This window comes from Pacificimonas flava, assembly GCF_000342165.1.
Lineage (GTDB): Bacteria > Pseudomonadota > Alphaproteobacteria > Sphingomonadales > Sphingomonadaceae > Pacificimonas > Pacificimonas flava.
This window is the reverse complement of record NZ_AMRV01000006.1, coordinates 1-170,375: the sequence shown is the minus strand read 5'-3', so window position 1 is coordinate 170,375 and position 170,375 is coordinate 1. Positions and strand designations below refer to the sequence as shown.

The 170,375-nt window shown below is 63.2% G+C and carries 150 protein-coding genes, 4 tRNA genes and 2 pseudogenes; 91 read left to right on the top strand and 65 right to left on the bottom strand.

What is annotated here, in order from left to right; all coding sequences use genetic code 11:
• Positions 1-490, top strand: a 490-nt coding sequence (locus tag C725_RS10165; protein ID WP_207790062.1) for a hypothetical protein, incomplete at its 5' end; no start/stop codon positions are given.
• On the opposite strand, the gene C725_RS10160 is transcribed toward C725_RS10165, so the two are convergent.
• From C725_RS10160 to C725_RS10150, 3 genes are read right to left on the bottom strand one after another with little or no spacing between them, the layout of a single operon-like run.
• Positions 491-1,300, bottom strand: a complete 810-nt coding sequence (locus C725_RS10160) for a hydrolase 1, exosortase A system-associated (protein WP_008602603.1) — start codon at positions 1,298-1,300, stop codon at positions 491-493. It lies immediately after the preceding gene.
• A complete protein-coding gene (locus C725_RS15410; RefSeq protein ID WP_008602602.1) occupies positions 1,297-1,965 on the bottom strand; it encodes an alpha/beta hydrolase family protein in 669 nt (222 codons plus the stop codon). Before C725_RS15410 ends, C725_RS10160 begins: the two co-directional genes overlap by 4 nt.
• A 35-nt stretch (positions 1,966-2,000) precedes the next feature.
• Positions 2,001-2,288: an acyl carrier protein gene (locus tag C725_RS10150; protein ID WP_038282795.1), complete on the bottom strand. Its 288-nt coding sequence runs from the start codon at positions 2,286-2,288 to the stop codon at positions 2,001-2,003.
• Between the two features lie 174 nt (positions 2,289-2,462).
• Here C725_RS10150 and C725_RS15405 point away from each other — a divergent pair, with 174 nt between their 5' ends.
• The 13 genes from C725_RS15405 (at position 2,463) to C725_RS10085 (ending at position 18,499) form a co-directional block, all read left to right on the top strand.
• Entirely contained in the window at positions 2,463-3,092 is a 630-nt protein-coding gene (locus C725_RS15405; RefSeq protein ID WP_008602597.1) for a hypothetical protein, read from the top strand.
• Positions 3,092-4,585, top strand: a complete 1,494-nt coding sequence (locus C725_RS10140) for an acyl-CoA ligase (AMP-forming), exosortase A system-associated (RefSeq protein WP_008602595.1) — start codon at positions 3,092-3,094, stop codon at positions 4,583-4,585. Before C725_RS15405 ends, C725_RS10140 begins: the two co-directional genes overlap by 1 nt.
• Entirely contained in the window at positions 4,582-5,853 is a 1,272-nt protein-coding gene (locus tag C725_RS10135; RefSeq protein WP_008602593.1) for a pyridoxal-dependent decarboxylase, exosortase A system-associated, read from the top strand. Before C725_RS10140 ends, C725_RS10135 begins: the two co-directional genes overlap by 4 nt.
• Positions 5,854-5,956: 103 nt before the next feature.
• A complete protein-coding gene (locus C725_RS10130) occupies positions 5,957-6,601 on the top strand; it encodes an XrtA/PEP-CTERM system exopolysaccharide export protein (RefSeq protein ID WP_008602591.1) in 645 nt (214 codons plus the stop codon).
• Between the two features lie 73 nt (positions 6,602-6,674).
• The gene (locus tag C725_RS10125) at positions 6,675-8,186 is read left to right on the top strand and encodes an XrtA system polysaccharide chain length determinant (RefSeq protein ID WP_160165724.1); all 1,512 of its coding nucleotides are present in this window, start codon (positions 6,675-6,677) and stop codon (positions 8,184-8,186) included.
• A gap of 13 nt (positions 8,187-8,199) precedes the next feature.
• Positions 8,200-9,168, top strand: coding sequence for an XrtA-associated tyrosine autokinase (locus C725_RS10120; RefSeq protein ID WP_008602587.1), 969 nt, complete (start codon positions 8,200-8,202; stop codon positions 9,166-9,168).
• Complete coding sequence (locus tag C725_RS10115) at positions 9,152-10,825, top strand: porin family protein (protein WP_008602584.1); 1,674 nt, start codon at positions 9,152-9,154, stop codon at positions 10,823-10,825. Before C725_RS10120 ends, C725_RS10115 begins: the two co-directional genes overlap by 17 nt.
• Positions 10,826-10,844: 19 nt before the next feature.
• Complete coding sequence (locus tag C725_RS10110) at positions 10,845-11,873, top strand: XrtA/PEP-CTERM system-associated ATPase (protein WP_008602582.1); 1,029 nt, start codon at positions 10,845-10,847, stop codon at positions 11,871-11,873.
• A gap of 53 nt (positions 11,874-11,926) precedes the next feature.
• Positions 11,927-12,763 (top strand): XrtA system polysaccharide deacetylase, encoded by an 837-nt coding sequence (locus tag C725_RS10105; protein ID WP_184460254.1) that lies wholly within the window; start codon positions 11,927-11,929, stop codon positions 12,761-12,763.
• On the top strand, positions 12,760-13,797 hold the full coding sequence (locus C725_RS10100) for a FemAB family XrtA/PEP-CTERM system-associated protein (protein ID WP_008602579.1): 1,038 nt from the start codon (positions 12,760-12,762) through the stop codon (positions 13,795-13,797). Before C725_RS10105 ends, C725_RS10100 begins: the two co-directional genes overlap by 4 nt.
• A gap of 10 nt (positions 13,798-13,807) precedes the next feature.
• Positions 13,808-15,034 carry a TIGR03087 family PEP-CTERM/XrtA system glycosyltransferase gene (locus tag C725_RS10095; RefSeq protein ID WP_008602578.1) on the top strand — a complete coding sequence of 409 codons (1,227 nt, stop codon included), beginning with the start codon at positions 13,808-13,810 and terminating at the stop codon, positions 15,032-15,034.
• 4 nt (positions 15,035-15,038) lie between these two features.
• Complete coding sequence (gene xrtA, locus C725_RS10090; RefSeq protein ID WP_008602576.1) at positions 15,039-16,607, top strand: exosortase A; 1,569 nt, start codon at positions 15,039-15,041, stop codon at positions 16,605-16,607.
• Positions 16,607-18,499, top strand: coding sequence for an XrtA/PEP-CTERM system amidotransferase (locus C725_RS10085; RefSeq protein WP_008602574.1), 1,893 nt, complete (start codon positions 16,607-16,609; stop codon positions 18,497-18,499). Before xrtA ends, C725_RS10085 begins: the two co-directional genes overlap by 1 nt.
• A gap of 6 nt (positions 18,500-18,505) precedes the next feature.
• Here the strand turns inward: C725_RS10085 and C725_RS10080 are convergent, their stop codons facing one another.
• From C725_RS10080 to fmt, 3 genes are all read right to left on the bottom strand, one after another.
• Positions 18,506-18,913, bottom strand: a complete 408-nt coding sequence (locus C725_RS10080; protein WP_008602573.1) for a hypothetical protein — start codon at positions 18,911-18,913, stop codon at positions 18,506-18,508.
• Positions 18,914-19,065: 152 nt separating this feature from the next.
• Positions 19,066-19,824 (bottom strand): tRNA pseudouridine(38-40) synthase TruA, encoded by a 759-nt coding sequence (gene truA, locus C725_RS10075; RefSeq protein WP_008602570.1) that lies wholly within the window; start codon positions 19,822-19,824, stop codon positions 19,066-19,068.
• Positions 19,806-20,720, bottom strand: a complete 915-nt coding sequence (gene fmt, locus C725_RS10070) for a methionyl-tRNA formyltransferase (protein ID WP_008602568.1) — start codon at positions 20,718-20,720, stop codon at positions 19,806-19,808. Before fmt ends, truA begins: the two co-directional genes overlap by 19 nt.
• A gap of 59 nt (positions 20,721-20,779) precedes the next feature.
• On the opposite strand from fmt, the gene recR reads away from it, so the two are divergent.
• The gene (gene recR / locus C725_RS10065; protein ID WP_038282788.1) at positions 20,780-21,373 is read left to right on the top strand and encodes a recombination mediator RecR; all 594 of its coding nucleotides are present in this window, start codon (positions 20,780-20,782) and stop codon (positions 21,371-21,373) included.
• Positions 21,374-21,418: 45 nt separating this feature from the next.
• Complete coding sequence (gene def / locus C725_RS10060) at positions 21,419-21,967, top strand: peptide deformylase (protein ID WP_008602564.1); 549 nt, start codon at positions 21,419-21,421, stop codon at positions 21,965-21,967.
• A 21-nt stretch (positions 21,968-21,988) separates the two neighbouring features.
• On the opposite strand, the gene C725_RS10055 is transcribed toward def, so the two are convergent.
• The 5 genes from C725_RS10055 to purF all read right to left on the bottom strand — a co-directional run bounded on the left by C725_RS10055 (position 21,989) and on the right by purF (position 26,975).
• A complete protein-coding gene (locus C725_RS10055) occupies positions 21,989-23,296 on the bottom strand; it encodes an ATP-binding protein (RefSeq protein WP_038282787.1) in 1,308 nt (435 codons plus the stop codon).
• A gap of 8 nt (positions 23,297-23,304) precedes the next feature.
• Positions 23,305-24,030 carry a response regulator gene (locus C725_RS10050; RefSeq protein WP_008602561.1) on the bottom strand — a complete coding sequence of 242 codons (726 nt, stop codon included), beginning with the start codon at positions 24,028-24,030 and terminating at the stop codon, positions 23,305-23,307.
• Positions 24,031-24,124: 94 nt separating this feature from the next.
• Positions 24,125-24,673 (bottom strand): EF-hand domain-containing protein, encoded by a 549-nt coding sequence (locus C725_RS10045; protein ID WP_008602559.1) that lies wholly within the window; start codon positions 24,671-24,673, stop codon positions 24,125-24,127.
• Positions 24,674-24,799: 126 nt separating this feature from the next.
• Complete coding sequence (locus C725_RS10040; RefSeq protein ID WP_008602557.1) at positions 24,800-25,459, bottom strand: SDR family NAD(P)-dependent oxidoreductase; 660 nt, start codon at positions 25,457-25,459, stop codon at positions 24,800-24,802.
• A 28-nt stretch (positions 25,460-25,487) separates the two neighbouring features.
• A complete protein-coding gene (purF, locus tag C725_RS10035) occupies positions 25,488-26,975 on the bottom strand; it encodes an amidophosphoribosyltransferase (RefSeq protein WP_008602555.1) in 1,488 nt (495 codons plus the stop codon).
• Positions 26,976-27,111: 136 nt separating this feature from the next.
• On the opposite strand from purF, the gene C725_RS10030 reads away from it, so the two are divergent.
• The 7 genes from C725_RS10030 (at position 27,112) to C725_RS10000 (ending at position 35,014) form a co-directional block, all read left to right on the top strand.
• Positions 27,112-27,360 (top strand): DUF7218 family protein, encoded by a 249-nt coding sequence (locus tag C725_RS10030; RefSeq protein ID WP_008602553.1) that lies wholly within the window; start codon positions 27,112-27,114, stop codon positions 27,358-27,360.
• Between the two features lie 74 nt (positions 27,361-27,434).
• Positions 27,435-27,803 (top strand): phosphoribosyl-AMP cyclohydrolase, encoded by a 369-nt coding sequence (gene hisI, locus C725_RS10025; protein ID WP_008602551.1) that lies wholly within the window; start codon positions 27,435-27,437, stop codon positions 27,801-27,803.
• Between the two features lie 66 nt (positions 27,804-27,869).
• Positions 27,870-28,310 carry a MerR family transcriptional regulator gene (locus C725_RS10020; protein ID WP_008602549.1) on the top strand — a complete coding sequence of 147 codons (441 nt, stop codon included), beginning with the start codon at positions 27,870-27,872 and terminating at the stop codon, positions 28,308-28,310.
• A 2-nt stretch (positions 28,311-28,312) separates the two neighbouring features.
• Entirely contained in the window at positions 28,313-30,115 is a 1,803-nt protein-coding gene (locus C725_RS10015) for an acyl-CoA dehydrogenase C-terminal domain-containing protein (RefSeq protein WP_008602547.1), read from the top strand.
• A 98-nt stretch (positions 30,116-30,213) separates the two neighbouring features.
• Positions 30,214-31,425, top strand: coding sequence for an acetyl-CoA C-acetyltransferase (locus C725_RS10010; RefSeq protein ID WP_008602544.1), 1,212 nt, complete (start codon positions 30,214-30,216; stop codon positions 31,423-31,425).
• Positions 31,426-31,491: 66 nt separating this feature from the next.
• Positions 31,492-33,678, top strand: a complete 2,187-nt coding sequence (locus C725_RS10005) for a 3-hydroxyacyl-CoA dehydrogenase NAD-binding domain-containing protein (RefSeq protein WP_008602543.1) — start codon at positions 31,492-31,494, stop codon at positions 33,676-33,678.
• A 214-nt stretch (positions 33,679-33,892) separates the two neighbouring features.
• The gene (locus C725_RS10000) at positions 33,893-35,014 is read left to right on the top strand and encodes a D-alanyl-D-alanine carboxypeptidase family protein (RefSeq protein WP_008602542.1); all 1,122 of its coding nucleotides are present in this window, start codon (positions 33,893-33,895) and stop codon (positions 35,012-35,014) included.
• Between the two features lie 69 nt (positions 35,015-35,083).
• Here C725_RS10000 and C725_RS09995 read toward each other — a convergent pair whose 3' ends face one another.
• From C725_RS09995 to C725_RS15395, 6 genes are all read right to left on the bottom strand, one after another.
• Positions 35,084-35,344: a DUF4170 domain-containing protein gene (locus C725_RS09995; RefSeq protein ID WP_008602540.1), complete on the bottom strand. Its 261-nt coding sequence runs from the start codon at positions 35,342-35,344 to the stop codon at positions 35,084-35,086.
• A gap of 157 nt (positions 35,345-35,501) precedes the next feature.
• Positions 35,502-36,125, bottom strand: a complete 624-nt coding sequence (locus tag C725_RS09990) for an MlaC/ttg2D family ABC transporter substrate-binding protein (protein ID WP_008602539.1) — start codon at positions 36,123-36,125, stop codon at positions 35,502-35,504.
• 236 nt (positions 36,126-36,361) lie between these two features.
• Positions 36,362-36,952 (bottom strand): hypothetical protein, encoded by a 591-nt coding sequence (locus tag C725_RS09985; RefSeq protein ID WP_008602536.1) that lies wholly within the window; start codon positions 36,950-36,952, stop codon positions 36,362-36,364.
• Positions 36,949-37,245: a DUF3618 domain-containing protein gene (locus tag C725_RS09980; protein WP_008602534.1), complete on the bottom strand. Its 297-nt coding sequence runs from the start codon at positions 37,243-37,245 to the stop codon at positions 36,949-36,951. Before C725_RS09980 ends, C725_RS09985 begins: the two co-directional genes overlap by 4 nt.
• A complete protein-coding gene (locus C725_RS15400) occupies positions 37,242-37,622 on the bottom strand; it encodes a phage holin family protein (protein WP_008602532.1) in 381 nt (126 codons plus the stop codon). The genes C725_RS09980 and C725_RS15400 overlap by 4 nt, the downstream gene beginning before the upstream one ends.
• Positions 37,623-37,630: 8 nt before the next feature.
• A complete protein-coding gene (locus tag C725_RS15395; RefSeq protein ID WP_149864633.1) occupies positions 37,631-38,284 on the bottom strand; it encodes a hypothetical protein in 654 nt (217 codons plus the stop codon).
• 145 nt (positions 38,285-38,429) lie between these two features.
• On the opposite strand from C725_RS15395, the gene eno reads away from it, so the two are divergent.
• The 7 genes from eno (at position 38,430) to lpdA (ending at position 46,040) form a co-directional block, all read left to right on the top strand.
• Positions 38,430-39,704: a phosphopyruvate hydratase gene (gene eno, locus C725_RS09965; protein ID WP_008602527.1), complete on the top strand. Its 1,275-nt coding sequence runs from the start codon at positions 38,430-38,432 to the stop codon at positions 39,702-39,704.
• A 153-nt stretch (positions 39,705-39,857) separates the two neighbouring features.
• Positions 39,858-40,169 (top strand): FtsB family cell division protein, encoded by a 312-nt coding sequence (locus C725_RS09960; RefSeq protein WP_008602526.1) that lies wholly within the window; start codon positions 39,858-39,860, stop codon positions 40,167-40,169.
• Positions 40,170-40,387: 218 nt separating this feature from the next.
• On the top strand, positions 40,388-41,368 hold the full coding sequence (gene pdhA / locus C725_RS09955; RefSeq protein WP_420804923.1) for a pyruvate dehydrogenase (acetyl-transferring) E1 component subunit alpha: 981 nt from the start codon (positions 40,388-40,390) through the stop codon (positions 41,366-41,368).
• Positions 41,369-42,766, top strand: coding sequence for a pyruvate dehydrogenase complex E1 component subunit beta (locus tag C725_RS09950; RefSeq protein WP_008602522.1), 1,398 nt, complete (start codon positions 41,369-41,371; stop codon positions 42,764-42,766).
• Between the two features lie 4 nt (positions 42,767-42,770).
• Positions 42,771-44,168, top strand: coding sequence for a pyruvate dehydrogenase complex dihydrolipoamide acetyltransferase (locus C725_RS09945; RefSeq protein WP_008602521.1), 1,398 nt, complete (start codon positions 42,771-42,773; stop codon positions 44,166-44,168).
• 59 nt (positions 44,169-44,227) lie between these two features.
• Entirely contained in the window at positions 44,228-44,587 is a 360-nt protein-coding gene (locus C725_RS09940) for an acyl-CoA thioesterase (RefSeq protein WP_051051333.1), read from the top strand.
• Positions 44,588-44,618: 31 nt separating this feature from the next.
• A complete protein-coding gene (lpdA, locus tag C725_RS09935; RefSeq protein ID WP_008602518.1) occupies positions 44,619-46,040 on the top strand; it encodes a dihydrolipoyl dehydrogenase in 1,422 nt (473 codons plus the stop codon).
• A 204-nt stretch (positions 46,041-46,244) separates the two neighbouring features.
• Here the strand turns inward: lpdA and C725_RS16985 are convergent.
• Positions 46,245-46,472 (bottom strand): annotated as a pseudogene (locus C725_RS16985) (GFA family protein); the annotation flags it as partial.
• A gap of 171 nt (positions 46,473-46,643) precedes the next feature.
• On the opposite strand from C725_RS16985, the gene C725_RS15810 reads away from it, so the two are divergent.
• Complete coding sequence (locus tag C725_RS15810) at positions 46,644-47,210, top strand: DUF4142 domain-containing protein (protein ID WP_008602516.1); 567 nt, start codon at positions 46,644-46,646, stop codon at positions 47,208-47,210.
• Positions 47,211-47,251: 41 nt separating this feature from the next.
• On the opposite strand, the gene C725_RS09920 is transcribed toward C725_RS15810, so the two are convergent.
• The gene (locus C725_RS09920; protein WP_008602515.1) at positions 47,252-47,887 is read right to left on the bottom strand and encodes a carbonic anhydrase; all 636 of its coding nucleotides are present in this window, start codon (positions 47,885-47,887) and stop codon (positions 47,252-47,254) included.
• 55 nt (positions 47,888-47,942) lie between these two features.
• Between C725_RS09920 and lipA the strand changes: the two genes are divergently transcribed.
• On the top strand, positions 47,943-48,848 hold the full coding sequence (lipA, locus tag C725_RS09915) for a lipoyl synthase (RefSeq protein WP_008602514.1): 906 nt from the start codon (positions 47,943-47,945) through the stop codon (positions 48,846-48,848).
• Here the strand turns inward: lipA and C725_RS09910 are convergent.
• Positions 48,781-49,227 (bottom strand): PilZ domain-containing protein, encoded by a 447-nt coding sequence (locus C725_RS09910; protein ID WP_276324527.1) that lies wholly within the window; start codon positions 49,225-49,227, stop codon positions 48,781-48,783. The genes lipA and C725_RS09910 overlap by 68 nt on opposite strands.
• Positions 49,228-49,519: 292 nt before the next feature.
• Between C725_RS09910 and clpX the strand changes: the two genes are divergently transcribed.
• The 5 genes from clpX (at position 49,520) to C725_RS09885 (ending at position 55,120) form a co-directional block, all read left to right on the top strand.
• Entirely contained in the window at positions 49,520-50,827 is a 1,308-nt protein-coding gene (clpX, locus tag C725_RS09905; protein WP_008602513.1) for an ATP-dependent Clp protease ATP-binding subunit ClpX, read from the top strand.
• A gap of 216 nt (positions 50,828-51,043) precedes the next feature.
• Positions 51,044-53,443, top strand: coding sequence for an endopeptidase La (gene lon, locus C725_RS09900; protein WP_008602512.1), 2,400 nt, complete (start codon positions 51,044-51,046; stop codon positions 53,441-53,443).
• Between the two features lie 93 nt (positions 53,444-53,536).
• A complete protein-coding gene (locus C725_RS09895; protein WP_008602511.1) occupies positions 53,537-53,809 on the top strand; it encodes an HU family DNA-binding protein in 273 nt (90 codons plus the stop codon).
• A 140-nt stretch (positions 53,810-53,949) separates the two neighbouring features.
• Positions 53,950-54,024, top strand: a tRNA-Val gene (locus C725_RS09890).
• Positions 54,025-54,304: 280 nt separating this feature from the next.
• Complete coding sequence (locus C725_RS09885) at positions 54,305-55,120, top strand: sulfotransferase domain-containing protein (protein ID WP_149864631.1); 816 nt, start codon at positions 54,305-54,307, stop codon at positions 55,118-55,120.
• Here the strand turns inward: C725_RS09885 and C725_RS09880 are convergent.
• Positions 55,117-55,572, bottom strand: coding sequence for a peptidylprolyl isomerase (locus C725_RS09880; RefSeq protein WP_008602509.1), 456 nt, complete (start codon positions 55,570-55,572; stop codon positions 55,117-55,119). The genes C725_RS09885 and C725_RS09880 overlap by 4 nt on opposite strands.
• 162 nt (positions 55,573-55,734) lie before the next feature.
• Between C725_RS09880 and C725_RS09875 the strand changes: the two genes are divergently transcribed.
• Together C725_RS09875 and C725_RS09870 are read left to right on the top strand one after the other, a co-directional pair.
• Positions 55,735-55,810 (top strand) — tRNA-Val (locus C725_RS09875).
• 89 nt (positions 55,811-55,899) lie between these two features.
• Entirely contained in the window at positions 55,900-56,358 is a 459-nt protein-coding gene (locus tag C725_RS09870) for a hemerythrin domain-containing protein (protein ID WP_008602508.1), read from the top strand.
• A 23-nt stretch (positions 56,359-56,381) separates the two neighbouring features.
• Here the strand turns inward: C725_RS09870 and C725_RS09865 are convergent, their stop codons facing one another.
• Positions 56,382-56,858: an Lrp/AsnC family transcriptional regulator gene (locus tag C725_RS09865; protein ID WP_008602507.1), complete on the bottom strand. Its 477-nt coding sequence runs from the start codon at positions 56,856-56,858 to the stop codon at positions 56,382-56,384.
• Positions 56,859-57,376: 518 nt separating this feature from the next.
• On the opposite strand from C725_RS09865, the gene C725_RS09860 reads away from it, so the two are divergent.
• The 6 genes from C725_RS09860 (at position 57,377) to C725_RS09835 (ending at position 63,290) form a co-directional block, all read left to right on the top strand.
• The gene (locus C725_RS09860) at positions 57,377-58,549 is read left to right on the top strand and encodes a sensor histidine kinase (RefSeq protein ID WP_038282776.1); all 1,173 of its coding nucleotides are present in this window, start codon (positions 57,377-57,379) and stop codon (positions 58,547-58,549) included.
• Between the two features lie 62 nt (positions 58,550-58,611).
• Positions 58,612-59,583: a thioredoxin-disulfide reductase gene (trxB, locus tag C725_RS09855; protein ID WP_008602503.1), complete on the top strand. Its 972-nt coding sequence runs from the start codon at positions 58,612-58,614 to the stop codon at positions 59,581-59,583.
• A gap of 59 nt (positions 59,584-59,642) precedes the next feature.
• Complete coding sequence (locus C725_RS09850; protein WP_008602502.1) at positions 59,643-60,605, top strand: LysR family transcriptional regulator; 963 nt, start codon at positions 59,643-59,645, stop codon at positions 60,603-60,605.
• A 289-nt stretch (positions 60,606-60,894) separates the two neighbouring features.
• A complete protein-coding gene (locus C725_RS09845) occupies positions 60,895-61,911 on the top strand; it encodes a polysaccharide deacetylase family protein (RefSeq protein ID WP_008602501.1) in 1,017 nt (338 codons plus the stop codon).
• Between the two features lie 63 nt (positions 61,912-61,974).
• Positions 61,975-62,049 (top strand) — tRNA-Ile (locus C725_RS09840).
• A 32-nt stretch (positions 62,050-62,081) separates the two neighbouring features.
• Complete coding sequence (locus C725_RS09835) at positions 62,082-63,290, top strand: polysaccharide pyruvyl transferase family protein (protein WP_008602500.1); 1,209 nt, start codon at positions 62,082-62,084, stop codon at positions 63,288-63,290.
• A gap of 14 nt (positions 63,291-63,304) precedes the next feature.
• Here the strand turns inward: C725_RS09835 and C725_RS09830 are convergent, their stop codons facing one another.
• The gene (locus tag C725_RS09830) at positions 63,305-64,048 is read right to left on the bottom strand and encodes a Crp/Fnr family transcriptional regulator (protein WP_008602499.1); all 744 of its coding nucleotides are present in this window, start codon (positions 64,046-64,048) and stop codon (positions 63,305-63,307) included.
• 342 nt (positions 64,049-64,390) lie between these two features.
• Here C725_RS09830 and C725_RS09825 point away from each other — a divergent pair, with 342 nt between their 5' ends.
• Entirely contained in the window at positions 64,391-66,394 is a 2,004-nt protein-coding gene (locus C725_RS09825; RefSeq protein WP_149864630.1) for a transglycosylase domain-containing protein, read from the top strand.
• Positions 66,395-66,439: 45 nt separating this feature from the next.
• Here C725_RS09825 and C725_RS09820 read toward each other — a convergent pair whose 3' ends face one another.
• The 4 genes from C725_RS09820 to uvrC all read right to left on the bottom strand — a co-directional run bounded on the left by C725_RS09820 (position 66,440) and on the right by uvrC (position 69,862).
• Positions 66,440-66,892 (bottom strand): molybdenum cofactor biosynthesis protein MoaE, encoded by a 453-nt coding sequence (locus C725_RS09820; RefSeq protein ID WP_008602494.1) that lies wholly within the window; start codon positions 66,890-66,892, stop codon positions 66,440-66,442.
• Between the two features lie 17 nt (positions 66,893-66,909).
• Entirely contained in the window at positions 66,910-67,167 is a 258-nt protein-coding gene (locus tag C725_RS09815; RefSeq protein ID WP_008602492.1) for a MoaD/ThiS family protein, read from the bottom strand.
• A 4-nt stretch (positions 67,168-67,171) separates the two neighbouring features.
• On the bottom strand, positions 67,172-67,729 hold the full coding sequence (gene pgsA / locus C725_RS09810) for a CDP-diacylglycerol--glycerol-3-phosphate 3-phosphatidyltransferase (protein WP_008602490.1): 558 nt from the start codon (positions 67,727-67,729) through the stop codon (positions 67,172-67,174).
• Positions 67,730-67,942: 213 nt separating this feature from the next.
• Positions 67,943-69,862, bottom strand: a complete 1,920-nt coding sequence (gene uvrC / locus C725_RS09805) for an excinuclease ABC subunit UvrC (protein WP_008602489.1) — start codon at positions 69,860-69,862, stop codon at positions 67,943-67,945.
• A 64-nt stretch (positions 69,863-69,926) separates the two neighbouring features.
• On the opposite strand from uvrC, the gene C725_RS09800 reads away from it, so the two are divergent.
• Positions 69,927-70,292, top strand: coding sequence for a dihydroneopterin aldolase (locus C725_RS09800; protein ID WP_008602488.1), 366 nt, complete (start codon positions 69,927-69,929; stop codon positions 70,290-70,292).
• Complete coding sequence (locus C725_RS09795) at positions 70,289-71,035, top strand: SDR family oxidoreductase (RefSeq protein WP_008602486.1); 747 nt, start codon at positions 70,289-70,291, stop codon at positions 71,033-71,035. The genes C725_RS09800 and C725_RS09795 overlap by 4 nt, the downstream gene beginning before the upstream one ends.
• A 19-nt stretch (positions 71,036-71,054) precedes the next feature.
• On the opposite strand, the gene C725_RS09790 is transcribed toward C725_RS09795, so the two are convergent.
• Complete coding sequence (locus C725_RS09790; RefSeq protein WP_051051318.1) at positions 71,055-71,870, bottom strand: hypothetical protein; 816 nt, start codon at positions 71,868-71,870, stop codon at positions 71,055-71,057.
• Positions 71,871-72,162: 292 nt separating this feature from the next.
• Between C725_RS09790 and C725_RS09785 the strand changes: the two genes are divergently transcribed.
• From C725_RS09785 to C725_RS09770, 4 genes are all read left to right on the top strand, one after another.
• A complete protein-coding gene (locus tag C725_RS09785) occupies positions 72,163-72,807 on the top strand; it encodes an energy transducer TonB (RefSeq protein WP_243442733.1) in 645 nt (214 codons plus the stop codon).
• Positions 72,808-72,851: 44 nt separating this feature from the next.
• A complete protein-coding gene (locus C725_RS09780) occupies positions 72,852-73,742 on the top strand; it encodes a MotA/TolQ/ExbB proton channel family protein (protein WP_008602482.1) in 891 nt (296 codons plus the stop codon).
• A gap of 80 nt (positions 73,743-73,822) precedes the next feature.
• Entirely contained in the window at positions 73,823-74,296 is a 474-nt protein-coding gene (locus C725_RS09775; protein WP_008602480.1) for an ExbD/TolR family protein, read from the top strand.
• A gap of 11 nt (positions 74,297-74,307) precedes the next feature.
• Positions 74,308-74,742 carry an ExbD/TolR family protein gene (locus C725_RS09770; protein ID WP_038282772.1) on the top strand — a complete coding sequence of 145 codons (435 nt, stop codon included), beginning with the start codon at positions 74,308-74,310 and terminating at the stop codon, positions 74,740-74,742.
• Positions 74,743-75,540: 798 nt separating this feature from the next.
• Here C725_RS09770 and C725_RS09765 read toward each other — a convergent pair.
• Positions 75,541-76,782, bottom strand: a complete 1,242-nt coding sequence (locus C725_RS09765; RefSeq protein WP_008602476.1) for a polyhydroxyalkanoate depolymerase — start codon at positions 76,780-76,782, stop codon at positions 75,541-75,543.
• Positions 76,783-76,846: 64 nt separating this feature from the next.
• Between C725_RS09765 and C725_RS09760 the strand changes: the two genes are divergently transcribed.
• Positions 76,847-77,641 (top strand): 3-hydroxybutyrate dehydrogenase, encoded by a 795-nt coding sequence (locus C725_RS09760; protein WP_008602475.1) that lies wholly within the window; start codon positions 76,847-76,849, stop codon positions 77,639-77,641.
• A 36-nt stretch (positions 77,642-77,677) separates the two neighbouring features.
• Here C725_RS09760 and C725_RS09755 read toward each other — a convergent pair whose 3' ends face one another.
• Together C725_RS09755 and C725_RS09750 are read right to left on the bottom strand one after the other, a co-directional pair.
• Positions 77,678-78,931, bottom strand: coding sequence for a M24 family metallopeptidase (locus C725_RS09755; protein WP_008602473.1), 1,254 nt, complete (start codon positions 78,929-78,931; stop codon positions 77,678-77,680).
• Positions 78,932-78,956: 25 nt separating this feature from the next.
• The gene (locus C725_RS09750) at positions 78,957-79,184 is read right to left on the bottom strand and encodes a hypothetical protein (RefSeq protein WP_038282771.1); all 228 of its coding nucleotides are present in this window, start codon (positions 79,182-79,184) and stop codon (positions 78,957-78,959) included.
• Positions 79,185-79,290: 106 nt separating this feature from the next.
• Here C725_RS09750 and alaS point away from each other — a divergent pair, with 106 nt between their 5' ends.
• Together alaS and C725_RS09740 are read left to right on the top strand one after the other, a co-directional pair.
• On the top strand, positions 79,291-81,945 hold the full coding sequence (alaS, locus tag C725_RS09745) for an alanine--tRNA ligase (RefSeq protein WP_008602466.1): 2,655 nt from the start codon (positions 79,291-79,293) through the stop codon (positions 81,943-81,945).
• Between the two features lie 7 nt (positions 81,946-81,952).
• On the top strand, positions 81,953-82,327 hold the full coding sequence (locus tag C725_RS09740) for a YkvA family protein (RefSeq protein ID WP_008602463.1): 375 nt from the start codon (positions 81,953-81,955) through the stop codon (positions 82,325-82,327).
• Positions 82,328-82,364: 37 nt separating this feature from the next.
• Here C725_RS09740 and C725_RS09735 read toward each other — a convergent pair whose 3' ends face one another.
• Both C725_RS09735 and C725_RS09730 read right to left on the bottom strand, forming a co-directional pair.
• Positions 82,365-84,149, bottom strand: a complete 1,785-nt coding sequence (locus C725_RS09735) for a cation:proton antiporter domain-containing protein (protein WP_008602461.1) — start codon at positions 84,147-84,149, stop codon at positions 82,365-82,367.
• A gap of 46 nt (positions 84,150-84,195) precedes the next feature.
• On the bottom strand, positions 84,196-85,407 hold the full coding sequence (locus C725_RS09730) for an NADP-dependent isocitrate dehydrogenase (protein ID WP_008602459.1): 1,212 nt from the start codon (positions 85,405-85,407) through the stop codon (positions 84,196-84,198).
• A gap of 141 nt (positions 85,408-85,548) precedes the next feature.
• On the opposite strand from C725_RS09730, the gene C725_RS09725 reads away from it, so the two are divergent.
• The 3 genes from C725_RS09725 to C725_RS09715 all read left to right on the top strand — a co-directional run bounded on the left by C725_RS09725 (position 85,549) and on the right by C725_RS09715 (position 89,407).
• Entirely contained in the window at positions 85,549-86,511 is a 963-nt protein-coding gene (locus C725_RS09725; RefSeq protein ID WP_008602457.1) for a phosphatidylserine decarboxylase, read from the top strand.
• Between the two features lie 103 nt (positions 86,512-86,614).
• Complete coding sequence (locus C725_RS09720) at positions 86,615-87,529, top strand: CDP-alcohol phosphatidyltransferase family protein (RefSeq protein ID WP_008602455.1); 915 nt, start codon at positions 86,615-86,617, stop codon at positions 87,527-87,529.
• Positions 87,530-87,769: 240 nt separating this feature from the next.
• Positions 87,770-89,407, top strand: a complete 1,638-nt coding sequence (locus C725_RS09715; RefSeq protein WP_008602454.1) for a long-chain-fatty-acid--CoA ligase — start codon at positions 87,770-87,772, stop codon at positions 89,405-89,407.
• Between the two features lie 13 nt (positions 89,408-89,420).
• Here the strand turns inward: C725_RS09715 and C725_RS09710 are convergent, their stop codons facing one another.
• The 6 genes from C725_RS09710 to C725_RS09685 form a co-directional block, all read right to left on the bottom strand.
• Positions 89,421-90,542, bottom strand: a complete 1,122-nt coding sequence (locus C725_RS09710; RefSeq protein WP_008602453.1) for a PA0069 family radical SAM protein — start codon at positions 90,540-90,542, stop codon at positions 89,421-89,423.
• A gap of 54 nt (positions 90,543-90,596) precedes the next feature.
• Positions 90,597-90,875: a hypothetical protein gene (locus C725_RS16710; RefSeq protein WP_038282766.1), complete on the bottom strand. Its 279-nt coding sequence runs from the start codon at positions 90,873-90,875 to the stop codon at positions 90,597-90,599.
• Positions 90,872-91,243 (bottom strand): hypothetical protein, encoded by a 372-nt coding sequence (locus C725_RS09700; protein ID WP_038282764.1) that lies wholly within the window; start codon positions 91,241-91,243, stop codon positions 90,872-90,874. Before C725_RS09700 ends, C725_RS16710 begins: the two co-directional genes overlap by 4 nt.
• A 12-nt stretch (positions 91,244-91,255) precedes the next feature.
• The gene (gene moaB / locus C725_RS09695) at positions 91,256-91,783 is read right to left on the bottom strand and encodes a molybdenum cofactor biosynthesis protein B (protein WP_008602450.1); all 528 of its coding nucleotides are present in this window, start codon (positions 91,781-91,783) and stop codon (positions 91,256-91,258) included.
• Positions 91,784-91,833: 50 nt separating this feature from the next.
• Positions 91,834-93,090: an MFS transporter gene (locus tag C725_RS09690; protein WP_008602449.1), complete on the bottom strand. Its 1,257-nt coding sequence runs from the start codon at positions 93,088-93,090 to the stop codon at positions 91,834-91,836.
• Between the two features lie 82 nt (positions 93,091-93,172).
• The gene (locus tag C725_RS09685; protein WP_008602447.1) at positions 93,173-93,964 is read right to left on the bottom strand and encodes a uracil-DNA glycosylase; all 792 of its coding nucleotides are present in this window, start codon (positions 93,962-93,964) and stop codon (positions 93,173-93,175) included.
• A gap of 168 nt (positions 93,965-94,132) precedes the next feature.
• Between C725_RS09685 and C725_RS09680 the strand changes: the two genes are divergently transcribed.
• The 7 genes from C725_RS09680 (at position 94,133) to C725_RS09650 (ending at position 102,000) form a co-directional block, all read left to right on the top strand.
• Positions 94,133-95,767 carry an electron transfer flavoprotein-ubiquinone oxidoreductase gene (locus C725_RS09680; protein ID WP_038282818.1) on the top strand — a complete coding sequence of 545 codons (1,635 nt, stop codon included), beginning with the start codon at positions 94,133-94,135 and terminating at the stop codon, positions 95,765-95,767.
• A 119-nt stretch (positions 95,768-95,886) separates the two neighbouring features.
• Complete coding sequence (locus C725_RS09675; RefSeq protein ID WP_160165722.1) at positions 95,887-97,599, top strand: tetratricopeptide repeat protein; 1,713 nt, start codon at positions 95,887-95,889, stop codon at positions 97,597-97,599.
• Complete coding sequence (locus C725_RS09670) at positions 97,596-98,474, top strand: 4-(cytidine 5'-diphospho)-2-C-methyl-D-erythritol kinase (RefSeq protein WP_008602442.1); 879 nt, start codon at positions 97,596-97,598, stop codon at positions 98,472-98,474. Before C725_RS09675 ends, C725_RS09670 begins: the two co-directional genes overlap by 4 nt.
• A gap of 85 nt (positions 98,475-98,559) precedes the next feature.
• Entirely contained in the window at positions 98,560-99,783 is a 1,224-nt protein-coding gene (locus C725_RS09665; RefSeq protein WP_051051315.1) for an acyl-CoA dehydrogenase, read from the top strand.
• Entirely contained in the window at positions 99,783-100,712 is a 930-nt protein-coding gene (locus tag C725_RS09660) for a DUF5996 family protein (protein ID WP_008602438.1), read from the top strand. The genes C725_RS09665 and C725_RS09660 overlap by 1 nt, the downstream gene beginning before the upstream one ends.
• A gap of 13 nt (positions 100,713-100,725) precedes the next feature.
• Complete coding sequence (locus tag C725_RS09655) at positions 100,726-101,340, top strand: hypothetical protein (protein ID WP_008602436.1); 615 nt, start codon at positions 100,726-100,728, stop codon at positions 101,338-101,340.
• 33 nt (positions 101,341-101,373) lie between these two features.
• Positions 101,374-102,000, top strand: coding sequence for a cation efflux transmembrane domain-containing protein (locus C725_RS09650; RefSeq protein ID WP_008602435.1), 627 nt, complete (start codon positions 101,374-101,376; stop codon positions 101,998-102,000).
• Here the strand turns inward: C725_RS09650 and C725_RS09645 are convergent.
• Positions 101,997-103,160: a carboxynorspermidine decarboxylase gene (locus C725_RS09645; RefSeq protein WP_038282812.1), complete on the bottom strand. Its 1,164-nt coding sequence runs from the start codon at positions 103,158-103,160 to the stop codon at positions 101,997-101,999. The genes C725_RS09650 and C725_RS09645 overlap by 4 nt on opposite strands.
• A gap of 156 nt (positions 103,161-103,316) precedes the next feature.
• Here C725_RS09645 and C725_RS09640 point away from each other — a divergent pair, with 156 nt between their 5' ends.
• A complete protein-coding gene (locus tag C725_RS09640) occupies positions 103,317-104,672 on the top strand; it encodes a M28 family peptidase (protein ID WP_008602431.1) in 1,356 nt (451 codons plus the stop codon).
• A 16-nt stretch (positions 104,673-104,688) separates the two neighbouring features.
• Here C725_RS09640 and C725_RS09635 read toward each other — a convergent pair whose 3' ends face one another.
• From C725_RS09635 to C725_RS09625, 3 genes are all read right to left on the bottom strand, one after another.
• Positions 104,689-105,201 carry a DUF6438 domain-containing protein gene (locus tag C725_RS09635; protein WP_038282759.1) on the bottom strand — a complete coding sequence of 171 codons (513 nt, stop codon included), beginning with the start codon at positions 105,199-105,201 and terminating at the stop codon, positions 104,689-104,691.
• A gap of 265 nt (positions 105,202-105,466) precedes the next feature.
• Positions 105,467-106,675, bottom strand: a complete 1,209-nt coding sequence (locus C725_RS09630) for a saccharopine dehydrogenase family protein (protein WP_008602427.1) — start codon at positions 106,673-106,675, stop codon at positions 105,467-105,469.
• A 170-nt stretch (positions 106,676-106,845) separates the two neighbouring features.
• On the bottom strand, positions 106,846-108,036 hold the full coding sequence (locus C725_RS09625) for a type III PLP-dependent enzyme domain-containing protein (RefSeq protein WP_008602425.1): 1,191 nt from the start codon (positions 108,034-108,036) through the stop codon (positions 106,846-106,848).
• A gap of 187 nt (positions 108,037-108,223) precedes the next feature.
• Between C725_RS09625 and C725_RS09620 the strand changes: the two genes are divergently transcribed.
• On the top strand, positions 108,224-109,207 hold the full coding sequence (locus C725_RS09620) for a threonine ammonia-lyase (protein WP_008602424.1): 984 nt from the start codon (positions 108,224-108,226) through the stop codon (positions 109,205-109,207).
• Between the two features lie 19 nt (positions 109,208-109,226).
• Here C725_RS09620 and C725_RS09615 read toward each other — a convergent pair whose 3' ends face one another.
• Entirely contained in the window at positions 109,227-109,508 is a 282-nt protein-coding gene (locus C725_RS09615; protein WP_008602422.1) for a hypothetical protein, read from the bottom strand.
• A gap of 53 nt (positions 109,509-109,561) precedes the next feature.
• Entirely contained in the window at positions 109,562-111,034 is a 1,473-nt protein-coding gene (glpD, locus tag C725_RS09610) for a glycerol-3-phosphate dehydrogenase (protein ID WP_008602420.1), read from the bottom strand.
• Positions 111,035-111,162: 128 nt separating this feature from the next.
• Here glpD and glpK point away from each other — a divergent pair, with 128 nt between their 5' ends.
• Both glpK and C725_RS09600 read left to right on the top strand, forming a co-directional pair.
• On the top strand, positions 111,163-112,653 hold the full coding sequence (gene glpK / locus C725_RS09605) for a glycerol kinase GlpK (protein WP_243442735.1): 1,491 nt from the start codon (positions 111,163-111,165) through the stop codon (positions 112,651-112,653).
• Between the two features lie 78 nt (positions 112,654-112,731).
• Positions 112,732-112,911, top strand: coding sequence for a hypothetical protein (locus C725_RS09600; protein WP_008602415.1), 180 nt, complete (start codon positions 112,732-112,734; stop codon positions 112,909-112,911).
• A 37-nt stretch (positions 112,912-112,948) separates the two neighbouring features.
• Here C725_RS09600 and C725_RS09595 read toward each other — a convergent pair whose 3' ends face one another.
• Positions 112,949-113,467: a GNAT family N-acetyltransferase gene (locus C725_RS09595; RefSeq protein ID WP_008602414.1), complete on the bottom strand. Its 519-nt coding sequence runs from the start codon at positions 113,465-113,467 to the stop codon at positions 112,949-112,951.
• Positions 113,464-114,639 (bottom strand): vWA domain-containing protein, encoded by a 1,176-nt coding sequence (locus C725_RS09590; protein WP_008602412.1) that lies wholly within the window; start codon positions 114,637-114,639, stop codon positions 113,464-113,466. The genes C725_RS09595 and C725_RS09590 overlap by 4 nt, the downstream gene beginning before the upstream one ends.
• A 150-nt stretch (positions 114,640-114,789) precedes the next feature.
• On the opposite strand from C725_RS09590, the gene C725_RS09585 reads away from it, so the two are divergent.
• Positions 114,790-115,506, top strand: a complete 717-nt coding sequence (locus C725_RS09585) for an SDR family NAD(P)-dependent oxidoreductase (protein WP_008602410.1) — start codon at positions 114,790-114,792, stop codon at positions 115,504-115,506.
• Positions 115,507-115,632: 126 nt separating this feature from the next.
• Complete coding sequence (locus C725_RS09580) at positions 115,633-117,027, top strand: methyl-accepting chemotaxis protein (RefSeq protein ID WP_051051313.1); 1,395 nt, start codon at positions 115,633-115,635, stop codon at positions 117,025-117,027.
• A 40-nt stretch (positions 117,028-117,067) separates the two neighbouring features.
• Here C725_RS09580 and C725_RS09575 read toward each other — a convergent pair whose 3' ends face one another.
• Together C725_RS09575 and C725_RS09570 are read right to left on the bottom strand one after the other, a co-directional pair.
• Positions 117,068-117,910 carry an AAA family ATPase gene (locus C725_RS09575; RefSeq protein ID WP_008602406.1) on the bottom strand — a complete coding sequence of 281 codons (843 nt, stop codon included), beginning with the start codon at positions 117,908-117,910 and terminating at the stop codon, positions 117,068-117,070.
• Positions 117,911-118,022: 112 nt separating this feature from the next.
• Positions 118,023-118,706 carry a DUF6975 family protein gene (locus C725_RS09570; RefSeq protein WP_008602403.1) on the bottom strand — a complete coding sequence of 228 codons (684 nt, stop codon included), beginning with the start codon at positions 118,704-118,706 and terminating at the stop codon, positions 118,023-118,025.
• 159 nt (positions 118,707-118,865) lie between these two features.
• Between C725_RS09570 and C725_RS09565 the strand changes: the two genes are divergently transcribed.
• Entirely contained in the window at positions 118,866-120,581 is a 1,716-nt protein-coding gene (locus C725_RS09565; RefSeq protein ID WP_008602402.1) for a M20/M25/M40 family metallo-hydrolase, read from the top strand.
• A 49-nt stretch (positions 120,582-120,630) separates the two neighbouring features.
• Here C725_RS09565 and rpoD read toward each other — a convergent pair whose 3' ends face one another.
• The 4 genes from rpoD to C725_RS09545 form a co-directional block, all read right to left on the bottom strand.
• Complete coding sequence (gene rpoD, locus C725_RS09560; protein ID WP_008602400.1) at positions 120,631-122,634, bottom strand: RNA polymerase sigma factor RpoD; 2,004 nt, start codon at positions 122,632-122,634, stop codon at positions 120,631-120,633.
• Positions 122,635-122,669: 35 nt separating this feature from the next.
• The gene (gene dnaG / locus C725_RS09555) at positions 122,670-124,541 is read right to left on the bottom strand and encodes a DNA primase (protein ID WP_008602397.1); all 1,872 of its coding nucleotides are present in this window, start codon (positions 124,539-124,541) and stop codon (positions 122,670-122,672) included.
• Between the two features lie 53 nt (positions 124,542-124,594).
• A complete protein-coding gene (locus C725_RS09550; protein WP_008602395.1) occupies positions 124,595-125,242 on the bottom strand; it encodes a hypothetical protein in 648 nt (215 codons plus the stop codon).
• A gap of 72 nt (positions 125,243-125,314) precedes the next feature.
• Positions 125,315-125,773, bottom strand: a complete 459-nt coding sequence (locus C725_RS09545) for a GatB/YqeY domain-containing protein (protein WP_008602393.1) — start codon at positions 125,771-125,773, stop codon at positions 125,315-125,317.
• Positions 125,774-125,954: 181 nt separating this feature from the next.
• Between C725_RS09545 and carA the strand changes: the two genes are divergently transcribed.
• The 4 genes from carA (at position 125,955) to C725_RS09525 (ending at position 131,660) form a co-directional block, all read left to right on the top strand.
• Positions 125,955-127,100: a glutamine-hydrolyzing carbamoyl-phosphate synthase small subunit gene (gene carA, locus C725_RS09540; RefSeq protein ID WP_038282805.1), complete on the top strand. Its 1,146-nt coding sequence runs from the start codon at positions 125,955-125,957 to the stop codon at positions 127,098-127,100.
• 74 nt (positions 127,101-127,174) lie between these two features.
• Complete coding sequence (gene carB / locus C725_RS09535) at positions 127,175-130,432, top strand: carbamoyl-phosphate synthase large subunit (RefSeq protein ID WP_008602388.1); 3,258 nt, start codon at positions 127,175-127,177, stop codon at positions 130,430-130,432.
• Positions 130,433-130,521: 89 nt separating this feature from the next.
• Entirely contained in the window at positions 130,522-131,001 is a 480-nt protein-coding gene (gene greA, locus C725_RS09530) for a transcription elongation factor GreA (protein WP_008602386.1), read from the top strand.
• A gap of 5 nt (positions 131,002-131,006) precedes the next feature.
• Positions 131,007-131,660 carry a rhomboid family intramembrane serine protease gene (locus tag C725_RS09525; protein ID WP_008602384.1) on the top strand — a complete coding sequence of 218 codons (654 nt, stop codon included), beginning with the start codon at positions 131,007-131,009 and terminating at the stop codon, positions 131,658-131,660.
• A gap of 8 nt (positions 131,661-131,668) precedes the next feature.
• Here the strand turns inward: C725_RS09525 and C725_RS09520 are convergent, their stop codons facing one another.
• The 6 genes from C725_RS09520 to C725_RS09495 all read right to left on the bottom strand — a co-directional run bounded on the left by C725_RS09520 (position 131,669) and on the right by C725_RS09495 (position 138,145).
• Positions 131,669-132,538: a dienelactone hydrolase family protein gene (locus tag C725_RS09520; protein ID WP_008602383.1), complete on the bottom strand. Its 870-nt coding sequence runs from the start codon at positions 132,536-132,538 to the stop codon at positions 131,669-131,671.
• Positions 132,539-132,640: 102 nt separating this feature from the next.
• Complete coding sequence (gene cysK, locus C725_RS09515; protein ID WP_008602381.1) at positions 132,641-133,564, bottom strand: cysteine synthase A; 924 nt, start codon at positions 133,562-133,564, stop codon at positions 132,641-132,643.
• Positions 133,561-134,886: an MFS transporter gene (locus tag C725_RS09510; RefSeq protein ID WP_051051309.1), complete on the bottom strand. Its 1,326-nt coding sequence runs from the start codon at positions 134,884-134,886 to the stop codon at positions 133,561-133,563. Before C725_RS09510 ends, cysK begins: the two co-directional genes overlap by 4 nt.
• Before the next feature lie 95 nt (positions 134,887-134,981).
• Entirely contained in the window at positions 134,982-135,845 is an 864-nt protein-coding gene (phhA, locus tag C725_RS09505; RefSeq protein WP_008602377.1) for a phenylalanine 4-monooxygenase, read from the bottom strand.
• Between the two features lie 57 nt (positions 135,846-135,902).
• Positions 135,903-137,825 (bottom strand): M1 family metallopeptidase, encoded by a 1,923-nt coding sequence (locus tag C725_RS09500; RefSeq protein WP_008602375.1) that lies wholly within the window; start codon positions 137,823-137,825, stop codon positions 135,903-135,905.
• A gap of 35 nt (positions 137,826-137,860) precedes the next feature.
• Positions 137,861-138,145: a chorismate mutase gene (locus C725_RS09495; protein ID WP_038282754.1), complete on the bottom strand. Its 285-nt coding sequence runs from the start codon at positions 138,143-138,145 to the stop codon at positions 137,861-137,863.
• Positions 138,146-138,238: 93 nt separating this feature from the next.
• Between C725_RS09495 and C725_RS09490 the strand changes: the two genes are divergently transcribed.
• The 4 genes from C725_RS09490 (at position 138,239) to C725_RS09475 (ending at position 141,353) form a co-directional block, all read left to right on the top strand.
• Entirely contained in the window at positions 138,239-139,255 is a 1,017-nt protein-coding gene (locus C725_RS09490) for a polyprenyl synthetase family protein (protein WP_008602371.1), read from the top strand.
• Between the two features lie 33 nt (positions 139,256-139,288).
• Positions 139,289-139,576 (top strand): ETC complex I subunit, encoded by a 288-nt coding sequence (locus C725_RS09485; protein ID WP_008602370.1) that lies wholly within the window; start codon positions 139,289-139,291, stop codon positions 139,574-139,576.
• A 65-nt stretch (positions 139,577-139,641) separates the two neighbouring features.
• Positions 139,642-141,183: a class I adenylate-forming enzyme family protein gene (locus C725_RS09480; protein WP_008602369.1), complete on the top strand. Its 1,542-nt coding sequence runs from the start codon at positions 139,642-139,644 to the stop codon at positions 141,181-141,183.
• A 93-nt stretch (positions 141,184-141,276) separates the two neighbouring features.
• Positions 141,277-141,353 (top strand) — tRNA-Arg (locus C725_RS09475).
• A gap of 159 nt (positions 141,354-141,512) precedes the next feature.
• Here C725_RS09475 and C725_RS09470 read toward each other — a convergent pair.
• Positions 141,513-142,461: pseudogene (locus C725_RS09470) on the bottom strand (integrase core domain-containing protein).
• Positions 142,462-142,616: 155 nt separating this feature from the next.
• Between C725_RS09470 and C725_RS09460 the strand changes: the two are divergent.
• Positions 142,617-143,261: a GntR family transcriptional regulator gene (locus tag C725_RS09460; RefSeq protein ID WP_008602361.1), complete on the top strand. Its 645-nt coding sequence runs from the start codon at positions 142,617-142,619 to the stop codon at positions 143,259-143,261.
• A 47-nt stretch (positions 143,262-143,308) separates the two neighbouring features.
• Here the strand turns inward: C725_RS09460 and C725_RS09455 are convergent, their stop codons facing one another.
• The 4 genes from C725_RS09455 to C725_RS09440 form a co-directional block, all read right to left on the bottom strand.
• Entirely contained in the window at positions 143,309-144,994 is a 1,686-nt protein-coding gene (locus tag C725_RS09455; RefSeq protein ID WP_008602359.1) for an amidohydrolase family protein, read from the bottom strand.
• 111 nt (positions 144,995-145,105) lie between these two features.
• On the bottom strand, positions 145,106-146,743 hold the full coding sequence (locus tag C725_RS09450) for an amidohydrolase family protein (RefSeq protein WP_008602358.1): 1,638 nt from the start codon (positions 146,741-146,743) through the stop codon (positions 145,106-145,108).
• A 37-nt stretch (positions 146,744-146,780) separates the two neighbouring features.
• Positions 146,781-147,296, bottom strand: coding sequence for a YybH family protein (locus C725_RS09445; protein ID WP_008602354.1), 516 nt, complete (start codon positions 147,294-147,296; stop codon positions 146,781-146,783).
• Between the two features lie 10 nt (positions 147,297-147,306).
• Complete coding sequence (locus tag C725_RS09440) at positions 147,307-149,028, bottom strand: DUF885 domain-containing protein (protein ID WP_051051327.1); 1,722 nt, start codon at positions 149,026-149,028, stop codon at positions 147,307-147,309.
• 410 nt (positions 149,029-149,438) lie between these two features.
• Between C725_RS09440 and C725_RS09435 the strand changes: the two genes are divergently transcribed.
• Both C725_RS09435 and C725_RS09430 read left to right on the top strand, forming a co-directional pair.
• Positions 149,439-150,458 (top strand): Ldh family oxidoreductase, encoded by a 1,020-nt coding sequence (locus C725_RS09435; RefSeq protein ID WP_008602350.1) that lies wholly within the window; start codon positions 149,439-149,441, stop codon positions 150,456-150,458.
• A gap of 130 nt (positions 150,459-150,588) precedes the next feature.
• Entirely contained in the window at positions 150,589-152,043 is a 1,455-nt protein-coding gene (locus tag C725_RS09430; protein WP_008602349.1) for an amino acid permease, read from the top strand.
• Between the two features lie 269 nt (positions 152,044-152,312).
• Here the strand turns inward: C725_RS09430 and C725_RS09425 are convergent, their stop codons facing one another.
• Positions 152,313-153,398, bottom strand: a complete 1,086-nt coding sequence (locus tag C725_RS09425; RefSeq protein WP_008602347.1) for an alpha/beta fold hydrolase — start codon at positions 153,396-153,398, stop codon at positions 152,313-152,315.
• 409 nt (positions 153,399-153,807) lie between these two features.
• On the opposite strand from C725_RS09425, the gene C725_RS09420 reads away from it, so the two are divergent.
• The 8 genes from C725_RS09420 (at position 153,808) to C725_RS09385 (ending at position 169,844) form a co-directional block, all read left to right on the top strand.
• A complete protein-coding gene (locus C725_RS09420; RefSeq protein ID WP_038282753.1) occupies positions 153,808-155,202 on the top strand; it encodes a M24 family metallopeptidase in 1,395 nt (464 codons plus the stop codon).
• Between the two features lie 113 nt (positions 155,203-155,315).
• Entirely contained in the window at positions 155,316-158,213 is a 2,898-nt protein-coding gene (locus C725_RS09415; protein ID WP_008602341.1) for a TonB-dependent receptor plug domain-containing protein, read from the top strand.
• 85 nt (positions 158,214-158,298) lie between these two features.
• A complete protein-coding gene (locus C725_RS09410) occupies positions 158,299-159,954 on the top strand; it encodes an amidohydrolase family protein (protein ID WP_149864629.1) in 1,656 nt (551 codons plus the stop codon).
• Between the two features lie 191 nt (positions 159,955-160,145).
• Positions 160,146-162,377, top strand: a complete 2,232-nt coding sequence (gene katG, locus C725_RS09405) for a catalase/peroxidase HPI (RefSeq protein ID WP_008602337.1) — start codon at positions 160,146-160,148, stop codon at positions 162,375-162,377.
• Positions 162,378-162,633: 256 nt separating this feature from the next.
• The gene (locus C725_RS09400) at positions 162,634-163,146 is read left to right on the top strand and encodes an RNA polymerase sigma factor (protein ID WP_038282747.1); all 513 of its coding nucleotides are present in this window, start codon (positions 162,634-162,636) and stop codon (positions 163,144-163,146) included.
• 36 nt (positions 163,147-163,182) lie between these two features.
• Positions 163,183-164,112: a FecR family protein gene (locus C725_RS09395; RefSeq protein ID WP_008602332.1), complete on the top strand. Its 930-nt coding sequence runs from the start codon at positions 163,183-163,185 to the stop codon at positions 164,110-164,112.
• 1 nt (position 164,113) lies between these two features.
• Complete coding sequence (locus C725_RS09390) at positions 164,114-166,462, top strand: TonB-dependent receptor (protein ID WP_008602330.1); 2,349 nt, start codon at positions 164,114-164,116, stop codon at positions 166,460-166,462.
• A 127-nt stretch (positions 166,463-166,589) separates the two neighbouring features.
• Positions 166,590-169,844: an autotransporter outer membrane beta-barrel domain-containing protein gene (locus C725_RS09385; RefSeq protein ID WP_008602328.1), complete on the top strand. Its 3,255-nt coding sequence runs from the start codon at positions 166,590-166,592 to the stop codon at positions 169,842-169,844.
• Positions 169,845-170,375: the final 531 nt, after the last annotated feature.

Sequence of the window (170,375 nt, the reverse complement as noted above, 5' to 3'; positions counted from 1 at the left end):
CGATTGGGGCGGAACGTCCCCCTTCATGATGCACAAGTACGGGCTGCAGGTGGCATACCGGCTGGCCGATCGCGGCTACCCCGAACTGATGGAGCAGTTCGCGCGCGGCTGGATGTTCCGGTTCGGGGAGGTCGGCGCAACCGCCGGCTATTATCCGAAGACGGCCGGCGGATTCGAAGTGGAATTCCCACCTGCCAATGTGTGGACGTCAACGAAGAACGCCATGGATTGGTGGCAGGCGAATACCGGCAGCGATTTCTGGCCGCGCCGGGAGACGTGGGACGGTGCGGAAGGCGCGATCGTCACACTGACGGCCGAAGGGTTCGAAATGCTGCAGGACCTCGTCGATCGCGGCAAGCTCGACCCGGTTCCGGGGCTGGACGATGCGGCGGCGAAGAACCTCGCCACCGTCAAGCGGGCGAAGAATATCGGCCAGGGGCAGAACGACGCCCGCTTCGCCGTCGTGCCCTGGACGGACGTACAGCGCTAATCAGCTGAGGGCCGGCCGCGCGGGTGTGTCCCGCCCGGCCGGCCGATTGATCGTCTCTATGATCCAGGCGAACAGCCGTTCCCGTTCACCGGGGCCGGAAAAGGCATGATCCGCCGCATGCGTGTCGACTGGCAGCATGCGGCCCGGGCCCCTGCGAAACGCCTGCGCGGTCCGGTCGCGGTCCGACAACAGAATGTGCGGCGGCGCCGGAAGTCCTGCCATGCGCTGCTGGATTTCCGCTGCCAGAGCATTGCGTTCATTCGTCGGCGGCGAGGCCTGCCGCGTCGAAAGGAGACTGCGAAGCGCGGGCAGCGGGTTGACCCGTCCGGTCAGGATGCGCTTCCAGCTTTCCGGTTGGAGCAGACGGCGGCGATAATGAGCGCGGGTTTCCTCCGGCGCCATCGCCGCGCCCTCATCCTGATCGATCGCCCAGGGATTGAGGAGGATCAGCCTGTCCACCGCACTCCGCGTAAGCAGCAGGGCGGTCGCCCCATCGCACAGACCGATTCCGACGACCGTGCGAAGATGCGGCTGTGCATTGCGAAAGGCCGCGGCCGCTGCCGCGATGTCGGGCGCTGCGCTGCGAAACCCCGCGTCGTCGCCGCCACTGTCGCCGAGGCCGCTTCGGTCGAATCGGTATGAGGGGATGCCGGCGTCTGCCAGGGCCAGGGAGAGGGCGAGGAACAGACGGTGCGGACCCGCGCGCGTTTGCGCGCCCCCGGGGAGAACGAGAGCGCCGGTGTCGCCCCCCGCTTCGTGCAGCCATCCCGTCAGCGCCTCGCCGGCACTGTAGGTGACAAGCGGTGTCATACCGCTAGATCTTCGGCGATGGACGCGGCGACGGCATTCGCGGTCTCCAGCGCGCGAACGGGATCGGCCTGCCGCCAGAACAGCGGCCCCGCCACCTCTCCGGCTCCGCTGCCGATGGACAGCGACGATGTCGCGGCCGGTGCCGAGGCGTCGGCAAGAGCCCGCGCGGCGATCGGCGTGACGTCATAGCCGGCGAGACGAACCGTCCGGCCGTTCGCCCATGCGCGTTCGGCGTCATGACGGGAAAAGCTGCCGCCGGTTCGTTCACGCTCACCGAGGGCATGCGTTCGCAGGAGGTCCGCAAGCAGGCGTTCACCCCTGGAGACGGGCGCGATCGCGATATGGTCGGTGCCGGTGGGAAGAAGCAGATTTCCGCCGCGCATGGTCACGAACCGAGCGGGGTGCGTCTGCGCATCTGCGAACGCCAGCAGCGCGGCGGCTGCCTCTGCCATGTCGAAGGGGGCCGCCGAGGGAAAGTCGCCCGTGCCGGGCAGGTCGGGCAGGGCGGTGCCGACGTTTTGGTCGGCAAGCGCCGAACCCACATCGGCAAGGAAGCGCCGGCAGCGGTTCTGCTCCTCGAACAGCGGCTGCACCAAAATGACAAGCGTGCCGCTGGCTGGTCCGCGGCGCAGAACGGGCAGCGTCCACGTCCCGACCTGCTCCATAGCCAGGCGAAAGGGCGGAGGCTCGAAAGGAGCTTTCAGCCGGGAACCTTCGCACGGACAAAATCGGTGAGGGCGCCGAACGTGGCGAACATGTCCCCGTCGACCTCATCGTCGTCGATAAGGATATCGAGCCTGTCCTCAAGCTCGGTCAGGATGCCGGCGACCGCCATGCTGTCGAGTTCCGGCATCGCGCCGAACAGTTCCGTATCCCGCTCAATCGCCTTGGTACGCTCTGGCGGCAGCGACAGAACGTCGGCAAGCACGCTGCGGACACGGTCTTCAACCTCTTGCGAAACCGGGGGTGAGAGCGGGGACGTGGACATGACCGATCAATCGCAACTTTCACTATTCTTTCGCGCACGGAGGTCCGCGTTCTTGCCGTTCATTCATCGAACGAGGGCACCGTAAGTTTCACAGCTTCGCGACATTCGCAGCTTTGACAAGGCGCGGCTTATACTGTGAGGGGCGCCGGGTGCAACGATTTGGGGTGATCGCGTTTGCCACAGGCTCGTCTCGGGATTGGCGGAACCGCTTCCTATGCGGCCGGCCGGCTGGCGGCGATATTGCCCGGCGTGCGGTATCATCGTTATCGCCTGATCGCAGTGCCGCTTTCCGGCATGCCGTCCATGCCGCGCGGCTACACCGTGGTGACCGCGGAAAACTTCCAGCTCGATGGCCGAATCGACGCAAATGCGGCGATCATGGCCTATCGGCGGGCGCAAGAAGCCGATGCTCTTGCCGCGGTTCACAAGGACGAGATTGTCGGGGTCACATGGTTGACTGCTCGCCCGTTCGCTGAAGACGAGGTGCGGGCGCTTTGGGTGCCGCCGGACGGCATGGCCTGGGACACGGGCATGTGGGTTCGGCCTGACCGGCGTTTGTCGCGGGCCTTTTCAGCGCTATGGGCTGGAACGGCGGATTGGCTGCGGCAAAGGGGGCTCCACGGTAGCGCCAGCCGGATTGCGGATTACAATCTCGGCTCTCTGGCTCCGCATTCGCGGATGGATGCTCGCAGCCTGGGCACGGTGACGTTCGCGGGCGTGGGCGGACTTCAAGTGGCGACAAGGGGCTGCCCGCGCTTCACATGGGCGGGTGTGACGAGAATCGAAACAGGAGCGCGGTCCTGATGCGTGTGGATGAACTTCATCTGGGGAGCCGGGGGGGCGACACCGCGCTGATCGCCGGCGAGCGGCATATGGATTATGCCGATCTGGAAAGGCAGGTCGCCGCGCTTGCCGCTGCGCTTGCGGACCGCTTGCAGCCGGGCGACCGGGCTGCGGTCTGGGCGCCGAAACGGATCGAGACCGTCGTTTCCCTGCTGGCGATCATGCGGGCGGGCGGCATTGCCATACCCATCAATCCCGTCCTGAAGGCACCGCAGGCGGAGCATATTCTGCGCGATTCGGGCGCGGTGCTGCTGATGGGCGATGCGTCCAGGCTGAACACGCTTTCGGTGCCGATCCCCTCCGTCGTGTTCGGCGAGGATTGGGATGCGATGGCGGCCCAGCATCCGAGCGGGTCCGCACAGCGCGTCCGCCGCCGCGCCGACCTCGCCATGATTCTCTATACATCCGGCAGTACGGGCCGCCCCAAGGGGGTGATGCTCAGCCATGAGAATCTCTGTCTCGGTGCCGAAAGCGTCGCGGCCTATCTGGGTACGCAGGCCGAAGACCGCATTCTGGTGCCGCTGCCCTTGTCGTTCGATTACGGGCTGAATCAGGTGCTGACCGCGTTTCGTCAGGGCGCGCGTGCGGTCCTCATCGACTATCTTTTGCCGCGAGACGTGGAAAAGGCCGTGGCGTCGCATCGGATCACGCAGTTGCCCGGCGTTCCTCCATTGTGGATGCAGCTCGATGCGCTGAGTTGGGACAATGGAGCGGGCGACAGCCTGCGAACCCTGACGAATACCGGCGGGCACATGCCGGAGCGTCTGACCCGCGCATTTGTGGCGCGCTTTCCCCAGGCTCGGCTGTTCCTGATGTACGGTCTGACGGAGGCGTTCCGCTCCGCCTATCTGCCGCCCGATCTCGCCCTTTCGAAACCGCACTCGATCGGCAGCGCCATTCCCAATGCCGAACTGTTCGTGCTGCGCGCCGACGGCACCGAGGCCGCGCCCGACGAGGTGGGAGAGTTGGTGCATTGCGGTCCGCTGGTCGCGCAAGGCTATTGGAACGATCCGGAAAGGACGGCCGCTCGCTTTCGGCCGGCGCCGGCAATGTCCCGTTATGGGGGCATGGCGGTCTGGTCGGGCGACAGGATGCGGCGGGGCGCGGATTCCTACCTCTACTTCGAGGCGCGGGGCGACGACATGATCAAGGCCAGCGGCAATCGGGTCAGTCCGAACGAAATCGAGGAGGCGGCGCAGGCGACAGGGCTGGTTTCGGAGGCAGCGGCGTTCGGTGTTGCCGATGAACGCACCGGGCAGGCGATCCACCTGTTCGCGGCCGCCCCAGGCGGCACGGGGGGCGATACCGACTCCCTGCGCCGGGCCATGATGAAGGGCGCGCCCAGCTACATGATTCCCGCCACTGTCGAATGGCGGGAATCGCTGCCGCGAACGCCGAACGGCAAGATCGACCGCGTCGCGTTGAAACAGGAACTGGAGGTAGCGGTCGCATGATCCGGACCGGAAATGTGGAGGAGATGGCGGGGCAGGGCGGCATTGCCGACCCCCGGCTCGGCGGTCATTTCCGCGTGAACGCGGGCGGTGCGCTTCTTGTCGGCGGCCGAACGGCGGATGAATTGGTGTCGCAGGCTGGGGGAACGCCGCTCTTCGTCTACGACCGCGCCGTTATCGATGCGAAGATCGCCGCGCTGCGGGCCGCGATGCCCGGCAGCGTCGAGTTGCATTATGCCGTGAAGGCGAACCCCTATGCGCCGCTGCTCGCGCATGTCGCCCGGCAGGTCGACGGGCTTGACGTGGCATCTGGTGGCGAACTGGGCGAAGCGCTTGCCAGCGGCATGGATGCCCCCCGCATCAGCTTCGCCGGCCCCGGCAAGCGCGACGAGGAACTGGAGGCCGCGATCCGCGCCGGCGTCACGCTGAACATAGAAAGCGAGGGGGAACTGGAACGCACGGCATCGATTGCGCGGCAGATCGGGCGGACGCTCGCTGCCGCCGTGCGCGTCAATCCGCCGTTCGATCTGAAGGGGTCGGGCATGCGCATGGGTGGCGGCGCGAAGCCGTTCGGCGTCGATGCGGACCGGGTTCCCTCAATGCTGCGGCGCATCGGCGAACTGGGCGCCGACTTCCAAGGGTTCCACGTCTTCGCGGGCTCCCAGAATCTGAACGTGGACGCGATCGTCGAGGCGCAGACGCAAACTCTGGCGCTGGTGGCTGATCTCGCCCGCGCTGCGCCCGCGCCGCCGCCGGTCGTCAATATGGGCGGCGGTTTCGGTCTACCCTATTTTCCTGGCGAACGTCCGCTCGATATCGAACGTATCGGCAACACGCTTGGCGAAAGCCTTTCGGCGCGGCCGGATATCCTGCGGGATACGCGTTTCGTGCTGGAGCTGGGCCGCTACATCGTCGGCGATGGCGGCGTCTACCTGACGCGCGTCGTCGACCGGAAGGTCTCCGGGGGCGAAACATTTCTGATCACCGACGGGGGACTGCATCACCAGCTCGCCGCGAGCGGCAATTTCGGCACAGTGATTCGCCGCAATTATCCGCTTGTTCACGCAGCGCAGGCGGCTGCACCCGCGACGGAGCGGGTGAATGTGGTCGGCTGTCTGTGCACACCGCTCGACCGACTCGGGGAGAAGCTGATGCTGCCCCGGGCCGATGTTGGCGATCTTGTCGCTGTATTCATGGCGGGCGCCTATGGACGGACCGCCAGCCCGGAGCGGTTTTTGGGGCATCCGGCGCCGCGCGAAATACTTATTTAAATCGCGCAGGCTAGTAACGGCGGCGCAACGCGTTTTCATTTCCGCTGCTTTCCACTAGAGAGGCGCGCAGGAATGGTTCGGACGATCCGGGAGGAAAAAGATTATGTCGCTTAGACTTCGCGCTGTTGTGCTGACGGCCGCCGCAGCAACCGCGCTTGCCGCCTGCGCTGGTGGTACCTCCGGACTTCCCGAACTGCCGCCCGCAAAGGTGGTGAGCGACGAGGGGGCGCAGCCGGCGCAGGAATATGTGATCGGGCCGCTCGACCAGCTCGAAATCTTCGTCTGGCGCAATCCCGAACTGACGACATCCGTGACCGTGCGCCCCGATGGCCGCATCACGACCCCGTTGATCGATGATCTCGACGTTACCGGCAAGACGCCGTCCGAGCTGTCGAAGGAGATCGAAAGCAGGCTCGCCAATTATATTGCGGACCCGATCGTACAGGTGATCGTGTCCGGCTTTCAGGGCCCGCTGTCGAAGCAGGTGCGTGTGGTCGGACAGGCGACACGTCCGACGTCGCTGCCGTTCCGCGGCAACCTGACGCTGCTCGACATCATGGTGCAGGTGGGCGGCCTGACCGAATTCGCCGCCGGCAACCGCGCCCGGCTGATCCGTGTCGATCCGAATACGGGTGAGCAGACGGAATATGCACTGCGTATCGAGGACCTTCTGAAAGATGGCGACGTCTCGGCCAATGTGGGTATCCAGCCCGGCGACGTGATCATCATCCCGGAAAGCTTCCTCTGATCGTTCGCGCGATCGTCAGCACCCCATCAGCAATGAAGCCGCTCATCGCATGAAGACCTTGCAAGAAGAGATCATGACCACGCTCTATGGGGTGTGGCGCAAGCGCTGGTGGGCGGTGATCGCCGCATGGCTCGTCTGCCTGATCGGCTGGGCCTTCGTCGCCACGATTCCGAACAGTTACACGTCGAGCGCCCGTATCCTGGTCGACACCGGCTCGGTGCTGCAGAGTGAGATGGGGATTTCCGATACGGGGCGCAGCCTCAACGTCGTGCGCCAGACGCTGACGAGCCGCCTCAACCTCGAGAAGGTGCTTCGGCGCGCCGAACTGGATGTCGGTCTCGATTCCGATGCGGAGGTGGACCAGGCGATCCAGACGCTGTCGGACAATATTTCCCTGAACAGCCAGTCGGGCAATCTGTTCACGATCAGCTATACCGCCTCCGACCCTGAGCGGAGCGATACCGAAAACGCCAACCTGGCGCGGATCGTCGTCGACAATCTGCTGCAGATTTTCATGGAAGAGAACGTCACCTCCGACCGCGACGACATCAACGAGGCGATCCGCTTTTTCGAGGATCAGCTTGCGCAGCGCGAGCGGGAACTCGAGGCGGCCGAACAGCGCCGGGCCGAGTTCGAGGAACGATATCTCGGCCAGTTGTCCGGCAGCGGAAATCTTTCAGAGCGCCTGCGCGCGGCTCGTGACGAGCTTGCCGGCGTGGAGCTGGAACTGGCGCAGGCCCAGCGTAGCCTTGGCGCGCTGCAGTCGCAGATCGGGTCGACGCCCTCCACCATGGGCGGGGGCGGCGGCAAATATGCGGTGAACTCTCCCGCACGGGCGCGCGCGGAGGCCATGCAGCAGCAGATCAGCGATCTCTATGCGCAGGGGAAGCTCGACGATCATCCTGACGTCGTTCTCGCCAAGCGTCAGCTGGAGCGGCTTGAAGAGCAGGCGCGCCAGGAGGAGGCGGAAATGCAAGCGGAGGGCACGGGCGCGCCGGCACCGAGCTCGAATCCCGTCTATGTAAACCTGCGCTCCATGGTCTTCGACCGGCAATCGACCGTCGCGGCCCTCGCTGCGCGGCGGGATCGCCTGCGCAGCAACATCGCCGAGATCGAAGGCAATCTGGAGCAATCGCCGGGTATCTCCGCGGAGCAGGCGAAACTGAACCGCGATTACGGCGTGCTGAAGAGCCAATATGAGAATCTTCTGAAAAGCCGCGAGGAAATCCGCCTGCAAAGCGATGTGCAGACGCAGACGCAGCAAGTCCGTTTCAGCGTCGTCGATCCGCCGTCGCAGCCGCGCGAGCCGACGGCACCAAATCGACCCTTGTTCCTATCGGTTGTTTTCGTCGCTGGCGCCGGCATCGGCCTCGCCATCGCCTTTCTGACAAGCCAGCTGAACGGCGGGTTCATCACGGCAAACCAGCTTGAGGCGGAATATGAGACGCCCGTTCTGGGGTCGATCAGCGAGATCGTCGGCGATGACGAACGCTCCGCCAACCGTCTGCGCCTTGCCGGTATGCTGGTGCTGAGCTTTGGCCTGGTGGCGATTTGGGGCGCTCTCCTGTTATATGAACTCATCTAGGGACGCGGGTGACATGAGCGACAAAGACGAAAAGCCCAGCCGCATCTCGCTCCTGGAGCGGGCTGCCGCGCAGCTGTCGCGGGCGGAGGCGCAGCCGACCCCGGCCCTGCGCCGTGTGCCGAAGGAAACGCCGGTTGCCGCGCCGCAACCGGGCCCGCAGGCGGCGACTGATGCGACGGCTGATGGCGAGACGGACCGGATCGGCGCCGCGCCCTCGGCGCCGGTGCCCGTCGAGCCGAAGTCGAAGCGCAGCCGGCAGGGCATGATTGATCTGGCGGCGCTGCGGGATCTCGGCTATGTCGTGCCGGACAGCCCCGCGACCGCGACGGCGGAAGAATTCCGCATCGTCAAGCGCCAGCTTCTCATCAACGCGATGGCGGAGGGGCCGAACCGTATCGAGAACGGCAACCTCATCCTTGTCTGCTCGAGCCAGCCGAATGAGGGAAAGACGTTCTGCGCCACCAACCTTGCGCTTTCCATCGCGTCGGAGCGCGATCTGACGGTGCTCCTGGTCGATGCGGACTTTGCGAAGCCGGAAATTCTTTCGACGCTTGGACTTGAGGGCGGCAAGGGCCTGATCGACGTCGTGGCGGATCCGGAACTCGATCTCAGCGACTGTCTGATCCGTACGAATATCGAGAATCTGTCAGTGCTTCCCGCGGGCCGCCAGCATAATCTGACGACGGAATTGCTGGCGTCGGAGCGGATGGGGCGGATGATCGACGAGATTGCGGCGCGGTACCCGGACCGGATCATCATTTTCGATTCGCCGCCATGCCTTGCCTCGTCCTCGGCATCGGTTCTTGCGCTGCATGTCGGCCAGGTTCTGTTCGTCGTGGAGGCCGAGAACACGAAGGATGCGGTCGTGCGTGACGGTCTGCAGATGATGTCGGTTTGCGACAATGTCTCGATGCTTCTCAACAAGACGCGCTATGCGGGCGTCGGCCGGCGATTTGGGACCTATTATGGCTACGGCACTTAAAAAGGGGCGCGCGGCCCTTCTTCTGACGGCCGCTGGCTGTACGGCAAGCGCGGCGTTCGCGCAGGTCGAAACGCAGGGGGGCGTGCAGGTCAATCAGACCATCGCCCACTCCAATTTCCGCGGGGGTGAGACCGCCGGCTGGCTGGAGACGACGCTTTATGGTCAGGCGCGCTTCGACCTCCGGCGGCTGAAGGGGCAAGCCTCGGCCAATGTCAGCCGGCGTTTCGAGGAGTTCGGCGACCTTCCGCGCAACTATTCGGTGTCCGGCGTTGCCGACATCACCAGCGAACTGGTCGATGATACATTTTTCCTGCGTGCGGGCGCGAATGCCCAGGATGTGACCCGCGATACCCGGTTCGGGCTGGGCGGTCTGTCGGATTCCGTCAGCGCGAACTCCGTCCAGCTTTTCTCGCTCTACGCGGAACCCTCGATCCAGCAGCGGATCGGCAGCGAGGTGACCGCGAACGCCTCCTACCGCATTGGCGCACTGTTCAGCGACGACACTTACCGCGGCGGCGAGCTTCCCATCGGCGGGGGCGGGGGCGGCGGCCTCGGTGGCGGCGGCCTCAACCGTCTGGGCGCGCTGGGCGATTCCATCACCCAATCCGCGAATGGACGCCTGCAGTTCGGGAACGAGGCGCGCCGCCTGCGCACCGGTCTCATCGCCCGCTGGGTGCGTGAGGATATCGACCGGCTGGACCAGGAATACTCGTCCTATAATCTCGGTGCGACGGCCACCTACAGGGTCAGCCGCAAGCTGAGCCTGAACGCCGAGGGCGGTTATGAGGACATCGAGAATACCCAGTCCTCCATCCTGTTCGATCCCGATACGGGCCGTCCGGTTCTTGGAGACGACAACGATTTCATCGTCGATCCCGATCAGCCGCGCATTACCGCGTTCGAACGCGATGGCCCCTATGGCATTGTCGGATTTCGCTATACGCCGAGCCGGCGCACGGAACTCTCCGCGTTCGGCGGTTACCGGTTCGGCGGTACCAATTTCGGTGGTACGCTTAGCTATCGGCCCTCGCCCCGGGTCACGGTCAGCGGCAACGTCAATCGCGGGCTTACGAGCACCGCCCGTCAGCTGACGCAAGCACAGTTCGGCGGCATCGGCGTCACCCCGATCGATCCGGTGGATGGGGTCGATTATTCCGATCTTTGTCCGCTTGGCTTCGATCCGGTTCTTGGTCTTTGCTTCGGCGGCTTGGGAGGGCAGCCGATCACGTCCGCCACCTTCCGAAACACGAGCGCGCGGCTGAGTACGAGTTACAAGCAGGAGCGTTGGTCGGCGACCGGCTTCGTTTCCTATACGGATCGCGACTATCTGAATTCTCTGCAGTTGCAGGATGAGAACGCCGCGTCCTTGGAGGGGCGCAACGTCTCCACCGAATCCTATTCCGCAGGCATTCAGGGCGGATACGACCTGAACAGTGGCGAGGCGCTGACCGGCGGCCTTACCTATATCCACACCAGCCAGTTCCTTGGCGGCGGCAGCAACGATCAGGTCGTCGGTACGCTCGGCTATCGCAGAAACATAAATTCCGCCTTCTATGCCACCGCGAATGCGACCGCGGCGTTCCGCTTCGGCAGCACGGCGCTGTCCGGCTCAGACAATAGCTATCTGGGCTCGGTCGGCATCGGCTATCGCTTCTAAGGCCGGAGGACGGAGCCCCATGTACACGGATTTCTACAAGCTCACCGGCAAACCGTTCCAGCTGACGCCGGACCCGGATTTTTACGTCGATACGAAGACCCACCGCAAGGCGATGGCCTATCTGACCTATGGCCTGGCCCAGGCGGAGGGGTTCATCGTCGTGACCGGCGATATCGGCGCGGGCAAGACGACATTGGTGGCGCGCCTGCTACAGCAGAACGAGGATCGCCGTACACTGATCGGCAACGTTGTGACGTCGCAGGTCGATGGCAGCGATCTTCTGCGCCTCGCCGCCAGCGCCTTCGGTCTGCCGGCGGAGCGAGAGGACAAATCCTCCCTATTGGCACGGCTCGAGTCCATGCTGCGGACCAAGCACCGCGAGGGCGTGCGCGTCGTTCTTATCGTTGACGAGGCACAGAACCTGCCCTTCGACGCGCTGGAAGAACTGCGCATGCTGTCGAATTTTCAGGAGGGCGGGCAGCCGCTGATGCAGACGATCCTGCTCGGCCAGCCGGAATTTCGCGCCCGTCTCGCCGCGGCGCCCAACCTCGAGCAGCTTCGCCAGCGCACCATCGCCTCTCACCATCTGGAGCCCATGCGCGCGGACGAGGTGCAGAATTACGTCGAAAGCCGCCTCAATCGCTGTGGCTGGAAGAACGACCCGGCCTTCACGGACGATGCTTATCGCGAGATCTACGAGTGGAGCGGCGGTGTGCCCCGGCGGGTGAACAACTTGTCCGGCCGTATCCTGCTGTTCGGATCGCTGGAGGGTACGCACGAGATTACTGGCGACCTGGTCCGGGACGTCGTCTCCGACCTGGAAGAGGACGACGCGGTTCCGGAGCGGCACCGGGCGCTTGCCAATCAGGTCATGAACAATTCGCAGATGGGTACTGAGAGCGATGCGCTGGCAGAGCGTATCGAATCGGTGTCGCTGCGCACGGACAAGCATCAAAAGGTGCTGCAGCAGCTACTACATCTCGTCACCGACCTGTCGCAGCAGGTCGATGAGATGGCGGAACGGCTGGGGCAGGACGCGGAAGCGTGAGCGGGGCGGTCATCGCCAACACGCCGCGCAGGAACGGCCGCATCGTCAATGCGATGTCCGTCGACGTGGAGGAACATTTCCAGGTTGGCGCGTTCGAGCGGGTCATCGATCGGGCGGATTGGCCGGCAATGACGAGCCGGGTCGAGGCGAACACACGCCGCTGTTTGGACCTGTTCGAGGCGCACGGCGTGGCCGCGACCTTCTTCACGCTAGGCTGGGTCGCGGAACGCGCGCCGGCGCTGATGCGGGAGATCGTGGACCGTGGACATGAACTTGCCAGCCACGGTTATGCGCATGACCGGGTCCATACGTTCACACCCGAAGCGTTTCGGGCCGATCTGCGCCGCGCGAAGGGGCTGATCGAGGATGCTTCCGGCACGATCGTTCGCGGCTATCGTGCGCCGAGCTTCTCCATCGGACGGGAAAATGCCTGGGCGCTCGACGTGCTTGCGGAGGAGGGGTACGCCTATTCCTCGTCGGTCGCGCCGGTGCAGTCCGATCATTATGGTTGGCCGGACGCACCGCGCTTCCTGCATCGTCCCGTTGCCGGGTCCGAGCTGATCGAAATTCCGGTCAGCACGGTCGAATATGGCGGGCGGCGCATGGCCTGCGGCGGCGGCGGATATTTCCGGCTGTTTCCCTATCGCCTGTCGGCCTGGGCCATCGAGCGGTTGAACCATGTCGAGCGCCAGCCGGCGGTTTTCTATTTCCACCCGTGGGAGGTCGATCCCAACCAGCCTCGCATTCCAAACGCACCTCTGAAATCCCGCGTGCGGCACTATACGAATCTGGACATCATGGAGGCGAAGATCGCCAAGGTGCTGAAGCGTTTCGCCTGGGACCGCATGGACCGCATCTTCCTGCAAGAAGATTTGCAGGCGGCCGCGTGAGTGCTGGCGATGTCCGGATCGCGAACGATCCCGACGCCTACGACCGCTACGCGAGCGCGCATGCCGAGGCCTCGCCCTTTCACCGGCGGGCGTGGGGCGATGCCGTATCGGCGGCGTGCGGCCACCGGCAGCATCATCTCGTCGCGCTGCGCGGCGAGGTTCCGGTCGGCATTCTGCCCCTGACGGAAATTCGTTCGCTGGTCTTCGGAAAATCCCTCGTCTCGAACGGTTTCGCCGTCGAGGGTGGGCCGCTGGCCGAGGACGATGCGGCGCTAGGCGCGCTGGACGCCGCCGCCTGGGGAATTGCGGAGCGAGCCGGCGTAACCGCACTGGAATATCGCAGCGAAGATCCGCGCCATGAGGACTGGGCGAAGAAAAGGGAAACTTACGCCGGCTTCCGCCGCCCGCTGACGGCGAGCAGCGACGAGAATCTGAAGGCCATTCCCCGCAAGCAGCGGGCAGAGGTGCGTAAGGCGCTGAAGTCCGGAATGACCGTGGAAACCGGGCGCGATGCGCGCGCGCTGGCTCTGCACTACTACGTCTACAGTCGCAGCGTTCACAACCTGGGTACACCTGTCTTCCCGCGTGCCTTGTTTCGGGAGATGATCGCCCGGTTCGGCGGCGATGCAGACATATTGACCGTCTTTTCGGAGGGGGAGCCGGTTGCGTCCGTCCTCTCCCTTTACCATCGGGGAACGGTTTATCCCTATTGGGGTGGCGGAACATTCGCGGCACGGACGCTGAAGGCCAACGAATATATGTACTGGATGTTGATGGAGCACGCGGTATCGCGCGGCTGCACCGCCTTCGACTTCGGCCGCTCGAAGCTCGGCACCGGTGCCTATGCCTACAAGAAGAACTGGGGATTCGAGCCGCAGCCGCTGACCTACGAGTATCGACTCGCGCCTGGGGCGGACATGCCGGACCTCAATCCCATGAGTTCGAAATTTCGCCTGATGACGCAGGTTTGGCAGCGGCTTCCCCTGACGCTTGCCAATCGCATCGGACCTCTCGTCGCGCGCAATCTCGGCTGACGGCAGCGTCATGGACAAGCCGCATCTGCTGTTTCTGGCACACCGGATTCCCTATCCGCCTAATAAGGGCGACAAGATACGGTCCTTCAATATTCTCAGTCATTTGCGGCGCCACTTTCATGTGCATCTTGGCGCCTTCATCGATGACCCGGACGACTGGCAATATGAGGACACGCTGCGAGCCGTATGCGGCGAGGTTTGCCTGATCGAGCGTTCCGGCGCGGGCAAACTGCTTAGCGCGGCGCATGGCCTTCTCGATGACACTCCGCTCAGCGTCGCGCTCTGGTCCGATCCGCGCATGCGCAGCTTCGTGCAGCGCGTGATCGATCGGTACAATGTCCGCCACAGCTATGTCTTTTCGGGCCAGATGGCGGGATACATGATGCGACATCTGAGCTCACGCCGCATGTTCATCATGGATTTCGTGGACATGGATTCCGACAAGTTCACGCAATATGTGCGAACGAGTTCCTGGCCCATGAGACGTATCTACCAGCGGGAAGCCGTACGCCTTCGCCAGTTCGAGAAGCAGATCGCCCGAACCGCCGATGCCTGCCTGTTCGTCAGCGAGGACGAGGCTGCGCTGTTCCGCCGCCACGCCGGCTCCTATGGCCATACGGTCTATGCCCTTGAAAACGGCGTCGATCTGGAATTCTTCACCCCCCTGGAGGACGAAACGCCGGTCGGAGAGCGCCCGCCGCTGGGCCTCGTCTTCACAGGCGCCATGGATTACCGCCCGAATATCGAGGCCGCCGAATGGATGGTTGAGGACATCCTGCCGCGCGTGCGCGATGCCGTACCCGGCACCCATTTCACCATCGTGGGCTCCAACCCTTCGCGGCGTATCGAGGCGCTGGGCGGGCGGCCCGGAGTGACCGTTACGGGCCGGGTTCCGGACGTTCGTCCCTTCATTGCAGCGGCGGACGTCTCCGTTGCCCCCATCCGAACCGCGCGGGGTGTGCAGAACAAGGTTCTGGAGGCAATGGCCATGGGAAAGCCGGTGGTCGCCACCGATCAGGCTTATGCGGGTATCAGCGCAGAGGCGGGCAGGGACCTGATCGTGACCAGTGGAGCGGATGCCTTTGCCGCGGCCGTCGTCGATTTGGCAAAGGACGACGATGCCCGCAGGCGGATCGGTGAGGCCGCCCGCAAGCGCGTGGAAGAGTATTATAGCTGGGACCGCAAGATGGCCGTGCTAGATACGCTGATCGAACGGCATGACAGAGGGGCGGGGTGATCGCATGAATGTCCAGTCCGCGGTGAAACCGGAAGATGTCGATGCGCGCGCCGCAGCATCGGAAATGCAGCGCCTGAGTCCGGAGTGGCGTCTTTCACTGGCGGCATGGGGCGCTCTCGTTGCAGCGATTTTCCTGCTGCTGTGGCGGGATGTCGTCGACCTGGTCATGCTGTGGTGGGGCAATGCGACCTATCAGCACTGTCTGCTCGTTCCGCCGATCATCGCCTATCTGGTTTACTTACGGCGTCGAGAAGTCACGGCGCTGGTCCCGCGGCCCTTTTTGCCAGCGGCGCTCGTTCTTTTCGTCGGCGGCATCGGTTGGCTGCTGGGCGAGATCGCCGGAGTGGCTCTGGTTCGTCACACCGCCCTGATCGGGCTTCTGATGTTCAGCGTTCCGCTGGTTTTCGGTCTCACGGTCGCGCGTGGACTGCTGTTTCCGCTCTTCTACGCAATCTTCATGATCCCCTTCGGCGATCAGCTGATCCCCTGGCTGCAGATCGTAACGGCGAAGATGAGCATCGAACTGCTCGATCTGTTTCAGGTGCCGGCCTATATAGACGGTGTCTTCATCGAAATTCCGAACGGCAGCTTTCACGTGGCGGAGGCCTGCTCAGGTGCTCGTTTCCTGATCGCCATGATCGCGTTTTCGACTTTGGTCGCGCATCTTTGTTTCAAGAGCACGCTGCGCCGGATCACCTGCGTCGTCAGCGCAGTCGTGCTGGCCATCGTCGCGAATGGCATCCGCGCCTGGGGCACCATCTACATCGCATGGCATACCGATCCGTCATTCGCGCAGGGCGTGGACCATGTCGTCTACGGGTGGTTCTTTTTCGCGCTGATCATGATCATCGTCCTTGGGGTCGGCTGGTTCTTCTTCGACCGCCCCGCCGATGATCCGGCGTTCGACCCGGCACGGCTGCAGCCCTCACCGCCGCGGCTCGTCACACGCAAGGGCTTCGTCGCCGCCGCCGCTGCCGGCATCGCAGCCGTTATCGTAGCCCCCGCCTATACGTCCCTCGTCGTCGATCATGAGCCTGACGTGCGGATTGCGGCTGTTCTGGCGCCCGAGGTCGCGGGATGGACCAAGGTAGATGCCGCCGGATCGGGCTGGCAGCCGCACTACGACAATGCCACTGCCAGCGCGGCACAAACCTATGTCGATACGGCGGGACGGCGCGTGGATTTGTTCGTCGCGGTCTATGAGTTGCAGACCGAGGAGGCGGAAATGATCACCTATGGCAATGGCCTGATCGAGCCGGAGGGGGACTGGAGCTGGAGCCGCGACCTGGCGAATCCCGAGGGGGGACGTGCCATTCAGATCCAGCGCAGGCCCTGGACGCGCGACATATGGCAATATCTGCTGGTCGGCGATGTGGTGACCGGCAGCGATTATGAGGCGAAGCTGCAAACGCTGATGGCCCGGCTGACGAGCGGTCCGACGCTGGCGGGCGTCCTCGTGCTCAGCACCGAACGCACGGGCGGCGAGCAAGCCGGGAAGGCCGCGCTGCGTGATTTTCGTGCGGCGATGGGCGATCCCCAGACGGTGATCCGTAACGCCGCGATTGCCGAATAATGTGCGGACTGACCGGTATATTCGACCGGCGCGGCCGCCGGGAGGTTCCGCCGCAGGTTCTCGATGCGATGACGGACGCGCTTGCGCATCGCGGGCCGGATGGGCGCGGAACCATGAACGAGCCCGGCATCGCCCTTGGCCATCGCCGGCTGTCGATCATCGACGTCACGCGCGCAGGGCAGCCCATGGCGAGCGCGTGCGGCCGGTACGAGATCGTCTTCAACGGCGAAATCTATAATTTCCGCGAGGTCAGGGCAGAACTGGAGGCCGCAGGGCACAGCTTCCGGCTCGACAGCGATACGGAAGTCCTGATCGAGGGATACCGCGCCTGGGGACCTGCCATGCTGGCCCGCATGACGGGCATGTTCGCGGTGGCCATCTGGGACCGGGAGGAGCGCAGCCTGTTTCTGGCGCGCGACCGGTTCGGCGTGAAGCCGCTCTACATTGCCGACTTGCCGGACGGCCGTGTTCTGTTCGGATCGGAACTGAAGGCGCTGCTGCCCTGGCCGGACCTGCCGCGCCGGATCGATCCCCGTGCGGTCGAGGACTATTTCGCCTATGGCTACGTCCCCGACGACAAGTGCATTCTGGCCGGCATTCGGCAATTGCCGCCGGCGCATTATGTGCTGCTGTCGGAGGGGGCCGAGGTAAAGCCGGTACGCTACTGGAACCTGACCTATGGCCGGGGCAATGACCGGTCGCCCGGCGCGCTGGCGAAGGAGCTGGACGAGCGGTTGGAAGCTGCCGTCGGCTCTCGCCTGGTCGCCGATGTGGAGGTGGCCGCCTTTCTGTCCGGCGGCGTCGATTCCTCGGCGGTTGTTGCGATGATGGCGCGGCGGGCCGGGTCCGACTTCAAAACGCTTTCCATCGGATTCGACAGCCGCGGTTATGATGAGACCGAATATGCACGGGCGGTGGCCGCACGCTATGGTACGGACCATCACGAGCGGCGGGTCACAGCAGACGATTACGAACTGATCGGAACGCTCGGCCGCGCCTTCGACGAACCCTTCGCGGATGCCTCGGCCATCCCGACTTACCGTGTATGCGAACTGGCGCGCGAACATGTGAAGGTGGCACTCTCCGGCGACGGCGCCGACGAGGCGATGGCCGGCTATCGCCGCTATCGGCTGTTCATGAATGAGGAGCGCGCGCGCGCATTGCTGCCTTCGGCAGCGCGCCGCGCCCTCTTCGGCATGCTGGGTGCGGCCTGGCCGAAAATGGACTGGGCGCCGCGATATCTGCGTGCAAAGTCCACCTTTCAGGCGCTCGGCATGGACAGCGCGGAAGCCTACTACCATGCCGTGTCGGTCACGGGCGATGATGTGCGGGCACGATTGTTCTCGCCCGACATGAAGCGCAGCTTGGCCGGCTACCGCGCGGCCGATCTCTACACGGACACGTTCCGTGCCGCGCCGGCCGAATCGACGCTTGGCGCAGCGCAATATACCGATATCCGCTGGTATCTGCCGGGCGATATCATGACGAAGGTCGATCGCATGTCGATGGCCAATAGCCTCGAAGCGCGCGAGCCCCTGCTGGACCATGACCTCGTCGCATGGATGGCGCAATTGCCGCCGGGCATGCGCCTGAAAGACGGCTCGGGGAAATGGCTGTTGAAGGAGGCGGTACGCCCGTTGCTCCCGCAAAATATCCTCGATCGGCCCAAAATGGGTTTTGTCGTCCCTATCGAAAAATGGTTTCGGGGTGCCCTCTCCGGACGGGCGGCCGGGCTTTCCAAGGGCTCCCGCGTTGCTGCAACCGGTTGGTTCGACATGGATCGTTTTCAGCGCATGGCTGCCGATCATAAGCGCGGTGCATCCGATCACAGCAGATTGCTGTGGCAGATGGTCATGCTTGAAGAATCACTCGTTCATTTAAGCGCCGGCTGAAGCGCGCTATTCCGTCTGTTCCGCAGCGGAAGCCCTGTCACCATTCCCCAGCGTTTCGTCAGCGGCGCCTTCGCCCCCCGGCCCAGTCGGCTCGTCGCTGTCGATCTCGGCCGCGCCTCCTGCGTCCTGTGCCGCGCGGTGTGCACGGGCGATCGCCGCCAGCGCAGCAGGTGAAAGATCATTGTCCTCCGGATCGATTCCCATCTCGATGAGTGCGCGGTCGTCGGTGCGGGGGACATATTCGCCGCTGCTGCGTTCGGCTTCCTGGGCGGAGCCGGAAACCACGTTGCTGCTGCGCAGCGAATCATATGCGAACAAAAACCCCGCGCCGAGCAGCAATATACCGACGGCAAGGGCAATGAGCAGCCCGTTGGGAGGCGGCGTCGAACGCGAACCGGGGCGCTGCATGACCATCGATATTACCTACAATCTTAACCAGGCAAGTGCCGGAATTTATTACAATCGGCGGCTCAATGTTCACGCTTGCAAGTCTTGAGCCACGATCAAATCTTTTTGCGTTTTCTGAATCCTAGCGTTTCGTCAAATTCGTTCCTAGCGCCGAAGTGTCAAGAATTCCGATATTCAGCCGGATAGCTTGCGCTTACGAAGTAGAGGCCGTCGGGCGGGGCATTAAAGCCCAAGGCCTGGCGATCTTTCGCGTCAAGGGCTGCTTTCATATCGCTGGGTTGCCAGCGGCCGTCACCAACCATGGCGAGGCAGCCGGTAATCGAACGAATTTGATGGTGCAGGAAGGAAGGGGCCTCGGCGCGGACGATCACCCGATCGTCGTTACGTGAAACGGAGAGGCTGCTCATCGTTTTTACCGGGCTTTCCGCCTGGCAATGCACGCTGCGGAACGTGGTGAAGTCGTGTCTCCCGACGAGATGCGCGGCCGCTTCGGCCATGGCCGCCTCATCGAGGGGCTTTGCGATGCGCCATTCGCGCCCCTCTGTCAGCGTCAGGCGCGCGCGCCGGTTGCGGATTACATAGCGATAGGATCGGCCGCAGCAGGAAAAGCGCGCGTGAAAGCGCTCGTCAACAATGCGGCAGTCGACAATGGCGATGGGATGCGGCCGCAGACGTGCATTCAGCGCTTCCGACAGACGAAACGGTGTCATGGCTTTTTCAATGTCGACATGCGCTACCTGACCAAGAGCATGGACGCCGGCATCCGTCCGTCCGCTGCCGTAGACTGTGGGAACATGCCCTGTGATCTGTCCGAGCGTGTCCTCGATGGCGGCCTGCACCGAGGGACCGTGCGCCTGCCGCTGCCAGCCCATGAACGGGCGGCCGTCATATTCGATGGTCAGTCTGTAGCGGGGCATGGTGCGATCCGGTCCGGCAAGGCGAACCCGTTCAGGAAATCCCTCATCCCCATCGGTCGTTTTCCGGGGCGCTGCACCAGACGAAGGCGCAGAACGCCCTCTCCGCAGGCAATGGCTTTCCCATCGTCCAGGACGGTTCCGGGGTCGCCGTTGCCATCGGCGGCCTCGGCTTCCAGCACCTTGATACGGTCTCCGGCGGCAGAAAAGAAGGCGCCTGGTGCGGGATTGAACGCTCTGACGGCGCGTTCGAGTTGCGTGGCGGGACGGGTGAAATCCAGCGCGGCTTCCGCCTTTTCGATCTTTCGGGCGTATGTCACGCCCTCCTCGGGCTGAATCTCCGCCGTCGGCATGGCGCCGGACAGCGCCTGCACGGCCAGTTCGGCGCCGACCTGCGCCAGTTCACCGGTCAGCATTCCGGCGGTCTTGTCCGCCATCTCGACCTGGCGCGTCAGCAGCATCGGCCCGGTATCGAGCCCGGCTTCCATCTGCATCAGTGTCACGCCCGTCACCGTGTCGCCGGCCAGAATAGCGCGCTGGATCGGCGCGGCGCCCCGCCAGCGCGGCAGCAGTGAGGCATGGATGTTGATACATCCGCGGCGCGGTGCGCTGAGGATCGCTGGTGGCAGAATCAAGCCGTAAGCAGCCACGACCGCGATGTCCGCATTCAGCTCCTCGAACGCCGCCTGCGTTTCCGCTGTCCTCAAGGATTCCGGATGCCGCACCGGAATGCCGAGTGTCTCGGCAGCCTCGTGGACGGCGCTTTTTTGCAGCGATTTCCCGCGCTTCGCGGCACGCGGCGGCTGCGTATAGGCGGCGACGATCTCGTGACCGGCGGCCGCGAGGGCACGGAGGGCGGGGACGGCAAAGGGCGGCGTGCCCATATAGATGATGCGCATGGCTGCGGCGTAGGTCGCGGCGTCTTTTCCCGCAAGGCCGCAGCGCCTACATCGGACCGATGTCTTCCCCCGAAATCGAAGCGCTGGTGCAGTCCCTCTCTCGCCTGCCAGGCCTGGGGCCGCGATCCGCACGGCGGGCCGTCCTGCACTTGCTGAAGCGCCGGGAATCCACTCTGCAGCCACTGATGAAGGCGCTCGAGGCGGTTGATACGCGCATGACGGAATGCGGGACCTGCGGAAATATCGATACCAGCGACCCCTGCCAAATCTGCACCGACCCCCGGCGCGACGATGCGCTGCTGGCGGTCGTGGAGGATGTCGCGGACCTTTGGGCGATGGACCGCGCCCGGCTATTTTCGGGGCGCTATCACGTGCTTGGCGGACGGCTCAGCGCGCTCGACGGCATCGGGCCGGACGATCTTACCATTGCCCAGCTCGTGGCGCGCGTACGCGCCGGCGGCGTGACGGAGGTTGTTCTGGCGATGAACGCGACGATGGAGGGCCAGACGACGCTGCACTATATCGCCGAGCAGTTGCAGGATGCCGGCGTCTCCATCTCGACGCTCGCGCACGGCGTTCCGGTCGGCGGAGAGCTCGATTATCTGGACGAGGGCACCATCGCCCAGGCCCTTCGCGCGCGCCGCATCCTGTGACCCGCCCCGTTGCGACGCGGGCGGCCGACGACTACATAGGCTCCCATGGCCATTCTACCGATTATCGAGACGCCGGACCCGCGGCTTAAGCAGGTATCAGAACCCGTTGCGGCGTTGACGGACGAACATCGCCGTCTGATGGATGACATGCTGGAGACGATGTACGATGCGCCCGGCATCGGCCTCGCCGCCATTCAGGTGGGACAGCCCGTGCGGATCCTCGTCATCGACTTGCAGGAAATGCCCGAGGGCGTGGAGGACGACGGCACCAACGAGGATTTGCGGGTTCGCAGGCCGCTCTATTTCGTGAATCCGGAGTTCCTGGAAGTGTCCGAGGAGGTCACCACTTATAATGAGGGGTGCCTGTCGGTGCCGGACCAATATGCGGAGGTCGACCGGCCGAGTTGGGTTCGTGCCCGATGGCTGGATTATGACGGCAACCCGCATGAGGAGAAGATCGACGGGTTTCTCGCGACGGTCCTGCAGCATGAGATGGATCATCTGGAGGGCATCCTGTTCATCGATCATCTGTCGAAGCTGAAGCGGGATATGGTCCTGAAGAAGCTGAACAAGATGCGCCGCGCGGCCGCCTGACGACCTTTGGCCGGGGGCGAATCAAGCCTTCGGCAGTATGATAGCGGCGCTCAGGCCGCCCTCGCTCCTGTTCGAAAGATCGAGGCGCCCACCATGGGCGGATGCTACCTGCCGCGCGATGGCAAGGCCAAGGCCGCTGCCGCCCGTTTGCCGGTTGCGCGAGCTCTCCAGACGGACGAAGGGGTCCGCCGCGCGCTCCAGATCCGCTTTGCCGATGCCCGGCCCGTCGTCCTGCACGGCGATACGTATTTCATCCCTTTCCTGCGTGACGAGAATGCGTGCACTGCCGCCGTAGAGAACAGCATTGTCGATCAGGTTGCGAAGCGCGCGTCGAAGCGAGGCGGTGTTGGCGCGCACGAAGATATCGTCCGCCACCGTGCCTTCGACACTGACGTCGCGACCGGTGCGGCGCTGCTCGGCGGCGAGATCGTCGACGAGCTGGCTGAGGGCGAGGGGCGATATGTCGGGGTCGGCGCGGCCCGCGCGGGCGAGCAGCAGAATATCCTCCAGGTCCCCGTGCATATCCTCGATGGACGCGATCATGGCCTGCCTTTCGTCATCATCCTCCACGGCTTCAGCGCGGATACGCAGCGATGCCAGCGGCGTGCGCAAATCGTGACCGATTGCGCCCAGCATCTGGTCCTTTTCCGCCATCATGGCCGCGATTCTCGCGCGCATGGCGTTGAACTCCTCGGTCAGGGCGCGGATGTCCGCAGCGCCCTCCGGTGTCAGCGGCGCGCTATCCGAACGTCCACGAAATGTGCGCGCGGCGCCGGACAGGCGTTTGAGCGTTCGCCCGGAACGCCGCGCAAACAGCATCAGGGGCAGCAGTGTGACGGCGAAGATGATGAGTGTTTGAAGAACGAGGCGCGCAGCGAGCGGTCCCGCCGGTAGCGGTGCGCGTGCGCGGGTCACGACCCACTCTTCCGAATCGAAGCTCGCGGCCGCTATCAGGACATGCTCTTCGCGCCCGTGCCGTTCCCATCTTCGTACGAAAGCGCGTACGCCGCGCGCCGGCGCGCCCGCGGCCTGCAAACGCTCTGCAATGCTCGCTTCGATCCGGGGCAGGCGCCGTTCGCCCGGCCGCGTTTCAGGCGGCTGGGGGCGGGGCTGGCGCAAGCGCTCCCGCCGGTGGCGTTCGCCGGCAAATCCGGCGCGGCCGCTTTCCATCAGGAGCCGCACCGCGGCGGGCTCCACCGAGCGACTTTCCGCGAGCGCCCGCGTTTCGCGTAGCAGAAGCGCGAAGTTGACCGCTTGCGCGGCAAATAGCGCTGCGGCCACGATGAGGACCAGCTGCGCTGTCAGGCTGAGGTCGCGGAACCGCTTCATTCCCGGCGTCACAATCGCTTCACGGCGGGGGTGAAGACATAACCGGCGCCGTGGACGGTCTTCACGATCTGGGGATTGGCGGGATCGCGTTCGATCTTTCGGCGCAGGCGGCTGACGCTGTTGTCTATGGCGCGGTCGAAGGGGGCGGCCTCGCGGCCCTGAGTCAGGTCCAGGAGCTGATCCCGATTGAGGACATGGCCCGGCCGCCGCAGCAGTTCACGCAGCAGACGGAACTCCCCGGTCGACAGGGCGATGTCTTCGCCGGCCGCATTCAGCAGGCGGCGCTCATCGACCTTCAATACAAAATCGGCAAAGGCGTAGGCTTCGCCGTCCTCGGCCAAGGCCGGCGGCATGTTCCCGGCGCGGCGGAGGATCGCCTTGATGCGTGCGAGAAGCTCTCTCGGATTGAACGGCTTCGTCAGATAATCGTCGGCACCAATCTCCAGTCCCACGATCTTGTCGGTGTCATCGGACATGGCCGTCAGCATGATGATGGGCAGATCGCCGCTTGCACGGATGAACCGCGCCAGGCTCAACCCGTCCTCACCGGGCATCATGATATCGAGAAGCGCCAGATCGATGGCGTGGTCGGGCAGCAACGCGCGCGCCTCGGCGGCGTTTGCGGCAAGCGACACACGATAGCCATGCTTCTTCAGGAACGCTGCCAGCGGTTCCCGAATGGAACGCTCATCCTCGACAAGGAGCAAGTGGACGCCTTGCGACGGGGCCTGCATCGACTGTCCTCTCCTTACGATCCCCCGAAACGAGGAGGAATGGGAAAGGCCGGTTTTGACAAACCTTCCCCATTCTGGGCAAGACGGCGGGGGATCAGTCCGCCTTGCGTTTCTGCCAGCGGGCCTTCATGGCCGCGCGCGCTGCTTCGTGCTCGGCCTTGGTCACGGTGCCGTCGCCATTCGTATCCATCCGCTGGAATCTCTCGACGGCCGGGGCTTCGATCTCCGCCAGCGTGATGCTGCCGTCGCTGTTCGCGTCGAGCTTGCCGCGCAGTCCGCGCTCGCCGCGATGCGGGCGATCACCGCGCTCCGGGCGTTCGGGCCTTTCGATGCCGCGCTCGGCCATCTTCGCCTTGCGGGCCTCCCAGCGTTCCTTGCGCGCCTCATGCAGGGCTGCCCGTTCCGCCTCGTCCACCTTGCCATCGGCGTTGGCATCCATTTTCTGAAAGCGGTTGGCGATGCCGGCGCGCAATTCGGCCAGCGTCAGATTGCCGTCCTCGTTCACATCGCCGGGAAGACCGCGCATTGCATGTCTGCCATGGCCATGCGTCTCCGCGGATGGCTGGGTGGGCTGCTGGGCCAGCGTCGGCGCTGTCATCAACAGGCCAGCGGCAGTGGAAACGATCAGGGCTCGGGTCTTCATAGGGTCCTCCGTATATCGGCGGTCAAGGAACCGCTCATAACCGCCTTTATGCTCCCCTTCTGTCGCAGGGGTTTGTCGGCACGGAGGATTTTTGTCGCAGTTTGTCGCGGGGGAAGGGCGGCCTGATCAGTCCAGAAGCGCAGCGATTTCAGCGGCCGCTTCGTCCGCGGTCTTCAGCGTGCCGGGATCTTCGCCGGGGAACGCCTCTGCTCGCATGCGCGTGGCCGTACCGCCCGGATTGTAGATGTGCGTTCGTATCAGCTTCGCTTCCGCGCCGTAGGTTTCCACAAGGTTCTCCAGCGCGGCCTTCGAAGAGGCGTAAGGACCCCAATAGGCCCGCGGGGCGCGCGCAACGCTGGATGTCACGGCGACAAGATGCGGCGCGTCCGCTGCGCGCAGAAGCGGGTCGAAGGCCTTGATCAGACGGAAATTCGCCGCGACGTTGATGGTGTAAAGCTGCGCGAACTGCTTGTCATCGACGTGCGCGAGCGGACCGAGATCGCCCAGCATGCCGGCGTTCAGCAACAGCAGGTCAAGTCGACCCCAACGCTGATGAACCGCCGGGGCAAGCCGCTGGATCGCCTCTCCATCGGCAAGGTCGAAGGGGGCGAGGGTTGCCGTGCCGCCGGCCGCATGAATTTCATCCTCAACCTCTTCGAGGCCGCCCTCCGTTCTGGCCGTCAGCAGCACATGATAACCGCGCGATGCCAGGCGTTTCGCCGTCGCAGCGCCGATGCCGCGCGAAGCGCCGGTAATAAGGGCGAGGGGTTTGTCCGTGTCGCTCATGACTATGCCTGCGTGTGGGTCCTGGGGTTTAGGCGGCCGCGCCGGTCAGGAGCGTGAACTGATCGGGACCAGCCTCCTCTTCCTGATCCGTCAGGCTGGTGGGATAGGCGCCGGTAAAGCAGGCGTCGCAATATTGCGGCCGGCTCGTATCGCGGCCGTCTTCGCCCAGCGCCCGGTAGAGTCCGTCAACGGAAATGAAGGCCAGGCTGTCCACCTTGATGAAGTCGCGCATCCGCTCGACGTCCATCTGCGCCGCAAGCAGCTTCGACCGCTCGGGCGTATCGACGCCGTAGAAGCACGGGTGCCGCGTCGGCGGGCTGGCGATGCGCATGTGCACTTCCTTCGCGCCGGCATCGCGCATCATCTGCACGATCTTCAGGCTGGTGGTGCCGCGGACGATGGAATCGTCGACCAGCACGATACGCTTCCCGCTGACGATATGCCGGTTTGCATTGTGCTTCAGCTTTACGGACAGGTCGCGAATGCCCTGCCCCGGTTGAATGAACGTGCGGCCCACATAGTGGGAGCGGATGATGCCCTGCTCGAACGGAATTCCCGATTCCTGCGAATAGCCGAGAGCGGCCGGGTTGCCGCTGTCGGGGACGGGAATGACCACGTCCGCGTCGACGGCGTTTTCCAGCGCCAGTTCGCGGCCGATATTCTTGCGGACTTCGTACACGCTCGACCCGTCGAGGAAACTGTCGGGACGCGAGAAATAGACATGCTCGAAAATGCAGGGCCGCGCCGCGCGTTCGGCAAAGGGACGAATGGAGCGCACGCCCTTTTCGTTGATCACGAGCATTTCGCCCGGCTCGACCTGCCGGATGAAGGTGGCGCCGACCACGTCCAGGGCGACGGTTTCGGACGCGACAATGTGCGCATCTTCAAGCCGGCCAAGCACGAGCGGACGGATGCCGAGCGGATCGCGGCAGGCGATCAGCCCCTCCGGCGTCAGACAGGCGAGGGAATAGGCGCCCTCCACCTGCTTCAGCGCGTCGATGATCCGGTCGAGGAGCGGCCGGTAGCTGGATGTCGCGACGAGGTGGATGATGACCTCGGTATCGGACGTCGACTGAAAGATGCTGCCCCGCTTGTTCAGCGCCTTTCGAAGGTGAAGCGCGTTCGAAATATTGCCGTTGTGCGCCACCGCGAAGCCGCCGGAGGACAGCTCGGCGAATAGAGGCTGGACGTTCCGCATGGCCGTCTCGCCGGTCGTGGCATAGCGGGTATGGCCGATCGACGCGCTGCCCGGCAGTTGCCGGATGGTCGCCTCGTCGCTGAAATTCTCGGCGACATGCCCATTGCCGCGTTTGGTATGAAACTGGTCGCCGTCCCAGCTGGTAATCCCGGCCGCCTCCTGCCCGCGGTGCTGCAGTGCATGCAGGCCGAGCGCGGTAAGAGCGGCGGCGCCCTCCATGCCGTAAACGCCGAAGACGCCGCATTCCTCCCGCAGCTTGTCGTCATCATGATCGAAGGGGTTCGTCGTCAGCGGGGAAGCGGGCATTGAAGCGGGCATGGCGCGGATCCGGACTTGGGATGAAGTGGGGCGGTTTCCCGCGCATATAGGAACGTCCGCCGCGTTTGTCGCCCCGTTGTCACAAACATCGCACTCATGCGTTGGGGATATGAATTGAAACCGCAGGAGACGCGAAATGGCCAAGGATCATGGCAGCTCTATCAAGAATGACGACACCTATGAGGAGTTGCGCGATCAGGGTGCGTCTAAAGAGAAGGCGTCCCGTATCGCCAATGCGCAGTCTAACGATTCGATCGATCACAAGTCGACGAAACTTGAGGATCGCACGAAAGACGAACTCTACGAAGAGGCGAAGAAGATCGGTATCGAAGGGCGGTCGGATATGGACAAGGACGAGCTGATCAAGGCGATCCGCAACCACTGATCGCGGGATATGCTGGTGACCGTCCTCGTACAGCGGCGGATGACGCGGCGCTGCCGAGCAGTTAGAACGGGATCATGCAGGACGATCGCGAGCGGGAGGAGGGGGCGGAACTCGCCCTGAAGTTCAATGCGGACGGGCTGGTCACGGCTGTGGCCACCCATGCCGGGACCGGTGACGTTTTGATGCTCGCCCATATGGACGCGGAAGCCTTCCGCCTGACGGCTACCACGCAAATCGCGCATTTCTGGTCCCGTTCCCGCCGCGCCCTCTGGAAGAAGGGCGAAACGAGCGGAAATGTCCTCCGCGTGCGCGACATGCGCATCGACTGCGATCAGGACGCGGTTTGGCTGATCGTCGATCCCGCGGGCCCCGCTTGTCATACCGGCCGTTCCAGTTGCTTTTACCGGCGGTACGATAAGGGTCGGCTGGAACACGTGGAATGAGCATTCCAGAAGGGGCTCTTTAGACGAGAGTTGACGTTAACGTAAACGTCACCCATACAGCTGTCTATGCACGCTGCCGATCCCCAGTCCCTGGTCGCTCCGGCGACAAAGGATCGTTACGCGATCGGTGAACTGAGCCAGGAATTCGGGGTCACGGCGCGCACCATTCGCTTTTATGAAAGCGAGGGTCTTCTTGCGCCGCAACGGGACGGTACGGTGCGGATCTATTCGAAGCGCGATCGGGCACGTCTGGGCTGGATCTTGCGAGGAAAGCGCGTGGGCTTCTCTTTGGCGGAGATCGCCGAGCTCCTCGACATGTACGAACGCGCTGGACCCGAAAGCCAGCGGGCTGCCCTCAGCCACAGCATCGCCGAACGTATCACGGCGCTCGAGGCGCAGCGCGCCGACCTCGACGCCACCATCGATGAATTGAAGCAGTTTGCGCTTACCCTTCAATCCAGCGAGGCGGTCCCAGCGGACGTCGCCTCCAGACAAAGGACCGCCTGACGATGCCAGCGTATACCGCCCCCATTCGCGACACGAAGTTCGTGCTCGAAGAGATTGTGAAGCTTGAACGTCATGGAAATCTGCCGGGCTTCGCGGACGCGGGTCCCGATACGGTGCAGGCGATCCTCGAGGAGGGCGGCAAATTCGTCGAGGGCGTGCTGTTTCCGCTGAACCATAGCGGCGACAAGGAGGGCTGCATGCGGGCCGAAGACGGCAGCGTGACGACGCCAAAGGGCTTCAAGGACGCCTACCGGCAGTTCGTCGAGGGCGGGTGGGGAACGCTCGGCGCGCCTGCAGAATATGGCGGCCAGGGCCTGCCGCACGCCGTCTCCATGGCGTTCGAGGAATATATGTGCGCCGGCAATATGGCCTTTGCCATGTATCCCGGTCTGACGCACGGCGCGATCGCTGCGATCAACGTTCGCGGCTCGGATACCCAGAAGCAGACCTATCTGCCGAAAATGATTGAGGGCACATGGACGGGCACCATGAACCTGACGGAGCCGCATTGCGGCACCGATCTCGGCCTGATCCGCACGAAGGCCAAGGACAAGGGTGACGGCAGCTATGCCATTACCGGCACCAAAATTTTCATCTCCGCCGGCGAGCACGACATGGCGGAGAACATCATCCACCTCGTGCTGGCGAAGCGGGAGGGTGCGCCGGACAATGTGAAGGGCATTTCCCTCTTCGTCGTGCCGAAGGTCCTCGTGAATACGGACGGCTCGCTGGGTGAGCGCAACGGCGTTTCCTGCGGTTCCATCGAGGAGAAGATGGGGATTCACGGCAATGCGACGTGCGTCATGAATTATGACGAGGCGACCGGCTATCTGGTCGGCGAGCCGGAGCGCGGGCTGGAGGCGATGTTCATCATGATGAATGCCGCCCGCCTCGGCGTCGGGGTGCAGGGGTTGGGGCAGGCGGAGATCGCCTATCAGAATGCCGTAAGCTACGCGCTCGACCGGCGGCAGGGCCGCGCGCTGACCGGCGCGAAGGACGAGGAGGCAAAGGCCGATCCCATAATCGTGCATCCGGATGTTCGGCGCATGCTTATGGACGCGCGCGCATTCACTGAGGGTGCCCGCGCGCTGACCCTGTGGGCTGCGCTGCAGATCGACCTGTCGCACAGTGCAGCGACGGAGGAAGAGCGGGAAGCGGCGGACGACGTCGTCGGGCTGCTGACGCCGGTCATAAAGGGCTACTTCACCGACAAGGGTTTCGAGACAGCCGTGAACGCGCAGCAGGTCTATGGCGGCCACGGCTATGTCCAGGAATGGGGCATGGAGCAATATGTGCGCGATGCCCGTATCGCCCAGATCTACGAGGGCACGAACGGCATTCAGGCCATGGATCTCGTCGGACGCAAACTGGGGCGCAAGGGCGGCAAGGCGCTGATGCAGTTCGCCGCGCTGGTGAACGAGGAGATCGAGACCGCAAAAGCGGATGAAGCCCTGCAGCCGTTAGCGGAAAAGCTGGAGAAGGCGGGCGGCGAGTTGCAGGCGGCGACCATGTGGCTGATGCAGAACGGCATGGCCAATCCGAACAATGCCGGTGCCGGTGCGGCCCCCTACATGCACATGATGGGCATCGTCTCGCTTGGCCTCATGTGGCTGAAAATGGCGCGCGCGGCCCAGTCGCACCTGGCAAATGGTGCAGCTGGCGATTCCTTCTACGAGGCCAAACTTGTGACGGCACGCTATTATATGGACCGGTTCCTCCCCGATGTCGGCGCGCTGCGCCGCAAGCTGGAGAGCGGCGCGGAGACGATGATGGCGCTGCCCGCGGAATCGTTCGCGCGCACCTGAATGGCGCAGGCGCGGAGCCGGCCCATCTTGGCCGTGCGTTTTGAGAATGGATCGCCGCGGCAAGATCGGTGCGGCGAACCCGATGGGAGAGGAAATCGATGACCGAAGCCTATATCTACGACGCTGTCCGCACGCCGCGCGGCAAGGGAAAGCCCTCCGGCGCATTGCACGAGATCACGCCGGTTCAGCTCGCGACGCAGGTGTTGCAGGCCGTGCGGGACCGTACGGAAATCGACACCGCCGATGTCGACGACGTTGTTCTGGGCTGCGTGTCGCCGGTCGGAGAGCAGGGCGGGGACATCGCCCGGACCGCAGTCCTCAATGCGGAGTACGCCCAGACAACGGCCGGCGTGCAGATCAATCGTTTCTGCGCATCCGGGCTGGAGGCCACCAACATGGCGGCCGCCAAGGTTATGTCGGGTGAGGCGATGTTTGCCATTGGCGGCGGCGTCGAATCCATGAGCCGCGTTCCCATGGGCTCTGACGGGGCGGCCTGGGCGACCGATCCGTCCGTGAACTTCCACACCTACTTCGCGCCGCAGGGCATCAGTGCGGACCTGATCGCGACCAAATACGGGTTCAGTCGCGATGACGCTGACGCCTATGCCGTCGAAAGTCAGAAACGGGCGGCGCGCGCGTGGGAGGAGGGGCGGTTCAAACGCTCGATCGTGCCGGTGAAGGACGTGATCGGCGAAGCCGTGCTTGACCGCGACGAGCATATGCGGCCGGATACGGACATGCAGGGTCTCGGCTCGCTCAATCCCAGCTTCGAGGGAATTGGCACGCAGATGCCCGGCTATGATGCCGTCGTGCTGCAGAAATACCCCGAGCTGGAGCGGGTGAACCATATTCACCATGGCGGCAACTCGTCCGGCATCGTCGACGGCGCGGCGGCGATCCTGATCGGCAACAAGGAAATCGGCGAGAAATACGGATTGACGCCCCGCGCGCGCATTCGTGCCATGGCCTCCATAGGCTCGGAGCCGACGATCATGCTGACGGGGCCGGAATTCGTGACGCGTAAGGTGCTCGACCGCGCAGGCATGGATGTGAACGATATCGACATTTACGAACTGAACGAGGCCTTTGCCTCTGTCGTGCTGCGCTACATGCAGGCGCTGAACATCGACCATGATAAGCTGAACGTGAATGGCGGCGCCATCGCCATGGGTCATCCACTGGGTGCCACGGGGGCAATGATCCTGGGCACGGTGCTCGACGAGCTGGAGCGCACCGGCAAGGGCACCGCGCTTGCCAATCTGTGCGTCGGTGCCGGCATGGGCACGGCGACGATCATCGAGCGCATTTGAGGACGGCGCTGCGCGGGCCCGCGCAGCGCGTGGCAGTTTCAGCGAACAGCGGGGAGAGGACATCCCATGAAGACCGACACGATCAAATACGACCTCGATGATGATGGCATTGCTCTCCTGACGATCGACCTGCCGGGTCAGTCGATGAATGTCATCAATCAGGAATTCCAGCGCGACATGACCGCGCTCATCGGGGCAATCGTTCAGGATGATGCCGTGAAGGGCGTTGTCGTCACGAGCGGCAAATCGAGCGGCTTCATGGCCGGGGCGGATCTGAAGGGCATGGACTTCGGCCAGGCGGAAAGCGCAGCGACATCGTCCGGCAAGTCGAAAATGGCGGCGCTGTTCGACGGCGTCTATGCGCTCAACAAGATGCTGCGCGACCTGGAAAAATGCGGAAAGCCCGTCGCGGCGGCGGTAAACGGCCTTGCCCTCGGCGGCGGCCTCGAACTGGCGCTGGCCTGCCATTACCGGGTGGTGGCGGACGATCCGAAAACGAAGCTGGGGCTGCCGGAGGTCATGGTCGGCCTGATGCCGGGCGGTGGCGGCACGCAGCGCCTGCCGCGCCTCATGGGCGTACAGCCCGCGCTGATGTACCTGGTCCAGGGGAACACCATGTCACCGCAGGAGGCGGTCGGCTTCGGTGTGTTTCAGGAGATCGCTGCCGCCGGAGAGATCGTCGACAGGGCGAAGGCCTGGGTGAAGGCGAATCCGAAGGGCGGGGTGCAGCCGTGGGACCAGAAGAAGTTCAAGTTCCCGGGCGGTGCGGCCAGCGCGATGAACCCGGCTTTCGCGCAGACATTCATCGGCGGCACGGCGATGGCGATCGGCAAGACACAGGGCAATATCAATGGCCCCTTTGCCATCCTGAGTGCCGTCTATGAGGGGACGCAATTGCCGATGGACACGGCGCTGCGCGTCGAGAGCAAATATTTCGCGAAACTGGTTGCCGACCCGCAGGCGGGCAACATGATCCGCTCGCTTTTCGTATCGAAGCAGGCGGCGGAGAAGGGCGCTCGCCGCCCCGAGGGCGTGCCGCCGATGAAGACCACGAAGCTCGGCATGCTCGGTGCCGGAATGATGGGGGCGGGCATCGCGCTCGTCTCGGCGCGCGCGGGCATCGATGTCGTGCTGCTCGACCGCACGCAGGAAGCGGCGGACAAGGGCAAGCAATATACGGCGGACAAGCTGGGCAGGCGGATGGACAGGGAGGCGCTGCAAGGTGTCCTGGATCGCATTCATCCCACGACCGATTTCGCCGATATCGAGGGCTGCGACTTCATCATCGAGGCGGTGTTCGAGGATCGCGACATCAAGGCGGAAACCACGAAGAAGACCGAGGCGGTCGTCGGTGCCGATACCATCTTCGGCTCGAACACCTCGACCCTGCCGATCACGGGTCTGGCCAAGGCCTGGACGAAGCCGGAAAAATTCATCGGCGTGCATTTCTTCTCGCCGGTCGAGAAGATGCCGCTGGTGGAGCTCATCGTCGGAGAAAAGACCGGCCGCGAAGCCATCGCCAAGGCACTCGACTATGTGCAGCAGATTCGAAAGACGCCGATCGTCGTCAATGACAGTCGCGGCTTCTACACCTCTCGCTGCTTCGGAACCTACGTGCAGGAGGGAACCACGCTGCTCGGCGAGGGCGTGAACCCCGCGCTGATCGAGAATGCAGGAAAGCAGATGGGCATGCCCGTGGGTCCGCTTGCCGTGTCCGACGAGGTGTCGATAGAACTCGGCCACAAGGTCATGCAGCAGACGAAGAAGGACCTTGGCGAAGCCTACAGACCCACGGCGGCCGATGATGTTGTCGAGACGATGATGGCCGAAGGACGTATCGGCCGGAAGGGCGGCAAAGGCTATTACGACTATGCCGAAGGCGGGAAACAGCTATGGCCGGGCCTGTCGGAAGCCTTCGGCCATTCCGACGGGCCTGCCGACGTGCAGGTCGAAGCCGTACAAGAGCGTCTGAAATTCCGCCAGCTCGTTGAATGCGCGCGATGTTTCGAGGAGGGTGTTCTGGAAACGCCGGAGGATGGCGACCTTGGGGCGATCTTCGGTTGGGGATTCCTGCCGTTCACCGGCGGGCCGTTCAGCCATATGGATACGCTCGGCCTCGATCATGTCGTGCGCGTGCTCGACCGGCTAGCTCAGGAACAGGGCGAGCGCTTTGCTCCGCCGCAATTGCTGCGTGATATGGCGACGAAGGGTGAAACCTTCTACGGCAATTCTGCCCGCGAGAAGGCCGCTTGAGGAGGCGCTGACGCTGGGGGGGCAGTTCATCACTGCCCCCTCCATTTCGATCAATATTTTGCTCCTTACGTGTCCACGAAGGCCTCTGTTCCTTGATTTGGCTCGACTCACCGCGCCTCTGACTCGTCTCGTCCTGTCTCATACCTAGGTTGTCCTTCCGTTCATCTTTAAAACAGTATACGGGATTCCAACGAGTTGACGCGGGGAGACATCTATGACGGCACGGGCCACCACCATCGCAGGCGATCACGCTGATCGCAGCCTGGGACACCGCCTTGCCGCCAGTCTGATCCTTCTCGGCCTGTTGATTGCGTCTGCATTTGCCCAGCCCGCGGATGCGCGCAGCCTTCTCCATCTCGATAAATATGCCGCGATCGTGATGGACGCGGATTCCAACGAGGTGCTCTACGCACGCAATCCCGATGCGGCCCGCCCGCCAGCGTCGATTACGAAGATCATGACGCTGATGATCGCGTTCGAGGAAATCGATGCTGGACGCTTGAACCTGGACGACCGGGTCTATTTCTCCGCAACCGCGGCCTCTCAGCCCCCCTCCAAGCTGGGCATCGGCAAGGGCGGGTGGATCACGGTTGAGCAGGCGATCCGTCTGCTGACGACGAAGTCCGCGAACGACGTCGCCGTTGCGCTCGCGGAGCGGATCGAGGGCACGGAAGTCGCCTTCGCGCAGCGCATGACAGAGAAGGCCCGCTCGCTCGGGATGAACGCGACGTCGTTCTACAATGCCAGCGGACTGCCCCATGCGGGGCACATCACGACCGCGCGCGATCTGGCCACTCTTTCCTCGGCCCTGATTCACCAGTTCCCGCACTATTATGCCTACTTTTCAGCGCAGTCCTATACGATGGATGGGCAGACCTTCCCGAACCACAACAGGCTGCTTGGGGAGTTGGTCGGACTTGATGGCATCAAGACCGGCTTCACGAACGCGGCTGGGTTCACCCTGGCGGCGTCCGCGCAGCGGGACGGCAAGCGATTGATCGCGATCGTCCTCGGCGCGCCGTCGAGCGCAGCCCGCAACGAGAACATCACCGAGCTTATCAATTCCGGCTTCGAGGTGCTGAAGCAACGGCGTTACGGCCGCAACACGACCGTTGCCAGCTTCATGAAGGAACCCGAACCGTCGGTGGTCGATCTTTGGTCGCAGCCCGCCACGGCACAAGGATCGGCGCTGGATGAGGACGCGGAACCGACATTCAAACCGACGGCGAGTCTGAAGTCCGGCGGCGTTTCGCAGCCGCAAGAGCTGTCGCGTGCCTACGCCTTCACGCCCTTTTCCACCTCTCTGATGTTCCAGAGCTACGCCTGGCTTCGCTAAACACGCAGCCATTAAAAAAGGGGCGGCCTGTAGCGCTACAGGCCGCCCCTTTTTCGTTCATAGTCGGGCCTAACCCTTCTTCAGATCCGCCTCGTCGGGCTCGAGCAGTTCGTGCAGATGGACGACGAGATACTTCATCTCCGCGTCGTCGACGGTGCGCTGCGCACTGGAGCGCCAAGCCTTCTCGGCGGCAGCGTAATTGGGAAAAATACCCACGATGTCGAGTTTCGACACGTCTTCGAAATCGAGGCCGCGCGGGTCTTTGACCCGTCCGCCAAAGACGAGGTGAAGCTTGGGATAGGCGAGTTCTTGTTCGGGATGGCGTTTCATGTGGACGGCCTATACGCGCGCGCGCTTGAGGAGGCAATTGTCCGATCAGAGCCCCCTGTTATAGCATCGGCCTGCAGTGGCTGTACCGGCCACGGGCTCGGCAACAAAAAGGCCCCGCTCAGCGAGCGGGGCCTTATGAACGGTCAATGATCTGAACTTAGCTGACCCGGCGCTTCATCAATGAAACGAGGGCGTCGAAGCCGTTGCGGCTGATGTAGGAGTTGAAATCCTGTTCCTGCGTCAGCGCCATGTTCACACCAGACACCTTCATATTGCGGATCTTGTAGTCGCTGCCGACTTTCCGCACTTGCCATACGGCATCGATGGGCGCACCGGACGCCGGCTGGACGCGCGTATAGACCTCTATATCGCCCCGCGATCCGCTCGGCACGGCGCGGATCACGTTCAGATTGGCATCCCTGAAGGCGAACAGATTGTTCGTGTAGGTTTCCACCACCCAGGACGGGAACACCTGCATATAGGCGTCATACTGCTGCTTGGTGATATCGTCCTTGTGACGGCGGATCAGATACTGGCCGATATACTGAACGTCGAAATTCTCGGCGAGCATCGAGCGCAGTTCGGTTTTCGTTGCCCGGCTTTCCGGATCGCCGGACTTGATGACCGTGAAGGCATCATTTGCCAGCTTGTCAATGAACTGCCCCGCTGCCTGCGCATCGGCGTCGCTGACTGCTTGCGCGGCAGCGGGAGCCGACGGCATCGTGGCGGCAAGGGGGAGCGCGGCGAGCGCCGCAGCGAGAAACTTCGTCTTCAAACGCATGAAAGAACCTCGTTAGTCTGAAAGATGAACCGGGCGTCCACCATTGGATCTGCCCGGTATCTTTCTCGTCCGTCTAAATCCAGAAATCGGGCTCCCGGTTCCAAAGTCGGCGTCAGTTGTACAGCGCGAATGGCTTCGCCAAGTTGAAGCGGAGAAAACCCTTATCTTGCCGTCTGGACTAGCAGTGGCTGAGTGAATTTCCGATGAATTCCAGCCGGTGGAGACTGTAGCGCGCTTCAGGTGGAGGATTTAAGGCCCGACTCCTTCAGGCCGGCTTCGCCTCCCTTTTTCGCGGCGCCAAGTGCTTGCTGCCCAAGATCCTTCGCCTGGTTCTTCGCCTGGTCGGCAATACCGCGGAACTCTTCGCCGCTGGCATCTTTCGCGGCGCGAGCGGCAGCGGTCGCCTGGTCGTACAGACCGTCCCGGTATTTACCCATGGCACGATTCTCACGTTGCGTGCGAGGGAGGAGCAATCCGAGCGTCAGACCGCCCAGGACGCCAAGACCTGCTGCGACGAGCGGATTGCGCTCGACACGGTCGCCAAGCCGCGCGCGGGCACGGTGAGCGCCCTCTCGCGTCTCTCCCCATTTCTGTCTGCTGTAATCCCTGGCCTTGTCGTAATTCTCGCGAGAGGCGTCCTTGGCATGGCGATAGCGCTGCGACGTATAATCCCGCGCCTCCTGCGCCTTTTCACGTACGGCTTCGGCAGTGTCGTGGGTTTTTTCCCGCACAGTACCGGCCGCTTGATGGGCCCTTTCACGTACCCCGTCCGCCGAGCCTGTCTTGCCCGTCACATTGTCGCTCGAAATCTTGTTCTCGTCCGTCATGGGACACTCCTTTCTTCATCTTTGGAACGCAGCCGGCCCACCGCAAACAGGCCGACGGCCGCAGCCGCGGCTCCAATCGTGTAGGGATGCTGTTGAAGCCGCCGCCGTGCGGTTTCGACTGCAAGAGCGCTCTTGGCGGAAAGCGTGTCGACGGCCTCGTTCATCAGGTTCTGCGGACTGGTCCGCGCCTGGATTTCTGCGACCAGTTCAGACATGCGTTCCCGGGCCTCGACCACCTCTACGGCATGTGCGGCGACCTCGGCATCATACTCCTCTTTGGAGCGGAAGATCATCGCACAACCTCCACCATATCGTCCGCCGTAGCGTCGGCGTGCTTCGAGGTGCGTTCGAGCTTGTTGCGTGCGATCATGAAAAGCACACCCGCAATAAGTATGTTCAGGATAGCAACGACCAGCGCCCCCAATGCGCCGCTGTCGAACAGGTGGGTCAGCCAAATCCCCAGCGCGATCAGAGCGCTGATGTAGAAGATCAGGCCAAACAGCCCGGCCGCCGCCAGCAGGCCTGCCGCTATTGCGGCACCGCGGATGCGCAGCGTCGTCTTCGTTCTGATCAGCGCAATCTCTGCCTTTACGAGATTGCGGCCCTCCGTCTTCAAAGCCCGGACGAGTTCGCCGAGGCTGGCTTCATCGCCAGTCTTATACGTCGGCATGGCGGACCCTAGGCTTTCGCAACCGGGTGCGCGGCGCCAGTGGACGCCTCGTAGCCGTCATTGTCGAGACGATCTGTTGCTTTGACGAACCGTGACAAGGCAAAGCCGGCGATCGCGGCAGCGCCGATGGCGAGGGCAGGCGACCGGCGAACCAGTTCGCGCAGATCGTCCAAAAGCTCGTCGACTTCCTTGCTGTCGAGGGTCGCGGCAAAGCGGTCGATGGTGTCGGCCGCGGACGTGATGTACCCGGTCAGCGCTGCCGCCTGGGTCCCCTCGAACTGCCGAGCGGCGTCGCGCGTGGACTGCGCGAGATTCGAGACCGTCTCAGACGCTTTCGCTTTCCCCTCGACCGCCGCATCTCGCGCCTTGCTGCTGGCATCCGACATCAGCCGGCTGGCCTGGTTCCGGACATCCTCAGGAACCTTCGCCTTCAACTGATCGGCTTTCTGTGCGCCGCGATCGGTGCCAGACACCCCGCCAGCATCCTGGCTCTGATGATCCTCGAAGACAGGATGGCCTGACGGAGTCTCTCCGTTCCCGGCCATGTCCGCCCCGCTCATCGGCGCGGACGGCGTCGTCGGGCTTGCGGCGGTATCGTTGCCGGTCGGCAGCGGCTCGTTGACCGTTCCGCCGGGTTTTGCGTTCTCGCCATTCATAGGCATGATTTCGGCCCTTTCGTTTTTCTCATTGGCGTCTCGCATTTCGAACGAACGCTTGTGCCGCTGGTTCCCGACGTTGCGAGGCCGGAAAAGGGCCGGTAACAGGCCCTCACACAGACACGACATTCGAAACGGATACAACCAGCCTATGACCGCTATCGTCGACATCCATGCCCGTCAGATCCTGGACAGCCGAGGCAACCCCACGGTTGAGGTTGATGTGCTGCTGGAGGATGGCAGTCTTGGCCGCGCAGCCGTTCCCTCCGGCGCTTCAACGGGCGCCTACGAAGCAGTCGAACTGCGCGATGGCGACGCGGACCGTTACATGGGCAAGGGGGTGGACAAGGCCCTGCAGTCGGTGAACGGCGAAATCCTCGACGCGCTGCTGGGCGCGGAGGCAGAGGATCAGTTGGAGATCGACGCAGCGATGCGGGATCTCGACGGCACCGACAACAAGGCACGCCTCGGCGCGAACGCGATCCTGGGAGTCAGTCTGGCGGCTGCGAAGGCTGCGGCGATTGCACGCGGGCTGCCGCTCTATCGCTATATTGGCGGTACGTCGGCGCAGGTGCTGCCGGTTCCGATGATGAACATCGTCAATGGGGGAGCGCATGCCGACAATCCCATTGATTTTCAGGAGTTCATGATCATGCCTGTCGGCGCAGACAGCTTTTCGGAGGGGCTGCGCTGGGGCACGGAGATCTTCCATACCCTGAAGAAGGCGCTCGCGAATAAGGGGCTGGCGACGTCGGTGGGCGATGAGGGCGGCTTCGCTCCCAATCTTGCAAGTGCGGAAGCAGCGCTCGATTTCGTCATGGATGCCGTGCGTACGGCCGGTTTCGAGCCTGGACGCGAGATCATGCTGGCCCTCGATTGTGCCGCGACGGAGTTTCACGAGGATGGGAACTACGTTTATGGCGGCGAGGGGGTGACGCGCAGCCGCGACGAACAGGTGTCCTATCTGGAGCGGCTGGTAAACGACTATCCTATCCTGTCCATCGAGGACGGCATGGACGAGGACGACTGGGATGGCTGGAAGGCGCTGACCGATCGCATCGGCGATCGGGTCCAACTGGTCGGAGACGATCTGTTCGTCACCAATCCCGCACGTCTGAAAGATGGTATCGCGCGCGGCGCTGCCAATTCCATCCTGATCAAGGTCAACCAGATCGGCACGCTTTCGGAAACGATGGATGCCGTGAACATGGCGCATCGCGCCGGCTTCAGCGCCGTGATGTCGCACCGATCGGGCGAAACCGAGGACGCGACGATTGCGGATTTGGCGGTCGCCACCAACTGCGGGCAGATCAAGACCGGCAGTCTGGCGCGCTCCGACCGGCTGGCAAAATACAACCAGCTTCTCCGCATCGAGGAGGAACTGGGCGGGCTTGCCCGTTATGCCGGGACGACGATCCTGCGCTGATCGTTCGGGGCTCGAGCGGTCTTCACGGGCGGGCGGCGCGATCATGCTGCCCCCGCCGTCCTCCAGGACGGAATACTCGGTTCGTCGCAACAGCAGCCGGCGGTCGGCGCAATATCGTTGCCTCCGCGCGAATCCTGTGATTCAAAGGGGTTGATGACGCGCGCCCTTTTTCCTCTCCACCACGTTCGGCCGGTGCTGGTGCCGATGCTGTGCATCGCCCTTATCGGGTTTTTCGCATGGCATGCTTTTGCCGGAGAATCGGGTCTGATGGCCTGGGGCGATTACAAGGCCGAGCGCGCAAGGCTCGCAGCCCAGGCTGAGGCGACCGCCCGTCAACGCAGCGACCTGGAACAGAAAGTCGCGTTGCTGGGTGACCGCGCGGAGCCGGATTACGCCGAGGAGCTCGTTCGTAAGCGACTCGGATTGGTTCGCGAGGACGAGATCATCGTTCGATTGCAGGACTAATTATCGTATAAATGCAGCGGGCAAGCGCCCGTTTGGTTCAAAAGTCGCGAAACCACCTTCGACATTCGTGAATTGGCTCGTTAGAGCGAGCACAGATTGGCGGAAAACGAAGGTATTCTATGGCAGCGAAGAAGGCAGCGACGCCTGACAAGAAAGAGAGTGCGGAGGCGCCACGCGTCCGCGTGACCGAAGCGCGCGACGGTATCGAGCAGGTGCCGATGCCGGATCGCTACGAGGCTTCCAAGGACGAGCTGACCGACTTTTATCGGCAGATGCTGACCATTCGCCGGTTCGAGGAAAAGGCCGGGCAGCTTTATGGCATGGGCCTTATTGGCGGCTTCTGCCATCTGTATATCGGGCAGGAAGCCGTCGTGACCGGCATTCAGTCCGCCATGAGCAAGGCGGACAGCGTCATCGGCGGCTACCGCGTGCATGGCCATATGCTCGCGTGCGGCATCCCGGCAAAGGCCGTGATGTCCGAATTGACCGGACGCGCCGCCGGTATCTCGAAGGGCAAGGGCGGCTCGATGCATATGTTCTCGACCGAGCATAAGTTCTACGGCGGCCATGGCATCGTTGGCGCGCCGGTGCCGCTCGGTGCAGGACTCGCTTTTGCACATAAATATCAGGAAGATGGCGGCGTTGCCGTGTGCTACTTCGGCGACGGCGCGGCGAATCAGGGCCAGGTTTACGAAGCCTTCAACATGGCAGAGCTCTGGAAGCTGCCCGTCCTCTTCATCATCGAAAACAATCAGTACGCCATGGGCACGAGCGTCAACCGCGCCAGCGCCGAGGATCAGCTCTATCGTCGCGGCGAAAGCTTCCGCATCGAGGGGCTGCAGGTGAACGGCATGGACGTCTGCGATGTGCGCGGCGCTGCCGATGTTGCGCTGAAATGGGTGCGCGAGGGGAACGGTCCCGTGCTGATGGAGCTGATGACCTATCGCTATCGCGGCCACTCCATGTCCGACCCGGCGAAATACCGCAGCCGTGAGGAGGTACAGGACGTACGCACGAAGCGGGATCCGATCGAAGCAGCGAAGCAGCAGCTTCTCGAGATGGGTGTCAGTGAAGACGACCTGAAGGCGATTGAGAAGGACATCCGTGCCGAGGTGAACGAGGCCGCGGATTTTGCCGAACAGACGCCCGAGCCCGAGCTCGACGAACTCTACACCGACGTTCTGGTGGGGAACTACTAAATGCCGATTGAAATCAAACTGCCTGCCATGTCGCCGACCATGGAGGAGGGGACGCTGGCGAAATGGCTTGTGTCCGAAGGCGATGAGGTCAATCCCGGCGATCTTCTCGCCGAGATCGAGACCGACAAGGCGACGATGGAGCTGGAAGCCGACGAGGGCGGCACGGTCGCGAAGCTGCTGGTCGATGCGGGAAGCGAGAACATCCCTGTCGGCACGCTGATCGCCATGATCGCGCGTGAAGACGAGGATGCCTCCGACATCTCCGTGCCTGACGATGGCGAGGCCAGTGCCGAGCCGGCCGACGACAAGACGGAACAGGCGGCCGAAACCCCGGACGATTCGGCGCAGAAGCCGAAAAAGGGCGAGGAGCCGGCCAGCCTTTCGGTCGAGCCGGAAGTGCCGGAGGGCACGCCCATGAAACGCCAGACGGTGCGAGAGGCGCTGCGCGACGCCATGGCGGAGGAAATGCGCGGCGACGAGAAGATTTTCGTCATGGGCGAGGAGGTCGCTGAATATCAGGGCGCGTACAAGGTGACGCAGGGCCTGCTGAAAGAATTCGGCGACAAGCGCGTCATCGACACGCCGATCACCGAATATGGCTTTGCCGGCGTCGCCACGGGCGCGGCCATGGGCGGGTTGAAGCCGGTCTGCGAGTTCATGACGTTCAACTTCGCCATGCAGGCGATCGATCACATCATCAATTCCGCGGCGAAGACGCTCTACATGTCCGGCGGCCAGATGCGCTGCCCCATCGTGTTCCGCGGCCCGAACGGCGCTGCCGCCCGTGTGGGCGCGCAGCACAGCCAGAATTACGGACCCTGGTATGCCAGCGTTCCCGGCCTGATCGTCATCGCGCCGTACGACGCGGCCAGCGCCAAGGGGCTGCTGCGCGCGGCCATCCAGTCGCCCGACCCGGTCGTCTTCCTGGAGAACGAGCTGCTATACGGTCACAGTTTCGACGTGCCCGATACGGACGATTGGGTGCTGCCCATCGGCAAGGCCAAGATCGCGCGCGAGGGCAGCGATGTGACGCTGGTCAGCTATTCCATCGGTGTGGGCGTGGCGCTCGACGCGGCGGAAAAGCTGGCGGAAGACGGCATCGATGCGGAGGTTATCGACCTGCGCACGCTGCGTCCGCTCGACCGCGAGACGGTTCTGCGCTCCCTGAAGAAGACGAACCGTCTGGTCGTCGTCGAGGAGGGCTGGCCGACCTGCTCCATCGCCTCTGAAATTCAGGGCATCTGCATGGAGGACGGCTTCGACGATCTCGATGCGCCGGTGCTGCGCGTCACGAACGTCGACGTGCCGCTGCCCTATGCGGAAAACCTCGAAAAGGCTGCGCTTGTGAAGGTGGACGACGTCGTCACCGCCGCGCGCCGTGTCTGCTACAAGGACTGACCCCATGGCCACCGAACTCACCATGCCCGCCCTGTCGCCGACGATGGAGGTCGGCACGCTCGCCAAATGGCTTGTGAAGGAGGGCGACACCGTCGAGCCCGGCGATCTGATCGCGGAAATCGAGACCGACAAGGCGACGATGGAATTCGAAGCCGTGGATCCTGGCACCATCGCCAAGATCCTGGTGCAGGAAGGCACGGAAGAGGTCGCCGTCGGCACGCCCATCGCCATGCTGGCCGAAGAGGGCGAGGATATTTCAAGCGTCGAGGCGCCGGCGAAGTCCGACAAGACAGAGGAGCCGAAGGGCGAGGCCCGGGAGGAAGACGAGCCGACGAAGGATGAGGAGAAGGCGCCGCCGCCGAAGGCCGCGTCCGCTCCGAAGGAAACGGACAAGGGATATGGCCGCGATTCGGCGCCCGCATCGCGCGGCGGCGGCGACTTGCCGCCGGCTGGACCTGCTCCGACTGCGGACGGAGAACGGCTGAACGTGACCCCGCTGGCACGGCGCATTGCTGATGCCCGGGGCATCGATTTGTCGAGCGTGAAAGGCTCTGGTCCGAAGGGTCGGATCGTCAAGGCAGACGTCGAGAATGCTAAGGCGGGCGAGGCGAAGGCTGCGGAGGCGGGGAAAGCCGCACCGGCGGAGAAGGCTGCCGGCAAGGGCGCTGCGCCTGCCGCCCCGGCTCCGGCCTATACGGAGGCCGCCGCTGACGCGCCGCATGAGACCGAAAAACTGTCGAACGTGCGCAAGGTCACGGCGCGCCGCCTGACCGAATCGAAGCAGACGGTTCCGCATTTCTACCTGACGGTGGACTGCAATCTCGACGCGCTGCTGAAGCTGCGGTCGCAGCTGAATGCCGGGCTGCAGGACAAGGGCGTGAAGCTGTCGGTGAACGATCTGATCGTGAAGGCACTGGCTGTCGCGCTTGACGAGGTGCCGAACGCAAACGTGCAGTTCGCCGGCGATAATCTGGTGAAATACAGCCGCGTCGACGTGTCCGTCGCCGTCGCGCTGGAGGGCGGGCTGATCACGCCGATCATCCGCAATGCCGCCGAGAAGCGCCTGTCGACCATCGCGGAGGAGATGAAGGACCTCGCGTCCCGCGCCCGCGACGGAAAGCTGAAGCCGGAGGAATTCCAGGGCGGCACGGCCAGCCTGTCGAACCTGGGCATGTATGGCATCAAGCAGTTTGAGGCGGTCATCAATCCGCCGCAGGGCATGATCATGGCCATCGGCGCTGGTGAAAAGCGTCCATATGTCGTCGATGACGCCTTGCAGATCGCCACGGTCATGAGCGCCACGGGCAGCTTCGACCACCGCGCCATCGACGGCGCGACGGGCGCCGAACTGATGGCGGCGTTCAAGCGGCTGGTCGAGAACCCGATGGGCATGCTGGCGTGACCGGCCATCCGAAGGAGGATCTGCCGCCGGAAAGAGAGCCGGTCATTCGCGTCACGGCGATGCCGGCTGACGCCAATCCCTATGGCGATATCTTCGGCGGCTGGCTGATGAGCCAGATGGACCTCGCCGCGGGTGCCGTTGCGGCGCGCCACGCAAATGGCCGCGCCGTGACGGTGGCTGCCGACAAGATGGCGTTCCATCGGCCTGTATTCGTCGGAGACGAAGTGTCGGTCTATGCCGAACTGGTCGCCGTTGGCCGGACGTCCATGCAGGTGGAGGTGCAGGCCTGGCGCCGTGCGCGCCACAGTGACGAACGCAACAAGGTAACCCAGGCGCGCTTCAGTTTCGTTGCCGTTGCCGAAGACCGCCGTTCACGGCCGGTGCCGCCGCTCCCCGGCCTGCGCGAAGCCGCTGAATAGCGCCCTCGCGAGAGAGATAAGGAAGACCCAAATGTCCGACAACAGTTATGACCTGATTGTCCTCGGTTCCGGTCCGGGCGGTTATGTTGCCGCGATCCGGGCAGCGCAACTGGGCCTGAAAGCGGCAATCGTCGAGCGCGAGAAGCTGGGCGGCATCTGCCTGAATTGGGGCTGTATTCCCACCAAGGCGCTGCTACGCACCTCCGAAATCAAGCATTACATGGACCATGCCGGCGATTACGGGCTGTCGGCAAAGGACGTGTCGGCCGATCTTGGCGCGGTGGTCAAGCGGTCGCGTCAGGTCGCGGGGCAGCTGAATTCCGGCGTCAAGCACCTAATGAAGAAGAACAAGGTCGACGTTGTAGAGGGCACAGGCAAGCTGGCCGGCAAGGGCAGGCTGTCGGTCAAAACCGCAGACGGCAAGTCGCGCGACCTGACGGCAAAGCACATTATCATTGCGACCGGCGCGCGCGCGCGGGAACTGCCGCACCTGAAGGCCGACGGTGAGCGCATCTGGACCTACCGTCATGCGATGACGCCGGAGGAGATGCCGAAGAAACTGCTGGTCATCGGCTCCGGCGCGATCGGCGTCGAGTTCGCTAGCTTTTACGCCGACATGGGCGCAGAGGTCACCATCGTGGAGATGCTCGACCGCATCGTGCCGGTGGAGGATGCCGACATTTCCGCCCATATGAAAAAGCGTCTGGAAAAGGATGGCATGACCATCATGACCGAGGCGTCGGTCGAGAAGGTCGACGTGTCCGACAAGGGCGTGAAGGCGACTATCAAGGCCAAGGACGGCAAGGCCAGCCAGCATGATTTTAGCCATGTCATTCTCGCCATCGGCATTGCGCCGAACAGCGAGGAGATTGGCCTGGAGGACGCCGGCGTCAAAACCGAAAAGGGGCATATCCAGACCGACGCCTATGGCAAGACGGGCGCTGACGGCATCTGGGCCATCGGCGACGTTTGCGGCCCGCCCTGGCTGGCGCACAAGGCGAGCCACGAGGGCGTCGTCGCTGCGGAGGCGATCGCCGAGGCGCTCGGTAAAGGTTCGGGCCACGCGCCGCATCCCATGGCTTATGACAATATTCCGGGGTGCACCTATGCACGCCCGCAGATCGCGTCCATCGGCATGACCGAGGCGGCGGCCAAGAAGGCCGGGCGCAAGCTGAAGGTGGGCAAGTTCCCCTTCGTCGGCAATGGCAAGGCCATCGCGCTGGGTGAAGCCGACGGCATGGTGAAGACCATATTCGATGCCGAGACGGGCGAACTGCTTGGCGCGCATATGATCGGCGCCGAGGTGACGGAACTGATCCAGGGCTTTGTCGTCGCGCGTCAGCTCGAAACGACGGAGGAACAGTTGATGCAGACGGTCTTCGCCCATCCGACATTGTCGGAGATGATGCACGAAAGCGTTCTCGACGCCTATGGCCGTGCGATTCATTACTGACGACTGAGGCAAGCGGGGCGCCTTGGCGGCGCTCCGTTCGGGCGGCGGCGAAGGCCTGCAGCAGTGCGGGGTATTCGCTCTTATCTGGAAAATTTTGAAACTGATGCGGGGCGCCGACGACGGCCCAGGGTAGCGCTTCGCTGAGCGAGCTTTCGATGAACGGAGCGAACCAGCTCGGCTAGTCCAGTGCGCCTCCGCGCACGTTTAAAAACCAGCGTCCGACTGGAAAACCGTATGGGTCCAGCCCTTGCACCAGTCGCAGTGCTGATGCTGCGATTTCTCCGCGTGCATGCCGCCGAGAACCGTGCTTCCAGCAATAAGTTCGTCACCATTTTTCGGCGCGCACACGGTGCTGGAATAGGCACCGCCTGTCATGTGCCGGCAACCGGAGCAGTGGCAAATTCCGGTAAAAAGGGGCGCAGCGGAAATGCGAAACCGAACGGCCGCAGCGGCATCCGCCCTCTATGGGAAGCGAAGGGGGCTTCATACGCACTCCTCCCGATGATTTCGACATCAGCTCTCCGGATACTGCCGCTCGCGCACCGAAAAGGGAACAGCCGCGACGGCTTCACCGTTCTGCACCCACCTGAACGGAGACCTCTGATGCGATCCCTCATTCTCGCGGCACTACTTCTCGGCACGGCGGCTTGCAGCGAGCAGGCGGCGGCGCCGCCCGAACCCAGCGCGGAGGAAACGATCGCCAAGGCGGAGCAGCAGGCCGAGCGACGCGAGGAAGCCGTGCAGAATTCAGAGGGGCTCTCGGACGCGCAGGAGTTCATCGACGAGATCGCCGTGGATGGAACCGTGGAAATCGGCATGGCCAAGATCGCCGCCGAACAGGCCAGCCGCGATGAGGTGAAGGCCTTTGCCGAGCAGGCGATCACGTTCAACCAGAGCCTGCTTCAGGACCTCAGCGCGGCGGCGGGCGCCGCTGGCGCGTTGCAGGTCAATACGGTGCTGAGCGACCAGGATGAACGCAATTTTGCCCAGCTTCGCGGTGCGCGCAGCATCGACGACATGTACCTGGAGCGCACGCGCGAACGCTATGAAGACATGGCCGAGGACCTGTCCGAATATGCAGCCGAGGGAGAGGTTGCAGCCCTCAAAGAGTGGGCGGCCAAGGCGGTGCCGATGCTACAGGATCATCGCGACGAACTTGCCGCGCTGTAGGTGTGATGGCGGGCGGCGCGTGCCATGCGCGCCGCGCCGCCTCAGGCAGGTTCGAACCGATCGTCCTCGCCGAGCAGATAGAGCTGTCCGTGCGCAACCGCGAAATGCCCGCCGTGCAGCGTCAACCGGCCGTCCTCCAGCCGTTCCTTGACGAAAGGGAACGTCTCCAGGTTTTTCAGGCTGGTCCGCACCCCTTCATATTCCAGGGCGAGGAGGGCGTCCTTGCTGACATCGGAGCCCTTTTCAGAGACGACTTTCGCCCGCGCCTCGTCGAGAAGTGCGATCCAGCTTGCGATGAAAAAGCCCTCGCCGGGGTCGTTGCCGTGAAAATCCCGCGTGAGCGCGGCCTGACAACCGCCGCAGCCGCCATGGCCCAGAACGAAGATGTCGCTGACCTCAAGCTGCGTGACGGCGAATTCGAGGGCGGAGGACACGCCATGGAGGCCGCCTGACGGATCGAAGGGCGGCACCAGATTGGCGACATTGCGGACCGAGAAGATCTCTCCCGGCCCCGCATCGAAAATGAGGGAGGGAGAGACCCTGCTGTCGGAACAACCGATGACCATCGTGCCGGGGGACTGGCCCGAGGCCAGCTCGTCGTAGCGCGCCTTCTGCGCCGGGTAACCGGTTTCGCGAAAGCGGCGATAGCCCTCTAGGAGCGTCTGGAAATCTGCCATGCCGGATGGGCTACCGCAGTTGTTTCTCGCGCGCCAGCCGCTATCTGGGCAGGGTATGAACGAAATGACCCCCATCCGCGCCCGCAAGCCCGATTGGCTGCGTGTCAAGGCCCCCACCTCGGTCGGTTTTGCCGAGACTCGCAAGCTGATGCGCCGGCTGAACCTCAATACGGTCTGCGAAGAGGCCGCGTGTCCCAATATCGGCGAGTGCTGGACGCAGAAACACGCGACGGTCATGATTCTGGGCGACACCTGCACCCGCGCCTGCGCTTTCTGCAACGTAAAGACGGGCATGCCGCGTCCGGTCGACCCGCTGGAGCCGGAGCACGTCGCCGTTGCCGCCGGAGAGCTGGGCCTGGAGCATATCGTCATCACCTCCGTCGACCGGGACGACCTGCCGGATGGCGGCGCCCAGCAGTTCGTGAAGGTGATCGAGGCGCTGCGCAAGAATGCGCCTCAGACGACCATCGAAATCCTCACCCCGGATTTCCGCAACAAGGCGGACCATGCGATGGAGGCGATCGTCGAGGCGCGGCCCGATGTCTTCAATCACAATCTGGAAACCGTTCCGCGGCTTTATCCGACGATCCGCCCTGGCGCGCGCTACTACCATTCGCTGCGCTTGCTGGAGCGCGTGAAGCAGCGCGACCCTTCCATCTTCACCAAGTCCGGCATGATGATGGGGCTGGGCGAAGGCCGGCTCGAGGTGCATCAGGTCATGGACGACATGCGCTCTGCGGGCATCGATTTCTTGACGCTTGGGCAGTATCTCCAGCCGACGCCGCGCCATGCGAAGGTCGTCGACTTCGTGACGCCCAAGCAGTTCGCCAGCTATGGCGACATTGCCCGTGCGAAGGGATTTCTGTTGGTGTCCTCGACACCCCTAACGCGGTCTAGCTATCACGCCGGCGAGGATTTCGCCCGCCTTCGTGCGGCTCGGGAGAAGCAGCTCGCCCGCTGACGGTGGCCAAGCGGATCTTCTCGACGTCCCGGCCCGGGCCGCGATCGTAGCTGTTCCACGGCACATGGGATTGCGGCTTTTCCTCACGCACCGCCGCGACGACGGCCTCAAGGCCGTCCATGACCAGCGCGCGCTCGAATTCGATGCCGATTTTGTCGCCGTCCATCCAGCGGACGGTGCCGGTCAGGCGTTGCCGATCGGACAGTTCCAGAACCACCCGCTCGGCCGGTGCGAACTCGACCTTGACCTGAACGAGCGCTCCGCCCGAGGAGATGTCGCGCAGGATGGCGCTATGCTCGGTTCCTCGCACATGGACGCGGGCGGCACGCAACAGCTTCGACCGCTTCGCTCTTTCCTGGACTTCGCGAATATGGGTCATGGGCATCGGCCTACGCGTTGAACATCGAGGGCGGTTGGTACTGCCGAAACATTTAAGCGCGCGTTACCGGCATGCGCGCCTATCCCGCCCCTTGCAAGGCCGACCGCGATCACCCACCTTTCGGGATCACCGGGAATCCCCATTCATCGCTTATTAGATTTGTGGCGGTAGAAGGCGGGCTCTCGGCGGTGCGGGGTTTTCGAGTTTCAATGATTGCCCCAACGGGAAAGGCGTATAGACTGCCCGGCTGTCTGGGCAGGGCGGCGAACAGGCCGCCGGCGGAAAGGATTTTATGACGAAGCTAACGGGTGGCACCGGCGGATCGGGTTCCGGCGAAGGCGGTAGCGACGGCGATTCGAAGAATACACTGTACTGCTCCTTCTGCGGCAAGTCGCAGCACGAGGTGCGCAAGCTGATTGCCGGGCCGACGGTTTTCATCTGCGACGAGTGTGTGGAGCTGTGCAACGACATCATCCGCGAGGAGACGAAGACCAGCCTCGTCAAGGACAAGACGGGCGTTCCGACGCCGCGCCAGATCTGCGACACGCTGGACGACTATGTCATCGGTCAGGATTTCGCCAAGCGTGTCCTGTCGGTCGCGGTTCACAACCATTACAAGCGGCTGGCGCACGGCGCCAAGGGCGCGGATATCGAACTCGCCAAGTCCAACATCCTGCTGATCGGTCCAACGGGCTGCGGCAAAACGCTGCTGGCGCAAACGCTCGCCAAGACGTTCGATGTGCCCTTCACCATGGCCGACGCAACGACGCTGACCGAGGCGGGCTATGTCGGCGAGGATGTCGAGAACATCATCCTGAAGCTGCTGCAGGCGTCGGACTATAATGTCGAACGCGCGCAGCGCGGCATCGTCTATATCGACGAGATCGACAAGGTCAGCCGCAAGGCGGACAATCCCTCGATCACGCGCGATGTGTCTGGCGAGGGCGTGCAGCAGGCCCTTCTGAAGATCATGGAGGGCACGACGGCCTCCGTTCCGCCGCAGGGCGGCCGCAAGCACCCGCAACAGGAATTCCTGCAGGTCGACACGACGAACATCCTGTTCATTTGTGGCGGCGCCTTTGCGGGCCTGGATCGGATCATCGCCGACCGGTTGCAGGGCAAGTCCATCGGGTTTGGCGCGCACGTCGCCGCGCCTGACGAGCGCCGCGTTGGGCGTATCCTGCGGGAGATCGAGCCGGAAGATCTGCTGAAATACGGGTTGATCCCCGAATTTGTCGGCCGACTGCCGGTTCTGGCGACGCTGGAGGATCTGGACGAGGATGCGCTGATCACCATCCTGACGGAGCCGAAGAACGCACTCGTCAAACAGTATCAGAAACTGTTCGACATCGAGGACGTGCAACTGACCTTCTCGCAGGATGCCTTGCGTGCGGTCGCCAGGCGCGCCATCGCGCGCAAGACCGGCGCGCGCGGCCTTCGCTCGATCATGGAGGGCATCCTGCTCGACACCATGTTCGACCTGCCCTCACTGACGGACGTGGATGAGATCCATATCGACAAGGACGTGGTCGAAGGTCGCAAGGACCCGGTCCGTGTCTTTGCCAAGAAGAAGAAAGCGGCTGCGGACGACGCGGCCTGATTTTGTCCCTCGAAGCGCCGTGTTCGCGGCGCTTCGAGGGTATGCCGTTGGCGGCGCGACAGGCGCAGCCGACCCCGCGGACCGGGCGTCCCGCGACAACCCGCACTCTCGCCGCCATGTTGCGGCGCAGCGCCGCCGACCCCATATTCCCCGTGAAAGCCTGTTCCAGGAAATCGGCGCGTGGCCGAGCCTTCGCGCGATAGTGAGAAAGTCCTTATGACCGTTCAGACCCTTCCTGTACTCCCTTTGCGCGATATCGTGGTGTTTCCGCAGATGATCGTGCCGTTGTTCGTCGGCCGGGAAAAATCCGTGGCCGCTCTCGAAGCGGTAATGGAAAACGACAAGAATGTTCTTCTGGTGTCGCAAAAAGATGCCGGCGTCGAAGACCCCGAGCAGGCGGACCTGTATGAGGTCGGAGCTGTCGCGACCGTCCTGCAGCTGTTGAAGCTGCCCGATGGCACCGTGAAGGTTCTGGTCGAGGGGCAGGATCGTGCGCGGGTTCGTGAGCTCGATACGTCCGGTGACTATTTCGAGGCGTCTTTTGAGGTGCTGGAGGATAAGAACTCAGACGAGACCGAGCTTGCCGCTCTGCAGAAGTCGGCCACGGATCAGTTCGAGAATTATGTTCGCCTGAACAAGAAGATCGCGCCGGAAGTCGTCGTCCAGGTGCAGCAGATGGAGGACGCGGCGCGCGTGGCCGATGCCATCGCCGCGAACCTTTCGGTGAAGATCGCCGAACGCCAGGCTCTGCTCTCCGAGCCGAGTCCCGCCAAACGGCTCGAAATGGTCCTCGGCATGATGGAGGGCGAGATGGGCGTCCTGCAGGTCGAGAAGAAGATCAAGGGCCGCGTGAAGCGTCAGATGGAGAAGACGCAGCGCGAATACTATCTCAACGAGCAAATGAAGGCGATCCAGCGCGAGCTTGGTGATGGCGGCGAGGATGGCGACGAGATTGCCGAGCTGGAAGAGAAGATTCAGAAGACGCGCCTGAGCGCTGAGGCGCTCGAGAAGGCGACGTCGGAGCTGAAGAAGCTGAAGGCGATGGCGCCCCAGTCCGCTGAGGCGACGGTCGTGCGCAATTATCTCGATACTCTTCTGGGCTTGCCGTGGAGCAAGAAGAGCCGTGTTGCGAAGGATTTGAAAGCGGCACAGGACGTACTCGATTCCGATCATTACGGCCTGGAGAAGGTCAAGGAACGCATCGTCGAATATCTGGCGGTCCAGAGCCGCGCGAAGAAGATCAAGGGGCCGATTCTCTGCCTCGTTGGTCCTCCGGGCGTCGGCAAGACTTCGCTTGGTCGTTCGATCGCCAAGGCGACGGGCCGCAAGTTCATTCGCCAGTCGCTGGGCGGCGTGCGCGATGAAGCCGAAATTCGTGGCCACCGGCGCACCTATATCGGCTCCATGCCCGGCAAGGTTCTGCAGAACATGAAGAAGGCGGGCACCTCGAACCCGCTGTTCCTGCTGGACGAGATCGACAAGCTGGGACAGGATTTCCGCGGCGATCCCTCCTCCGCCCTACTGGAGGTTCTGGATCCGGAGCAGAATTCCAAGTTCAACGACCATTATCTCGAAGTCGATTACGACCTGTCGAACGTCATGTTCGTGACGACGGCGAACTCGCTGAACATGCCGCAGCCCCTCCTCGACCGCATGGAGATCATCCGGCTGTCCGGCTACACCGAGGATGAGAAGGTCGAGATTGCGAAATCGCACCTCCTTCCAAAACAGGTCGAGGAGCACGGCCTGAAGGCCGAGGAGTTCTCGCTGTCCGAGGACGCCATCCGCGATCTGATTCGCTATTATACGCGGGAGGCCGGGGTTCGGACGCTGGAACGGGAAATCGCGCGGCTCGCACGCAAGTCCCTGCGCAAGATCATCGAGCAGGCGGAAACGTCGGTCAGCATTACACCGGACAATCTGCATGAGTTCGCTGGCGTACGGAAATTCCGCTACGGTGTCTCGGAGGAAGAGGACCAGATCGGCGCCGCGACGGGACTGGCCTGGACCGAGGTGGGCGGCGAGCTTCTGACGCTGGAGGCGGTGACCGTGCCCGGCAAGGGCAATATCCGCACCACCGGCAAGCTCGGCGACGTGATGAAGGAGTCGATTCAGGCCGCGCTCAGCTTCATCAAGGCGCGCTCGCCGGAATACGGTATCAAGCCCGACATTTTTGCGCGTCGCGACATCCACGTGCACGTTCCGGAGGGAGCGACGCCGAAGGACGGTCCGTCGGCCGGTATCGGTATGGTGACGGCGATCATCTCGACCCTCACCGATGTGCCGGTGCGCAAGGATGTGGCGATGACAGGCGAGGTGACGCTGCGTGGCCGCGTCCTGCCGATCGGCGGTCTCAAGGAAAAGCTGCTCGCGGCTCTGCGCGGCGGCATCAAGACAGTGCTGATTCCGGCGGAGAATGAGAAGGATCTTGCCGAGATTCCCGACAACATCACCGGTGGTCTCGAGATTCATCCGGTCAGCCATGTCGACGAGGTTCTGCGTCTGGCGTTGACGAAGGAACTGGAACCGATCGACTGGTCGGAACCCGATGTCGTCGCGACCGAACCCGACCCGCACGCCATGGGAAATGACGAGCCCCGCGCCCCTATCATGTAGATATGGGCCGGGAATCCCTTTGACTCTCCAGTCGCGCGGTTATTTAGTGCACTCTCGGCGGACGGCCGCGAGACACCAAAAAGGGGAGTATTGATGAACAAGCAGGAACTTATCGCTTCTGTCGCAGACACTGCGGACATCAGCCGAGGCGATGCGAGCAAGGCTGTCGAAGCGGTGTTTACCACCATCGAAGGAGCGCTGAAGAAGGGGGACGAGGTTCGCCTCGTTGGCTTTGGCACGTTTTCGACTGCAGAGCGGAAGGCTTCGACGGGTCGCAATCCGCGCACAGGCGAACCGATGGAAATCAAGGCTTCCAACCAGCCGAAGTTCAAGGCCGGCAAGGGCCTGAAGGACGCGGTCAACTAGCGCGACCCGAACGATCTGGCGGGGAAGGGGCATATCCGGGGAGGGATGGGCTCTTTCTCCCAATTCCAGTCTGGACGGCGCCCGGTGCGGGTTCTATAGCACCGGCCTTCGGAGCCGCAGCGGATTATGCTTGCGGAACCGGGCGCGTAGCTCAGCGGTAGAGCACTGCCTTCACACGGCAGGGGTCGCTGGTTCGAACCCAGCCGCGCCCACCATGCGCACGGGGCTTAGGTCGAATGACCGGCCGGATTAGCGGTCTTCCTTCTCGCCGAGGCAGGAGAGGAGCCCGAAAAGATCTGCTGCCGTTTGCGACCGGAACGGTTGTATCGGGGATGTACGATGCGCTGCCTCTATCTTCATATCGGCCAACCCAAGACAGCAAGTACATTCCTGCAGAACGACGTTTTTCCGCGTTTGTCGGGATTGGATGTCGCGTTGCTGCCCCGGGTTTCGAATTATCGAAATCATGATGCGCGGCGCAGCGGAGACGGACGATTGGCCGAGCAGATTACCGCGCGCTCGCCGATTCTGTGGACCAAGCACAAAGCGGAGCTCGAGCCGGCGCTTCTTGGCACCGGTTCTTCCCGATCTCGCCTCGTCAGCGATGAGATGTTCTTCGGCAATTTCCGGGGCGCCGCAGAGGTGCTGCCGCATCTGCGCGCAATTGTGGAGATGGCGCGATCGCGATTCGATGCGGTTCGCATCCTCTGTCTTATCCGGCGGCAGAGTACGCGGCTTATGTCCGGCTACGTACAGAGAAGCGATGCCAAGTTGAAGGCCGGACAAGCGGATTTCGAAGCGTTCGCCCGCTCGATGTGCGACCCTCATGACGAGCGCTATCGCCGGGGTATGGCTTGGGAGTATGGCGATCTTGCCGCCGGCCTTCTGGACATTGTCGGACCGGCTGGGCTCTTCATGCGTCCCTACGAAGAATTGCGGCACGATCCGCGCCCATTTCTCGAAGGACTGATGTCCTTTTTGGGGCAGGAGCCTTGCAGTGCAGATGTGCTGATCGAAACGCTTCTCCACGAGGGGCGCCAAGCGAACGTTCGGCGGCTGGAGCAGGATCTTTGGCAGGCGCGGCGTTTCAATCGGCTTTCGGAGGGGATCTCGCGCCTCGACCTTTTGCGGGAGCCGCTGGCATATCTGAGACGGAAATACACCGCGCCGTCGCAGATCCGCTTGCGACCAGAAATTTCCGAAATGATCCTCCGATCTTATGAGGAGACGAACCGCCGCGCGGCGCGCCTCCTCAATATCGATCTCGCACGGTACGGGTATGTCCCGACCGGCGAGCCCGAAGCGCCTTAGCGCTTCACCGTCATCGTCTTGATCTTGCCGGGCTCGGCGGGCGGCTCGCCTTTCGGAAGCGCATCGACATGTTCCATGCCCTCCGTGACCTGGCCCCAGACGGTATATTGGCCGTCAAGAAATTCGGCATCCTCGAAGCAGATGAAGAACTGGCTGTTTGCCGAGTTCGGATCCTGCGTACGCGCCATCGAACAGGTGCCGCGGACATGCGGTTCGGAGTTGAATTCGGCCTTCAGGTCCGGTTTGTCGCTGCCGTGCATGCCCGTGCCGGTCGGATCCCCGCCCTGCGCCATAAAGCCCGGGATCACGCGGTGAAAAACGACGCCGTCGTAGAAGCCCGATTCAGCAAGTTCGGCAATCCGTTCTACGTGATTGGGGGCAAGGTCCGGCCGCAGGCGGATGTAAACGTCGCCATCGTCAAGCGACATGATGAGGGTTTTGGCTTCAGCCATGAAAACGGTTCCTTTTCGGTTTGATTGGATTGCCCCCGCCCTAGCGGCACCGTCGAGGCTCGCCAACCGCGAGTGCTTCCTGCATTCTATGCGAGCACCTGCGACGTTCGCGGCTTGAAAAACGCTGCAATGCGCGGCAGAAGCGCGGCCATTCCCGGCATCGGGCGGTTAGCTCAGTTGGTAGAGCATCTCGTTTACACCGAGAGGGTCGGCGGTTCGAGCCCGTCACCGCCCACCAGAACCGGCGAGCGGCATGATCTCCGCGCAACCGGCTGCCTCCTTCGTGCGTAGGGTTCTCGAACGAACTGACGAGGAGGGCTCTTTGCGATGGCCGATATTTTCGACCTCTTGAAGCAGGATCACGACAAACACCGCGATCTGCTGCGGAAACTTACCGATACCCAGGGCGACAGCGATGAGCGTAAAGCCCTCTTCAAGGCGTTTGCGGAGGATGCGGTCGCCCACGCGAAGGCGGAAGAACAGTCGCTATATGCCGCCATGCTGAACGATCCCGATCTTTCGGACGAGGGGAGCCATTCCACCGCAGAGCATAAGGAAATCGAGGATTACATCGAGGAGTTGCAGGATACGGACATGTCCTCACCCGGCTGGATCGCGACGTTCAAGAAGTTGAACCACCGCTATCATCATCATATCGACGAAGAGGAAGAAGAAACCTTCGCCGCTGCGAAAGAGAAATTTTCCGAGCAGAAGCGAGAAGAACTCGGCGAGAAATTCTCGAAGCGCAAACCAGCCGAGAAAAAAGAACAGGAGGATGCGGCCTGATCCTGTTCGTCGGTGTGCCGGTCCTATTCGACGGGCACCCCGGGCTGCTGTTTCGACGTTCGAATCGTCAGGGACGTCTTCACATGTTCTACGTTCGGCGCCGATGTTAGCGCCCCAGTCAAGAACTGCTGAAAGCTGCGAAGATCGCGGGCGACGATTTTCAGGATGAAGTCGATTTCCCCATTCAGCATATGGCACTCGCGAACCGGTGCCAGATCCGCGACATAGTCTTCGAACGCCCTCAGATCCGATTCTGCCTGGCTCTTCAGGCTGACCATGGCGAAGACGGTGATCGAATAGCCGAGCGCCTCCGCATCGATGTCGGCGTGATAACCATTGATCACGCCGCTTTCCTCCAGGCCGCGGACCCGCCGCAGACAAGGGGGCGCTGTCAGCCCGACATGTGCTGCCAGTTCGACATTCGTCATGCGGCCATCGTCCTGCAGACGGCGCAGAATCTCGCGATCAATGTCATCCAAGAAGCGGGGATTGTTTCCCATCATGTCTCCAAACTGAAACGGGCGAAAACGGTCGGAAGTCGCCAGTAGCAGAAAATTACGCGTCAGAGCAATTGCGGAGAGGGGAAAATCTGTAGTCTGGCCGAAGGGTTAAAGATTTTCTCACGCAAACGATATAGCAATCCCGTATGTATCGCGACCAACGCCTTTCGACGATCTTGAACTGGACGGCCGCTATGCCGTCATCGGGAAAAGCTGACGATTCGTTGGTGGCGGTTAGGCGCGTTGGGCAGATCGCAGTCTCGCTCCTGGAAATGCGACTGGCGCACAACCGTTTCGCAGCGCTTCGCACGCTCGTGCGACTCTGCCGAACGCTCGACGACTCTCAGCGGCACCGATTTGTTGCCTTGGCGAAACGCTATGGTATGGATGCTGTTGGCAGACGTTTGGCGGCGGGGAGGGGGCGTGACCGAACGGATTACACCGGCTATGCCGCCACGGCGGGCGATCTCCCTCTGCCGCAAGAGGATATTTCCAATCCTTCGTTCACACCAGCCTCCATGCCATCGCAGCTTTTCTCTTCCGATGCCGATGCCCAGCGCCTCGCGCTGGAAGCTCCTGTAATGAACGAAAGGATAAGGCGACCGCAGTCCGGCACGATTTCGGATTCGGCAATGCCAGCGATGCGGGAAGGCGCAGAACGGCTCGCGGTGCTCATAGATCGGATCGACAAGGTTCGCCGGCAACTGAGCCCTGTGGATGAAGGGGAGCCGGCGTCCGAGCTGGCTTGGAAAACGAACGCGCGCGGGATCTTTACGCAGACACCGCAGCTCATCGCGGCGGACCGCTTCGATAGGCTAACGCTCCTTGCGTTCGCTGAAACCGACCGTGTTCTTGCGAAGATCGCGGCTCATCAGCCCTTGAGCGGCGAACGATTTCGCGTGGACGGCGAAGTGCTGACCCTGTCCGGCACACCGGTTTTCGCGCAACGAACAGGCGCATTCCTGGGATATGTCGGGCGGATTTCCGTCGAGCGCCAGTTCGATATGCTGGGCTTGCAACCGGAGCATGTGGCAGAGGCGGCACATGAAATCCTGACGCCGCTGAACGCGATCCTCGGCTATGCGCAAATGATCGAGCGGGAGGTGCTGGGGCCTGCACCTGCCCCCTTGCGCAGCGATGCGAAAGCGATCATCCGCGATGCCGGGCAGCTGCTTTCCATCGTCGATGCGCTTGGCGACGCGGCCGCGTTACAGCGGGGAGCCACTTCGGAAACCGGAGGCGAGCTTGTTCCCGCATCCAGCCTGATCGAATCGCTGAAGTCGGACTATGCGGACGATATCGCCTCGCGAGGGTTGCTCGCCGATTTTCGTACGGGCGGAATATCCAACTTCCGCGCGGACGGTGATGCGTTGCTGCGTGCGCTACGCCGCCTGACATCTGTCATGGTGTCCCTGCTTCGGCCGGGCGAAAGTCTGAGCGTGGTTGAGGAGCCGGCGGGAATACGCATTGCGATGCCGCCGTCGCTGACAGGGCGCAGTGCAGCCTCCCTGATCGGCGGTCCCATAGTCTCGCACGGGCAGGGAAGCACGCCGCAGCTGGGGCTCTCCTTCGCTCTCAAGCTCGTCCGGCAGCTTCTGGACCGGAGCGGCGGAGAACTCTGCATCGAGCCTGGCAGCTTTCTGCTGAGGGTTTCTGCGCGCACCGAGGGCGATTGCCGCGAGGCCTCGTAAAATCCGCTGACTTTCCCTACATCGCTGGGTGATACACGAATGCGAGCAGGAAAGCGGGATTCATGGCGAAGAGCGAAACGGTACGAGTTGCGATCATCGGATCCGGACCGGCGGGATACACAGCGGCCGTCTACGCCAGCCGCGCCGCGCTCGATCCGGTTCTCGTGCGCGGCCTGCAGCCTGGCGGTCAGCTGACCATAACCACCGACGTTGAAAACTGGCCTGGCGAAACCTCCATCATGGGGCCCGACTTGATGGAAAAAATGGAGGCGCAGGCGCGCGCGCTTGGCACGGATATTCGGGACGATATCGTGACCAAAGTGGATTTCTCGAGCCGCCCCTATGTTTTGTCGCTTGAATCGGGTGGTGAGTTGATCGCGGACACGGTCATCATCTCGACGGGCGCGCAAGCGCGCTGGCTCGGCATCGACAGCGAAACGAAATTCCGCGGCTTTGGCGTGTCAGCCTGCGCGACTTGCGACGGCTTTTTCTACCGGGGCAAAACGGTGGCGGTGGTCGGCGGCGGCAATACGGCTGTCGAGGAGGCGCTGTTCCTCACCAATTTCGCAAGCAAGGTCTATTTGATTCATCGCCGGGATGAACTGCGCGCGGACAAGGTCAACCAAGGTCGGTTGATGGCGAACGAGAAGGTGGAATGCGTTTGGAATGCGACGGTGGGCGAGGTTCTGGGTGAGGAGGATCCGCTCGGCGTGACGGGCGTGAAGCTATCGGGCACCAATGGAGCACCGGACCGGGAGTTGCAGATCGATGGACTGTTCATCGCAATCGGTCACGATCCCGCGACCCAGCTTTTTGCGGGGCAGCTGGAGATGGACGCGGACGGCTATATCCTGTGTAAACCCGATTCGACCGCGACCAGCCGGCCTGGGGTTTACGCCGCCGGAGATGTGAAGGACCATGTCTACCGCCAGGCCGTTACGGCCGCCGGTATGGGATGCATGGCCGCGCTGGAGGCAGAGCGCTTCCTGGCCGCTCAGGACGTGGCCGGGGAGGAACGGATCGCGGCCGAATAGTTTCGGAACATCCCGCGCCGGTTCGGACGCGGAAGCACCAGGCGCCAAGGGGAGGAACCGTGAGCGCATTCGATTGGGACCGGTTGCGCCTGTTTCACGCAACGGCCGAAGCAGGAAGTTTTACCGAGGCGGCGCGCCGCCTTGGGACGAGCCAGCCCGCCTTGTCGCGGCAGATTGCCAGTCTTGAAGATGCACTGGGGGCGAAGCTGTTTCATCGCCATGCGCGCGGCCTCGCCCTGACGCATGAGGGCGAACAGCTCGAGGCGGCGGCGGCGGAAACCTGGGACCGGATCGAGCGTACCCGCCAGTCGATTGAGCAGTCGCTCGGCCGGCCCACGGGCGAAATCCGGATAACCACGACCGTCAGTTTCGGTTCGACCTGGCTTGCGCGCGCGCTTCCGGACTTCATGGCGCAGTATCCCGACATTGGCGTCAACTTGCTGCTGAGCGACGAGGATCTGGATCTTGCGCGCCGGGAGGCGGAAGTCGCGATTCGGTTTGCCGCGCCCGCGCAGCAGGGCCTGATTTCCAAGCGGCTGGAAGCGGTCCGCTACCGGCTCTGCGCCGCACCCGCCTATCTCGAGCGGGAGGGCATGCCGGAAAGCGCCGCCGACCTGTCGCGCCACCGGTTGGTTGCTTTCGGCGAACCCGCGCCCGGACCTATCCAGGGCGTGAATTGGATATTGGAGGTTGGCAATACCGGCGCACCGCGCGTTCCCTGCCTGACGGTCAACAGTATCTACGGGCTTGCGCAGGCGGTCGAGAACGGCGCGGGAATTGCGGCGCTGCCAAGCTATTTGATTCGCGCTGCGCAGGGGCGGCTGCAGACCATTCTTCCGAATGAACTCGGTCCGGTCTCGCGCATGTATTTCGTCTATCCCGAGGAACTGCGCGGATCCATCCGGGTTAATGTGCTGCGCGACTTTCTGGAAGCGCGCATGAAGAGCGATCCCTTGGACCTCGAGGCGCATGAAGTGCCGGTCGATAGAGGGATCGGCCGAGTGGCCGCGTCGGGCCGCTGAACGCCGCCCTCGCAGCCATGCCCCGCACGCATGGCTGCCCCCGAGAATTGATCCCTGCACAAAAATGTCGCGAGGGCGCAAATAGAGTTCACCAGCGCGGGGCACCGCCCCAGCGCAGACTTCGAAATCCGCTCCTCCTCCCCGCGGATATTCGATGATCGGGCTCCCGGCTTATTTCCTCCCTCCCTCCCCAAGCCGGGAGCCCCCCTCATCTCCCGACGACATGAAAGCGGTGCGAAATCGCCGTGCGGCTCTTCCGGTGCGCACGCCCATCGCCTAGAAGATGGGAATGTTTTCGCCCCAAGCCGAACATTATGTCCGGCTGCCCGAGGATTTCGGTCAGCGCTTCCTGGTCTTCGTGGATACCGAGGAAGAGTTCGACTGGAGCCAGCCGCGCCGCCGTGATTCCACCAGCGTGCGCACGGTCGGCGCGCTTCCCCGCGTTCACGAGTTGATGCGCAGCTACGGCGCGGAGCCGGCTTACATGATCGACTATCCTGTGGCGACGGACGCTGCGGCGGTCGACGTGCTGGGCGGCTTCAAGGCGGCTGGCGGCACGACCATCGGTGCACAGCTGCACCCGTGGGTCAATCCTCCCTTCATCGAGCGCGTCGATGCGCGGAACAGCTTTGTCGGTAATCTGCCGCGAGAGTTGGAACGTGCGAAGATCGCATCGCTGACCGAAGCGATCGCCTCCGGTTTTGGCGAGGCACCGATCGTCTACCGCGCCGGGCGCTACGGGGTCGGGCCGAATACGGAGGCGCTGCTCGACGAACTCGGTTACAAACTCGATGCGTCGGTGCGGCCCTATTTCGATTATTCGGAGGAGGGCGGGCCGGATTTTCGACGCATCGATCCACGCCCGTATTGGACCGGACCGGAGCGGCGTCTTCTGGAACTGCCGCTCAGCACCACGTTCACAGGCAGCTTGCGGCGTGCGGGGGAGGGGTTGTTTCGCGCCGCCAACCGCGTTCCGCATCTGAACGGGTTCCTGTCACGCGGCCGGCTTCTGAGCCGGATCGCCTTGACGCCGGAGGGCATTCCTGCCGCGGATGCCGTGCGCGCGGCGGACTTGCTGCTGAACGAAGGTGCGCCGCTGATTTCCATCTCCTTTCACTCGCCCTCGGTCGAACCCGGGCATACGCCCTATGTTCGCGACGCCGCCGATCTGAAGGCGTTCTATGCCTGGTTCGAGGCGGTTTTCGAACATCTTCTGGCAAGGGGCGCGGCGCCAATCGGTATCGACGCGTTCATCAGCGCCTGCGAAAGCGATCGGCCCGCCCGCCGCCTCGCGGCACGCGCTTGAAGGCTCAGCGCACGCGCACGCTTGAACGCCTCCCCGCCGACCCGTAGAGGAAGCGGCCCGGTGGGGCCTGTAGCTCAATGGTAGAGCTGGCCGCTCATAACGGCTTGGTTGGGGGTTCGAATCCCTCCGGGCCCACCAGCAAACATGATCGAGGGCGAGGACGAACGCGCATGCTGAACATCGCGAAGCGCGCTGTAGGGAGCGCACTGCAAGCCTCGGCCCGGATAGGGGCGGGCCCGCGCCGCAAACTGGCGATTTTCGTGCCGGCGAGCGCCGGCAGCCTGGGTGATCAGGCGCTTGTCGATTCGGCGGCGGCGCTGGCCGCGGAGATGGGATATCGGCCTCTGCTGGTTCGGCTGGGGGGCTGGGCGCCCATCGAGGTTCGCACGCCGTCCGATCATCTGGAACTGCGCAGCTACGGCCTCGCCGGGGCCCTCGCGATGCGGCGTATCGTGCGCGAAAGCGAACATGCGGTCATCATCGGCGCGGACACGGTGGACGGCGTCTACGGCCACGCGAAGGTCGAATATTGGGGAGAGGTCATGGGCCGGCTGGCGAAGGCCGGCCTCGGCACGCGCTTTGCCGGTTTCAGCGTTTCCGAAACCCCGCATGCCCAGCTGCTGAAGCAGGTGGCGGCGCTGACCGATACCGGTTTCTATCTTCGCGATGCGGTGTCGCTTGAGAGGTTCGAACGCGCAACGGGGCGCAGCGGCGTCCTGACGGCGGATTTCGCGTTCGGGCTGAGGCCGGAGATTACGTCCCCGGCCGGCCGTGCCGGTTCGAAATGGCTGGAGGCCGAACGTGGGCGCGGGCAGTCCGTCATGGGGTTCAACATCAGTTCGCATGTGGCTGAAAGCGCTGGAGATACGCTGCTTCCGGCCCTGTCGACGGACCTCGGCGGATGGCTGCTGGACCACCCCGATTATTCCTGTCTGCTGATTCCGCATGATGTTCGCGGCGAAGGGCAGGGGGATATCGGTTTGCTGGCAAGCCTGATGGCCTCGCTGCCGGACGAGGCGGCGGCGCGCTGTCATCTGCTCGGATCCTCTCTGGCGGCATGGGATGTGAAGGCCCTGTGCGCCGACCTCGATTTCCTGTTCACGGGCCGCATGCATGTCGCCATCGCCGCGCTGGGCGGCGGCACGCCCTCTGCGGCGGCGGCCTATCAGGGGAAGTTCGAAGGCCTTTACCAGCATTTCGGGCTGGATGCGCAGCCCTTGTGCCTGTCCCCGGCCCGCATGTCGGAAAAGGGCGCTCTCCGACCGGTGCTTGATATGCTGGCGGCAGAGGCGCCGGAACTGCGCAACCGTGTCACCACCGCATTGCCGCAGATCAGGGTGCTGACATCGCGAAACCTGGCCTTCGTGCCCCGCCAATAATTTTGGCCGATGCCTCAGCCGGCGGCCGGCGGCGGAAACCAGCTGGTGTCGATCGATCGGTACCGGTTGATGAAGTGCGCCCGCTCGACCAGTTCTTCTTCCCGAAGGACGGTGATCTCTGAACCATGTCTGCGGATAAAGCCTTCATCGGCAAGTTCCTTCAGGCAGCGGTGAACATGCACGTTCGTCAATCCGACCGCGTCGCCGATATCGCCTTGCGTCATCATCAGATTGACCGTCGGCGGCATATCCGGGCTGGTCGTCCTGAGGCGCGAGAGCACATCCATGATCAGCGCCGCGATCCGCGACTTTCCATCCGTCCGTCCAATGGACTTCAGCCGGTCCTGCAAGGCCACATTCTCAAGAGCCGCGAGCGCGTAGAAGAGGGTGGCAAGGCGGGGGTGATTCTCGAAAACTTCGGCAAGGCGCGAGCGCGGAAACTTGCACAGCCCCGTCGGAACGGAGGTCACGGTCGTCGTCGCGGAGCGTTCGAAGGCGATGCTGTTCACACCGATGATGTCGCCGGGATAATAGATCCGCAGGATCGCGCGGCTGCCATCGGCAAGAGCGGTGGAACTGTGCAGGCGGCCCTCATCCACGAGATAGAGATTACCGGCAGGACTTTCCTGCTCCTCGTAGATCACGCTTCCGGCGGCAAACGCCTTCGGGGGCTCTTCCAAGGTTCGCAGGGCGCTCTTCTCGCTTTCCGTAAGCTCGATATAATGCTTCAACTTGGCCAGAAAGCAGCTTTCCGCCATGAATGATCCTTTCCCAATCTCTCATGTTGTCCGCCCATAAGGGGCAGTCAGCACGGATCCGTCCTCGAAAATGAAACGCGCTCACTTATCGGCGGTTCAGATATTGCGGATTATGGAGGCGCCCCGTCCCTTTCCGAAGGGACAGGCTATTCGCTTGTGTTCGAGACTGTTTTATAGAAGCATGACAGCGTGACTCCCGAACCGACAAACCGCCGCAGATTCTTCTCACTCGGCGAAGGAGACCCCGACGCCGTTTCGGAGACCTTCGCGAACAGCGGTGAGGCGGACCGGCGCGCGCGCCGTCGCAGGCTTCTTTTCAGGATCGCGGCAGGGGTCGGCCTGATGCTGCTTATCCTTTTCGCGCTTCTCGCGTGGACGGCTCCACTCGGGAAATCGCTGGAACCGCTTGAGGATCCCGCCATCGTGCTGGAATCCGACGACGGCACCGCCATTGCACGGCGGGGCCAGTATAAGGCAGCTCCTGTGGAGGTGGGCGAGCTACCCGCCTATGTGCCGCAAGCCTTCGTCGCCATAGAAGATCAGCGCTTCTACAATCATTGGGGCCTCGACCCGATCGGTATTGGCCGCGCCCTGTTCACCAATATGGAAGAGGGCGGGGTCGTTCAGGGGGGCAGCACGATCACGCAGCAGCTTGCGAAGACCAGCTTCCTATCGTCCGAGCGATCCCTATGGCGCAAGGCACAGGAAGCCCTGATCGCGCTGTGGATGGAGGCGTGGCTGACGAAGGACGAAATTCTCGGCCGCTACCTGTCCAGCGTCTATTTCGGGGAGGGGGCCTGGGGTCTGCGGGCCGCCTCGCAAACCTATTTTTCAAAGCAGCCGCAAGATCTCACGCTTGGGGAGGCTGCGATGCTGGCCGGATTGATGAAAGCCCCGTCTCGTCTTGCGCCCACCAAGAATTATGATGCTGCGCGTCAGCGTGGACGCCTGGTCCTCGCGGCCATGAAGGAGCAGGGGCTGATTTCCGAGGCGGAGTGGAACGCGGCCCGCCCGGCACGCGTCGATCCGGGTCGCGACGACCTTCCCGTCGGGTCATATTTCGCGGACTGGGTCTCGCCGGTCGCCAAATCCATCGTGCAGGCTGGCTATGGCGAAAACCGGGTTCGAACGACGCTCAATATCGACATGCAGCGGGCGGCGCAGCGGATCCTGAAGCAGCGCCTTGCCTCCTCGTCGGCAACGCAGGGCGCGCTTATCGCCATGCGTCCGGACGGGCGCGTCCTCGCGATGGTCGGCGGCGTCGATTATGAGGACAGCGCGTTCAATCGTGCCGTGCAGGCGCAGCGCCAGTCGGGCAGCGCGTTCAAGCTGTTCGTCTATCTGGCGGCACTAAGGCGCGGCATGGATCCCAATACCATGGTCGAGGACGCCCCCGTTACGCTCGGAGACTGGACACCGCAAAACTACGACGGCAGCTATGCCGGTCCGATCACGCTGGAGGAAGCCTTTGCCCGTTCGTCGAACGTCGCTGCGGCCCGGCTCGCTGACGAAGTCGGGGTTGACGAAGTTCAGCGCGCCGCGCGCGATCTCGGCGTCGAAAGCGAGTTGTCGGACGATCTTACGATCGCGCTCGGCAGTTCGACGACGAATCTGCTCGAACTGACGGCGGCCTATGCCGCGGTTGCTGCCGGACGCTACCCGATCAAGCCGTTCGGTATCGAGGTTCCCGATCGTGTAGAGGGTTGGAGCGAGCGCCTGGGCCGCGCCCTCTCTCGTCCGGCGAAGCGCAGGCTGGAGGAGCGCGACGATCTCCTGCGCCTTCTCAGCGCGGTTACGGAGCGCGGCACCGGCCGCCGCACCGATCTGGCGCTGAATTCCTATGGCAAGACCGGCACGACCTCGGACTACCGGGATGCGCTTTTCATCGGCTTCGTGCCGAACCTGATCGTCGGGGTCTGGGTGGGCAATGACGACAACAGTCCGATGAACGGCGTTACGGGTTCGAATGTGCCGGCCGACATCTGGAAGAGCTTCGTGCTGGAGGCGTCTCCTGAAGCAAGGGCGGCCGAGGAGCGTTACCGGAGGGCCCTCGCAGCGCGTGACGCACGGGAAGCCGAAATGGCGCGCCGCCGTGCGGAAGCCAGCGGTGCTGCGATCCTGGGGGATATCGAGGCGCTGATCCGCGGCGATGAGGGGGCGGGGCAGCGACTGCTCGACCGCGTCTTCCGCGGCGAAGCCGGTGCGGATGCGGTCGCGGACGAGATCGAACGGCGCAGCGAGGCGCTCGCCCGCGAATATGATCGCGGCGAAGACTATTACCGAGAGTTCGAAGAGGACTGGCGGCAGGCGCTGGAGGACTATGAGATGCAGGGCGGGACGCAGTAATTTCTGCCGTCTCCCCGGCTCGGGCAACCGTCGATGTCCGGTTTCTCAGTCCCAGCGCGCGGCCGCTGCGTCGTCGGCATCCCTTGCTTCCACCCAGCGCGACGTTCCGCTGGGGTCCTCCTCCTTCTTCCAAAAGGGTGCCCGCGTCTTCAGCCAGTCGATGAGGAATTCCGCAGCGCGAAACGCTTCCCCCCGATGCGCGGATGAGACGCCAACGAAGACGATCTCCTCGCCCGGAAGAAGGCGGCCGTATCGATGGATCACGTGGCATCCGAGAAGTGCGAACCGCTCGCTCGCCTGCGCGGCGATGGCGTCCATCTGCCGTTCCGTCATGCCTGCATAATGCTGCAATGTCAGTGAGGAGCCGGGCCGGCCGCGCACAATGCCGGTAAAGGTCACAAGCGCGCCCGCCTCGCCCCCCGTCTGCTTCAATCGCGCGCCTTCTGCTGCGCTGTCGAAGGGCTCTTGCTGAACCGCAACGCTGTGAACGGATGTCATGCGTGGCCGATCTGCCGCTAGCCGCCGGTGACGGGGGGGAATACGCCAAGCTCCGCTCCGTCGTGAACCAGCGCGTCAGTCTTTACGAACTCCTGATCGAGTGCAAAGCGCAGGCGGGAGCGATTGCCGAAAGCCCGGGCATATTCCGGTGCGCGGGCGGAGAGCACGTCGAGGACATCGGAGACCGTCGCGGTGCTGTCCGGAAGGGACAGGCGCTCCGCGCCGCGGCCGATCATGTCCTGCGTTCCGGCAAAATAGAGCATCTGAATATTCATCGGCTTAGACCATATGCCTGAGACCGGCCCGCAAATAGTCCCAGCCGGTGATCGTCGTCATGACGGCGGCGAGCCACAAGCAGATCAGCCCGACCTCAAGCGCCGGAAGCGCTGGCCAGACGCGCATGGCGAAGCCCTCCAGGATCAGCGCGCCCAAGGCGATCATCTGAAAGGCGGTCTTCCATTTGGCGAGCTTGCTGACGGGCACGGACACCTGCACGCCGGCCAGAAATTCGCGCAGTCCGGAAACGATGATCTCGCGCAGAAGGATGATGAGCGCGGCGAGGACATGCCAACCGCTGACCAGATTGTCCGCGATCAACATGACGATGGTTGCCGCGACCATGATCTTGTCTGCGATCGGGTCGAGGAACTGACCGAGCTTCGACACCGTGCCCTGCGCGCGTGCAAGATATCCGTCGAGATAATCCGTGGCCCCGGCAATGCAGAAGATGGCGTAGGCGGCAAGATAGCCGAGCCAGCCCGCATTCCACATGCAGATCACGATGATCGGCACGGCGAGAATGCGCGAAAGCGTGAGCAGATTTGGAAGGCTGGTCATGAGACCCTCGCCTGTAGATCAAGGCGGCGCGTGTCACAAGGAACACGGGGCGCGCAGCACGACATAAGGGGCAGGTATCAGGGTGAATGTCAGCGAGGCCTTCGCCAGTCGCAACTCGTTCGCGGTTTTCTGACGAATCAGGTGGGTGCTCCGTTGATCCGGGCGATTCTGATATGCGGTTTGGCTTTGTTTCAGCGCATCTAGGCTGTATTCCTAACCCGCTGGGTGAAAGAAATCGTAGACTTTGCGCGCCACGGTGCTGGAGATGCCCGGCGCGTCAAGAAGTTGCTCCATACCCGCCGACCGAACGGCCTTGGCCGTTCCGAAATGCATCAGAAGCGCGCGTTTCCGGGCCGGCCCGATTCCGGGCACGTCATCCAGCGGATTGGCGGAGATCGCCTTCGATCGCTTCGCGCGATGGGCCCCGATTGCAAAGCGGTGCGCCTCGTCCCGCAACCGTTGCAGATAGAACAGGACCGGATCGTTCGTCGGAAGCGTCAGTTCTCGGCCATCTTCAAGATAAAAGGTCTCGCGGCCGGCATTGCGGTCCGGCCCCTTTGCCACTCCGACCAGTGGAATGTCCTCCACGTCGCATTCGGCGGCGATTTCCCGCGCGGCGGACAATTGCCCCTTGCCCCCGTCGATCAGCACCAGGTCCGGCCACTGGCCCTTGCTGCGATCCGGATCGTCCTTTGCCAGGCGGGCAAAGCGGCGGCGCAACACGTGCCGCATCATGCCGAAATCATCGCCAGGCGCGATACTGTCGTCCCTGATGTTGAATTTCCGGTAGGCGTTCTTCTGAAACCCCTCGGGCCCCGCCACGATCATGGCGCCGCCTGCATTCGATCCCTGAATGTGGCTGTTGTCGTACACCTCGATCCGTCTCGGGGGCGCTTCCAATTCGAACAGATCGGCCAATTCTCTCAGCAGCTTCGCTTGCGTGGTTGATTCTGCGAGGCGCCGATCCAGCGCTTCCACGGCATTTCGCTGCGCATGTTCGACAAGCCTGCGTAGGGCTCCGCGCTGGGGACGCTTCATGTTCATTTTACGCCGGGCGCGTGCCTGTAGCGCCTCCTCGATCAATGCGCGTTCCGACAAATCTCGGTCGACGAGGATTTCCGGGGGAACCGGCATGTCCTCGTAGAATTGCATCAGGAAGCTCGACAGCACCTCATCGAGATCTTCGCCCGACACATTTTTCGGAAAGAAGGCCCGATGGCCCCAATTCTGGCCGCCGCGAATGAAGAAGGCCTGGATACAGACCTGATTCGCCTTCTCCGCGAGCGCGATGACATCCGCGTCGCGAACGCCCTCTGCCGTCCCGGTCTGTCCTTGGATGAAGGTGAGGGCGCGCAGCCGGTCGCGGTAGATGGCGGCAAGTTCGAAGTCTTGCTTCGCTGCCGCCCCCGTCATGGCATCGCCCAGCTTGCGCTGCACCGTCTGACTTTTCCCTGCCAGAAAATCCTTCGTATCGCGAACGAGCTCGGCATAGCCCTCTTCATCGATACGGCCCGTGCAGGGGGCCGAACAGCGCCGGATTTGATAAAGCAAGCAAGGCCGCGACCGATTGTTCATATAGCTGTCGGAGCAGGACCTTAGCAGAAAGACCTTTTGCAACGCATTCAGCGTGCGATTGACCGAGCCCGCGCTTGCGAACGGCCCGAAATAGATGCCCTTGCCCCGCCGGGCTCCACGATGCTTGCGGATCTGCGGAAAATCATGATCCTCGCGCAGAAAGATAAAGGGAAAACTTTTGTCGTCGCGCAGCAGAACGTTGAAGGCGGGCCGGAACCGCTTGATCAGCTGCGCCTCCAGCAGCAGCGCTTCCGCCTCCGTATGGGTGGTGACGACCGTCATCTGCCGCGTCAGGGCCACCATGCGCTGCAGTCGTTTGGGCAGCGCCTTCACCTGCGTGTAGTTGGTGACCCGCGCGCGCAGCGACCGCGCCTTGCCGACATACAGGACCGTTCCCTCGGCATCCTGCATGCGGTACACGCCGGGCCGGGCCGGCAGGGTTTTCAGGACGTTCCGGATGGCTTTTACGCCGAGATCGAGGTCTGGCGAATCCTTGCCGCGCACGGCGTAGGTCGCCTGCTCCTCGGAGAAGCGGTCGGTTTGCGGAGAATCGGCCATCCGGACCGATTTGGGGCCGGCGGGGCTGGACCGCAAGCGCGCGCGAAGGCTAGAGCCGCGCTCCATGAGCACGACATTGCAGCTTCAGGTGCGGGACATCGAATTGATGGTCCTGACGGGCATTTACTCGGAGGAGACGAAGCTGCCGCAGTTGCTGCGCGTATCCGTCTTCGTCGATCTCGATGCGCCGGACCGCTTCACTCATGACATGAAGCTTTCGGAATCGAAGAATTACATGGATTTGAAGGATGCCGTTCTGAACGTGTGTCCAAAGGGCGTGCATTTCACGCTGGTCGAGGCGGTTGCCGACGCGATCATCGATCGGCTGTTCGACGATGACCGCGTGCTGTGCGCAACGGTGAATATCGTAAAGGTGGCGATCAGCCAGAATGGTGAGGCGATCGGTATCGAACGGACCCGCAGCCGGTGAGCCTCGCGCTCGTCACCGGTGGGACTCAGCGTCTCGGGGCGGTCATCGCTGCTCGCCTCAGCGCCGCGGGCTATGACTTGGCTCTCCATTACAATGCCTCGCCGGACCTCGATGCGGATCTGGCAGCGGCGCTACACTCCCGCTCCGTGGATCACGCGACCTTCCCCGCCGACTTTGCAGAGCCCGAGGCCTCGAAGGCGCTGCTCGCCGCGGTGGCCGAGCACTTTGGTCGCCCGCCCACGCTTCTCGTCAACAGCGCCAGTCGATTCGGTTCCGATACGAGCGAATCGGCAGGGGCGGACGATTTGATGGGGCATTTTACGATCAATGCGGCGGCGCCCATCATGCTGTCGCAGGCGTTCAAGGCGGCCTTGGGGGAAGGTGAGGGGTGCATCGTCAACATCCTCGACCAGCGTCTGCAGCAGCCGCACCGGGACAATTTCGCCTACACCATTTCGAAGTTCGCGCTGGCGGGTGCCACCCAGACGCTGGCGCGTGCCTGGGCACCGCGCATCCGCGTCAATGCTGTTGCCCCCGGCCTCACGCTTCCGACCGACAATTACGATCCATCACGCCTGAACCGCGTGCGCGCGGCCATGCCCTTGGAACGGCTTCCCAGTCCGCAGGATGTGGCGGACGCCGTTGCGTGGCTGGCGGGGGCGAAGGCGGTGACGGGCGAAACCGTTCATGTCGACGGCGGCGCCCGTCACCGGAGCTTTCAGGGCGATTTCGACCGCCTGTAAAGCCGCCGGCCTCAACCGTCTAAAAATTCCGGTCGCATGTTCCCAGGGCCTCAAGCGCGACCTGATAATCGGCCGCTAACGCTTCGCCGTTGCTCCCGCCCGCAATGTCCTGTGGCAACTGCGCCGGCAAGGAACAGGCGAGAATGACCGAGGAAAGCGAACCGGCGTCCGGCGCGGGAGCGTTGGGATCGATGATATCGCCGGTCGAGAGAACGACATGGGGATCGACGCCGGGGCGGCGCAGCACGACGAGCGAGAGCGGCCGGCCATTCTGCGTGCGTACGAAGATCTGAGTCTCCGATTCCCCAGGGATCGAGCCGGGAACGTGAAACGCCGAGCTGATCGATTCTGCGCGTGGCGCCCCGCCGGCAGCGGCACGTTCGCCGAGGAACCTGCTGACGATCTGCTCGCGGCCTGCCGACCACGCCTGCTGGCCATATTTATGAGCGAGCACGAATTCGCCGGGGGCGTGCTCGGCGCCGAGGAACAGAAGAACGATTTGCCCCTCCATCCTGGGCGTACGGCCGCGCTCATTCTCAGGAATGTCAACGAGATACGTGATTTCTCCCGGCACGCCGGCGGGGGCGGCGAGGACGCTTTGCACCTGCGCGCGCACGAGGAAACGACGAAAGCCGGGCGCCAGTCCGGGCGCGCGTTCGCGCTTCACCTCTTTCGCGTCGACGATCTGCGCACGCGCGACCGTGGTCGCATTCAAGGCCAGGTCGGCAAAGTCCGCGCGCCCGGCATTCGGCTGGGGCGACATCGGCTGCGCAGCGCCTTCATTGATCGGCAGCGCCACCAAAATTGCGGAAAATAGTATTTTTTGAAACGTCATGGTGGGTCGAAAGATCCTTCGAACGACAAGTCTGATGGGCACGAATCGCGGTAAGAACAGTATCCTAACGCCGTGAACGTAAACTGTATCAGAATCTCGCTTGCGAGGGGGAAACCGCCAAGTTAGGACATTCATCAAGGGATAGGGATGACGCCGGAACGATCGTGCTTCGGCAATTTATTTTCTATACCCCCATCGCAATTGAAACGGCTGCACCCTTTGGTGCGTATAGCTGCATGTTTAATCTGAGGGAGTGCCGCGTACCGACATGGCATATGCTGATGAACCGGGAATGAGCACAAAGCGATTGGTTTCGCTCGTGCTCGTCGGCTTGATCCACGTCCTTCTCGGCTACGCTGTTATCAGCGGCCTGGCCCTGAAGGCGGTCAAGATCGTTGCCGGGCCGCTCGAAACCTTTGAGGTTGAAGAGCCGCCCGAGGTGGAGGAGGAGCCCCCGCCCCCGCCGGAGCAGCTCGACGAAATTCCGCCTTATGTACCTCCGCCCGACGTGGTGGTGGAAAATCTTCCGCCGCCGCCGGCTCCCGTGACGACGGTGCGTACGCCGCCGCCGCCTGCGCCGCCGCCGCGCGTGGTCATTCCGCCGGCTCCGCCGCCGCCCGCACCGCCGCCGCCTGCGCCCGCCGGGCCGACGCAAGATCCTCAGCCGATCGCGCGCAACTACGGCTTCGGTCAGTCGGACTATCCGTCTGCCTCGCTGCGTGCGGAGGAAGAAGGCACCGTGACGATCCGTATGGAGGTCGGGACCAACGGCCGTGTGGAAAATTGCTCGGTGGTGTCGTCGAGCGGACATGATCGGCTGGATCAGCAGAGCTGCCGTCTTGCCGAGCGCCGTTTCCGCTTCGAACCGGCTCTCCGGAACGGTGAGGAGGTCTCGGGTGTCGTGACCCAGGCGTTCCGCTGGCAGATTCAACGTTAAACGCCGCAAGGCCCGAACATATCTCTTCTGAGGGACAAAGGACTATGAAGATGACTTTTAATTCTCTCGCCACGAAGGCGAGCATTGCTGCCGGAACGCTGCTCGTCAGCGCACCGGCTTTCGCCGCGGAGATCGAGACCGACAATCCTTACGGTCTCCTGCCGGCCCTGAAGCAGGGCGGCCCGATCGCTTGGTTCCTGTTCGGCGTGCTGCTGATCATGTCGCTCGGCACCTGGTATCTGCTGTTCACCAAGTGGTTCGATCAGCGCCGTATCAAGAACGAGGCCAAGGAGATCGACAAGAAGTTCTGGACGGCCCCCAGCCTTCGCGAAGGCGCCTCGAAGCTTCCGAAGAACTCGCCCTACCGCCAGATCGTCGACGACGGCCTGCGCGCGTCGGAGCACCATGAGGGCCGCCTGACCGACAAGATCGACGAGCATGAGTGGGTGACGATGTCGCTCGAGCGTTCGCAGGCCGCGATCGCGCAGCGCCTCGCCGGTGGTCTCAGCTTCCTGGCTTCCGTGGGTTCGACCGCGCCGTTCGTCGGTCTGCTCGGTACGGTTATCGGTATTTACCGCGCGCTTATCGGCATCGGCGTCGCCGGTCAGGCGTCCATCGATAAGGTTGCCGGCCCGGTCGGCGAGGCCCTGATCATGACCGCGCTCGGTCTGTTCGTGGCCGTTCCGGCGGTGCTCGCCTATAACTGGCTGCTGGGCCGCAACAAGGACGTGCTGAAGCACCTCGGCAACTTCTCCGACGACGTGCACGGCTTCCTGGTTTCGGGTTCGCGCGTGGCGCGCACCTCGCTCGGTTCCGGCACGGCCTCGGCCGCTGCTACGACGCGGGATGCGGTTCCGGGTTCGTCCGTGAAGGGTCAGGCCGTGCGTCCGACCAACACCACGACGACGACGCCGGGAACGACTCCGAAGAAGTAACTCGACGGTTCGGACGGGGGCGGCGCTCTGCTGCCGCCCCGCCAATCCGCCCGTTTGATTGCAAGTAGGAATTCCGCTTTATGGCAATGTCAGTTGGAGAATCGGACGCGGATGCGCCGATGGCGACAATCAACACGACGCCACTCGTGGACGTCATGCTGGTTCTCCTCATCATCTTCCTCATCACGGTTCCCGTGGTGATCCAGACGGTGCCGCTTCAGCTTCCGAATGTTCGTTCCACGGCGACGACGACGAAGCCGGAGAACGTCAGCCTTTCGGTGAACGCTCAGGGCGATGTTTTCATCGGCCAGACGCGTATGAGCGATTATGAGGAACTGCGTCAGGTTCTGTCGCAGCGTCTCGAGCAGTATATCGAGGATGCCGGCGGCCCCGCAAACGTCACCGAGCTGCCCGAGGTTCACATTCGCGGCGACGCGAACGTCGAATATCAGAATATCGGCGGTGTGATCTTCACGGTTCAGCGCGCCGGTTACATCAAGATTGCGTTTATTTCGGAGCCGCCCGCCGGCAACGTCTCGCGCGCGATCTACTAAGGAGTTAGACCATGGCTATCTCAATGGGGAGCACCGACGGCGACGCGCCGATGGTCGAAATGAACACGACGCCGCTGATCGACGTCATGCTCGTGCTCCTGATCATGTTCATCATCACCATTCCGATCCAGACGCACGCGGTGAAGCTGGATCTGCCGGTGAGCCAGGACACGCCGCCGCCGGAAGAGGTCGTCGATCCTGTCGTCAACCGCGTCCGCGTCGACTTCCTGAACGACATCTACTGGAACGACCAGCAGGTGACGCCGGCGCAGCTGGAGGCGTATTTCCGGCAGTCGGCTTCGATGAATCCGCAGCCGGAAATCCATCTGCGTCCGGACGCGCTGGCGCGTTATTCGGTCGTCAGCGAGATCATGGCGTCCGCGCAGCGGAACGACGTGACGAAGATCGGCTTCGTGGGCAACGAGGCATACGCAAACCTTCGGTAAGCGTATCCAGATTCCGTACCAAAAGGGCGTCCCGGTCGGGGCGCCCTTTTTTTCCGCCGTACTGCATTTTTCCTGCGTGGAATGGTCTTCCGAAATGACGGTGCGATGGGAGCAGACCGCCTAGCGAGGGGGCCTCGGTCGAACGCACATGTGCAGGAAGACCGTCTTTTTGGGCACACTTCCTTTTTAGAGACCATTTTTCGCGGCAGCGGCAGGCCACTGGGCGCATGCATGAGAGCAACTTTCTAGTTGGGAGCCGTGGCACCCTTAGGCAAATTCAATGCGGCCCGCGGTGGACTCACACCATCGCGAGGTGAGCCATCTCATTGAGGGGAGAGCTGGTGCGATAGAAGCACCCGCGTCTGCGTAGGGGGGCGAAGCCGGGCCAAAACCCGCGGAGGTGCGCGCCGCGCAGCCTGCCGAAATCATCAAGCCATGCATGTCATCGGAACCGTTGCAGAGGTGCTGCGGCATGACTGTCAAACCTCGGCCAGCCTATATTGCGCTCATAGCCATTCCGACGCTTCCGCAGCCTCAGAGCGCCGGTGATCAACGCACAGGCGCGATGGTCTTTCATCGGCGATCACGCAAGATCAGCGCGGCTAAGAACGCTCCTTCATCATTGCAGTCTGACATGGCAACGCGCCCACGCCACGGGCAAAAATGGTGCACCGGGAAGAGCCCGGTTGGGCCGCCCGGCCGTTCCGTCTCTCCGCCGCGCCTCTAAGTCGTGACCATGCGTCCATTCGCAGGTCGCGCGCCCTGGCATTCAATGCATCGCGCGGCGGCGTTCTCTTCTCAGCCACCGTGCTCGCGGATGAAGGCCTCGACGACGGGCGCGATCTTGGTGCGCCAGCGGGAGCCGTTGAAGATGCCGTAATGGCCAGCGCCCTCGGCGAGCAAATAGCGCTTTTTACTCTCGTCGAGCTGTCCGGCGAGCGTGAGCGCAGCCTTGGTCTGGCCGATTCCGGAGATGTCGTCGCGTTCACCCTCGATGGCGAGCAAGGCCATGTCGGTAATGGCATCCGGGTCGACGCGCTCGCCGCGGTACATCATCTGCCCGGTGGGAAGCAGATGCCGTTGGAAGACGGCGTCCACCGTTTGGAGATAGAATTCGGCCGTCATATCGGCGACGGAGCGATACTCGTCATAGAAGGTCTTGATCCGCTCCGCAGAGTCCTCGTCGCCCTCGATCAGGTGTTTGAACATTTCCCAATGGCTCATCAGATGATCGCCGAGGTTCATCGACATGAAGCCACCCAGCTGCATGAAGCCGGGATAGACGCGCCGCATGGCGCCGGGATAGATCGGCGGCACCGTCGCAATCGCGTTCTGCTCGAACCAGGCGTGCGGCTTGTTCGTTGCCATGCCGTTGACCGAAGTGGGACTTTCCCGCGTATCGATGGGACCGCCCATCATGGTGAGCGTGGCCGGCAGGTTCTCGTGCTGCCGCGCCGACATGATGCAAGCGGCGGCGTAGACGGGCACGGACGGTTGGCATACGGCGATCACATGGGCACGCTTGCCATTGCTCGCCCCGCCGATGGTTTCCAGGAACTTGATCGTGTAATCGATATAATCGTCGAGGTCGAAGCTGCCCTCTGCCATGGGCACCATCTTCGCATCGCGCCAGTCCGTGATGTAGACGTCATGATCCGGGATCATGCGCTCGGCTGTACCCCGCAGCAGGGTGGCGAAATGCCCCGACATGGGAGCAACGATCAGAACCTTGGGCTGATCCTCGTTCGATCCGTCCGTCTTCACGAAGCGTTTGAGCTGTCCGAACGGCAGCCGCAGAGCCACCTCCTCTCGCGATTCGACCGTGCGGCCCTCCAGCGTGATCCGTTCCAGACCGAACGCCGGCTTGCCCCTCGGTTCCGCGGCGTGCGCGAACACGTCAAGCGCAGACGCTAGGACCAGCCCGCCGCCTGTATAGGCAAAGGGGTTCGCGGGATTGGTGAGTAGCGATGCGCTCATCTGCGCCGCCGTGCCGGCACCCGCCAACATCGCGCGTTGCATCTCATAAAGCGGATACAGCATAAGAACTCCAATCTTTGGCGCTTTGTGCGCCGCAACATGAACGATTGCAAGGAGGGCACGTGCCATGGCGGAAAGAAGTCTCGAAGGACGCACGGCGCTCATTACCGGCTCCACCAGCGGTATTGGCGCTGCGATCGCATCGCGTATGGCGGCTGCGGGTGCGAACATCGTCCTCAACGGTTTCGGCGATGCGGATGAAATCGAAAGCCAGCGCAGCGGTCTGGAACGCGACCATGGCGTCGAGGCCATCTTCATAGAGAAGGACCTGTCCGTCGGCTCCGAAAGCAGCGCATTGGTCCGCGAGGCGTCCGAAAGGCTGGGCGACCCGGATATCCTCGTAAACAATGCTGGTATTCAGCATGTTGCGCCGGTGGAGGAATTTCCCCCGGAAACCTGGGAAAAGCTGCTCGCCATATGCCTGCACAGCGCCTTCTATACCGTTGCGGCAGCGATTCCGGCAATGAAGCGAAAGAACTGGGGACGCATCATCAACATTGCGTCCGCCCAGGGTCTCGTCGCCAGCCCCTACAAATCCGCCTACAACGCTGCCAAGCACGGGCTGATCGGCTTCACGAAGTCGGTCGCGCTGGAGGTCGCCGAAACCGGAATTACGTCGAACGCGATCTGTCCGGGATATGTACGCACGCCGCTCGTTGAGGGGCAGGTGGCCGATCAGGCGAAGGCCCACAATATGAGCGAGAAGGACGTCATCCGTGACGTGATCCTTGCCGTTCAGCCGAACAAGCGCTTCGTCGAACCGGAAGAGATCGGCGATTTCGCAGTGTTCCTGGCGGGCGAAACGGGGCGCAGCTTCTGCGGGGCGGCGCTGCCGATCGATGGGGGCTGGACCGCGCGCTGAGGCTGCGCATCCGGCCTGCGCGCGGTCGGGAACGATCTATCCGAACGGCTGGTCGATGGAGGGTGGCGGCAGCGAAAACCAGCGGGGCCCATCCGCGGTCATGTACATGCAGTCCTCCAGCCGGATGCCGAACTTGCCCGGCAGATAGAGGCCGGGTTCGTTGGAAAAACACATGCCGGGGGCGAGCGCCGTTTCGTTCCCGCGCACGATGTAGACCGGTTCGTGCCCGTCCATGCCGATCCCATGGCCCGTGCGGTGCGACAGGCCGGGAAGCGCGTAGTCGGGGCCGAATCCTTCGGACGTGTAGAAATCGCGTGCTGCGTCATCCAGAGTGCCCGCGGGAACGCCGTTCGCAGCCGCCTCGAACACGCGCTGCTGTCCCTGGCGGACGAGGTTCCAGACGCGCCGCTGCTCGCGTGACGGGTCCCCATAGACGAAGCTGCGGGAGATATCGGATTCATAGCCGTGGACGCTGGCTCCGCAGTCCATCAGGACGACCTCTCCCTCCCGGACCTGCTGCGGCTTTCCCGATCCGTGCGGGTAAGCGCTCGCCTCGCCGAGAAGAACGAGGGTGAACTCCGGGCTGCCGCCCCGGCGTTTCATCGCCGCCGCCATGACGGCGCCGATATCCGCCGGCGTCATGCCGGCCTCGATTTGTGGCCAAATCTCCCGATAGGCTGCAACGGTCAGGTCGTTCGCTGCCTGCATCAAGGCGATTTCCGCCGGGGATTTTACAATGCGGCAGGCACGTACAACGCCCCTGTCGCTGCCCGTTTCGACCCCAGCCTTTGAAAGAGCGTCGACGGCGAAGTAGCGAACGGTTTCCTCGACACCGAGAGGGCGGTCGCCAAGGCCGCGTGCCGTCAGCCAGTCCGCAATCATGGCGGCCGGGGAGCCGTCCTCCTGCCAGGTGCGGACCTCCGCCGGAATCTGGAGAGTTTCCCTGACGGATGGCTCTTCGAAAAACGGCGTGACGACGAGCGCCTCGCCCTCTGCCGGCAAAATCGCGGCTGTCAGACGTTCGCTACGCCACCACTGGATACCCGTGAAATAGTCGAGGGAGGATCCGGCCTCCACAAGAATAGCACCGAGGCCGGCGTCCCGCATGAGCGTCTGCGCCTTCGCGATACGGTGCAGGCGCTCCTCCGGGCCAATGGGGGGCGGGAGGGCAGAGCGGTCGCCGCGGCCGGATGGCTCCGCCGCGGCCGCCCAGGCGCCATACTCCCGAAATGGAGATGCGAATGCGGCAGCCCCCGCTGCGCCGATCAGAAGTTCGCGCCTGGCGAGCATGGATGGTCCTTACACTGGAGTCAGATCAGTTGGCCGCGCGGCTTACCTCGTCCTCCTCCATTGCGTCGAGCGCGCGCTTTATGCGGGAGGAGGTCTTGCCGGCCTGTTGCTGGGCTTCGGAGCTGCAGCGCGACTCGATCATCTCGTCAATGTCGCTGGCAGCGCCCTGAAGCATTCGCCGCAGCACCATATTTTCGTGCTGCAGATTGCCAATCTTGTGGCGCAGCCGTTCTTCTTCGGCTTTTGACGACATGCGTTCGGCCCAACTTCCGGAATCTCTATGACGGCGTGCATCCTTACGCGCACAGGTCAAATAGCAAGTCTTTCTCTGGCGCCTGCCTTGCACTACATCGCGCCTTATGACCGCTACCAACGATATTCGCCGCAGCTTTCTCGACTTCTTTCAGGGGGAGGGGCACCAGCCCGTGCCCTCCGCACCGCTTGTGCCGCAGAACGACCCGACGCTGATGTTCGTGAACGCAGGCATGGTGCCGTTCAAGGACGTTTTCACCGGGCGGGAACGCCGGGACTATAGCCGGGCGACATCGGCGCAGAAATGCGTGCGCGCGGGCGGCAAGCACAACGATCTTGAAAATGTCGGCTTCACGGCGCGTCACCACACCTTTTTCGAGATGATGGGCAATTTCTCCTTCGGCGACTATTTCAAGGAAGAGGCGATCTCCTTCGCCTGGCGCCTGATCACCAAGGAATGGGACATTCCCGCCGAACGGCTGACCGCGACGGTCTTCCACACGGACGATGAGGCGTTCGATCTGTGGCGCAAGATTTCCGGCCTGCCGGAGGAGCGGATTATCCGCATCGCCGGCAGCGACAATTTCTGGTCCATGGGCGATACCGGACCGTGCGGGCCCTGCTCGGAACTGTTTTACGACCATGGTCCGCAGATCGCCGGCGGCCCGCCGGGCTCCCCCGACGAGGACGGCGACCGGTTCGTCGAAATCTGGAATCTGGTTTTCATGCAGTACGACCAGCAGCCTGGGGGCGCGCGTGTCGATCTGCCAAAACCGTCCATCGATACCGGCATGGGTCTGGAACGCGTTGCAGCGGTGCTGCAGGGCACGCACGACAATTTCGAGATCGACCTCTTCCAGGCGCTGATCGAGAACGCGGCCGAGCTCGCCAAGACCGCCAAGGACGGCGCGCACAAGCAGTCGTTGCGTGTCATCGCCGATCATGTGCGGTCTGGTGGCTTTCTGATTTCCGATGGCGTGCTGCCGGCGAATGAGGGGCGCGGCTATGTGCTCCGGCGAATCCTGCGCCGCGCCATTCGCCACGCGCATATCGCAGGTGCCAGCGATCCGCTGCTTTGGCGGCTCGTGCCGACGCTCGTCAGCGAAATGGGCGCGGCCTATCCCGAACTCGTTCGCGCACAGCCGCTTATCGAGGAGACGCTAAGGCAGGAGGAAACGCGTTTTCGTCAGACGCTGGATCGCGGTCTGCGCCTGCTGGACGAGGAAACCTCCGCCATGGGCGAGGGGGACACGCTGCCCGGCGCGACGGCCTTCAAGCTCTATGACACCTACGGCTTCCCCTACGATCTGACCGTCGATGCGCTGCGCACGCGCGGCATCGGGGTCGACCAGCAGGGGTTCGAAGCGGGAATGGCGGAGCAGAAGGCGCGCGCCCGCGCGGCCTGGGCAGGGTCCGGCAGCGCGGCGGAAGATACGTTGTGGTTCGACATCGCCGAGCGCGAGGGCGCGACCGAGTTCCTTGGCTATCAGCATCATGAAAGCGATTGCAGCATCGTTGCCCTTGTCAAGGACGGTGTCGAGGTCGACAGCGCCTCCGCCGGTGACGAGGTCGAAATCTTTGCGAACCAGACGCCCTTCTATGGCGAAAGCGGCGGTCAGGCCGGCGATTCCGGGTGGATCGAGGCCGATGGCGTCAAGGCGGTGGTCTCCACGACCTCGAAGCCGCTCGGCCGGCTGCACGTGCACCATGCAAAGATCGAGACGGGTCACCTCAAAGTCGGCGATACCGCGCATTTCAAAGTCGATATCGAACGCCGATCCGCCATTCGGGCCAACCATTCGGCGACCCACCTCATCCACGCGGCGCTGCGGGCGCAGCTGGGCGCGCATGTCACCCAAAAGGGATCGCTGGTCGCCGAGGACCGCATGCGCTTCGACTTCAGCCATCCGAAGGCACTCACCGACGACCAGATTGCGGCTATCGAGGCGGAGGTGAACGCCCATATCCGAGAGAACCATCCTGTCACGACGCGGCTGATGACGCACGAGGACGCCATCGCTGCCGGCGCCATGGCGTTGTTCGGAGAGAAATACGGGGACGAGGTCCGCGTCCTTTCCATGGGCGTGTCGGGCGCGAACGATTACTCGGTCGAGCTGTGCGGCGGCACGCACGTGAACGCCCTTGGCGATATCGGCCTGTTCAAGATCGTCTCGGAGGGGGCGGTGGCGTCCGGCGTTCGGCGCATAGAAGCGCTGACGGGCGAAGCGGCGCGCCTCTACCTTCAGGCGCAGGAGGATCGGCTGAAATCGGCGGCCGCAACGCTCAAGACGTCTGCGGCTGACGTCCCCGAGCGCATTGTTTCTCTGGTTGAGGAGCGCAAGCGGCTGGAGCGGGAACTCGCGGAAGCGAAGAAAAAGCTGGCGCTTGGCGGCGGTGGTTCGGGCGGCGGCGCGGAGGACATCGCCGGCACGAAGTTCCTCGGCCAGGTCGCGGACGGTCTGGAGGCGAAGGCGCTGCGCGGAGCGGTCGACGAGCTGACGCAGTCGCTCGGTTCGGGCATCGCCATGCTGGTCGCTGTGAACGACGGCCGCGCCAGCGTCGCGGTGGGCGTATCGAAGGACCAGCAGGACCGGTTCGACGCCGTGGCTCTCGTGAAGATCGCGGTGGCCGCGCTGGGCGGGCAGGGCGGCGGTGGCCGGCCGAGCATCGCGCAGGGCGGCGGTCCGGATGGCGACAAGGCGCAGGCGGCTGTCGCAGCCGTCCGGGACGCGCTGACGCAGACTGCGGCCGCAGCCGCCTGATCCGTTCGTGCTGCGCCTGCTGAAGGATTGGGCAGCCGGCCTGCGCCGTGACCTCCTCGCGCTTTGGCTGGCCGCCCGCGATCCGGCAGTCCCGCTCCTTCCCAACCTGACGGCGCTGGTGACCGCCGGCTACGCATTGTCGCCGATTGACCTGATACCGGATTTCGTGCCGGTCCTCGGCTATGTGGACGATCTTCTCATCGTGCCGCTCGGCATCGCCCTGACGATCCGCTTGATCCCCGGAGACGTCATGGCCCGGTTGAGATCGGAGGCGAAGGGCATGCCGGCGCCGCCGTCCAGCAAGATCGCGGCGGCGATCTTCGTTCTGATCTGGGCGGCCATCGCTCTATGGCTCAGCTGGCTACTGCTCGCATACGACTAGCAAGCAGCACCCGCACAGGGCGCGTCAGCAGCCAGCATCAATCGTTTTCTCCACTTACCATGCCGATGCGACTAGCCGCGCGCAGCGGGTCGCGTGAAATGCCGGGTACGGCTTCCTTGATGCGGTTGCGCTCAATCTCCCGCATCTCGTGGATGGAGGCGATGACCGGTCCCATAGGCCGGCCGATATCGACAAGAACCGCCTCCGCCAGCTGGAGCGAGCTCTCGAGCGTTTCGGGGACGGCATCCGTCGCGCCGGCCCGGTAGAGTTCCGCAGCGTGATCGCTATCCCGCGCACGGGCCACGATGCACAGGTTGGGATAAGCGTCGCGGACGGCGCGCGTCGTTTTCACCACCTGTACGGGATCGTCCATGGTCAGGACGAGCGCCTTTGCCTCGTCCAGACCCATGAGTTCCAGGATCTTGTGCCGCTGCAGGTCGCCGAACACGGTGTACAGGCCGGCGTCCCTGGCCGCTCGCACCACCTCGATATTGGCGTCGACGACGGCATAGGGCTCGCCCTGCTTTTCCAGCATGTTTCCGACGAGCCGCCCGACGCGGCCGTAGCCGGCGATGATCGTGCGGCCGGGTTCTGCCGGCGGCAGCTCCTCGGGCATTTCGGTCGGCGGACTCAATTGCTCGGCGGACCGGCGGCCGAGCCGCGCGAGCAATGGCGTCGCCATTAGGCCGATCGCCGTCACGATCTGCCAGAACGACGCGGTTTCGGCATCGATGATCCGCGCAGCGGCGGCGGCGGTGAGAACGATAAGCGTCGTTTCCGAGGGCGAAGACATCAGAATGCCGGTATTCGCGGCCAGTCCCCTCGACGCGCCGCCGATGCGCAGGAGCACGCTGGTCACCAGCGCCTTGAGCGGGATGATGAGAACGACGGCAAGGCCAACCTGAAGCCATTCCATCAGGCTGAGATCCAGCCTGACGCTCATGCCGATGGTGATCAGGAAAATGCCGAGAGCAAGGTTCTTGAACGGGTCGATGAGGAGTTCGACCTGCGCGCGGTACTCGGTTTCCGCGATGATCAGGCCGGCGATCAGCGCACCCATGATGGCGCCGATTCCGGCGACGCTGGTGGCGAGGCTTGCGGCCATGACGACGACCAGCGTCGCCGCCATGAACAGTTCCGTACGCTTCGTGCGCGCCGCCTGATGGAACAGGCGCGGCAGAATGAAACGGCCGGCGATCCAGAGAACGGCAACGGTGATCCCGCCAGCGATCAGCGTTTCGATCATGCCGCCGACCGCATTGCCGCCGCCTGCTGCGCCCAGAACGCCGATCCCGAAAACGATGGGCACGAGCGCAACATCCTCGAAGAGCAGCATGGAGAAGGCGGCGCGGCCGACCGGGCTGCGTGTGCCCGTCATCGGCAGCACCAGCGCTGTCGAGGAGAGCGCGAGTGCGAGACCGAGGGCCAGCGCGGCGGTCGGCTCGTATCCGAACAGCGTCAGCGCGAACCCGATGATTCCTGCACCGAAAACGACTTCGCCGGTGCCGAGTAGGAACACCATCTTCCGAAGTTCCCACAGGCGCTTCAGACTGAGTTCGAGACCGATCCCGAAAAGAAGAAGGATAATCCCGAACTCCGCGAACGGCTCGATGACCTCGGGATTGCTGATACTGACATATTCAAGCCAGGGAACGGCGTCCTGAAAATACCCCAGAATCGGCCCGAGGAGCAGGCCGACGAGAATGAACCCGATCACGGGGTTCACGCGCGCGCGGGCGAACGCTGGAATGACGAGCCCCGCCGATCCGAGGATCAGCAGGGCATCGCGAAAGCCGGAAGTGTCGATGGATTCGGACGCCATGGACTATGCTATAGCGGTCCATGGCGCCCGCGCAAAAGTGCGGCTGTCAGGCCATCGCTTCCTCGAGGTTGCGTACGATCGCCTCGAAGAACTGCTCGGTGGTCAGCCATGCCTGATCGGGGCCGATCAGGATCGCGAGATCCTTCGTCATCTCGCCGCCCTCGACCGTTTCGACGCAGACGCGTTCCAGCGTCTCGGCGAACTCGGTCACCTCCGGCGTGCCGTCGATCTTGCCGCGGTGCTTCAGGCCGCCCGTCCAGGCGAAGATGGATGCGATCGGATTGGTGGAGGTCGCCTTGCCCTCCTGATGCATGCGATAGTGACGTGTGACAGTGCCGTGCGCCGCCTCCGCTTCTACCGTCTGGCCGTCCGGCGTCATCAGCACGGAGGTCATCAGGCCCAGAGAACCGAAGCCCTGCGCCACCGTATCCGACTGCACATCGCCATCGTAATTCTTGCAGGCCCAGACGAACTTGCCGTTCCACTTCAGCGCGGAGGCGACCATGTCGTCGATCAGGCGGTGTTCGTAGGTGATGCCCAGCCTGTCGAACTCGGTCTTGAATTCCTGCTCGTAGACCTCCTGGAACAGATCCTTGAAACGACCGTCATAGGTTTTCATGATCGTGTTCTTGGTGGACAGGTAGACCGGCCATTCGCGCATCAGGCCATAGTTCAGGCAGGCGCGGGCGAAATCGCGGATGCTGTCGTCCAAATTGTACATGCCCATGGCGACGCCGGCCGACGGAAACTCGAAGATTTCGTGCTCGAAGCTTTCGCCGTCCTCGCCCTCGAATTTCATCGTCAGCTTGCCAGGGCCGGGGATGTACATGTCTGTCGAGCGGTACTGGTCGCCGAATGCATGACGCCCGATGACGATGGGGTCGGTCCAGCCCGGCACCAGGCGCGGTACGGACTTGATGACGATTGGCTCGCGGAAAACGACGCCGCCCAGAATGTTGCGGATCGTGCCGTTCGGCGATTTCCACATTTTCTTGAGGCCGAATTCCTCGACGCGGGCCTCATCCGGCGTGATCGTGGCGCATTTCACGCCGACGCCGTGTTCCTTGATCGCGTTCGCCGCCTCGACCGTGATGCGGTCGTCCGTCTCGTCGCGCTTCTGCACGGACAGGTCGTAATATTTCAGGTCGATGTCGAGATAGGGACGGATCAGGCGCTCGCGGATCCATTCCCAGATGATCCGGGTCATCTCGTCGCCATCGAGTTCGACGACGGGGTTCTTGACCTTGATCTTGGGCATAGTTCGGCCTTTCGGGATAGGAGAAGGGAAGGATTTGCGCTTGGCTCTATGCGGCGCAGGCGGGCGAATCAACTGGAGCCTTGCGCCGGACTACGCAGCGCAATTGTAACCGCCCCGCCAATGCGGCTATGACATGCAGCCATGAGCCAGAATACGCCCCCAGACGATCCGAACCGCGATGCGCCCGATCGGCCCTCCCATACGCCCGTCGGCCCCTCGACCGGCCCCCGCGAGGGTGCCAGGGAAATTGGCAGCGAGACTGAGCCTGCAAGCGCGCCGCCGCCGGCCGCAGTTTCCCCTGCTCCGCCACCGGCCGCGCCGGCTCCTCCTGCGGCGGTGGAGAGCCGGGCCGCCGAGCCTCGGCGTGACCCCGCGCACGACATGCCGCCCCGCAACGACCTTGAGGCGGCGGCATACGAGATCCCGAAAATGCATCCGGAGGGCACGAAATATGTCGTCATTGCGGCGGCTCTCGCGCTGTTCTTCTGGTTCGTGGTGGACTGGGAGATTCTCGGCTGGCTGACGGCTGGCCTGACCGTTTGGGTGTTCGCTTTCTTTCGCGATCCGAAGCGGGTGACGCCCGTGGGCGAGGGGCTGATCGTTTCCCCGGCCGATGGCCTCGTCTCCCATATCGTCGAGGTGCCGGCGCCCCGCCAATTGGCGGGCGAGGGGTTGATGTCGGAGGAACGCTATACGCGCATCTCCGTCTTCATGAGCGTCTTCGACGTTCATGTGAACCGCGCACCCGTCGCTGGCCGGATCAGCCGCATTGCCTATGTTCCCGGCAAGTTCGTCAATGCAGAGATGGACAAGGCCTCGGAAGACAATGAGCGGCAATATTTCCTGATCGAGCAGACCGACGGGACGCGCATCGGCATGACGCAGATCGCCGGCCTCGTGGCGCGCCGCATCATCAAGTTCGTGCGCGAAGAGGACGAGGTTCTGGCGGGCGAACGGATCGGCCTGATCCGCTTCGGCAGCCGCGTCGATGTCTTCCTGCCGGCCGGCTTCGTTCCGCAGGTGGCGATCGGCCAGCGCGCGGTTGCCGGCGAAACGGTCCTCGCTGCGCGCGGGGGCAAGGTGGTCACTGGCAGAAAGCTTTGACGACGGACCGCTTCCTGTGCGGGAAACCTTGCCGTCCCGAAATCATTGATGGGCGGCATTGGACAGGGAACCGGGACTGTTGAGACAGGCAGAAGATAGCCGAATGCTGCGGGTGCGCCGCGTGCTGCCCATCCGCGCGCTGATCCCGAACGCCATCACCGTGGCGGCCCTGTGTTCGGGACTGACGGCCGTTAAACTGGCGATGGAGGGCAATTTCAACGGCGCCGTCCTCGCCATCGTGCTGGCGGGCGTTCTCGATGCCATGGACGGCCGCATGGCGCGCATGCTGAAGGGCGCGACCCGCTTCGGCGCGGAGCTCGACAGCCTTTCGGACAATGCCGCATTTGGCGTCGCACCGGCGCTGATCATCTATTTCTGGGCGCTCGACGATCTGCCGCGCTTCGGGTGGATCATCGCCCTGGCGCATGCCATCTGCGCGGCGCTTCGCCTGGCGCGGTTCAACGCTAACCTCGATGTGGATGATCAGCCCCACAAACGGCACGGTTTTCTGACCGGTATTCCGGCACCGGTCGGGGCGGGCCTCACCTTGTCGCCGCTGTTCCTGTATTTCTGGCTGGAACCCAAGGATTACATCAATGAACCGCTGCTCGGTGCCGGCTTTACCGGCCTGATCGTCCTGACGACAGCGCTTCTGATGATCTCCAACATTCCAACCTATAGCTGGAAGTTGATGAGCCCGCGGCCAAGTTACCGATTGGCCGCGCTCCTCTTCGTGGCGCTCTTTATCGGTGCTCTGTTGACCGAGCCATTCATGACCCTGTCGCTAACCTGCATCGGTTACGCACTCACCATTCCGTTCAGCATCGCGGCGTATCGACGCATCAGGCGGCGTGAAATTGCGGCTGTGCCAGCCACCGAGGGGGCACAGACCGGAGCAGGGCGGGGCGCCGCCGCCGCGGGCGAAGCGGGTGCCGGCACACAGGATGCGGGGTCACGGCAAGAGGGGCCGTCTCTACTTGGCCCCTCGTCATCTCCGGAGGAAGGAACGCCGCGATAATGGCGGCGCGGCGCTGTCGCAGCGCCGAGAAGGACACCACAAGGCCGACCGCCCACAGGCCGAGACTGACAAACGAAACGATGTGATAGACGAGTTCGGGCATGTGACCGGTCTCCCTTTGTTCTCATGCAATGTTCGTTATTTGTTCTCTCCTGTCAAGTTCCTGCGCGTTGACCGGCCGAGCGGGGCATCTATACCTCTGGAACACGTACAAAATCGCATGCTGGGGAGGACTGCGTCATGCTGGGAGGAATGCAGGATTGGCCGTTGCTGGTCTGGAAATTGATCGACCATGCGAGCGCGAATCACGGGTCCCGCGAAATCGTATCCCTGACCTGTGAGGGGACGGAGCACCGTACCAACTGGCGGGAGGTGAGAAGCCGGGCCATGAACGTGGCGGAGGCGCTGACCGGGCTGGGCGTCGGCACCGGCGACCGTGTCGCGACGCTGGCCTGGAACACGCACCGCCATGTGGAATGCTGGTACGGAATTTCCGGTATGGGAGCGGTGGCGCATACCGTGAACCCTCGCCTGTTCGAGGACCAGATCGTTTATATCCTCAACCATGCCGGCGACCGGGTCCTGTTCTTCGATCTGACCTTCGCAAGCCTGGTCGAGGCGATCGCCCCGCGCCTGGAAACGGTGGAGCACTTCATCGCGATGACGGGCGAGGCGCACATGCCGACGGGCGGCCGCCTTTCGCTGATCTGCTACGAGACGTTGATAGCGGAGACGTCCGGCGATTTTTCATGGGTCCAGGTCGAGGAGACGGCGCCCGCGGGACTCTGCTATACCAGCGGGACGACGGGCAATCCGAAGGGCGTCCTCTATACGCACCGTTCGAATGTGCTGCATACGCTGGGCGGCATCAGCAAGGACGCGCTTGGGCTGGGATCGGCGGATACAGTGCTGCCGGTTGTGCCCATGTACCATGCCAATGCCTGGGGCGTGCCATACGCCACGGCGGCGGTCGGCGCGAAGCTGGTCATGGCGGGTCCGCATTTCGATCCGGAAACGCTGCAGCGCATGATCCTTAAGGAAGGCGTGACGATGACGGCAGCGGTGCCGACCGTGTGGCTGGCGCTGCTGCAATATCTGGAGAGGACCGGAAAGGACCTTGGCGAACTCGAACGTGTGGTCATTGGCGGTTCCGCCTGTCCGCGCTCGATGATCGTTGATTTCAAGAAAAAATACGATGTCGAGGTCTTCCACGCCTGGGGCATGACGGAAATGTCGCCGCTGGGAACGGTCGGCACCCTGTCCGCAAGCGCGCTGGGAATGGACGAGGACGCGCAGTTCGACCTGAAGACCAAACAGGGCCGCGCAATCTTCGGGGTGGACATGAAGATCGCGGACGATGACGGGCGTGATCTGCCGCGCGATGGCAAGGCGTTCGGTCACTTGTTGGTACGCGGACCCTGGATCGCGGGACAGTATTTCGGCGGCGATGGCGGTGTCATTCTGGACGAGGAAGGCTGGTTCGATACCGGCGATGTGGCCACCATCGACTCCGAGGGCTACATGCAGATCACCGATCGGTCGAAGGATGTCATCAAGTCGGGCGGGGAATGGATCAGTTCCATCGAACTGGAGAATGAAGCGGTCGGCGCGCCGGGAGTGGCGGAGGCCGCCGTTATCGGCCTGCCCCACCCGAAGTGGGATGAGCGCCCGCTACTGATCGTCGTGCCGCGAGAGGGGGCACACCCCACGAAAGAGGAAATCCTCCACCATCTCGAGGGGCGCATCGCGAAGTGGTGGATGCCGGACGATGTGGTCTTCGTCGACGAGATCCCGCACACGGCGACCGGGAAGATCCAGAAGACCGCCCTGCGGGAGGCCTTTGCCGATTATCGCCTGCCCGGAGCGCGGGCGGCCTGATGCCGGGGGCGTTTTACAGCAGTCGCGGCTGATCGGTCAGAACTGAGGGATCGAACAGATCCGTGCGCAGGTCTAGCCGTGTCCGGTCCAGACCGCGCCGCTCCTTCGCCTTTTGAAACCGGGTCTGCAGGGCGGCGGCATAAGCGCCCTTGGGCTTGTACCGCTCGAAAAAGCGCGCCTCATTGTCTTTGCCCCCGCGCATCCCCTGCAGATGATTCATGACGCGGGCAGCCCTGTCCGGATAGTGGGTCTGAAGCCACTCGCGAAATATTGGCGAGACTTCATGCGGCAGCCGAACGACAATCGAAAAGCCGCCAATGGCGCCGGCGTCGGCCGCAGCGTCGACGATTGCCTCGATCTCATGATCGTTGATCGCGGGAATGACGGGAGAGACGGAGACATGGACGGGTATTCCCGCTGCCGTCAGTTCGCGCATGGCGTGCAGTCGCCGTCCGGGGCTGGACGCCCGTGGCTCCATCGTCCGCGCCGTTTCGGCGTCCAGTGTCGTCACCGACAGCATCACGGCGGCCAGCCCGCGCTGCGCCATCCGGGCCAGAATATCGACATCGTCCAGAACCCGCGCGGATTTCGTCGTGATGGTGACGGGATGGCTGCATTCCTCGAGCACGGACAGAATGCCCCGGGTAATCCGGTATCGGTCCTCGATGGGTTGATAGGGATCGGTGTTCGTCCCCAGCGCAATCGGCCGGCAGGCATAGCCGGTGCGAGCGAGCTCTCGGCGCAGGAGCGCGGGCGTTGACGGCTTCGCGGTCAGTTTCGTTTCGAAATCCTGGCCTGGTGACAGGCCCAGATAGGCGTGTGTCGGCCGCGCAAAGCAATAGATGCACCCGTGCTCACAGCCACGATAGGCGTTGATGGAGCGATCGAATGGAACATCCGGAGATTGGTTGCGCGTGATCGCGGTGCGCGGCGATTCCTCGCGCACCTGCGTCCGGAGCGGGGGGCGGAAATCGGCGTAGGCGTCGGCCCCCTGTTCCGCCGCTGCCGCCTCCGCATCCAGAAAGTCGCCGTCCATTTCCCTTTCGATATGATCGAAGCGCTGGCTGAGACCGTTCGAAACGGCGCCGCGCCCCTTTCGAAGCGTTGCGGGCGGAAACTGATGAGCCTGGGCCATGGAGGGAACATAACAGGAACATACCGCTCCTGAAAAGCGATTCGAATGCCGGCCTCACCGGCGTTTGTGCGTGCTTGCGTAAAAATCCGGCGGCTTCTTCGCGATCCAGCGTAGGAACCGGCTCACATCAGGATGCGCGGCGAGGGCGGCTGGCGTGTAGAAGGTTCTCGCAAGCTCCGCATTGGTGAAGATCGCATGGATTGTCCGATGACAGATTGGATGCACCGGAACCGTGTCCCGCCCGCGTCTGCTCTTCGGCACCGGGTGATGCCGTTCCACGCGCCTTCCCAGCGGTCGGCCGCACAGCCAGCACGCATCTTCGTCGCCGCTCATTCGGGTCGCAGATGCCGAATGGTCAGGATCACGAAGCCGAGAAATGCGGACTGCAAGGTCAGCGCGAACAGCGGCAGCTCGGCGATGTAGAGACGGACATAGCTGTTGATCGCGACATCGCTGATCATGATCGCCAGCGTCAGCAATGCGCCTGTCCAGCGTATGGCGGGCCTCCTATGCCAGAGAAGCAACGCAGCCAGGAGGTCCGCAAAGGCGAGCCCCGTCCAATAGGCGTTGAAGGTGAGCGGCGCGAAACGATAGGGAAGCCAGCCGGCCGCCGCAATGTCGAGCCAGTGCATAAGCGCGCCAGTCGCCAGGCAGACGCTATAGATCAGGCGGATCCAAAGGCTGTGCCTCTCGCGTGGCACCCCCGGGCGACCCTAGCGCTCCATCAGGCGGGGCATCAATTCGACGAAGTTGCAGGGCTGGTGGCGCACGTCGAGCTGGTCCTTTAGGATGCCGTCCCAGCCGTCCTTCACCGCGCCGGTCGAGCCGGGCAGGGCGAAGAGATAGGTGCCGTTGGCGACTCCGGCGCAGGCGCGCGACTGTACGGTGGAGGTGCCGATGGTGCGATAGCTGAGCATGCGGAACAGCTCGCCAAAGCCCGGAATGTCCTTTTCGCAGATGCTCGCAAAGGCCTCCGGCGTAACGTCGCGTCCGGTGACGCCGGTGCCCCCCGTCGTGATGACGCAGTCGATCTGGGTGTCGTCGATCCATTCCGAAAGTTGCTCGACGATCGTATTGGCATCGTCCTTCAGGATGGTGCGGGCGGCAAGTCGGTGGCCTGCCGCCTCTATGCGCGCGGCGAGCGTGTCGCCCGATCTGTCGTCCGCCGGCGTCCGCGTGTCGGAAATCGTCGCGAGTGCGATGTTCACCGAGCGGAAGGGAATGCTGTCGTCGATGGGCATGCGAAGACCGTGGCCGCACGGGCCGAGCCTGTCCAGTCCGAAAGCCGATGCTAGCTCGTTTCCAGATTACCGGTTTCTACGTTCGACACGGTGACACTGACAATCAGGCTGTCGGTGAAATCGACCTGCGCCGCTTCGGGTGGGGCGCTGCGCCTGAAGATCCGCAGCCAAATGAACAGAATGAAGGCGCCGTGCACGGCCGCCGTATAGAGGAACAGCGCGCCAATACCCGCTGCGCCGACGATAACGGACGCGATGAAGGGGCCTGCAACTGCCCCGAGGCCATAGGTGAGAAGCATTCCGGACGCCGCCTCCACATAGCCATCATCCTCAACATGATCGTTCAGGTGCGCGACCGAGAGGGCATTGATGGGGAAGGCGAAGACTCCGAAGACGAAAGCGAAAAGGAATGGCGCGCCGGCAAAGGCGTCAGAGAACAGCGTGAGAGCGACACCCGCAGCGGTCGCGCCGACGGAGGCGAACAGGATGACGCGGCGCCGATCGGTCTTGTCGGACCAGAGGCCGAGCGGCCACTGGCCGGCCGCCCCGCCCATAACCACGGCCGACATGAAATAGGCGGTTGCCTCTGCCGCACTCAACCCACCACTATGGTCGGAGGCGAAAACCGGAGCCAGGGCCCAGAAGGCGCCGTTGGCAAGGCCAACCGCCAGAGCGCCTGCCACACCGGCCGGCGACTGACGGAACAGGTGCAAGAGGCGCACGCGGGTTTGCTCGATGGGTGTGGGCGCCTCTGCCCGCGTCAGGGCGACGGGCAGGGCGGACAGGCTGACGAGGATCGACGCGGCGCAGAATAGCGGAAAGGCGGCCGGGTCTCCCAGTGTCAGGAACAGCTGCCCGACCGTGATCACCGTCAGATTGACGATGGTGTAGACGGAAAAGACAGTGCCGCGGTTTTCGCTGGACGATTTCTCGTTCAGCCAGCTTTCGATGATCGCGAAAATCACGGCGAAGGCGAAGCCGGTAATGCCGCGCAGGATCCACCAGACCAGCGGCTCCACAATCATCGCGTGGAACAGGGCGATGGTCGAGGCTAGGGCGACTGCAGCCGTGAACGCGCGGATGTGACCCACACGCTGCACCAGCTTTGCGGCCTGCATGCAGCCAAGGACGAAGCCGCCGAAATAGGAGGAGGCGAGCAGACCGATGGCGAGCGAGGACTGCCCCTCGATCGCGGCGCGAAGGGGCAGAAGGGCGCCCTGAAGTCCATTGCCCATCAGTAGCAGCGCAACCGACATGAGCAGCGCGGCAACGGGCGCAAGTGCGCGGCGAAGGGAGCCGGATTGCATAGCGCGCGTCCCTATCCGATCGTGCCGCACCGCGCCAGCGCTTCAAGGGCGAGAAGGTGGTGCCGTTTGCGGCGTCAATATCCTACACGGTGCGCAGACGTGAGCGAAAAGCGAGAAGATCTTGCCAGGCGAGGCGCTTTTGTGCGGGCTCGCGCAGCAGATAGGCGGGGTGGAAGGTCGGGAGTGCCGGGTAGCTGTGCCCCTCGACTTCGATGTCGTGCCAACGGCCGCGCAGGCGCATGATTCCGCTCGGAGTCTTCATGAGCGCCTTTGCACTGGTGCCGCCGACGAGCAGCATCAGACGCGGCCGGACGAGTGCGATGTGGCGATGAAGAAAGGGCAGCAGTTCCGCCGCCTCGGCGGCGTTCGGAACGCGGTTCGCGGCCGGGCGCCACAGGCTGAGATTGGTGATGTAGACGCGGCTGCGATCGAGTTCGATGGCGGCAAGCATCTTGTCGAGAAGCTGGCCTGCGGGTCCGGCAAAGGGCCGTCCTTGCCGTTCCTCCTCGCCGCCCGGAGCCTCTCCGACGATCATCACGCCGCTCTCTGGGTTGCCGTCCGCGAAAACAAGCGGCGCATCCGGTCGGCGGACGGCGAAGGTCCGCGCCTCCGCCTCGCTTCGCAAATCCGCGAGGGTTCGCGCCTGGACCGCGGTGGCCGGGGGTGGAGGCGGTGGCGGCGGCGCGCGGTCAGCCGCCGGCGTGCCTGCGCCCGGCTTCGGGTCCGGCATGCGGTATGGCGGCTGTAGCCAGCTGCCGCCGCCGCTTCCCGTCAGAACGTCGGCGCCGCTGTCGACCAGCCAGCGTAGCGCGGCGGCGGCCGCTGCGGGCGAAAGGGTCGGCGGCGGCGATTGCGAAGGCGGATTCGATGTCACACCCCATTATGTAGAGCAGGGGCGCATATGGCAAAAGGCGGTTAGGGGGCGTAGGAACTACGGAAAACGAACTGTATTCGTAAGGGAAGGGGTGCATCCGCTTTCAGGCGGATGCGTTTGGGACATTTGATGAGGGACAGGCTCGTGAGCGAACCGGAACGCGAATCCATGGAATATGACGTCGTCATCGTCGGTGCCGGCCCGGCTGGCTTGTCGGCGGCGATCCGGCTGAAACAGATGGCAGCGGACGAGGACAAGGACATCGAGGTTTGCGTCCTCGAAAAAGGGTCCGAGGTCGGGGCCCACATCCTGTCCGGTGCCGTCGTCGATCCTCGCGCGATGGACGAACTGCTGCCGGACTGGCGGGACATGGAGGGCCATCCGTTCACCGTTCCAGTGGTGGAGGATCAGCACCTGATCCTGTCGAAGAGCGGGCACAGCGCCTTTCCGCACGTCCTGCTGCCGCCATTTATGGACAATGACGGCTGCTATACGGTTTCACTCGGGAATGTGTGCCGCTGGCTCGCCTCTCAGGCAGAGGGAATGGGGGTCGAGATTTTTCCCGGCTTCGCGGCAGCGGAAGTGCTGTTCGACGAGAAGGGCGCGGTGCGCGGCGTGGCGACCGGTGCGACCGGGATCGCGAAGGATGGCGAGAAGAAGCCCTCCTATGAGGCGGGCATGGAACTGCACGCCAAATACACGCTGTTCGCGGAGGGCGTGCGCGGGCATCTGACGAAGGAACTGAAACCCATCTTCGACCTGGAGCGCGATTGCCAGCCGCAGGTCTATGGTCTCGGGATCAAGGAACTGTGGGACGTCGATCCCGAAAAACATGTGGAGGGCAGGGTTCTCCACACGCAGGGCTGGCCGCTCGAGGATGCGAATGGCGGCGGCTTCATTTATCATCAGGCGGACGGTCAGGTCGCCCTGGGGTTTGTCGTGTGGCTGGGCTACAAGAATCCGCACATTTCTCCCTTCCAGGAAATGCAGAAATGGAAAACGCATCCGATGATCGCGGAGCTGCTGAAAGGGGGCAAACGCGTCAGTTACGGCGCTCGCGCGATTAACGATGGCGGCTATCAGTCCGTCCCGAAGCTCGCATTTCCGGGCGGCGCGCTGGTGGGCTGCGCGGCGGGGTTCCTGAACGTGCCGCGAATCAAGGGTACGCATACGGCGATGAAGTCGGGCATGATGGCGGCGGAGGCCGTCTTCGCCGCGGTGCAGGCGGGGCGGGCGCAGGACGAACTGACCGCCTATCAGGAGGCTTACGATCATAGCTGGGTCAAGGCCGAACTGAAGAAGGTTCGCAACACCGTGCCGCTGGTGAAGAAATTCGGCGACACGGCTGGAACCGGTCTTGCCGGCATCACCATGTGGCTGGAGCATCTGAAGCTCTCAATGCCGTTCACGCTGGGTCACAAGCCCGACCATGAAGGGCTGGGCCGGAAAGAGCATTTCAACAAGCCCGTCTATCCGAAACCGGACGGTGTTCTGACGTTCGACCGGCTATCCTCGGTGTTCCTGTCGAACACCAATCATGAGGAGGATCAGCCGCCGCACCTCGTGCTGAAGGACCCCGATGTGCCGATCGAGCATAACCTGCCGCTTTATGACGAACCGGCGCAAAGATATTGTCCGGCCGGCGTCTATGAAGTGGTCGGCGAAGAAGAAGGCGATCCGAAGTTCGTGATCAATGCGCAGAACTGCGTGCATTGCAAGACATGCGACATCAAGGACCCGCTGCAGAATATCAACTGGGTCGTGCCCGAGGGCGGTGGCGGTCCGAACTATCCCAATATGTAAAATGCGAAGAGCCGGGGATTTTGCCGGGCAGCTTCGTATGGAGTGGACCTGAAGCCTGCTGCCCTCGCCCGGCGCCGGCAAGTCTTGCGCGAGGGCGCCGGAAGGACAAGATGATGGTCATGCAGAATAGCGCCCCTGGTATTTCGCCCCTCCGCCTTCTGACCTGCGCCGCCGCCGCCGCGGCTGCGACATTGGTCTTGCCGGCGAACGCGGCCCTGGTGGAGGAGAAGGGCCTCTCGGACTATGTGAAGGGGCGTTACGCAGCGTCGGAGGGGGAGCTAAACCGCGCGGCTGGCCTCCTTGAAGATGCGCTCGGCTATGCACCCGGCGAGCAGGCGGTCCTTCAGCGCACGCTCGAACTGGCCGTCGCGGCGGGAGACGAGAAGCTGGCAGTCGGGGTTGCGCAGCGGTTGGTGGATGCGGGCCAATATGACAGCGCGATGGGAATCATACTGGTCGCCGACCTGTTCGAACGCAGGCGCTGGGATGAACTCTCCGCGCAACTCGATCAGCTTGGGCAGTCCGGTTTCGGCAGCGTCTTATCGCCTCTCATCAAGGCCTGGACGCTGGAGGCGCGCGGGAAGCACAAGGAGGCTCTGACCGCGCTGGAATCCTATCCGGATGACGGGCCGGCTAAGGGTTATGCCGAAGAACAGCTCGGCAATCTGGCGATGGTGCAGGGCCGGGAGGTCGATGCCGTCCGCCATTACGTCAAGCTGATCGAAGGGGATGAAGGCGGCAATTGGCGAGCGCGCCTGCTGCTTGCCGATGCCTATCAGGAGGCAGGCAGCGACGAATACGCGTCCGAAGTGCTGGAGCAGGCATTGCCGGCACCGGATATCGTGCACGCCCGGGCCGCACTGGCCGCAGGTGAAGATATCGATGAGGCGCCCCAGACCGCGTCCGCGGCGGTGAGCGATCTGTTGCTGCGCCTGGCGACCGATCTGTCCCGCGGCCGGACGGTGCCGCTGTCCCTGGTCTTCTCGCGCAGCGCGACCTGGCTGGACGCCGAGAATGCCAGGGGCTGGCTCGTCAACGCCCAGTTATTGGCCGCGTCGGAGCAATATGAGGGCGCACTTGCCGCCTTGTCGCATGTCGAGGACGACCCGGTCTATGCCGGGATGGCGCAGGAACAACGGGCTGCGCTACTGACGGTGATGAACCGTGAGGCGGAGGCGCTTGCCATGCTGGAGGCGGCGGCGAGGGCGCCGGGTGCCAGCGCGGAAACCTTCATGAATCTGGGACAAGCCTATCAGGCCCAGGAACGATGGGACGAGGCGATCACCGCGTTCAAGACGGCTCTGGAGCGCGAGGTCGAGAATGAGGACAGGCGCTGGCAGCTCTGGTTCCTCGTGGGCGCGGCGGAGGAGGAGCGTGGGGACTGGCAGGCCGCCGAGCAGGCGCTGCGCCAGGCAATCGAACTGTCGCCGAACCAGGCCCTGACCCTGAACTATCTTGGATATACGCTGCTGGACCGGGACGTGAAGACCGATGAGGCGATTGCCCTGATCGAGCAGGCGCACCAACTGGAGCCCGACAGTGGCCACATTACCGACTCGCTCGGCTGGGCGCAGTTTCGTCGCGGCAGTTACGAGCAGGCGGTGCAGACTCTGGAGGAGGCCGTTGCCAGCGTGCCGGGCGATACCACCATCAACGATCATCTGGGCGATGCCTATTGGCAGGTCGGCCGGCGGCTGGAGGCACGGTTCCGCTGGCGGGCGGCGCTGGACGGTGAACCCACACCGGAACAGCGCGCCGATATCGAGCGTAAGCTGTCGCTCGGATATGACCGCGCCGTTGCGATGCGTGAGGATGTGTCCCCCAACCGATGAGTAACGACACGTCTTCCGGAAACCCTCCGGAATCCTGTGCCGAGCCGGCCTATGCGAAGCTGAACCTGGCCTTGCATGTTCGGCGGAGGCGAGAGGACGGGTATCACGACATCGAGACGCTGTTCGCCTTTTGCGAGGATGGCGATGAACTGATTGTGCAACCGGCCGAAGACCTGGCGTTGTTTGTGAGCGGCCCCTTCGGCGGTGAACTGCTGGGGGAGGCGGCGGAGGACAATCTCGTGATGCGCGCTGCCAGAGCGCTGCAGGCGCATACGGGGCGAACCAGGGGCGCGGCGCTGACGCTGATCAAACGCCTGCCGGTGGGCAGCGGCGTTGGTGGCGGATCGGCGGATGCGGCTGCGGCGCTGCGGCTGCTGTCCCGCTTTTGGGCGCTCGATCTGGCGGAAGCGGAACTGGAGGCGCTTGGCGCGGAACTGGGTGCCGACGTGCCGGCATGCCTCCGTAGCCGTCCCGCTCGAGGCGAGGGAACGGGTACGCACATGCAGCCATCGGATTTGGGCGCTCTTGTCGGAAAGCCGGTGCTCCTCGTCAATCCGGGTGTTCACGTCTCCACCCCGCAAATCTTCCGCGCGTGGGATGGTGTGGATCGCGGCGCCCTGGGCGTCGGCGATGCCCTTCAAATTGCCCGAAGCGGCCGCAACGACCTTACGGCCCCGGCCTGCGCGCTTGTGCCAGAAATCCGTAACATATTGGAGCTGCTCGGTGGGGATCCGCCGGCGCTTCTCGCGCGCATGTCCGGTTCCGGGGCGACCTGCTTTGCGATCTATGAGGGTGCAGACAGCCGCGACCTGATGGCCCGCCGCATTGAAACGGATCATCCGGACTGGTGGGTCATGCGCAGTCGGCTTCGCTGAATCGCGCCCCGGTTCGTCGTGAGTTCCGGCCCTTCGTGGCCTCCTTTTTTTTATGTCGCCCGGCCTGTACAGTGCGTGCATGAACATGCAGCCAGATACGATCGCCCCCGCCGTCAGTAATGCGGCACCCAAAAGCCGTCCGGATTTCGATTGGCAGGACCCGCTCGGTCTGGAGGAGCTTCTGACCGAGGAAGAGCGCATGATCCGCGACACGGCGCGCGCGTTCGCCGATCAGGAACTGGCTCCGATCGTCAAGGAGGCGAACCGTAATGAAAGCTATGATCCGGCGCTGATGCAGGCGTTCGGACAGGCCGGTCTTCTGGGATCGACGATCGAGGAAAAATACGGCTGTGCGGGCGCCAGCTATGTCGCTTATGGCCTGATCGCGCGCGAGGTCGAGCGGGTCGACAGCTCGTACCGCAGCGCCATGTCCGTGCAGTCCTCGCTCGTCATGCATCCGATCCATGCCTACGGCACGGAAGAGCAGCGGATGAAATATCTGCCGAAGCTTGCCACCGGCGAATTTATCGGCGCCTTCGGATTGACGGAGCCGGACGCCGGCTCCGACCCCGGCAGCATGAAGACACGCGCGCGCAAGGACGGCGATCATTTCGTCCTGAACGGCGCAAAGATGTGGATCACCAATTCGCCGATTGCGCATGTCTTCGTCGTCTGGGCGAAGGACGATGAGGGTGTCATTCGCGGGTTCATTCTGGAGCGCGGCGACAAGGGCCTCTCAACGCCGAAAATCGAGGGCAAGTTCTCCCTGCGGGCCTGGGTCACCGGCGAGGTGGTGATGGACGACGTGCGCGTGCCCGCCGACCGGATGCTGCCGAACGCGCGCGGGCTCGGCGGTCCGTTTGGATGCCTGAACAAGGCGCGCTACGGGATCAGCTGGGGGGCAATGGGTGCGGCCGAATTCTGCTGGCACGCCGCGCGCCAATACGGCCTGGAGCGTACGCAGTTCGGCCGGCCACTCGCCAACACGCAGCTGTTCCAGAAGAAGCTGGCTGATATGCAGACGGAAATCGCGCTGGGGCTGCTGGGTTCTTGGCGCGCGGGCAAGCTGATGGACGAGGGCAGGCTCGCGCCGGAAACGATCAGCATCTTGAAGCGCAACAATTGCGGCAAGGCGCTGGAGATCGCGCGGATCGCGAGGGATATGCACGGCGGCAACGGCATCAGCGACGAATATGGCGTGATTCGCCACGTCATGAACCTGGAAGCGGTGAACACCTATGAGGGGACGCACGACATTCACGCGCTGATCCTTGGGCGGGCGCAGACTGGCCTTCAGGCGTTCTTCTGATGTCTTGGCCCGCCCTCGACTATGGGCGCGAACATGCGGTGTACGAAACCGTGCATGCCTATCTGCAAGTCGTCGGCAAGCTGCCGGTGCGTACGCTTCCCTGGGTCAATCATGGCTGGCATACCGCGCTGCAGGTCGTGCCGCGCGGGTTTCGGACCTACACGCTGCCGGCCGGGGACAAGGACTATGAACTGACGTTCGATATGCTGGATGGGTCGGTGAGCTTGTCGGCATCGGATGGCGGCGTGGCGGCGTTTCGGATCACCGGACAGACGGTCGCCATGTTTCAGGAACAGCTGCGGGATGCGCTGAAGGAGATCGGTTGCCCGGCGCCCCTTCATGGCGGTCCGAACGAGGTCGAGGAGGCTGTCCCCTTCGAAAAGGATGAACGCCCGCGCATTTGGGACAAGGATGTTGCGGCGCGGCTTCACGGCGCCTTCTTGTCGGTAGCGCGCGTCTTTTCCGCCTTTCGAAGTGGCTATCTGGGCAAATCGTCGCCCGTGCACCTGTTCTGGGGCAGCTTCGATCTTGCCGTGACCCGCTTTTCCGGCCGCCGTGCGCCCGCCCATCCCGGCGGATTTCCCAATCTGCCTGACCGCGTCACGCGGGAGGCCTACAGCCATGAGGTGGTCAGCTTCGGCTTCTGGCCTGGCGGCGGCGGAATGGATGAGGCTGCGTTCTATGCCTACACCTATCCTGCCGCATCCGGCTTTGCCGACGCCGCGGTTCGTCCAGAGGGCGCTGCCTTCGATACTGCGCTTGGTGAGTTCCTGCTGCCCTATGCCCTCGTCCGGAATTACCCCGATCCGGATGCGGCTCTGATGCAGTTCCTGTCGGACTGCTACAGCGCCGGTGTCGATGCTCTCGGGTTCCCGCGCGACCTCACCGTCCCGGCGATTGCGGTCGGTACGCCCCCCTCCACGAACTGACGGATCATTCATTATGAAGAGAATCCTGCTGACCTCCGGCGCTGCCCTTCTGGTGTTTGCTGCCTGTTCCGGAGAGCCGGATGCCCCCGAGGACAGTGGGCCGGTGGACGGCGGCACGCTCGCCGATGGGGGCGCACCGGCGGAGGATGCGCCGATGACGTCGCTCGGCGACGAACAGACAGCCTGGTCTTACCGGGCGTCGGCAACAACTGGTGCAAGCCTGACCTATTTCCAGCCTGAGGGGGAGCCGGTCATGCGCCTGACCTGCCACCGGGATACGGGTACGTTCGAGGTTGCCGTGCCGCAAGTCGAGCGCATCGGTTCGGAGGAACGGCTGACGTTCGGAAGTGGTGGCCGTTTGGAGGCGATCCCCGTGCCGCTGTCGATTCCGGCAGGCGGCCCGGTTGCAGGCGACGTGCCGCTTTCGCAGGTGCTGGTCGCATCGCTCGGCGGCGGGGAGTTTGGGGCCACCTACGGCGCGAACGTCGTGACGCCGCAGTCGGCGCCGCGCGAAGAGCTTCTCACCCGCTTCGTAACCGCCTGCGAGGCCGCCCTGAGCGTCGGCGCCGCACAGGCGGAGCAGGATCAGTTGCAAAATCCGCCCACGCCTGGCGCGGACGCCGAGTAGAAAGACCGCGTCTCGGTTACTATCTCTCGACACATGTCCGACTGCTGCTCCGTCAAATCCTGCGAGCTCGAGAAGCTCGCGCGCGTCAAGGACCAGAGACGGGCACTCGTAACGGTCCTTCTTATCAACGCCGGCATGTTCGTTGCGGAATTCGCGGCCGGCCTGGTAAGCGGCTCCGCGGCGCTGATGGCGGACAGTGTCGATATGGCCGGCGATGCGTTCGTTTATGCGCTAAGTCTTTACGCCCTGTCGCGCGGTGAGCGCTGGAAAGCCGGGGCCGCGACGGCAAAGGGCGTCTTTATCCTGATCTTCGGTTTGGCGGTCGTCGTGCAGATGATTGCGCGGATTTCCAGCGGGTTACCGCCGGAAGGAGGCATCATGTTGGTCTTCGGCGGACTGGCCTTGGCTGCCAATCTTATCTGTCTTCGTATCCTGTGGCGGTTCCGCGCGCAGGATGTGAACATGAGCAGTACCTTCGAATGTTCGCGCAATGACGTGATCGCGAATGTCGGCGTGCTGATTGCTGCCGGCCTCGTCAGCGTTCTGCATTCGCCATGGCCCGACATCGTGATGGCGGGTCTGATAGCCGCCGTTTTCCTGCGTTCGGCCATCCGCATTCTGCGCGCAGCCGTACCACAGCTGCGCGCGAAAGCAGTCTAGGACAGGCGGCGCTCGAACTCCGTCCAATCGAACTGGCGGACGCATTCCAGCGAGTCCGTGTCCGAATCCCACAAATATATGCTTGGAAGCGGTACACCGTTGAAGGTCGTTGTCTTCACCATGGAATAGTGCGCCTGATCCAGAAAGGCGAAGCGTGTGCCGGGCTCCGGCGGCATGGGAAACGTATAATCCCCAATCGTGTCGCCAGCGAGGCAGGAGGGGCCGCCCAGTCGATAGCGCGGGCCGCTCGCCGGTTCTCCCAGCATGGCGGGCCGGTAGGGCGCCTCGATCACGTCGGGCATGTGACAGGTGGCGCTGATGTCGGTGACAGCGACCGGCATGCCGTTTTCGAACGTGTCGAGGATTTCGCCGACCAGAATACCGGCATCGAGCGCGACCGCCTCGCCGGGTTCCAGATAGACCTGAACATCATATTTGTCGGCGATTTGCCGCAGCAGGGCGACGAGGGCGTCCCGGTCGTAGTCGGCCCGGGTAATGTGGTGCCCCCCGCCCAGGTTCAGCCAGTCGAGCCGCGGCAAATAGGGGGCGATCTTCGGCTCCAGCGCTGCCCAGGTCCGGGCAAGCGGTTCAAAGCCTTGCTCACACAGCGTGTGCATGTGGAGGCCGTGCACACCGGACAGATGCTCCTCCCGAAGCTGGGATACGGGGAAACCGAGACGGCTTCCGGGGGCGGCGGGGTCGTACTTGGCGACTTCCCCTTCCGAGTGTTCGGGATTGAGGCGCAGTCCCACGTCGAAGATCTTGCCGGTCTGGCCGAGATATTCGCGAAAACGGGCGTGCTGGTGCGGGGTGTTGAACACGATCGTGTTCGAAAGGGCCGCAATCTCGGCAAGGTCTTCGCGTTTGTAGCCGGGCGAGAACGTCTCGATAATCCCGGGATAATATGCCTTGGCAAGCCGGGCTTCCCAAAGGCCGGAGGCGCATGTGCCGTCAAGGACCGCCTGCGTCAGGCCAGCCGTACGGAACATGGAAAACGCCTTTAGGGCGAGCAGGATTTTCGCGCCTGACCGCCGTTTCACATCGTTTAGCAGCGCCAGGTTGTGGCGCAGCGCCGCTGCATCGACGACAAAGGCAGGGGTTTGCACCCGGGACAGGTCGAAGTCGGCGAACGCACCGGGATCGCCGGCCTTTGTGCTCATCATTTCGGACATTCACGTCTTTTCGCCGGTTCGGCGCACGAGCTCAAGCCGGGAACGCGCCTGACATATGGGGCGCGCAGGGGACTGGTGCGAAATTAGCATATTGGCGCGATGGGCATTTGAAGATCGCACCGGCCGGGGTTAGGTCTTCGCGCCATGAAATCTTCCCTTGCGCTTGCCGCCACCCTTCTGTCTGCCACAGCCAGTGCGCAGACCCCCCTCGATCCAGCTGCACTTCGCGACGCGGCTCTCGAGGACGAACTGGCATGGGACATCACGGAGGGGCTGACGACCGAAATTGGCCCCCGTCCGGCAGGAAGCGCGGCGGAGGCGCGCGCGCGCGACTGGGGCGCGGACCGTCTGCGCGCGCTCGGTTTTCAGGACGTACGCATTGAGACTTTCCCGGTGCCGGTTTGGGAACGCGGTACCGAAAGCGCCTTTGTGACGGCGCCGTTCCCGCAGCCGCTGCATTTGATCGCCCTTGGCAACAGCGGCAGCACCCCGCGCGACGGAATCACGGGCGAAGTCGCGATGTTCGATAGCGTCGCTGCGCTCGAGGCCGCTCCGGACGAAGCCGTTGCCGGCAAGATCGTCTATATCGGCCATGCGATGCGCGCGACACAGAGCGGGATCGGTTATGGCCAATTCGGCGCGCCGCGCCGGCAAGGTCCGAGCATCGCCAGCCGAAAGGGCGCGGCCGCCATCGTCGTGCGCTCAATCGGCACGGACGACAGCAGCGTGGGGCATACCGGCGTGCAGACCTTTGCGCAGGGTGTTCAGCCTATTCCGGCTGCCGCACTGGCGAACAGTTCGGCGGACCAGCTCGAGCGCATTGCCGCGCGCGGCGAGCCCGTTCGCATGCGTCTGGTGCTGACGTCTCGCCAGACTGGAAATCATGACAGCGGCAATGTCATCGCGGAGGTGCCGGGGCGCGACCCCGATGCGGGTATCGTGCTCGTCGGCTGTCATCTGGACAGCTGGGATGTCGGCACCGGCGCGATCGACGATGCGTCGGGCTGCGGCATCGTCACGGCGGCGGCAAAGCGGGTCATGGACGCCGGAACCCCGCGCCGGCCGATCCGCATCGTCTGGTTCGGCTCGGAGGAAATCGGCCTGTTCGGCGGCGCGGCCTATGGAGAGGCGCATGCCGACGAGAAACATGCTCTTGCCGCCGAGAGCGATTTTGGCGCGGACGCGATCTGGCGTTTCGACAGCGACCTGACGGACGGGGCGGCGCCGGTCGCCGCGCGTATGGCCGCGGCGCTTGCACCACTCGGCATCGCCCAGGGCCCGACGGATGCTGCGCATGGCAGCGATATCGGCCCGCTTGCCGAGGCGGGGGTCGGGATCGTGCAATTGCAGCAGGACGGTACGCGCTATTTCGATTGGCACCACACGGCCGAGGATACGCTCGACAAGGTGGACAAGCCGCAGTTGCAGCAGAATGTCGCCGCATGGACCGCGATGATCGCCGTCGCGGCCAATGCCGAGGAAGACATGCTGGCGGACTGATCCGCCTGTCCGCGGACTAGAGCGGTCGCTTGGCTTCCGCCCAATCTTCGATGCCGAGGGTTTCGGGCAAACCGTTCAGGACCGCCCGCAGACGCTGCGCCTCAGCGGACCGGCAGCCCGCATAATAGTTGAGGACCGTCTCTGGCCCGTCGGCAACGCTCTGCCAGGTGATACGATATTGCTGCTGGTCGGTTGTGCGCGCGCCGCACTCCACGTCCGCCGTCGTGCCTTCTGCGGGGCGAAACGGTGCCAGCGCCTCCACGGCAGCTTGATAGTCGCCGCTGCTGATACGGCCCACCTTTTCTCCGCTGACAGCGGTGTGCTGTTCGCCCACGAATGTGACCTCTCCGTTTGCATCCGCCTCGACGCTGTAGACCGGGCAGAAGCCGAAGCAGGGGCCGACCGAATAGCCGATGCTGGCGGGCTGTGCGCTCGCTGCCTGATCCGGCGGGGCAGCGGGGCCGTTCATGGACGTGCAGGCCGCAAGTGCAGCGCCGAGGGCCAGGGGGGCAAGACATGTGTTCCGCATGCAACCCAAACCTGCGAACGGCGAAAATGTGCCCCCATCCGAAACGCGCTTATCGCCAATCCTAGCGGTCCGGTCCCAGTTCCGGAAATCCGCCGATCGGCGTAATCTGCATTGAAAAGGTCGTAACCCCGTCAGCGAGTTCCATCCCGTCCGACAGCTCGTAACTGATTCGCAGCCGGGATTGGAAATCGGAATGCGGGGATCGTGGAGGTTTCACTCTACGCGGGCATGGCGTCCGCCAATGTCAATGCCGCAGGGCAGCCGCCTAGAACGGCAGCGGCCCGGGAAGTTCGCGCACTTCCCATGGCAGTCCATGCTGGTTCAGCATGTCCATGAATGGGTCCGGATCGAACTGCTCCATGTTGAAGACGCCGGCGCCCGACCATTTTTCCTGCAACATCAGCGCCGCGCCGATCATGGCGGGAACGCCGGTTGTATAGCTGACGGCCTGATTGCCGGTTTCGCGGTAGGCGTCCTCGTGATCGCAGACGTTGAAGATGTACATGGTCAGGTCGCCGCCATCCTGGCTCTTGCCGGTGGCGATGTCGCCGATACAGGTCTTGCCCTTCGTCGTGGCGCCGAGGCCGGCAGGTTCCGGCAGGACCACCTTCAGGAATTGCAGCGGCACGATCTCCTGTCCCTGATAGCTGATCGGCTCGATGGACGTCATGCCGACATTCTGTAGCACCTCCAGATGCTTCAGATAGGAATCGCCGAAGGTCATCCAGAAGCGGGCGCGCTCGATCTCTGGAATATGCGTCACGAGGCTTTCCAGTTCCTCATGATACATCATGTACATATTCTTCTCGCCGACCTGCGGGAAATCGAAGCTCTGCTTATGGGAGAGGGCCGGCGTCTCCACCCAGTCGCCGTCTTCCCAGTGGCGAGCGGGCGCCGTCACCTCGCGGATGTTGATCTCCGGATTGAAGTTGGTGGCGAACGCCTGCCCATGATCGCCGCCATTGCAGTCGAGGATGTCGAGCGTCCGAATGGAGGAGAAATGATGCTTCTTCAGCCAGCTTGCGAAAACGGACGTGACGCCGGGATCGAAGCCGGATCCGAGAAGCGCCATCAGTCCCGCCTCCTTGAAGCGATCCTGATACTCCCACTGCCAGCTATATTCGAACCTGGCGGTCTCCTTCGGCTCGTAATTCGCCGTGTCCAGGTAATTGACGCCGGTCTTCAGGCAGGCCTCCATCAGCGCGAGATCCTGATAGGGGAGAGCCAGGTTGACGAGGAGATCGGGCTTCAGCTCCTCGATCAGCCGCGCCGTCGCGTCGATGTCATCGGCATCGATCTGATAGGTGTCCACCGTTTGCCCCGTGCGTTCCTTTACCGAGGCGGCAATGGCATCGCACTTCGACTGCGTACGGCTGGCGAGCGAGACCTTCGAAAAAATCTCCGAGTTCATGGCCATCTTGTGAACCGCGACGGAGGAGACGCCGCCGGCGCCAATGACGAGGGTGTGGGACATAGGGATGCTCCCTTGGGAATGGGTTTGGTGGTCAATGCCCGCGGGCGGGGCGAGGGTCCGTTTCGCATATGCTAAAAGCGGATGCGGTCGCCGCAGACAAGGGGTGTAACCTCGTCCTGCGTCATCCCGGTTTTCGCCGGGATGACGCTATGGGGCCTGTTTTCAAGCCGTCAGTTGCGGCCGGTGATCGAGATGATCTCCGCACCCTGTTCGTCCTCGCGGTAGAGGCTGAACATGGGTTCGTCCGCAACCTCGACCGTCTCTGAGGAGCCGAAGCCGTTGAAGGCGGTGCGCATGGCCGCGCCATAGGCGCCCAGCATGCCGATCTCGATGAAATCGCCGGCCTTTACATCACCGGGCAGATAGAAGGGTCCGTCCATGTGATCCATGTCGTCGCAGGTCGGGCCGTAGAGGTCGAAGGCCTCGAATTCTGCTTCGCTCGGTTCGGAGCGGATGAGCGCACTCGGAAAACGCCACGCCACATGCGCGGCATCAAACAGGGAACCGTACGCGCCGTCGTTGATGTAGAGCGTGTTGCCCTTGCGCTGCTCCACACGAACGAGAACGCTCGCATATTCAGCGCACAGCGCGCGGCCGGGCTCGCACCACAGTTCGGCGGAATAGCTGATCGGCATATCCTCGAACGCGTCGTGGACCGCCTGAAAGTAAAGATCGAGCGGGGCCGGGTCCATGCCGGGGTAGACGGACGGAAAGCCGCCGCCAACATCGACGACGTCGACGGTCACGCCCGCCTCCACGATCGCGGCGCGGACAAGCGCGATGGCGTTGGTGTAGGCCGCAGGGCTCATTGCCTGGCTGCCGACGTGAAAGCAGACCCCCAGCGCATCGGATGCCTGGCGCGCGGCCATCAGCAGCGGCGCTGCCTCCTCCGCGCGTACGCCGAACTTGGACGCGAGGCTGAGCTCCGAATGATCCGAAGAAACGCGGATGCGCACGCACAGCCACAGATCGTCGGGGGCGCCCGTCGCCTCCACGATCTTGTCCAATTCCTCCTGTGTGTCGAGCGAGAAGGTGCGGACGCCATGTTCGAAATAGGCCTCGGTGATCGCCTCCGCCGACTTCACCGGATGCATGAAGCACAGCTTGGCGTCGGGCAGGACCGACCGGACCAGCCGCACCTCTGTGATCGAGGCGACGTCATAGTGCGTGATGCCCGCATTCCAGAGCGTGCGCAGCAGGTCCGGCGATGGATTCGCCTTGACCGCGTACATCGAAAGACCCGGAAATCTTTGCGCGAAGAAACGCGCTGCGCGCGCCGCCGCATGCGGACGGACGAGCGTGACGGGGGAAGCCGGCCGCAAAGCGGCCGCTACACCGAGAGCGTTATGATACTTTCGCAACTCAAGGGACCTCCTAATGGGTAGTTTCGCCAAGATGCTGCCTTCACGGTGGAAGTCCCTTTAGGGCAGCGGGAGAGCGCATATAGGAGGGCACGGGAACCGTGTAAAGCGCGCGGTATCTTGCGTTCGACGAAGCGCATGCACTCCCTCCTTGCCACACGGCCAAGTGCATCGCAGGGAGGTTTGCATGAACAGCCAGACCTCCGTTTCCGCCGCCGACCTGACAATTGCCGCCAGCCGGATCAAGGGTGTCGCGGCGAGAACGCCGTTGATCCGCTCAGACAGGCTGGATGCTTTGACGGGGGCCTCGGTCTTCCTGAAGGCCGAATGCCTGCAGGTCACCGGATCGTTCAAGTTTCGCGGTGCCTATAATCGCCTCTCGGCCCTGTCCGATTCGGAACGCACCGCCGGGGTGGTCGCCTTTTCCTCCGGCAATCATGCGCAGGGCGTCGCCCGGGCTGCAAAGCTGCTGGGCATTCCCGCCGCCATCGTCATGCCGTCGGATGCGCCGGACATCAAAGTGCGCCGGACCGAAGCCGACGGGGCGGAAATCATCTCCTATGACCGTCTGTCGGAATCGCGCGAGGATATCGCCGCACGGCTCAGCGCGGAGCGGGGGGCAACGCTCGTTCCCTCCTTCGACGATCCGTACATCATTGCCGGGCAGGGTACAGCCGGGCTGGAGGCCCGTGAACAGCTGAAAGATGCCGGCCGCGCCGCCGATATGGCTGTCATCTGCTGCGGCGGCGGCGGTCTTTCCAGCGGGATCGCGCTTGCCCTGCCACAGGCGGACATCGTGCTGGCTGAGCCCGAAGGGTACGCCGATGCAGGCGAGTCGATGGCAGCCGGCGCCATCCAGCCCGTGCACAATCCCGGGCCGACCCTGCTCGACGCGTTGCAGACTCTGAAGATTTCGCCGCTGACATTCGGCATCCTGAGCGGACGCGGCGCGCGTGGCGTGGCTGTCAGTGACGTGGATGCGCTGCGGGCGATGCGTTTCGCAATGGAAGACCTGAAACTGGTCGTGGAGCCGGGCGGGGCGGCGGCACTGGCCGCACTTTTGACTGGCGGAGTTCAGGCGACGGGAAAGACCGTACTCGTCACGCTGTCTGGCGGCAATGTCGATCCGCAGCTTTTCGCGCGCTGTCTGAACGCCCAGCCGTTTTTCTAGGTGGCCGAAGCTGCGCCGCTTAGCCGTTCGCGCTGCGATACTGGCCGCAGCCGCTCTGCGGCGGTAGAGCCGGCCCCTGCTCCGGCGCGGGGCGTCCGGATACGAGCGCTTCCAGTTCTTGAGCGACGTAGGCCGCGCCATCCCCGAGACGATAGAGATCGCTCGCGATTTTGGCGCTGCTGCGGCCGGGGCGGACGAGGACCATGGCCTCCATGAGCGCATCGAGCAGACCGACGGCGGTTTCGCCGGCGTAGTCGCACGCCAACGCGCCCTCCACCTGTACCGGTGTCATGTCACTCATCGCATTCGCTCCCAGCATCCATCAATGCGGGTAACGACCATAAGGCTGCGAGCTTAAGAGGGCGTGTATGAGGCGCGAATATGGCGTTCGATGTTGTCTGCCGCTTCCGGGGGTGCGCTGAGCCCGAGTTTCGTGCGACGCCATAGAATGTCCTCTGCGGTTCGTGCCCATTCCTCCGCCACGAGATAGTCGACCTCGGCTTCGAAGATACCGCCAAGATTGCGGCCCACCCCGCCGGCCAGAAGTGCCTCGGCGCGCGTACCATAAAGACTTGCGAAGCGTCCGACGAGATCCGGGTCGTGGTCAGGAAACCGTCCGCAAAGCCCTTTTGTCCAGGCCCGAAAATCTTCGTGCGGCGGGCGGTTTTGGGAGCGCGGAATGTCGCCCCCGGGCAGGGTTTGATCCGCCGTCCACGGCGCGGTTTTCGGGTACAGCTCGGCAAGGAGTGCCTCGGCAAGCAGGCGGTAGGTGGTCAGCTTGCCGCCGATGACCGTCGTCGCATTCATGCCCGAATGCTGGAGAAACTTCCATTCGCGGCTGGTTTCGCGGGCGCCTTTCCCCTCCTCCAGGACGAGCGGGCGAATGCCTGCGAAGCTCGCAACGATGTCCTCCCGGGCCAGTTCACGCCGCAAGTAGCGATTGGCCGCTGCGAGCAGGTAATCGATTTCCCCTTCGGTGATCTGCGGATCCGCGGCGTCGCTTACCCGGGTCTCCGTCGTCCCGATCAGGCTGTAGCGTTCCTTGAACGGGATGACGAAAATTATGCGCCCGTCGGGCTGCTGCAGCATGTAGGCGTCGCGCTGCCGACCGGCGCGCGGCACGACGATATGGGCACCCTGGACCAGATTGACGCGCGGCGCATCGTTCAGGCCGAGAACCGTCTTCGCCACATCCTCCGCCCACGGCCCCGTGCAGTTGACGATGCGGCTGCCATAAAGTTCGCGGCCGCTTTCCAGCGCAACGAGCCAGCCGGCCTCGCTGTGAAAGGCGGTGACGGCGCCGTCACGCGGGAGGATTTCCGCCCCCCGCCGCGCCGCGTCCTGGCAATTGGCGATGACAAGGCGGCTGTCGTCGACCCAGCCGTCCCAATAGCGAAACGCGCGCGTGAAGCGGTCGGCCAGGCCGTGCCCTGCGATATCATCCCTGAGCGACAGCGTCTGAGAGTTCGGAAAACTGCGCCGCTTCGCCAGCCGATCATACAGCAGTAGGCCGGCGCGGATCATCCAGGAGGGCCGCGTTTCCTGCGACAGTGGCAGGACGAAGGGCATCGGAGAGGCAAGATGCGGAGCGATGGAGAGGATCGTCTCGCGCTCCGCAAGAGCCTCCCTTACCAGCGCGAATTCGTAGAACTCCAGATAACGCAGGCCGCCGTGAATGAGCTTGGTGGAGGCGGAGGAGGTGCCGCCGCCAAGGTCGCCGGCCTCCACCAGCGCGACCTTCAGTCCGCGGCCGGCTGCGTCGCGCGCGATCCCGGCGCCGTTGATGCCCGCGCCGATGATGATGATGTCGAAGTGATCGCGCTGCATCGTCAGACTTGTCCGTTGGACGGCTTACCTAGGCAGGCCCTGAGAGTTAGGGAAGGCGTGAATGCAATAGCTTGGCAACCGTTTACGCTCCGTCACCGGGCGCGGTGGCGGCGCCGGCCTGGGGAGAGATGGACTTGGCTGACCTGATCCTGGTGATCGACGAGGGAACGACCTCAACGCGCGCAGTAGCGTTCGATTTGCAGGGCCGCGTTGCGGCTGAGGCGGGACGCCCGCTGACGCAGGTCTATCCCAGGTCCGGCTGGGTGGAGCATGACGCGGCCGAAATTTGGGACCGCACGCTCGCCTGCGCAAACGAGGTTGCCGCCGATGTCGGCGCCGAACGTATCTTGTCGATCGGAATCACCAACCAGCGCGAGACCGTGGTTTTCTGGGAGAAGACCGATGGCAGTCCGCTGGCGCCGGCGATTGTGTGGCAGGATCGCCGTACCGCGAGGATCTGCGCGGACCTGAGGGCGGCCGGTCACGAGGCCGCTGTGCAGGCCCAAACCGGCCTACTCCTCGATCCCTATTTTTCCGCAACGAAGATCGGATGGGCGCTTGAAAACTGGCCTGCGGTGAAGGCCGCCGCCGATGCGAACCGACTCGCGGCGGGGACGGTAGACGCCTATTTGCGTTTTCGCCTTTCAGGAGGCGACACGTTCGAAACCGATGCCTCGAATGCCGCGCGTACGCTGCTGATGGATCTGAAGAGCGCGGAGTGGGATGAGGAGCTTTGCCGGCTGTTCGGCGTTCCGCCGAGCGTTCTGCCGTTCATCGGCGCATGTTCCGGAGCGCTTGGAGAGACCCGCCTGATCGGCGGACGCACATTGTCGATCACGGGCGCGGCCGGTGACCAGCAGGCTGCCGCCATGGGGCAGGATTGCTTGCGGCCCGGTGCGGTGAAGTCGACCTATGGTACGGGCGCGTTTCTGCTGGCGAATGCCGGCGCCTCGGTTCCGGTTTCCGAACAGCGCCTTCTCTCGACCCTCGGCTGGAAGGTGGACCTCGAAACGATCTATGCGCTTGAGGGCAGTATCTTTGTGGCCGGCAGCGCAGTCGATTGGCTGCGCGACCAAATGGGTCTTTTGGCAAGTGCTGCCGAAAGTGAAGGTCTGGCACGATCCGTCGATGATACGTCGGGGGTGGTGTTCGTGCCGGCCTTCGCCGGTCTCGGTGCGCCGCAGTGGGAGCCGGAAGCGCGCGGCGTCATCACCGGCCTGTCAGGTGCATCCGGAAAGGCACATGTGGTTCGAGCCTGTCTGGAGGCGGTTGGAAATCAGACGGCGGACGTGCTGGAAGCGATGGCTGCCGACGGGGTGGAGCCGGGCGTCCTGAAAATCGACGGCGGAATGGTGAAGAATGACTGGCTGTGTCAGGACCTCGCCGACGCCACCGGAATCGAGGTCGAGCGGCCAAACGTGGTGGAGACGACGGCGCTTGGCGCCGCGATGCTGGCCGCCATTGGCTGCGGCGCTTACGCCTCCCCCCGGGAGGCTGCGAGTGCGATGCGAACCGTGGATCGGCGTTTCTCGCCAATCTTGCCAGATGAGGCAAGGCGGGAGCGCCGTGCCGGCTGGAAACGAGCGGTCGACCAGGTCATGGCCGGACTTCCCGCTTAAGGGGGGCTGGCTCCGTGCTCCGTCCTTCGCAACCCGAGTCCCGTCGACAGCCCCCACTCACGTGTTTAACAGGTCGGTATGAGCGGATTTCTAGGCAGCGCGCTGTCGGCGGCGGTTATTTTTTCTTTCGTCCTCGCAGCCGGCGGATTGTATATTCTGGCACGGCGTCCGCGTCCCGAGCGCATCAAGGGTATATTGATGATCGCCGTCGCCGGCGTGACGCTGGTGAATGTCTGGTTGCTCTCCGCTCCGGTATGACTTGATGGGATACTGACGGGGCGTCGGCCGAACTGCGTCAGACAAGAAGCTTCCGCATTGTGACCCGGGTGGCGGGGTTTAGACCCAGGTCACGTTCCTGCGCCACGCCATGTTCGCCGACATCGTTTTCCGTCGCTGCTTCGGGCTGGAAACCCAGGGACGCGTAGAAGGGGGCGTTCCAGGGAATGTCGCGAAACGTACGCAGCCAAAGACTGGAAAGGCCTCGTCGCCGGGCCTCGGCCTCCGCTGCGCCGATCAGGGCGCGTCCAAGTCCCTGCCGCTGCGCATGCGGCACTACATCGACCTGTGCGATGAGCATGCTGTCAGCATCGACAGCGGCCGTCAATTGTCCGGCAAGCCGGGTCTCGTCGCGGCTGTCGATGCCGATCCATTGCAGGCCCTCGGCGATGGCAGCGCGCAGGACGCATGCGTCCGTCGGCGGCGCATCCACCAGATGGGGATAAGGCGTGCTTGCGAAGACGGCTGCCGCGCGGCGTTCGACATCCTGGCAGGCGATCACTTCGTCCGGCCGCGCAAGGCGAACATGCGCGGTCAATGGGAGCGCGTCAGTTCCTTCATGGCGCTGTCCAGCCCTGAAAGCGTAAGGGGAAACATGCGATCTTCCATCAGGCGTTTCACCATCTGGATCGATTGTCCATATTGCCAATGCTTTTCGGCGATCGGATTCAGCCATACGGCGGACGGATAGACCTCCGTCATGCGGCGCAGCCAGACCTCCCCGGCCTCCTCGTTCCAATGTTCGACGGAGCCGCCGGGATAGTTGACCTCATAGGGGCTCATCGACGCATCGCCGACGAAGATCAATTTATAATCGTGCGGATATTTGTGCAGGATGTCGAACGTCGGAATCCGTTCGTTCCAGCGCCGCCTATTGTCCTTCCAGACGGCCTCGTAGGGCATATTGTGGAAGTAGAAATATTCCATGTTCTTGAATTCGCTGGAGGCGGCGGAGAACAGCTCCTCACAGGTGCGGATATGGCCGTCCATCGATCCCCCGATGTCGAAGAACAGGAGTACCTTCACCGCGTTCCTGCGCTCTGGGCGCATGATGATGTCGAGGTATCCCTTGTTCGCCGTGCCGCGGATGGTGGAGGGTAGGTCGAGTTCGTCCGCCGCGCCTTCCCGTGCGAAACGGCGCAGCCGCTTCAACGCCATCTTGATATTGCGCGTACCGAGCTCGACCTCATTGTCGAGATTCTTGAATTCGCGCTTTTCCCAGACCTTGATCGCCTTCCCCTGGCCGCCCTTGCCGCCGATGCGCACCCCGGCGGGGTTATAACCGGAATTGCCGAAGGGCGATTTGCCCCTTGTGCCGATCCATTTGTTGCCGCCTTCGTGGCGCTTTTCCTGCTCCTCAAGCCGCTTCTTCAGATCCTCCATGATCTGATCGAAGCCTTTTTCCTCGATGGCCTTCATCTCTTCCTCTGAGAAGACCGCCTGCGCGAGTTGCCGCAGCCACTCCTCCGGGATCTCGGCCTGCTGCTCCTCAAAGTTCGTTTCCAGACCCTTGAAAACCTTGCCGAACACCTGATCGAACCGGTCAAGGAGCGCCTCGTCCTTCACATAGGCGGAGCGGGACAGGTAGTAGAAATCCTCCACGCGGCGGTCGATGACGCCCGAATGCAGCGCTTCCAGAAGGGTCAGATGTTCCTTCAGCGTGACCGGGATGCGCGCGCTGCGCAGTTCATTGAAGAAGTCCACGAACATGCTCGCAACTGTAGGGTCGCGAGCCGCCAGCGTCATCCTGCTTTCTAACAGGGGTTGGAACATTGCGCGCGAAGCTATGCTCGCGGCGTGCGAGGGGGCTTTGCGCTAACGTAAACACCAGGAACGAAGCGTTTTGACGGGAGAATCGGGATGAGCTGGATGCAGGGGAAAACCGTGCTTGTGACGGGCGGCACGCAGGGCATTGGTCAGGCGACCGCCGCTCTTTTTCGGGATGGCGGTGCGAAGGTGACGATCACCGGCACGCGGGCAGGCGCGGAGGACTACGAGGGAGAGGATCTGGCCGGCATGACCTATCATCGCTGCCGGATGAGCGAAGCGGCGGACATCGACGCCCTGGCGCAGCCGTTCGAGCGTCTGGACGTCCTCGTCAACAATGCCGGCATGGGGCGCCGCGACGAATATGAACAGGACGCGTTCGAAGAGGTGCTTTCTGTCAATCTTTCCGCCGTGATGAACCTGTCGACGCGCCTTAAACCGGCGCTGGCGGAGGTTGGCGGCTCCATCGTGAACACCGGATCCTTGTCGAGTTTCCTCGCGCTGAAGGAGACCCCGGCCTATACCGCGTCGAAGGCGGGTCTTCTCGGCCTGACACGGGCCCTGGCCGACAAATGGGCGCCTGACGGCGTGCGTGTCAATATGGTCGCCCCGGGCTTCATCGCGACGCGCATGACCGCCGGTGCACGGTCCAGCGAGGATTATGAGAAGAAGCTCTTGAAGGCCATTCCGATGCGCCGGTGGGGAGAGCCCAGGGAAGTCGCGGCCTGCATCGCCTTCCTTGCATCACCTGCTGCAAGTTATGTGACGGGGCAAAGTCTTGCGATGGATGGGGGGCTGATGCTCCGCTAGCGTGGATGGCTGTAGAAAAGATGCGCTTTCGCGACAAAATGTGTCAATTCCATTGCCGAGTTAACGACGTGGTTACCAGTGGACGCGTACCAATCGCCGAATTGCTAGGCGGGGGCGCGAATATTCATGACGGCACTGGATCGGTCGGATCATCAACTCGTTAGCACGGTCGCGGGAGATTGCGGGCGGCTGGCCGTGGAGGTCAGCGATACGTCCGGTTACATCGCCGGCGTCACGACGCGTATTGATACCCATCTTCAGATGCTCGACATGCTGGAGAGCGTCACCGGATCTCTAGGTCGGGATCAAGAGGCCGTAGCGGGGTCGACAAAGAAGGCGCGCGACCTTGCCGAAAATGCGCGCCTCAGGCTCGATGCCGGGCAGGAGGTGATTTCCGAGGCGCTCGACGCCTTTGCCGGCGTTGCCAAACTGGCCGAAACCATGGGCGAACGCCTGGCTGGGTTCGTCACGGCGATGGAGCAGGCGCGTAAGGTGTCGCACACCATCGAGCAGATCGCCAACAACACCAATATGCTCGCGCTGAACGCAACCATCGAGGCCGCGCGGGCGGGGGAGGCGGGGCGCGGCTTCGCCGTGGTGGCGGCGGAGGTCAAGAATCTGGCTGCCGACACGCGCCGTGCGACGACGGAAATCAACGAAACGCTGGCGCGCCTGTCGGAAGAGGTCGCCGCGGCCGGCGAGGAGTTCGGTTCCGGCGCGCGGCGAAGCGCTGAAACGCGCAAGCAGTTCGCCGCCGTTTCCGGCGCCATTCAGGAGGTCGGCTCCCTCGTACGGGCGGTGGATGACGAAACTGCGGGAATTGCCGGATCGACCGACGGGATTACGGCAGCGGTGCAGCAAATGCAGGATGCGCTGAAGCAATTCTCCGCCGACGCCCGCGAGAACGCCGATGAACTCGTGCGCGTGCATGGCCGGCTGGGAACGCTGGAGCAGCGCGCCAACGGCATGTACAACATGCTGTCGCAGACGCATGTCGAGACTGAGGATACGCCCTTCGTCACCTTGGCGCTCCGCGGCATGGAGGAGACTGCAGCCGTCATTGCGGCCGGTATCGAGCGTGCTGAAATCGGAGAAGCCGATGTCTTCGATACGCACTATCGCCCCGTTCCGGGTTCCGATCCAGAGCAGTTCACGACGCGTTTTAACGGGTTCGCCGACACGCATATACGACCGATCATCGATCGATTGACGGCAAGCGATCCGCGTATCATCGCATCGGCCATAACTGACCGGAACGGCTATCTACCGACGCATATCACCGAAAAATCGAAAACGCCTGGGCCGGACCGCGCGTGGAACAGCGACAATTGCCGCAATCGCCGCATCTTCTGGGATGATGCCACCGAGCGGGCGAACATGAGTACCGCTCGCTGCATGCTTTCGGTTTACCGGCAGGATGTGGCGGAAGCCGCCGACGGCTACCGCGCCGTGAAAAGCGCCTTCGTGCCGCTCTACGTAGCCGGTCGGCGTTGGGGAAATTTCGAACTGGCCTGGGTCTAGCCGTTATCTGCTGAGGGGATAGCGGCCGAGCCGTTCTCCATCAGCCCTCCCGCCTGTTGATGAAGGCGAGCTTCTCGAAGAGCATCACGTCCTGCTCGTTCTTCAAAAGTGCGCCATGAAGCGGAGGAATGAGCTTTTTCGGGTCGCGCGACTGTAGCACATCGAGCGGCAGATCCTCGTGCATCAGCAGCTTCAGCCAATCGAGCAGTTCCGAGGTAGACGGCTTCTTCTTCAGGCCCGGAACCTCCCGCATGTCGAAGAAGATCGACAGCGCTTCCTTCACCAGATCCTTCTGGATGTCCGGAAAATGGACGTTAACGATTTCCTTCATCGTCTCCTTGTCCGGAAACTTGATGTAGTGGAAGAAGCAGCGGCGCAGGAACGCGTCCGGCAGATCCTTCTCGTTGTTCGAGGTTATGATGATGATCGGGCGTTCGACCGCCTTCACCGTTTCGCCGGTTTCGTAGACGTAGAACTCCATCCGGTCGAGTTCCTGCAACAGGTCGTTCGGAAACTCGATGTCCGCCTTGTCGATCTCGTCGACAAGCAGGATCGGCGTCTGCTCGGCCGTAAAGGCCTCCCACAACTTGCCGCGCTTGATGTAGTTCGAAATGTCGTGAACGCGCTCGTCGCCCAATTGGCTGTCGCGCAGGCGGCTGACAGCATCATATTCATACAGTCCCTGCTGCGCCTTTGTGGTCGATTTGATATGCCATTCGATCAGCGGCGCACCCATCGCCTCTGCAACTTCGGCTGCGAGAACCGTCTTGCCGGTGCCGGGTTCGCCCTTGATGAGCAGCGGGCGCCTGAGTGTCGCAGCAGCGTTCACCGCAACCTTCAGGTCTTCCGTGGCGACATAGTTCTGGGTGCCGTCGAAGCGCATGCAGTCTCTCTTCTGTGAAAAGCGAGGAATTCGACTGCCACGCTAGGGGAGCCGCGGGGGACATGGCAACCTAGCAAAGGGGGGCGGACCGGCGCGCCGGGCGCTCGCCCGCTTAATCGCGGCGGACGGCAGCGCGGGTTTCGACCAGTTCCAGCAGCTGGGCGTGGATCTGTACGAACTGACCGGCGCCGAACGCAATGGCGCGGCGGGAGCCGATTTCCTGAAAACGAGGGGCGGCCAGCGCGGTAAGCGCGAGGAGGGCGTCGCCCGGCCAGCTTTCGGCGGGTGCGGCCCAGCGGGCGGCGAAGACCGCGGCCCCGGCCGCATCAAGGGCCGCTCGCAGCCCCGGCCAGTCGATCAGAAAACCGAGCGCAACGCCAAGACCGCAGCCATCCCGCTGCGACCGGGCCAGCGTCAGCATGGCGCTGCGAATGTTCCGCACAACGGTCTCGGCCGAGGTCAGGCCCTGCAGACCGGGATAGATTCCGGACGAGGCGGCCAGACCTGCCAGCCATACGCGGTCGTCCGAGAACCGTGCGGCGGCCTGTTTCAACGGGTCCTCGAGGTCGCCGTTGTCGGCAGCAAGCGCATCAAGCAGGCTCGGCATTTCGCCGTGCAGGATCGTCAGGAAATGAACGGCGTCCGCAATGAAGCCCTCGGGGCGGCGACGCTGCGCCTTCCCCATCGCTGCAAGTTCGGCGCGGCCGGCAGCGGCCGCAGCGCCCAGACTGGCCAGCAGTTCGCCGAGCGTCTCGACGCGGGACAGAGGGCGATGATCGCGTGCCGCCAATGCCATCGACTTGCGCCTTCCCGTCAGCAGGAGTTGTGAATGCGCCTTGCTAGCGCGTGGACGGTAAAGGTGGCGTTAAAATCTCCACGAGACCCCATCGGCGGCAGGGCAATTGTCCTTGCTGCGCGGTGATTATTGCGTGAAGTTAGGGGCAGGGGGAATGTCATGAGACACTGGTGGGCATTGGCGGCGGCCATCGTCGGCGCGGCGATTCTGGCCGTCATTGGCACGACGCCGCCACCGGCAGCGGGCGTTGACGCACCCGCGGCGACGTTTTCCGCCGACCGGGCCATGGTCGACGTTCGCGCCGCCGGTTCCATGCCCCATCCCACGGGCAGTGCGGAACTCGCGCGTGTTCGCGAGCACCTGGTCCGGCGGCTCGCGGATATGGGCATGAGCGTCTCTTTGCGCCGTGGATCGCTCGGCGAGGCGGGAGCCAAGCGTCTGAAGGAATGGAGCGGCGAGGAGGCGGCTGCGCCGGAGGTCGTCAATATCGTTGCGACGCTGTCCGGTGCGGACCCGGAAAAGCCGGCCATCTTGCTGATGGCGCATTACGACACGGTTTGGGGATCGCCGGGCGCCGCCGACGATGGGGCCGGTGTCGCGGCCATATTGGAGGTGGTCCGCGCCATTGCCGCGGGTCCGCGTCCGCCGCGCGACCTGATGGTGCTCCTGACGGATGCGGAAGAATTGTCGCTCGGCGGCAGCCAGGCCTTTTTCCAGTCCGATCCGCTTCGGACACGGGTCGGGGCGATCATCAACATGGAGGCCAGGGGCGGCGGCGGTCGCACCACGATGTTCGAGACGAGCCCGGATAATGGCGCCGCGATGACGCTTTTCGAGGAAGCAGTTCAGCGGCCCGCCGCATCCTCGCTCAGCGTCTACGTCTACAAGCGGCTGCCGAACGATACCGATCTCAGTTCCGCGCGTGGCGGCGGCTATACGGCCTATAATTTCGCCTTCATCGGCCGGCCCAACCTTTATCATTCGCCGCTGGCGACGCCCGATGCCCTCGATCGCGGGTCCTTGCAGGATATGGGCGCGCAGGTGCTCGACCTGACGCGGGCGCTGCTACACGCTGACGCCTTGCCGGAGAGGGCCCCCGACCGCGTTTTCTTCGATGTCTTCGGGCTTGGCCTGATCAGCTACGCGCCGGCTCTGGGGTGGGTGTTCGTGGCAGCGGCGGCACTTCTGCTCGCAGCCTCCGTAGGAGGGCGGCTGGATCCGCCAGCCCTGCTGCGCGGCGTGCTGGCCATATTTGCGCTCGGGCTTTTGACGGCAATCGCCTTGCAGCTTGGCAATCTGCTTTCCGGCGCGGACGGAACGACGAACTATTACGACCGGCTTGCCGCTCTGCCGCGCCTGGAGGTGCAGGCTGCGCTGATCGCGCTGTCTTCGTTTCTGATCGTCCCGGGGCCAAGGCGACTTGCCGGCAGCGTGGGCCGGGGGGCGGGCGTGGGCGCAGCACTGCCGCTTCTCCTTCTGGGAACGGCCATGCAGGCTGCCGCGCCAACCGCGGCCTATATTCTCGTACTGCCGATGCTTCTGGCGGGGATCGCATCGGCCGCGAGGCGGTGGGCCGGTGGATGGACCGGGCAGGCGATAGGCGCCGGTGCGGCGGCGCTTGGCTGCGGATACATGCTGCAGTTCGCGCATCAGCTTTTCCAGTCGGTCGGCGCCGATATGCCCTATGTTCTCGCCCTGCCGCTGGTAATCGGGGCTGTTCTGCTGTGGCCGCTCATGCCTCTCACGCCGCTGGTCAGGCGCCGAGCCTCTCTCATCATCGCGGCGACGCTCGGTCTCGCCGCGGCCAGCCTCGCCCTATGGGTACGGCTGGATCCCATTGCTCCAAGCGCTGCAGTTTACAGTCTCGGGGCATAAAAAAGGGGCGGCAATGTCGCCGCCCCTTCTTCATTCGCGACCTGCGCGTTCAAACATCCAGGAAGCTGCGCATTTTCCGGCTTCTGCTCGGGTGCTTCAGCTTGCGCAGGGCTTTCGCCTCGATCTGGCGGATACGTTCGCGCGTAACGCTGAACTGCTGGCCCACCTCCTCAAGCGTATGATCGGTGTTCATGCCGATGCCGAAGCGCATGCGCAGCACGCGCTCTTCACGAGGCGTCAGCGATGCCAGAACCCGCGTCACGGTTTCCTTGAGGTTCGAGTGCACCGCGGCATCGACCGGAATGATGGCGTTCTTGTCCTCGATGAAATCGCCGAGCTGGGAATCCTCCTCGTCGCCAATGGGCGTTTCGAGGCTGATCGGCTCCTTGGCGATCTTCATGACCTTGCGCACCTTGTCGAGCGGCATGCCGAGGCGCTCGGCCATCTCCTCCGGCGTCGGCTCGCGGCCGAATTCGTGCAGGAACTGCCGGCTGGTGCGGACGAGCTTATTGATCGTCTCGATCATGTGCACCGGAATTCGAATCGTGCGCGCCTGATCGGCGATGGAGCGGGTAATCGCCTGCCGGATCCACCAGGTTGCATAGGTGGAGAATTTATAGCCGCGGCGATACTCGAACTTGTCGACGGCCTTCATCAGGCCGATGTTCCCCTCCTGGATTAGGTCGAGAAACTGCAGACCGCGGTTCGTATATTTCTTGGCGATGGAGATGACCAGACGCAGGTTCGCCTCCACCATCTCCTTCTTGGCGATCCGCGCCTCGCGCTCGCCCTTCTGCACCATGTTGACGATGCGGCGGAATTCGCCCAACTCGACGCCCGTCTGGGCCGCAATATCCGCCACCTGCAGACGCACATTCTCAATCGCTTGCCCCTCGCCCTCGGCAAAGGACTGCCATTTCGGACCGCGATCCTTCACGCTGTCGATCCAGCTCTCGTCAAGCTCGTTGCCGACATAGGTGTCGAGGAAATCGCGGCGCGGAATCTTGTAGCGCTCGGCGAGGCGCAGCATTTGCCCGGAAAGCGACATCAGCCGCTTGTTGTAGCTGTACATCTGCTCGACCAGGAACTCGATCTTGGCGTTGTTGAAGAACACCGCCTCGACCTTGTCGGTCAGCTCGCTGCGAAGCGCCTGATACTTCCTCTCCAGCTTGTCGTCATAATCGCTGCCGGCGTGCATCGCCTCCAGCCGCTCGTCCTGAAGCGTCTGGAACTTCTCGTAGACCCGCTGAATGTCATCGAACTGCTCCAGCGCCTGCGGCGTGAGCTGCTCCTCCATCTGGGCCAGCGAGAGGACGTTGTCGTCGTCGTCATCACCCTTCGAATCCGGCGACTTGCCGCTGTCGCCATCCTCGTCATCATCGTCCGCGCTTTCCGACTCGACGGCGTCGTCATCCTCTTTCAGCTCGACGCCCTTCGGCAGATCGCTATCGGAATCGGCATTCACCTCGTCCTCGGTCGGACCTTGGTTCAGCATCGCTTCGAGATCGAGGATCTCGCGGAGCTGCATCTCGCCGGCCTTCACCGCTTCGGCCCAGTAGATGATCGAGGAGAAGGTGAGGGGGCTCTCGCACAGCCCCATGATCATCGTGTCTCGGCCCGCCTCGATACGCTTGGCGATGGCGATTTCGCCCTCGCGGCTTAAAAGCTCGACCGCGCCCATCTCGCGCAGGTACATGCGGACCGGATCGTCGGTCCGGTCCAGCTTCTCTTTCGTGCGCGTCGCCACGAATTTCGTCTCGCCGCCATCGCCGACCTTCTGATCAGCGGCGGCGGGCGTGCCGTCATCCTCGTCCTCGTCCTCCTCGGACTCGGTGACGTTGATGCCCATTTCGGAGAGCGCGGACATAATGTCCTCGATCTGCTCGGACGACATCTGATCCTGCGGCAGAGCCTCGTTCAGCTCCTCATAGGTGATCCAGCCGCGTTTCTTCGCGCGGGCGATCATCTTCTTGATCGCCGCATCGTTCATGTCGATCAGCGGCGCGTCCGCTTCCTGATCAGCAGCCGCGCTTGCCTGTCCGTTCTTCGCCATCGATTCCCGTCATCCCGTAAAAGCCGACCCCAGCGCTAGGGCCCTTCCGCCGCCAAGCGGCGCCCCTGCGCCAGATCGCTGAGCTCTTGTTCAAGACGCAGCCGCTCATCGTGAAGCTGGCGACGCCGATCCACGTCCTCTTGAGTCCAAGACGCATTCCGCTGGCGGAGTTCGTCATTTTCCTCTTCTATGCGCGCGAGCGCCATAAGGTGCCCTGTCACGCATGCCAAGTCTTCTGCCGCCGTGGCGGCGGGCGTCCGGGGCCGCGTGAAGCTGAAGGTCAGGCGATTCATGTCGCTGACCTCTTCCGCAAGCCGGCCGAGCCCTCGACGCTCTAGGTCGGCACGTAGGCCGTCTTTGTCAAGCTCCGGCTGACCAGCCATCGCAAGAAATATGGCAGAACGAAGACGTTCCAGGTCGGGGTTATCGATCTTCAGGGCAGGCACGGTCTCGTCCACGCTGTGACAAAGCTCTGGATGAAGAAGAAGTCCCGTCAGGATGGCCGTCAGATTCAACTGATAGGGAGTGCGCAGCGCCGCGCGCTTCATGGACGGCGAAGCGCCCATCAGCGGCGGACGAAAATCACCGCGCCTGTTGCCCGCTCCGCCCCCGCTACTCTGCCAGGACCCGGATCGACGATCCCGTTTCTGGGCGAACATGCCATCGAAGCGCGACTTGAATTCGGCCCGGTAGAGCTGCTGTACACCGGAGTCCTCGATCGTGCCGGCATGATCGTAGAGCCGCTGGCGAAGCGCCGCGCGGCGTTCCGGCGTCGAGGCTTCGGCCCCTTCGGTTTCCATGCGCCACACATGATCGATCAGGCTTTCGGCACTCTCGATAAGCGCTTCAAAGGCGCCAAGGCCGCTTTCCCGCACGAGATCGTCCGGATCCCTCCCCTCCGGCAGCAGTGCGAACCGAACCGACCGGCCGGGCTCCAGCAGCGGCAGTGCGCGGACGGCGGCACGATGGGCGGCGCGCAGGCCGGCGGCGTCGCCGTCGAAGCAGAGGACAGGTTCCGCCGCGGCGCGCCAGGCAAGCCGCATCTGGTCCTCCGTCAAGGCGGTTCCCATGGGCGCGACGGCCTCCGCAAAGCCGGCCTGTGCCAGGGCGATCACGTCCATATAGCCCTCGACGATGGCGAGACGCCCGGACTTCCGCGCGGCCGGACCAGCCTTGTCGAGATTGTAGAGGAGGCGTCCCTTGTCGAAGAGCGGTCCGTCCGGGGAGTTCAGATATTTGGGTTCGCCCGCTCCCAATATCCTGCCGCCGAAACCGACGGTCCGGCCCCGTGTATCGCGTATGGGAAACATGATGCGGTTCCGGAAGCGATCATAAGGGTCGCGGCCGCGGTCCTCGGGCTGGATCAAGAGGCCGGCGGCAATCAGCTTTTCGGCGGGGGCATCTACGGCCGATGCCATCGCGCCCCGTCGGTCGGGGGCAAATCCTATGGCGAAGGCACGGATGGTGGCGTCCGACAGGCTCCGCCCCTGCAGATATTTACGCGCTTCGGCACCTGCCGTGCCGTGTAGTTGCCGAATAAAATACTCGCCGGCCGCTCCCGCGACATCATGCAGGCCCTGGGCAGCCTTGGCGCGTTCGCGCGCCTGCGGATTTTCCTGAGGCATATCGAGACCGGCCTGCGCGGCCAGCGTCTCGACCGCATCCCTGAACTCCATGCCCTCCTGCTCGATCAGGAAGCTGATGACGTCGCCATGCGCGCCGCAGCCGAAACAGTGATAAAAGGCCTTGTCGTCATTGACGTAAAAGCTCGGCGTCTTCTCGTTGTGAAACGGGCAGCAGGCCTTCATTTCTCGGCCGGCGCGAATCAGCTTCACGCGCCGCCCCACGACATCGGACACGGGAACGCGCGTTCTGATTTCATCCAGGAAGCCGGGCGGGATACTCACGCCGCCCCTTATCGGCCGCGCGGCAGGGATTTGCCAGTCCGCGCTGTCCGGAACTAGTCCATGGGGACGGGGCCGACACCGCTGGCCTTATAGCCGCCGCCTTCCAGCAGAAAGCCGCCGGCCGGTCCCTTGGGCGGCTGGGTGGACTGATAGAAGAAGGTGATCGTCTCACCCGTGCCCCAAGGTTCTGAGCCGCCCTCTGCCCGGAATGTCAGTCCGCCGTCATCCGGCCGCCGCTCAATACGGAACCCGCCGCCGGCGCCGAGTGCGGCCTCCGCTTCGCCGAAACTGTAACCCGCGATTCCGGTGAAGCCCGGGGGCGCGAAACTCGTGGCAAAGACAGTGACGTCGTCAAAACGGCGAACGATTTCGGGACGCGGAAAGGGGTCGTCGTTGATCGCGTCGTTTCCGGGCGTGACGCGGTAGACGTAGGTATAAACCGTTGCCTCGCCCTCTGCTCGAGGATCACAAGGATCTGTCCCCGCTGGACAATCGACGCGCCCGGTCAGATCGCCCAGCGAATCGCCCTGCCATACCCATGAGGCCTCAACCGCCGGACCGACCGGCCCGTCGACCGTACCCCCCAATGAAAGGAGGCCGTAATCGCGGGCGGAATATTCGGTTGGTCCGCCGCCGGACAGACTTGCGCAGGCCGCAAGGAAAACGGGCGCTGCGAATAGGGCGGTACGAGCGGCAGACAAGCGGGCAGACTCCGGCGTTTATAGCGTTCTTCCTACAGCGCCTCGCCCAAACGGAGGTTCCGATGTCCGGGATCAGGCGCCGGCGGTCAGTTCCTGCTTCACCATCGCGCTGGCTTCCTTCATGTCGATCTGCCCGGCGAAGCGCTCCTTCACGGCGGCCATGACCCGGCCCATGTCCTTCGGACCTTCGGCGCCTAGTTCGTCGATGATCTTGCGAACCTCCGCCATGGCTTCGCCGGCCGCCATCTGCTGCGGCATGAATTCCTCGATGACCGTCAGTTCCTCGCGCTCCTTGTCGGCGAGCTCGGTCCTGCCGGCCTCGTCATACATGGCGATGCTCTCTCGCCGCTGCTTCGCCATTTTCGTCAGCACGTCGGCGATCAGGGGGTCGTCGGCATTTCCTGCGCCGACCCCGGCGGCGATCTCCTTGTTCTTGATTTCGGAAATGATGAGGCGCGTTGCGGCCACGCGCTCCTTTTCTCCGGATTTCATGGCGGAAATCTGCGCGGCCTTGATCTGGTCCCGGATCATGGGGGCTTCGTCCTTCGTCTGTGGCAGGGTTTGCGGGCGGAAACCCTACAGATAGTGCAGGCGGCGTGCGTTTAACAGAATTGACGCGAATCCCCTCTGTCCATACGAGGGCCGCTTAGCCGACAAGTAATCCGAACCCGAAAGGAGCGCCCCCCGCGTGGCCCAGTCCGAACCCCTGCGCATGTCCGATACACCGCCAGAGGGCGCAACCGGGGTGTTGGTGCTCGCCAGCGGCGATATCATCTGGGGCCGCGGCTTCGGCGCGGCAGGCCACGCTGCCGGAGAGGTGTGCTTCAATACGGCCATGACCGGGTATCAGGAGGTGATGACCGATCCCTCCTATGCGCGGCAGATCATCTGCTTCACCTTTCCGCATATCGGCAATGTCGGCGTGAACGAGGAGGATGTGGAGGCGGACACGCCGCATGCGCTCGGATGCATCGTGCGGGAGGATGTAACCGCACCCTCCAATTTCCGCTCGCTCGGCCGCCTCGACGACTGGCTGGCGGAGGCGGGGCGCATCGGCCTGTCGGGTATCGATACGCGCGCGCTGACGCGCCTGGTGCGAGAGCGGGGCGCGCCGAACGCCGTCATAGCCCATTCGCCGGACGGTACGTTCGACATGCCGGCGCTTCTTGCCGAGGCGCGTGGGTGGAGCGGGCTTGAGGGCCTCGATCTCGCGAAGGATGTGACGCGAGACGAAACGGCGGGATGGAACGGTGGCCCCTGGGCTCTCGGCAGCGGCTATGGCGCAGGTTCGGGGGAAGGGCCGCATGTGGTTGCCATCGATTACGGCACGAAGAAGAACATCCTGCGCCGCCTGACGAACGCAGGCGCGCGCGTTACCGTCGTTCGGGCGGATGCGAGCTATGACGATATCATGGCGCTGGCGCCGGACGGTGTCTTCCTGTCGAACGGTCCCGGCGATCCTGCGGCGACCGGTGAGTATGCCATTCCGGTGATCCGGAAGCTTCTGGATGCGGACATGCCGATCTTCGGCATCTGTCTCGGTCATCAGCTTCTCGGGATCGCAGCGGGCGCGAAGACCGCGAAGATGTTCCAGGGACATCGCGGCGCGAATCATCCGGTGAAGCGTCTGTCGGACGGGCGGGTCGAAATCACCAGCATGAATCACGGTTTCGCGGTCGATGCTGACAGCCTGCCTGCCAACGTGACGGCAACGCATATCAGCCTGTTCGATGGCACGCTGTGCGGGATCGAACTGACCGACAAACGCGCGTTCGGGGTTCAGTATCACCCCGAGGCCAGCCCCGGTCCGCAGGACAGCGACTATCTGTTCGAGAACTTCGTCAAGGGGCTGGCGTGACCGCACCCCTTACCTCGCCCATTCCCTTTCAAATCCCTTCCCGCCTGACCGTGCGGGTTCGACCGGACTGACCTATGCCCAAACGCACTGACATCGACGCCATCCTCATCATCGGCGCGGGGCCGATCATCATCGGGCAGGCCTGCGAGTTCGATTATTCGGGAACGCAGGCCTGCAAGGCGCTGAAGGAGGAGGGCTACCGCATCGTCCTCGTCAATTCGAACCCGGCGACGATCATGACCGACCCGGAGCTTGCCGACGCAACCTATGTCGAGCCGATCACGCCTGAGATCGTCGCCAAGGTGATCGCCAAGGAGCGCGATCTCCACCCGAAAGAGACGTTGGCCGTGCTCCCGACCATGGGCGGGCAGACAGCGCTCAACACGGCGCTGGCGCTGGACCGCGACGGCACGCTGGAAAAATACGGCGTCGAGCTGATCGGCGCCAATGCCGAGGCGATCGACAAGGCGGAGGACCGGCTGAAGTTCCGCCACGCGATGGACAAGATCGGTCTGGAAAGCCCGCGCTCCGAGATCGCGCATAGCGAGGCAGAGGCGCTGGCGGCGCTCGACATCGTCGGCCTGCCGGCGATTATCCGTCCCTCTTTCACCATGGGCGGCACCGGTGGCGGCATCGCGTACAACAAGGAGGATTTCATCGCCATCGTGCGCGGCGGCCTCGACGCCAGCCCGACAACGGAGGTGCTGATCGAGGAATCCGTCCTCGGCTGGAAGGAGTATGAGATGGAGGTCGTCCGCGACAAGGCGGACAATGCGATCATCATCTGCTCCATCGAGAATGTCGATCCGATGGGCGTCCATACCGGCGACAGCATCACGGTCGCGCCGGCGCTGACGCTGACCGACAAGGAATATCAGATCATGCGGTCCGCCAGCATCGCGGTGCTGCGCGAGATCGGCGTCGAAACCGGCGGGTCGAACGTGCAGTTCGCGGTCAATCCGAAGACGGGCCGCCTGATCGTCATCGAGATGAACCCGCGCGTTTCCCGCTCGTCTGCGCTTGCGTCCAAGGCGACGGGCTTCCCCATTGCCAAGGTCGCCGCGAAGCTGGCGGTCGGCTATACGCTCGACGAGATCGAGAACGACATTACCGGCGCGACGCCCGCCAGCTTCGAGCCGACGATCGACTATGTCGTGACGAAGATTCCGCGCTTCGCCTTCGAGAAGTTCCGCGGCGCCAAGAACGATCTGTCGACGGCGATGAAATCGGTCGGAGAGGTCATGGCGATCGGCCGCAACTTCGCCGAGAGCCTGCAAAAGGCGCTGCGCGGTCTCGAAACCGGCCTGACCGGCCTCGATCCTCTGCCCGAGCTCGAGAATGCCGATCTTGGAGAGATCGCCGCGCTGCTGGCGAGCGCGAAGCCCGATCGGCTGCGCGTCGTTGCCGATGCCATGCGGCGGGGGATCGACGATGCGGAAATCCACCGCTTGTCGAGCTACGATCCCTGGTTCCTGGCGCGGCTTCGCGAAATCGTGGAGGCCGAACAGCGCGTCACGGAGGCTGGACTGCCGTCGGCCGCAGCGGGGTTCCGCGCGCTGAAAGGCATGGGATTTTCCGATGCGCGTCTCGCCGCGCTGACCGGCAAGACCGAGGAAGAGGTGGCGCAGGCGAGGCGCGCGCTCGACGTGCGCCCGGTCTTCAAGCGCATCGATACCTGCGCGGCGGAGTTTGCCGCGAAGACCCCCTATATGTACTCGACCTACGAGGCGCCGCTGTTTGGTGCGCCGGAGAACGAGGCCGAACCCACGGACCGGAAGAAGGTCGTCATTCTTGGCGGCGGGCCTAACCGGATCGGGCAGGGGATCGAGTTTGACTATTGCTGTTGCCATGCCGCCTTCGCGCTCGATGATGCCGGCTATGAAACCATCATGGTCAACTGCAATCCGGAAACGGTTTCCACCGATTACGATACCTCCGACCGGCTCTATTTCGAGCCGCTGACGGCCGAAGATGTGCTGGAAGTTCTGCACATCGAGCAGACGAAGGGCACGCTGCACGGCGTCATCGTCCAGTTCGGCGGGCAGACACCTTTGAAGCTGGCGCCGGCGCTGGAGGCGGCCGGTATTCCGATCCTCGGGACGCCGCCGTCCGCCATCGACGAGGCCGAGGACCGTGAGCGGTTCGCGGCGCTCGTGAACCGGCTGGGCCTGAAGCAGCCCGCGAACGGCTATGCGCGCAGTCTGGATGAGGCGCTGCGGGAAGCGGAGGCGGTGGGCTATCCGGTTCTGCTGCGTCCCTCGAACGTGCTGGGCGGCCGCGGCATGGAAGTTGTCGACAGCCCGCGCCAGCTGGAAACCTATATTCAGACGGCCGTGGAGGTCTCCTCCGGGGCGCCCGTCCTCGTCGATCAGTATCTGCGCGATGCGATCGAGGTTGACGTGGACGCGCTTTGCGACGGCGAGACCGTGCATGTTGCGGGCGTCCTGCAGCATATCGAGGAGGCCGGGGTTCATTCGGGCGACAGCGCCTGCTCGCTGCCGCCCTATACCCTGTCGGACGAAATCATCGCGGAGATCGAGCGCCAGACAGAGGCGCTTGCCATGGCGCTGGGCGTACGCGGCCTGATGAACGTGCAATTTGCGGTGAAGGACGGCGAGGTCTACCTGATCGAGGTCAATCCGCGAGCCAGTCGCACCGTGCCGTTCGTGGCAAAGGCGAAGGGCACGCCCATCGCGAAGATCGCCGCACGTGTCATGGCGGGCGAGATGCTGTCGGGCTTCGAAATGCCGCCGCGTCAAACCAAGCATGTCGCGGTGAAGGAAGCGATCTTTCCCTGGGGGCGTTTTCCCGGCACCGATCCGGTCTTGGGCCCCGAAATGAAATCGACGGGTGAGGTCATGGGGCTGGATTACGATTTCGCAACGGCCTTTGCGAAATCGCAAATGGCGGTGCAGACGATCCTTCCGCAGTCCGGATGCGTGTTCCTGTCCGTGAAGGATAGCGACAAGCCGCAGATACTGGCGGCGGCACGGCAACTCGTCGATCTGGGCTTCTCGCTCGTCGCGACGGGTGGAACAGCAACCTACTTGGAAGCGGAAAACCTTCCGGTGCGGCGCATCAACAAGGTGCTTGAGGGATCGCCGCATGTCGTCGACCTGATCAAGAACGGTGAGATCGACCTGATCTTCAACACGACCGAGGGCGCACAGTCCTTGAAGGATTCGAAATCCATTCGCAGTTCGGCGGTGGAGGGACGTGTGCCCTATTACACCACGGCAGCGGCGAGCCGGGCGGCGGTGGCTGCGATCGAGGTTCTGAAGGCTCGCCCCCTTGAAGTCCGGTCCCTGCAATCCTACAATTCGGCAGCCTAAGAGAATTTTCTGACAGGACGGGTCTTTTATCGGACGGTGGCCGGTGCCATCGGCGGTAAGGTTTTCCTGTCAAAGCTGAGGGACAGGTTATGGCGACGCTCGAAAAAATGCCGATGCTGCGGGAGGGCTACGATGCCATGCAGACGGAACTCCAGAAGCTGAAATCGAAGGACCGGCACGAGGTTGTGCAGGCCATTGAGGAAGCGCGTGCGCATGGCGATCTTTCGGAAAATGCCGAATATCATGCCGCCAAGGAGCGTCAGGGTCAGATCGAGGCAACGATCACGGACCTGGAGGACAAGATCAGCCGTGCTCAGATCATCGACCCGGCCGACCTGTCGGGCGACAAGGTCGTGTTCGGCGCGACGGTCAAGCTGATCGATGAGGACGACAAGGAAAAGATCTACCAGATCGTCGGTCCCTACGAGGCCGATGCGAAGGGTGGCCGCATCTCCTACACCTCACCGCTCGGTCGTGCGCTCATCGGCCGCCGCAAGGGCGACGAGGTCGAGGTTTCGACGCCGTCGGGTGAGAAGTATTACGAGATCGACGAGATCGAATTCAAGTAACCCCTTTGAATACCGGACGACACAGCGCCCCGCCGCCGGCTCTTTACAAAACGGCGCCGGCGACGGCGGCGATCGCAGCGCTCTGCGTCCTGATCTGGCTGGTGGAGCAGTTCGCCTTCCAGAACTTCATCGGTTACGGCATGGCGATGATTCCGGCGCGTCTGATGTCGGGTCTTCCTCTTGGCATGCCAGGGGTTCCGGCCGTGCTGACGCCCATCACCATGACGTTCGTTCATGCGGGCCTGGCTCACCTGCTGCTCAACATGGTTTTCTTGATCTTCATCGGGCGTTTCGTCGAACCGCTGCTCGGAAGCGGTCGATATCTCGCGCTCTATTTCGCCAGCGGCATCGTCGGAGCGCTGCTGGAGGCTGTTCTGTCTCCCGACAGCATCGTACCCTATGTCGGTGCGTCCGGGGCCATTTCCGGCGTGTTCGCTGCCCATGCCATGATCTTCGGTCGGCGCGATCCAAGCAGCAGCGAGGGGCGCCGTGCCCTTCAGCTTGCCGCCGTCTGGATCGGATTGCAGGTGGCGCTGGGACTGGTTTTCAACGGTGGCGGGGGCGGCGGAATTGCCATCTGGGCTCATGTGGGCGGATTCCTGACCGGCCTCGTGCTTGCGCTTCCGCTCGCCCGCGACGCGATTCGCACGCGCAGATAATCAGGTCGTCAGAGCGCGCGATCGTATAGCGCGATCAACCGCGTCCAGGCGCGTTCGGCAGGATCGTGTGCATAGGCGGGGCTGTCGGGGACGGTCCAACCGTGATCGGCGGGGTAGACCTCGACCTCCGCCTCTCTATTTGCTGCGATTGCGGCCTGCCTCAGCGTTGTCTTGGCGTCAGCGTCCTTGGCATCGTCATTTTGCGCGATCGCGAACAGAAACTGCGCGTCTGTACGCTCAAGAAGCCGGTGAGGGCTTTCTTCCCCGTCTCGAACAAGGCCGCCGCCATGAAATGATGCTGCCGCCTTGATCCGGTTCGGGACTGCGGCCGCGCTCCAAACGGTGAAGGGGCCGCCCATGCAGTACCCTTGCGTGCCTATCCCCTGTGTGGTGTCGACCGCGTCCTGTTCGTCAAGCCAGGCCGCATAGGCGCTGGCGTCGCGCATGATCGCATCTGCCTCCAGTTTCTCTCGCCAGGGTCCAACTGCGCTGAAGCCATTCTGATCGGCGAACGCCTCGAAGCTGGGAAATTGTTCGCCCGGGACATCGCGGTAATAGGGGTTGACCGTCAGGACGCTGTATCCCCGAGCGGCCAGCCGGCGCGACATGTCGTAAAATGCGTCTCTAAGTCCGGCAATGTCCGGCCAGAGGAGGACCGCAGCGTGCTGCCCCGCCCTGGGGTGGACCCAGAAGGCGTCCGCCTCACCATCCGGCGTTGCGATCCGCACCATGCGTTCGGACAGATCTGCCTCCGTAGCCCCGGAGGCGGGCTCAGAATCGAGGCCCGTACAGGCCGCAAGCGTGGCCGCACCGACCATGGCGCCGAACCGCCTGCGGTTTACGTCGAACATTCGCTGAAGATCGGTTTCGTCGCACATATGGCAAATCCTTCGAAATCACGCGAAGGCACAGCATAGACGTTGCCGAACAGGGAACAAGCGGGCCGGCAGGTGAATGCCCGAACCGGCCCGCCAATACGACTACTCCGTCGGCAGGAAATCGGGAACGCTGAGATAGCGTTCGCCGGTATCATAATTGAAACCGAGTACGCGCTGCGGCTTGTCGGCCTTGTCCAGATACTGCTTGATGGCCGCAAGCGTGGCGCCGGAGGAAATGCCGACCAACATGCCCTCTTCCGACGCCGATCGCCGCGCCATTTCCTTCGCATCCTCTGGATCGACCTGAATCGCGCCGTCGATGGACTGGGTATGGAGATTGTCCGGGATGAAGCCGGCGCCGATCCCCTGGATGGGATGCGGGCCAGGCTGGCCGCCGGAAATGACCGGGGAAAGGGTGGGCTCGACAGCGAAGACCTTGAGGCCGGGCATTTCCGGTTTCAGAACCTCCGCGCAGCCGGTGATGTGACCGCCCGTACCGACGCCGGTGATGAGGGCGTCGAGACCACCGTCCTTAAAATCGGCGAGAATCTCTTGCGCGGTCGTGCGCGTGTGTACCTCGACATTGGCGGGATTGTCGAACTGCTGCGGCATCCAGGCGCCGTCCGTCTGCTCGACAAGTTCGGTCGCGCGCTCGATGGCACCCTTCATGCCCTTGGCCTTGTCCGTCAGGTCGAAGGTCGCGCCATAGGCGAGCATGAGCCGGCGGCGCTCAACGGACATGGATTCCGGCATGACGAGAACCAGCTTGTAGCCCTTTACGGCCGCGACCACGGCAAGGCCGACACCCGTATTGCCGGATGTCGGCTCGATGATCGTCCCGCCGGGCTTCAGCTTTCCGCTTTTCTCCGCATCCTCAATCATGGCGAGCGCAATGCGGTCCTTGATCGAGCCGCCGGGATTGGTGCGCTCGGACTTGATCCAGACTTCATGGTCTCCAGCGAATAGACGCTGGATCCTAACGTGCGGCGTATTGCCGATCGTATCGAGAATCGTGTCAACGATCATGGGATTGTCTCCTGCAATTTTTCTTCTGGCGGTTCTTCTATCAATTCCCTGGGCGGATCGAAGGTCCGAGCGTTCCGCAGCGCCGGGAAAAAGAATGTCCACAAGCCGGTGATGACCAACGCGCCGGCACCGCCCGTCACGACCGCAGCGACCGGCCCGATCAGAAAGGCGAGACTGCCGGAGAAGAAATCGCCGAACTCGTTCGAGGCGGAAATGGTGACGAGCGAAACCGCTGAAACGCGGCCGCGCTTTTCATCCGGCGTATGAAGCTGGATGAGCGATTGGCGGATATAGACCGAAAACATGTCGGCCGCGCCGACAAAGAACAGCGCGACCAGCGATAGCGGCATACTCTTGGAGAAACCGAAAACGATGGTTGCGACCGCGAAAACGGCTACGGCGAACAGCATTCGGGGTCCGACATTCGTTTTCAGCGGGCGAAACGAGAAGATGAGCGCGGTCAGCGCAGCGCCGACAGCCGGGGCCGCGGCAAGCTGGCTGAGCCCGGGAGCGCCAACCTGAAGAATGTCGCGGGCGTAAACCGGAAACAGCGCCGTGGCGCCGGCAAGAAAGACAGCGAACAGGTCCAGCGTGATGGAGCCGAGGACGACCTTGTTGCGCCCGACATATTTCATGCCGTCGACGATCTGGCCGATCGGCCTTTTTGCGCCCGTGATCGGGCTGCGTGGCACGTCGCCGATCAGACTGAGGCAGATGATGGAAATCGAGAAAAGGACGAGAACGGCCGCATAGGGCAGGGGCGGCGCGACCTCGAAAAGATAGCCTCCGATCGCAGGGCCGACGATCATGCCGGTTTGCCACGCGATGGACGAGAGCGCGATGGCGTTCGGCAGCACCGATTTCGGCACCAGGTTGGGCGCCAGGGCGGAAAGAGCCGGACCGGCGAAGGCACGCCCGATGCCGAGTATGACGGAGATTCCGTAGAGGATCGGCAGCGCCATCGCCTCCTGCCACGTGAACCAGCAGAGGATCGCCGCGCAGAGCACCTGGAGGCCGACCATGGAACGCGCAACCGTTCGGCGGTTCAGGCGGTCGGCAGCGAGGCCGGAGAATGGTGTCAGGAGGAACAGGGGTACGAACTGAAACAGCCCGATAAGGGCCAGTTGTCCCGACGCTTCGCCGACGGTCATGCCGCCATCGCGCGCGATATTGTAGGTTTGCCAGCCGATGATCAGCAGCATCGCGTACTGACCGAGCGTCAGGGACAAACGTGAGAGCCAGTAAGCGCGAAAGTTCGCAATACGGAAGGGGTGGGGGGCACTTGCCTCGGCAAGACCCGGATCGGATCGGTCGGATGACATGGATCCGGGCTTAGCCGGTCAGCCCCGCAAGGCGAAGACGGGAATGTCTTCCCCTAGCAAAAGAATGGCTTGCCACCCGTTCTTTTCGACATCTGTCAGGCCGCCCTCACATAGTCCTGCGTCCCGCGCGTGATGACCTCGTCGCTTTCCAGAACGGTCGTGATCGGCAAATCGGACTGAGCCTGCAAACGTTCGTAAAGCGGTGCGAAATCCGCCTCCTGCGTTTCCTGTAACAGCTTTTCGAAACTGTCGATGACGAAATAGGTCTGCTGATAATCGTCGATCCGGTATTCCGTCCGCATCACGCGTTCCAGATCGAAGCCGAGGCGATTGGGGCTGGGGGAATCGAGTGAAAACACGCTTTCTCCGTGGCTGGACACGATGCCGGCGCCATAAATGCGCAAATCGTTGCCAGCTTGTCGGATCAGGCCGAACTCCACAGTGTACCAATAAAGCCGAGCCAGCTTCTTGATGCTGCCGAACTCCAGGCTTCGCAGCCCGCCCTTTCCATAGGCCTCCATATAATCCGCAAAGACCGGGTTGGCGAGCAGCGGGACATGCCCGAAGACATCGTGAAAGACGTCCGGTTCCTGCAAATAATCCAGCTGGTCGCGGCGGCGGATGAAGTTGCCGGCCGGAAAGCGGCGATTGGCGAGATGGTCGAAAAACACGTCATCCGGAACGAGGCCAGGAACAGCCACGACCGACCAGCCCGTGGCCTTCGTCAGCTTCTCGGACAGTTCCTCAAAGTTCGGAATGCCGGGCTGCGAGAGGTGGAGGACGTTCAGTCCCTCCACGAACTCGTCTGCGGCGCGCCCGGGCAGCTGCTTCGACTGACGCTCAAAAAGCAGATCCCAGACGGCGTGCTCCTCCCGGCTGAAATGATCCCAGTCCTGCGGGACAGTCCAGTCCTCTGCAGCTTCGGGCGGACGGGTGAGCTGTGGCGAACCAGTATCCATAGAAACTATTTACACCATGTGGCCCGCCATTGCGAGGGGGGCCAAGCCCCCTTCGCGTCAGCGTTCTTCAAGGGGCACGATGCGGTCGATCGTGCTGGACGTCACGCTGTGATAGCGCGCTCTTACCCTCCGATAGAGTTCCCTCGCGAAGGGCTGCCCCCACGCGCCTTCCGCCATCAGCGCCTCGAACAGGGGTTCGACGAACTTGCGCCGCCCCTGGGACGAGAGAAATTCCTCGGCGGAGGGCTTCGCGGGATCATAGCGGTTGGCGATGGCAAGGCGCAGCCACGCGAAGCGGATCTCGCTGTTGCCGCTGTCTGAGAGGCTGAGCGCGTCGTCCAGCGCCTTCAGCCGCGCCGCCGGCATTTCGCGCGGGAGGCCGTTCAGGAAGTAGAGCCGCTCCTGAGTCGTCCAGTCCCCCCAGTCTAGATCCGTGACGCTGCCGCCATCGGTGAAGGCCGCGATGCTTTCGTCCAGCCTCCCGAACCGGTCCGAGGTCGGCACGGCCGCACCCTCGGGAATGCCGGGTTGATAGACCCATGCATCAAGGTCGACCGGCGGCTCCTCGCCGGCGAACAGATGCTCACGCATATCCGCAAGCATGCCGGCGCTCGTCTGCGGCTCGAACGCGTTTCGATCGAAATAGCCGCGCAGCCATGCATCCAGCCGTTCGCGCCCGACCGCCTGTTCAACGGTGCGCAGGAAAAGGGCGCCCTTTTCATATGCGACGTCCGTCATGCCGTCGTCCGGATCGCGGCCGGCAAGGTCGAGATGAAGCTGCGTGTCGGCCGCCTCGGGTCCGCCCAGCGCCTCTATCTGCTCCTGCAGGTCCGCATAGCCGAGCGCGGCGAGCATGTCCGCGCGCTCCTTGCCATAGACCTTCTCCATGATGCGGTTCTCGAAATAGACCGTGAACCCTTCGTTGAGCCAGAAGTCGTTCCAGTTGGAGTTCGTCACCAGATTGCCCGACCAGCTGTGCGCCAGTTCATGGGCAATAAGGCTCACCAGTGAGCGGTCGCCGGCAAGGACCGTCGGCGTCACGAACGTCAGTGTCGGGTTCTCCATGCCGCCGAAGGGAAAGGAGGGCGGCAGAACCAGAAGATCGTAGCGGCCCCAGCGATAGGGACCATAGAGCGACTCTGCCGCATCGATCATCCTTTCCAGATCCTTGAACTCGCTGGCCGCACCCTCGACGACCGAGGGTTCTGCGTAGACGCCGGACCGTGGTCCGATCTCCTCGAACGCGAGGTCGCCGGCACCGATCGCAATCAGGTAGGGCGGAACGGCCTTGTCCATGTCGAAATAGAAGCTGCGCCGGCCATCACCGGCGGGCGTCGGATCGGCCTTTTCTCCCTTGGCGCCGCTCATGACCACGGTCAGGTCGTCGGGAACGCTGATCCAGGCTTCCCAGGTCTGGCGGATACCGGGGCTGTCCTGAGTCGGAATCCAGCTGCGGTTGAGGATCGCCTGACCCTGGCTGAACAGGAAGGGCTGCGTTCCGCCCGCCGTCTGCTCCGGCGTCAGCCATTGCAGGGCCGGCGCATCCGGCGCGCTGGCGTAGCGAATGACGATCTTGTCGGCGTCATCCAGCTGAACGGTCAGCGGCGCACCGTGCGCAGGATCGCTGTTGCCCAGCGACCATTCGAGCGGCGTGCCGTCCGCCTTCGTGATGCTGTCGATCTCGAGATCGCGGCTGTCGAGCACCACTTCGGTCGCGTCATCGGCGACGACGAGGTCGAGCGTTGCGGTTCCGCGCATACGCCTGGCCCCGAAATCGGCGTCGAGGTCGAGAGCGACATGTTCGACGCGCGCTTCCAGTGGCTTCGCGTAGCTGTGCTCGTCCCGGCCTTCCTCGGTCGCGTAGATCGAGTTGCTCGTCATCTCGCTGCTCTTCTCCCCGCTTGCCGGCTGGCCGATGCCATCCGGGGAACAGCCGCCAAGGAGCGCCGCGGACAGCGCGATGAGAGAAAGGTAACGCATGAACGATGCTCCATGAACGTGAAAATTTGGGGCGGTTAGCCGCGCGCCTGCTCGTGGTGGCGAATGACCTCGGCGACGATGAAGCGCAGGAACTTCTCCGAGAACTCCGGGTCGAGATTTGCGCTTTCCGCCAGAGTGCGCAGGCGTGCGATCTGCGCCTCCTCTCGGGACGGGTCGGCCGGGGGCAGCCCCTCGCGCGCCTTGTACGCACCGACAGCCTTGGTGATGCGGAATCGCTCCGCCAGGATGTGGACCAGCGCCGCATCGATATTGTCGATGCTGGCGCGATATTGTGCAAGAACGTCGGGAGTGCCTGTCATGGCGCGCACCTTTGCGGCCAATTGCGCCAGTGACAAGAGGCCAGTCATGCGCTTTTAGGGCGGTATGTTCAGTTTTGACGAAGCCTGCCGCGCATGACAGCCACCGTTCACCCCATCACCGCTCGTCCCGGTCCCGCCTCGCTCGATCCGCTGTTGCAATTGGTGGCGCCTGCACTGAACAGCGTGAACGAGATCATCCTCGCGCGGATGCAGTCCGACGTCGCGGTCATCCCGGCGCTTGCCGGTCATCTGATCTCGGGTGGCGGAAAGCGCCTGCGGCCGATGCTGACGCTGGCGAGTGCCCATCTTCTCGATTATGGCGGCACGCGGCACCACAAGCTGTCTGCCGCCGTGGAGTTCATCCATACCGCGACCTTGCTTCACGACGATGTCGTCGACGGTTCGGAGCAGCGCCGGGGAAAGAAGGCGGCGAATCTGATCTGGGGGAATCAGGCCACCGTGCTCGTCGGCGACTTCCTGTTCAGCCGCGCTTTCGAATTGATGGTCGAGGACGGGTCTCTGAAAGTGCTGAAAATCCTGTCGTCGGCGTCGGCGGTTATCGCTCAGGGCGAGGTCGACCAGCTGCAGACACAGCGCCGGATCGAAACGACGGAAGAGCGCTATCTGGATGTCATCACAGCGAAAACAGCCGTGCTTTTCGCAGCGGCTTGCCAGATTTCCGCTGTCGTGGCGGAGCGGGGCGAGGATGTGGAGGCTGCACTCGACAGCTATGGCCGCAATCTGGGTATCGCTTTCCAGCTCGTGGACGACGCCATCGACTATGCTGGGGACGGTGCGGCAATGGGCAAGGATGCAGGTGACGATTTTCGGGAGGGTAAGCTGACGCTGCCCGTGATCCTGGCCTACAAGCGCGGGGATTCCGAAGCGCGGCGCTTCTGGGAAGCGGCCATTTCCGGGGAACGCAACAGCGATGCGGATTTTGCCGAAGCGATCGAGCGCATGCGTGCGGTCGGCGCTATCGACGACACGCTGGAGCGGGCGCGGCATTACGGACGCCTGGCTGTCGACGCGATTGCTGATTTCCCCGCCGGCAAGGCGAAGAGCGCGATGACGGAAACGGTCGCCTTCGCTGTACAGCGGGCCTATTGACGCGCGCGCCGTCCTTGAGCCATTGGACTTTCCATGAGCAGCACCACCGCCCGCATCTATCAGCGCCCCCTCAACGCCATGCAGTCCGGCAAGGCGAACGGGGACGATTGGATTCTGGAATATGTGCCGGCCGACCGGCAGAACCACGATCCACTGACAGGTTGGTATGGCTCGAGCGATACGCGGCGACAAGTGAAGCTGCGATTTGAGAGCAAGGACGAGGCGCTGACCTATGCCGAGCGAATGGGTCTTGCCGTTCATGTCGAACCGCCTCGCATCCATCGTCTCAAAATTCAGGCCTACTCCGATAATTTCCGGTAGGTTGCGCAGGGCGCGAGCCCGGTTCTAACTCCTCTTTCGACCGTTTAGGGATTGAGGGAGGACTTATGCCCACCGCTGCTGAAATGCTGCAGGCCGATTTCGGTTCGCTGCCCGATGTTGCGCGTCAGCATGCCGTTGAGCATCCCGAGAAGCCAGCCCTGGTCGTCGACGACCGCAGCCTCACATGGTCGGATTTCGACGCCTATCTGGACCGCATCGCGGCCAGCCTGCAGCGCAGCGGGGTGGCGGTGGGAGAAGCGGTCAGCGTCTGCGCCGGCACCTCGCTCGACTATGCTGCGCTTTATATCGCCGTGCTGCGCGCCGGCGCGGCGACGGCGCCGATCGCGCCGAGCGTGACGGACGAGCAGATGGCGGCCATGATCGCCGATTCCGGCTCGCGATTGGTGTTCCTCGATGCGGATACGGCCGCGACCCTCGGCAGTCGGAAAGCGGATCTTTCCGCGCAGGTCATCGCCCTGGACGACAGCGACATCGGCGTCGCCTGGAAGGACTGGCTGGCTGCGGAGGGCGAACGACCGGCGCCGGTGAAAATCTTTCCCGATGGGCCGTTCAACATCATCTACTCCTCCGGGACGACCGGTATTCCGAAGGGTATCGTCCACTCGAATCTGATGCGTTGGCGGCAGGTTTCCATGGGTGGGCGCGGCAATTTTTCGGAAGCGGTTACGCTCAATTCCACGCCGCTCTATTCGAACACCACGCTCGTCAGCTTTCTGCCGACCATCGCACAGGGTGGAACGGCAGTTCTGATGCGCAAGTTCGATGCGCGCAAATATCTGGAACTGGCGGAGAGGGTGCATGCCACGCACACCATGCTGGTTCCGGTTCAGTACAAGCGCATCATGGCGGACCCGGAATTCGACCGTTTCGATCTCAGCGCCTTTCGCTTCAAGACATGCACGTCGGCGCCGTTCGCAGCCGACCTCAAGCGAGAGATCCTTCAGCGTTGGCCGGGCAAGCTGGTCGAGTATTACGGTCTGACGGAGGGGGGCTGCTCCTTCATGCTGATCGCGGACGAGTTTCCGGACAAGCTGCATACGGTCGGACAGCCGCTGCCCGGACACGAAGCGAAGTTGATAGACGATGAGGGGAGGGAGGTCGCGCCGGGGAAGGCTGGTGAAATCGTCGGCCGCTCCGGTACGATGATGACAGGGTATCTGGGCCGAGAGGACAAGACGCGCGAGATGTACTGGCACGATGCAGAGGGGGGCCTGTGGTACCGGCAGGGCGATGTTGGCCGCTTCGATGAGGACGGCTTTCTCGTCCTGACCGACCGGAAGAAGGACATGATCATTTCCGGCGGTTTCAACATCTTCCCCAGCGATATCGAGGCGGTCGCGCGGCAGTGCCCGGGTGTCGAGGATGTCTCCGTTGTCGGCGTAGCTTCTGAGTCCTGGGGGGAGACGCCGGTGGCGTTCGCCGTCGGCAGTGCCAGGGCGGAGGAGATTCGCGCCTTCACCAACGAACGGGTGGGAAAGACCCAGCGATTGGCGGATGTGGTGATGGTGGATGAGCTTCCCCGCAGCGCCATCGGCAAAGTGCTGAAGCGGGAACTCAAAGACGGCTATCGCGGCCCCGCGGCCTGAAGCCATCGCAGGCTGGCGCTGCATGCTCGGCAGCGAGCGGTGCGCGCTGCACCTTGACGCTCTCGCTCACACCGCGCATTCACCCCGCAGCGCGCGCCCGTAGCTCATCTGGATAGAGCGCGAGACTTCTAATCTTGAGGCAGCAGGTTCGAGTCCTGCCGGGCGCGCCAAGAAATGGGTTATATCGATACCGAGTTCACGGGAGACCCCTTTTCGGTATCAAATAGATATGACCGCAGAGCTTATCCCGCGGGATCCGGGCGGTAAGGTGAGGTGGTCCCGTCTTTTTGGACAGTTTGGCGGCGAAGTTAAGCTCATCCCTGTTGTGATTATGCCGCCAGTTTGGTCATCAGATCATGGGGGGCATGCCCCCCATGATCTGTTTCGCCGATCCGTCCATAGGCCTCTGCTGGCGTTTGCCCCGCCAGACCAGAGTGCGGTCGCTGCGTGTTGTAATAGGTGATCCAACGGGCAAGGCCGTTCCACAACTCAGAACCGGTCTCGAAGGCGTGGAGATAGACGCATTCATATTTGAGAGATCGCCACGGCGGCTCGATGAAGACGTTGTCCATCCAGCGACCTCGGCCATCCATGCTGATCCGCACTTCGGCATCGCGCACCACACCTGGTTCGGCCGCTCGATCACCAGCTTGCGCAACAAGTAGGGATATATCCGATGCTGCGGGTGCGGATCGCTGGTTCGAGGCCGCTGGTAGATTGGCGACAGCCCCATCTTCGCCATCAGTCGCCGGACACGTCGCCGACCGACATCATGGCCATTACGGCGCAGGTGTCGGACCATCTGGCGGCTGCCATACCACGGCATATCGAGGAACGTCGCGTCGATCACCCGCATCAGCGCCAGCGTCTCTTCGGTCTCCGGCACCGGCGTGTAGTAGTAAGACGATCGGCTGATCAGCAGAAGGCAGCATTGCGCCGCGATCGAAAGGCGCTGGTGAGCAGGCTCGATCATCGATCGCCTCCGTGCCAGGCTCATCGACCGGAGGCTTTCGCTAAAAAATTGCGTTCCACGACCAACTGCCCGATCTTGGCATGCAACTTCGTAATCTCCGCCTCGCTCGCAGCCTTCGAACCCTGATCGCCTCCTTCGAACAGGCCAGCCATGCCGTCCATCGCCTGACGCTTTCAGGTCCCGATCATCGTATGGTGGATGCGATGCTTCGCTGCCAGTTCCGCCAGCGTCAGGTCGCCCCGGATCGCTTCCATCGCCACCTTGGCCTTGAGCTGCGCGCTGTAGCGCTTCCTCGTCGTCTTCATTCCCATCCATTCCTTCAGGTCGGGATGAGCTTAACACCCTGTCCGAATTTCCGGGAACACCTCATTCTTCATGTCGGGCGCGCCTGATTTCCTTGTTGTTTTGGCGTGGATCAGATTGGCAGAGACATTCGAAGCGCGATTGCTATAACCCTTTTATGAATCTGCTCGTACGCAATCTTTCGGACCAGCTCCTTGAATTGATCAGGGATCAAATCCTGTCCGGCAAGGTGGGCACGGATCGACCCGTGCGGCAGGATGCGCTTGCCGCCGAATTCGGCGTCAGCAAGATTCCTCTGCGCGAGGCGCTGGCGCGTCTGGAGGAAGAGGGCCTGCTGCGGTCTCACGCCAATCGGGGCTATTTCGTTCGTCCCATGTCGGCGGAAGAGGCGACCGAGGTGTTCGACCTGCGCATCCTGATCGAACCCGATACGATCGCGTTGGCAGCGACGCGGGCGACAGACGAAGAACAGGAAATCGCGCGCGCGACGCTGGCGCGGCTGAACCAGGCTATGAACGAGGGCGGGGAGGGGGCGGGATCCTTCAACCGCGCCTTTCACCTTGCGCTGATCCGCCCCAGCGGGCGGCCGGCGACCATCACCATCCTAGAGCGGCTGCACATCCTGTCGGAACGCTACGTGCGGAAGCATCTGGAACCGCTCGGCAGGGACGAGCGGGCCAACGAAGAGCATCGGCAGATGCTGGACCTTTGGTTGCGCCGCGATGGAGCAGGAATCGCCAGCTTCACCCTGCAGCACATCGAGAATACGCTGAAGGATCTGACGGTTCAGTTGAACGCCTGAACGGGCGCCCGCCGATCTGCGGCAGACGCCCGGCCAACGGCCCCGGCTTATTGGCGGGGAAGGCCCTCTTCCGGCATTCCCAGTCGTCGTTTTTCGGATCGCACCATTTCGGCGACATCCTCTAGCAAGACCTTCGCGTCGTAGATGATGCCATCCTTGACCGTGTAGCGAACGCCGCCGACCCGCTCCAGCTTTTGCGTGTCTTCGTTCAGTCGAAGTGCCCCTGTTCCGTAGAGCGTCTTGAAATTCTGAAGCGGATTTTCCTTTACGATGACCATGTCGGCCAGCTTGCCGACGCGCACCGTCCCGATCGGCGGTGCGATTTCCCCTTTCGGCTCATAGAGGGTGAGGGCCCCATTCAGAGTAGCGGCCACAATGACTTGTGAGGGATTGAAGCCGGCTTCCTGCAGCAATTCCAATTCCTCCACATAACCGAAGCCATAAGGCTTGAAGATGAAACCGGAATCCGATCCGGTGGTCACCCGTCCGCCGATATTCTTGTAGTCGTTCATCAGCCGCATGAACTTCTTGTAGAAATTTCGCCATTTGACTTCCGTGGCGGTGGTCCAGTCGTAGAAGTAGGAGCCGTGATTGATCCGCGAGGAGCTATAGAAGTTCCAAAGCTGCGGCATGGTGTATTTGTCGTGCCAGTCGGCATTCCGTGCACGCATCAGGTCGCGTCCGGCCGCGTAGATCGTCATCGTCGGATCGAAGGTGACGTTGTTTTCCTTCTGCTCCTTCAGATAGTCCCACCATTCGTCGGAACCGGCATCGAAACTTTCCGCTGCCAGATTTGCGACGTTGCCGAAGCGATCCTGCTCGTCCTGATAATTATAGTCGACCGGCCAATTCTGCACCGGGCCGTTCTCGAGCATCGATTCAAAATGTCCGTAGAAATGCGTGACCGTACCCAAACCCGCCCGGCCGGCCTGCAGCGCGTTCATGCGCCCGACGCCGATCTGCGACAGATGCGCGGTCGTCCCGAGATTCAGTTTCTGCGCTTCATCCAGAATGGCTTCGACCGCTTCGGGCGGCTGGTCGTCGCCATTGAAGATCTTGATGCCGTCGATTCCCTGGCCGGCGGCCCAGCGTACCCACTCACGAGCTTTTTCCGGCGTGTCCGTGCGTCCGCCTGTCCACCCATCGCCTTGCCCGGGGCGTTGGTAGACAAAAATACGCGGCGCCACGATCTCGTTGCGCTCCGATCGTACGCGTTCGCTGAGCGAGATTTCGAATGGAGCCAAGTCCACTCCGCGGACGCTCGTGACCCCATGCGCCAGCCACAATTTGTAGGAGTAGGACAGATCCGGGGCCTTGTCCGCCGTCGAACCATGAACGTGCATGTCGATGAACCCGGGCAGGACGAACATTCCGCTAGCGTCGAGTTCATAGTCGAAATCCTGCGGTTCCCGGCCCTCGACCATAGGGAGGCCGGGTGTACCCGCCGGCAGGATGTCGGCGATGGTATCGCCCTCGACCACGATATCGACCGGTCCCCGCGGCGGTGCGCCGGTCCCGTCAATCAGCGTCGCGCCGCGGATCACGAACCGATTATAAGGTCCGAAGCCCTCCTCTGCGCCCCGTTGCGGTGCAGGATTGGCCCCGGCGCGCGGCTTGACCGCTTCTACAGTCTCCGGCTCCGGGTCCTGATGCGCAAGCGCATTGCCGCCGAGCGCAAAGGCGCACAGGGCGAGGGCAATGGCGTTCCGAGGTAAAGCGTTTCTGGAAAACATGTCTTTGGTCCCCCTGTTCAAAATCGATGCGTCAGCTGCCCCCCGCAGCTAAATGGGCCGGTAACATTGCCGCCGGCCCGACCAAATTCCCTCCGGCGTTTCCGCCCACCCTTATTCAGTGACGAAGGGCGTGGTGACAATGTCGGGTTCGGCGCCCGTCTTGGACTCGGCCACGATCCTCGCCACCTCATCCATCACCGCGGCATTGTTGATGACGATGCCGTCCTTGATGGTGTGCACGATCCCCTGCGTCCGGTACATTTGACGGCTCTCGTCCATCTTGATGGAGCCGAAGGGATAAAGATATTTGAAGTCCTCGGCGGGATTGCCGTCGACCAGCAGGAGGTCAGCGATATAACCCTCCTGCACCAGACCCAGCCTGGGCTCCTTCAAGGTCTTGGCGCTGTTATATGTCGCGGCTTGAAGAACCTCGAGAGGATGCAGGCCTGCTTCGAGGAGCAGTTGCAGCTCGCGGATGTTTCCGAAACCGCCGGTCGACCACTGAAAATTGTCGTCCGTGCCGTAGGCGATCATGCCGCCCTTCTTGTTGAACTCGAAGATCAGGTCGCCCCATAGTCTATAGAGGTAGGACCAGGATGCCTCATCCTGCGAAGTCCAGTCGAACTGGAAGGCGGCGTGGTTCTCCGGGTTGGGCAGGTGCCATTCCCACAATTGCTGATGCGTATACTTTTCGTGCCACGGCAGTCCCTGCGCCCGGACAATGTCGCGGTTCGCCTCGTATGTGGCGCGGTTGGGCTGCATGATCACGCCGGTCTCGATGAGTTCGTCGACAACGTCGCCCAAGAGGCGCTCGCGCGTTTCGGGATTGCGTCCGACTTCCTCCCAAACGCGGGCGGCTTCTCGGAACCGGGCATTCTCGTCGAAGAAATTATAGTCGCGAGGATAATCCTGCACCCCGCGATCAAGCGCCGATTCCGCATAGCCGTAGTGGTGAACGATCATCGTGACACCCAGCTTGGCAGCGTCGAGTGCATTGATCTGCGAGGTACTGGATGGCTGAACATGGAGGGCGGTCAGTCCGCCGGCTGCATCCACTGCCTCCGCCGCAGCGCCGAACAGATCGCGGTCCCACGCAAGCTGGTTCAAGTAGACTTGCCGAACGCCCTTTGCCGCCATGGCCTCGGCGACCTCCTCCGCCATGGCCGGATCGCGAAGTTCTTCGTCGGAATAATCGGTGAGGCTGCCCCATCCGTAGATCGGGAACAGGCGCGGTGCCAGAATGCGGTTCGCCTTCACATCTGCCAAGGTCGGCTGCACGCGCTCCGATTCGGCAGGACCCACCGATGTCACGCCAGTCGCAAGTTGCAGATAATATATATAATCCAGAGGAAGTTCGTCCTCCCGCAGATGCAGGTGAAGGTTCAGCATGCCGGGCATGACATATTTGCCGTCGCCCTCGATGATGCGCTCGCCGGTCAGACGGTTCTCCTCTGCATTCGGCGCATGCGGATTGTACCGCTGCAATTTCGAGATGACGTTCCCGTTGATCAGAATATCATAGGGGCCGCGCGCCGGTCCGCCATGACCCGGCAGCACCATCACGTTGCGAAGGACAAGGCTCTTGTAAGGCCCCTGTGCCAGATCGCCGTAGGTTTGCGTGCTGGACGGATTGGGCTTCAATTCGACGGTGCCGAGTTGCGCCGAAACCGGCGCCGCCAGCAGCGTTCCCGCCAGCGCCGCGCCTATAAAGCCGGCAAGAAACCTCGTGCGCGCGTTCCCGTTTTTCATGTGATCCCCTCCTACTGTCCCCTGGTTCCCCGACCCTTCAGTTTCCCGCTTCGTCCTCCGGCGAGTCCTCGAAAGGCGTTTCCACTGCTGAAACATGATTGAGCGCAACCACCCATTTGCCGCCGACCTTGCGCATCAGACGCGTGTTGATACCGAACAGTGGATGTTCCGGTCGATCGAGATGGAAGCGGGTGATGAGCTGCGCCGCGTCCGGCGCCAGCATCCATATCTGGTAATCGAAAAATCGAAGCTCGCCGCGCTGTTCCGGCGATGCGCCGTAATCTCGCACATAATGGTCCAGCGTGCCCTGCCAGCCGTCCTGAAAGCGTCCGCGCGACACGAACACCACGTCCGGGTTCAGGAAGCCGTCCATATAGGCTTCGAAGTCGCCTTCGTTCCAGGCGGCCGACATGCGCTCGCTTGCCTGGCGAATGGCCTCGGTTTCGGCGGCTTCGTCAAATCCTTCAGCGCTATTCTGGTCGCGTGCCGGCGACGGCTGGGAGCAGGCCGCCATGGCTGAAAGCAGCAGGGCGACCGGGACGGCGCGGGACACTGCTGCTCGTTTACGGCGCGGCATCGGCCCCGGCCTTCTGTTCCTGAATAAAGCGGTCCATTTCCGCGACAAGCGTGTCGAGCGGCACCGATCCCATGTTGATGATCGCGTCATGGAACGGCCGCTGATCGAAATCATCGCCGAGTTCTGCCTGCGCCTTGGCGCGGAGGTCGCGAATGGTCATCTCGCCCAGCTTGTAAGCGAGCGCCTGACCCGGCCAGGCGATGTAGCGATCGATCTCATTTTCAACGTCGATGCGGGCAAGGGCGGTGTTGGCCAGCAGATAATCGATCGCCTGCTGGCGGCTCCAGCCATAGTGATGGATGCCGGTGTCGATGACGAGACGCGCCGCGCGCCACATCTCGAAGGTCTGCCGCCCGAACTCTTCATAAGGGGTGTCGTAAACGCCGAGCACCGTGCCGAGCCACTCGCAATAAAGCCCCCACCCTTCGCCATAGCCGGAGAAATAGGTCTGGCGCCGGAAATCCGGCCGGTCGGGCGCCTCCAGCGCCATGGCTGCCTGATGGCTGTGACCCGGCACGCACTCGTGCAACGTCAGCGCGGTCAGGTTGTAGAGGGGGCGCGACGGCAGATCGTAGGTGTTCATCAAACAGGATTCGAGGCCGCCGCGACCCGACGTGTAGATCGGTGCCAGCTCGTCCGGAACCGGCAGGACCGTGAAGCGGTAGCGGGGCAGGACCGTGAACAGGTCCTTTAGCTTCCCGTCCACGCGCTTCGCGACATAGGCGGAGAAGGACAGAAGCTCCTTGGGTGTTTTCGCATAAAATTGCGGGTCCGTGCGAAGGAACTCCAGAAACTCCTCGAAGCTGCCATCGAAGCCGGTTTCCGCAATGGTCGCGTCCATATCCGCCCGGATGCGGGCGACTTCCTTCAATCCAAGTTCATGAATGTCCTCAGCCGTCATGTCGAGCGTCGTGTATTCGCGGATTTGTGATTGATAAAAGGCGGGACCGTCCGGAAGGTTCTCCGCCATGATGTCCTCATTCGCGCTCGGAATGTAATCCTCGCGCATGAAGGTCAGCAACTTGGCATAGGCCGGCGCGACGATATCGCGAACCACCTGCTCAGCCTCCGCAGCCAGACGTTTCCGTTCGGCAGCAGGCACGGAATCGGGAATGTTCATGAAGGTTTTCATGAACGGATTGTCTGATCCCAGATCAGTATAGGGGACGATCGTCTCATCACGGCCAAGGGTGGAAACCTTGGGGACGGTAAAGCCGCGCGCCAGTCCTGCCCGCATATTCTCGATATTCTCGTCAAAATAGCGTGGAATGTCTCGCATGCGGCCGAGAAGCTTCCGATACTCATCGGCCTCTGAAGGCGGGGTGCGCGGGTTCAGGCCGCCCCAGAAGAACGTGTCGCTGTTGAACGGCCGCTCGTACCGTTTGTAGCGCAGATTGTTTGCATCCGCCGCGATCTTTGTGCGGAAAACGGCGTAATTGATCCGCTCCTCGGGCGACAGGCGGTCCACGTCGATCTTTTCGAGTTGCGCCAGGACATCCGTCCAGTAGGCGAGCCTGCGGGCCTGCGCCTCAGGCGTGACGGACGGCAGGTGATCGGTGGGCTCGGATCTGCCATTCTCATCGGTTTCTTCGGCAAATTCCTGCAGGCTCCATTCCCATTCCGCCTCGTAAAGCGCCTGCAGCGCGCGATCTGCGTCGCTTTCGGGTTGCTCGGCAGAGATCGTCGCCGACTGTGCCACTGCCGACATGGGAAAACCGCAGCCCGAGACGAGCGCGACGAGGCCGGACAATAGGAAAATATGGTGCTTCAAGATTCTGCTTCCTGCAAATTGAGGCTGCACGTTGGCGGCGATGAGGAGGAGGGTGAGGGCGCAGCCGTCAGGCGCGGCCTCGGTCCGAACGGCGATTTAGCTCTCACCATGGATGGCCCCGGGTGCGCGCAGGCAAGCCGCCAGCCTGGCGCCGAGTGCGCACACCCGTCCTCATCGCTTGGCCGCATCAGAAATCGCGTCAAAGGCTTTCCCCTCCCGACTCGTATACGATATACTTGACGGTGAGATCGTCAACCCGTTTGGTTGGTGGATCGTGAGGCGCCTGTCTCGCAGGGTGCTGACGATGGGCGGAGACATGACAGAGAAGAAAAAACAGGTGTTGCCATATGAATGATGAACCGGAACGGATTTCCCTTTCCCTGACGGACGTCCGCGCGCTGGCGGTACGGGTTCTCGAGGCGAACGGCCTCGGCCCGGCGCATGTCGATTTCGTCGCCGACACCATTCTGGCCGGCGAACGCGACGGGTGCGCCGCGCACGGCATCTATCGGCTGACGAACTGCGTAAAGACGCTGCGCGCAGGGAAGGTAAACCCGAACGCCGTGCCTAAGGAATTGTCCGCGGCCTCGGCCGTTACGCGGATCGATGCGGATGGCGGCTTCGCACAGGCGGCGTTCGCAGCCGGCCTTCCGCGCCTCGTGGAGCGGACGCGCAGTTATGGAATTGGAATCCTGGCGATCAACCGATGCGTGCACTTCGCCGCCCTGTGGCCGGAAATCGAGGCGGTCGTGGAGCAGGGACTGGTCGCGTTCGCCTGCACGCCCAGCCATGCCTGGGTCGCGCCAGCCGGCGGCAACGCCCCCCTGTTCGGCACGAACCCGATAGCGTTTGGCTGGCCGCGTCCCGGCGAACACCCCTTCGTTTTCGACTTCGCAACCAGCGCCGCGGCCCGCGGAGAGATTGAACTGCATGCCCGTGCCGGAAAGCCGATTCCGGAGGGTTGGGCGATCGACGAGGATGGTTGTTCGACCACCGATGCGGCCGCGGGGCTCTCAGGATCGCTGCTGACATTCGGCGGACATAAGGGATCGGCCCTCTCCGCGTTGGTCGAACTGCTGGCGGGACCGTTGATCGGCGACATGACGAGCGCCGAATCGCTGTCTTATGATGATGGTGCAAAGGCGTCGCCGTTCGGCGGTGAGATCATCATTGCCATCGACCCAGAAGGGGTGCTTGGCGAAGCGGCGGCGGCGCACATCGCCCGCGCCGAAGGCCTTTTCGAAGCGATCCTCGCGCAGGGTGCGCGCTTACCTTCCGAGCGGCGTTATGCCAGCCGGCGACGGAGTGCCGTCGAAGGCGTCACCGTGCCGAAGCAACTGTATGATGAGATTGTGAGCTATGCCTAGAACGGCGAAAGATGCGGCAGTCAGCCACTGATCCCCACCGTTAAGCCTTGCGCGTTCGGAATAAGGTATACAATATTGTGGCGGCCGGTTCCTGCGTTTCGCGCGATCCGTGCAAGGGGGAGAAGTGAAGATGCCCAATCCGGTTTTAGGGCCAGTCAAGTCGATCGGTGTGGAGACCATACTCGAACGTGACCGGCGCCTGCGTCCGACCTTGTCGTGGCCGCACCTGATCGCCATGGGAATTGGCGCCATCGTGGGCACGGGCATCTATACCTTGACCGGTGTCGGCGCCGAGCGCGCGGGGCCGGCCGTAATCCTGTCCTTTGCCGTTGCGGGCCTGGTATGTGCCTGCGCGGCGCTTGCCTATGCGGAACTCGCGACCCTGATCCCGAAGGCGGGCGGCGCCTATACCTACACCTATTCGGTCATTGGAGAGGTTCTGGCATGGGTCGTCGGCTGGAGCCTTATTCTGGAATATTCGCTTGCTTGCAGCACGGTAGCGGTGGGCTGGTCGGCGTATCTCGTCGGCTGGATCAGCGCGGCGGGTGTCGATCTGCCGCCGATGCTGCTGTCCGGACCGCACGCGGGGGGCATTATCAACCTACCGGCCGTTCTCGTGGCGCTGGCGATCGCTGGACTGCTTATTTCGGGCACGCGTGAAAGCGCGACGCTGAACATCTTCCTCGTCGTCATCAAAATGTCGGCGCTGGCTCTGTTCGTGGCGCTGGCGCTGCCATCCTTCACCGGAGAGAACATGCAGCCATTCATGCCATACGGCTTCGGCAGCCATGTCATAGGTGGAGAGACGCGCGGGGTCATGGCGGCGGCGGCAATTGTCTTCTTCGCATTTTACGGGTTCGATGCGGTTGCCACCTCGGCGGAGGAAGCGAAAAATCCCGGACGGGATCTGACAATCGGTATCCTGGGCTCCATGGCGGCCTGCACCCTCATCTACATGGCGGTCGCCATTGCCGCCGTCGGCGCCGTCAACCACGTCCTCGTCGCCGGGTCGGAGGAACCGCTGGCATTCGTGCTGCGGGCACTCGACCACCCCTTCGCCGCGTGGCTGATCGGCATGGCGGCGCTTGTTGCGCTCCCTTCGGTCATCCTCGTGATGATGTACGGTCAAAGCCGTATCTTCTTCGTCATGGCGCGCGATGGCCTGCTGCCGCAGCGTCTCAGCAGGGTTTCACGCCGATCGGGCACGCCGGTCCTGATCACGGCCATCACCGGCGTCTTCGTCGCGGCCGTGGCCGGCTTTTTCCGATTGGACGAGATCGCAGAACTCGCGAACGCCGGAACGCTGCTGGCCTTCATTCTGGTCGGTGCCTGCCTGATGGTCCTACGCCGCCGCGCGCCGGACCTTCCGCGCGTTTTCCGGTGCCCGCAGCCCTATCTTGTCGGCGCCCTGGCGATCCTCGGCTGTGTCTACCTGCTCGTGAGTTTGCCGACGCTGACCTTGATACGGTTTGCGGGATGGAACGCGGTGGGTCTGCTGGTTTATCTAGTTTACGGTCGCACCCACAGCGCGCTGCGCCGGGAAGGGGGCGAGGCTGTTGCTTCTCTGGAACCGGCGCCGAAATGATGTGAATCCACGCCTTATGCCACGCCATCGCTTCCGGGAAAGGGCATCATCAAGATCTTCTTCTACCCCAATGCCGATATTGGCACCGCCACGGCCCAGATGACGTCCACTTTGCAGACGGTGCTGAACAACATGCCGCCGACCGTGACGACGCCGCTGATCCTGAGCTACGGGAGGTCAACCGTGCCGCTCCCGCAATTGGCGCGTCTGGGCGAAGGCATGTCGGAACAGGAACGGTTCGACGCCGGCCAGGCGGGGCGGCGGGTCGCCTACTCCGTTCGTTCCATAAGGTCGACAAGCTCGTCGCGCCAGAACTTTGCCCAAGTATGGGTGCTATGCCCCTGGGTCTCGAAATCCTCGGGTATCAGAATGTAACGCACCGTCGGCATGCGTTCGGCGGCGGCCTCGGCGAGTTGCAGGCTGGGCGGGTTGATGAAGTCGTCCGCGGAATTCATCCACGTCATGGGAACACGGATCGTTTCGAGATCCGGCCATGGATTGTAGTTTCGTGACGAGTTGAAATAATACAAATAATCGTTCGCATCGATGGCGGGCACCGCACTCTCGACCCGCTCCTTCAAATAGGCTTCGGCAGCTTCGCGCGTGGGATACTCCCGCTGCAGGAAGGCGGGCGCAGAGCCGGCAATGATGCCCAGATAGGTGGCGCCGCGAATGCCGTGGACCGGCTGCGTCTGGTAATCGCCGTTCTGCCAAGCGGGATCGGTGCGGATCATGTCCATGGCCGCGGCACGCCACATGCGATTGCGTCCGGCGATTTCCGCAGGCTGGCAGGCCATCGGCATGGCGGCCTTCGCAAAATCGGGATCTTTTTCGGCCCACGCGAAGATGTGCATGCAGCCCATGGAAGTGCCGAAAGCGAGCCTGAGCGTCTCGACGCCCAGACCGTCGCGCAGCAGCCGACGCTGCGCCTCGATCATGTCGTCGTAATCATATTCCGGAAAATCCATGCGAAGTCCGTCGCTTGGCTTCGTCGAACCGCCATGACCGATATTGTCCGGGAGAATGATGTAGTAGCGTGAGACGTCGAGGGGCTGTCCCGGTCCGAATAGAAGATCGGTGAAGCGCGGCCGCAGGAACTGCGCTCCGGTACCACCGGTTCCGTGAAGAATCATGATGGCATTGTCGATCTGGCCATCTGCGTTGCGGTGGGGTGTGCCCAGCGTTCGATAATGAATGCGGAGCTGGTCCAGTGTCTCGCCGGTGCCGAACGTGAAACCATCGATCAGGAAATCCGCTTCCTTGGCAGCGGTCGCGTCGAAGGGAACGGCCTCAGCCGCGATGCTCGCCGCGTCCGTTGGCGGAGCGGCGGGAACTGCCGGGCTGGATTGCTCCACCGCCTGACCCGCCGGTTGGGCGTTTACGCTTTGGCTAAGCCCGAGAAGAATTGCAGTGCACGTCGCGCTGACCTTCCTCTTCGTGCCGCGGCTGGTGTTCCAAAGACTGACAGCGTTTTCGGAGCGTCCTGCGCCCCCCTTCGATCCTGTCACGATGTTCGATCTCCCTCGTCTGATTTTGTGCGTTGCTGAACCCCGGGTTGGGGCTTCGTAACTCATATCCCGTTCTTTTTTCTAGCCTTCCGTAGAAGCGGGTAGATCTGTCGAAAGTAATATAAATACCCATAACGATCCCAGAAGATTCATAAAGACCCGGTTGGCTGCGTGGAAAAAACTTAAATTCCCAACAGCCTTGCCAGCATATATTATTTGGTATACGGTTTAGTGGGATTGAGGGAAGGGGACTGTCATGTTGAGCAGGCGCAACATCTTGGCCGGCGGCACCGGTCTCCTGGCTGCGGCCGGAGCAGCGCAGCCCTTTGCGCTTTCCGCACAGGAGCGCGGGGCCTCTGTCGATGGCAGCCGATCCGCATCGCTGTTTCTGCCTGATGACGGGCCGGCACCGGCCACCATCGATCGGCTGCCGCTGGACTGGAGCAAGGAACGTACGCGGACACTGCAGGCGCAGCTCGAGCGCGCCGGTTATGACGGCATTCTGCTCACCAACCAGTGGAACATCATTTATTTTACGGGTCTCTGGCACACGACGACGGAGCGGATGATCCATTGCTTCATCCCGACCCAGGGTTCCTCGCCGATCTGGTTCTATCCTGCGCTCGACCGCGACCTGATCCGCAGCTGGTGGTTCGAGGACGGCGACATGTATTTCGACTGGCTCGATGTCGCCGGCGCCATGCCGAACGAAGGGATCGTCAAGAAGGGGCCGACACGCGACCTCTGGGTCTGGCTGATGGAGGGACTGAAGCGCCGCGGGTTCGCTGGCCGCCCGCTTGCGGTGGACAAGGAACTGGTTCCGACGGCGCAGAAGAAGGTGGTGGACGTCCTCGGTTCGCCGATGGCCGCCGCGGACGACCTGTGTCTGGCGATGCGCATGCGCAAGACGCCGCTGGAGATCGCGTTGACGCGGCGCGCCTATTCCTACTTCGATCGTATCCACGCCTTTGCGCGGGACCTGATCCTGACCCACGGAACCGATCTCGTCGATTATGAGGTCGCCCACGCCGCCGAGAAATTCGGCACGGATCTGATCATGAACGATCTGAATTTCGACGGAAAGCCGCACAGCGCGGTGGGGGTCAGCGTTGGCGTCAAATGCCGCGCCGGCCAGCCGACCGGTTATCCGCATCCGAACCAATTCTACTACAACAAGGTGGAGCGCGGCCAGGCCCTTCAAGTGTCGGGTGTCGTCCGCATCGGTGGTTGTGGCGGCGAATGTTACCGCCCCTACATGATCGGGCCCCGTACCGCGCATATGGAGAAGATATGGACGGGCGCACGCGATGCATGCCTGATGCAGAAGGACCTGTCGCGTAAGGGCACGGAGTGCGCCGACGTCGCTTATGCGATCCATGAATTGCAGGTTGGCCGGGGTCTGCAGGACTATATCTATCACCGGCCCGCGCATGGTGAGGGCATGGAGGGGCACCAACCGCCCTATCTCGCCCTCGGCGATCATACCATTCTCGACACCGGCATGATGTTTTCGGTCGAGCCGGGTCTTTTCGACCCGCAAACCGGTGTCGGCGCGAACTTTTCGGACGGATTCATTGTGCAGGACGAGGGACCGTCCCTGCAGATGTCGCGGCTACCATGGAGTGAGGAGTGGGCGTTCATCGACATCTAGTGGGGCCGGCGGAGTGAATGGATCCGGGGGGAGGCCAGTCATTTTCGAAAGAGGGGGGTTCAGTGAGAACAGCAGCTTTTAAGTCTACGAGCCGTCGGCGCTTGGGACCGTTCATGCGATCGACGATCCTGTCGACGGGCGCAATGCTCGCGGCCTGGACCGCGTCGGCCGCGGCGCAGGCACAGGACGTGGCGGCACCGGCATCGCCACCTGCGGCGATGAGCGATGTCATCGTCGTGACGGGTTCGCGTCTGACAAGAACCGATCTCGATGCGCCCAGCCCGATCACCACTGTGGGAGAGCAGGCGCTCGACCTGTCCGGCAATTTCACCATCGAAAATACGCTGAACGAGTTTCCGCAGCTTGCCGGCGGCAACAATAGCAGCGTCAACTCGGGCGGCGGGTCGGGCGTTCTGACGGCCAACCTGCGCGGATTGGGTGCGACCAGAACGCTGGTGCTGGTCAACGGCCGGCGCTTCATTCCCGCCAATGCCGACGGCGTGGTCGACCTTTCGAGCGTACCCGATGCGCTGATCGAGCGCGTGGACATCATCACGGGCGGCGCTTCGGCCGTCTACGGTTCGGACGCAATCGCCGGCGCCGTGAACTTCGTCCTCAAGGAGGATTATGAGGGCTTCGAGGCGAACTACATGTACGGCATCAACGAGGAAGGTGACGGCATTTCGCATAAGGCGGATGTCACCTTCGGCGCCGACCTCAATGAAGGGCGCGGCAATGTCACCATGTCGCTCAGCTATACCACGCAGGACCCGGTATTTCAGGAGGACCGCGACTTCTCCGCGCCGCCGCTCGATACCGTCAATGGAGAGTTGGTTCCTGGCGGTTCCGGCAACGTACCAGGAACGCGCATCGGGCTCAGCGCCGGAACCGTTGCCGGTCTGACCGGCGTTGCCGCGCCGTCCGGAGACTGCAGTTCCATCACCGGCATCTATTTCGGGGAGGGCGGGCAGCCGACGACCTATTGCACGCCGCAGGACGCGTTCGACTATGCCGAGGGCAACTACCTCCTCCGGCCGCTCGAACGCACGCAGATCACCGCGCTCGGGCACTACGACGTGACCGACAATGTGACGGCCTATGCGGAGGGGTATTTCATGACCAACCGCAACGAATATCAGCAAGCGTCTTCGGCGTTTTCGCCCGTCACGCCGTCAATCGCCGGCGGCAACACACTGCTGCTTCCGAATTATGCCACCAATCCGGTTCTTAGCGACCCTGTGCGTGATTTCTTCGTCTCGAATGCGAACATCTTCGATCCCGATGGCGACGGAGATGCCGAGATCGTCGGGGCCGGTCGCCGCGCGAACGAACTCGGACCGCGCAATTATGCCTTCGAACGCACTTCCTACGATCTGACCGGCGGTTTCCGCGGAGACTTCGACGTGATGGACCGCAATTGGCGCTGGGACGCGTTCTTCCAGTATCAGCGCACGCGCACCGACCAGCTTCAGACGGGGCAGATATCCTCCGCCCGGCTGTCGCAGGCGCTCAATGCGACGACGGATGCAGACGGGAATATCGTCTGTGTCGATCCATCGCGTGGCTGTGTTCCGGTCAGTATCTTCGGCTTCGACAGCATCACACCGGAGGCCGGCGCCTTTATCTCGCCGGACCGCGCAGACTTCCAGATCTTCGACAGGATGACGGCAGGCGCGTCCATCAGCGGTGAACTGTTCGACCTTCCCGCCGGTCCGGTGGCGATCGCGCTGGGCACGGAATATCGCAAGGATGACTATGAGTTTACGCCAAGCCCGCAGGATGCGGCTGGGGAATATGGCAACAGTTCGCAAAGTGCGACGAGCGGCGACTTCGACGTCCGCGAAATCTTTGGCGAGGTTCGCGTGCCGATCCTCGATTCCCTACCCTGGGCGGATACACTAGCCCTGGAGGGCGCAGCGCGCCTCTCCGACTATTCGACGATCGGTAGCGTCTTCACATGGAAGCTCGGCGGCGAATATGCGCCGACCTACTGGCTGCGCTTCCGCGGGGCCTATAACCAAGCCATACGTGCGCCGAACCTGAATGAACTCTATGCGCCGGTCAGTTTCTCCTACACGGGCGGGAACGACCCCTGCGCCGCTGCGGAGAATCCGACGGACGCGCAGAAGCAGTTCTGCGTGGCGCAAGGCGTCCCTGCCAGCGATATCGACAATTTCGCACAGGGCACCGTGGGCTATACGGTCCGGACCGGCGGCAATCCCAATCTGGAGGAGGAGACATCCTCCACCTATACGATCGGCGCGGTCATCCAACCGGACTTCGTCGCCTCCGGTCTCAACATCGCCATCGACTATTTCAATGTCGAGGTCGACGACGTCATCGCCACTATCAACGGCGACCAGACCCTGCGCGACTGTTTCCGCCGTCTCGATGCCAGCGCAGCGACGTGTCAGGCGGTCAACCGGCTGTCGAACGGACAGATCGATTTCATCGAGACGAACCTCCTCAATCTTGGTGCGCTGAAGGTGAACGGCCTTGATGCGCAGGTCGATTACGCGCTCGATCTACCCGCCGCTGTGGAGATAAGCGGACCGGCCACGCTGGGGCTGCAGGTCGTCGGCAGCTGGCTGTTCGAACGGTCGCTCGCCATCCTGGACGGCGAAGAACCGCTCGACTGCGCAGGCATCATGGGCGGTGGCTGCGGCGGAGGCACAGGGGCGATCCTGATCCCGGACTTCAAGCTGAACATCAGCGCGAACTATGCGTCCGGGCCCCTCAGCTTTCGTGCGCAGGCCCGGATGATCGACGGCTTCGACCTCAATCCGGACGTGTCCGCGGCGGTCGAAGACATTCCGGCCGAATGGTATGTCGATCTGTTCGCCAAGTACGGAATTCTGGAGAATCTCGAGATTTTCGGCGGCATCAACAATCTGACCGACAATAAACCGACCGTGCTCGGCACCGCGCTTGCCGGCGACGCGAACGTGGATGTCGGTCTCTACGACGTTCTCGGTCGCCGGTACGTCATGGGTGCACGGCTGCACTTCTAAAGTCTCCCCGGTGCCGGGCGGTCCATCCGGGCCGTCCGGCTATCCAAAGCCAGATTTCTATTCGGAGCAGGTGTTTGCAATGCACATGATGAGCCGTCTCTTCTCGCGCTTCCCGCGCGCTATCTTCCTCGCAGGCGCCGCGCTCGCGGTGCTCACCCTCGATCCCGCTCAGGGGCTTCATGCCCAGGAAAATGGCGCGGTGGCCGACAGGGTGCCGAACCGTACCCAGGGTGGCGGGCCGTACAACCGGCTGATCCTTCGCAATGCCACGATGATCGACGGAACAGGCGCGCCGGCGCAGGGACCGGTTGATATCGTCATTTCAGGAGACCGGATCGCCGAAATTCGCAGCATCGGCGCACCGATGGCGGTCGACGAAACGCTGCGAGCGGAGCCTGGCGATTATGAGATTGACCTGACGGGAAAATATGTTCTGCCCGGCTTCGTTGACGCGCACGTTCATCTGCACTCGCTGAACGATCCCCAGGGCGTGCCGTCGGAATATATCCTGAAGCTGTGGATGGCGAACGGCGTCACGTCGGTTCGGGAGGTCGGTTCGAACCGGCCGATGGAATGGTCGCTCGACGTCAAGCGCCGCAGTGCCGCCAATGAGATCGTGGCGCCGCGTTTCGACGTCTATCCCTTCTTTCAGGATATCCGCGGCGCCATGCCGAACACCGTGGAGGATGCCCGCGCGGCGATACGCGAGGCGAAGCAGCGCGGGGCGGACGGCATTAAGTTCATCGGCGGACCCGAGGACGTTCTGAAGGCGGCGATCGACGAGGCCAACAAGATCGGCCTTCACACCACCATGCATCATGCGCAGCCCAGCGTCGCCTATGCCGACGTCCTGGACACATCCGCAATCGGCCTGGAATCGATGGAGCACTGGTACGGCCTTCCCGAGGCTATGTTCGTGGACAAGCAGCTCCAGCGTTGGCCGAACGATTATGTGAACGAGAACGAGCAGGCCCGCTTTGCGGAAGCCGGCCGTCTTTGGAAACAGGCCGCGCCGCCGGGTTCGGACAAGTGGAACGAGGTGATGGATACCTTGCTGGAACGTGAGTTCGTTCTGGACCCCACCTTCACAGCCTATCTGACCGGGCGCGATTTCATGCGCATGAGCCGCGCGCAGTGGCACGAGGATTACACGCTTCCTGCGCTGTGGGACTATTACCGCCCCAGCCGCGTCCATCACGGATCCTACTGGTTTGACTGGACCACGGAGGACGAGATGGACTGGAAGGAAAACTACCGGCTGTGGATGCAGTTCGTGAACGAATACAAGAACCGGGGCGGACTGGTGTCGGTCGGCAGCGATTCCGGTTACATCTATAATCTGTACGGCTTCGGATATGTGCAGGAGATGGAGCTGCTTCGCGAAGCGGGCTTCACTCCGTTAGAGGTCATGCATGCGGCCACGCAGGTCGGAGCGAAGGTCCTCGGCCACGACGATGAGGTCGGCACGATCCGCGTCGGACGCAAGGCCGATCTTGCGATTGTCGACGGCAACCCGCTTCAAAATATGAAGCGTCTGTTCGGAACGGGGACCCTGGTCCTGAATGACGAGACGGGCGAAACGGAACGCGTCGGCGGCATCGACTATACGGTCAAGGACGGCATCGTTTACGACGCCAAGGCCCTGCGAGCGGAAATTCGCCAGATGGTTGCGGATGCGAAGGCGGAGCGCGGCATGGCGGAGGGCGTCATGCCCATCGTGACCGTCGACCGCACGCGATAGCGAGGGGCGGCAGCCTCTGAGCGCGCCTGGATCAGCGTCACAGCTGCGGCAGGCGCGCTCAGTCCCCTTCCAATCGGCCGACCGGCGATCAATCGGTGTAATCGTTCTCATTGATTGAGGTTTGTCGTTTCTGCTTTTCGCCTGCTTCCCGTACTTTCCTGTCATTAGACATCCATAAGGGAGGCTTCGACATGAATATGGAGACGCAGGGCGACATGAGCGGATGCCCGATGAGCAGCAAGGAGGCTCGCTCTCTGCTTGGCCGCACCAACCGAGACTGGTGGCCCAATCAGCTTTCTCTCGACATTCTTCACCAGGGCGGCGTTTCGCCCGATCCGATGGGTGAGGACTTCGACTACGTCGAGGCCTTCAAATCTCTCGACTATGAGGCGGTGAAGCGCGACCTCCATGCCCTGATGACGGACAGCCAGCCCTGGTGGCCGGCCGATTACGGCCATTACGGGCCGTTTTTCATCCGCATGGCGTGGCACAGCGCCGGAACATATCGCACCGGGGATGGCCGCGGCGGCGCCTCGTCCGGAAACCAGCGCTTCGCGCCGCTGAACAGCTGGCCGGACAATGCGAACCTCGACAAGGCGCGGCGTCTGCTGTGGCCGATCAAGCAGAAATATGGCCGCAAGCTGAGCTGGGCAGACCTTTTGATCCTGACCGGCAATGTCGCCATTGAATCCATGGGCGGTCCCGTCTTCGGTTTCGGCGGCGGACGGCGGGACATCTTCGAACCCGAAAAGGACGTTTATTGGGGAACGGAGGAAGAATGGGTCGGCCATGAAGAAAGCCAGACCCGCATCCAGCCGGAGAGGGAAATGGTTCTGGAGAACCCGCTCGCGGCGATCCAGATGGGTCTGATCTACGTCAATCCGGAGGGACCCGGCGGCAATCCGGACCCGATGCAGTCCGGCCGTGACATTCGTGAAACCTTTGCGCGAATGGGCATGAACGACGAGGAAACCGTCGCACTGACGGCCGGCGGTCACACCTTCGGCAAGTGTCACGGGGCGGGCGACGCCAACAAGGTCGGCGCTGAACCGGAAGGCGCGGACATCGCGCAGATGGGTCTCGGTTGGCAGTCAGGTCACGAGAGCGGCGTGGGTGATCACACGATCACCAGCGGTCTCGAAGGGGCCTGGACGCCGGCGCCCACGACCTGGGACATGGGCTATTTCGATATGCTGCTGGACCATGAATACGAACTCGTCCGCAGCCCGGCGGGGGCCCAGCAATGGCAGCCTGTCGGCAATCCGGAGGATACCCAGGCTCCCAAGGCGCATTCGCCGGACGTCAGAGTGCCCACGATGATGACGACGGCCGATATGGCGATGAAGGTCGACCCGGAATATCGAAAGATCATGCAGGCGTTTAGCGACGACCCGGATCGCTTCGCGGACGCATTCGCGCGCGCATGGTTCAAGCTGTGTCACCGCGACATGGGTCCGAAGGTTCGTTATCTCGGCCCGGACGTGCCCAAGGAGGATTTGATCTGGCAGGACCCGCTGCCGGAGGCGGATTACGCGGCGATCAATGCCAGCGATGTCTCTGCCCTGAAAGATACGCTGCTGAACAGCGGGCTCAGCATCTCCCAGTTGATCAAGACAGCCTGGGCGTCCGCATCGACCTACCGGGCTTCCGATCATCGGGGCGGCGCCAACGGCGCCCGGCTGAGACTGGCGCCGCAAAAAGATTGGGCCGTCAACGAGCCGGCGGAACTGTCCAAGGTTCTGGCGAAGCTGGAAGCGATCAAGTCGGACTTCGACAACGGCGCATCCGGCGGGAAGGCGGTGAGCATGGCCGACCTGATCGTGCTGGGCGGAACCGCGGCGGTGGAAAAGGCCGCCCGAGATGCCGGTCACGAGATCGAGGTGCCATTTTCCCCCGGGCGTGTCGATGCCACGCAGGAACAGACCGATCCCGGCAATTTCGAGCCGATGGAGCCGCAGGCGGACGGGTTCCGCAATTATCTGTCCACCCGGATGAGCGTGCCGACCGAGGAACTGCTGGTCGACCGCGCCCAGCTCATGAACCTCAGCGCGCCGGAAATGACGGTGCTGGTCGGCGGCCTCCGCGTGCTCGATGCGAACCATGGAGAGAGCCGGCACGGCGTCTTCACCGACCGACCGGGCCAGCTCACGAACGATTTCTTCGTCAACCTCCTCGATATGAAGACCGCCTGGAAAGTGGTCGACGAAAGGGGAGATGAAGAGTTCACGGGAACGGACCGGGAAACCGATGAGGAACTGTGGACTGCGTCGCGTACGGACCTGGTATTCGGCTCCAATTCCCAGCTTCGGGCGATTGCGGAGGTCTATGCGTCCGAGGATGCGAAGGAGAAGTTCGTGAAGGACTTTGTCGCTGCCTGGACGAAGGTCATGAACGCGGATCGCTTCGATCTGGAATATGCCTGATCGGTAGCCGGGTGCCGGGCAGAGGCTCGCCGTAAGCTGGCGAGACCTCTGCCCGGCTCTCATACGGAGACGTCCTGCTCATCTTGTCCTTGCAGGGATGCAGAGGCGCTTGACGGCTGGTTTCAACGCCGTGAAGAGCCCTGCTGATGTCGTCGGGCCTACCGCCCGCTGCCCATTGCGGTCTGGGGGTGCCGAGTGGCGATCCTGACAAGTTGTCCATGGGGGAAGGCGCCCCTGCGCAGGAAAGCCGCGCTTGATGAGTAGCGGGCTGGAAGCCGTGTTCATTGCGGAGCGGCCCGCGTTGCTGCGTTTTCTGTCCGCGCGCGGCGCGGGCGATGATGCTGAAGACATCCTGCAGGAATTGTGGGTTCGCCTGCGGGGCCGCGTCGGCGGACCGGTTGCGGATCCGCGATCCTATCTGTTTCGGGCGGCTAACAACCTGATGCTGGACCGCGCCCGTTCGGAGCGGCAGAGGCGGGGACGCGAACGCGAATGGGCGCGGCCGGATGGGGAGAACGATCCCGAACGGGCCGCGGAGGCGACCAGCGAGGAGGTCCTCTTGTCCCGCGAGGCGCTTGGCGAAGCGGAGCGCGAACTGGATGCCTTGGGCGAGCGGACAGCGCGAATCTTCCTGCGATATCGATTGCAGGGCCATGCGCAGCGGCTGATTGCCGAAACCGAGGGGATCAGTCTGAGCGCCGTGGAGAAGCATCTTCAGAAGGCCTATCGCGCAATGATCGACCTGCGGAGGCGATCCGATGCGGATTGAGGGTGGCCAGTCCGTCTTCCCGATATGGAGATGCATATGACATCCGAACGCCTGCGGGCAGAAACGGAGGCGATCGACTGGGTCATCCGCCTGCGCGACCCTGACTTTCGCGACTGGGACGGCTTTACGTCCTGGCTGGAGGCCAGCCCAATTCACGCGGGCATTTATGATGAGGTGGCTGCAGCCGATCAGGATGTCGGAAACATCCTTAAGTCGCGGTCTGACGAAGTGCCGGCGAACGACGACAGCGCTGCGCCAAGCCCTGTACGCCGCGCTGTCCTTGGCTGGTCGGCGGCTGCGGCGGTGGCGGCGGTCATCGGCAGCTATGCACTGATGCCGGGACAAGCTGCGCTGGAAATGGTGACCGTTGCCGCGGGCGAGCACCGTTCGGTGGTGCTTTCTGACGGCAGCTCCATCGCGCTGAACGGCGGAACTCGGCTTTACTATGACCGGGATGGGCGCTTTGCGCGGTTGGATCATGGCGAAGCCCTGTTCGCTGTTGTTCACAACGAAGAAAATCCCTTTATCGTCGAGGCCGCCGGGCGGCAGCTCGTGGATGCCGGAACTGCGTTCAACGTCATCGCATCGGACGGCGACCTGGATGTTGCCGTATCGGAAGGGGAAGTGGTGGTGGAACCGCAAAGCGAAGCGATCGCGCTGACGGCAGGCGAAGCCGTTCACATTGCCGGCGGTACCGCCATCCGGCGACCGATCGTGCCAGGTGACGTTGCAAGTTGGCGGCAGGGGCGTCTGGTTTATGCCGATACGCCGCTGCGCTTCGTCGCGAGTGACTTGGCGCGCAATCTGGGTGTCGATATTGAGGTAGCGGCGAATGCAGCCGATAGCCGCTTCACCGGTACGATCCAGTTGGGCGCCGAGCCGCAAATTCTGTTGCCGGTGGTCGGACGGTTGGTCGGGGGCGAAGCGCAGCAAGCGGACGGTGTCTGGACGATAATGAAGGATTGATGTGCGAAGGCGGCTAGCAGCGCTTGCGTGCGCGACCATGCTGGCGAGCACCGGGTCCGCCGCAGCTGCCGAAAGGACGATTGACCTTCCGGCTGGAGATCTCGGCGCGGCCGTACGTGCGTTGTCGCAGCAGATCGGCCTCAGCGTGGGCGTCGAAAGCTCTGCCCTGACGCGGTTGCAGACGCCGCCGCTTCGCGGCCGCATGAACGCGAATGAGGCGTTCTCGGCGCTGCTGTCGGGTCTCCCGGTACGGGCCGTTCCCGTCGGAGACGGCGCTTGGCGTATCGTTTCGGCACCGGCGCAGACGCGGCCGCGAAAGGTCGCCGCCCGGTCATTGACGCCGCGGCGACCGCCCCCTCCGCAGCCGATCGTGGTCACCGCGTCGAAGCGGGACCTGACCCTGACGGACTTTGCGGGATCGGTGACCGTGCTGGATGCGAACGGGACGGGCGTGACCTTGCCCGCTCTTGGAACGGCAGACATCGTTCGTCGCCTCGCCACATTGAATTCCACGCATGGCGGCCCGGGACGCAATAAGCTTTTCATCCGCGGTATCGCCGACTCCAGCTTTCTGGGGCCCACGCAGGCCACCGTGGGGCAGTATCTGGGTGATACCAGGCTGAACTATAACGCGCCCGACCCCGATTTGCGGTTATATGATGTGGGGCGCGTGGAGGTATTGGAGGGCCCGCAGGGCACGCTTTACGGCGCCGGTTCGCTCGGCGGCGTGCTGCGCGCGGTGCCGAACGCGCCAGAGCTGGACCGGCTGTCCGGCTCAGTTTCGGCCGGTGGAGCCGTCACGGCCCATGGCGATCCCAGTGCAGATTTTTCCGGTATGCTCGACGTGCCGCTGGTGGAAAGCCAGGCGGGCCTTCGCGTCGTTGGCTATGGCGGCGTCGATGGAGGCTATATTGACGACACGCTGCGAGGACTGGACGATGTCAATCGCGTCACAACCTATGGCGGGCGGGCGGCGCTCCGTATCCTGCCGGCGGAAAACTGGACGCTCGATATCGGCGCGGCCGTGCAGACCGTCGATGCCAGGGACAGTCAGTTTGCGGATCGGGACGCGCCGCCGCTGACGCGAGCCAGCGCCATTGCGCAAGGCTATTCCAGCGACTTCCTGCTCGCGGATCTGAAACTGTCGGGCGAGTGGGACGATATCCGTTTCGTATCCTCCACGGGCGTCGTGCGCCAGGACCGGGATGAAACGTTCGATGCCACGCCCCTGGACGGAACGCCAACCGCCTTTTCCCAGAACAGTGAAGTGCTGCTGGTGTCGACGGAAAACCGCATCGCGCGGGATTTGGCGCAGGGCTATGGGTTGCTCGTAGGCGCAAGTCTGCTGCATAACGAGGTCAGCACAGAGCGGGACTTCGGGCCAGCTCGTACGATGGTCGCCTCCACCGGCCTCGACAGCAAGGTCGACGAAGCGACCCTCTTCGGTGAAGCGTCCTTTGAACTTGCGAAACGGATCGTCGTGACCGCGGGCGGGCGGGTAAGCTATACGTGGTTGTCGGGCGGGGGCGTCGATGTCCCGGCGCAGCTTTCGAGCCTGTCGACCTCGGCGAGCCGCGGGGAAACGGCGTTTCTGCCCTCACTCTCCGCTCTCTACCGCGCCAGCGATGGCATGGAGTTTTTCGTTCGGTATCAGCAGGGGTTCCGCCCCGGCGGATTGGCCGTTCGGGACGCGTTCGTCCAGCGCTTCCGCAACGACCGGGTGGAAACGATAGAGGCGGGATTGCGGCTGCGCAGGCAGGCGTTCGATCTTGCCGCCACCATAGCCCATACCGACTGGAACGATATTCAGGCGGACATCGTCGACATGAACGGGTTTCCGGCGACCGCGAATATCGGCGACGGCCGTATCGAAAGTTTCGACCTGAAGGCGAACTGGCGCCCCGTAGACGGGCTGACGCTGGGCGGGAGCCTGTTCGTGAACGACAGCAAGGTAACGGAACCCGTACAGGATTTCGTCTTTGCGAAGGCGGTTGCGGCGCAAAACGATCTTCCGAATGTTCCTGGCTTCGGCGTTCAGGGGAGTGCGCGTTACCGCGCTTCGTTCAATGGCGGCTGGCAGTTCGAGACCGGCGCGCAGGGCCGCTATGTCGGCACATCCCGCCTGGGCGTGCGGCCGCTTTTCGATGCCCCGCAAGGCGATTATGCGGAAGTCGACCTGGACATGCGGATCGGACGGGGAGGGCGGGGCGTCTCACTGACCGTCTTCAATCTGTTCGACGTGGCTGGAAACCGCTTTTCCGTCGGCACGCCGTTCACGCTGGGCGCCCGCCCGCAAATCACTCCGCTTCGCCCCCGCACGATCCGCATCGGCTTCGACGCGGAATTTTAGGCGCCGCCAACCTCCGCCAGACAGAATAGCGATCTCAGATGCGGGTTCGCGAATGCGGCTTCGTCTCCGGTGCAAAGGGCGCGCGGATCGCGGCGTCCGGTCACATATAAAGGGACGTGTTTTTCGTATGCGGAAACTGCTTTGCTGCACCTGCCTGACCCCCATCCTTGCCGCTGCCATGCCGGCTTCCGGATTTGCGCAGACGGTGATCGATGAGGAAACAACCACGCCAGTTCGGACATCCACGGCGAACGGTGGCACCGCCGACGACATTCTAATCGACGAAGAGGGCTCGATCATGCCGGAGGGCGGCGTCGCCGTGACCGTCGACAGCGACAACGACGTCACGAACGAGGGTGAAATCGGGATCAGCGACGCAGACGACGCGACCGGAATCCTCGTCGAAGCAGGTCGCAGCGGGACGATTACGAACGACGGCACGATCACGCTGGATGAAGATTACGAACCCGAGGACGAGGATGACGATGGCGATATCGACGGCCCGTTCGCCGAGGGCGAACGTCGGTTCGGCATTCGTCTGGGCGAGGGCGGCGCTTATACAGGTTCGATCGTAAACGGCGGTGCGGTGGAGATTGCCGGCAATCGCTCGGCCGGTATCGCCCTCGACAGCGACCTGAATGGGGATCTCGTCCACAGCGGGAGCATCGAAGTCGTCGGCGACGACAGTTACGGGATTCGTACGCAGAATGTCAGCGGCGACATGACCGTCAGCGGCAGCGTGACCGCACGCGGGGAGAATGTGGTCGGTGTCGCCGTGGACGGTGATATTGGCGGAGCGCTGATATTTCAGAACAGCGTCGCCGTCACCGGCTACCGCTCGACAACGGCCCCGTCCGATACGGAAGACCTGGACGAGGATGATCTTCTTCAGGGGGGCAGCGCGATTCGGATCACGGGCAATGTCGATGGCGGCATTCTGTTCGACATCGCTCCGGCCGATAATGACGAGGAAGAGGACGAGGACGAGAACGAGGACGAGGACGAGGACGAGAACGACGAGGATGATGACGGCGTTCCCGACAATGCGGAGGGCGACGCGGATATCATCGCCTATGGTGAAGCCCCCGCCGTTTCTGTGGGATCTAGCGATGATATCCAGATCGGCGCAGTGAGCGGTGACGAAAGCGGGCATGGCCTCTCCGTCCGCGGCCGTATCCGCGGCGTCGGCGTCTATGAGGATGTGGACGCCGCAGCCCTGGTTCTCGGCGGGCAGGGCGGTGCCGTCGATGTCGCCGGCGGCATAGGAATCTCCGGCACCGTTTCCGCGACGTCGGATGGCGGCAACGCCGTAGCTCTTCGCCTGGCCGAGGGAGCGAGCACGCCTGAACTCGTCAATTCCGGCAGCATTCGCGCAGGCGGTGGCAATGCGGAGGGTACGGCCGCCGAAGCGGTCGCTATCGAAAGCGGTGCGTCCCTGAGCGAGATTCGTAACAGCGGCGCAATCGAGGCCGTGACGGCAGAAGAGGGGACCGCTTATGCGATCGTCGATCGGTCCGGCACCGTGGGCCTCGTTGTCAACGATCGCACGATCACGGCTCGCGGGGGTGAGGATGGTCGCAACATCGCCATTGATCTCAGCGCGAACGCTGGCGGTGCGATCATTCGGCAGAGCGCGGCGGAGGAGGGTGGCCCGGATCGAACGATTCAGGGCGACATCCGCCTGGGTGGCGGTGCCGATCTGCTGGAGGTGCTGGGTGGCACCGTTTCGGGCGACGTCGTTCTGGCAGAAGGTGACGATCGCATATCTCTTGGCGGCGACGCGTTGCTTCGCGGCAGTACGGATTTCGGTGCTGGCGACGATGCGCTGGCAATGACAGGCGCGTCGCAGTTCGCCGGCGATGTGAATTTCGGCACGGGCGCGTCCACCCTGTCGCTGAGCGGGGAGTCGATCTTTCGCGGCGCGATCACCCATGATGGCAGCCTGGCCGTCGACGTGGCCGGCGGAACGCTGGAACTGACGAATTCGGGCGCGGTGTCTCTTGCATCCTTGAACGTCGGGGCCGAGGGCACGATTGGCGTCACGGTCGATCCGGAGGCGGAAAGCAACACGCTGTACGACGTGGCAGGCACCGCGACGTTCGAGGAGGGGGCCGCACTGTCGGTCCGGTTGACGCAGGCGGCCTCGTCAGAAGGCGAATTCGTCGTGGTGCGTGCCGATTCGCTTGTCGGCGCCGACACGTTGGAGGGGAGCGCAGGCAACCTTCCCTTCCTGTTCAACAGTCGTATCTCCGTGGATGAAGAGGCTGGGGAGGTGAGCCTAAGCCTCGCCCGAAAGACCGCTGAGGCGCTCGGCCTCAACGGATCACAGACGCGGGCCTATGATGCGGTGTTCGAGGCGCTCGACAATGATGCGGATGTTGCCGGCGCTTTCCTCAACATCACGGACGGCGAGGCCTTTCGTGAGACGCTGCGGCAGATGCTGCCCGATCATGCCGGCGGTTCGTTCGAGGCGGTCAGCCTGGCCTCTCGCCAGATGGCCCGGATCCTGACCGACCCCGATGCTCCCTATGTTGATCGGGGTCGCTGGGGCTATTGGCTGCAACAGGGCGCATGGGGCACCTCCTCGGATTTCGCCGACACGGCAGCCTATGACATCAGCGGCTGGGGCGCCAGCGGCGGGGCGGAGCTGAATACCGAAACGGCCGGCAGCATCGGACTTTCCATCGCCTATCTCAGCAGCGAGATCGACGATGACGGCACGGCGAACGAGGTCATCGCCGATCAGTATGAGGGCGCGGTGCACTGGCGCGGGACATGGGACGGTTTCCTTGGCTACGCACGCGCCTCGCTTGGCTACATCACCTATGACAGCGAGCGGCGCTTCTCCGGAATTTTCGACGGCGAGGAGGTGACGCGCATCGCGAATGGCGAACGGGACGCGTGGCTCTATTCCGCATCGGGCGGGGCCAGCTACGAAGTGTCGCTCGGCCGTTTGCGGCTGCGGCCCATCGGAACGCTCGACTATTACCGCCTGAAGGAAGACGGATACACCGACACGGGCGGCGGCGATGCCTTCAACCTGGACGTCGATTCGCGCACCAGCGATGAACTGGCGGCAACCGGACGTCTGGTTGCGGCGCTCACCTTCGGGGGAGAGAATCGAATGGCTGGCTGGGGGCGCGTCGAGGCGGAGGGCGGCAGACGGGAAATCCTGTCCGGTTCGCTCGGCGCCACGACCGCGCGCTTCACGAACGGGGAGGATTTCACCCTGATCGCCGATGAACGTACCGACGGCTGGGTGTTCGGCCTCAGGGCGCTGGGCGGCAACGACGTCTTCACGCTCGGCGGTGAGGTGAATGCCGAGGAGCAGCAGGGACGGTACGCCGTCGCGGGCCGGCTTTCGTTACGAATGGGCTTCTAACCAGGTCCATTCGGATGGCGGATTCGTTCCTGTCCCCCCCTCTCCGGGCGAATCCGCCATTTTCCTCCCTCGACTCCGCAAGCCCACGGTCGGGACTGGCCTTGAAACGCTGCCGGCGGCCACCATTTCAATGGAAAGCGGCGGCCGGTAAGGCTCGGAACATAAAGGAGAGTCCGAAGCTTTCGTGCTTCGCTGTAACATTTTTGTTCAGATAGGTGTTGACGGTTTTGTGATGGTGGCCATATAAGCCGCTCAACGCTGACGGAGCGGACGCCGCTTCGCCAGACCCCATCAGTTGTTTGACCGGATATCCGGCCTTATGGTTCGGGTGGGGACGTTATCGCTCTTTCTCATTGTCGTAGATGAAGAAGGGACATGTGGGCGGCGGCCTGCGGTCCGGCAGCTCAAGGTGCCGTGTACCGTGGTAATGTTAAGTCGTTCACCTGTCCTTACACACCATTTGTAATGTGCAGGAATTGAACGGCTCCTTGAACGGATGTTTGGTTCGGGTTTCACCGGTTTTCGGTGGGG

Excerpts from the sequence above, each read along its gene's own strand:
- C725_RS10160 (WP_008602603.1), bottom strand. The coding sequence starts at position 1,300 with ATGACACCGCTTGTCACCTACAGTGCCGGCGAGGCGCTGACGGGATGG.
- C725_RS15410 (WP_008602602.1), bottom strand. The coding sequence starts at position 1,965 with ATGGAGCAGGTCGGGACGTGGACGCTGCCCGTTCTGCGCCGCGGACCA.
- C725_RS10150 (WP_038282795.1), bottom strand. The coding sequence starts at position 2,288 with ATGTCCACGTCCCCGCTCTCACCCCCGGTTTCGCAAGAGGTTGAAGAC.
- C725_RS10140 (WP_008602595.1), top strand. The coding sequence starts at position 3,092 with ATGCGTGTGGATGAACTTCATCTGGGGAGCCGGGGGGGCGACACCGCG.
- C725_RS10135 (WP_008602593.1), top strand. The coding sequence starts at position 4,582 with ATGATCCGGACCGGAAATGTGGAGGAGATGGCGGGGCAGGGCGGCATT.
- C725_RS10130 (WP_008602591.1), top strand. The coding sequence starts at position 5,957 with ATGTCGCTTAGACTTCGCGCTGTTGTGCTGACGGCCGCCGCAGCAACC.
- C725_RS10125 (WP_160165724.1), top strand. The coding sequence starts at position 6,675 with ATGACCACGCTCTATGGGGTGTGGCGCAAGCGCTGGTGGGCGGTGATC.
- C725_RS10120 (WP_008602587.1), top strand. The coding sequence starts at position 8,200 with ATGAGCGACAAAGACGAAAAGCCCAGCCGCATCTCGCTCCTGGAGCGG.
- C725_RS10115 (WP_008602584.1), top strand. The coding sequence starts at position 9,152 with ATGGCTACGGCACTTAAAAAGGGGCGCGCGGCCCTTCTTCTGACGGCC.
- C725_RS10110 (WP_008602582.1), top strand. The coding sequence starts at position 10,845 with ATGTACACGGATTTCTACAAGCTCACCGGCAAACCGTTCCAGCTGACG.
- C725_RS10105 (WP_184460254.1), top strand. The coding sequence starts at position 11,927 with ATGTCCGTCGACGTGGAGGAACATTTCCAGGTTGGCGCGTTCGAGCGG.
- C725_RS10095 (WP_008602578.1), top strand. The coding sequence starts at position 13,808 with ATGGACAAGCCGCATCTGCTGTTTCTGGCACACCGGATTCCCTATCCG.
- xrtA (WP_008602576.1), top strand. The coding sequence starts at position 15,039 with ATGAATGTCCAGTCCGCGGTGAAACCGGAAGATGTCGATGCGCGCGCC.
- C725_RS10085 (WP_008602574.1), top strand. The coding sequence starts at position 16,607 with ATGTGCGGACTGACCGGTATATTCGACCGGCGCGGCCGCCGGGAGGTT.
- C725_RS10080 (WP_008602573.1), bottom strand. The coding sequence starts at position 18,913 with ATGGTCATGCAGCGCCCCGGTTCGCGTTCGACGCCGCCTCCCAACGGG.
- truA (WP_008602570.1), bottom strand. The coding sequence starts at position 19,824 with ATGCCCCGCTACAGACTGACCATCGAATATGACGGCCGCCCGTTCATG.
- fmt (WP_008602568.1), bottom strand. The coding sequence starts at position 20,720 with ATGCGCATCATCTATATGGGCACGCCGCCCTTTGCCGTCCCCGCCCTC.
- recR (WP_038282788.1), top strand. The coding sequence starts at position 20,780 with ATGTCTTCCCCCGAAATCGAAGCGCTGGTGCAGTCCCTCTCTCGCCTG.
- def (WP_008602564.1), top strand. The coding sequence starts at position 21,419 with ATGGCCATTCTACCGATTATCGAGACGCCGGACCCGCGGCTTAAGCAG.
- C725_RS10055 (WP_038282787.1), bottom strand. The coding sequence starts at position 23,296 with ATGAAGCGGTTCCGCGACCTCAGCCTGACAGCGCAGCTGGTCCTCATC.
- C725_RS10050 (WP_008602561.1), bottom strand. The coding sequence starts at position 24,030 with ATGCAGGCCCCGTCGCAAGGCGTCCACTTGCTCCTTGTCGAGGATGAG.
- C725_RS10045 (WP_008602559.1), bottom strand. The coding sequence starts at position 24,673 with ATGAAGACCCGAGCCCTGATCGTTTCCACTGCCGCTGGCCTGTTGATG.
- C725_RS10040 (WP_008602557.1), bottom strand. The coding sequence starts at position 25,459 with ATGAGCGACACGGACAAACCCCTCGCCCTTATTACCGGCGCTTCGCGC.
- purF (WP_008602555.1), bottom strand. The coding sequence starts at position 26,975 with ATGCCCGCTTCAATGCCCGCTTCCCCGCTGACGACGAACCCCTTCGAT.
- C725_RS10030 (WP_008602553.1), top strand. The coding sequence starts at position 27,112 with ATGGCCAAGGATCATGGCAGCTCTATCAAGAATGACGACACCTATGAG.
- hisI (WP_008602551.1), top strand. The coding sequence starts at position 27,435 with ATGCAGGACGATCGCGAGCGGGAGGAGGGGGCGGAACTCGCCCTGAAG.
- C725_RS10020 (WP_008602549.1), top strand. The coding sequence starts at position 27,870 with ATGCACGCTGCCGATCCCCAGTCCCTGGTCGCTCCGGCGACAAAGGAT.
- C725_RS10015 (WP_008602547.1), top strand. The coding sequence starts at position 28,313 with ATGCCAGCGTATACCGCCCCCATTCGCGACACGAAGTTCGTGCTCGAA.
- C725_RS10010 (WP_008602544.1), top strand. The coding sequence starts at position 30,214 with ATGACCGAAGCCTATATCTACGACGCTGTCCGCACGCCGCGCGGCAAG.
- C725_RS10005 (WP_008602543.1), top strand. The coding sequence starts at position 31,492 with ATGAAGACCGACACGATCAAATACGACCTCGATGATGATGGCATTGCT.
- C725_RS10000 (WP_008602542.1), top strand. The coding sequence starts at position 33,893 with ATGACGGCACGGGCCACCACCATCGCAGGCGATCACGCTGATCGCAGC.
- C725_RS09995 (WP_008602540.1), bottom strand. The coding sequence starts at position 35,344 with ATGAAACGCCATCCCGAACAAGAACTCGCCTATCCCAAGCTTCACCTC.
- C725_RS09990 (WP_008602539.1), bottom strand. The coding sequence starts at position 36,125 with ATGCGTTTGAAGACGAAGTTTCTCGCTGCGGCGCTCGCCGCGCTCCCC.
- C725_RS09985 (WP_008602536.1), bottom strand. The coding sequence starts at position 36,952 with ATGACGGACGAGAACAAGATTTCGAGCGACAATGTGACGGGCAAGACA.
- C725_RS09980 (WP_008602534.1), bottom strand. The coding sequence starts at position 37,245 with ATGATCTTCCGCTCCAAAGAGGAGTATGATGCCGAGGTCGCCGCACAT.
- C725_RS15400 (WP_008602532.1), bottom strand. The coding sequence starts at position 37,622 with ATGCCGACGTATAAGACTGGCGATGAAGCCAGCCTCGGCGAACTCGTC.
- C725_RS15395 (WP_149864633.1), bottom strand. The coding sequence starts at position 38,284 with ATGCCTATGAATGGCGAGAACGCAAAACCCGGCGGAACGGTCAACGAG.
- eno (WP_008602527.1), top strand. The coding sequence starts at position 38,430 with ATGACCGCTATCGTCGACATCCATGCCCGTCAGATCCTGGACAGCCGA.
- C725_RS09960 (WP_008602526.1), top strand. The coding sequence starts at position 39,858 with ATGACGCGCGCCCTTTTTCCTCTCCACCACGTTCGGCCGGTGCTGGTG.
- pdhA (WP_420804923.1), top strand. The coding sequence starts at position 40,388 with ATGCCGGATCGCTACGAGGCTTCCAAGGACGAGCTGACCGACTTTTAT.
- C725_RS09950 (WP_008602522.1), top strand. The coding sequence starts at position 41,369 with ATGCCGATTGAAATCAAACTGCCTGCCATGTCGCCGACCATGGAGGAG.
- C725_RS09945 (WP_008602521.1), top strand. The coding sequence starts at position 42,771 with ATGGCCACCGAACTCACCATGCCCGCCCTGTCGCCGACGATGGAGGTC.
- C725_RS09940 (WP_051051333.1), top strand. The coding sequence starts at position 44,228 with ATGCCGGCTGACGCCAATCCCTATGGCGATATCTTCGGCGGCTGGCTG.
- lpdA (WP_008602518.1), top strand. The coding sequence starts at position 44,619 with ATGTCCGACAACAGTTATGACCTGATTGTCCTCGGTTCCGGTCCGGGC.
- C725_RS15810 (WP_008602516.1), top strand. The coding sequence starts at position 46,644 with ATGCGATCCCTCATTCTCGCGGCACTACTTCTCGGCACGGCGGCTTGC.
- C725_RS09920 (WP_008602515.1), bottom strand. The coding sequence starts at position 47,887 with ATGGCAGATTTCCAGACGCTCCTAGAGGGCTATCGCCGCTTTCGCGAA.
- lipA (WP_008602514.1), top strand. The coding sequence starts at position 47,943 with ATGAACGAAATGACCCCCATCCGCGCCCGCAAGCCCGATTGGCTGCGT.
- C725_RS09910 (WP_276324527.1), bottom strand. The coding sequence starts at position 49,227 with ATGACCCATATTCGCGAAGTCCAGGAAAGAGCGAAGCGGTCGAAGCTG.
- clpX (WP_008602513.1), top strand. The coding sequence starts at position 49,520 with ATGACGAAGCTAACGGGTGGCACCGGCGGATCGGGTTCCGGCGAAGGC.
- lon (WP_008602512.1), top strand. The coding sequence starts at position 51,044 with ATGACCGTTCAGACCCTTCCTGTACTCCCTTTGCGCGATATCGTGGTG.
- C725_RS09895 (WP_008602511.1), top strand. The coding sequence starts at position 53,537 with ATGAACAAGCAGGAACTTATCGCTTCTGTCGCAGACACTGCGGACATC.
- C725_RS09880 (WP_008602509.1), bottom strand. The coding sequence starts at position 55,572 with ATGGCTGAAGCCAAAACCCTCATCATGTCGCTTGACGATGGCGACGTT.
- C725_RS09870 (WP_008602508.1), top strand. The coding sequence starts at position 55,900 with ATGGCCGATATTTTCGACCTCTTGAAGCAGGATCACGACAAACACCGC.
- C725_RS09865 (WP_008602507.1), bottom strand. The coding sequence starts at position 56,858 with ATGGGAAACAATCCCCGCTTCTTGGATGACATTGATCGCGAGATTCTG.
- C725_RS09860 (WP_038282776.1), top strand. The coding sequence starts at position 57,377 with ATGCCATCGCAGCTTTTCTCTTCCGATGCCGATGCCCAGCGCCTCGCG.
- trxB (WP_008602503.1), top strand. The coding sequence starts at position 58,612 with ATGGCGAAGAGCGAAACGGTACGAGTTGCGATCATCGGATCCGGACCG.
- C725_RS09845 (WP_008602501.1), top strand. The coding sequence starts at position 60,895 with ATGTTTTCGCCCCAAGCCGAACATTATGTCCGGCTGCCCGAGGATTTC.
- C725_RS09835 (WP_008602500.1), top strand. The coding sequence starts at position 62,082 with ATGCTGAACATCGCGAAGCGCGCTGTAGGGAGCGCACTGCAAGCCTCG.
- C725_RS09830 (WP_008602499.1), bottom strand. The coding sequence starts at position 64,048 with ATGGCGGAAAGCTGCTTTCTGGCCAAGTTGAAGCATTATATCGAGCTT.
- C725_RS09825 (WP_149864630.1), top strand. The coding sequence starts at position 64,391 with ATGCTGCTTATCCTTTTCGCGCTTCTCGCGTGGACGGCTCCACTCGGG.
- C725_RS09820 (WP_008602494.1), bottom strand. The coding sequence starts at position 66,892 with ATGACATCCGTTCACAGCGTTGCGGTTCAGCAAGAGCCCTTCGACAGC.
- C725_RS09815 (WP_008602492.1), bottom strand. The coding sequence starts at position 67,167 with ATGAATATTCAGATGCTCTATTTTGCCGGAACGCAGGACATGATCGGC.
- pgsA (WP_008602490.1), bottom strand. The coding sequence starts at position 67,729 with ATGACCAGCCTTCCAAATCTGCTCACGCTTTCGCGCATTCTCGCCGTG.
- uvrC (WP_008602489.1), bottom strand. The coding sequence starts at position 69,862 with ATGGCCGATTCTCCGCAAACCGACCGCTTCTCCGAGGAGCAGGCGACC.
- C725_RS09800 (WP_008602488.1), top strand. The coding sequence starts at position 69,927 with ATGAGCACGACATTGCAGCTTCAGGTGCGGGACATCGAATTGATGGTC.
- C725_RS09790 (WP_051051318.1), bottom strand. The coding sequence starts at position 71,870 with ATGACGTTTCAAAAAATACTATTTTCCGCAATTTTGGTGGCGCTGCCG.
- C725_RS09785 (WP_243442733.1), top strand. The coding sequence starts at position 72,163 with ATGAGCACAAAGCGATTGGTTTCGCTCGTGCTCGTCGGCTTGATCCAC.
- C725_RS09780 (WP_008602482.1), top strand. The coding sequence starts at position 72,852 with ATGAAGATGACTTTTAATTCTCTCGCCACGAAGGCGAGCATTGCTGCC.
- C725_RS09775 (WP_008602480.1), top strand. The coding sequence starts at position 73,823 with ATGGCAATGTCAGTTGGAGAATCGGACGCGGATGCGCCGATGGCGACA.
- C725_RS09770 (WP_038282772.1), top strand. The coding sequence starts at position 74,308 with ATGGCTATCTCAATGGGGAGCACCGACGGCGACGCGCCGATGGTCGAA.
- C725_RS09765 (WP_008602476.1), bottom strand. The coding sequence starts at position 76,782 with ATGCTGTATCCGCTTTATGAGATGCAACGCGCGATGTTGGCGGGTGCC.
- C725_RS09760 (WP_008602475.1), top strand. The coding sequence starts at position 76,847 with ATGGCGGAAAGAAGTCTCGAAGGACGCACGGCGCTCATTACCGGCTCC.
- C725_RS09755 (WP_008602473.1), bottom strand. The coding sequence starts at position 78,931 with ATGCTCGCCAGGCGCGAACTTCTGATCGGCGCAGCGGGGGCTGCCGCA.
- C725_RS09750 (WP_038282771.1), bottom strand. The coding sequence starts at position 79,184 with ATGTCGTCAAAAGCCGAAGAAGAACGGCTGCGCCACAAGATTGGCAAT.
- alaS (WP_008602466.1), top strand. The coding sequence starts at position 79,291 with ATGACCGCTACCAACGATATTCGCCGCAGCTTTCTCGACTTCTTTCAG.
- C725_RS09735 (WP_008602461.1), bottom strand. The coding sequence starts at position 84,149 with ATGGCGTCCGAATCCATCGACACTTCCGGCTTTCGCGATGCCCTGCTG.
- C725_RS09730 (WP_008602459.1), bottom strand. The coding sequence starts at position 85,407 with ATGCCCAAGATCAAGGTCAAGAACCCCGTCGTCGAACTCGATGGCGAC.
- C725_RS09725 (WP_008602457.1), top strand. The coding sequence starts at position 85,549 with ATGAGCCAGAATACGCCCCCAGACGATCCGAACCGCGATGCGCCCGAT.
- C725_RS09720 (WP_008602455.1), top strand. The coding sequence starts at position 86,615 with ATGCTGCGGGTGCGCCGCGTGCTGCCCATCCGCGCGCTGATCCCGAAC.
- C725_RS09715 (WP_008602454.1), top strand. The coding sequence starts at position 87,770 with ATGCTGGGAGGAATGCAGGATTGGCCGTTGCTGGTCTGGAAATTGATC.
- C725_RS09710 (WP_008602453.1), bottom strand. The coding sequence starts at position 90,542 with ATGGCCCAGGCTCATCAGTTTCCGCCCGCAACGCTTCGAAAGGGGCGC.
- C725_RS16710 (WP_038282766.1), bottom strand. The coding sequence starts at position 90,875 with ATGAGCGGCGACGAAGATGCGTGCTGGCTGTGCGGCCGACCGCTGGGA.
- moaB (WP_008602450.1), bottom strand. The coding sequence starts at position 91,783 with ATGCCCATCGACGACAGCATTCCCTTCCGCTCGGTGAACATCGCACTC.
- C725_RS09690 (WP_008602449.1), bottom strand. The coding sequence starts at position 93,090 with ATGCAATCCGGCTCCCTTCGCCGCGCACTTGCGCCCGTTGCCGCGCTG.
- C725_RS09680 (WP_038282818.1), top strand. The coding sequence starts at position 94,133 with ATGGAATATGACGTCGTCATCGTCGGTGCCGGCCCGGCTGGCTTGTCG.
- C725_RS09675 (WP_160165722.1), top strand. The coding sequence starts at position 95,887 with ATGCAGAATAGCGCCCCTGGTATTTCGCCCCTCCGCCTTCTGACCTGC.
- C725_RS09670 (WP_008602442.1), top strand. The coding sequence starts at position 97,596 with ATGAGTAACGACACGTCTTCCGGAAACCCTCCGGAATCCTGTGCCGAG.
- C725_RS09665 (WP_051051315.1), top strand. The coding sequence starts at position 98,560 with ATGCAGCCAGATACGATCGCCCCCGCCGTCAGTAATGCGGCACCCAAA.
- C725_RS09660 (WP_008602438.1), top strand. The coding sequence starts at position 99,783 with ATGTCTTGGCCCGCCCTCGACTATGGGCGCGAACATGCGGTGTACGAA.
- C725_RS09655 (WP_008602436.1), top strand. The coding sequence starts at position 100,726 with ATGAAGAGAATCCTGCTGACCTCCGGCGCTGCCCTTCTGGTGTTTGCT.
- C725_RS09650 (WP_008602435.1), top strand. The coding sequence starts at position 101,374 with ATGTCCGACTGCTGCTCCGTCAAATCCTGCGAGCTCGAGAAGCTCGCG.
- C725_RS09645 (WP_038282812.1), bottom strand. The coding sequence starts at position 103,160 with ATGAGCACAAAGGCCGGCGATCCCGGTGCGTTCGCCGACTTCGACCTG.
- C725_RS09640 (WP_008602431.1), top strand. The coding sequence starts at position 103,317 with ATGAAATCTTCCCTTGCGCTTGCCGCCACCCTTCTGTCTGCCACAGCC.
- C725_RS09635 (WP_038282759.1), bottom strand. The coding sequence starts at position 105,201 with ATGCGGAACACATGTCTTGCCCCCCTGGCCCTCGGCGCTGCACTTGCG.
- C725_RS09630 (WP_008602427.1), bottom strand. The coding sequence starts at position 106,675 with ATGTCCCACACCCTCGTCATTGGCGCCGGCGGCGTCTCCTCCGTCGCG.
- C725_RS09620 (WP_008602424.1), top strand. The coding sequence starts at position 108,224 with ATGAACAGCCAGACCTCCGTTTCCGCCGCCGACCTGACAATTGCCGCC.
- C725_RS09615 (WP_008602422.1), bottom strand. The coding sequence starts at position 109,508 with ATGAGTGACATGACACCGGTACAGGTGGAGGGCGCGTTGGCGTGCGAC.
- glpD (WP_008602420.1), bottom strand. The coding sequence starts at position 111,034 with ATGCAGCGCGATCACTTCGACATCATCATCATCGGCGCGGGCATCAAC.
- glpK (WP_243442735.1), top strand. The coding sequence starts at position 111,163 with ATGGACTTGGCTGACCTGATCCTGGTGATCGACGAGGGAACGACCTCA.
- C725_RS09600 (WP_008602415.1), top strand. The coding sequence starts at position 112,732 with ATGAGCGGATTTCTAGGCAGCGCGCTGTCGGCGGCGGTTATTTTTTCT.
- C725_RS09590 (WP_008602412.1), bottom strand. The coding sequence starts at position 114,639 with ATGTTCGTGGACTTCTTCAATGAACTGCGCAGCGCGCGCATCCCGGTC.
- C725_RS09585 (WP_008602410.1), top strand. The coding sequence starts at position 114,790 with ATGAGCTGGATGCAGGGGAAAACCGTGCTTGTGACGGGCGGCACGCAG.
- C725_RS09580 (WP_051051313.1), top strand. The coding sequence starts at position 115,633 with ATGACGGCACTGGATCGGTCGGATCATCAACTCGTTAGCACGGTCGCG.
- C725_RS09575 (WP_008602406.1), bottom strand. The coding sequence starts at position 117,910 with ATGCGCTTCGACGGCACCCAGAACTATGTCGCCACGGAAGACCTGAAG.
- C725_RS09570 (WP_008602403.1), bottom strand. The coding sequence starts at position 118,706 with ATGGCATTGGCGGCACGCGATCATCGCCCTCTGTCCCGCGTCGAGACG.
- C725_RS09565 (WP_008602402.1), top strand. The coding sequence starts at position 118,866 with ATGAGACACTGGTGGGCATTGGCGGCGGCCATCGTCGGCGCGGCGATT.
- rpoD (WP_008602400.1), bottom strand. The coding sequence starts at position 122,634 with ATGGCGAAGAACGGACAGGCAAGCGCGGCTGCTGATCAGGAAGCGGAC.
- C725_RS09545 (WP_008602393.1), bottom strand. The coding sequence starts at position 125,773 with ATGATCCGGGACCAGATCAAGGCCGCGCAGATTTCCGCCATGAAATCC.
- carA (WP_038282805.1), top strand. The coding sequence starts at position 125,955 with ATGTCCGATACACCGCCAGAGGGCGCAACCGGGGTGTTGGTGCTCGCC.
- carB (WP_008602388.1), top strand. The coding sequence starts at position 127,175 with ATGCCCAAACGCACTGACATCGACGCCATCCTCATCATCGGCGCGGGG.
- greA (WP_008602386.1), top strand. The coding sequence starts at position 130,522 with ATGGCGACGCTCGAAAAAATGCCGATGCTGCGGGAGGGCTACGATGCC.
- C725_RS09520 (WP_008602383.1), bottom strand. The coding sequence starts at position 132,538 with ATGTGCGACGAAACCGATCTTCAGCGAATGTTCGACGTAAACCGCAGG.
- cysK (WP_008602381.1), bottom strand. The coding sequence starts at position 133,564 with ATGATCGTTGACACGATTCTCGATACGATCGGCAATACGCCGCACGTT.
- C725_RS09510 (WP_051051309.1), bottom strand. The coding sequence starts at position 134,886 with ATGTCATCCGACCGATCCGATCCGGGTCTTGCCGAGGCAAGTGCCCCC.
- phhA (WP_008602377.1), bottom strand. The coding sequence starts at position 135,845 with ATGGATACTGGTTCGCCACAGCTCACCCGTCCGCCCGAAGCTGCAGAG.
- C725_RS09500 (WP_008602375.1), bottom strand. The coding sequence starts at position 137,825 with ATGCGTTACCTTTCTCTCATCGCGCTGTCCGCGGCGCTCCTTGGCGGC.
- C725_RS09495 (WP_038282754.1), bottom strand. The coding sequence starts at position 138,145 with ATGACAGGCACTCCCGACGTTCTTGCACAATATCGCGCCAGCATCGAC.
- C725_RS09490 (WP_008602371.1), top strand. The coding sequence starts at position 138,239 with ATGACAGCCACCGTTCACCCCATCACCGCTCGTCCCGGTCCCGCCTCG.
- C725_RS09485 (WP_008602370.1), top strand. The coding sequence starts at position 139,289 with ATGAGCAGCACCACCGCCCGCATCTATCAGCGCCCCCTCAACGCCATG.
- C725_RS09480 (WP_008602369.1), top strand. The coding sequence starts at position 139,642 with ATGCCCACCGCTGCTGAAATGCTGCAGGCCGATTTCGGTTCGCTGCCC.
- C725_RS09460 (WP_008602361.1), top strand. The coding sequence starts at position 142,617 with ATGAATCTGCTCGTACGCAATCTTTCGGACCAGCTCCTTGAATTGATC.
- C725_RS09455 (WP_008602359.1), bottom strand. The coding sequence starts at position 144,994 with ATGTTTTCCAGAAACGCTTTACCTCGGAACGCCATTGCCCTCGCCCTG.
- C725_RS09450 (WP_008602358.1), bottom strand. The coding sequence starts at position 146,743 with ATGAAAAACGGGAACGCGCGCACGAGGTTTCTTGCCGGCTTTATAGGC.
- C725_RS09440 (WP_051051327.1), bottom strand. The coding sequence starts at position 149,028 with ATGTCGGCAGTGGCACAGTCGGCGACGATCTCTGCCGAGCAACCCGAA.
- C725_RS09435 (WP_008602350.1), top strand. The coding sequence starts at position 149,439 with ATGAATGATGAACCGGAACGGATTTCCCTTTCCCTGACGGACGTCCGC.
- C725_RS09430 (WP_008602349.1), top strand. The coding sequence starts at position 150,589 with ATGCCCAATCCGGTTTTAGGGCCAGTCAAGTCGATCGGTGTGGAGACC.
- C725_RS09420 (WP_038282753.1), top strand. The coding sequence starts at position 153,808 with ATGTTGAGCAGGCGCAACATCTTGGCCGGCGGCACCGGTCTCCTGGCT.
- C725_RS09415 (WP_008602341.1), top strand. The coding sequence starts at position 155,316 with ATGCGATCGACGATCCTGTCGACGGGCGCAATGCTCGCGGCCTGGACC.
- C725_RS09410 (WP_149864629.1), top strand. The coding sequence starts at position 158,299 with ATGATGAGCCGTCTCTTCTCGCGCTTCCCGCGCGCTATCTTCCTCGCA.
- katG (WP_008602337.1), top strand. The coding sequence starts at position 160,146 with ATGAATATGGAGACGCAGGGCGACATGAGCGGATGCCCGATGAGCAGC.
- C725_RS09400 (WP_038282747.1), top strand. The coding sequence starts at position 162,634 with ATGAGTAGCGGGCTGGAAGCCGTGTTCATTGCGGAGCGGCCCGCGTTG.
- C725_RS09395 (WP_008602332.1), top strand. The coding sequence starts at position 163,183 with ATGACATCCGAACGCCTGCGGGCAGAAACGGAGGCGATCGACTGGGTC.
- C725_RS09385 (WP_008602328.1), top strand. The coding sequence starts at position 166,590 with ATGCGGAAACTGCTTTGCTGCACCTGCCTGACCCCCATCCTTGCCGCT.